We start from the raw sequence: 172,135 nt of genomic DNA on the forward strand, positions 1-172,135 counted from the left end.
TCCCTCGCCATCGAGGGCGAGGACGACGCCTGCCTGAGCAGAGGCAGCCAGGTCCAGTGACCAGCCAACGGCATCAAAGGTGCGTGCGTCAGCCTGGTCCAAAGCGTCGACGAGGACGAAATCAGAGTCAGCTGCGCGCACGGCCTCGACTGCGGCGGGAAGAGCCTGGGTGGGGGAGGTAGCGGCTTCGCGAGCGTTGGTGCCTGCGAAGACGTCAAGACGGGTTAGGGTGCCGCGGGTCTGGAGGGCCTTGGCGAGTTCGTCGCCGACCTGGGTAGCGGTGTCAGCGGATCCGGGTCCTACGACGATGTAGCGGGAAGTCACGGAAGCTCCTTCAATCACGTGAAAATGTGCACGACGGTTTGCATCGCGTGAATATCGTAGCGCCGCGCATGTGACAAAGACGCCGCTGAATCTGGAATCGACGAAACACTTGCAGTCCGTGAACGTATGGGCACCGTCGGATTTCCAATTGGACACTCTGGGGTACCGATGCCAATGACAGTTGCTGTGTGGTGAAGACCTCGAAAGAAAAAGACACTATTCGATTCAGGAAAGGCATCAGTGTGAATCCACGGTGATGCCGTGGCCGACAAGAAGTACGTTGACAGCTTCGTCCCAAAGGTCGATAAGGGACAAGGAAGGGTCACGCAGCCACTGCTCCTCGAGGCCTCCCATGAGAGCAAGAAGCTCGCGACTCAGTGCTTGTGCATGATCGGTTTTTGTAAACATCCCTTCGAGCAGGCGCAGTGACCACGCATCTCTCGCGATGAAGTAGTCATGGCTGGGATGCTCGACTGCGAGGGACTCATTGCGCAAGATTGCGTACAGGCGCACGATCATCGGTTGGGTCTCATTATGTTTAACGAGGGCGTGCAACATTTTGACGGCGGTGTGAACAGATAAGTTAGCTTGCCCTGATTCGACAGTTTCCCAGTCGATGTCTCCGCCGACTTTAGCCATGACTGCAAGGTCGCGATCATCACGGTCGTCAAGGACCATCTGAAGTACTTGCTCCTTCGAGCCAATGTGGTGGAGGAGGCCAGCATTTGACAGACCACATTGTTGGGCGAGGGCGGCAATTGTGAAGCCGAAATAGCCCTTGAGGGAGATTAGCCGACTAGCTTCCTCGACGATGCTCGTGACGCGGTCTTCCGCCTTCAATCGGATTCGCTTAGTCATTTCCACCCTCCTTGTCTGTCCGAGTTGTCGTGGCGGGCAGAAATCAAGTATTGCCCACCACGACAACGTGGCTGCTTCGATCTTAGGAGTTTTGGACTCCCATCTCGCGCAGCTTCTTATTTGCTTCGAAGACTCGGAAGGGGAGGAACAGTGCGAGCCTCAGCAGTGCCAGTAGGATGGAAATGCCTAGGTAGGCAAGTATTGTCACTTGAAGCACTGTTTCTGACTGGTAAGACAGGGCAGCATCGAATCCGGCTGCTCCGAGAAGCCAACCGACTGCCGCTGCTCCGATTCCCTGACCAACTTTGATTCCAATCGACGAGGCTGAGAAAGTTAGACCTTGAAGCTCGTTGCCCTTGCGTAGCTGGATGTTGTCGCCAACGGCCGCTACGTATGCCATGAAGGTTCCTAAGAAAGATGCGTTGCCAATGGCTGCAATTACCAAGGCCCCGAGAAGACCCGGCAGGCTGTCTTGGAAGAACCACCCCAGTCCGTAGCCGATCGCTGAGATCGCTGATGAGATGACGTTAACGCGCCAGACTCCATACTTCTGAGTGATTGTTGGAAGGAATGCCAGGACAACCACCATGGGTGCAAAGGCTGCCGTGGTCAGTGGGCCGAGGTAGTTTCCGTTGCCAAGGATGTAGGTTGCAAAGTAAACGCCCGCTCCACCGGTGAGACCGTTGTTGATATAGAAAAGCGTAGTGATGCCTAGGATCATCAGGAAGTAGGGATTGCGCACGACAGTTGCGATGTCGGTTCCGATGCGGCGCGATGACAGGGGGTGGCGCGTGGTCTTCTCGAACTTGATCTTGTGTTTTTCTGCCGCCGCTTCTTCTTTGGTCCAGGTCTTGAGTTCTTTGAGAGAGAAGAAAGAAATCAGCAGAAGTACGACAATGACGAGTCCATAAAGGCCACCTACGGCTGCCCATCCCTTTGATCCTTTGCCGAAAATATCGACAAGCTTGAGGGTAACGCTGGAGATTGTCAGTACTGCCAGGATCGTGAAGATGAAGCGGATTGACCCCATAGATACACGGGTCGGCTCATGCGTGGTACTCAGAGCGACTAGCGCGTTGTAGGAGATATTCGCGGCGGTGTAGAAGAAGGTGCCGATGAGTAGGTACAGCACGAAAAAGTATCCTGCGCGGGCTGATTCGGATAGGCCCTGCGGCACGTTGAACAGCATGAAGGTCCCCACCGCTAAAGGAAAGGTTGACCAGAATAGCCACGGTCTAGCTTGCCCCCAGCGTGTGCGGGTGCGGTCGAGGAGAAGCCCGAAGACGAGGTCGGAGACGCCGTCGGTGAGACGTGCGACGAGCATGAGGGTCCCAAGGATTGTTGCACCTACTCCCACGTAGTTCGTCATATAGAACATGGCGAATGAGGAAATAAAAGTCCAAGAGAAATTCATTCCGGCATCGCCTAGGCCATAGCCGATCTGCTGGAGTAGGGAGAGTCGTGGGCCTCCTTGCTGGGGACGAGTCGAGTGTGCCTGTGAATCGAGTAAGGTTGACATGATTACACCTCACTTTGAAATGAGCAGGCGAATTGCTTGTTCGTCGTGAGCGTGGAAAGCGACTTCGAGCTCAATTTCTCCGTCTTCAAGGACGATTGCGCCGACATTCCGATCCCAAGAACCTAGCTGCGTGAGGCGTACGGGAATTGATGCGTTGGCGCTGGAAGCCGCCGGGACCTCGACGGTGGCGAAGCCGAGAAGCTGGCTCTCTTCGGCATGACGACCTCCGCGTCCGTATACCTGGACAACCTGGATGCCATCGCGTTCGCCGGTGTTGGACACCTTGACGTGCATGGTCAGGATACGGTCGGCTCCCTGTCCGACTGAGCCAATAATCTCGGCGGTGTCTAGGCGGTAACTCGTATATGACAGACCCCAACCGAGTGGATAGGCCGCTTTGACGCCGAGGCGGTCAAGGAGTCTTTGTCCGTGCCAGCGGTCGTAAGTGACAGTGGTGGCGTCGCGATCGAATGCAGGCAGGTGCTCCTCGCTTGTTGGAATGGAGAATGGCAGGCGGCCAGAAGGGTTGACAGAGCCTCGAAGAACGTCGGCGAAGGCGTGTCCGCCCTCCATTCCGGCGTACCAGAGCATGAGGATTGCTGGGACTTGCTTGCGCCAACGCTCCATCATGATGGTTCCTGCGCCTACGAGGGCGACGATGGTACGAGGATTGGCATCTGCGACTGCGAGGATAATCTCTTCGTCGATGTCTCGTAAAGCTAGGTGAGAGCGGTCGCCACCGTATCCAGCGGTCATGATGACGTTTGCCTCACCGGTCGGGATCTCGCTTCCTTCGGGGAGTTCAGGATATAGAGCAGTGAGGATGGGATCGTCCATTGTGTCTCCGCCGACCCATTCGCCTTCATCATGCTTTGTAAAGCCTGCGACAATAATGGCAATTTCGGCCTCGGCAGCAGCCTTGGCTGCCGCTTTCGGATCGTCTTCGCAGACATGGATGATCTTTGCTTTGGGGTACGCAGCGCGGATTCCTTCCAAGGGGGTCACGTGCGAGGGTGGACGTACCATCGAGGAGCCGGAATCGCCCATATTCTCTGCTGTGGCAAGGCGTCCGATGACCGCGATCGAGGCTGGACTGTGTGTCAGGGGAAGGATGGAGGTCCCGTCAATTTCCTCGTTTTTGAGCAGGGTGATGGCGCGGTTGGCGACTTCCCGTGCGAGAAGGCGGTGCTCATCAGAAGCTAGAAGTGAGAGGTCTTCGGGAACTTCGTCACGTTTGGCGTAGGAACGTATTTGTGCGGCGATGAGTCGGACGCCGGAGCGGCGTACGTTGTCCCACGAGGCTTCACCCGACTGGAGGGCGTTGGTGAGGTGCTCTGCGCGCTGTTGAGTGAAGGGTCCTCGAGGTCGAGGCCGGCCTCAAGCGACTTCGCTGCATTACGCAGGCCCCAAATGAAGTCTGAAACGGTAATGCCGTCCCAGCCCCACTGGTTGCGTAAGACCTCTGTGAGAAGGTGATGGTTTTGGCCAGCCCATTGCCCGTTGACAGAGTTGTAGGCACTCATAATCGCTGCGACGCCCTCATCGACGGTGCGCTTGAAGTGTGGTAAGTACTGCTCGTGGAGGTCTTCTTCACTGATTGTGACATCAACTTCGAAGCGTTTGTTTTCCATTGAATTGAGTGCGTAGTGCTTAGCGCAGGCCATGGCGTGACGCTGAATACCTCGGGTGAGCGCAGCTCCCATTTCGCCCAAGATGTAGGTGTCTTCACCGTAGGTTTCCTGGATACGTCCCCAGGCTGGATGGCGGGGCAAGTTGATGTATACGCCACCGAAGAAATTGCCACCGACAGCGCGGACCTCAGTGCCGATTGCGTCACCCACGCGTTCCTCTAGGTCTGTGTCCCATGTGGCTCCTCGGGCCATGGATACGGGGAAGGCTGTGCCGTTTGCGCTGACGCATCCACGGGGGCCGTCAACAAATCTGGTGCCCGGGATGCCTAAGCGGTCAATCTGGCCGTGGACATATGGAGCGGTGTTATAACCGATCTGCATCATTTCAGTCATCCCCTGCCAGAAGGGGGTGTCTCCGTCAAGTAGTGAGAGTTTTTCTTCGCTGGTCAGCTGGTTGTAGAGCTTTTCTGCTTCAGTGAAGGCGTCGTTTCCTTGTTTGACAGCTTGAACTGCAGTTTCGAACGGTGTTGCCACCATGAGGATCTCCTTTGATCTACAGCATTGCAACCTACCGACTAATCGGTAGGTAATAATTTTAATTCCTTCCCCGACGTGACTGTCAAGAGCTTTCGTGTCAGCAAGACCCGCTAAGGTGTGCAGCGTGATGGAACAGAGCACAGTTAAGCGACTGGTCGTTTGGGGTGAGAAAGCATCGATGCTTGTTGTGCTCGCGGGTGTTGCATCAGTGGTCCTCCTGCTACTTCTGGATCATCCTCACCGTGCTGTCCTGAGTGTTGTTGTCATGCTGATCGCAATGGCGATCTTGCGCCTGGTGATTCCGGGTAGACCCTGGTTTGCGTGCCGCAATCGGTGGATCGACAGTGCAGTGATGGCGGCAGTGGCTCTTGCCATGTGGTACTTATCGCCTTTTACTGCCACGATCGGACTGGGCTAAGTCCCTGGTTACAACCTGTTCCGAACCTGGGCGCAGCCAACGTCATTGGCTTCAATCCAGTAACCTCAGTGTTGAGATCAAAGGGTGTATGCACCCGTGGCTGAGCTGAGCGTTGGAGGAACGATGTCAACCATTAAGGTTGCTGGGCCCGTTGTTGAACTCGACGGTGACGAGATGACTCGTATCATATGGGCCTTTATTAAGGAACGTCTGATCCATCCTTACCTCGACGTCGATCTGCGCTACTACGACCTGTCGATTCAAAACCGCGACGCGACAGACGACCAGGTCACTATTGATGCTGCCAACGCGATTAAAGAACACGGCGTCGGCATCAAGTGCGCCACCATTACCCCCGATGAGGCCCGCGTCGAAGAATTCGGCCTCAAGAAAATGTGGAAGAGCCCTAACGGTACGATCCGCAATATCTTGGGCGGTGTCATTTTCCGTGAGCCCATCATCATGTCTAATGTGCCTCGCCTGGTTCCGGGCTGGACCAAGCCGATTGTTGTTGGTCGTCATGCGTTCGGTGACCAGTACAAGGCCACCGACCTCAAGCTGGCGGGCGCCGGTACCGTCACCTTGACCTTCACGCCCGAAGACGGGTCCGAACCCATCCAACACGAGGTTGTGCGCATTCCCGAGGGCGGCGGTGTGACCATGGGAATGTATAACTTCAACGAGTCCATAGTTGACTTTGCACGTGCGTCCTTCGCCTATGGTCTCAAGCGCGGATACCCGGTTTATCTGTCCACCAAAAACACCATTCTCAAGGCCTATGACGGCGCTTTCAAGGACATCTTCGCCGACGTCTATGAGCACGAATTCAAGGCAGATTTCGAAGCTGCGGGCCTGACCTATGAGCATCGCCTCATTGACGATATGGTCGCTTCTGCTCTCAAGTGGGAGGGCGGCTACGTGTGGGCCTGCAAGAACTATGACGGTGATGTGCAATCCGACGTTGTGGCTCAAGGATTCGGTTCGCTGGGTCTGATGACTTCGGTTCTGATGACTCCTGACGGTCGCACCATGGAGGCGGAGGCCGCTCACGGCACCGTCACTCGCCACTACCGTCAATACCAGGCCGGCAAGGAAACGTCGACCAACCCGATCGCGTCGATCTTCGCGTGGACACGGGGCTTGGCCCACCGCGGCGCCCTCGACTCCACACCCGAGGTCGTCGGATTTGCTAATACCTTGGAGAAGGTCGTGATCGACACGGTCGAGGGCGGCCAAATGACGAAGGATTTGGCCATGCTTATTGGCTCTGACCAGGAGTGGCTCAACACTCAGGCATTCTTGTCGGCGTTGGATGAGAACCTGCAAAAGGCTTTGGCCTGACACAGGTTTCTTACTGAACGGGCTCATCCCAGAGTCCGTTATGTGAGCAAAGAAAAGGCAAAGGGCATGGATGGCGCATGCTTGACCTGATCCCATCACTACAAGTGCTAGGTAGCAGTCAACATGCGCACTTTCTTCAAGAACTCCGGCATCCTTGTCTGGGTCATTACGGCGATCGTTCTCGCCCTGATCCTCGGCTCGATCAAGATCGGTGACAACCACCTGATTCCCGTTGGTATCGGGCGAATCTTCGCAACCTTCTCCGACCTATTCAGCCAATTTCTGAGCTTCTCCATTCCGCTCATCATCATCGGCCTGGTCACCCCCGCGATCGCGGACCTGGGTCGAGGAGCAGGCCGATGGCTCGGCATCACCGCAGCCATCGCTTACGGCTCGACGCTCTTCTCTGGTTTCTTGACCTACCTGGCCTGTGCTGCGGTTCTGCCGGGGCTGCTAGGAGCTGAGGGATTAGAGGACGTTAAGGAGCCAGGCAGCTCGCTGGCCACCTACTTCACCGTTGAAATGCCTGCGCCCGTTGGCGTCATGACGGCGCTTCTGCTGTCCTTCGTCATCGGTATTGGCCTGGCGATGGTCCCCCGTGGTGTGATGCGCAAGGGCTTCATTGAGTTCCGCGCCATCATCACCAAACTCATTGAGCGCATCATTATTCCGCTGCTGCCCCTGCATATCTTCGGCATTTTCTTGAACCTGACTTACACGGGCGAAGCCTGGGACATCATGCACACGCTGCTGCGCGTCGTCATCGTTGTTCTCCTGCTTGAAGTGGTCATTCTCGGTATTCAATACGGTGTTGCCGGTGCTATCGCCAAGAAGAACCCCTTCAAGGCCCTGGCTACCATGATGCCCGCCTACCTGACGGCACTGGGCACTTCATCCTCGGCGGCAACCATCCCTGTGACGCTACGCCAGACGAAGAAGAATGGTATTTCTGACGCAGTTGCTTCTTTCACTGTCCCGTTGTGTGCGACCATCCACCTGGCTGGTTCAACCTCGAAGATCTTTGCTTTCGCTTTCGCGATTGCTCTGACACAGAACATTGACGTATCGCTAATTCAGTGGGTTGGCTTCATCTTCATGCTCGGTATCACTATGATCGCTGCCCCCGGTGTTCCTGGTGGAGCGATTATGGCGGCCACAGGCCTGCTGGCCTCGATGCTTGGATTCAATGAGGCTCAGGTTGCTTTGATGATCGCCACGTACATCGCTCTCGACTCCTTCGGTACTGCCACCAATGTCACCGGTGACGGAGCGATTGCGCTAATCATTGACAAGATTTCGCAAGGCCGCATCGGTCGCGCTGCCGATCCGGAAAATACCAAGGATCTGGCGTTCGACGGCATGAAGTACCTGGATCGCGTATCGGTCGACGGTGTAGTGACCTCTGAAGAGCTTGCTGAATCCGCTGCCCGAAATGGAGCAGAAGCTCTCGGCTAACCTATCCCCAAGAAAATAATGCCCCGGGTAGATGAATTTGAGCATCGCCCGGGGCATTGCCCTATTAACTCAGCGTTCTAGCTGGAATCCGCAGATACGTCATCAGTGAAGGGATACATCAGGTTCGCCTACGCTGCACTCGTGGAAAGTGACTTTCAGTCCTGAACGGCTCGGCGCGCACAGGTATAGGCCTGCACGTACAGGGCAGGTTGGTGTCCAAGGTGCGAGCCGCAGAAGACTTAACGGCTGGCCATCAATTCCTGCGCGTAGGGTGATGGCATCCCCCGTCCAAGATGCGCGTACTCGAATACGTTGCCCAGCCATATCGGGACGCGGAGTAACCGACCAGTCGGACATAGTGCGGGTGACCACGGCACCGAGCTGGGGTGCGCCATCTGAGAATTCGACACCAGCCTTGATCCATTCTGACTCGGAGGCTTCGATGAACAACCCAGCTTGGTCGAATTTTCTGGTGTAGTCGGCAGTGAAAACGACATCGATGGCTTTGCCTTCTTCGAAGGGGGCGACGAGGGCGTGAGCGGTGTGCAGGGTGAACCCGTAGGAAGTGGTCCTCCATGCATCAGATTTTTCAATGGCTTCGACGACGAGGGAACCATTCTCGAGGGCTTGGACTGCGACGGGCGCGGTTGTCCATTCGCCCACCCAACTTGCTGCGTGTGTCATGAACGACATCATACCTGTAGCGTGGTTTCGACAACGAGCTTCGCAGTGTCAGCCCAGGTGCTGTTTAGTAGAAGGGACAATAGACTTGAATTGGTTCGACACGCAACGAGTGCGCGTCACAGGAAACGGAGAATCCAGGCATGGAATCCACTAGCCAGTCCACCACCGCTCAGACCAAGATTGGTGTCCTCACCTCCGGCGGCGATGCCCAAGGGATGAATGCAGCAGTGCGAGCCGTTGTCCGCACGGCCCTTGCCCGTGGCGCGCAGCCATACGCTGTACTTGAAGGCTGGTCTGGGGCAGTCAAAGGCGGCGACGCTATCAAAAAGATGGAATGGTCTGACGTCTCCAGCATCCTCCAAGAGGGCGGAACCGTTATCGGAACCGCACGCTGCCCTGAGTTCCGGGACTACGAAGGCCGCCACGCAGCCGCCAAGCATCTCATTGAACACGGCATTGACCGCCTCGTTGTCATTGGGGGTGACGGCTCCCTGTCAGGCACAGACGAGTTCCGCAGCGAATGGCCCCAACACATGAATGAACTGGTTGACGAGGGCATCATTAACCGCGAGGTGGCAGACGCACACCCCGCCCTTATTGTCGTTGGACTAGTTGGATCGATTGACAACGACATGGTTGGCACCGACATGACCATCGGAGCCGACACTGCCCTCCACCGTATCCTTGACGCCCTCGACCAACTGACCAGCACCGCGGCCTCACATCAACGTTGCTTCGTCGTCGAAGTTATGGGACGCCACTGCGGATACCTGCCGCTTATGGCTGCAGTCGCCGGTGGTGCCGACTACGTTTTCACTCCGGAAAATCCCGCAGCCCCCGGCTGGGAAGACGATTTGGCTGAACACCTGCGTTTGGGCCGAGAAGCTGGGCGACGTGAATCCCTCGTCCTTGTCGCTGAAGGAGCAACCGACCGCGACGACAACCTGCTCACCACCCAGCACATTGCTGACGTCATTAAAGAACGCAGCGGCGAGGACGCGCGCGTCACCATCCTTGGCCACGTGCAAAGGGGCGGCACGCCCTCGGCCTACGACCGATGGATGTCCACACTATTGGGTTACGGTGCTGTCCAAGAGATCCTCAGCCGCGGCCCCGATGACATCCCATGCATCCTGGGTTTACGGCACAATCGGATCACTCGCATTCCTTTGATGAAGGCTGTTAAAGACACGCGCGCCGTCAAAGACCTCATTGCCGCGGGCGACTACGAGGCCGCCCAGAATGCGCGCGGCCGTTCCTTCCGAACGATGGTCGACATTAACGCGATCCTTTCTACCCCGCCACAACTCACCCCGGCACCAACCGAATCACCCAGACGCGTAGGCATCCTGCACGCAGGCGGTCTTGCGCCCGGCATGAACACCGCGGCCCGCGCCGTAGTTCGCCTAGGTATTGCTCGAGGCTGGACCATGCTCGGCATTGAAGGATCCTGGAAAGGGCTGGCTGACAACAAGGTCAAGGAACTGACGTGGGCTGACGTCGAGGGCTGGGCTTTCAAGGGCGGTGCGGAGCTGGGAACCCGGCGCGAAGTACCCGAAATTGAGGAGTATTACGCGCTGGGCCGTGCCATTGAACGCAACGAGTTGGACGCCCTCATTGTCATCGGCGGGCTCAACGCTTATCTGGCTGTCAACGCCATGATAACTGAACGTGACCGCTATCCTGCATTCCGCATTCCGATCGTCCTCGTGCCCGCCTCGATTGACAACAATCTGCCCGGCTCGGAACTGTCGATTGGCGCTGACACCGCGCTGAACAATGCAACGTGGGCAATCGATCGAATTAAAGAATCAGCGTCGGCTGCGCGCCGCTGCTTCATAGCCGAAGTTATGGGACGGCGCTGCGGATACCTGACTCTCATGTCCGCGCTTGCAACGGGGGCGGAGTTCATGTACCTCAATGAGGACACTCCCACCCTGGACCAGATCGGCCAGGATGCAAAGAAAATGGCCGAGTCTTTCAAGTCTGGGCGCAAGCTTTTCGTCACCCTAGTCAATGAGAATGCTTCGGCTTTCTATGACCGCGAGTTCCTGGCATCAGTCTTCGAGTCCGCTTCCCAGGGGCTTTTCGACGTGCGTCACAGTGCACTTGGGCACCTCCAGCAGGGCGGGTCTCCCAGCCCCTTTGACCGTCTGCTTGCCACTCGCTTAGCCAACAGGGCGCTGGAACATATTCAGAACCAGTTCACCCGCGGCGAGTCTGAGGGCGTCTATATCGGCCAAGTCGGCAACCGGATCGAGGCGCGACTGGTGAAGAATATGTTTGACGATCTTGACATTTCTAATCGCCGCCCCTTCGATCAGTGGTGGAGGGAGTTCACCGCGGTCCAGCGCATCGTCTCGCTCAAAGATTCTGGAGCTGAGGCTGCGGCCATCAGCATCGGCGACGCACAGGATTGACCTGTACTCTTCTCACCGGAAGACTTTCGATTCTCAGGAGCACTTATGACAGACAACCAGGTGATCGACCCGACCAAGACTCCCGCGTGGGATGCCCTTGATGTTCGGGCTGACGCATTCGATCCGGACCTGCGCACCTGGTTCGCCCAGCAACCGGACCGCGCGGCTGCATGGACGAGGACGGCTGCAGACCTGCACGTCGACCTGTCGAAGAATCTCATTGATGAGGGCGTTCTAGCCGACCTGCTGGACCTCGCCGAACAGACCGGCGTCCTCGAATTACGGGACCGCATGTATTCGGGCGAGCACATTAACGTCACTGAGGATCGCGCGGTGTTGCACACGGCTTTGCGTCGCCCCGCCGACGATGAGCTGACGGTTGACGGCCAGGATGTGATTGCAGACGTCCACGATGAGCTGACCAAGATTTACGACTTTGCTGAGCGCGTACGCAGTGGCGAATGGACTGGTGTTACCGGCAAGCCGGTTGAAACAATCCTCAATATCGGTATCGGCGGCTCTGACCTGGGTCCGGTGATGGCGTATGAGGCTCTCAAGCCTTTCGTGTCCGAGGGGCTGACCTGCCGCTTCATTTCCAATATCGACCCCACGGATGCGGGGGAGACCACCAAGGACTTGGACCCGGAAACAACGCTGGTCATTGTCGCATCCAAGACTTTCACCACTTTGGAAACCATCACCAATGCGAAGGTGGTACGTCAGTGGTTCCTAGATGCTTTGCGTGAGCGCGGTCTGGCCCAAGGTGACGATGGCGCTGCACAAGCGATTGCCAAGCATTTTGTTGCTGTGTCTACTGCGCTGGATAAGGTCGCCGAGTTTGGCATTGATCCAGCTAACGCTTTTGGTTTTTGGAACTGGGTGGGCGGACGCTACTCGGTGGATTCAGCCGTGGGATTGTCACTGGTCTTGGCTATTGGTACTGATGGTTTTGCGGATTTCCTTGAGGGATTCCATGCGATGGACCGCCATTTTGCCGAGGCTGCGCCAGCAGACAATGTTCCCCTGCTCATGGGTCTGCTCAACGTCTGGTACTCGAACTTCCTGGGTGCGGACACTCACGCGGTGCTGCCGTATTCGCAGTACCTGCATCGTTTCCCCGCCTACCTGCAGCAGCTCACCATGGAATCAAATGGTAAGTCAGTGCGACGCGATGGGGCACCGGTGACTTATGAGACGGGTGAAGTGTTCTGGGGTGAGCCGGGCACGAATGGCCAGCATGCGTTCTATCAGCTGATCCACCAGGGCACCCGCATGATTCCCGCGGACTTTATTGCTTTTGCGAACCCGGCATGGCCGCTCAAGGATGAAGACGCGGATATGCACGAGTTGTTCTTGTCGAACTTCTTTGCGCAGACCAAGGCTTTGGCTTTCGGCAAGACCAGTGATGAAGTTCGGGCTGAGGGAACGCCGGAGCATATTGTTTCAGCCCGCGTGTTTACTGGAAACCGTCCGACCACGTCGATTATGGCTCCTTCCTTGACGCCGCGGGTTTTGGGCGAGCTTATTGCCTTGTACGAGCACATCACTTTCGTAGAGGGGGCTGTGTGGGGCTTGGATTCATTCGACCAGTGGGGTGTTGAACTGGGCAAGGTCTTGGCCAAGCAGATTCTTCCGGCGATCGAGGGCGATGAGGCTGCGCTGGAGGCGCAAGATTCGTCGACCCGGGCACTCATTGAGTATTACCGCGCGAATAGAGCCTGAATCCCTATCTGATCGACGAGGCCGATCCACCTGTGTGGGTCGGTCTCGTTGCTTGACTGGTAGAGCGATGTGCGTCCCTCGGGGGAGTTTTGGGCGTCCTTCGCGGGAGTTTTGGGCGTCCCTCGGGGCGGGTGGGGCTTGGTGACAGGTGCGTCAGCACCGACGACTTTGGCGTGTCACCGACACGCAGATCCGTAACCTAAGGCTCGGAACGCGCACACAACATGCGCGAACCAGTCCAACACAGGAAAGACCATCAAGGAATACGCATGTCGGAACCAAGTCAGACTCGAACAACGAACGCACTGTCCGTGAAATCTCTGGTCACCATCGGAGTCTTCGCAGCGATCTACTTCGTTGTCCTCGCGGCATGCACCATGATGTCGATGATCTCGCCGGCATTCCACCTCGTGGGAATCACCCTCTCGACCCTCGTCAACGCCTTCGTCGTCATGGCCCTGCTCGCCCGCTGCCCAGCAATGGGCACACTGACCATCCTCGGGGCCGTCGTTACCGGACTCATGACCCTCATGGGGCAATTCTGGGTCTCCCTGATCCTCGGAATTGGCGCAGGCTTACTCGCTGACATCACTCGCCGCCTCATCGGACCTGCCAGCAAAATAGGCTCAGCCATTTCATACGGCATCTTCCAGCTTTGGCTCATCGGCCCACTCCTTCCTGTGGTTCTTACCCCTGAAGCGTGGTTCGCGCGCATTACCGTGCGCAGGGGAGCCGACTATGTTGCCGCCATGGAAGCCCTCTTTACGCCCACAAACCTCATCATTTTCCACGTGGCCAACGCTCTCCTGGGAATCCTCTTTGCGTTGCTGGCGGCAAAGTCTCTCAAACGGCACTTCCAGAAGTCCTCTATCCTGTGACCGCTCCAGCCGCGTACGCTCCCGCACTCGCGACGACGGGGCGCAAAGCTGCGCGTCCAGACGCCAGGACACGCCTCGTGCTCCTTCTGACGATCAACGTCGTAGCGCTGGGCCGTAGTACCTACCTGTGTGCCCTCGTGTGCGCTCTTCTCGTCCTCGTCCTACTGATCCTGGTTCGACGAACGAGGGCGGCCACAACCGTCGCTTTGGCAGTCACCATTGGTTCGACAGCGTACTTCGCCCTCCCCATACTTTGGGATAGCCCGTGGGCTGCAATCGTTGGGGGACTCGGATTTTGGGCCACCCGATTCGGTATAGCTGCCGGCACAGGATTCTGGCTCCTGGCAACCACCACAGTCGGAGAACTCGCGGCCGCTCTTGAACGGCTCCGAGTCCCCAGGGCCATCGTCATTCCACTGACCGTCATGCTCAGATTCCTACCGCTCGTCGTCGAAGAACTGCGTGCCATTATCGACGCCATGCGTCTGCGCGGAGTCATCCCAGGGGTGGGCACCCTCATCACTCGGCCCATACGCGCGGTCGAATATGTCATGATGCCGCTTCTAGCAGCCATGATCCGCATGACTGATGACCTGTCAGCCTCAGCAATGCTTCGAGGGCTCGGATCCAAAACGCGACGAACCAGCATTATCCGCCTGGGTTTTGGCCCTATCGACGCCGTTTACCTGATCGTCATGATCGGTCTTGTTGCACTGCGAATGAGTGGATGGGACGTGCCATGGTGATACAGCCAAATGCCCTGGTGTGCGTCAAAGACGCATCTTTTACATACTCCTCGGCTCAAGCCGCAGCTTCCTGGATGGGACACCAAAAGGATCCAGTCCACTCGCCCGCACTCCTCGGACTCAACTTGACCGTCGAACCGGGGAAAGTCATTTTACTGTGCGGTCCATCGGGCTGCGGCAAGTCCACGGCCCTGCGGTTGATCAACGGCTTGGCGCCAGAGTTTCACTCGGGAACAGCCGAAGGAGACATTGTTGTAGCAGGGGTTGACGTGATCTCCCAAGGCATGGCGGCAGCCGGTGGAGTAACGACAACCGTGTTCCAGAACCCGCGCACCCAATTCTTTACCACCGACGTCATCTCCGAGCTTGCCTTTGCTAGAGAAAACAGGGGTGACGAAGCAGAAACAATTCTGGCTGACGTTCGTCAGGCCCTGGCCGAACTTGGTATCGCCCACCTGGAAAACCGGCCGCTGGTCGCGCTGTCAGGTGGCCAATTGCAACGCGTTGCCTGCGCTCAAGCCATTGCCAGTGCCACGCCAGTGGTTCTCATGGACGAACCCACCTCGAACCTGTCGCCGGCAGGGATTGGCAAACTTGCTGGCGTCATCAAGACACTTAAAGACCGAGGAGTCGCCCTCGTCATCGCTGAGCATCGACTCCACTTCCTCAACGGTATCGCTGATGAAGTTGTCCTGATCGAGCACGGACGCACGCGTAGGCGATGGAGCGGCGATGAATTCTTCGCACTGTCAGATGAAGAACGCAGGGCCTTAGGGCTTCGAACTCTACGCAGCGTCGACCTCCCTCAGCCACATCGCAGGCACGATGGTCAGAGGCCTAGCGTGGACGCAGCTCAGGCACGCGAAACAGGTGTGTGGGTTGAGCGGCTGCGATTTTCCTATGGGAAAAAACTCGTCCTCGACCTTGAAGATCTTGCCTTCCCAGCAGGCCAGGTCAGCGCCATTGTTGGACCCAATGGCGCCGGAAAAACGACGCTTGCCCGTGTGCTTTCAGGACTTGCTAAGCCGCATAAGGGCAGTCGCATCTTCATTGACTCCAAGGTGGCGAATCGTTTAGCGAGGACGGCTTCGACCTCGTTCGTCATGCAAGATGTCGGCCGCCAGCTCTTTGCAGAAACAGTTCGACAAGACATCACTTTGGGCTCCGACCCACAGCACCTGTCAAGCAAGGACGTCGACGACCTGCTTGAACGTTTTGACCTGGCAGATGTCCAAGATCGACACCCCCTCACTCTCTCGGGTGGACAGCGGCAACGCTGCGCGATTGCGGCGGCCATTGCCAAGGGCGCGCGTATTCATATCTTCGACGAACCCACCTCAGGCGTTGACTATCGTCACCTGCGTGCCATTGCCGCGCACCTGCGTGAACTGGCTCAAAGCGGTTGCGTGGTCATCGTTATTACCCATGACGCTGAACTCATTGACGAATGTGCCGACGAGGTTCTAGTTCTTCGTGCTGTGACTACGACGGGGGGTGTAGAGTCCCGTTGAACCGCGTATCAAAAGTTGGGAAGGGACCACTCTGCGTTGTATAGGAGCGGACGGATTCTCAATGCGTTCGAGGAGTAGATCAACTAGAGAACGGCCGACGGTTTGGAAATCTTGATGAACCGTTGTCAGAGGTGGGACAGCGTATTCTGCGAGAGAGATTCCATCAAAACCTGCGATTGATACCTCATCGGGAACGCGCCGTCCGGCCTCATTCAAGGCTCGGATTGCCCCAAATGCCATCTCGTCGTTGGCGCTGAAAATAGCAGTGATATCTGAGTGTCGTGAGAGCTGTTGCGCCGCGCAGTAGCCAGACTGTGCGCTCCAGTCGCCATAGATGATAGGCCCTGGTGTTATACCGGCTTCCTCAAGGGTCATTTTCCAGACATGCAGGCGTGTATCTGCCGATCTCGATTCTGATGGTCCTGCGATGTGAGCGATAGTGCGATGACCCTGCTCTAGAAGATGAGTGATCAGAAGTCGAGTCCCCTGGATTTGATCTGCTGTGACCGAGGGGAAGTCGTCGATGAGGCGGGAGTCGGATACGACTGTGGGGAGTGAGCGGGGGATGGACAACGAGCCGCTGGTGGCTGAACCAGCTTGAACGATGATGAGGCCGTCAATTGCCTGGTGGCTGAGGTGAGTGCTCGCTTCTTCAAGTGCAGATGTTTCTGGATGGGATACTTGGAGGAGATTGACGGAATAGTGGTGTTCTTCGGCTTGTGCTGCGATTCCTGCGGTGACGAGGTTTTCGCCTGTCCGTTCGAGATTTTGGGTAATGACGCCGATCGTGTGGAAGGTGCCAGAGCGCAGTGCGCGTGCGGCACGGTTTGGTGCGTAGCCGAGCTGATTCATGGCGATCAGCACTCGTGAACGGGTGGATTCCTTGACATTGGGAGCCTGGCGGGACACACGTGACACCGTTTGAGCGGAGACACCTGCTAATCGTGCGACATCTTCTATTGATGGAGCATGCCCTTGGGGCGGTGTGGGGGTCATGATCTGAGAGTAGCAGATCAAGAATCTCCTACAGTTGATAACGTTGCCATAATGCTTATGGTGATAGCCGATCAGCGAGTAGGTCTCCTATTTTTCTTGTAAAAAGAGCGATAAATCATTATTTACTGTTTATCAAAGTGTTATCTGAAAGCTTTAAATTAGGATTGATCATGATGTATTTTGGCAACGTAAACATTTTGGTGACGGTTGGCAGTTCCTCGGTGACAACGTGGTTGCCTGACTAGGACTAGCCGCCCGGCCAACAAACAGATCAAGGAGCTTGACGATGAGCATCTCGCGAAAAGCAATGTGTGCAATCAGTGCCGCTGCTTTATGTATGACGACCGCCGCATGTGGATCTAATGCGACCACCTCAGGGCAGAGCGCCACAGATGCGGGCGAAACCTTACGGTGTGGGCCTGGGATCCAGCTTTCAATATCTATGCCCTTGAAGAGGCAGAGAAGATCTACCAGAAAGAGCATCCTGATTTCTCACTCAATATCGTCGAAACCCCGTGGGATGATCTTCAGCCGAAACTCACAACGATCGCTCAGGCCTCACAGATCGATCAGTTGCCGGACATCTTCCTCATGCAGAACTACTCCTTCCAGAAAAATGTCACGAACTACCCGGATATTTTCTCGTCCTTCGAGGACGGCAAAGTTGACTTTTCACAGTTCCCCGAGTCTGTAGTCGCCTCTTCTGTCGTTGACGGAACCCACTACGGACTGCCTTTCGACTCCGGAACGGCAATTTCGGCTCTGCGTACCGATGTCCTCGAAGAAGCTGGGTACACGATTGCCGACTTCACCGACATCACGTGGGACGAGTACATCGCCAAAGGCAAGGACGTCCTGGCAAAAACGGGTAAGCCTCTGATGTCAACAATGGCGGGTAACTCCGACCTCGTCATGATGATGTTGCAGTCGGCTGGGCGAGGACTCTTTGACAAAGACGGAAATGCCACCATTGCCGACAACGATGCTCTTATCGAAGTCTCGCGAATCTACAAAGAACTCATTGATACTGGTGTGCTCCAGATAGTCAACTCCTGGGATGAATACATCGGCTCCTTCGTCAACGGCAATGTTGCTGGCACAATCAATGGAGTGTGGATCGCTGCTAGCATCCAAAAAGCTGAGGATCAATCCGGACACTGGGCCGTAACAAATCTCCCGTCACTATCCAAACTTGACGGAGCTACTAACTACAGTGCCAACGGTGGCTCATCGTGGGCTATAAGCTCCAATGCGAATGTAGCTTTGGCTCAGGACTTCCTCGCGTCGACATTCGGTGGATCAGTCGAACTCTACGACACGATTCTGCCCCAAGCTGGTGCCATCGCTAACTGGATTCCTGCAGGTGACTCTCAGGTCTACGCGGAGCCGCAAGAATTCTTCGCAGGACAAAAGGTCTATTCCGAAGTTGTCGCATACGGTGCTCAAGTCCCGTCAGTGATTACCGGCGTTTATCACACCGAAGCAAGGGACGCCGTGAATACAGCACTCACACAGATCGCCTCAGGCGAGGACCCGGTCAAAGCATTCCAAGAGGCCCAATCAACCGTTGAATTTGCAATGCAGTGATAGCTTCGCGGAGTCGGCGTATCCGATATAGACGCCGACTCCGCGTCGCTCCCCTTAATCGGAGGTCAGTATGAAAGGGCGAAGCGACAAGCCCACGATGAGGTTCACCAATAAAAAGGCAACCTCGCAGGCACAGTCCCCTATGCGGCGAGGACAAGCCCTGACGAGCTGGTCATTCCTCATTCCAGCCTCACTCCTCATTCTGTTCACGAGCTTTTCGCCAATGGCCGAGGCCTTCATTCTGTCTTTCAAAACCGGCAAAGGAACTCGGCTCCACTTCGCTGAGCCACTCTGGTCCAACTATCTGCGGCTCCTCAACGACGACATCTTCATAATGTCGCTGAAAAACACGATGATCTACCTCATGATCCAGGTCCCGATCATGCTCTTCATCGCACTCGTACTAGCAGTTATTCTCAACCGCCCTGGCCTCAGATTCAAAGGACTCTGGAGAACAGCAATATTCCTTCCCTGTGCAGTCTCCTTAGTCTCCTACTCCCTCGTATTTCGAACCCTGTTTGCCACCGATGGCTTCGTGAATGATCTTCTCGTGTCCTGGAACCTTATCGACACTCCGATCAACTGGCTTGGACAAGCCGGAACAGCCCGCATGGTCATCATTCTGGGGCTGTTGTGGCGGTGGACCGGCTACAACATGGTCTTCTATCTGGCAGGTCTACAGAACATCGATCCGTCCACCATCGAGGCGGCACGCATCGACGGAGCCAACCCGATCCAAATCTTCTGGCACATCATCATCCCGCAACTCAAACCGATCATTCTCTTGACAGCAATCATGTCAACGAATGGAACGCTCCAGCTCTTTGACGAATCGTGGAACCTTACCAGAGGAGGCCCTGCCTACGGAACCATGACCATGTCGCACTACCTGTACGAGCTTTCCTTCCAGAAAAACCCCAACTTTGGTTATGCGGCTGCACTGTCATACGTCATCCTCATCCTCGTCGCAGTCCTCGCTCTCATTCAAATGAAAGTTGGTGATCGACGTGATTCATAAAATTCGCCACGCTCCCGAGTACCTCTTCCTCGCCCTCACATCCGTCTTCTCCGTCTTTCCTCTCTACTTCATGGCGGTTTCGTCCACGAATTCCAGTCGCGAGGTGCTGTCAACAAAACTCACCCCAGGCACGCGACTCCTGGAAAACCTTGACACCCTCATGAAAACGCAAGACCTGGCGGGGGCTATGTGGCATTCGAGCCTCAACGCCATAGCCACAACGATCCTCGCGTTAGGCATTTGCTCGATCGCGGGGTACAGCTTCGAAATCTTTCATTCGCATACTAAAGACCGTCTTATGGGAATTTTGTTGGTTGCGATGATGATCCCACTGGCAGCAACGATGATTCCCTTGTTTCGGCTCTTTGCCAGAATCGGAATGGTTAACTCAACCTGGGCAGTCATTCTCCCAGCCATCTCGACTCCCGTCCTCATTTTGCTGTTCAGACAGTCATCACGATCTTTTCCTCACGAAATTCTTGAAGCAGCCCGGATCGACGGCCTGACGGAGTTGGCAATCTTCCTGAGGATCTACGTTCCCACGATGCGGTCGACTTACGCTGCCGCTGCTGTTATCACTTTCATGACAGCGTGGAATAACTTCCTGTGGCCCAAGGTCATCCTTGTTGACAACGCCTATCAGACGATGCCAATGCTGGTCTCTAACCTATCTGCCGGATATGTCACCGACTATGGGGTTCTCATGCTGGCAGTACTGATCGCGTCCCTTCCAGCAGTCATTGTCTTCTTGGTATTGCAACGCTCTTTCGCCAACGGAATTACAGGAGCCGTCAAATGAGACAGCAGCCCGATTCCTTTGACCCGGTAGTGGTGTCTGACCCGGAGATCTTTTCCATCAACCGTATGGCAGCCCATTCCGACCACTGTTGGTATGCCGATGAGGACGAGGCGGCTCGCTTCCAGTCCTCTTTCGTCACTGTTTTAGATGGGACGTGGAAATACCACCATGCATCGTGTCCGAGTGATCTTCCCGAAAACTTGGAACTGGCTTCGACCGACATTGCCTCATGGGAGGACATTGCCGTTCCAGGTCACATACAGCTCCAGGGATACGATCGCCCCCAATACGTCAACTATCAGTATCCGTGGGACGGACATGAAACCGTTGAAGCAGGGCAAGCCCCACGCCTGTACAACCCGATATCGACCTACGCGACAAATGTGTATTTGCCTAGGCTCGGCATCGGAGAACGAATCTCTCTAGTTCTTGACGGAGCAGAGTCGGCTGTTGCCGTGTGGGTAGATGGAGTCTTTGTTGGCTACTCGACTGACTCTTTTACCCCTTCGGAGTTTGATGTCACGAACTTCGCGGATGGTTCGCACCACAGGCTCGTGTGCCGGGTTTGGAAGTGGAGCTCAGGTTCGTGGCTTGAAGATCACGATTTCTTCCGGTTCTCGGGTATTTTCCGATCTGTGCGCTTGTTGCGCCGGCCTCGTATCCATGTCGAAGATCTGGCCATCAACGTTCGGTTGAAACCAAACCTGGACACAGCGCAAGTGTCAATCGAGTGCACAGGGGCCGGAATGCACGAGGCCCGCATTCATGCCCATTTGACTGGCGTCGGAGATTTTCTCGAGGACGGGCGCAAGCTGGTCATTACCGTCACAGATCCGCATCTGTGGAGTGCTGAAGATCCTTATCTCTACCGAGCGATAGTCACGGTGGCTGACGAGAAGGGAGAAATTGTCGAAGTTATTACCCAAAACGTTGGTATTCGCAGTGTTGGCATTGAAGATGGTCTACTCCTGATCAACGGGCGACGCGCATTCCTCAAAGGGGTGAATCGTCATGAGTTTGGTCCCGGCGGGCGTGTCCCGGATGAGCAACTCCTTCTGGAAGATCTCAAAGCGCTCAAACGTGTCGGAGTGAATGCCATCCGCGCCAGTCACTACCCGAACTCGTCGGCCTTCTATGACCTGTGCGATCGTCTCGGCTTCTACGTCATCGATGAGGCTTCGGTTGAAACACATGGAATGTGGGATCGAATCATCCGAGGACGAGCCAGCATCGAAGAAGCGATACCTGGCGATTCGTCGCGGTGGAGACCTGCTGTTCAAGACCGCTTGACCTCGATGGTACGTAGGGATCGTAACCACCCGAGCGTGATCCTCTGGTCACTTGGTAATGAATCTCTGGGGGGAAGTGTCTTCAAAGACGTCGCCGACTATGTGCGCGGTATTGATTCTCGTCCTATTCACTACGAGGGCGTTCACTGGGATCCTCGCTATCCGGAGACGACTGACATTACCTCGCAGATGTATACGAGTTCCAAAAAAGTCGAGCAATACCTGCGGCACAATGTCGATAAGCCGTTTATTCTGTGCGAGTTCGCTCATGCTATGGGGAATTCTTTCGGTGCGGTGGATCGCTATATCGATCTCATGAGGAAGATCCCGCACTTCCAAGGGGTCTTTGTCTGGGACTTCGCTGATCAAGCGCTGATGACGTATGACGAAGAAGGTCGCCCTTTCTGGGGCTATGGAGGGGATTTTGGCGAATCCCCACATGACGGCGACTTCTGCGGTAATGGACTGTTTTTCGCTGACCGCACCCCAAGTCCTCAGCTCCAGGCACTTAAAGCTATTTATCAGCCCCTCATCATTGGGATCGACCAGGGCGGTATTACTGTCGTCAATGAATTCGAAGTGACCAGAACCAATATCTATCGCTGTGTGGTCAGTCTTGAACATCAAGGCACACTTCTTGAGCGTCATGACGTTGAGGTTGATATTGGCCCGACGGAATCTGTTCATTTGCCCCTCCCGTTTCAGCTACCTGAGACGCCGGGAGAATACGCAGTAGATGTGCGTTTTTTGAGAACACAGGCCTGCGAATGGGCGGAAGTCGGCACAGTCGTTGCGCGCCAGCAGCGTGTCGTGACGATCGGGCAGGAGTGTTCCAGGTTGAGCAAGATCGTGTCTTCAGCGTCGCTGCGGCCAGCGCCCATACTGGTGGACTCTACACACAATATCGGTGTTCGGGGCGATGACTTTGAAGTGTTGTTCTCCCGGATTCATGGAGGAATTCAGTCGTATTTCAGTGGACAGTGGGGTCATTCTTCACGCCAGCTTCTGAGGGGCATGCCCACAGTGAACATGTGGCATGCTCCAACATCGAATGAAAGAGGCTGGGGAGCTCCAATGATCGATGCCCAGTGGCTTGTTGCATCGAGATATTGGAAAGCTCGTGGAGATTTAGATCCGTTTTCAGTTCGCAGAGCAGATGATTGCGTCGAGGTCGAGTGGGTACTCGATCTTGGGTCGAATCCAACGTCGACGTGCCACATGCGTGCGCGCGTGTACGTCGATTCGACTCTGATCCTGTCGGCTCGTCTTGAAGCAGGAGAAGGCCTAGGGGATCCGCCAGAATTTGGCTTCCTTATTCCTGTCGATCCGCGACTGCGTCATTTGAAATGGTATGGCGAAGGACCTCAGGAAAGTGCAGTTGACCGTCGTAACGGGGCCTTTCTTGGTGTATATGAAACTGATGTGGAATCTACGCTCACCCCATACTTACGTCCACAGGAATGTGGTTCTCGAACTGGTGTGAGGTGGGCGAGACTAACTGATGATGAGGGTTTTGGCATTGAGATTCTCTCCGATTCGACGATGGAGTTTTCCGCGTTGAAAGCCAGCCCTTTCGAAATCGAAAATGCACAGCATCTCGACGAAATCGGGATTCACCGTAGGACATGGCTTCGTCCTGCACTCATGCGTCGAGGGGTTGGCGGGGACGACTCGTGGGGGGCGCAAGTACATGACGAATATCGACTTGCGGATGGTCCTCTGGACTTCACATGTGCGATGAGGATTATTCATCCGCAGAAGTACACAGGCATCCATGGCCCAGATCACGTTGCGAACTGATGGTCAATTAGGACTGGTCTCCCTGCACAACACCCATGCGGGGCTTTAGGCTTGGGGTATGTGAGCGGCAACTGTCCGCCACCCGCGGCGTCGACGACGGCGCCACCAATCTCATATGAAGGAGCGCCTCATCATGGCAGAACCTCGCATCGTCACCGTCACCGGCGCAGCTGGCAACATCGGCTACGCCCTGCTGTTCCGCATCGCCTCCGGACAGCTCTTCGGTCCCGATGTCCCCGTCAAGTTGCACCTGCTGGAGATCCCCCAGGCCGTCAAGGCTGCCGAGGGAACCGCCATGGAGCTCGACGACTGCGCATTCCCGACCCTGGCTGGCGTTGAAATCTTCGACGACGCCACCAAGGCATTCGAAGGCACCAACGTTGCCTACCTCGTGGGTGCAATGCCGCGTCGCCAAGGAATGGAGCGCGCTGACCTCCTCGAGGCCAACGCCGGTATCTTCGGCCCCCAAGGCAAGGCCATCAACGACGGTGCAGCCGACGATGTGCGTGTCCTCGTCGTAGGCAACCCCGCCAACACCAACGCCACCATCGCTCAGAACGCTGCCCCGGACGTTCCGGCCGGCCGCTTCACCGCCATGATGCGCCTGGACCACAACCGCGCCGTCGCTCAGCTGGCCACCAAGGTCAACGCCAAGGTTGCCGACATTAAGAACGTCGTCGTGTGGGGCAACCACTCCGCCGACCAGTACCCGGACCTGTCCTACGCGACCGTCGCAGGCAAGCCCGCCACCGACCTCGTGGACGAAGCCTGGCTGGCCGACTACTACCGTCCCACCGTCGCCAAGCGCGGCGCCGCCATCATCGAAGCCCGTGGCGCATCCTCGGCCGCTTCGGCAGCCAACGCCGCCATCGACCACATGTACTCGTGGATCCACGGTACTCCCGAGGGCGAGTGGGTCACCTCCGGCATCATGTCCGACGGCACCCACTACGGTGTGCCCGCCGGCCTGAACTTCGGTTTCCCCGTCACCTCCAACGGTGGCGAATGGGAGGTAGTTGAAGGCCTGGAGATCTCTGACGCAACCCGCGCGGGTATCGACCACAACATCGCTGCCCTGCAAGAGGAATACGATGCTGTCAAGGAGCTCGGCTTCGTTCACTGATTGTCGATGGGCGTAAAAACGGCGGCGGCGAAAATCTGCGCCGCCGCCGTTGCCGCATCACATCGTTGGATCCATCTGGCAGGTGGCCCCAGCTTCGGGGACTTTTCCTTCCAGTAGGTAGGCAGTGGCTTTTTCGTCTGCACACAGTGAACGTCCGGAGAAGGAACCGCCGTGTCCGTCTCCTTCAATGGTCAAAAGGTTAGCGTTGCCTAGCTGTTTGGTCAGTGAAACTGCGTGCTCGTAGGGGGTTGCATGGTCCCCAGTGATACCGACGACGAGAATCGGGGTTTTGACCTTTGATGCGTCAAAGTCCGTCAGGTCAGTGCCGGTTGATGGAACCGCCGCGCAGTCCAGGTTCTGGTGTGCGTATTCGCCAATCACTTCTTCGGTGAGTTCTGGACCTCCGACAAACTCGGGGACGCCGACTTCCTTCATATGATCAATCAGGCCGGAAACATCGGGTTTCTTTGGCGATGACGGGCACATCGCCAGGATGCCGGCCGTGCCGACGGCAGCGCCACCGTCCTTCATCAATTCGACGATCGAGTCAATCGATTCCTGGTCTCCTGCCTTTGCCTTGCCTAGCAGATCAAGTAGAGTACCCGGACCCATATACAGAGCCGTCGTCAAATAGTCTCTCAACGTTTTTCCAGTGAACTCTTCGCCCTCAGTAGGTTTGAGCGGGGCTTCATTAAGAGTATTGATGTAATCGAGCATCTCGCGTTCCGATGTAAACGGACAGGTGACAGGTTCCCCCTCGTCTGTGGTCAGCGTTGAACAGGAATCGGCCAACTTTCCGACGGCTTTCGAGACGGCGACCTGCTGATCGAAATTGCTCGTCAAGGAGGCCCACTGGGCATCGTCGGCTGAATCCAAGATCATGCGCCCAGCCTTGTCGGGGAACAGTGTTGCGTAGGTTGCTCCCAATAGGGTTCCGTAGGAATAACCGTGGTAGTCGAGCTGTTCTGCACCGCTGAGGACGCGTAGCATCTCCATGTCGCGGGCGACATGGGACGTACCCATGTATTGGGTGACAGGGTGCTTTTTGATGCATTCGGATAGGCGTACGGCGCTTGCCTCGTCCGTGGTTTCGCAGTCCAGAGGGGCTGAGTTGCCGACGCCACGCGGATCGAACCCCCAGATTTCGTAGGCCTGCCTGATCTTGTCCATCTCTGGGAATGCTGGCATGGACATCGCGTGCGTGACGCCGCTGGCTCCGGGACCTCCGGGGTTGTTGAATAGTGGTTTGCCTTTGCCGTCTTTCGCGGTGGAGGGGATGCGTACGATGGCCAGGTCGACAGTCCGAGTATCGGTCGGATCTGCCCAGTTTATCGGTGCTTTGACAGTTCCGCATTGATAAGTTGAGGAATCGTTATGTCCGCTCGCGTCAAGTGCCTCTGTGACGTTTGAATCGAGTCCGTCCTGTTCAGTGCAGGTACGCCAGTCAATTTTTTGGGTGTAGAAGGAGGCGAAGTTTTCCTGCTGCCATGAATCGTCATGGGACTTGTCTGCTGCACTTGCCGATTGAGCCGTGGCTGAGCTGGGGATGCTAGCCGTGCATCCTGATAGGGCAAGGATAGTGGCCGATGTGACGGCTGCGCCCTGAAGTAGTCGGCGGCGTCTGTCCGAGGGGGTGGTGCGGGGATTGGCCGTAATGAATGGCACGAAAGGTTCCCTCCTTCGAAATGGTGGTCTACGAACAACCAACTTTGAGTTCCTTCGTGGAACTGGGTCGGATTCGGCGTCTGACGAGCGCCAAGAAAAAAGGTAGAAGCCGGTCCTGAACTGTTCCTGAGAATATTCTGAACAATGTAGAAAAGCCTGTATTCCTGCGCTTTTCTCCCTATAAAAAGAAGTGGTTATCATTCTCTATTTCAACAAAAGTGCAGAGCTCAGCAGGTCGCACATGGGTGCATTTGGAGAATGCTGGATAGGACTTCGACAAACTGGACGACATCTGAGCCGTCGGGCGATCAGCCCGGCGTTACTACGTCAGCATTCAAGGAAATCTCATGGGCTTCAAGATTGTTGTCGCCGCCGATGCAGCCGGTGTCGAGTACAAGGATATTCTCAAAAAGGACCTCGAGGCAGACCCAAGAGTCGATGAAGTCATCGACGCTGGGCTCGCTGTCGGTGAGGATGTTGATTACCCACATGTGGCTGTCAAGGCTGCGCGTATCGTTGCGGATGGACGAGCTGACCGTGGTCTTTTCGTGTGTGGCACCGGGATGGGCGTCGCCATGGCTGCTAATAAAGTTCCCGGTATTCGCGCGTCGGTTGCGCACGATTCCTTTTCCGTTGAGCGTTTAATTCTGTCAAATAACGCTCAAATCCTCACTTTTGGCCAAAGAGTCATCGGCATCGAGCTTGCGCGTCGGCTGACGCGAGAATGGCTCGGCTATGAATTTGACCCGAACTCGGCGTCCGCACCCAAAGTTGCGGCCCTTGAATCCTACGACGCAGGAGCGATTACCGAATCCACTGCCTGTTGAACAAACTGTCTCCCTGTTACCTTCCGCAGATAAGCGGAAGGTAACAGGGGATAAAAATACCCCATCCATTCCGATGCGGGCGATGGTGCCCGCATCCAGTCTTCAAGGACGAAGATAAATGACACCTGACGCACTTATCACTTTTGCGGGCATGGACCTTTTCTGGATGCTCCTAGCCCTCGCTGGCGGCGCTTTTGGGGCCATGATTGGCGCTAACTATGCCTTCGGATTTACCGGCTTGACCATCCTCACAGGCTTTGCGATCGGTGCTGCTACCGGTAATACGGCCTTCCTTGACTGGGTTTCCTTTGGTCCTGTCTTCGGCCCACACATTGGATTTGCTGGAGGCGTCGCGGGCGCGGCATACGCAGCCAAGAAGGGTTACATGCCTTCCGGTCGGGATGTCAACACTCAGCTTGTGGGCTTCGGCAAGCCCGATATTTTACTCGTCGGCGCTGTTTTTGGCCTTGGTGGTTACATTTTCAAGTCCCTTGTGTCCCTCATTCCCTGGTTTGGTTCCCACACCGACGCCGTTGCACTAACCGTTGTCACCTCTGGCATCGTTGCTCGCTTAATGTTCGGTAAGACCGGTGTCTTCCACAAGCTCACGGCTCCCGAGGGCGACAAGCGTTGGCTCGACTGGCAAGAAACTCCCGGTCAACTCTTGACCGTGTCTGGTTTTGCTTCCCTTCTCGCATCCGGTGCTGCCGTCATGCTTGTTGGATACCTTGCACCCCTGGCCGCGGATGCCGCTTTTGTTCAAAATAACGCCCAGATCATCCCATTCTCGATCTCTTCCGTGTGCATCTTCTTCGTTGCTATGGGCTACAAGTTCCCTGTTACCCACCACATGACGATCATCGCTGGCCTCGCTGCCATCCAATTCTTGACAATCACTGGATCTGGTTTCGCAGCAGTCCTAATTGGAACTTGCTTCGGTGTTGTTTCTGGTTTCGCTGGCGAGTATGCAGCTCGTTGGACAAACGCGCATGGTGACACCCACATCGATCCTCCGGCGGCTGTTATCTGGTTCATGACCACCGCCGTCTGGGGATCGGTTCTGATTTTCTCCTGATTCTCTAACACTTCGATCCAAAGGAACGACCGATGGACGCCGCAGCTTCTCTTACCGCATGGCCCGAACGTCTCTACGACGCATATGTCTTCGACATGGACGGAACGATCTACTTAGGTGATCAGTTTCTTCCCGGCGCTAAGCGTCTGGTCGAGGAGCTGCGCCGTCGTTCCATCCCTGTCCGATTCTTGTCGAATAATCCCACCAAGGACCCTCAACAGTACGTTGAGAAGCTTGAGAGAATTGGTTTGCCTACTCCTATCGACGAGATTGCCAACACCGTCGTGACCATGACGCGCTGGCTCGTCGACAACCACCCTGGCAAAGTCGTCTACCCGATCGCAGAAGAGCCGCTGATCCGCGCCTTCCGCGAGGCTGGGATCCCCATGAGCGAGGACCCGGAGCAGATCGATATCGTCGTCGCCTCGTACGACCGCACCTTCGAGTACCGCAAGCTGCAGATCGCCTTCGACGCCATCTGGTTCCACAAGCGGGCGATCCTCGTCGCGACGAACCCCGACCGCTTCTGCCCCTTCCCCGGCGGGCGAGGAGAACCCGACTGCGCGGCCATCATCGCCGCCATCGAGGCCTGCACCGGCACCACCTGCCAGTTCGTCGTCGGCAAACCGAATCCTGCAATGGCCGAGGCCGCACTCGGGGACCTCGACGTTGACCCGCGTGCATGCGTCATGGTCGGAGACCGTCTGCTGACCGATATCGGCATGGCCACCAACACCGGGATGTTCTCGGCGATGCCGCTGACCGGCGAATCCACGCTCGAGGAGGCACTGGCCCTGCCCGAATCCGAACGACCCACCCACGTCCTCGATCGAGTCGACCGCCTGATCCCCAAGGCCATCTGGGATGAGCTCGGCTGGACCGAGGAGAACGACCCGATCAACTGATCCGCGGGAAACCGCACCCCTAACCGCCACGACGACGTGGCCCGACGAAAGAGGAAAACAATGGTCAACCCCGGTTACGAAGGTCCTTATCTGATGGGATTCGACTACGGCACGGAGTCGTGCCGTGCGGCCATCTTCGACCTCCAGGGGCACCCCATCGCCTTCGCCGCGACCCCCTACAAGACCTACCATCCCCGTCCGGGATGGGCCGAGCAGAACCCCCAGGACTGGTGGAACGCCATCGTCGCCTCCACCCGCAAGGTCCTCGATGAGACGGGCATCCCCGCTCGCGCGATCTGCGGCATCTCCTATGACGCCACCACCATGACCGTCGTCGCCATGGACGAGAACGGCCATGAGCTGCGCAATGCGATCATGTGGATGGACGTGCGCGCAACCGACCAGTCCGCGCGTGCCGAAACCATCGACCACTGGGCCCGCCACTACAACGGCGGCGGTACCATGCCCGCCACCGCCGAGTGGTTCCCCTTCAAGGCGGCCTGGCTCAAGGAGAACGAGCCCGATGTCTACAATGCCGCCTATCGCCTGGTGGACGCACCCGAGTGGCTCACCTACAAGCTGACCGGCGAGTGGACGCTCAACATCAACTCCGCCGCCCTTCGCATGTACTACAACCGCGACCACGGCGGCTGGCCCGTCGAGTTCTACGAGCACATCGGCTGCGGCGACGTCTTCGCGAAGCTGCCCGAGCGTATCCTCGACCTCGGCACCCCGATCGGCGGTCTGTCCACCTCCGCCGCCCAGGAACTCGGCCTGCTGCCCGGCACGCCCGTCGCCCAGGGCTGCGCGGATGCCTGGGCGGGCCAGATCGGCCTGGGCGTCGTCTCGCCCGGCAAGACCGCAGTCATCACCGGCTCGTCCCACGTCATCACCGGTCAGTCCGGCAAACCGCTGCACGGCGAGGGCTTCTTCGGCGGTTACACCGACGGCGTCCTGCCCGGCCAGTACACCTGCGAGGGCGGTCTCGTCTCCTCCGGCTCCACGCTCAAGTGGTTCAAGGACAACTTCTGTCGAGACCTGACCACCGCCGCCGAGCGGCTGGGCCAGAACCCGTACAAGGTCCTCGACGAACGCGTCCGCGACATGCCCCCCGGCTCGAACGGCCTCATCATCAACGAGTACTTCCAGGGCAACCGCACCCCGTACACGGACTCCAAAGCCCGCGGCATCATGTGGGGCCTCACCCTGGGCACGACGCCCGAGCAGGTCTACCACGCGATCGAGGAAGCGGTCTGCTTCGGCGTCGCGCACAACCTCAAGGCCTTCGCCGATGCCGGGTTCGAGGCCACCGAGCTCGTCGCCTGCGGCGGCGCCACCAAGTCGCGCGACTGGATGCAGATGCACTCCGACGTCACGGGCCTGCCCGTGACCCTGACCGAGGTCGGCGACGCCGTGGTCCTGGGTTCGTGCATGCTGGCGGCGGTCGGCTCCGGCCAGTACCAGTCCATCGAGGATGCCGCGCGCAATATGGTTCGCGAGACCGAGCGCATCGAGCCCCGCATGGACGTCCATGACGAATACCAGTTCTATTTCGAGAAGTACATGGAGACCTACCCGCAGATGCAGGAGCTCTCCCACCAGATGGTCGATCACCTCGCGTGACCGGCGGGAAGAAGTGACATGTCAGTCGAACTGATCCAGCAGGCGCTCAAGACCGCCACGGATACCAAGGACATCGTGTTCGGACGCGACGTCCTCAAGGAGACCGGAGCAGTGTTCGCGCGCAACTTCCCGGGCAAGAAGGTGCTTGTCGTCGCAGACGGCAACACCTTCGCCGCCGCGGGTGACGCGGTCGTCGAATCGTTGACGGCAGCCGGCGTCGAGTTCGCCGAGGCGCCGTACGTCTTCCCGGGGACGCCCACCCTGTATGCAGGCTACGAGAACGTTGAGATCCTGCGTGAGCACATCCGCCCCCTCGAGGACGCGGTCGTGTGCTCCATCGCGTCGGGCACCCTCAATGACCTCGCCAAGCTCGCCTCCGGAGAACTGGGCCGCCCGTACATGAACGTGTGCACAGCGCCTTCGGTCGATGGCTACGCCGCGTTCGGTGCATCCATCGCCAAGGAAGGCTTCAAGATCACGCGCGATTGCCCGGCGCCGGTCGCGCTGGTCGCCGACCTCGACGTCATCGCCGCCTCTCCCAAGCGCCTGATCGCCACCGGCTACGGCGACCTCATCGAGAAGATCCCCGCGGGAGCCGACTGGATGCTCGCCGACGAACTCGGCATCGAGCCCATCGACGACTACGTGTGGAGCCTCGTCCAGGGGCCGCTCGCGGATGCGCTCAAGGACCCGGACAAGATCGGCGCGGGCGACCCCGAAGCGATCACCGGTCTGGCCGAGGGCAACATCATGTCGGGCCTGGCCATGCAGGCGGCCCAGTCCTCGCGCCCCGCATCCGGAGCCGGCCACCAGTTCTCCCACGTGTGGGAGATGGAGGGCCACGGTCTGGATTGGGAGCCGCCGCTGTCCCACGGCATGAAGGTCGGTGTGGGAACTGTCGCTTCCTGCGCCATGTGGGAGGAGGCCCTCAAGCTCGACATCGCGGCTGTGGACGCCGACGCGGTGGTGGCGGCCGCCAAGACGGATGAGCAGGTCGAGGCGGAGGTCCGCGCTCTGCTGATCCCCAAGATCGCCGAGGAATCGGTCAAGCACTCGGTCGGCAAGAACCTCCAGGGCGAGGAGCGCAGGGCCCGCGTCGAGGCGATCAAGGCCGCATGGCCGCGCATCGTCGAGCGCGTCCGCCCGCAGCTCATCTCCGCGGACGAGGCGGCTGCGCGTCTGAAGGCCGTGGGCGCCCCGTACCACCCGGAGATGATCGAGGTCGACATGGAGCGGTTCCGCCAGACTCACGTCAAGGCGCAGATGATCCGTCCCCGCTACACGATCTTCGATGCGCTCAACGACCTGGGGCTGCTCAACACCGTCATCGAGAACCTGTTCTCGCCCGACGGCTACTGGGGCAAGCACCCGCACAAGGAAGAGGCCTGATCGGGCCCGATCCCGCTCGAGGTCCGCCGCGCCCGGCAACGGGCGCGGCGGACCAGCATGGGTCGTCCGCATGCGGCCGACGACCAATCGAATCGCTACCGCGCGGCGCTGATCGCCGCGCCTCCGGCTGAATCACAGAGAAGAGTTCGCACATGATCAACGAAGATCTTGAGAACACCTACACCATCGGATTGGACTTCGGGACGCTCTCCGTGCGCGCCGCAGTCGTCCGCGTCAGCGACGGCGCGGTGCTGGCCGATGCCGTGCGCGAGTACCGGACGCCGATCATGGATCGCACCCTGGCCGTCGGAGACGGCCGCGCGTTGCCGCCCGATTTCGCGCTGCAAGTGCCCGCCGACTACCTGACTGCGATGTGCGAGGCGGTTCCCGAAGCGATCCTGCGCGCGAATATCAAGAAGGATCAGATCGTCGGGATCGGCCTGGACTGCACCTCGGCCTCGGTCCTGCTGACTGACTCTACGGGCACCCCCATGTGCGAGTATCCCGAGTTCATCAATGAGCCGCAGGCCTACCTCAAGCTGTGGAAGCACCACGGCGCCCAGGATCAAGCGGATCGGATTGTTGCGCTCGCGAAAGAACGCGGTGAGTCGTGGCTCGCCCGGTACGGCGGCATCCTGTCCTCGGAGATGCTCCTGCCCAAGGCGCTCGAAGCGTTCGAGAACGCTCCCGCCCTGTACTCCGCGACGGCGGAGATCGTCGACCTCGTCGACTGGTTGACTTGGGAGTTGACCGGGACCCTTGCCTACGCGGCGGGCGACTCCGGCTACAAGCGCATGTATCAGGACGGGCACTACCCCGATCCCGAGTTCCTCGAGGGCCTGGCCCCCGGCTTCGGATCCGTCTTCTCGGAGAAGATGAGCCATCCGATCGTCCCCCTGGGTTCGCGGGTCGGCGGGCTCATCGAGGTTTACGCCGAGGTGTTCGGGATCCCCGCGGGGACTGCGGTGGCGGCGGGCAACATTGATGCCCATGTGCAGTGCGCGTCCGTGGATGCGGTGCGGCCCGGGCAGATGACCGGCATCATGGGGACGTCCACCTGCTGGATCCTGCCGTCAGCCGAACCGATCGAGGTTCCCGGGGTCTTCGGCTTGGTCGACGGCGGCGTCGTCGACGGGTCGTGGGCGTATGAGGCGGGCCAATCGGCAGTGGGGGATATCTTCGCCTGGTTCGTCGATCACTGCGTGCCCGCATCGTATTTCGCCGAGGCCGAGGAGCGCGGTGTGTCGATCCACCGCGTCCTTGGCGCCAAGGCGGCGCGCGAGGAGGTGGGCGAACACGGCATGGTCGCCTTGGACTGGTGGAACGGAAATCGTTCGACCCTGGTCGATTCGCGCCTGTCGGGCCTGCTCGTCGGGCAGACCCTGACCTCCACTCCGGAGCAGCAGTACCGCGCGCACTTGGAGTCGACGGCGTTCGGAGCCCGCGTCATCATCGAGAACTTCGAAGAATACGGAGTCCCCGTTGATGAGCTGCGCATCGCCGGCGGCCTCATCAAGGACGCCTTCCTCATGCAGATGTACGCCGACATCCTTCGCCGTCCGCTGCGCACCGCTAAGACCCTTCAGGCGGGCGCGCACGGGTCGGCGATCTTTGCGGCGGTTGCGGCAGGGGTCTACGAGGATGTGCCGACGGCGGCCTCTCACATGGGCGGTGTGTCGGAAACCGCGTATAAGCCGAACGAAGAGCAGTCGCTCAAGTACGACAAACTGTATGAGCAGTACAAATACCTGTACGACCTGTTTGGGCGCGGCAATAGGGTGATGCATACTCTCAAGGAGATCCGTTCTCAAGCTCTTGTTCGGCGTTAATCTTCAGATGAGCGGATGGATTGGAGGAAGAACTTCTTGTGGAGAATTACCGTGAATTGCTCGCTCTGCGTGCCGCCGAGCTTTACTATTACGAGAACCTCACGCAAGGGGCTATTGCTGAGCGTATGAACTGTACCCGCTGGACGGTGGGACGCCTATTGGACGAAGCCAGGGAATCTGGCATCGTGCGAATTTCCATCAATCATCCTCGTGCCAGGATCCGAGAACTCGAGAATGAGTTGCGGGAGGCTTTCGGCCTACGTGATGCGGTAGTTGTCAAGGCGCAGGGGTCGGATGCCGCCACAGTAGGCCTCGTGGCGGCATCCGCTTCGGACTTCATTACGTCGCAGCGTCCTCGTCCCGGCTCGCTGGGTATCGCCTGGGGACGGACTCTCACTGCTGTTGCCAGGGCAATGCCCGATAACTGGACCTCCGGTCTGGAGGTCTATCAGACGTACGGCGGTTTGGTCCGTTCGAATGATGATGAGGTGGCCGATTCGATTGGTCTGATGGCTCGTAGAGGCAGGGGAGTAGGACATATGCTTCCAGCCCCTGCTATTGTCACTGATGCAGAATTGGGTTTTCGGCTCCGACGTGAACCTTCGGTAGCGCGCACTCTTGCAGCCGGGCCCTCCTCGGACCTGATGATCTATTCACCGGGGGTTTTGGAAGCCGAGTCGGTTCTCGTTAAGTCAGGTTTTCTATCCGAAAATGGAATGGAACGGCTTCGTTCCATGGGGGCAGTGACAGATATTTTCTCTCACTTCCTGGATGAGGATGGAAATCCGGTGTCGAAGGAATTGGAAGCGCGTACTATCGCAGTCTCTTTGGATGACATTCGACGCTCAAAGATGTTGCTGCTTGTTGCTTCTGGTCCTGCCAAAGTGAGACCGACTAGGGTTGCAGTGCGGTCAGGGCTTGCCCATGTCGTCATTACGGATGGGGATACTGCTCAGGGGATTCTCGACCTGTAAAAATAGTGCGGCAGTGTGAGTGGGAGGGTTTCAGTCTAAATTTGCTACGTTGCAAAAATGATGTGATCTATGCCATCATGTCCTTATGGTGATCAAAGAAGATTCATCCGCGCCTTGGTTTGACGCAGAATACCCTCGTCCTCAGTTACGCCGATCCCAATGGCAGAACCTCAACGGTGACTGGTCCTTTGCCTATGATCCCAACGATGTCGGTGTTGACGAGAGATGGTGGCTCGATCCATCACCTCTAGCGCAGAATATTCGCGTTCCGTTCCCTCCAGGAAGTTCGTTATCCACCGTCGTGGAGGAGGACTGTGATGTCGTGTGGTACGCACGCCATATCCGTATCGCGCATCTACCGTCTCCCACGGATCGAGTGCTGCTCCACTTCGAAGCCATTGACCATGAGGCTGACATCTGGATAAACGGGCATCACCTTGCCCATCACATCGGCGGATACACACCAATCTGTGTCGATATGACGGCTGCCCTCGATGGTGCTGAAGCGCTTGTAGTCGTGCGGGCGCGAGACGAACGACTCAACATTGACCAGCCACGAGGCAAGCAGGACTGGCAGGTGCAAACGCATGGAATCTGGTATTGCCGATCTACCGGAATCTGGCGTGACGTGTGGACCGAGACAGTCCCCGAATTATCCATCGAATCGGTGACCTGGGGAAGTGATCTTGTAGCCGGGACCATCTCGTGCTCAATTGCGTTGCGCGGGCATCCCAAAGGGCAGGTCAACGTTGTTGTTGGAGATATAGATGCGCCCCTAGTGTGCGCGAGTGCTCCGATCGTATCGTCGCGAGTCGAACTCGTTCTCGAAGTTCCTGCTCTAAGGAATAAGCTCGAATGGGACACGCTGGTGTGGAGGCCAGATCATCCAGTTCTCTTCGATGCCAGTATCGATATTGTCGGACCTACGCACAAAGACCACGTAGTCACCTACCTTGGAATCCGCCAAGTTGATCTCTCCTGCGGATATTTAAGGATGAATAATGATCCCGTCTATGTACGCGCAGTTCTCGATCAAGGCTACTGGGAAGAATCATATTTCACTGCCCCCACCCCAAATCATTTGCGCGCCGACCTCGAATGCGCTCAATCCCTAGGCTTCAACACTGTACGTGTACACCAGAGGACTCCAGATCGGCGTTACTTGGCATGGGCGGATCGTCTTGGCATTATGGTCTGGTCTGAATATGCCTCGGCCTACGCTTTTTCGCGCGATGCCATTGATCAGTTCGTTAGCGGGTGGAGCGAGATTGTCCGCCGGGATCTGTCCCATCCCAGTATCGTCGCCTGGGTCCCCTTCAACGAGAGTTGGGGAGTGCCTGGCATTGTTGACGATCCGCGTCAGCAAGCCTTTGTTGATGGAGTCGTTGCTTTGACTCGTGCCTTAGATGGCTCCAGACCCGTTATTGCCAATGATGGCTGGGAACAACTTGATACTGACATCATTACGATTCATGACTATGGGACAACCTATGGGCAACTCCTTGTCAACTATGCTGACGAGGCGGCAGTCGCCCAGACAATTGAGGGAATTGGACCCCAAGGGCGCACAATCCTTCTGCGTGGTGAATATGACGACCGCCCCGTCATGGTCTCAGAATTTGGGGGCATCGCCCTTAACCGTTCCGGTCCTCAAGCATGGGGCTACGGTGTAGTCGAAGATTGGCAAGCCCTCGAAACTAGGGTTGCCGAACTCTTTGATGCTCTGTACCGTTCCCCCGCCATATCCGGTGTTTGTTACACCCAACTTACAGACACTGCTCAGGAAGCTAACGGTCTGTGTTGGGCTGACCGTAGCCCCAAGATTCCGACTGACAGAATCCGCCGATTCGTCAATCCCGCAGATCGACTGAATGAGCAGATTAGACCTCGGACTATCCGTGAGATCAGCACCTTGGAGGACACATGAAGATACGAATGGATGCGCGCACAGCAATTAACAACTTCTCCTTTGTCCTCCCGTTCCTTGTTTTCTATACCATCTTCATTATTTTCCCGGTGGTTCAAGCAGCTGTCATGAGTGGTTTCTCTTGGGATCTGCTCGGTGGTGCACCGCAATGGAGTTCGGGACGCAACTATGTCGATATGCTCGGTGGAACCGGACTGACCTGGGATATGAGTCATCGTTTGATCGAACGGCTTGTCCTTATCGTCTGTGCTCTTCTTTTGATGTTCAAAGGGATTCGTCGTGACTTAAGCATCGGTGGCTGGGTACTCGTCGCACTCCTCGTAGTCTGCGCCGCACTTTTAGGCATCCATCCGGGCGAAGGCGGATCGTGGAATGATCCGCGTTTCTATAATGCCCTTGAAAACACCGTCGTCTTCACGCTCGTTTCATCCCCGGTAATCGCTGGGATCGGTCTATTCCTTGCGATTATGCTGCACCGGCGTCACCGACTTACGGGCCTGTACCGGGCGATTTTCTTTCTGCCGTACATCCTTCCGGTGTCCGTAGCCACGCTGATCTGGGGCTACCTTTTCAATCCTTCGCGGGGCCTTGTTTCCGTCTTAACCGAATGGGTCGGGGTAGGAACGATCAATTGGTTGTCTGATCCGCGATTTGCGATGAGCGCGATCATCGTAACGACCGTCTGGTGGACAGTCGGATTCAATATGATTCTCTTCGAGGCAGGTCTTGAGGATATTGATCCTGTCCTCTATGAGGCTGCGGCCCTTGATGGAGCGGGGCCCTGGCGCCAATTTCGATACATCACTGTGCCCGGTCTCAAGCATGCGACACTTCTGGTTACAGTTACCCAGATCATCGCTTCCTTCCAAATTTTTGGACAGGTGAATATTATGACCGCCGGTGGACCCGCAGGGTCGACGGATGTTCTGGTCCGCTACATTTATGAGACTGCTTTTCGTGACACGAGGCTCGGCTATGCCTCTTCGATGTCTCTCGTTCTCTTCGTTCTTATGGTAGTGATTTCCCTTGTTCAATTCCTCATGTCGAAGGGGAAAGAGCGATGATGAGACCTCATGTGAACGTGACCACCCCGGTGGAAAATAGACGAACAAAAGCATTGAATCTGAGGGCTATTGCCTACCACACGATGATGGTATTTTTGGCCACTTGCTGGGTGATTCCGATGCTGTGGATGCTTTCGCTATCTTTATCCGACAATGTGCTGCTCAAGGCAGACTCGCAGCACTTACTGCCTCAAGGAATAACCCTTGGGAACTATCTTGATGTCCTGAGTACTGGGTTGACCGATACGTGGTTCATTAACTCAATGGTGGTCTCAATGGCGACGACCGTCATCACGGTTGTTATCTGCGCAATGGCAGGCTATGCCTTTGCCAAGCTCCCCTTCCCAGGCAGGATGCTGATCTATGTGCTGTGCTTGGCGGGGATGATGGTCCCCAAGGAAGCGATGTTCGTTCCCCTTTTCACGATGTTCTCCGACATTAGTATGCACAACACCTATTCGGCGCTCGTTTTACCTAGACTTGCCTTCCCCCTCGGCGTGTTCATCATGACCCAGTTCTTTTCCCAGGTTCCTCGTGAAATGGAGGAAGCTGCCCGCGTAGACGGTGCCGGAACCTGGAGAATTTTCATCTCGATTATGGTGCCTCTTGCGCGTCCATCAATGATTGCTTTGGCAACTTTTGCTTTTGTCCAATCGTGGAACGATTACCTCTGGCCGCTTGTCTCGGCAACTAAGCCGGAAATGTTCACAGTGACGACAGGTTTGGCATCACTCCAAGGCAACTTCGCACAAGCCACAGAGCTTGGGGCACTCATGGCTCGCGGCGTCGTCGGAGCGGCGCCTTTGCTCTTGCTATTCATCTTCTTCCAGCGATATCTCATCCGCGGAATCTCAATGTCGAGCGGCGACAAATAGAACTGTTGCCACCGCGTAACCACCATAGAAAGGACCACCATCATGAAAAGTACAAGGAAAGCTGGGCTCATAATTCTCACTGCATTTGCATTGACCGGATGTGGGATCGCGGGAGGCGGATCCACATCGTCATCAGATGGCCGAGGAGATGTTGTCACCGGTATAGAGGATGTCTCCGATGAGGATCTGCAGGGCAAAACCATCACCCTGGCCCGATTCTTCGGTGATTGTCTCGAAACAACCAAGGGGGTCACTGACATATCGAAGGCGACCACGGAGTGTGAAGCGATCCAGATACTTACCAATGCATTCGAGGCAGAGAACAAATGGGGGATTAAAGTTGAACGCCTCGGCGGGGCGACCTGGGACTCCTACTATGATGGGCTCAATGCAGCTCTTGCTTCATCAACGAAACCTGACGTGGCTGTTGTTCATGGAGCTTCACTACCCTCGTACGCAAAGAGAGGGCTCTTCGTTGCAGTCCCCGACGGCATTGGCATCGATCTGAGCGATGCCACCGCACCTGCGGCGGAGGCTGTTGCCTATGAGGGGACTAATTTTGCGGTGCCATTCGACACCCATGCAGTGATTTCGCATCTGAACATGGACTTACTGAAGCAAGCTGGCCTCGTTGAACAAGATGGTACGTACACGATGCCGTCATCTGTCGACGAACTCATGGCTGATGCTGCACAGTTCAAACAGGCAACGGGCAAAACCTACATGGACATCGCCATGTCGAATGATCCAATGGCCTCACGCATGTGGATGTCCCTGATCTGGCAGCAAGGAAGCGACTTCATTGATGCGGAAAGTCAAACCGCATCAATGAACTCAGAGGCCAGCACCACCGCCCTCGAATTCCTCAAAGAACTGGCCGAGAAAGGCTACACGGATACGACTCACAACTACGACGCCTCTCAACAGGCTTTTTTGCGCGGAGAATCCGGCATTATGTTCAACGGTGTTTGGGCAGTTAATCAGTATACGCTCGAAGCACCTTTTGAATATCAAGTGGCTGACGCTCCGCAACTTTTTGACACCCCCGCATCCTGGGCAAACTCGCACTCCTGGGCCGTTCCTGTCCAAGACCATGGAGACCCTGCCCAATATCGGGCAGCATTTGAGTTCGTCAAGTATCTCTATGAGCACACGGGTGACTGGGCTATTGCAACCGGACACATGGCTGCTTCGAAAACAGCAATTAATTCCGAGGAATACATGGCAGCTCCCCACCGTTCGCAATACATCAAGACAGCCACCGAGTACGGCCACATGCCTCCGCGCATCGATACATGGCCGGCGATTGGTGATTTGATCCAGGAAAAGCTTGAGGGTGTTTGGCTCAGTGGCCAGGGTGTCTCTGAGGTGCTTGACTCGTTGCAATCTCAGGCTGAACGCATGATTCAGGAGTGAGTTACCGATACCACCGGGTCTGGGAATGAGCTGTCTGCCTGGATCCGGTGGCGGTAACGACACGGGTATGATCCGGTCATGGCCACACGTTCAGCCCGCGAACGCAGATCCGTGACGATGAAGGACGTTGCCCGAGCTGCCGGAGTCTCTCAGCGCACGGTATCCAACGTTGTCAATGACTATGTTCACGTCTCGCCACCCACTCGTGAACGAGTGCGGGCTGCAATTGAGACTCTTGGATACAGGCCAAACGCGGTCGCCCGGAGTTTGCGCGACGGAATCGCTCGAGTCATCGCCTTAGCTGTCCCAGATCTTACTTGGCCATATTTCTCTGAGATCGCCCACCTTGTTCAGTCTGAGGCACGTGAACGCGGCTACACGGTTGTCACTCTGGAGACTCAGGGTGATGAGGGTGTTGAAAGATTTGTGCTGTCGGTATTGGGCAACTCAATGATCGATGGGATCGTTTTGTCTTCGCTCGGTTTAGGAGGTGAGGAACTTAATGCGATGAACCTTGGGATCCCTATCGTTTTACTCGGTGAAAGGATCCATGACGCGGGACGTCCCCATTTCTCGATAGATAATGTTCTAGCTGCTGAGGAGATGACTCGGCATTTACTTCAGCTTGGTGCCCGCAGTTTTCTTGTTCTGGGGGCCGCTGATACGCAGATCACCAGGTCTTCTGGTGTGCTTCGGCTTCAGGGATTCCGGTGCGAACTTGGTCGTTGGGGTTTAGACGACTCGGCATGGACATCCTGTGCTGCCTCTCCATGGACCGAAGAACAGGCGTGGGGAGGTATAGTCCGTCTCAATCCAGATCAGTTGCCCGACGCGGTATTTGCAATGAATGATCTCCTTGCCATTGGAGCACTTCGGGCCTTTGCGGATCGGGGAATCAGCGTTCCAGAAAGGATCCTCGTCAGCGGATGGGATGACATTGGTGCGAGCCGTATGACTATTCCCCGTCTGACGACTGTTTCACCTGATAAGGCCTCCATCGCTCACCAGGCAGTGACGACTCTCATTGATCTAATTGAGGAAGAATCTCCCAGCGTCAGAGACATCGTTATTGGACACCGCCTGATCGTGCGTGGATCGACGGACGCTGAATTCGGTGTGGTTGGGGAGAGTAACTTATGAGCGCCCGAGGCTTTCCATTGCGTCTCCCAGTAACCTGGGGGTATGGCTATTACCGAATCGATGTCAACGAAGCTCGTTATCACTTTGTCGTGTCCTGATAAACCAGGCATCGTCCACGCCGTCACTGGTGTGATTGGTGAGGTCGGAGGCAACGTCATTCAGTCGCAGCAGTTTGGGGACCCAGATTCGGGACTGTTCTTCATGCGCGTCGAGGTCGATTCCCCGGTCGGGCGTGAACCTGTCGAAGCAGGCTTGGCTGAGGTCGCCGATCGCTTTGACGCCGACTGGCGTATCGATACCCTCGGACGCAGGCTGCGAACCATCATCATGGTGTCGCGCGAAGGGCATTGTCTTTCTGATTTGCTCTACCGTCAGCAGACGCAGGGGCTTCCCATCGAGGTCGTCGCAGTGGTGGGCAATCATCCTGATTTGGCGCCCGTCGCCCAGTTCTACGCAGTGCCCTTCCTCAACATTGCGGTAACGAAGGATTCTAAAGCTCGCGCCGAGGCTGAACTTTTGGACCTCGTGCGTTCAGAAAATGTTGAGTTGGTGGTGTTGGCTCGCTACATGCAGATTCTTAGCCAGGAACTCTGTGAAGAAATGGCCGGGCGGGTCATTAACATCCACCATTCATTCTTGCCTTCGTTTAAAGGAGCCCGCCCCTACGCGCAGGCGCATGACCGCGGGGTCAAACTCATTGGAGCAACAGCCCACTATGTCACTGCTGATCTGGACGAAGGGCCGATCATTGAACAGGATGTTACCCGCGTCACCCATGCCGACTCCACCCCCGATATGGTGGCATCGGGTCAGGATGTGGAGCGTAGAGTTTTGGCGCAGGCCGTGCGTTGGCATGCCGAACGCCGCGTTCTCATGAATGGTTCGAAGACGGTGGTCTTCTCCCGGTGAGTTCCCCTTCGCTGGTTGAGTGATATACAGGGCATTTATTCACCGATCGGTCAGAATCGGCGGGCTTTCTGGCAAACTGTAACGGTGAGTGAAACTGTCAACCACACCAAACGCATCACGGGGTACGTGCCCGGCGGCTTCGACATGTTCCATATGGGGCACCTAAATATCCTGCGAGCAGCACGTGAACGCTGCGACCGCCTGGTTGTTGGAGTCACCTCGGATGAAGCTCTCATTCGAATGAAAGGCCGAGCCCCCGTCATTCCTCTCAAGGAAAGATGCGACCTCGTATCCTCTTTGCGTTTCGTTGACGCAGTGGTGGTTGACCTCGACCAAGACAAGCGACTCGCATGGCGTCTCCAACCCTTCGATGTGCTCTTCAAGGGTGACGATTGGAAAGACACCCCCAAGGGAGTCCAACTCGAAGCGGAAATGGCCGAAGTGGGTGCCACGGTGGTCTACCTTCCCTACACGCCGTCCACGTCCTCGACCAAGCTGCGTCGATTCATTGCACCTGAAGACTTCACAGACGAACCGCAGGAGGAATCTGAGTGAGTTTGCCTCCCGTCATTAACGGACGCGTCGACGGTAGTTTTGGTCAGCGTTTTCGCGCATATCGCAAAGCCTTGGCCGACGCCCAAAAGCCAGGGGACGGTGTTCCAGCCTACATGCGCTGGGTGAACCGAGGAGGGGCCCGAGTCGTAGCAGCCTTCGCAGCCGCAGCTGGATGGACCCCCAACTTCGTCACCGCCATTTCGGTTTGTTTATCTACCGTTGGCCTCCTGCTTCTCGTGTTCCTAGAGCCTTCAGCGTGGACAGGGATTCCCGTTGGGATCCTTCTAGCCCTCGGATTCCTATTCGATTCTGCTGATGGCCAGGTCTCGCGCGTGACCAAATCGTCGTCGAAAACTGGAGAATGGGTGGATCACGTCGCCGACGCATTCCGATCCCCGGCCATCCACGTGTGCACAGCTATTGCCGTCATGTGGCATCGGCCCGATTCCTGGTGGTTGACACTCGTTGCTTTGGCGTATGCGTGGGTCACCTCTGGCCAATTCCTCAGCCAAATCCTCGCCGAACAATTTGTCAGGGCAGCTGGACGCAAACAGACCCGAGGCGGCACACTTCGCTCCTTTATTCTGCTACCCACGGACCCTGGAACTTTGTGCTGGTCGTTTGTGTTGTGGGGTCTGGGAACGCCCTTCTACCTGCTTTACACCATTTTGGCGGCCATTGCCTTCGTACATTCGGCGATCTCACTGCGCCGCAGATACCGAGACCTACGCAATCTTGACGCCCAGGCCCAGGCAGAACTCGCTGAAGTCAAGGACTCACATGCCTGAACTGTCCGTGATCCTGCCGGCCCGTAACGCGCAGGCCACCATTGAACGTGCCGTCAGCTCGACGTTGGCAGCCATGCCCGCCGATTCTGAACTTGTCGTTGCTAATGACGGCTCTACCGATGCCACTAGTGAACGAGCGCTCAAAGGTGCCACTCGAGACAACATTGTCGATCCACGACTACGTATTATTGAAGCCTCTCCTGGACCTGGAGGAGTCTCCAGGGTGCTCAATCAGCTTTTGGCCGCCACTGACTCGCGTCTCGTGGGACGCATGGACGCCGATGACATCTCGTTGAAGTCCAGATTCACGAGGACGATTGCTGCGCTAGAACGTGGCGATGACATGGTGTTCACCCAGATGATTGAACTACGAGGACGCAGTCCCCGGCCCCGCATCCCCTACGAGATCACGCCTGAGCATATGCGCCTGCAGTTGCTCCTCACGAACCCCGTTTGTCATCCCACGATGCTGGCAACGCGTAAGATCCTCGACCAAGTTGGCGGATACCGTCAGGTTCCTGCCGAGGATTACGACCTGTGGCTAAGAGTTGCTGGAGTCGATGGCCGTATTCGTCGACTTGGTGCATGGGGATTGATCTACCGCATCCATCCCTCTCAAGTCACCGCTTCAACAAGCTGGCGTCGTGCTTCGTGGGACAACCCGGAGCAAGCCGAAGCCTTTGCTGACCTTTCATATCAGATCACGGGCCAACGGCTACCTCGGCTCGTAAGCCTTGCAGGCTTGGATGAACACGCTCAAGACAAGGCCCTTCACGCTTTTAGCGAAGCGGTCCTACCGCATATCAATGCCCTCGATGCGCGGGCAAGCGCATCGTGCAAACGCCGTCTATCTCAACGCATCGCATGGGTTCGCTCCCACCGACAACAAGGAGAATCCTCATGATTCTGACACCTGCCCCCACCGGTGGTCAGCAGATCCTGCGTCACGCCCTCGTACGACGCTGGAAATCTATTGCAGCCTGCACCCTCATAGGAGCTCTCGTAGGAGTCCTGGCTGCTCTTTTTATTCCCGTCAGTCATACGGCTACGACGACGGTAACAGTGACCGGAGCATCCGCCACCCCCGCTCCCGTTGCGCGCACATCGCTGACGACCACCGATATGGTCACTGAAGAAGCTGTTGTGCGTTCAGCCAACGTCCTTGAGTCGGTGGCCAAGGACCATGGGAAAGGCCGCACCTCCATTGAGTTGCGCGACAACCTGGACGTATCGGGAGACACTGACGGCACTATCGTCAAGATTTCTTTCACATCGAAGACCCGTCAAGATGCGGTGCTCATCGCGGATGCGATTACGGCCTCGTACTTGGCAGAACGAACCGCACTGACACGTCAGCGCGCCGAAGAGATGGCCGAAATTGTCAATGAGCAAGTCGAGACGCTGGGCGAGCAGCTTGCCGGTCTCGATACGTCCTCGGATAGTGGACGGGCAGCCGCCGACGCGATTCAACAAGAAATTCGAACTCTCAATGAACAGTCGGCCCTCCTGGAGCCCTACCACGTGGTATCGGGTCGGGTCTTGACGTCGGCCGATCAGTCACGTGACATTGAGTCTCCCGAAGGCAAGAGGCTCGTCATGATCACCACAGTCATCGGCCTATTCGTGGGACTGGTGACCGTCGTCCTGCAGGAAACCCGCCAACGCAGGGTGCGCAGTGCCAGCCACCTCGCTGATCTGACGGCTTTGCCGGTGTGGGGAATCGACGAGGACGACGCAGCCAACCCCTGGAGTGTGCCAGCTAGCATGATCACCTTGGCGTTTGAAAACGTCGGCGACGTGGACCTGATTGCACATGCGTCAGATCCTCAGGCACAAGCCCTGCATCGCGCCCTGGCTGAGTCATTCGAGGCCGCCGGTCGCAAGACGCCCGCGTTCATCGATTCTTCCTGTGGCCTGGCCAGCTTGCTTGAGTCCATCTCAGATTCACGCCGCGTCCTCGTGGGTGTTCGCGAGGGCGACGACCTGGGTGAGTTGCATCGTCTGCTGGACCGGCTCGCGATGATGAACCGCGAGGCACAGGGCTTGGTTATCCTTGGCCCCCAGCTGGATGAAGAACATCACGAGGCCTCCTCCTACCGATCGAAGCAGGGGGCCCAGCCTCATGAACACGCTCCGAGTCAGACTCATCGACGCTCGCTGGCAAGAACTGCTTTGACTCGTCGCAGGATGAAAGCCCAGGAGAAATGATGACTCACCCAGTCGGCTTTGAGGCTGGGGGAGTGGATCCTCTCGGCTCGTCCATCTGGCACGTCGATCGAACAAATGGCACTACAACGCTGATCTCGGGAACTCCTGATCAAGCTCGCGCCCTGGTTGTTGTTCGTGACAATCCACGCATTAGCGCGGTGTTAACGATCGACGGAACCGACCGGCCCGCTGCAGATCCCGCAGTGGCAGCCGTTGAGCCGGCCCCGACACGCCCTTGGGCTGAAGGAGCAGGAGCGGGTCTGCAAGCCACTGTTGTCATGTGCACCATGGGTAGCTGTGACATCCTCGGAGATGCCGTCAGATCCGTTCTTGCCCAGAATCACGACAACTTCGATCTCGTGGTGGTCGATAACGCTCCCTCCACAGGGGGAACTCGACGCGCTCTAGCTGACATTAACGATTCGAGGATGACGATCGTTAATGCCTCAACCCCAGGATTGTCACGGGCACGCAATAGGGGAGTGCTGGCTGCTCAAGGCGACTTCATCGCTTTCACAGATGATGATGCAATCTTGGACCCTAACTGGCTGACCGCCCTCCTTGATCCGTTTGCTGCGAGTCCCCTGGTCGGCGCCACAACGGGCATTGTTGTTGCGGCCGAATTGCGCTCCCAAGCGCAGCGCTGGTTCGAAGCTAGAGGAGGTTTCCCTAAAGACCTCACGGCGCGTGTATGGACCATTGGTAATTCGGCACAGAGCCTGGCAGGTCTATGCGAGCCGGGAGAAGGTGGCCCCTTGTATCCGATGACAACCGCTCGGGTTGGAGCGGGAGTATGTATGGCGATGCGGCGCGAGGTTCTCATGGAGGTCGGGCCTTTCGATCCTGCGCTCGGTGCGGGAACACCGACTCGGGGAGGCGAAGACCTCGACATGTTCGCTCGAATCATGAGAGCTGGTTATGCAATCATCCATACTCCCGACGCGTTGGTCCATCACAGGCACCGAACTGATCTAGCAGGACTCGACACACAGATTCGAGGCAACGGGTCGGGTATGGCTGCGCTGATCGTCAAGTCGGTCATGGAAAGGCCGGGCTCTCTAGTGAACCTGGTAGGACGAATTCCCGGAGTTCTGCAACGGGTGGCCCCAGGATCTGAACGCGTATCGGGCACCGACGAGGACGTTCCTGGCTCTTTGACGAAGAGCGAGATCAAAGGCTTCTTGGAAGGGGCGGGCCTCTACTTGCGCTCACGCCGTGCCAACCGCATCTCCGCCTGGCCCAGGGGTTAAAAATGACAGCAGGCGCTCGGTCTACCCGCGGGATATGGCGTCGCCCCGAACCTCTGGCCGTCGGATCGGCTCGAGGCGAAGCTTCGGCGCTACCCGCGTGGCCCTTCGTCACCGTGTACGCCGCGTACATTGTGTGGTGGCTGACCGGACCAGGGGACATGATGTGGCCAATTTTCGCCGCCATCATGTCACTGTTGATGCTGGGTAGACGAGGTATCCGCTACCCCCGGGGAACAATGATTTGGCTGTTCTTCCTGGTCTGGGTGGTTGCCTCGATGACAATGCTGGATAGCGGCGGCCGGATTCTTGGCGCAATCTACCGGCTGACTCTCTTGATTGCTCCAGCGGTCTTCGGCGTCTACGTTTTTAACGCTCGCGAACAGCTGCCCGTCAAAACGATCACTGGAACTTTCACTGCTTTCTTAGCTTCGACCACGCTGGGTGGATATATCGCCATGGCGTGGCCGACCTTGAGCTTCAAAACTCTGCTGTTCTATCTGATTCCCGCAGGCCTTCGCTCCAATGATTTCATCTCGGAACTGGTGGTGCGTCGAACGACCCAATGGGATCAAACTTCGTGGATCCAAACCGATGCCCGTCCCTCAGCTCCCTTCGTCTACTCCAACACCTGGGGCAATATCTATTCCCTTCTTCTTCCCATTGCTCTGGTTCATTTGCTGATCTTGTGGCGAGAAAAGTCGAAATGGCGCATTCCGGTTGCTCTGCTATGTATCGTGTCGGTAGTTCCCGCTGGCGCAACGCAAAACCGTGGCATGTACGTGGGTCTCATCCTTGTCGCTTCGTGGGTGGAACTCCAGCGTCTGCGCGCGGGACATTGGAAGTCGGTAGTCAGCACCTCAATCGGTGCAGGAGCCGTGGCTGTAGCGTGGTTCTTTTCCCCAGCTGCAGACTCACTTTTATCGCGACTTGCAGCATCGAGCTCAACAGATGATCGTTTCATCAACTACCTGGAAACCGTCACGCAACTTCAACAATCCCCGCTGTTGGGCTTTGGTGCTCCGCGGCCCTCCACCTCCGCGTGGTTGCCATCCTTGGGCACCCAAGGCCAGTTCTGGACGGTTCTTTTCTCCCACGGGCTCGTCGGCATCGTCCTCTTCGTTGGTTTCTTTATGTGGATGGTGCCGCGGATGTGGAATGCCACCGACCATTACGGTGCAGTGCTGGGCGGCATCATCGTGGCGACTTTGGTCGAACAGTTCTACTACGGCATGTCAACAGGGCTGATGGTGTCAGTGGTTGCGGCAGCACTGCTGGATCGTCACCACGAGGAGGCTCCCGTTTTAGGCGAAGTCGTACCGCCCATAGGTCGCTCGCGCCCTCCTTCGATCAGCAGGTGGGGTCGTCGGTGAAACCTTGTTTCTCCAGCTTCCACGTGTCGTCCTCATTGACGAAAGTGAAGAGGGTCAGCGCCCTATCTAGCGCGCCCGAGGCGCGAACGTCTTTTCCTGCTTCATTGAGGATCTTGACCTTGGTTGAGTCCACGCAGGCCTGCAATACGAAAGAGTCTTCGGTGGAAAGATCGCTGAGAATTTGGGGATCTTCGAGGACGGCGTTGCCTTCTTGGCGCAACCCTTCGTCTGCGTACTGGCTGGCTAACGCCTCGTATTCGCCCAGTGCGAATCCAGATAAGACTGAAGAAAGGTCGGTGTGTTGGCCGACCTCGGCAGGATCGACCAGGCTTTCAGCGACCGTGCTCAGCACCCACTGGGCTCGTTCGGTTGCTTGGGAGGTTTCCAAAGGCGATCCAACTAAGGAAGCGGATGGTCCTGCGGACTGTGGAGTGATCGTCGCACGTGTGGTGTTTGGGCCAGACTGCGCCGCCCCTGACATCTCAGCCGATGGGGAGGAGTCGGGGGCGGGGTCTGCTGCCAAAACCGCCCAGGAGATTCCCGCGATAAGGGTGGCTGCCACCACTATGACGAGGGCGAGAAGACGGCGTGATGAGGAGTGAGCAGACATTGCTTCAACCGATCCTGACGAATTATTGGGCCAGTGCCCGAGGATACTGCACAGTGGGAGGAAAAGATGAGTGACAGTGAGTCTTCCTCCAGGAAGAACCTCGCCAAGGGTGGCGCGATTGGTTTTGTAGGCGCAGCAGTGTCTGCGATCCTCGGTTTTTTCTTCACCGTTGTTTTAGCTCGGATGCTCGGCGCTGAAGGATCCGGGGTGGTGACCCAGGCGACCGGTGTTTTTGCTGTTGTCATGGCACTGGCCAAAGTTGGTTTGGATTCCACCGCGATTTATCTGCTCCCGCGTCTGCGCGTTGACTCTGCCGAAGAAATTCGAGGTTGTCTAAACTTCATGGCGGCGATGGCGGTGGGTGTTTCCCTTGTTGCCGTCCTTGTTTTGCAGGCGCTAGCTCCCGTCATTTGGCAGGGAGCGGACTCTCAGGTGCGTGGGGCGATCCAAGCGGTCCTGTGGTTTGTTCCGATTGGGTCGCTCACTTTGGTGGCTACAGCCGCCCTGCGGGCGTTGGGAAATATGCGTCAGTACGTCCTCGTACAAAACATCACCCTCCCGGGACTGCGCCCCATCCTGGTTGCGGCAACGGCGACAGTGGGCGGGTCCTTGAGCCTCGTGGCCGTGTCCTGGGCCCTTCCTTTCGTGGTCATTTTGGTAGCCGCGTGGGTGCTTGTGCTGCGCCACCTACCTGACATTGTTGCTGCGCCTCGGTGGCCACAGGCCTCACGTCGGCACCAAATCGTTGGCTTCGCCTTGCCTCGTACCCTTACGGCTGGTCTCGAACAGGCTCTCACATGGCTCGATGTGCTCTTGGTGGGGTTGCTCGCAGGTAACGCGGCGGCGGGTATTTATGGCGGTGCAGCCAGATTCATCCAGGCGGGGCTCATCGTCGATACGGCATTGCGGGTCGTCGTGTCTCCCCAGTTTTCTCGACTGTTACATATGAGCAAGATCGAGGAACTGCGGCGCTTGTACTCCACAGCCACCATCTGGCTGATCCTTTTTGCCACTCCCATCCACATACTCATGGCGATTTATGCTCCGGCTCTGATGAAAATCCTGGGTGATCAATTCGTCAGCGGTTCATGGGTATTAGCCATCTTGTGTTGCGGAGCGATGGTGACTTTCTTGGCTGGCAATATCCATTCGCTGCTCATTATGAGTGGGCGCAGCGGATGGGCAGCCATCAATAAAGTTGTTGTTTTGACCGTCAATGTTGTGGGCAACTTGGCATTCATTCCACTGTATGGATTGAATGCTGCTGCGGTGGTGTGGGCTGTCTGTATGGTTCTCGATGCCGTCATGGCCACGATTCAGGTTGCCAAATTCATTGGGGTGCGGCCCAGTGCGGGTGAGACTCTTATTCCTCTGATTGGAGTCTTTGTTTCGGTCGGGATTCCAGCTTTTGGGGTGTCCATGTTGTTAGGTCGAGGGACCTACAGTGGGCTTATCTGGGGTATTTTTGCCAGCATTGCAGGTTTTGCTACTATGTGCTGGATTTTGCGTTCCGCCTTGCAACTAAATGGATTGGGATCGTTAGTGCGCCAGAAGAGAGGGTAGTAAAGGTCCTCTTGTCGTGATTTGTCACGCAATTATTAACCGATTGGTACAAGGTTGATAGTTTTCGTGGAATGATTATGGGGAATCAAGTGCTGAGTAATCATTCCGCATCACTGTCCACGAAGGTTTCCATGATCATCCGCCGCCTCCTCGCCCTCGCCCCTTTGACTGCATGCCTTGCGCTGGGAGCTCAACCTAGCCCGGCGCACGCGCAAGAAGCGGCAGTCGCGGACTCGGCAATCCGCCGAGATGGGCAGACCTCCGCGACGGCGGCAGCCTCGTGCTGGCAGATTAAACAAGATGATCCCAAGTCTGCCGACGGCGCCTACTGGCTCCAAACCCCCTCAATGGATGCTCCCCAGCAGTACTTCTGTGACCAAACCACCGACGGTGGTGGTTGGGTACTGATTGGACGAGGACGAGAAGGTTGGGAAACATGGTCCCAAGGCCAGGGCGATCCCGCAGAACTCACCACTCGCGACCGCGTGCCCGCTGACTTCCCTGTCGTCCAACTCGCAAATCAAGACGTGACTCAACTCCTCGACGGCGAAGACGTGTCAAGCCTAGAAGACGGCATGCGCGTCGTGCGGGCGCTCAGCCCCTCAGGCGATTCGTGGCAGACCGTCAACATGCGCTTCAACCAGATGAAAGACTTCGTCTGGCCCTTCAAATCCGGCATCTACGTGTCATATCGCATCAACTCCAGCCCCTACTGGTATTCCGGGCGCATCTGGGATGGATTCGGTATGGACTCCGGCTTCAAACACGTCAATATGACAACACAAGCATCCACATCCCACCAGCTCGGATTTGCCTACGGCAACTGGAGCTTCATACGCGGCGATGTCCGATCTGACTCCACTTTCGTTCTGGATTCAGGGCCGACGTACCTGCCGTACTCCGAGGTTTACCTACGTCCTCGCATTTCGAATGACGACCAGGACTACCAGCGACTCCCAGACGAGGGGATCGGAGCCGAAACAGTCACCCCAGCAGTGTCCGAATTTGCGGCCAACATTGCCTGGGGAGTCACCGGCAACCTCAACGGTTCCATCCAAGAAAACTCCATTCAAACCCAAGCTTTCGAACAAATCGGCGACACCATGTTCGTCGGTGGAAACTTCACCGGAGTCAAGAACGGGACAACGGGTGAAGAACATGCCAGCTCAGGCTTGGCTGCGTTCAATGCTGCGACCGGAGAGTGGATCCAAGGGCTCACCTTCCAATTTGATAACCAGGTCAAAGACCTCATCGAACTACCTAACGGCAAACTCCTTGCCGTCGGAGACTTCACGGTCGTTAATGGAGCACAACATTCAGGGTCTGTCATGATCGACCCCACCACCGGTCAGGTCGATGAATCCTGGGATTTGCAGATCGTTAACGGTCTGTCCTCGGGAGTGCTATCCGTCAGAGCAGCCATTCTCAGCGGTGACTACATCTACTTTGCAGGCTCCTTTACTCACCTGTCAGGTCAGGGAGCAAAGCGCGTCTATGGTCGCAATTCTGCGCGCACATCCATTGAGGGCAAGCCGGACCGATCCTGGAATCCAGAATTCAACGGCACCGTTATGGCCGCCGATGTCGACCCCGAAAACACCTACTACTACGCAGGCGGACGTTTCTCGACCTCGCGATCAACCAAAGCTGACTCAGCCACTCGCGTGACCACCGACGCTCAGGCAGCCGTGGACACCTCGTTCACCTTCGTGCCCTCCCACTACAACGGCACATACCAGCAAGCCGTCAAGATCGTCGACGACAAGGTCTACTTCGCTGGTTCCCAACACTCACTCTTCGGATACCTGCGCAATCAAGGAATGGAACGGGTGTCAACTACCATTGCCCAAAACGGCGGTGACCTCCAAGCCCTTGAACTGTCCGACAATGGAATCCTCTACGGTTCGTGTCACTGCTCTGACTTCTTCTACGAGGACGCATCCGTCTACTACTTCGAGTCGAACTTCACCCGTGCGAACGAAGCCCAGTGGATCGGCGCCTGGGACGCAGCCACAGGCAAACACATTGGGTGGACGCCCTACCGCCTCAAATCCCTGCGTTCAACCGGAGCCTGGGCCCTCGAAATGGACGACGCCGGTAATCTCTGGGCCGGCGGCGACTTCACCTACTCGTTCTCGTCGACCTCTCGAGGACAATGGTCGGGAGGCTTCGTACGCTTCGACAAGCGCGATAATGAGCCACCTGCAACTCCGCAGCACCTGCGTTCCCTCAGCTCAGATGAAGACAGCGTCACCTTGGCCTGGAACCCCGTGGTCGATGCCGTCTCCTACGAGATCATCCGCGACGACCGCGTGATCGCCACAACCACAGACACTGCGATCGATGCTGCGCGCGGGGGCGAAGAACGCTACTTTGTGCGCGCCGTGGATCAGGCAGGTAACCGCTCTGCTACCACCGCGGTTTTCCAGGCACCCGCCGTTGGTGAGGTTGATGAGTCCAACCCCGTCCTCGTCGAAGATCTGGACGAATGGACCTACCTCTGGTCTGCGCAGACCCCAGCCGCGGACTGGACTAGCCTAGGGTTTGACGACTCTTCATGGGCACAGGGGCGCGCTCCGATCGGCTATGGAGATTCAACACTCAACACCGTCATCGACACGACACAGCAAACGTCGCGCCCAATCACCACATACTTCCGTAAGACGTTCAGCGTTGCCGACCCCACGCAGATCGGCGGCATTGAACTGTCCTACGTGGCTGACGATGGGGCACTCGTCTACATCAACGGAACAGAGGTCCACCGCAGCCGCATGGATGAGGGAAGCGTGAACGCTCAAACGCGGGCTTCGGCTTCAGTCAATGTGAGCCAAGCCAATGCGGATCGCGCTAGTGTCCTAGTGCCAGCCTCGCTGCTGGTCGCAGGCGACAATGTCATTGCAGTAGAAACCCACCTGAACTACCGCTCCTCAAGAACAATGTCTATGCAAGCTCGCGTCACTAAAGTGGCCGCGCAAGACATGCCAGAACCCGAACCTCAAGACACCCCAGAAATTGAGGACGTTCCCGAAGAAGAACCGGCAGAAACCGGGCTTGAAACAATTGACGCAACAGCTCTTGACGCGGGCGACCTTATTGCCACTGGCACCCACTGGTCGTACTGGGCGTCTTCTCAGGCTCCCGACGCTGCATGGAAAACGGACCTTGACGTTTCCTCGTGGTCTCAGGGGGCGGCTCCTATCGGCTGGGGTGCTCGAACTGTTCAGACCGGCCTCGACTTCCTTTCCACCGATCGACCTGCCGCCTACTACTTCGTCAGAGACATGAATCTGGGAACGATCGGATCCGGATCTGCCCTATCCCTGTCTGTTCTAGCTGACGACGGTGCTGTCGTGTACGTCAACGGCGTCGAGGTTGGACGTGAACGCATGGGCGAGGGCGACGTATTGCATTCCCATCGCGCGGCTGCCTCCATCTCCTATGCCAACGCCATGAAGACGCAGATGATCATTGATGTGCCGGCAGACCTGCTTGTTGACGGGGTCAATCGAATTGCCGTTGAAACGCACATCAACTACCTGTCATCCCCGTCCATGGTGTTCGACGTGACAGCCGCCCACTTCGTCCGCTAAGACGGGGCCGATTCGCCGAAACACTGCATTCGCCAAGGAGGAATCACCTATGTATTTGCAAGAACACGCCCAAGCTGACGGCGAAGGTGTCGGCGATGAACAGTCCCGAGCTGCCCAAATTGTTGCTCTCCAGCGGTTTGCTGAACTTGCTTTAGAACCGGGGAGGGTCACAACGTGGCTCAACCACTGGTCGTTGCTCCACGCTGACTGGGAACAGCTGGCGAAAATGGACCTGATCGGATTCGATGGGACCCTGCTACAAATGGCGTTGAATGGTCGTGGGCATCGGTTGTATCGGTCCTCGGCAGACCTGGTTTTACCCTACTTGTTTGACAAGCTTCCCAATGGTTCTCGGATTGCCTTTATTGGTGCGGCTCCCGGTGTGGCCCAGAAGGCTGCGCAGCGTCTCGAGGGGTTCGAGATTCTTGCGATTGATGGCTACGAGGGCGTCAAACAGTTACGACGTGACCCCTGCGAGTTGATTGCTTTCGACCCGGATTTTGTCGTCGTTGGTTTGGGAGCGGGGCTCCAGGAACTTGTTGCGTCGAAAGTCCACGGTTGGCTGCCGCAGGCATGTGTGTGTACGGCTGGCGGCTGGCTAGATCAGTTCGCACAAGCTGAACAGTATTTTCCGGAGTGGATTCACCGGTACCGCTTGGGTTGGGCATGGCGGATTGCCCACGAGCCTCGTCGCCTTATTGGTCGCTACACCGTGGAAGCTGTTGATTTCGTTGCCCTCAAGGGACGCTTGCTGGAGCGTTTGGAATCCTTGGGTGTTTTCACCGACCTGGGGCTGATTGTCGAGAGTAGCCCGAAGGGCTGACTTCCTATTACGGGGCCGCGGATGTCCAAAGCTGCGTTCTAGGCGGAGCCGAGCAGAGCACTTGAGATTCGAAGGCCCGTAAAGACATCAGAAGGCCTCCCAGTCGTTCGACTGGGAGGCCTTCTGTGTGTGATAGGCGCGGACTTAGCAGGCACCTTCTTGACGTAGCAATGCAGGCACTGTGCGCCACAGGATCCATGCGTCGAGGCCTAGTGACAGGTTGTTGGCGTAGTGCAGATCGAGTTCGACCGATTCTTCCCAGCTCAGGTTTGAACGACCTGACACTTGCCATAGTCCTGTAATTCCAGGTTTGACCTGGAACTTTCCGAGCACCTTTGGTTCGTATTGAGCAACCTCAGAGGGCAACGGGGGGCGAGGACCCACTAGTGACATATCACCTTTGAGGACGTTAAAAAGCTGGGGCAATTCATCCAACGAGAGTTTGCGCAGGATCTTGCCGATGGGGGTGATACGCGGATCATCTTCCATTTTGAACATGATGGCGTTACCTACCGAGGTGTCAGCGTTATTGGCCTGTGCGAGGCTAGCTTTGAGTTTTTCGGCATTGATGCACATAGTGCGGAACTTGTACATCGTGAAGTGCTGTCCGTGCAGACCAACCCGCTGTTGGGTGAAGAACGCGGGGCCGCTGTCGCCGGAGCGTACCAAGAGCCACAGAATCAGCCACACCGGTGTGAGAATGATGATCGCAATACTGGATGCTACGACGTCGAAGAGTCGTTTGACGACCTTGGTGATTAGGACACCTGCTGCGCCTGCATAGTCGCGGTGGCTGGGTAGTGCCGCGGTGGTCGTCAGAGGCTTCGTAGAGACGCTCACTAGTTCAACAGTCTTTCTGAAAGTGACCAGAAATGAAACTGACCGCTATGGATCTTGGTATTGATCTCTGGCATTCGAATGTTCTGGCGCTGAATAATCGCAAAATATCAATGATTATTCAGCAATGGATCAATACTATCCATTCGGTCAGACAAATGCGAGAGTGTGAGAGTCTTTCAGCATTCTGACCATGTGAAATAAATGACTCGGTCGATCCTGTGTTAAGTAGGTCACTACTTCTTCGATTTCTGTGATGGTGGCGATGGTTCTTCGGCGTGCGGTGGCGATAAGGTAGGAGGGTCGTGACTGGCGAATAGGTGGGAAACCACCGGGGAGCGACGAACAGGTATCAGCGGCCGCCCGCCTGGGCCGTAATGCCAACCGCCTCAGCGGTGAGTTCGATGAATAAAGGAGAACCTCTTGGATTCCCTCAATGACATGACCCTCGCCCAGCTAGATCCCCAGATCCAAGCTGTGCTCGATCAAGAACTTGAGCGCCAGCGCACAACCCTCGAAATGATCGCCTCAGAGAACTTCGTACCTCGTGCAGTCCTGCAGGCACAGGGTTCCGTCCTGACTAATAAGTACGCCGAAGGCTACCCCGGACGCCGCTACTACGGCGGCTGCGAGGTTGTTGACGTTGCCGAAGAGCTCGCAATTGAGCGTGCCAAGCAGGTCTTTGGTGCTGACTACGTCAATGTTCAGCCCCACGCAGGCGCCCAGGCTAACGCTGCCGCGCTCATGGCCATGGCGAAACCTGGAGACACAATCCTGGGTCTGTCTCTTGCCCATGGCGGACACCTGACCCACGGTATGAAGATCAATTTCTCGGGCAAGATGTATAACGCCACCGCATATGAGGTGTCACCAGACACCATGCGTATTGAGCCCGAACAGGTGCGCCAAGCTGCTTTGCGCGAACGCCCCCAGGTCATTATCGCTGGATGGTCTGCTTACCCCCGTCACCTGGACTTCCAAGCGTTCCGTGACATTGCCGATGAGGTAGGCGCTGCTCTGTGGGTCGATATGGCTCACTTTGCTGGCCTTGTTGCCGCAGGCCTGCATCCCAACCCCCTGCCTTACGCCGACGTTGTCACTACCACCGTTCATAAGACCATTGGTGGACCTCGTTCCGGCATGATCCTGTCGGCCCGCGGTGAGCAGTGGGGAAAGAAGCTCAACTCCGCGGTCTTCCCCGGCCAGCAAGGGGGGCCCCTCATGCATGCGATCGCAGCAAAGGCGATTGCCATGAAGATCGCTCAGACTGATGAATTCAAGGACCGTCAACGCCGGACCCTCGAAGGCGCGCAACTTCTGGCCGAACGTCTCAATGCCGACGATGCAAAGGCTGCGGGCGTCAAGCTGGTGACGGGTGGAACGGACGTCCACTTGGTCCTCGTTGATCTGGTCGATTCCGTACTCGATGGCAAACAAGCTGAGGATCTTCTCCACGAGGTTGGTATTACCGTCAATCGCAATGCCGTTCCCTTCGACCCGCGTCCCCCGGCTGTTACCTCCGGCCTGCGCATCGGTACGCCAGCTCTGGCAACTCGTGGGTTCTCAGCTGAGGACTTTGCCGAGGTTGCTGACATTATTGGTACGACGTTGGTTCAAGGTGCATCCGGCAACTCGGTGGATATTGAGGGCTTGAGTGCCCGCGTCGCCAAGCTGACTGACGCTCACCCTCTCTACGCAGGTCTTCACCAGTGAGGGCGCCTTGGACTGGGGCCGCTCAGGTTCTCGATGGCACTGCAACCGCGGCAACGATTAAAGCTGAGCTGAAGGAGCGGGTTGATGCATTACGCGCTCACGGCATTGTGCCCGGTCTAGGAACCTTGTTGGTGGGTCAGGACCCTGGTTCGGTTAAGTATGTGGCTGGTAAGCATGCGGACTGTCGGGAGGTGGGTATCGAATCGATTCGCGTAGAGCTGTCTCAAACTGCTTCGCAGGCTGATATTGAAGCTGCTGTAGATCGACTCAATGCTGATCCGGCGTGTACGGGTTATATTGTGCAATTGCCGCTTCCGCGTGGGGTCAATATGAACGCGATCTTGGAACGCATTGACCCGGACAAGGATGCTGATGGTCTGCATCCAACGAATCTGGGTCGATTGGTGCTTCGTGGTGTTGAACCGATTGATTCTCCACTGCCTTGCACGCCCCGCGGCTGCATCGAGTTAATGGAACGTCACGGGATTGATCTGGCTGGCAAAGATGTCTGCGTTATCGGGCGCGGGGTGACAGTCGGACGGTCCATCGGGCTGCTTTTGATGCGCAAGGATGTCAACGCAACTGTTGATGTGTGTCATACCGGCACTCGTGACCTTGCGGACCACGTGCGTCGTGCGGATATCGTCATCGCTGCTGCTGGTTCGGCTGGCATTGTCACTGCTGAGATGCTTAAACCTGGAGCTGTGGTCCTGGATGTCGGCGTGTCCCGCGTTGTTGATCCTGCCACTGGCAAGGGGAAAATCATGGGAGACGTTGCTGACGGTGTAGACCGGGTTGCATCCTGGTTGTCTCCCAATCCTGGTGGTGTGGGGCCGATGACTCGTGCCCTACTGTTGGCCAATGTTGTCGAAGCCGCATTAAGGAAGGAATTGATGCGCTGAGACTTTTGAGTGTGGTGTCTGGTCGGCACTCCGTCTAAGGCGGGGTGCCGACCATTTTTGTGTGTCCTGAGGATTATTGGGAAGGGATATTTTGTGGTGCTGCGTGAGTTCCTTCCTGAGTGTCTACAGCTGCTGTCTCTCGTGCGGTTGCTTGAAATTTCTACCGATAGTACGACTGTACTTCCTGAAAAGCCTGAAAAAAAAGAAAGTCCTTGTTCTTATCCGATGTAAGTAGTACGCTCGTACCAACACGAAGATGTGTGACTCTCGCAACGACGCGACTCAGGAGGAATAGGGAATGCAACCCCGCGTAGCTTCGGAAGTTGGTCCGCTCAAGCAGGTGATGCTCCACCGGCCAGGCAAGGAAATGCTCCGACTTACCCCGTCCAACAAGGATGATCTGCTGTTCGATGATCTGCTCTGGCTCGAGAAGGCTCAGGAGGAACATGATGCGTTCGCTGCATCTCTGACTGAGCGGGGAGTCGAAGTCCTCTACTTCCAAGAACTCCTGGGTGAAGCCTTAGAAAGCCCCGCTGCACGTCTCGAAGCTATTAACTCGATTTTTACCGAAGAAACCTTCGGGACGGCGGCAGTTAGCCCCATCGCCAACTACGCAGAACGGATGAATGGCCCGGATTTGGCTGAGCTCCTCATCGCGGGCCTGACGAAGAAAGAACTCCTTGACCGTGTAGCTGGTATATCCTCGGTCTGCCTCGAAGCCATCGGTGATGACGACTTCGTCCTCGCCCCCTTGCCCAACCACCTCTTCACCCGCGACACCTCCTGCTGGATCTATAGCGGGGTCTCTATCAACTCGATGCGCAAAGAGGCGCGTAGACGCGAAACCATCAATGCCCAGATTATCTACACCTACCATCCAAACTTCACTGAGTATGGCCCGAAGATTCTGTCTAAGGGGTTGGAAGCTGGATCGGCCACCGTCGAGGGTGGTGATGTCTTGGTTATTGGCAACGGAACAGTCCTCATTGGCATGAGCGAACGGACCTGCCCCCAGGGTGTTGAGCGTCTTGCATCACGACTTTTCTCCACGCAGGAAGTGTCTCGAGTTATTGCTCTTGAGATGCCTAAATCCCGTGCCCAGATGCATTTGGACACGGTCATGACCATGGCCGATGTTGACACTTTCGTCAAATATCCAGGTCTGGGCATGTTGCGATCGCAGACTATTCGTCCTGGAAACACTCTTAAGGAACTCGACATCACCGTCAATGCCCCCGATGCGATGCACGACGTTATCGCTGATGCTCTTGGATTGGACTCTCTGCGCGTCCTAGAACCTCCCTTCGATTCTTTGACCAATGAACGTGAGCAATGGAACGACGGATCGAATGTCCTGGCAATAAGCCCCGGTGTTGTTTCTACATATGAACGTAATACTGCGACCAACGGATTCTTGGAGGATAACGGCATTGAAGTCGTTGCCATTCCAGGAAATGAGCTCGGGCGAGGGCGAGGAGGCCCCCGCTGCATGAGCTGCCCCATCGTCCGCGAAGACGCGTGACATCACACCCATTGAGAAAGGACCGCCGTATGGCACACGCACTCCAGGGACGCCATTTCCTCAAGGAGCTTGACTTCACCCCCAAGGAATGGCAATCGCTGCTTGACTTGTCCGCCTACCTCAAGGCTGCTAAGAAGGAGGGACGCGAGGCTCAGCACCTCAAGGGCCGCAACATTGCTCTCCTTTTTGAGAAGACCTCGACTCGTACCCGCTGCTCCTTCGAAGTTGCTGCACATGACCAGGGCGCACAGGTTACCTATCTCGACCCTTCCGGGTCCCAGATGGGGCACAAGGAGTCTGTAGCTGATACCGCTCGGGTCCTGGGACGGATGTTTGACGGTATCGAATTCCGTGGTGCCAAGCAGGAGCACGTTGAGATCCTCGCTGAGCTGTCTGGCGTGCCGGTATGGAACGGTCTGACCGACGACTGGCATCCCACCCAGATGCTCGCCGACCAGCTGACCATGATCGAGGCGGCGGGGCGTCCTCTCAACGAGCTGTCGATTGCGTACGTGGGCGATGCTCGCAACAACGTTGGCAACTCCATTCTCGTCTCCTGCGCGATGATGGGCATGGATGTGCGCATGGTCGCTCCAGAGGCGTTGCAGAACGCCCCTGAGGTCGTTGCCAAGGCCGAAGAACTCGCTGCGGCATCCGGAGGCAAGGTCCTCATCACCGATTCCGTAGACGAAGGTGTGGCCGGAGTTGACTTTGTTTACACGGACATTTGGGTATCGATGGGTGAGCCGAAGGAAGTATGGGATGAACGTATTGCTCTTCTTCGCGACTACCAAGTTAATGCCGAACTTATGGCAAAGGCCGCTCCTACGGCGAAGTTCCTCCATTGTTTGCCGTCTTTCCATGATCGCAACACGACTGTGGGCGAAGACATCTTCCAGCGCACTGGACTCAACGGCCTCGAAGTGACCGATGACGTGTTTGAAGGTCCTGCGTCTATCGTCTTTGACCAAGCAGAGAACCGTATGCACACTATCAAGGCCGTCATGGTCGCAACTCTGGGGAGCTAAGTATGCGGATTGTTGTGGCACTGGGCGGGAACGCCCTCCTCGAGCGCGGTGAGAAACCGGATGCGAAAACCCAGATCAAGAACGTGAATAAGGCCGCTGAGGCCCTTGCCTCGCTCGCCTCGGAGCATGAGCTGGTCCTCACTCACGGCAACGGCCCGCAGGTGGGTGTTTTAGCCCTTCAGTCCGCCGCTGACGAAACTCTGACTGAGCCCTACCCCTTTGATACGCTCGGTGCGATGACCCAGGGCATGATCGGCTACTGGATGCTCCAGGAACTCCAGAACGCACTGCCTGGTAAGTCCGTGGCCGCCATGGTCGGCCAGACCCTGGTTGACGCGGAGGATCCTGCCTTCGACACACCGACGAAGTTTGTCGGCACAGTTTACGACGAGGATGAGGCCAATCGCCTCGCCGCGGAGAGGGGTTGGTCTATCAAGGCTGACGGCACCAAGTGGCGTCGAGTGGTTGGCTCACCCAAACCGAAGGGGCTCGTCGAGATCGAGACAGTCAAGCAGCTCGTGGAATCGGGCACCACCGTCATCTGCTCGGGTGGGGGAGGCGTGCCCGTGGTCCGCGGCGACGATGGCTCCTTGCACGGCGTCGAGGCGGTTATCGATAAGGATCTATCTGCGGCTCGCATCGCCGAGGATCTCAAGGCTGACATGCTGATGATCCTCACTGACGTCCCGCAGGTCATGAAGAACTTTGGCCAGCCTGATGCCGAGGCCATCGGCAAGACCACTACGTCGGAACTACGCGCGATGGACCTGCCAGCTGGATCGATGGGCCCCAAGGTTGATGCCTGTTGCAACTTCGTTGAGGTCACCGGTGGTACCGCTGCTATTGGGCGCCTCGCTGATGCTGTAGAGATCGTCAAGGGCACCTGCGGCACCATCATTACCACCGACGGAGACTAGGGCTGTCTCGATGACACTCGCCCCTCTCTTCCCGAGTTAAGCAACCCGGGATTCGTCGCAGTTGATGCGGCGAATGGTCAGCAAAAGAACAGGAGGAATCTAAATACTCAATGGCGTCCCACAGGGCGTCGCGGACACGGACTCCGCACATAGAACACCACATCACAAAGGAGTGAGTCATGACGAAAATCGTCAACTCGTGGAATGATTTCGATCCCCTCAAGCACGTCATCGTGGGACGCGCCGACTTCTCGGTCATCCCGCCTGAAGAACCGGCTACCTCTGAGAAGGTGCCGATCGACTCCGAGATGCGCGGAATGTGGGGTCCTCGCCCCACCGCCACCGTCGAAGCCGCCAATGAACAGCTTGACAACTATGTCAAGATCCTCGAAGGATTAGGTGTTAAAGTCGACCGGCCCACGCCGCTTCAGTGGAACCAAGCGATTCAGACACCTGATTTCCGTACCGAGTCTGGTTTCACTCAGATGCCGCCCCGTGACATTCTGCTAACCATTGGCAATGAGATCATGTCCTCGGCTAACTCGTTCCGTTGCCGTTACTTCGAGTACCTCGCGTACTGGCCGCTTATGAATGAGTATTTCGAGAAAGACCCGGAGTTTAAGTGGACCCAGGCTCCTCGTCCGCGTTTGACCGACAAGTCGTATAAGCACAACTACTACGATGAGAAGATTTCCCTGGAGGAGCGCCTTGAGCGTACTGCCGCCAAGGACTTCGTCACCACTGAGTTCGAGCCCATGTGGGATGCTGCCGACGTTATGCGTATCGGTAAGGACCTGTTCATCCAACACGGTCTGACGACCAACCGCAAGGCGATGGAGTGGTTCAAGCGCTACTACCCTGATCTGCGTGTCCACGCCGTCAACTTCCCCGGTGACCCATACCCGATCCATATTGACGCTACCTTCGTGCCACTGCGACCAGGGCTCATTATCAATAATCCGCACCGTCCCCTGCCTGAGGAACAGCGTAAAATCTTCGAGGCTAACGACTGGCAGATTGTCGAAGCAGCTATGCCAGCGCACGACACGCCGCCGCCGCTGTGCTACTCATCGGTCTGGCTGTCAATGAACTGCCTGGTGATCGATCACAAGACTGTTTGTGTGGAAGCCAGTGAGGTTCACCAGATGGAACAGATGGACAAGCTGGGCATGAACGTCATCCCAGTGCCTTTCCGCGACGCTTATGCGTTCGGTGGAGGCCTGCACTGTGCCACAGCGGATGTGTACCGCGAAGGCACCTGTGAGGACTACTTCCCAAATCAGGTTGACGATCCGACCCTGGTCTGATCACGACTCGGGGCCGCGTCGGCATAGTCGGCGCGGCCCCGGCCCGCATCCTGCCCGTATACCTCGAATAAGACAGGGGACACAGATGTCCGATTCATCCAACTCGTATTCCATGAACAAAAAGCTCGGTGCCGTCGCTATGCTCCTGTCCGCAACAGGCATGGGACTGGTCGGAACTTTCTCGCGCGGTGCTACCGAAGGACTGCTGGCCGAGCATAAAGCCGTCATCGGCTCTTTCCTAGCCTTTGGACGTATGACCTGCGGAGTTATCGGCTTTCTAATCATTGCAGCCGCGACGAAGAAACTTACGCAGGTATTCCGAATCAAGATGACTCCGGCAGTAATCTTCGGCGGTGTCTTCATCGGTCTGTCTTTGGGATGTTACATTTCCTCAACCTTGCTGACATCAATCGCCAATGCCGTCTTCCTGATCTACACAGGTCCTCTGTTCTGCACAATCCTTGCCCGAATATTCCGCAAGGAAAGGGTTTCTCTCCTTGCTGGCCTATTTCTCAGCCTCGTGTTCGTCGGAATGCTTATGACCATCGGGATCATCGGATGGAAGGATGGTTCCTTCTCCTTCGGACTAGATCTGTCGGCGACCTCCGCCGAATATCCGCACAAGCCACTGGGCGATCTTCTCGGACTGCTATCGGGAGTCTTCTACGGTCTGGCACTCTTCTTCTACGGTTATCGCAAGGACATCGACTCCGTCGTGCGGGGAACCTGGAACTTCTTCTGGGCAGCTGTCGCCACGCTCGTCATGTCGCTCGTTCTACGGCCGTGGGAGGGGGTATCAACCTTCACTCAGTCGAATTGGCTGTGGGCGGTTGGCCTGTTCCTCATCTGCGGCCTTTTTGCGCTGGGGTGGCTGGTTGTTGCCGGGCGTAATCTTCCTGCTGTTGAAATGTCGACGATCTCCTACTGGGAATGCGTCGTTGCCATTGCCTGCGGCATTTTCATCTTCCACGAAGCACTCGATCTTGTTGCGGGCATAGGAGGTCTATTGATCATCGTTGGTGGCCTTGCCCCGATCTTTATCAACTCCGAGCCCGCCGAAACGCACACCACACGACCTGAGCCGATCGAAGTGTGAAGCACCATGAGTTCTTCAACGATGGCCTCGCACTCAGGGCACAGTCAAGACGCACGCCATGCGACACTTAAACGTGCTGCATCGGCCAGCTTCGTTGGGAATTTCATCGAATGGTTCGATTACGCTTCCTACGGATATCTCGCCACAGTCATAGGCGTTGTCTTTTTCCCTGAAGAAGATGCAGCAGTTCGACTCATGTCAACCTTTGCAATCTTCGCAATGTCCTTTGTCCTGCGTCCCGTTGGAGCAGTACTTTGGGGGACGTGGGGAGATCGTTGGGGAAGACGTTGGGCACTGTCGTGGTCAATTCTCATCATGTCCGGTTCAACCTTCATCATTGGGCTCTTGCCCGGATATGCGACCATTGGTGTAGCTGCGCCGTTGTGTCTTCTGATATTGCGGACGATTCAAGGATTCTCTGCCTCCGGAGAATATGCGGGTGCAGCGACTTTCCTCGCGGAGTTTGCCCCGACTGATAAGAGAGGTAAGTACACGGCTTTAGTACCTGCTTCGACAGCGGTAGGACTACTCACCGGATCTCTCATGGTCACAGGTCTGCATTACTTCCTTGACGCGGCAGCAATGCAGACCTGGGGCTGGCGAATCCCCTTCCTTCTCTCCCTCCCCCTAGGATTCGTTGGACGCTACATCCGCGTACATCTTGAAGATTCCCCTGTCTTTCAAGAGATGCAGTCCGAAAGCTCACGCAATGAGAAAAAGAAGAACACTCCTCTGGCCGACCTCCTGCGCCACCACTCCAGGGCAGTCGTCGTAACTTTCGGAGTCGCCTCGCTTAACGCAGTCGCTTTCTACCTTTTACTCAGCTACATGCCGACTTATGTGCACGAGGAACTGGGCATGAGTGAAACAGTATCAACTGCGATCTCGTCGGTGATGCTCCTTGTTTACATCCTCGCGATTGGAGTTATGGGAAATTTCTCCGATCGATTCGGGCGGCGCAAAATGCTCATTGGAGCCTGTCTTGCTTTTATTGTGGCCTCGATTCCGGTCTTCATGCTCATGGGTAGAGCCACGCTGGTCACCGTCCTTGTCTGCCAGGTGACTTTTGCCATTATGTTGACGGTCAACGATGGAACTCTGGCGACATTCCTAGCAGAATCGTTCCCCACACAAGTCCGCTATTCAGGGTTCGCGCTATCGTTCAACACGGCAAACGCTCTGCTGGGCGGTACTGCCCCCTTCATCGCCACGGGACTAATTGCTTGGACAGGATCAAGGCTTGCTCCGGCGGTTTACCTAACGGTCGTAGCACTCGCAGCACTGGGAGCCATGATCTGTGCCCGAGACAACGCAGGTTGTGATCTAGGCGACGTGCAATAAAAGGACTCACAGTCGCCGGCTCAATGGTGAATTCCTGCGTCCCACTGAGTCGGCGGCTGTGCAAAACGACAATATGCGACTACAACTGCATACAAAATGTAAAGTTCGTAAAATCCTGGCAGAAGAACTTTCCAGGAGGCAAGATGATCCCTGAAGAATCCTCTGACTCAACTGGCACCACTGTCAGAGGGGAGGAACGTAGGCGTCAGATCATCGAGGCCGCCGCCGAGCTAGTCTACGAGGAAGGCCCCGCGGCTGTCAGCCATCGCTCCGTTGCTGCACGTGCTGGATGCTCCCTGTCCGCAACTACCTACTATTTCTCAGGGCTGGACGATCTGCTCCATCAAGCTGGTCGACTCAATATCTCTCGCTGGGCTTCGCGCGCCGAACGGGTTGCTGAGAAAGTCGAGTCAGTTGCTGGCCCATTCTCCCGGGATGAAGCCGTTGAATTAATTCTTGAGGCGACACTGCCACGCAATGTCTCCCTATACGGTCACTACACAAGCCTGATCCATGCTGGGACTTCCGAATCGATTTCGCGGGCCTATCGTACGGGGCGATCCCGCTTGAATAACGCAGTCGGGCGGGTTTTGGAGCATCTACGAGTTCGTGTTCCCGCTGAACTCGTCATCGGCGTCGTTGACGGGGCTGCCGTGTCAGCTCTGTCCGAAGGGCGCGATGTTCGCGATACAGCTTGGACGTTGCTCAGTGAATTGGCGTATTGGTCAACGGTCCGTGGAACTGAGTCGCTTGACAGTGACCACACATCGGACCCGGTCGGCGCAGATGAAGTGGACAAGGCACGATGAGAGGGAACAACGTCGAGGAGGAATTTCCGTGACACATGGACTGCATGGACGCCATTTCTTACGCGAACTCGACTTTACTCCAAAAGAATGGCGTAGCCTCATAGATTTGGCTGTGCAGCTCAAAGATGAGAAAAAAGAAGGACGTGAATCGCAGCGCCTAAAAGGCCGCAATATCGCGCTGCTCTTTGAAAAAACCTCCACTCGGACTCGCTGTGCTTTCGAAGTGGCAGCCTTCGATCAGGGGGCCCATACCACCTACCTCGATCCTTCCGGATCCCAGATGGGACACAAGGAATCTGTGGCCGATACGGCGCGTGTCCTGGGTCGCATGTTTGACGGCATTGAATATCGCGGTGATGAACAGGCAACGGTAGAGACCCTTGCTGAACTCTCCGGTGTTCCCGTATGGAATGGGCTGACCGATGACTGGCATCCCACCCAAATGCTGTGCGACTCCCTGACCATGCGTGAGCACGCCAACGGCAAAGACCTATCCCAAATTTCCTACGCCTACGTGGGCGATGCTCGCTTCAATATGGGTCGCTCCTTGCTAATTAACGGCGCCCTCATTGGTGCCGATGTGCGGATCGTGGCTCCGCACCAGCTGTGGCCAGACGACGAATGTATTGAGAGCGCTCAACAACTGGCCACACAGACCGGCGCCCGCGTCACTTTGACGGAAAACATTGACGAGGGGGTATCCGGCGTTGACTTTGTCCACACCGACATTTGGGTGTCCATGGGTGAACCCAAAGAGGTCTGGGCTGAACGCATAGCGCTACTGCGCGACTACCAGGTCAACGCCGCACTTATGGCCAAAGCCGGACCCCATGCAAAGTTCATGCATTGCCTGCCCGCCTACCATGACACCAAAACCGCTATCGGCGCCCAGCTCTTTGAAGAAACCGGAATGGACGGCATCGAAGTCACCAACGAGGTCTTCGAATCGGATGCATCCATTGTTTTCGACCAGGCAGAAAACCGGATGCACACGATCAAAGCCGTCATGGTCGCCACCCTGGGCGCATGACAGTCAGGAAAAATACCGTGAATAACGACAATACGGCAGCGACGATGAACCCGGCCCATGTGAATTCATTGACCCCAGCTGAACGCGCCCACGTCCTGGGCGAAGCACTGACCTGGATGCGTGCTTTCCGCGGAGACATTGTGGTCATTAAGTATGGTGGCCACGCGATGACAGACCCGGATGCCGGAGCGGCTTTCGCATCCGATGTGCAGTACCTGCGCCAAGCCGGAATGCTCCCCGTAGTGGTTCATGGGGGAGGCCCCCAGGTCACGCGAATGCTGGCCCGCCTCGGCATTGAGACGCCGTTCCGTGACGGGGTGCGCGTAACAACCCCCGAAGCAATGGATGTGGTCCGAATGGTGCTCACCGGATCTGTTCAGCGTTCTCTCATTTCTGAACTCAACCAGCACGACAACCTGGCGATCGGAATTTCTGGCGAAGATGGCGCTCTCTTCCGCGCTCAGCGCCGCCGCCGCAACGATGCCGGGCAAGAAGCCGACTTCGGCCTGGTCGGAGACATCTGCGGCGTTGATCCGGGAGCTGTGACGGACATGCTGGCGGCTGGCCGTATCCCCGTGGTGTCGTCCATCGCCCTCGACGATGAAGACCCCAGTGCTGTCCTCAATATCAACGCCGACGCTGCGGCCTCCGCCCTCGCTGTCGCCTTGGGTGCCACAAAACTGTTGATGCTGACAGACGTTGAAGGAATTTACTCGAACTATCCTGACCCGGATTCGCTGATCCGATCGGCCACGGCCTCGCAACTGCGCGACCTGGGTGATGCCATATCTTCCGGCATGATCCCGAAGGTGCAGGCCTGCTTGGACGCGATTGATGGGGGAGTGGGCGCCGTACACGTGGTTGACGGCCGTATGCCTCACTCCGTCCTCATCGAAATCATGACTGACGAGGGCACAGGTACGATGGTTGTTCCCGATCCGGAAGGCTCCAGTCGATGAACCTGCGCATCACCACTATGAACCTCAACGGCATCCGCGCCGCAGCCAAACGCGGTCTGACCCAGTGGCTTGAAACCGAGGCTCCTGACGTTTTCCTCATGCAGGAAGTTCGGGCCGACATTGACACCGCGACGGCACTCATGGGAGATGAGTGGGATACGGTGTTCGTACCGTGCAGGATTAAAGGCCGTGCAGGCGTGGGGATCGCGGTGCGTAAAAGCCGGGGCAGTTTTGTTGGAGAACCGCGAACGGTTCTTGACGAGGACGAGACTGACGTTGACTCGGGCAGGTGGGTTGAGGCCACGGTGCAACTTGAGGGTGCGTCGGCCCCCGTGCGTGTCGTTTCTGCTTACTTCCACTCGGGGGAGAAAGACACGCCGAAGCAGGAAGCAAAAATGGCGCATTTGCCGCGGATTCAGGCGCGTATGGAGCAGCTCTATCACGAGGCCGACCAGGGCTTGCAGACCGTGGTGTGCGGGGACTTCAACGTGGTGCGTTCAGCGCAAGACATTAAGAACTTCAAGCCCAATCACAATAAGCGCGCAGGTGTACTGGACGAAGAAATGATCTTCCTCAATAACTGGGCCGATGCGGGCTGGCATGATGTGGTCCGTGATCTGGCCGGTGATGTTCAGGGCCCGTACTCGTGGTGGTCGTGGCGCGGCCAGGCCTTCGTTAACGACGTGGGCTGGCGCATTGACTACCAGTACGCCACCCCCGCCTTGGCGGGTGCTGCTCACTCTTTTGAGATTGGTCGAGCTGAAGAATACGACCAGCGAATCTCAGATCATGCTGGCGTGAGGGTCGACTACAACCTCTGAACGATTCAAGTTGTCTCGTCATCGCATGTTGGGGCCAGGAACAGGTTTTTGGCATTCGACGAACGATGCTCTTGGACTTCAAAGCGGGCGTTAGACGGAGCGGCCTCGCAGCCTTGCGGGTGCTGACCACAAAACTGGTAGCCGCTGCCTCGTCGCCCACCAGGCCACCAGGGAACCCGCGACGCCCCCCAGGGTTCCTAGAACCAGGTGAAGGGCCGCAGAGTCGAATCCAAGGCGCATGAGCACAATGCGAACGGCCGCAAGTGCCATGGTGTGAGCCAGGAAAATGACCATTGACTGGCGGCCTAAATACGCCAATAAACGCGCCACTGGGCCCGCAGGTTTAACCAGTATTGACGCAAGAAACACGGCCACGACGCCAGCCGTGGCGCACACAACGCCCAGTGCAACTGTGGACGGCGAGCGATCGAATTGCGTAGTGGTGGGGGCTGAGGCTTGCGCAAAGATAGCCATCGTCAGATAGACGAGGCCGCACGCTGTCGCGCCGAGCCAGGTGAGCACGGGGGTTAGGCGCTCGCGGATCTGCGCGTATCCGCTCAGGCCAACAGTCACCCCAATGCCGTAGAAAAATGTCAGACCTAGACCCTGCGCGAAAATGAATGGTCCAAAGACCCCCCAGCTCGCAATGCTGATGGCAGCCGACACGACTAAGAAAACCCAGGTACGAGTGGAGGACAGCCATGGGCGTGCCACTACGGCAAATACAGACATGACGGCGATCCACGGTAGGAACCACATTTGGTTAGTCGGCACCCACAACGTCAAAACTGACTGCAAAGACCGGCCGTTATTGACCGCGTCCGCCAAGACATATTGAAGCGATCCTTGGAGGACGGACCAGATGACGTAGACCCAGGCGAAGTCCGCTAGCCTGTCGCGAAGATAAGGGCCGGAGCCGCGCCTTTGGACGGATGAATGAACCATGAGACCGGCAGCCATTGCAAAGATCGCCAGATGGATCATGTAGGTCGCCCGATCAACCACCAGGTACCACGGGGCGTCTGCTGCGACCAAGCTCGCGTTCTTCACGCCCCGCAGGACGTGCCCGAAGACAATGGCGATAATCGCGATTCCTCGGGCAATATCAATGGAGTGGTCGCGGGCAGGCATGAGTGGAGATTATCACTGGCGCGGTCCCTGCCTGCTGGCGGGTCCATGGAGACAAGTAATCAGTCTTCTCCGAGCATTTTTCGCGAGGCTTCGTGAATCGTGTCGGGACCAATGATTCCCGAGACAGGATTATGCGGCCACTCCAAAGTGTGGGGCGCGGAGTGGGTGATGAAGTTGGGGGTTTCGTCGAAGTGCACCTGAGCATCCGAGTTGGGAATCCATGTCTTGGGAGGGTTTGCCATCCAGGCACACAGCGTCAAGTAGACGCGAACTTGCAGGTTCAGCCACAAAACCAGCGTGATCAAAGTGGCTGCCGTTGCCAGTAGCGGGCCCTTCACCGACCCGACCACGGTCGTTCCAAGCATGCGAAGAACAATTGCGCCCACCGCGATCATTACGCATCCCCATACCAAGTCTTGTTTGGGAACGCGGACTCCGGAAACCACTTGGATGATGACGGCAGAGATGAGGGCGAAGATCGCCACTGAGACGGCGATGGTCAGGGCTTGCAGGGCCAACCTTGATGCCCATGTCGCGTCCAAAGACAGTAGCGACAGCAGCCAATCACCAGCTAAATCAACAGCGATACCGAATCCTGCACCTGCCACGAGGCCAACTCCGAGAGCGAGCGCACCCACCGCGTAGCGTAGGTATTGCATGACCATATTCATAGGCACTGCGATCACGCCAAACATGGCACGGGTTGAGCGTGCCAGTTGCATGACCATAGAAATTGCCGACCATGCCATGACCGCTAGCGCAATGATGCCGGTCCACGACAAGGCGTCGGTGAATATGAGGGACTCGGGTGCGACGATCCCATCGGGTGAATCGTCTGTCTTGAGCAGGTTGGGGATTGCCTCGTCAATGGCTTCAAAGAACGCCTTGCGCAGTTCGGCGTTGTCGCCCAAGACGGCCATGAACACTGTCACCGCGAGGGTGAGGGCAGCCGTTAGCGACGTGAGTGCAGTCAGTGCCATGCCTGATGAAAGGAGCAGGCCGTTGGCGGTTCCAAACCGTGCCAGGGCGCGCGCTAAGCGAGTCTCTTGCCACCAGGACAGGATCTTTTGGAAACGTTCGGCGATGGTCATGAGACTCCCAGGTCGAAGATAGCCATTGATGAATACATGCCGTTCTCATCAACACGGTCAAGGCGGAATCCTGGAACCATCCAGGATGCTTCGAAATTAGAAGCGAGGTCGAGGGCGAGGTCGAGGGCGGGCTCATCCACGTCCTGTGCGAGCGTGACGTGAGGGTGGAAGGGGAATCGCAGTTCGAAGTCGAGGGGGCCTGAACGCAGATCTTCAGCCAAGGAGTGGCACATGTCAGCGCCCTCGTCAACGTTGAGGAAAGCAACCTGGGAGATGGGCCGGAATGAGTCTGTCCCCTTGAGAGTCATTCGAAACGGCGAGTATTGCTGGGCGATTGAACGCAGGTGGCGGATGACTTCGGTACGTTCTTCGGTGGGGACAGCTATCGGGGGGACAAGGGTGATGTGCGCGGGCACCATTGACCCTTGGAGGTCACCTAAGTTCAGGCGCAGATCGGTCAGTTGTGTGACCCATGGTTCCGGGATGGCAATAACGACGCCGAGCCAGTCTTGGCCGGGGGATCGCTGTGGCAGGAACATGGTGGCCTTGTCTGTTAGGGAGCAGGGCAGGTGTCCTCATCGTACGTGGAGTATCCGGCCTGAGCGACTGGCGGGATCGAGGGGCGGAGAAGTGGGTGGTTTGTGGCGTGGATTGGCGTTAGAGTGGTGTATTCCCTCAGAATCAAAGGATGGTCTGTGAATGGCCGATGAAATGACGATTGTTGCCGGAGATTTCGAGGCCCTCGCTCAGAAGATTGATGCGGTTGAATCGCAGCTTGCGCCGGTGCAAGTTTCATCAGCCCTTTCGACGATTGGGCTGACGCTTCCCGGTGGACGCTCTGTTTCGGCTGTTCAAACGGTGGCGAATGCTGTTGATGGTGAGGGTTGGGATATTGGTAGCCGGATGTATGAGGTGGGTGAGGTCGATGGTGAGGTGATTGTGCGTTTGAGCAAGGAGTTTCTTCAGCCTGTGGGTTTTGATCATTTGGTTCATTTGCCGCCGGATCGAGGTCTTGAGTCATACGACTGGTATGACCGTCAGGATGGTGGACGAGTCACTCTTATCCACGATTTGTCTTCGCACACTCTCCGTATCATCTATACGTCTGCTTGTCGGCCAAGTGATGGGTCGACGGTTAGGGCTGATCAGTTTGTGCAGGGTTATGATCCGCTTGGTTATTTTGAATCCGAGGGCCTTGTTGTAGTGGCCGAAGACCTGACCCAACCCCAGTCCGATCAATCGGGGCACTAAGAACACGTTAAGCTCTGAGCCGGATGTCATCAACGCAGAGAGGCGAAAGCATCATGGCGCAAATCCATCGCAGCGAAGCGGTAACTCCCCACGAAGGAACCCAGAAAGCAACGGAATTATTCACCCGCACGTTCGGGGATGAGCCCACTGGAGTTTGGTCGGCTCCTGGCCGAGTCAACATCATTGGCGAGCACGTTGACTACAACGGTGGCTCGTGTTTGCCAATGGCTCTGCCGCATCGCGCCTATCTGGCTCTCAAGCCGCGTGAGGACCGTTTAATTCGACTGATCTCACCACAAACCGATGATCGCATCGACGAAGTGAATTTGGACGAGATCGGGCCGCAAGGGCTGCCCAAAACGGCGCGTCACTGGGCGTCTTACATAGCCGGTGTTGCATGGGCCCTTGAAGAAGCAGGGTACGGTCCCCTGAACGGCTTCGACGCAGCACTGTTCTCATGTGTGCCACGCGGAGGTGGGCTCTCCTCCTCAGCCGCCCTCGAATGCGCAACCGCTGTTGCTCTTGACGAAGTCAATGGCCTGGGGCTGGCCGGCACTATTGATGCCCCCAACGATGAGGGCCGTAAGATTTTGGTGGCCGCATGTCAGCGCGCAGAAAATGAGATTGCTGGCGCTAAGACGGGCGGCTTAGATCAGACGGCGTCTCTGCGTTGCCAGAAAGGCCACGCCCTCGCCCTCGATTGTCGAGATATGTCAACCCGCCAGATTCCTTTTGATCTGGCCGCGGACGGCCTTGAAATGCTCATTATTGACACGCGCGCAGCCCATTCGCTGGCCGATGGGCAATATGCGAGCCGTCGCGCTGACTGCGAGAAGGCTGCTGAAATTCTTGGAGTCTCTCAACTGGTTGATGTCGAAGATTTGGATGCAGCTTTGGCTCAACTTGATGACGAGCAGCTGTGTAAGCGCACCCGTCACGTTGTTTCCGAGATTGCGCGCACGCATGCTTTCGTCGAACTCCTCGATGAAGGGCCGCTTGAAGGCAAGCGCCTGGATGTGGCGGCTCTTCTGCTTGACGACTCCCACGATTCGCTGCGCGACGACTACGAAGTGACGTGTCCAGAGTTGGACCTTGCTGTCGACGTTGCCCGGGCCAGTGGTTCCCACGGGGCGCGCATGACGGGAGGTGGCTTCGGCGGAAGTGCGATCGCCCTCGTTGATGCGGGTGCCGGTGAGAAGGTTGCCGAGGCGATCGTTGCCGCGTACAAGGAAGCAGGCTTCGAGGAACCACACTTCATTTTCGCTCTGCCGTCTAAGCCTGCCGGTCGGGAGGCGTGACGAGGGCGACCGATCCTGCGACTTACATCACTGAAGTGTTTCATAACCTGAAATACTGGTGGGTGCCCGCCTAAACTCGAAGACACAGGCAATCGAGGGATGGAAGAAAGCAATGGGCATCAGCAAAAGAGCATGGCAAGTTGCAGGATCGGTCGCCGGAGGCGCCGGCCTCTTCGGATCCGGTGTTGCCATTGGCCGCCTACTGCGCCTTGACGCTCAGCGGGGGGACTACCGTCGCGCCTGGGAAGATCACAACCTCGCAGCCCTTAAGCGACTGAGTCAATGCGATCCCAAGGCCGACGAGGAAAACCGGCCTTTCGTCTACGTAGCCCTGGGTGACTCCTCCGTCCAAGGTGTCGGAGCCTCGAAAATCACCGAGTCTTATCCTGCTCGTTTGGCGTCGGCAATCTCGTCGGTGATCGACCGTGAAGTCATCCTTTTCAATGTGTCCCTGTCGGGAGCCACCGTTGAATCCGTTGAACTGACACAGATTCCCCAGCTACGTGGTCTGGGGTTGCTTGACGGAGAATGGGACCTGGATTTAGTGACGCTGTCTATTGGTGGCAACGACGTCATGCTCGAAGATATGACCGCCGCCAAGTACGCCGAACGCCTCAAGCGCGTCCTGGATTGTCTGCCCGAGAAATCCTTGGTGTCATCAATCCCATCCTTCTCGATCATGCCGCAAGAAACCCGAGCCCAAGAAATGTCCGACCTGGCTGTTCAAGCCGCGAAGGACGGGGGACACGTAGTGGTGGATCTGCGCTCCCTCACCCTCGAATACTCGCTGCCGACCTACACCTTCGGATACCACGCAGCCGACTTCTTCCACCCGAACTCGGCGGCCTACGCGGTGTGGGCTCAGTGCTTTGCCGACGAGTGGGCGGCGTCTCGTCGCCTCCCGGCTCCGGTCGTGGCCGACGCCACTGAATGGCTCATGTGCAGCGACCGGGTGGCACAATCGGAGTATGACGACTGAAACCCCCTGGCTCGTAGTCGGACTAGGCAACCCCGGATCTCAATACGAGTCCACCCGCCACAACGTCGGCTACTTGACAATAGATGTCCTCGCAGCGCGCGCAGGCACCTCATTGACTTCGCATCGCTCGAGTACCCACATGGCTCAGGTCCGCCTCGGCATGCTCCCAGGAGGAATCCCCGGGCCGCGAGTCGTCCTAGCAAAATCTGATTCGTACATGAACACCACCGGCGGCCCAATCTCACGGCTCGCCACATTCTTAGGGATCGAGCCCGATCACCTCCTGGTCATCCACGACGATCTCGACCTTGAACCCCATGATCTGCGCCTCAAACTTGGGGGAGGCGAGGGCGGCCACAACGGCCTGAAATCCCTATCGCAACACTTTGGAACCAAGGACTACCATCGGCTTCGTATCGGGATTGGACGGCCGCCAGGTCGCCAAGACCCCGCCGACTACGTCCTGGGACGTATCCCATCAAAGGAATGCACCGACTGGGATGTGACCTTCGAAAAAGCTGCTGACGCAGTTGAAGAGGTCATCACTGAGGGCTTCGTTGCCGCGCAGCAACGCCTCCACACCCGCTGACCAACCTGCTTGACCCATCACGCTCACTGAACACCGGAAGGCCCCGCGTGAAACTCACCGGACTGTCTGAACTTATCCAGACTGACCCTGCGATCATCCAACTTGGCGACTCCGTCGAAGCAAGGCGCTCGGGAACCGTCGTGTCACCCGTGGGGGTTCGCCCGCCTACCATCGCAGCTCTAGCGCAGCGCAGCGTCGGCCCGCTCGTTGTTGTCACAGCCACCGGGCGCGAAGCCGAATCAATGACCGCAGCGTTGCGCTCGTGGTGCGACGGCGTGGACATGCTCCCCGCGTGGGAGACTCTGCCTCACGAACGTCTCTCACCCCAGGTGGACACGATGGCCCGTCGAATTGCGGTCTTACGCAGGTTGGCTCACCCCGTCGAGGGAGACCAGCAGGCCGGCCCGCTGTCCGTCCTGGTTGTGCCCATTCGCGCGTTCCTTCAGCCCATTATCCGAGGCCTGGGCGATCTTGAACCCGTACGTGTCAAAGTCGGCGACATTGTTGACCTGACCCATCTGACACAGCGCCTGACCGACCTGGGATACACCCGTGTCGACATGGTTGAGGGACGCGGACAAATCTCCGTGCGCGGTGGAATCCTCGACGTCTTTCCTCCCCAGGAAGCCCACCCGTTGCGCATTGAACTGTGGGGGGACGAGGTCGACGAAATTCGCGCCTTCTCCGTTCAAGATCAGCGCACACTGGCAGATGCTCCCGATGGCCTGTGGGCAACAGCGTGCCGCGAACTGCTACTCACTGCCACGGTGAGGTCGCGAGCCCGTGAACTCTCAGACCGCCTTCCCGGCGCGGCCGAGATGCTGACCTTGGCGTCGGAAGGGATCCCCGCTCCGGGAATTGAATCCTTGGCGCCCGTGCTGGTCAATGGGATGGATCGCCTGATCGACCTCGTGCCATCTGACTCAACGGTGATTGTGTCGGAACCTGAACGTGTACGCGCCCGCGCCGAAGACCTGTTGGCCACCACCGAAGAGTTCCTCGAAGCAGCCTGGTCGGCGGCCGCCGGAGGCGCCCAGGTGCCTTTGGAAGCTGGAAGTGCTTCTTTCCTTGACCTCGAAGACTTGTGGGGGAGTGGGCCCACGTCTTGGTGGGAGTTCACCGCACTTCCGCCAGCCGAGTTCGCTGAGATTGCAGCAACCCTGCCGGACGAGGACGAAGACGAAGCAGGGCTGGGAAGGCCAACATCTAGGCCTGAGGGTGGCTCGGGCGTGTCGGCTCTCATTGCTTCGCCGACCCTCATGCGCATTGGCGCCAGGGAAGTGCGCCCCTATCGCGGTGATTTTGCCGCAGCCTGCGCCGATCTTGCTGACTTAGCGAAGAATGGCTGGACCCTCGTCGTGACCACGGAAGGCCCTGGGCCTGGACGCCGTATCGCCTCGATTCTGGCCGATGCGGGCGTGGCTGCCCTGGTCGTCGATCAGATCACGCAGGCCCCGCAATCCGGCGTTGTCACCATCACCACGGCTCAGGCCGGATCCGGCTTCGTTGCCCCCGACCTGCATATGGCGATTCTGACCGAATCTGACCTGACGGGGCGCACCGGAGCAACCACCCGCGATATGCGCCGCATGCCCTCCCGTAGGCGTAAGGGCGTTGACCCGCTGACCTTGCATGCTGGCGACTACATTGTTCACGACCAGCACGGTGTGGGTCGCTTCATCGAATTGGTGTCACGCACCATTGGACGCGGCGAAGCCGCCACTACCAGGGACTACCTGGTCATCGAGTATGCGCCCTCGAAGCGGGGACAGCCCGGTGACAGGCTCTTTGTACCCACCGACTCCTTGGACCAGATTTCGAAGTACACGGGTTCAGACCAGCCGTCGCTGACAAAAATGGGTGGCGCAGAGTGGGCCAAGACTAAGGCCCGCGCGAAGAAAGCGGTCAACGAGGTCGCCAAAGAACTCATCCGCCTCTACGCGGCTCGCCAGGCCACCAAGGGACACGCTTTTGCGCCCGATACCCCGTGGCAGCGAGAACTTGAAGACGCTTTCCCTTACGTAGAGACCCCTGACCAATTGGTGACCATCGACGAGGTCAAAGCCGACATGGAAAAACCCACCCCCATGGATCGGCTCTTGACCGGCGACGTCGGCTACGGCAAAACAGAGATTGCTGTGCGAGCAGCCTTCAAAGCCATCCAAGATGGCAAACAGGTTGCGGTTCTGGTGCCCACGACGCTACTGGTTCAACAGCACGTTGAGACCTTCACTGAACGCTATGCCGGCTTCCCGGTCACTATTGCTTCCCTTTCGCGTTTCTCCAGTGCGAAAGAAACTGAGGAAGTCAAAGAAGGATTAGCCTCTGGCCACGTTGACCTGGTCATTGGGACACATTCTTTGCTAACCGGAGCGGTTTCCTTTAAGAACCTTGGCCTTGTGGTGATCGATGAGGAGCAGCGCTTCGGCGTTGAACACAAAGAAACTCTTAAGGCCCTGCGCACCGACGTCGATGTCTTATCCATGTCGGCAACACCGATCCCCAGAACCTTGGAGATGGCAGTGTCAGGCATCCGCGAGATGTCGATCTTGCAGACCCCGCCTGAAGAACGCCAACCCGTGTTGACCTTTGTAGGTTCCTACACGGATGCCCAGGTCAGCGCTGCGATCCGGCGTGAGCTGCTGCGTGACGGCCAGGTGTTCTTCGTTCACAACCGTGTCGATTCGATTAACTCCACTGCCGCACACATCCAAGAATTGGTGCCCGAGGCACGTATTCGTGTGGCCTACGGGAAGCTGTCGGAAGCTCAGCTTGAGTCCGTCATCGTTGATTTTTGGAATCACGAATTCGACGTCCTCGTGTGTACCACCATCGTTGAAACGGGCCTGGACATTTCCAATGCCAACACCCTGATCGTGGACCGCGCCGACGTTTTCGGTTTGTCCCAGCTTCACCAGCTACGAGGGCGAGTGGGACGAGGCCGCGAACGTGCCTACGCGTACTTCTTCTATCCGGGCGACCGAACTCTGACGCAAACGGCCCATGAGCGCCTCAAAACCATTGCCGCAAACACTGACCTGGGAGCAGGCTTGGCAGTGGCGCAAAAGGACTTGGAAATTCGCGGTGCTGGCAACCTTCTGGGGGGAGCACAGTCAGGTCATGTCGAAGGTGTCGGCTTCGACCTCTACGTGCGGATGGTGGCTGATGCGGTGTCGGCTTTCCGCGGTGACAAACCCCAAGAGAAAGCCGATGTACGCCTCGACTTGGCCGTCGATGCTCACATTCCTGACTCCTATGTCCAAGGTGAGCGCCTCCGGTTGGAGGTGTACGCGAAGATTGCCGCGGTAGCGAACCGCGAACAAGCTGACGATGTGCGTGAGGAACTGCGGGACCGCTATGGGGAGCTACCCCGCGAAGTGGAGATGCTCTTCGAGGTTTCACGGCTGCGTGAAGTGGTGCGCGGTGCAGGTATTGAAGAGATTGCCACACAGGGCAAGTACCTGAGGATCAATCCGATTGAATTGCGTGACTCTCAGGTGATGCGCCTCAAGAGACTCCATCCCGGTTCGGTCATTAAAGCGGCCGTTCGCCAGGTGCTTGTTCCTATCCCGCAAACTCAGCGAGTCGGGGGAACAGCTTTGACCGATGAGGCTCTCATCGAGTGGGTGGAGGATCTGGTGACGAAGATTCTCGTGCCGTTCTCGCAGTGAGAATACGCATCTGATGGGCTTGAGGTTTTAGACTTACCTGTGGTCAAAGGGCCACGAATGGAAGGACAGCACGTGTTCAGTGTCAAGAAAGTCGGCGTTGTCGCCGCGGCTGCAGTCGTTGCTCTGGGCCTGGGTGCCTGCTCCGCCAAGCCGGGGATCGCCCTTGAGGTCAACGGCCGCACATATACCGAGGCCGATGTTGACCAGGCAATGTTGCAGTACAACTCTCTCATTGAGGGCACCGAGAACGATCTGTCCAAGACCGACATTGTGTGGATGCTGGCCAATGCTGACGCCCCAATTCAATACGCCGAGAAGGCCGGATTGACTGTGAGTGACGAGGACGTCCAAGCAGCTTTGGAAGCTAACGCCACTGAAGAGCTTGCTGCTTTTGACGGCAACTATTCTTCGACCTTCCTTCACCTCATTAAGTGGAATCTTGTCGCTTCGGCCGTTACACGGTCGAACCTTGATATGGATGCTTTCCAGCAGATTCAAGCCCAACAGCAGATTGAGGTGAATCCGCGTTACGGCGAGGGGATGATTGACCCGCAGACCAGACACTATGTGTTGGCTACATTCGGCGATGCCAAGCAGCCCACTGTGGATGCTGGCGCAATGGGGGAGCCTTCGGCTGAGTGAATCGATGTGATTCATCGCTCCTTGGAATACTGTCTGCCGGGGACTTACGTCGCCCTCGTTGCTGAATGGCTATCAGACGAAGTGCCCGGAACGTGACGCCCCTGAAACTGGGGGTGCCGTTGACCGCCGCCCTGGACTATCGTTAGGGGCGACACACGTCCACGAAATTGATCGATTGGAGAATGACGTGGCAAGGATTGAGGCAATTGGCGCTCGCGAGATTCTGGACTCGCGCGGCAACCCGACCGTCGAGGTCGAGGTCCTGCTCGAGGACGGCACCCTTTCGCGTGCATCCGTTCCCTCCGGCGCTTCCACCGGTGCTTTCGAGGCTTCTGAGCGCCGTGACGGCGACAAGGGCCGTTACCTCGGCAAGGGCGTTCAGGACGCCGTTGACGCGGTGACCGAAATCATCGCCCCCGAGCTCATCGACATGGATGCCGCTGACCAGCGCGCCATCGACGAAGCCATGATTGACCTGGACGGCACCGACAACAAGGGCAAGCTGGGCGCCAACGCGATCCTCGGCGTGTCCCTGGCCGTCGCCAAGGCTGCCGCCGATTCGGCTGGCCTGCCCCTGTACCGCTACCTCGGCGGCCCGAACGCTCACGTTCTGCCCGTCCCGATGATGAACATCCTCAACGGTGGCTCCCACGCGGACACCAACGTTGACATCCAGGAGTTCATGATTGCTCCCATCGGCGCCCCCTCCTTCCGTGAGGCCCTGCGCTGGGGTGCTGAGGTGTACCACACCCTTAAGGCCGTCATCAAGGATCGTGGCCTGTCCACCGGCCTGGGCGACGAGGGCGGCTTCGCCCCCAACCTCGACTCCAACGCTGCTGCGCTGGACCTGATCATCGAGGCCATCAAGAAGGCCGGCTTCGAGCCCGGCAAGGACATCGCCCTTGCTCTGGACGTTGCCTCCACCGAGTTCTTCGATGAGAAGACCAAGACCTACCAGTTCGAGGGCGAAGCCCGTTCGACCGAGTACATGGTCAACTACTACGAAGAGCTCATCACCAAGTACCCGATGGTCTCCATCGAGGATCCGTTGTCCGAGGACGAGTGGGATGACTGGAAGGCTCTGACCGACCGTATTGGCGATCGCGTTCAGCTGGTCGGCGACGACTTCTTCGTCACCAACCCCTCGCGTCTGGCCAAGGGCATTGAGCTGGGTGGCGCCAACGCCCTCCTGGTTAAGGTCAACCAGATCGGTTCGCTGACCGAGACCCTCGACGCAGTCGAGACCGCTCACCGCAATGGCTACCGTTCGATGACCTCGCACCGCTCCGGCGAGACCGAGGACACCACCATCGCCGATCTGGCTGTGGCCACCAACTCCGGTCAGATCAAGACCGGTGCACCGGCCCGCTCCGAGCGCGTCGCCAAGTACAACCAGCTGCTGCGCATCGAAGAGGACCTCGACGATGCAGCCGTTTACGCTGGCGCTTCCGCTTTCCCCCGTTTCAAGGCCTGAGCCTGACGTAGGGAACAGCTGAGCTGAAAGGGCGAGGCCCCGAGTAGTTGATTCTGCTCGGGGCCTCGCCCTTTGACATCACTTGGATTCCAAGCTCACCTCATCGACCTCGTAGCCTTTACCTGGCTCATCCTTTTCCCCGCCGAAGTCTTCGCCGACCTCGGAACGCAGGCGATACCTGAACAGGCAGTGGTCATTGCCCATCATGATTGATGGTGAACGCTCTAAAACAATGTCCTTGTCGTAGCCCAGGATGAACTCGTAGTCACGCTGGCATGACAGGATCGTTCCGATTTCTTTTAAGCCCAGGCGTTCATACATATCCGCGTACGCACAGTTATGCACCTGGTAGTCGTAGGCATGATCTGATGCTGCCAGCACATCATGGTCAAGGGCCCCGCCCTTGGACCACAAATCTTGGATGTCAATAAAGGTGCGCATAGAAACACCCCCTTCGGCCTGTGCTGCGAATGCTCGCCCCTCGGCCACCGAGTGCTCATGGACGGCCTCGGACAAGATCGAGCGAGCTTTTTCCTGGCCAAATTCGCGCTTGATGATCTCGTAGACCGGCGCCAGTGCGCGGGCCTCAATCTCACGCTTGAGCAAGATCGGAAGATCGCCGATCGCGTTAGGGATAGTTTCTTGTGTACTCATTTTTCCTCCTAATCACGCACGTCTTTGATTCACGAGTAGACGCTGGCCGTCTTCGGGTGCCCACCGTTTTTCCAAGCGGCGCACAAGATGCATCAAAGGAATACAGACGACGGCGTACATCACGCCTGCGGCTGCAATAACGGGCAGGTAGTTGAATGTCCGAGTGCCAATGTCATATGCCCGCGAAAGGATCTCTGGTACCGACAAAGCAAAGGCCAAAGAGGTCGCCTGGAACATCTGGACCAGGAACCCCAATAGGGGAGCGGCAGCGGTACGCGCGGCCTGCGCCAAAATGACGTCGCGCAGTACTTGGGGTCGAGATAGACCCAGGGCGCGCGCGGCCTCACGTTGGCTGCGCGGAACTGAATCGAGGGCGGCCCGGATGATCTCGCTTGAATACGCCGCGGTAATCAGTGACAACGCCACCCACGCGGCGGGCATCGATTCCAAAGTCAAACCAGTTTGCGGTAGCCCGTAGTACACCAGCTGGAGCATGACAATCACGGGCGTGCCGCGGCCAATCTCAACCAGAGCTACTGTCGCATAGGAGATCACTTTGAAGCGCGAACCAACACCCAGGGCAGCAAGGAAACCTAACAGGACTCCGACGATGCTGGTGACCGACGCGATTTCAAGCGTGACAAGTAGGCCCGAGAAAAGGTCAGGCACTATTTGCATCCAATCCACTTCTAGCGCACCTCCTGTCGTCTAGCCGGTGCACTGCGCCTCGAGAGGAATGCGAGTGGCAATGACAGCGCCAAATAGCAAACAACCGCAGCAACATAGGCGTTGAGAGGAACTCCTGTTTCGCGAGCAACCCTGGTGGTTTGGAAGCTGATCTCTGTTACGCCGATCACCGACGGGATTGAGGAGTCTTTCAGAAGGACAAGTGCAAAAGATGTTGCTGACGGCAAAGCAATTTTGACTGCTTGGGGAACGAGGACGAGCCAAAAAGTTGCCGAACGGCTCAGTCCCAGGGCGCGGGCTGACTCCCACTGGTGACGTGGAACGGCTTCTAAGGCGGTACGGCCCGTTTCTGCCAGGTGAGCTCCCGAAGTCAAACCCAAAGCGATGATGGCTGCGGGTAAAGGATCGAACACAAAGTCACCGATTGTGATGCCAAAGTAGAGCAGGAAGAGCCAAACCAACACTGGTACGCCGCGCAGAATGTCGATGACTCCCCGTGCAAGCCACGTCAGGATCTTCGAGGGCGTGCGTTGAGCCAAGATCAGCGGCGCCGCGCACAGCACACCAAGGGCGAAAGCCGATACCGTAACCAGGATCGTCAAAGGAATTCCTTGAGCGATCGCGAGCAGAATCTCAGACATTAGCTGGCCAACACTCGTGACAGGTATTCCGATGCCGTGGCAAAGCTCGCCACCGCAGCATCGTCGGCGCCCTCGGTCGGATGTCCCACTAACTCTTCGGACGTGTAGATTCTTCCCGCTACTATGACGACCAGCTGGTCGGCCACATCACGAGCAAAAGATACCTCGTGAGTCACCACCATCATGGTGCGACCTTCATCCGCTAGGTCACGAATCACGGCCAGCACTTCCCTGGACAATTCGGGGTCCAAGGCCGAAGTGGGCTCGTCGAAGAGCAACACTTCGGGGTCTAGAGCCAACGCGCGAGCAATGGCAACCCTCTGCTTTTGACCGCCTGAAAGTTCAGCGGGACGGGCATTGGCTCGATCAGCTAAGCCAACCCGAGCCAGTAAAGTCATTGCTCGATCCCGGGCTTCGTCCTTTGAACGCGCTAATACACGGCGCTGTGCCAGCGTCACGTTGCTCAGCACGTCCAAGTGGGGGAACAGGTCGTAGCTTTGGAACACCATGCCGGTCTTGGCTCGTAGCGCGCGCAGGTCGGCCTCGGCAATTCTCTGCGACCCGTGGTAGACGTGGGAACCGACTCGAACAGTTCCCGAATCTGGGGTTTCGAGCAGGTTGATACAGCGCAAAAGAGTTGACTTGCCTCCACCGGATGGGCCGATAATGCCGGTGACTTGACCGCGGGCCACATCCAGGTTGACGTCGTCCAATACCCGAAGATTGCCGAAGCTCTTGGTCAAACCTCGGATTGAAATGAGAGGCTGTGGATCATCAGATACCTCTGGGTGAGCCTGGGTGAGGTTTTCCGATGTAGGGGAGTAGATCATTGGCTGAGCTCCAGAACGCTAGTGAGAAGAACTTGGGCGCCGCTGACCGCCCACTCGTCAGTGATGGCTTCATCTTCGGCATGAGACACCCCGTCGACGCAGGGGATGAAGATCATGCCTGTGGGGCAGGTTGAAGAGATAGGAACAGCGTCGTGGCCAGCCCCCGAAAAGAGGAGCTCGGGTGAATATCCGTGTGCTTGAGCGGCCCTCTGAACTGCTTGGCGGATGTTCGGATGGAACACGGTCGGCTGCTGATCCATGTGCTCAACAATGCTGACCTCAAGCCCAGATGCGGCAGCAATTTTGCTAGCTGCATCAATAACATGCTGGGTCCACGACAGTTGGTGTTGACGCTGAGGATGGCGCAAGTCGATCTTCAATGTGGCGTGGGAAGGAACAACATTACGTGCGCCTGGCTCAACCCGTAGGTCCCCGACCGTCAATCTCAGATCTGGATCGCTAAGCGCGGCCTCGTCGCACGCCACGACGAGTTTGCCCGCGGCCACGAGGGCGTCACGACGATTCGCAGTCGGTGTCGTGCCCGCATGTGCTGCGCGTCCAGTCAACGAGATGTCGAACTGGGTGATTCCCTGGACTCCCTCAACGACGGCGATGACGGCGCCTCGGTCCTCCAAGATGGGTCCTTGTTCGATGTGGAGTTCGATGTAGGCATGAAATTGTGTTGGGACCTTGCCTTGAGGAAGTGGTAGCCATTGCTTTAAGTTTTCGCCCACTGTCAGCCCGTCACTGTCGGTTGCCGCCAGTGCGGTGTCGAGGCTGAGCACGCCGGCTCGTACCATCGATCCCATGAGCGAGGGAGCAAAGCGTGCGCCTTCCTCATTCATCCAATCTACGAGGACGACGCCGCGCCGCGTTGAAGCATCTGCCTCATCGAGGGCTTCGAGGGCCTCCAGGCCTGCGACAACACCGTAGGTTCCGTCGAAGCGGCCTCCATTAGGTTGGGAATCTAGGTGTGAGCCGACGGCCAGGGGCGCTGCGTCTGCTTCACTTCCGGGGCGAGTGACGTAAATATTGCCAATGGAGTCAATAGCAGTGGGCCACCCGTGTTCGCGCGCTACATCCAGGAGGTGTTTGCGCGCGCGAAGATGGTTGGGGCTCAGCGCCGTGCGGTGTATTCCACCGCCTTGGGTGGCTCCGAATTGCGCGAACTTTTCGAGCCTGGAGGCCAGGCGCTTACTGTCAATTTTGATGCCTGGAATTGAACTCATAGGTAGCTGGGTTCGCCAATCTTTGCGGCATTGGGATCAAGTCCGGCATCTTGAAGTGTTTGAGCGATGAACCCGTTGGCGTGTAGTTCGGCGATCGCGGCGTTGAGTTGTTCGGCCAGTGCCGCATTGCCTTTTTCGAGGATGATTGCTGTTTGTCCCGGATTGGTCGAAGCGGAGATTTCTTCGTCCGGTTCGATCACGTTGACCTTGTATTCGGTGTCGGCATACAGGTACAAGGCTGTGCCGTTGGAGTCAATTGCCGCATCAAGGCGTCCTGATTCCAGGTCGGCTTTCAGCTCTGACGAGGACGGGTACTGCTTAAGGTCCCCTCCCAGAACCCTGTCGACGTCATCAACCCAGTTGAAGCCCTGGACGGTTCCGACTTTCAGATCGACCAGTTCTCGTACTGAGGAGTATCCCTGCTTGGACACGATGGAGCCGGGCTCGATGTAGATGGGATCCGTGAAGTCCACTGATTCTGCGCGAGCGTGAGTCCGGAATAGTGAACCGATGCCGATATCGACGCGGCCCTTCTGGACGGCAGGGATGAGGGCTGCGAAGTCGTAGGAGACCGCTTCGACTTCCCAGCCGTTGATCTTGGCAATCTCGTTGATAATTTTGCCTTCCGGTCCAGTGATCTGGCCGTTGTCAAAGCCAACGAAAGGCGGGAAGGTGGGGACGCCCACAGTGACGACGCCGTCTGTGTCTAGACCTTGAGTCGGTGCGGCTTTAGCGCCAGATTGGTCACCTGAAGTCGGTGTGTCTGTAGCGGATCCGCCACATGCGGAAAGCCCCAAGCAGAGCGCGAGAGCGGTAAATGTAGCTGATGCGCGACGTTTCAATGACATGGGTCTTTCCTTTCGTCTCGGCAACCCGGGCGGTCACCGCGGCCTCTACGCTAAAAACTTGAAAGGGAGATGGCGCGTTGAAACCGTCATATGAGCATTTGTGACAGCACAAATTGATTCGTGACTTTGCTCGTTGGCATAAGGCGGCCGTCTGCAAGGAATCCGTAAGCCTGTGAAGGACACCCCCTGAGGTCTTCGGGAAACCTGCAGGTGAATCAGGCATGATGGGGCTTATGCCAAAAGACACGTCACGAGGGCGGCCAGCTACGCCCAAGCGGCCCAAACGCTCCGCGTCGGGCGCTGAGCCGACCAGTGGTGTGCCTGTCGCAGCTTCAAAGCGGCGCAGTACAGAGCGAACATCGACCTCGTCACAGAAGCAACGCCAGACTAGGGTTCGCGCCAGCTCTCGCCCCACGCGCCAGCGCATGGATCACAAAAACTCCGGACCAAGCCAGGCCGTATTAGACGGAAAAGCCTTCTCATTTGGTGGCCTCGAGATCTCCGTGCGACTCTTGACGGTGGCGCTCTTGGCGGGTGTACTCGCAGTGTTCCTGCTTCCCAACGTCTACGACTGGTGGCGCCAAGAACAGGATTATCGCGACATTCAAGCTCGGGTTGCGGCTGCGCAAGAACGCAATGCAGCAATGGAAGAGCAACTTGAGCTGTGGCAAGACCCTGAATATATTGCGTCGCAAGCCAGGGATCGGCTCGGCTACGTCAAAAAAGGTGAGACCCAATATGCCGTGGTTGATCCTGGTGACGACTATCAAGATGATGCGCAGGTCAGCGCCGCCCTCGACGAGGGACCCAAGCGTCCCTGGGTTCAAGTCGTGGGCATCCTCATCCAAAAAGCCGACGAGGCCGATCCCGTGGACGGCGACGCTGCACATAATTCCAGCCAGTCTGGAGCTGGCGTACAATCCGGTACGGCTCAATCAGGTGCCGGTGTCCAATCCGGTGCTTCCACTACCGATCAGGAATCCGGACGATGACACACGCTGACAATCCCACAAGCGCAACCGAGGCCGACCTCGACGTCCTACGTGAACAACTGGGTCGTCTTCCGCGTGGGGTCGTAGGAATTGCTGCCCGCTGTGTCTGTGGGCGCCCAACGGTCGTCCAGACTGCGCCGCGCCTCGAAGACGGCACACCTTTCCCAACAACTTTCTACCTGACCTGTCCTCCCGCGGTAAAAGCCTGCTCCACCTTGGAGGCCGAACACGTCATGGAGGAATACAACGCTCTGCTCGCGCAAGACCCACAGGTTGCTGACCGCTATGCGCAGGCGCACGCCGACTACATTGCTCGACGCGATGCGTTGGGCCAGGTTGAAGAGATCGCGGGTGTTTCTGCCGGCGGAATGCCCAATCGTGTCAAATGCCTGCACGCCCTCGTTGGACATGCTTTGGCATCAGGGCCGGGAGTGAATCCGATTGGCGATCTTGCCATTGAGGCAATGGCAGAGCGGGGTTTATGGTCCCCGAATCGCTGCAGCTGTTGAGAAACTACTCCCATCGTGACCCAGATCGAGAGTCAGAACCGGAGATGATGGCGGGCTGTGCGAGAATCTGCCGGTGACTCGAGTAGCAGCTATAGATTGTGGAACCAATTCCATCAGGCTTCTGGTAGCCGATGCCATCCCCAGAGGGGAGGGGCAACTACCTGAGTTGACGGATTTGACCCGACAGATGCGTATTGTTCGTCTGGGACAAGGGGTCGACGAAACAGGAGTGCTGGACCCGCAGGCTATTCAGCGCACGGTTGAAGCGGCCGCCGAATATCGCAGAATGATTGACCGGCTCGAGGTCGACCGGATCCGTTTTGTCGCCACCTCAGCTAGCCGCGATGCAAGCAACCGAGATGACTTCGTCCAAGAGATCACGCGCGTCTTGGGGGTGGCCCCTGAAGTTGTTGAGGGAACGCAAGAGGCGGCGCTGTCCTTTGTGGGGGCAGTCCAGGGGCTGGGTGAGAACGTTGAATCACCGATGCTTGTCGTTGATATCGGTGGAGGGTCTACCGAATTGGTGCTCGGCGGCGAAAGCGTTGAACAGTCTATTTCGGTGGACATGGGAGCTGTGCGTGTCACCGAGAAGTTCTTCGCTCACTGCGATCCTGGTGTCGGCATTGACGAGGAATCCCAACGCCGTGCGATTGAGTGGATCGACGAACAGCTTAATCGGGCAGAAAAGTCCGTTGATCTTCGTCGCGTGCGTACCCTGGTTGGCGTCGCCGGCACGGTAACGACGCTGACCGCTCAGGCGCTGGGTTTAACCGGTTATCAGCCTGAACGTATTCACGGAGCGTGGCTGACGGTGGAAGAGATCGACCAGGCCGTACGGTTCATGGTCGATCAACCTGTTGCCGTAAAAGCCGCGCTTGGTTTCATGCCCGCAGGCCGTGAGGACGTCATTGCTGCGGGATCGCTTATTTGGAGTCGGATCGTGGCACGAGTGGTTGAACGTGCGGGCGAGGCCGGACGTGAGATTGACCGGGTTGTGACATCCGAACACGACATCCTTGATGGCATTGCCCTGTCTTTGATGTAGAGATGGGCGCGAATTTTAGGCAAAGTGAGAGGCTCTGGAACGCATTGCTCCAGAGCCTCTCACTTAGAGTTCCTAGCACCCCGCGGCGAGGCGAGCGTAAGCCAGGTTGGTCTTAGTGGTTCTTCTTGCGAGACTTCTCTGCCCCGGCGCCACGTACCGTCTGACGCAGACGCATCCGTAGTGCGATAGCACCCAAGATTGCAGAAGCGAAGGTGCCAATAATGACACCGAAGCGTGCGTGAGCCTGCAGAAGTTCGTCGGTGAAGGCCAAGCCACCAATGAGCATGGCCACGGTGAATCCGATACCTGCGAGCAGAGCCATGGCTGCCACATCCGGCAGGTCCACGCCGTTGCCCAGGCGCAGCTTCGTGAACTTGGTGAGCAGCCAGACGCTTCCCCAAATGCCGAGGAGCTTGCCTAGGGGTAGGCCAATGGCTACGCCAATGGTGATCGGGTCGGTCAGCGTCTTGATGATGCCGCCCTCGGCCCCCAGCACATTCACGCCGGCGGAGAAGAATGCGAAGATCGGCAAAGCTAAGCCCGCTGACCAGGGGTTCCACTTCTCGACGAAGTCGTGAGTCATCTGGCCTTCGCGTGTACGAGTTGCTGGAACAACCAGACCCAAGGCAACGCCAGCGATAGTGGCGTGGACGCCGGAGCTGAGCATAAAGGCCCATGCGATGACACCCAACGGGAGCAGGATCCACCAGTGGCGGATGCCCTTGTTCACCAGAACAGCGAATACTGCGATGACGAGCAGAGAAGCGGCCAAGGCAACAAAATTCAAGCCGGATGAGTAGAAAACGGCAATGACAATAATGGCCAGCAAGTCGTCGACCACGGCCAAAGTCAGCAGGAAAGTGCGGGCTGCGGGCGGCAGCCCCTTGCCGAAGATCGACAGGATCGCCACGGCGAAGGCGATATCTGTGGCTGTGGGGACAGCCCAACCGGAGAAGTGCGAAGAGCCCAATGTCAGTTGAATTGTGACGTAGAGGATTGCCGGGCCGATCATGCCAAAAGCTGCGGCAATCATCGGTAGTGCGGCTTCCTTCATGTCACGCAGTGAACCCGTGACGAACTCGGTTTTGAGTTCAAGGCCTACGACAAAGAAGAAGATTGTTAAGAGCCCGTCAGCAGCCCATTCATGAACGCTCAGATGCAAACCCAAAGACTTCGGTCCGAACTCCATGTGTGACAGATGTTCGTAGAAATGGCTGAGCGGTGAGTTTGCGATCACCAAGGCAATCAAAGCGATAACGATGACCAGCATTCCTGCGCTGGTTTCGTTGGAAAGGAAGTGCTTGATGCGGTCGGCGATGTCTTTGGCAGACGCGTCGGCTGCGGGGCTCATACAAGAGTCCTTCCGGGATTGTTAACAATGCGTCTACGGAGTCTAACGAAAACGCTAAGATAGATGAGTGCAGTGACCGTAACTTGTCATCAAGCTGTGATCCTGTAAGGTCTGTAGCTGTTCGCCCCCGTGGCCCAATTGGCAGAGGCAACCGACTTAAAATCGGTGTGTTGTCGGTTCGAGTCCGACCGGGGGTACCGCAACCATTGCGCTGAGGGCGGATAATCTTGGCTCCAGGTGCCTTTCAGTCCATCATGTGACACTCTTGGGGTACGGATTCTACGAACTCAAGGAGACCTCGATGGCCAACCCCGTGTTCAACCGCCTCGAAAAAGAGTGGTCACAGACCGCAATCTCGACCGGTCAAACCCCCAACGGTTACCCGACGATGCCCGGCTACCAGCCCGGAGCCTCGCCGACGGCAACAGTCGACCCGCGCTACCCGTACCAGACGGCTCAGGCAGGACAGTCCCAAGGTGCAGGGGCTCCCACCTATTCTGCTGAACAAATGGCGCAATACGAGGCCGCAATGAGCGCTCCGGCAGCCGACGCCGTCGACCGCAGGCAAATGACCTACGATGACGTCATTGTTAAGAGCGGCATTTCCTTTGGTCTTTTGCTGGTCGGCGCTTTCCTCGGTTGGACAGTCGCAGCCGCCAACCCCGGGCTCGGCATGATGATCGCCCTCGGATCCATCCTCATTGCTTTCGTATGCGTCCTGGTGGTCTCCTTCTCCAAGACGATCCGGCCAGCCGTCATTCTGACCTACGCAGGCTTCGAAGGATTCGCCCTCGGCGCCATCTCAGGCGTCACGGAATCCGTCTACCCCGGCATCGTCATCCAAGCGCTCCTGGCGACTGCCGCAGTCTTTGGTGTCACGCTTGCTCTCTTCGCTTCCGGTAAGGTCCGCAACTCTCCGAAGCTCGCCAAGTTCACCCTCATCGCCCTTGTCGGCATTCTCGTTTACCGAATCCTCGACATGGTTCTATCCATGACGGGCCTCCTGCAGGGCGGCTTCGACCAAATGACCTTCATGGGTCTGCCGCTCGGACTCATCGTCGGCCTCGTAGCCGTTGTCATTGGGGCCCTGTGCCTCATCCAAGACTTCGACCAGGTCAAGGTCGGCGTCCAACAAGGTGCTCCCGCAAAGTACGCGTGGATGTGCGCCTTCGGCATCATGGTCACCGTCGTGTGGCTCTACCTCGAAATCCTGCGCATCCTGTCCTACCTGCGCAACGACTGAAAGAACTAAAAATGGAAAACATCACCGTCACCGGCGAATTTGGCCGCAAGCCCTCGCTCGCATTTGAATCCGTACCTTCTGACGAGCTGCTCGTTGAGGTCCTTCACGAGGGCGACGGCCAAGTCGTCGAAGCCGGTGACACCATCCACTGCCACTACCTGGGACAGGTCTTCGACGGTGACGTCTTCGACAACTCCTACGATCGTGGCCAGGCCCTGACCTTCCAGATCGGTGTCGGCATGGTCATCCGAGGCTGGGACGAGGGGCTGCTTGGTCACAAGGTTGGTTCACGCGTCCTGCTGTCGATTCCGTCCGAATACGGTTACGGTGATCGCGGAGTTCCCCAGGCCGGTATCGGTGGGGGAGACACTCTGGTCTTCGTCACCGACATCCTAGGCGTCGCCTGACCCCACACCTTCCCCTCGCGAGGGACGCCCAAAACTCCCGCGAGGGACGCACAAAACTCCCGCGAGGGACGCACAAGTTGTTGTGGCCCCAGCCGGATGATGGCCCGCCCGCCCGCTCACCGATTCACCCAGTGAATCGGTTCGAAGCCCGGCCAGGGCTTGCCACCATCTGGCTGGGCCATCTGTCAACGCCGGTGGCGTTACACGATGATGGGGCACGGAATACCTGTTCGCGCATGGCACTCGTAACCGTTAGGCACCTTGATCAGATATTGCTGGTGATAATCCTCTGCCTGCCAGAAAGGCCCAGCCGCGGACGCATCCTCAATCGAAGTGGTGATCGATCCAAAGCCGTGCGCAGACACCTCATTCTGATAGGCATCACGCGCTCGGACAGCAACGTCATACTGGTCAGGAGTCGTCGTCCAGATCGCACTGCGATACTGTGGACCGATGTCATTACCCTGCCCATCAGCCTGGGTCGGATCGTGAATCTCAAAGAACAAGGCAATGAGTTCAGCCGCGCTCGTCCTCGTCGAATCAAAAACGACACGAACCGTTTCCGCGTGACCCGTCGTCCTCGTGCATACCAACTCGTACGAGGGTGACGCCACGTCGCCACCCATATAGCCCGTCGCAGTAGCCACCACTCCAGGCGCATTCCAGAAAGCCTTCTCAACGCCCCAGAAACAGCCGGCAGCAAAATAGAGGACCTCCTCATGTTCACTCGGTTTGTGACCCAGGGAGGTTCCCAATAACAGGTGGGTCGACTGACGAATGGGTGACGAAGAAGGAGTCTGGAAGGAAATCATGACGCCATTGGAACACAGACGCAGCCCCCTCGCGCGCCGGCAGTCTCACTCAAAGCGTTGAGCGGGTGCCCGAAGCGACCGCTACGCTAGAACCGCAGTCAATAATGGAGGAACCCATGAGCTCTGAGAGCACGCGCATGAAGTGGAGCTTCGCAGAATTATTTGAGCGCATCACCACGCAGGTCGTCGATAAACCCGACGAGAAGTACAACGACACCATGCCCTTCGGCCCCGGAGACTCCCTCAAATCAGACCGCGATGCCGCCGAGGCCGTGCCATGGAGTATTCGAGTGGGCGCAGCAATCTCCTGGCGTGCCATTATCGTTGCTGTTGCTGCAGCAGGATTGCTTTGGCTAGGCACTCAGCTGACGATCATCATTATGCCGCTGGCCATCGCGCTTCTTTTGGCTGTTCTGCTTGAGCCCTTCGTCGGTTGGCTGGTCAAGAAATTGCGGTTTTCTCCCACGCTTGCGGCCGCCGCAGGTTTGATCGTCCTCCTCGTCATTATTGTCACGGCGCTGTCTCAGGCGGGTAATGAAATTATCCAGCAACTTCCGCGACTCTTCACCAAGGCATCAGCTGGAGTCGGTGCGATTACTGAATGGATGGAAAAGGGCCCTCTCAAACTTGACGCCTCCTACATTGGTGAAGGGCTGAAGACTGTTCAGAACGAAATCACTTTGTGGGCTCAAAAGAACAGCGACCAGCTCGCGACGGGAGCTTTGTCTGTTACCTCATCGGTTGTCACACTTGTCTCGAGTACGTTGGTGATGTTCTTCTGCCTCTTCTTTTTCCTCCGGGAGGGGCGGAGAATCTGGCTGTGGGTTGTTCGGCTTTTCCCGGCACCTGCCCGAGTGCCTCTTCACGAGTCTGCTATCCGAGGCTGGGTGACGCTGGGCTCGTATGTTCGCACCCAAATTCAAGTAGCGGCTATCGATGCGGTAGGCATCGGCTTAGGTGCCTTCTTCCTAGGGGTGCCGATGGTGCTGCCCATCGCGGTCGTTGTGTTCTTCGCGTCCTTCGTACCGATCGTCGGTGCTCTCGTGTCGGGTGCGATCGCGGTTTTCGTGGCGCTGGTAGACCAGGGGCTGACCGCAGGCATCATCATGCTGGTGATCATCCTGGTCGTTCAACAGATCGAATCGAATCTTCTTCAGCCATTGCTGATGTCCAATGCCGTATCGTTGCACCCGATGGCAGTCTTGTTGGTTGTGACTGCTGCTGGTTCAATCGCTGGTATTCCTGGTGCCATTTTCGGTGTGCCGATTGCGGCTTTCATTAACGCCACATTCCTCTACTTGCACGGATACGATTCGATGCCTGAGCTGCAAACCAAACAGGATCGCGCTGGCGGCCCTCCCGGGATGCTTGAGGAAATGGTGTCCGCTTCCTACGGTTCGGCTTCGCGCGTTTCCTCAGCCGTCGATCCGGTAGCCAGCCAGGGCGGTGACGAGTTACCTGCAGGTACGCCGACCGGCCTCGACATTGGTGCCCAAGCAGACGAGGACGAGGACGACGCTGACGCGTCCCGAACCGAGGGCACGGAAAACGGGGACAGTGCCAATGGCACAGCCCCCGCTGAATCCGAGTCGCGTGACTAGAGAATAGTTAACCTGCGAAAGGCTTGGCTTCGATGATTTCGACTTCAATATCGCGGCCGTTGGGAGCCTCATAGGTCAGCTTGTCACCGACTTTGTGGCCGGTGACCGCTGCTCCCAGCGGCGCTGCGGTTGAGAACACTTGGATGCCGAGGTCACCGCCGGCGTCGCGCGAGCCCAGAAGGAACTTTTGTTCGCGCCCGGCAACCAGAGCGGTAACAACCATTCCTGGTTCCACGATCCCGTCGTCGGCGGGGGTTTCGCCGATCTGGGCGTGAGCAAGCATTTCTTGGAGCGCCTGGATGCGGGTTTCGTTCATGGACTGTTCATTGCGTGCAGCGTGGTAGCCGCCGTTTTCTCGCAGGTCGCCTTCTTGGCGTGCGTTGTCGATAAGACGGGCGATTTCAGGCCGCTTGACCTCGACTCGCTCAGTTAGCTCGTCATTGAGCAGGTCGTACTGGGCCTGAGTCAGCCATTGGGTATCAGCCATCGGTTTCCTCCAAAATTAAGGGCCGGCACCGAGGCGGTGCCGGCGTGAATACCCGATGAGTGTAGCAATATCCGTCTAATTCGCTGGATGCGTCATCGCACGTTGGTATTTGGTGGATGCGTCCTAGCGCATCGGTGATGGTGCGAGTGAAGCAGTTGTTACAGCACCGCCATATACACGGCGACGCAGTGACATGCCCACGCGGCCACGGTAAAGGCGTGGAAGATTTCATGGAAGCCGAACCATGTTGGCCACGGGTTGGGTTTCTTGGTGCCGTAGACGACCGCGCCGATGGTGTAGAGGATTCCGCCGGCGACAATTAGCCAAATTACTGCGGGTCCTCCGGCTGCCCAGAGCTGGGGGAGGAATCCGACAGCTACCCATCCGAGTGCGACGTACACCAGGGTAGTGAGCCACCGTGGGGCCGTGGGCCAGAAGAGGTTGAGCAGGATGCCGATCAGCGCGCCCGTCCAAACGATTGACAAGATGAGTGTGGCGGTGGGTTTGTCGAGTAGGGCGATTGACAGTGGAGTGTAGGTGCCTGCAATGAGGAGGAAGATGTTTGAGTGATCGAGGCGTTTGAAAATGGTTTCCCACTTGGGTGCCCAGTAGAACAGGTGGTAGGCGGCCGAGACTCCAAAGAGGATGAGTGATGAAGCTAGGTAAACGGCCGAGGCCCACTTTGTCGCAGGTTCCGGGGCGAGGCACACCAAGACGATGGATGCGATCAGGGACAGGGGAGCCGCAATGAGGTGTAGCCATCCGCGAAGGTGAGGTTTGATGGCGACCAGTTGATCTGGTACCCAGCTGGTCGGTTTGATCGAAGCGATCTTCATGGTGCCCCTTCAATGCTGGTGTTTGAACTCCCGAACCTACGATAGCGTAAGTTACTGCATCGTAGGTTATCTCTCATAACCTGAACACGCCAGAAATAAAATAACTCAGATGCGGGTGTAACACCCGCCCTAAAACTTTCCATTCTCGTTGGCTCAGCTCAAGAAGCATGTCAAAATGGCCGCGTCGGAACTGCCAGATGGAGGACTCACATGCCCCAGTGGAATTTGCTGTACGACCTTTATGAACGCCGACTGCGCACAGAACTCAACGACGCAGCAATCCCAGCCCACATCGGTGTGATCCTCGACGGCAACAGGCGCTGGGCCAAATCCATTGGAACAACAGCTTCTGACGGACACCGCGCTGGCGCAGGGAAAATCTCGGAGTTCCTCGAATGGGCCCAAGACGCAGGCGTCTCCATCGTCACCCTCTGGCTCCTATCTACCGACAACCTCTCGCGAACGGCTCAAGAACTCAAAGAACTCCTCGGCATTATTTGTGAAGCCGTCGAACTCTTGGCCAACCAGCAGAAATGGCGGCTCAAAATCGTCGGCGACCTCAACCTGCTACCCGAAGACACCGCGAAACGCTTACTGACTGCTATTGACAATACCCGAGACATACAAGGTATGACAGTCAACATTGCCGTTGGCTACGGCGGCCGCCACGAAATTACCGAGGCCGTACGCGGTGTCATTCAAGACGCCGCGGCAGCAGGAACCAGCCTGGAAGAACTTGCCTCATCCCTGTCAGATGCCGACATCACAGCGCACCTGTACACCAAAGACCAACCCGACCCCGACCTCGTCATTAGAACATCGGGAGAACAGCGACTCTCTGGCTTCATGCTCTGGCAATCAGTCCACTCCGAGTACTACTTCTGCGAGGTCTACTGGCCCGACTTCCGACGCGTCGATTTCCTGCGAGCCCTACGCTCATACGCACAAAGGGAGCGACGCCTCGGAAAGTAGATTGCTGCACAGCGGAGCTCACTGAGGGTAGTCGGAAAAAGAAGGGCTGGTCACATACTTGCGACCAGCCCAACTTTCTTCAAACGCTCAGTCCTCTAATTCGTGTGCCCACGGAGGATTAGCGCCAGCCCGCGACACCGTCACATCAGACACTGCGCTGGCCCTGGCCAAAATCGAACGCAGGTCGCCCTCGTCAATATCTTTGAGCGATTCCTTGCCGGCCGCACCACGAATCCCCAAGCCCCAGAGCGCATCCAAAATGCCGCCCATGAAGGAATCTCCGGCGCCGATGGTGTCCACCACCTTGACCTTCTTGGGTGCGTGCTCGACGCGGATGCCGCTGCGGGTGACAGCCAACCCGCCTTCTTTGCCGCGGGTCACAATAATGACTGAGGGGCCAAGACCCAGCCAACGGTCAATCGTGGCCTCCAAATCCTGCGAACCCGTCAACCACTCCAGGTCCTCATCGGAAACCTTCACCAGATCCGCCACAGCAACAAACTCTTCCACCAAAGGCAGAGCCTTTTCAGGGGTTCCCATAATCGCCGGACGCGCATTTGGGTCGAAAGCAATCACCGCATGATCGCGTGCCTTTTTCAATGTCTCAAGGACCACGCCTGCACCTGGCTGCTGAGCTGCAGAAATTGAGCCAGCCTCGATGATCTCTGCCTTATCCGAAATCTTCATCGGAGCCGTCGGATCCCACACGAAATCAAAGGTGTACGTCGCCGCACCCTTCTCATCGAGCTCGGCCATCGCAGTCGTCGTGCGATCCGCACCCTTGGATTCTGGGGTGATAAACACTTTGGATGCCTGGTAGTGCTCTTCAACCTGGCGGCCGTAATCGTCGTCGCCGTACCACGTTTGGAAAGCAACTGGACGACCGAGGCGCCCCAAAGTCATTGCCACATTAGCCGGTGATCCACCGGGGTGGCCCACCGCTTGTTCGGGGTGGCCAGCGGGGAATGCCAAGTCGATGAGGGCTTCACCGATGGTGAGGATATGAGGTTCGGTGGTGAGGTCCATGAGTCTTCTTTCCGTTTGCCGTGCCTGAGCACGCACGTGATTCGACAGCCAGTCTAGTCGTGGCTGGGAGCTTCCGCGGCGGTTGCGCGTTCCAAACGGTCCTGCGCTTCCGAAAGGATCGTTCGGCAACGCAGTGCCAACGCTTCGCCTCGTTCCCACAAAGCCAAAGTGTCTTCTAAAGGAGCTTGGCCGCCCTCGAGTTGGCGCACAATTGCCACCAGCTCATCGCGCGCCTGCTCGTATGCCAGCGAGCTAACCTCAGGAAAATCATTGGTGTCGGTCATGGGTTGTCTCCTTGAGAATCTTGTGTCGGGGAAGCGGGTGTAGTTCCGAAAACCTGGGCGACCATGCGCCCTCGCGCCAAAATGCCTTCGAGCAGATCACCCTTCTTAATATCAGCCGCGTCGCGCACAACCTGGCCGTTAGGGAGCTTGAGCAGCGTGTACCCGCGGTCAAGAGTCGCCTGCGGCGACAACGCCGTCAACGTCGCTTGGGCCTGGCCCAATTCGTGCTTCCGAGCAGCGAGGTTTCGTTCAAACAGATGGCGCAGCGTTGTCACCTGCTTGTCGAGGGCGGCCTTATGTCCGTCCAGGACGGCGGTGGGGGAAGCCAGAACTGGGCTTGAGGTCAGAGTTGTGATCCTCTGGCTTTCAGTTGCCAGTCTTGTCGCTACAGCATTACGGATGCGGTTTGTCGCCTGTTCAATACCGTCAAGCTCACGGGCGCGGTCAGGGACAATACGGCGCGCCGCGTCGGTAGGCGTAGAAGCCCGATAGTCGGCAACGAGGTCCAGTAGAGGAGAGTCGCCCTCGTGTCCGATCGCCGAAACCACCGGTGTCTTGGCCGCGGCAGCTGCGCGGACCATCACCTCGTCGGAGAAGGGGAGGAGGTCCTCAACTGCGCCGCCGCCTCGTGCAATGACGATGACGTCAATATCTTCAATGGCATCGAGTTCGGCAAGCGCCTGGGTTACCTCGCGCACGCAGTTGGTCCCTTGAACGGCGACCTCTCGGATCTCGAACTTGGCGGACGGCCACCGGTCAGTGGCGCTCACAACGACATCATCTTTGGCTTTCGCGTTGCGCCCGCAGATGAGGCCGATGCGCCGTGGCAGGAAAGGCAAGGGCTTCTTGAAGTCTTCATTGAACAAACCTTCGGCGGCGAGGCGCCGGCGCAACTCTTCGATACGGGCGAGCAAATCCCCCAGACCTTGAAGATGGAGTTCCGCTGCCTGAAGGTTGAGGGACCCGGAGCGTTCCCAAAACACTGGCTTGACCCGAGTGACAACGCGGGAGCCTTCTTCCAAAGCTGGACCAGCGGCTTCGATAACCCCCGCCCAGGCGGTGACCGTCATCGAGGTGTCGGTTTCAAGGTCGCGCAGTTTCAGGAACTGCATCTTGGCGCCGGGGCGGATCTTGTATTCGATGACTTGGCCTTCGACCCACAGGGGTGACATGCGGTCGACGTAGATCTTGATGTTCTCAGTGAGGCGCCGCAGTGGCCAGGGGTTATCCCTGGTGGTGTCGGCCGCTTTAGCGGCCGGTGGAGTCTGTGGAGCGTCGGGGGTAGGCACCCGATCAATATGCCACAGTCTGGTCACGGCGTGCTTCCGCCGCGCGCCTTGGCTTCGTACACGGTTACGGCCTGTTACACACGGCTGCGCGGGGGTTTGGGTGTTGTAAGTGTGTGGGTTTCCAGGGTTGTACACGGTTACAGCCTGTTGTGCACGGTTGCGCGGGGGTCTGGGTGCTGTAAGCGTGTGGGGCGCGAGGGAACGACACGGTTAAAGTTCCCCGCACTTCATTGCGTTCCATCGTGCGGGCCCTTCACGCTCACAGGTGTAAACGCCAGTAGTCCTCAGCCAGCCGGCTTGGCAGCGTTGGGATCCGCTGTACTCTGAGGATTCGGGCCAATAGCTTGGCGCGTAGCGCGTCAAGGTTCAGCAGATCCTTCCAACCTACTCGGACCACAGTCCACCCGGCGTCCTCCAGATCACGTTGCCGCGCCATTAACTCTGCCTGTGCCTGATGAAACTCGCGTTCATTTGTCCCCATTTTGATGACGCCGTCGAACTCGATCACGATTCGCCATTTGGGCAGGGCAAAGTCTGCAAAATAGGTGTTCCCGTTGGCAACAATCTCATACTGAGTGCGGATGTTTTGGGGCTCAAGAGTGAGCAAAACTGTCAGCAGTGCGGCCTCGCCAACCGATTCGCACCCCGCATCCGAGCCCGCGATTAGCAACCCAGCCCGCGATGCTCCCCTCAAGTGCGCGCAATCTCCTCCAGGGCTCAAGCGTTCCAATAAGTGCGCCTTGACGCCAGCTTCATGAGCACGAGAGGCTTTCGGTAAAAACCTGTCAAACTTCGATAGTCGACGGACAATCTGCGACACCGCCACGATCGCATCGGTGGGCGGACGGCTGGCAGCCATGAGCAGCGCTGTCGTTTCAAGAGAGTCAACCAACACTCCGTCGACCGCTTCCGCATCATCCCCGAGACGGGTGCTTTGTGTCGGCACCGAGTGGACCGAAGCAATGGAGTGCTCGCCTATTCGCAGCGCAGGCAGGATCTTGCGGTTGCAGCGTCCCTTCGGGCGCAACGACACATTCGGATTTTTACACCACGGTGCAAGGCCGTGGGCAATCATCGCGGATTCGTGGGTGAAAACTGTTGATCCGCGTGTGAAGTGATTCGTCGCGAGAATCCTTGCTCCGTTTGCAAGGGATTGGGCGCGCCACATGGGCGCAGTCATATCCTCATCTTTGAGCAGCAAAATGGCGCCGCGTCGGATAGACACAGACTGGTCGGGAAGGACTCGTCGCTGGTTTCCCTGCGTTCGGATGACTTGAGTGTGGGGCAGGCTCATCCTCCGAGAGTGCCTTACCAATAGTCACGAGGACGACCCCAGTGGTGCGTTCCTGTGGATAAATGTGAGGTGTTCCAGGCCTGTGGATAGGCGATCAGTAGGGTGGGCTCGCCCGTGTCGACTAGGATTGCAGCCGTGTCTCTTACGATCGGAATCGCCGGACTGCCCAATGTTGGCAAGTCGACCCTGTTCAATGCTCTGACCCGCGCCACCGTTCTGGCTGCGAATTATCCTTTCGCAACCATTGAGCCCAACGTGGGTGTGGTGCCGCTGCCGGATCCTCGCTTGGATGTGCTGGCGAAGATGTTTAACTCGGTGAAGGTGATTCCTGCAACCGTATCTTTCGTTGATATTGCGGGTATTGTGCGCGGCGCGTCCGAAGGCGAGGGCCTGGGTAACCAGTTCCTTGCCAACATTCGCGAGGCCGACGCTATCTGCCAGGTGACGCGTGCGTTCTCCGATCCTGATGTGGTCCACGTTGATGGCAAGGTCGATCCAGCTTCGGACATTGAGACCATCCAAACTGAGCTGATCCTGGCTGACATGCAGACCCTGGAAAAGCAGATCCCGCGCCTGGAAAAAGAAGTTCGCGGTAAGAAGACCGAACCCGTGGTGCTGGAGACCGCCCAGGCGGCGTTGGCGCTGCTGGAAAAGGGCGAGTTGTTGTCTGGGCCTGCGGGAGCGGATCTGGACCAAGAAGCCCTCAAATCCTTCCAACTGATGACCACCAAGCCCTTCATCTTCGTGTTCAACATGGATGCGGAAGGCCTGGAGGATGAAGACCTGCAGGCATCGTTGCATCAGCTGGTCGCTCCGGCTGAAGCGATCTTCTTGGATGCTCAGTTCGAGTCGGAATTGGTTGAGCTTGACGAGGACGACGCCCGTGAAATGCTCGCCGAATCAGGCCAAGAAGAGTCTGGCCTGGACCAGTTAGCACGAGTTGGTTTCGATACCCTCGGCCTGCAGACCTATCTGACTGCCGGCGAGAAGGAGTCGCGCGCCTGGACGATCCGCCAGGGCGATACCGCTCCCAAGGCTGCCGGCGTCATCCACACGGATTTCGAGCGTGGCTTCATTAAGGCCGAGATTGTGTCCTTTGAGGATCTGGTTGAGCTTGGCGGCATGAAAGAGGCTCGCGAGGCCGGCCGCGTGCGCATGGAAGGCAAGGATTACGTCATGCGCGACGGCGATGTCGTCGAGTTCCGGACAGGGCTTACGTCTAAGAAGTAGAATAGGGGTATGAGTAGTACCCCATCCACACCCATACGCGCAGCCGTCTATCTCCGTATCTCTCTCGACAGAGAGATGGACGGGCTCGCCATCGAGCGTCAGCGCGAGGACTGCGAGAACCTCGCGAAGTTTCGCCGCTGGGAGGTCGTGGAAACCTACGTCGATCAGAGCATCTCGGCCTCAGACAAGACGAAGAAGCGTCCTGCCTATCTGCGGATGGTGCAGGACTATGAGGCGGGGCTCCTCGATGCCATCGTCTGTTATGACCTCGACCGGCTCACTCGCCAGCCTCGGGAACTCGAAGACTGGATCGACCGCGCTGAGTCCCGTGGCCTGCTCCTCGTAACCGCGAATGGCGACGCCGACCTCGCCACCGACGGCGGCAGAATGTATGCCCGCATCAAGGCGGCAGTCGCACGCGCTGAGGTGGAACGCAAGGGGGCTCGGCAGTCCCGTGCACACGTCCAACGCGCGCGGCAGGGACGCCCGCCCAAGGGCGTCCGGCCACTCGGCTATGCGACCTCCGGCGAGCTCATCGAGCACGAGGCTGAGGCCGTCAGGGCCATCTATGCCGCCTTCCTCCGGGGAGACTCGCTCAACGGCATCGCGCGCGCCCTCAGCGGCACGCAGATGGATGGCGAGGGCGCTGGGGTGCCCCACCTGCCACTCCACAGCAGAACGATCGTCCTGGAGCGCAACGCGCGGCGTGAGGCCGAGGGGAAGAGCCCCCGTCCGGTGCCCGAGGACCGCCCGTGGTCAGCGTCTACGGTGCTCGGCATCCTGCGCAACCCCCGCTATGCCGGGTATTCCGTGTACACCTCCAAGGACGTGCGTCGGCAGGAAGCCGGGGAATCGCGTCGCAAAGCCCTGCGCGACAACCTCGTCAAAGACGAGCGCGGGAAGCTCGTGCTCGGGCAATGGAAGGCCATCGTCGAAGCAGATCAATGGTGGACTGTGCAGAACCTCCTCGACGACCCTGCCCGCGTGACGAACCGCTCCGGCTCCACCGTTCGAAAGCACCTGGGAGCAGGGCTCTATCGGTGCGGAGAGTGTGGGGAGCCCGTGCGGACACGTGCTCGCTACTACTCCTGCAATGCCGGGCACCTCAACAGAACCCGGAGCGCTATCGATGACTTTGTCCGTGCCCTCGTCGTCGCCCGGCTCCAGAAGAAGGACCTCAAGCGTCGCAAGAAGCAGGCAGATCCTGAGGTCAAGGACGCGTTCTCGGAGCGGATCGCTCAGCAGCGAGCCCGTATTGCCCGTGCCGAACGAGACTATGATGCTGAGGCCATCGAAGGTGCTGACCTCGCTCGCATTCGAAACGCTGCTCGGGCTGAGATTACGCGCCTTGAGGCCGAACGTCTCGCCTCTGGCACCGGAACGGTGCTCCAACCGATCCTTGGGACACCAGACCCGGCAGCGGCTTTCCTTGAGGCTCCCATCGCCCTGCAACGGACGATGATCGACACCTTCATGACCGTGACGCTCCGGCGGGCAAGGCAGGGTAAGAAAGGGTTTGATCCCGAGTCCGTTGAGATCGTGTGGAAGTGACCTGGCTTCGGGGTGCTGACGTTGGGTGCCCCAGGCGGGGTTCCAGAAGCATCCAAGGCCGCGCCCTAGCGGGCGCGATGAGGAGCAACTGTACAGCGCCCCTGCGGGGCGCGAGGTCATCCTCACAGGAGGGCGAGCACGTGAAGGTGAGTGCCCATGCGGGTATGTGAGCGACCGTGTGCACCATTGGTGTACACGGTTTCTCCTCGTTTACCAGGCAAAACGTCATCCGTGCACACTAGATGTACACCACGTGTACACCATCGAAGACCGTTGGTGTACACGGTTTCTCCTCGTTTACCAGGCAAAACGGCGTGAAAGTACAGCATGTACAGCAAAATCCGAGTCTCGTATACGCGTGCGCACGTGAGGGTTGTACGTCGGATTACCATACCTTCTAAAAAATGGTGTACATGGTGTACTTTGAGGGGGTTTCCCTTGGTATACCAAGCAAAACGAAGTACACCATCGCGATTTTTTGGTGTACATCATGTGTACTTGGTGTACTTTTGCTGTACATCGAGGTTGGTGTACTTTTGCTGTACATCGAGGCATGAAATCGCGATCTACGTCACATAAAGCGGCGCGCTATGGGGTGTTGCTCCCGCCTCTCATCTCTCACCTTCACGTGCTCGCCGTTAGATATGTTGTCCCGCTCCTCCTGTATGTGGCCCATTGTCGTGGGCGCGCAGCGCCCCGGTTGGCCTGAGTATGGGTCGCAAGCGCCCCCGAGAACCTGACTGGAGATCGGGGTGCTCTCGTGCGCCCTTTCCGAGCTTGGGCTGCCCACCCCGGTCTCTACCTGCTCGGAGGTTTGCTATGACTTGTTCAACTGTTGTTGCCGTCCATCCCCGTGTCTGGATCGGTTGCCTAGCCTGCTACAATGCGGGCCGACTTGTGGGCGACTGGTTCGACGCCGAGGCTGCGGACGAGGTCACCCCTGAGGACTTGTACGATCACCCCGCCTCTCACGAAGAGCTCTGGGTTTTCGACCTCGAAGGCTTTCCGCGAGGAGCTGGCGAGATGTCCCCGACTGCTGTTGTGTCATGGGGTGAGCTTTTCGAGGAGGTGGGGGAGCACCGGTGGAGCGCCCTGCTGGCATGGGTGGAGACAGGCTGCTACGTGGTCGACTCCGACGATCTGCCTTGCGTGTCTGAATTTGAGGATTGTTTCTGTGGCTGCTGGGACAGTGAGTCCGATTGTGCCGCACACCTCGCCGACGAGCTAGGCATCTGGGATGAGGTTCCTGAACACCTGCACTCATATTTCGACCTTGATGCCTGGTGGCGAGACGGGCGTCTCGACTACGCCGTCGCCGACGCCCCTGATGGCGGTGTCTTCATCTTCCGTTCCCGCTGAACTCACACCCGAACCCCCAGAGGTCTTACCGGCCTCTGGGGGTTCGTTTTTCAGGGAAAACCCCTCTTTTTGCTGCCGTGTCAGGCTGTTCTCAATGCAATATATCTGATACAATCTTAGGTAGAAAGACGTGCCAGTGAGAGGATGAACGTGGCAAACGAAAAGGCGACGGACCAGATCGTCCGTGACATGTTGCGTGAAATCGGCTTCGAGCGTCCTTGGGAACAGGACGGTGGTCCGCAGTGGAAGCGAGACGCCCTTAAGGGTGGGTCGAAGTCCGCCTCGGCCAGCGCTGAGGGCAAGCCCGAGTTCGTCTTTGTCTCAGGTGGTTTCGTTGTCGTGGTCGAGGACAAGAAGGACGTGCAGCGCACGCGCTACCTCGTCGATGGCGACCTGACCACTGAGTATCCCTACCGTGCCGACTACGCCCTCAACGGGGCTATTCACTACGCGAAGACGATGCTCGCCAACGGCATCCCGCTTGACAAGGGTGTCTTCGCCGTAGGTATCGGCGGTGGCGAGGTCCACCACGAGATCGCCGTGTCCTACGTCGCTCCTGGCTTCGTCAAGCACCTTGACGACCTTGACAATCTCGACGTGTTCTCCGAGAAGGAGATCGGCGAGTACTACGCCGTTCAGGTCCTCGGGCAGCGCCCTCACGCAGAAGTTCAGCTCGACGATGTTCGAGCCGCAGCAGAGCGCCTGCATGAAGGAATGCGCAACTATGGATCGGTCGAAAATGACCGAAAAGCACCGCTCGTCTCGGCTATTCTCCTCGCTCTCCAGAATCCCTACTTTGATATTGATCGCTTGATGAGTATTACGCCGGGTAACAACTATCAAGTTTGGGACGGACGTATCATCTATGACGCCGCCGAGCAATATATGAAATCTGAGGCGCTCATGCCGCAAGCCAAGATTGGCACGCTCCTTGACCAGTTCGCCTTCATTAAGCAAGCGCCCCAGCTCAACCGTTCACATCGTGATCTAGGAGAGTCGCCCCTGAAGTGGATGGCGCGGATCCTAGAGGATGAAGTCTTCCACGTTGTTACCGACCCTTCAATGACGGCTTTTGATGTGCTCGGAAACTTCTACCACGAGTTCATCTCCTATGGCGGAGGTGACGGCTCAGGCCTCGGCATTGTACTCACTCCTGAGCATGTCACCACGCTCATGGCTGAGCTTATCGACGTCAACGCCACCGACTACGTTCTCGACCCTACGGCGGGTACTGCATCGTTCCTTATCGCAGCCATGCAACGGATGTTCGACGACGCCGGAGACAATGCCGCGCTTCGCGAAGACATCCGAAAGAATCGTCTCTACGGGATCGAACTTCAGGACAAGCTCTTTGCTATCGGCACAACGAACATGATCCTGCGGGGTGATGGTAAAGCAAACTTCCGCCGCGATTCCATCTTTGAGGCACCCATCTACGAGATGCGCGGCGACGAGAAACTCTCCGACGGAACTTGGGTAATGGGGCACGGCTTTACCAAGGTGCTTCTCAATCCGCCTTACTCGCAGGCTAAGGGCAAGAAAACCCGAAACCTCTCCGAACTCGCTTTCATTGAACGTGCCCTTGAGTTCCTCAACCCTGGCGGCAAGCTCGCCGTCATCGTGCCTCAGTCTGCGATGGTCGGCAAGACCAAGGAGGACAAGGCTCGTAAACGCTATATCCTGGAACACCACACGCTTGAAACCGTCATCACGATGAACCCGATGACTTTTGCCAACTCCGGGCACACACCGCACACGGTTATCGCGATCTTCACGGCTGGCCGCAAACACCGTGATGACCACGTAGTTCGTTTCGTGAACTTCGAGAAGGATGGCTGGGTTGTCGCCCCGCACCGTGGCCTCGTGGACGACGGCACGGCCGCCTCGCGCCGTAAGCACCTCCTGGAGGTCCTGCGCGGTGACGCACAGGACGACACGAGCTTCATCGTCCGCTCCGAGGTCACCGCCGAGGACGAATGGCAGCACAGTTACTTCTACTTCAACGACGTGCCACCGGCCTACGAAGACTTCATGAAGACCGTCGCCGACTACGTGTCTTGGCAGGTGGACATGCACGCCCACGGGCTCGGCGACCTCATCACACCATCGGTGAGCGTCACTAGCGACGAGGAGGGGGCGAATGAGCGTCCTTGAAACCTTAGACTTTCAGCCGATGTTCATCACCGACGTCTTCGAGTCGATGACTGCTTCGAAGGCGTGGTACGACAAGAGCAAGCTCTGTCTCTCCGGAGTGCTCGTATTCCCGTTCGTCTCTCGAACCAAGGCAAGCAACGGAGTCGATACCTTCTGCCCGCGCCAAGACAAGGCACCTGAGGCCGGGAACGCCATGACGATTGGGCTCGACACTCAGACGATCGGTTACCAGCCGGTTCCGTTCTACACTAGCCAGAACATCCAGGTTCTTCGTCATGAGCGACTCAACGAGAGCAATGCGCTCGTTCTCTCCTCACTGATACAGGAGCAGATGGGAAAGTTCTCTTGGGGCGGTAACGGCGCCACTCTTGGACGCTTGAAGAAGACCCGCATCATGGTTCCTGCTCTCACCAACGCTGACGGTACCTTCGAGGCTGACTGGGACGGCATGGATCGCCTCGGTACAGAACTATTTGATCAGGTCATCACACACACACACACAGCGCTCGTGAGACTCGCCTCGATGACGACGACACGCTCGTGGAACTCCGGTTCGCACCTATTCGACTCGACGCTCTCTTTCGGTTCCACCGAGGAGCAGTTGGTAAACGAGTGACTGGAGGGAGAACGGTGTATATCGGTGCTGCTGCGCGGAGAAACAGCGTCGTCGGCTACGTCAATGATGAGCCGATGTTCCCTGGTGCGCGCTTGGCTATCGTCAACAACGGCGACGGAGGGGCGGGATATTGCACATACCAGCCAATGCCATTCAGTGCCTCTTCAGACGTAACCGTACTTGAACCGCTGAAAAGTAACGTTCCGGGCGATGCCCTTCTCATGCTTTCGTCTTGCATCACCTACCAGTGTTTCCCGAAGTACAGCTTTGGGTACAAACCCAACCAGCGACGACTAGCAGCACAAGAAATCATGGTTCCTGTCGTCACCGATGGATCAGGTGAAGATGTTGTCGACTGGGAGGGGATGGCGGCCTATGGTCGTGCTCTGCGCGTACGCGCAGAGCGTGCCATTACCCCCGTCGTCGGAGCTCCGTCATGAGCCGCGACCCCAATCCTGCGCACGGCATCGGTCAGGACGTTCGCAATGCCCGTCGTGCCCTTGGATGGAGCCAAGAAGAATTAGCCCACCATGCCAACGTTTCCCGTCCGACTATTGCCAGGGTAGAGACTGGACAAAACATCTCAACTGGAACACTAGAGAAGGTTGCAAAAGCACTCGGCAAGCGTTTGCAAGTAGCATAGAAACGACCCCGGTCACCTCATGGCGACCGGGGTCGTTTCTTCCGCTCGTGTCCTTCACATCAGAACTCCGGACCATCGTGATTGAGTGTGTTATCCGCGCTCGATTGCTGAGTGATCCGACGGTTACGTGCGAGCCGCTCACTGTGGACGCGCTCGACTTCACGAGCCTGCTTAATAAATGCTTCAGGATTGCGAGCGAACGTTCGATCGGCGGCTGCTTGCGCCTTCTCCACCTTCTTGCGCGTGGCATCGTCCACGTGCTTCGAGAGCACTGTCGCTAGGTGACGAGCACCCATTGACGCAAGATGACGTGCTTGCTCGTCGGGAATCGACGGAGCGTTAATCGCGGCGGCGTATTGCTCATCTGCTGCTTGCGAAACGGCCTTGGCACGATCAAGTGCCTCACGCGCCCGTTGACGATCTTGCTCAGCCTCAGCGCGCCCTTCTTTTCGTCCTTCCTCACGTCCCTCCTCACGCGCTGACCGAGCACGCGCACGGGCACTGCCAAGCAGGTCACGAGCATCGAGTTCTGCGTCTGCCTTGATGTCCCCAGCCTCAATCTGAGCGTCGGTAATGATGCTCGCCGATTGCTTCTTCGCTGCACTCACCAACCGTGCAGCCTCGGCGCGCGCTTCGGGCTCTAGCGCTGCGACCCTGGCGAGGGTCTCCTCGGCTGTTTCCAGCGCTTGCATCGAGGCAACATATTCAACCTTAGCGAGGTTCTCCAAGGAGCGCTCCGACGACTCTCGCTCGACCTCAAAACCGCGGTCGATGAGCTGCTTTCGCAGGCCCACGTGAAGTGCCTTGATCTTCTCCCAACCTTGCACGATACGTCCGTCTTCATTGCGTACGTCACGGCTCTGTGAATACGCTCGCGACCAGTCTTGCCTGAGCATTCCCGGCCGCTTGGGGTCGTCACCAAACGTGTCCGCGATGACGTGCATGTGAGGCGTATTTTCTGAGTATTGGATGGAGGCGCCGAGGATGCCGTCGATGCCTCCTGGAACGACGCTGACACCCAGGTACTCCAGGACTGCCGAGAAGTACTCCTCGGCCTCATCCCGGTCACGTGCGACCCACCGCGAACGGCTCGCAGGCTCGCCCGTCTCGGGATCGATCCGACGCTTGCCTGTCCGTGGATCAATTGCCGGATAGGCGTTCGGAACCTCAACACACATCGTGCGCGGTAGGTGCACGAGGAACGTCGTCGTCGTGACCGTGCCGCCCCTCATCTCCCCGCGCTTGTTCTTCTTGTCCTTCGTGATCTTGCGCGACAACCTCGCGGCGCGAGAATCGCCGTACTCCATCACCTCACTGATGTCGTTACAGAGACGGAACCCGCCCTCGCCGTCGTTGACGTAGGACTCATTATTTGCTTCCTCTGCGACGACGATGTTCGGGTTCTTCTTCGCGTACCGTTCGACCGCTCCGGGGACGATCTCTCTCATCATCTCGTCGAGCGTTCCTCGTCGTCCCGCCACCGACTTCGTGTGCGAAATATGGCAGGACGCACGTCCTGCCGATGGCGCTGCCAGTGCCATCGCTCTCTCCTTCCTCACTTCGTTCGTCAGTCGTTCTCGATGGACCCCGTGGAAGCCGTCGCGGGCCTCTGGTCCCGCTACGCTCGACCGCCCACGACGCCTGCCACGGGATCGGTGCCGTGCTTGCCGGGGCCCCTGACCTCGCTCCGCTTGGTCTGCCCCAACAATCCCGTCACCGGGTAAGCCGTACGTCTCTCCGGGACCCTGCTTCGCTGCCCTGAGAGACGTACGTCTTACGCCATAAGACGTTTTTCGCTAACGCTCAAACGTCATGGCGCTCTCCGAGGGCGGGACCCCTGGAACAGACCTCGCTCGCTCGGTCCATTCCAGGGGTCTGATCGACGCTCACCCGAGCACTCTCGTGTTCATGGTTCGCGTCGGGTCGTCGCCTGCGTCCGAGCCCCACTGGGGCTCGTCCTGCGGCTCCTCGGTGGACGTGTCCTCGGTGGGGGAGCCACCGAAAACACGACGCACTTCCTCGACGATGCCGCCCTCGTTCAGGGTCCGAATGAGGGCGTGCATCGCCTGCGGTGTGTCCGCAAAAAGCACACGGGAGAGTGCCTCTCCGAGGGCGATTTTTGCGGACACGAGCTCGGCCTTCTGAGCCGCTCGAAGCGCACGCCGTAGGGCACGTGCCTCGGAGTTCTTCGCGGCGAGCTCCTGCTCAATCTCAGCTGCTGTCTTGGACATGGTTGTCTTCCTTTCGTGTCGGAAAATCAGTCCCGGAGCCCAGCCGGCGAGTGGGCTAGATCGTGACGACCTGAGTCGGCTGTGCCGGTGCTGGCATGGCGCTCGGGTTGATCCGCAGCAACCCACGAACGCGTGGCGTTCTTGCCACTGCACTAGGACTCCCGCTGATCGACGGAGCGCCCGGCACGTACCACTCGACAAGGCCGTATTGCACCGCCAAAGGCTCCACGTTGGTCACCCAGTAGTTCGCGATCACCAGTGCGGAGTCTTTCGATCTCATCGGGTTCCACATGGAGTCGTCCTCAGCGGCTGCGCGAAGACGCTGCACAAACTTCTTTCGCGACATAGCCGACTTCATGCCGGGGTTTGTCCTCGCGACCCACCTACTGAACACGTCGAAGGCGAAATCCCACGGAATGAGATTCGTCTGGAACTCACCACGCTCTTCCAACCACCACTCAAGAACAGAGTCGTTTTGCACCCTCGCCTGCTGACGCAGTGCCTTCGTTGCCTCGCCTTCGGTGAAACTGACAAACTCAGGCAGCTCAAGTGCACGCCGGAGCACGTATTCCTGGACCTCTCGATCGACCATGAGCTCGCTCTTGATTGAGGGGTCGAACTCACCCGCAAAGCACCGATCGAACGGGACGAAGATGAACCGTCTCGTCATTGCCTCTGTCTTGTCCGAGAACTCGGGGAGCTCGTTGCCTGCCTGGATGACGATTCCTCGCGGCTTCCATTGCACAGCCTTGACGCCCTTGCGCTGGACGGTGATCACGTCGTGGGTCACATACTGTTTAAACTCTTTGCACTCCTTCATGAACCCATGCGTATCGGTCTCGTCGGTGAGGACGGCAGAGACGCCGAGCACCGGCTCGCAACCAAAGTCTTTGCCGAACGCGCCCAGGCTCAGCGAGGCACAGTTCCGTTGGCCGAGGATGTTGCGCATGAGATGCAGCAGCGTCGATTTCCCGCTCGATCCACTCGACGAGTAGAAAAAGAACGCTTTCTCGTAACTCTTGTACACGCGCAAGCTCGCCGCGACGATCTCCCAAAAGAGGGTGACCCGCTCCTCGTCCTCATCGAAAAGATCAGCCAACCACTCGTCGAACGTCCACGTGTCACCGTCGCTCAAGGTCTTCGTTGGAGACACGGCCTGAGGGTCATATCTCACCGGAGACTTGGTGAGGAACACACGCTCGGGTGTGAACGCTTCCAGCTGCTTCGTGGACGTGTTATAGACGCCGTTTCTCACCGGGACGAGGTTCGCCTCCATCGTCTCGTCCACGACAGGAACGATGGCCCTCAGGTGTGCGTACGTCTCACGTGCCTGCTGGAGACTAATCGTGTAGCAGTACGGGCGCAGGAGCCCGTGCAGGCCCTCCTCATCGAGCAGGCGGTACGTGCCCTCAAGCTCGCCCTCGTCCTCGTACATCGCGAGAGGAAGCCTGAGCGGATTCTCGGGCGTGCCCGTGCCCACGAGCACGAGGCGGCGCTCAAACGCCAACACCTCAGCGAGCAGCGTCGGCGGCAGCTCCTGGTAGCGCGGGAGGCGGTCTCGCGCCTCCTTGTTGTGAACAACGACGAGCTCGTTGAGCATCGTCAGCAAGTGTTTTTCCAACTGGGCGGGTGTGACCTTCGAGCCGCGTTCGCGCAGACGCCGGACGTGAGCGAAAACCGCCTCGCTGGCCTGCCGAAGCAACTCGGACTTCTCAAGGTCTCCGGGCGACTCGGCGCACAGCACATCGAGAGCCGGATCCTCGCTCGCGCGCCCGAACAGGTCATCGTAGATGATCTGATCCGGTTGATCCTCGTGTCGAACATCTGTACGATTTGTGGTATCGAGATGAATCGCCTCGGTGCCCTCAGCGGTGCCGGGGCGGTTTTTTGTCGTGGTCATCGGGCACCCCCGAGAGCGAGTCGGAGGCGAGCGATCTGGTCGTCGCTGAGGCGGGGAGCAGCGTCCACGAGAGCCTTGATGTGGTGAGCGACTAACTCATCAGAGCTCGACGCACCAACGCGATGAGCCTCGACGAAAGCACGCAGATCACCGAGTCGGTAGCCGACGGTTCCACGCTGACGACCGAGGCCGTCCGTGGCACCGGTGTATTTGACATACGCAGGACCCCGCCCCTGCGAACGCCAGTTGTTGAGGGTCTTCGGCGAGACGCCGAGGAAGTCGGCCGCCTCGGTTGAGGTCAGCGTGTGGTCTGAGTCCACGCTCAGTTCGGAAAGTCTGGTTGCGACGGGCATGAAAGAAGCCCCTTTCCCTGAGAAGGAAAGAGGCTTGTCACCGGCTCGTCGCTCGGAAACCTCCGTCGTCGCCCGCACGGGAAGGCGACCTGCCCGGGTGGGCGCGGCTCAAATCTCAGCATCATCCATCCCGTCGAGGATGACGTGGGGGTCGCGAGACCCCCAACCAGCCAATCTCATGCTGGTCCAGGTTCACCTTCGCGGCGTGGAGATATCACGTCGTGCCGAGGTTCAGTGGGCTCGGCCTGAAGACTTGCACCGAGCCTAGCATGCCCTTGCAAGTCCTTGCAAGTGAAGTCGATCCCCGCAAACATGTACGTCCTGTTCGTAATGTGGTCGTGTCACCGCCTTGTGAACAGGCGGTGAACCCCAGGATGCTCACGGTAACGAGGGCGGCTAAACGCTGTAGCTTCATCAGAGTCTTTCAGGTGGAAGGGACATCGTGTCGCGACGTAGGTAAGCCTAAGTGAAATTAATTAGGTAAGCCAAGTTCCTCTTAAAACATATTTTGTGATTTAGGTACCGTTTGTGGGTATGTCTACATGCCTCTCGCTGGAACAGTCTGCGGTCATTGATGGGTGCTCCAATCGTTCGACTCTACGAGGCTGCATCGAGCGAAATGTCAATGGCAGCGCTGATTGTGCCCGTGTGTTCCAGCCTGGTGTTTCAATGATGTTTCAGGGGAAAACCCGATAGGCAGAGCGCCGGTAGAGTGGCACATTTGCTTTATGATCGATCGCAAAAATCTGTTGTGGATACTCGCTGCGGCGCTTGTCCTGGGAGTGGCTTCCGTCCTTGTGAATATCCAAAGCGCCGAATCGTTGGAAATCGTCACAGCCGATCCAAGGCTCACTGCGCAACTCACCGTCGCGTACCTGCTCAACGGCGCGGTATGGGCAATTTTGTTGATCTGCGCAGGCTGGGCTGGTCGCAGCTGGGTGTCGTCGGCAATCCTGGCGATTTGCACTGCCCTCGTTGCGTTGGCGGTTCACTACGGCCTCGGGTGGGCTATCGGATTCTTCGATAAAGAGGCTGTGGCTTCCAATCTCTATTGGTTCGCCTTCGGTGCTGTGCTTGCTATTCCCCTTGGCCTCATCGGCCACCTCGCCCGGTACACCAACATTTGGGGTTCGCTTGCGCGCCTGACGATTCCTGGAGGTCTCATTGCAGAACCATTCGCCCTACACCGTTTCACCAACCTCGAATACTTGAGGCCAGCAGACGCGGCAGCGAGCCAAATCTCAGGGGGCATCGAAGTGACTCTTGGGTTGTTACTTGCTATCGGCCTGGTCTACGCCTGGCGCCGAACCCAAAGAAACATCAAGAAAGTGTCGCCCGCTCCCACGATTCAACCGGCCCGGCGATAACTCGAAACATTGGGCGTGGGCGCACCTCGTCCAACCTTTCTAACCACTGTGGGGTTCGCGTGGTGACTTTCGCACGAAGATGCTCTATTTCGATCGCGGGCGCGGTCAAGCAGATTGGGGTGGAGGCTCCAAAGTCGCACATCGTTTCTTCTTTACACACGGTTCGAGTGTGTTCTCATCGCGTAGGGTCTATCCTGGTCTGTTCTGCCAATGCCGTCCAAATATTCACGCGATTAAGAAAGGAAACGCTATGTTCCCCTGGTCTGAAAAGGTGTGGAAACCATCCGACAAAGCCTTCAAAGCGGCCCGCAAAGGCCGGGTCCACGCAGTGACCGTTCGCGTCGAATCGGTGCCTGTCTTGGATCAAGCTTGGCAGTCGCTCGGTGAAAAACTCAGCCGTGAAGACGAATTTCTTCTTGACGGGGGCTCATCCTTGTGCCGCCTAAATTCCCGCGAGGTCGAGATTGTCAGTGGGGGAGAGGACATGCTGGACTCCCTGAGCTGGACGGTCAATGTCACTTTTGCCCAGGCAGTGTCTGAATTAGATCCCTCCGCCACGATTGCTGTAGCCAGTGAGGGCAAAAACTCGGTGTCGTGACTGTCACGGGTCGAGCCGTGAGATTGGTTGGGATTCGTGCCTACATGAGGTTCACAATTGAAGCCGGTTGGGTAACCTCCAGGCGCACGGGCCTCGAAGGTTCGACATTCTCACAAAGGAGCAGACGATGATCAGGATCGCGATCAATGGCTACGGCAATCTGGGCAGGGGAGTCGAACAAGCAGTAGCGAAGAATGCTGATCTTGAAGTCGTCGTCGTCTTCACGCGTCGCGATCCCGCCTCAGTCAAAACGCTCGGAGCACCCGTCGCACATTTGGACGAGGCCGCGCAGTGGGTGGACAAAGTAGATGTGTGCGTGAATTGTGGAGGATCTGCCACCGACCTTGTTGATCAAACCCCCGCCACAGCTCAACTCTTCAATGTTGTGGACTCTTTCGACACGCATGCTCGCATCCCCGAACACTTCGCCACCGTTGATGCTGCCGCCACTAAGGCCGGCCATGTTGCCCTTATTTCCGCCGGTTGGGACCCGGGCCTTTTCTCCATGCTGCGGGTGCTTGGTGAAGCCGTCCTGCCTGACGGGCAGTCCACCACTTTCTGGGGACCAGGCGTTTCGCAGGGCCACTCCGATGCACTACGCCGCATTGATGGCGTGGTTGATGCCAAGCAGTACACGCTTCCTGTTCCCGAGGCCGTCCAGGCCGTAAAGGACGGCACCGCCGGTGAACTAACCACCCGCCAAAAGCACACGCGCGACTGCTACGTCGTTGCTGCACAGGGCGCCGACCTCGAACAGATCGAGAAACAGATCGTGGAAATGCCGAATTACTTCGCTGACTATGACACCACCGTTCATTTCGTGTCAGCTGAAGAATTGGCCAGCGAACACTCGGGCATTCCTCACGGCGGCCAGGTTATTCGCCGAGGAACTACTTCTGAAGGCATTCACGAAACCATCGGCTACGAGCTAGCTTTGGATTCAAACCCGGAGTTCACCGGTTCGGTGCTGGCAGCCGTGGCCAGGGCGGTTGCAAAAATGGCAGCTCGCGGTGAGTCTGGTGCGCGTACGGTCTTTGACGTGACTCTGGGTGATCTGTCGCACCGTAGTGCTGAGGATTTACGGGCGGGGAGCTTGTAAAGCATATTTGAGTGATGAGAATCGCTAATAGGAATGCTCTGGGCGAATTCTGATAGAAGCTCTTGTTGTAGAGCTTAATGAGCTTCCGCTTGAGGGGTTTCTAGCATGAGGGACAGGCGAACCTCGCCTGTCCCTCATGCTATTGCTACATCGTGCGCCCCCCCTTGTCATGCCATGCATGAAGTGATGTTTGTGCAGCGGTGTATGGGTGCCAGCAAACAGGGTTTCATATGGGGAAACCCTGTTTTTTGCGGAAAAATCTATGCGTTGAGCGTAGAAGCAAGGGGTGTGAATGATCGGTTTGATCAAATAGGTTGACATCTGTGATGGAATCGCTCAAAATAATTTATAGATCTGATTGATCTAATCACATGTGTGCGTGTGAGTAATTGGCCTTTTCTTGCGAGAGCTTTGGTACAAGGAGGTATCAATGTCAACTCAGTTTTCTGCGCGAACCGCGCATTCTCGTGCCACGAATTGGCGATGGGTCGTAGCTGTTGCTTGTGCTCTCGGACTTGCGATTAACTACATCGACCGCTCAGCAATATCCGTCTCTCTGCCGTACATGACAGAGGACTTTCATCTGTCTGCTGCTGAACAAGGGTGGATCCTCTCAGCTTTCTCATGGTCCTACGCTCTGATGCAGATTCCTGCAGGGTCGCTTATCGATAAATTCGGCGAGCGTGTCATGTTCGGAATGGCAGTCTTCGTTTGGTCGGTCTGCACGGGCGCCACTTTCTTGGCCAACTCCTTTGCAGTGCTGTTCGGACTGCGGCTGGGGCTTGGAATCGGAGAAGCTGGAGCCTATCCTGCATCCGCAAAAACCATTTCTCGGTGGTTCCCTCAAAGAGAACGTGCACGAGCAACCTCCGTCTACGACTCTGGCGCGCGCATTGGTTCAGCACTAGCCACTCCTGTGATCGCCGGAATTATCGGCCTGTGGGGCTGGCACTACGTCTTTATTATCGCCGGTGCACTAGGTATTCTCTGGGCGATCGGATGGTGGGCGCTATACCGTCGGCCAGAACTATTCAATGGTCTTTCCGAGGGTGAACTCGCAATTATTAACGAGGATCGTAAAGACGAGATAACAACAGCGGGTCCAGCAGATGAAGCAGCAATCCCAGTTCTAACTCTGCTCAAGAAACGAGCTGTTTGGGCAATGATGCTTGGGTTCTTCTGCGTGAACTTTGCAGTGACCTTCTTCCTGACGTGGTTCCCTACTTATCTAGTTCAGGAACGTGGATTTGACCTTCTCAAACTTGGTATTTTCGGTGCTATACCACCTATCTGCTCAATCATCGGTTCATGGGCGGGTGGCCTAATTGGTGACATGCTTTTGAAGAAAGGATGGGAACTGACACGCATTCGAAAGACATGCCTCGTAACAGGAATGCTCTTAACTTCGGTAATCGGCGTCGCCGCATTTGTGCCAACAGCGGCCCAGGCATTGACATTGATGTCGGTCTCCTACTTTGGTTCGGCATTCACAATCGTGACCATCTGGTGCTTGCCTGGTGATTTCGTTCCCACTTCGACAGTCGGAGTTCTTGGCGGTACACAAAACTTCTTCTCCAACATTGGCTCAGCACTAAACCCGATCGTCATTGGAGCAATCTATGGCGTTACCGGGACATTTGGATTGCCGTTAGCTCTTTCTGGAGTTGTTTGCCTCGTCGGTGCATTGATCTTCGCATTTATGCTCCCCAAGGTTGAGCAGATTGACTTCTCTCGAGATCTGCAAAACCTGTGATTCGCACTGCTGGCAACGATCGAACTCTGGAGGTAGCTATGCTTCAAATGGCAAGTGCAGCTTACGGAGGAAATATAGTGTTGCCCAGCATCCGCAGTGACGAATACGACGAGCGCATCACAAAAGGAGATCGGCGTCGAACCAGGCTGGTTGAGCTACTGAGAGACGACGAGACGAAACGTTCGTCGGTCAATGAGCTAGCTGAGGTTCTCGGAGTTTCGGTTGCCACGATTCGGCGTGATCTGGCTTCTCTTGAAAAAGATGACATCGTCTCTCGTACTTATGGCGGCGCAGCGCTCGCTCCCGCCAAAGCAGAACTTTCGATGGCCCAACGGCAAATTAGTCACGCACATCAGAAAACCGCGATAGCTAGAAAAGCTGTTGCTCTCATCAACGAAGGAGACTTAGTCATTCTTGATGCAGGCTCGACTGCGGAGCGCATCGCAAGTCTTTTCAATAACCGTTTTGAAATGAGCGTTGTCACGAACGGTATCCGTTGTATCAATGAGTTGGTCCATCAGGACCAGGTTCACGTCCTCGTCCTTGGAGGAAATCTTAGAGGTATCAACGAGACGATCTGTGGAGCTGATGCTGAGCTAACCCTGTCACGGATCTTTGGACGAATTGCATTCGTAGGTGCCGATGCAGTCGATCCATACAGAGGAGTGGCATCAAGAACATATGACCAGTCCCGTCTCAAAGCGCTGATGCTCAGGCAAGCACAGGAGGTTTATGTCATCGCTGATTCCAGCAAAATTGGCCAAACGCCCGATCTGCCTTACTGGGCTCCGCTTCCCCCACACTGGGGCCTGATTACTGACTCTGGCGCGGACCCGAACGCGCTCGCAGACCTTGAGGCTCGTGGAGCTTCAATCATCGTCTGCGAAAGTGACTACCAAAGGAATACATATGGCTGAGACAATGAAGAAAGCTATCCTCTACGCCCCCAACGACATGCGGATTGAGGAGGTTGCAAAGCCAGATCTCGAGCCTGGAGACGTGCTTGTCAAGGTTACTGCGGCTCTGCTGTGTGGTACCGATGTGCGGATCTATACCGGTACAAAAACTCGGAATGTTACTCTCCCATCAACTCTCGGGCATGAATTCGCTGGAGAAGTTGTTGACGTTAACGGCGAATTACCTGAAGGTGTCTCCATGGGGGATCAGGTTTGCATTTACCCTTTGGTCGCGTGCGGGCAGTGCTCAGCATGCCGCAAAGGCCACCCGAATATTTGTCGTCAGAGAGTCGCGTTTGGCTACCAGCTCGATGGGGGACTGTCACAATATGTTCGAATCCCGGCAGAGGCCAGACAAAATCTCATACCCATCAATAATGTCTCGGCTCTTGAAGCCGCAATCGTTGAGCCTGTATCCTGTGCTTTGAACGGGCAGAACCTTGCTAAAGTAGCGAACGCAGAAACTGTCCTCGTAGCAGGAGCGGGGCCGCTTGGCCTGATACATATTCGGTTGGCAAAAGCGCAAGGAGTGGCGAAGGTCATTTCAGTCGAGCCTAATCTTGGTCGGCATGAAATTGCACGCGAATCCGGTGCTGATCTGGTTCTCGCTCCCAGCGATGACATCGCTGACCGGATTCGAGAGTTTAGCCCAGATGGCATCGATGTAGTGATCATGGCAATCGGTCGTGCTGATGCGATGACTCCGTATTTGGGAGTTCTTGCTCCAGGAGCTCGTATATCTGTGTTTGCAGGGTTTAACTCGGAAGCGCGCCTCGAATTTATTGCTAACGATATTCACTACAACGAATATGAAATTGTGGGTGCCTCATCCTGCCGACTAGAAAATTTCCAGCAGGTTGCCCCCATGATCAATGAGGGGCGACTCAAAGTTGCTGACCTGATTGGTACCCAGCTGCCGCTCGAGTGCGCAAGTGAAGCCATTGATCTTGCGGCATCAGGCTCAGACATGCGCGTTGGCGTCAACGTGTGGGCCTAATCTCCGGCAGATTGCAAACTATCAGCCTCTCATTTCACTACCGAAAAGCTGCTGAACATTCATGGGCTGATTCAGCACACCCATTTTCCAGCTAGGCCTTTCCTAGCTTCTACATCAAGGAGAAAGACACTATGTCCGTATACTCGATCAATCCGGTTGGAACTTCATCTGCTCTTGGGCGTCAACTCAGGCTGCGTCGTCTGCTTGGTGACGATGGGCGAATGATGTCAGTTGCGCTAGATCAGGCTGTTCCCCGTGGCGTTGCTCCTCGTCTTGCGGATATCAAAAATACCTTCGACCGTATCGTTGATGGCGAACCTGACGCTTTCACCGTCTTTAAGGGCATCGCAGGTCACCTCCTGTGGGACAACGACGTCAAGATTCCTCTCATCATCAAGGGCTCTACCTTCTGCGTTGACTTCCACCTCACTTATGACGCCACTGTAGGAAACGTGCATGATGCGATTCGTCTGGGTGCTGATGCGTTAGCAATCGGAATTTCTGCCGGTTCAGAAAACCAAGTGGCTATGTTGGAAATGATGTCGGCAACGACAGAGGAAGCTCATAAGTGGGGTATTCCCGTCATCTGCCATGCCTATCCTTCTGGTGAACTGTGGGGTGACCGCAAAGGATCCACTGAGTCCGTGATTTACGCAGCCCGTGCAGCTGCTGAATGCGGTACCGATATTGTCAAGACCTGGTACACCGGTTCTGCTGAGGAATTCAAGAAGGTCGTTGACGCTGTGCCCACCCCTGTTGTTGCGGCAGGAGGTGCGCCTGCACCTAAGCCGATCAACGTCTTGGAACAAGCTTCCGCAGTCATGGAAGCGGGGGGTGTTGGTATGACCTGTGGTCGCAACATTTGGCAGGCTGAAGATCCCGCAAAAATGGTGCGGGCACTTAGTGCCGTTGTTCATGACGGCGTTACTCCGACTGAGGCAGCAAAGCTTCTTGACTGACCGTATGACCTGAAAAATTGAGAAGACCGGGAGTTCAAAGATGAGCACCTTTGTTGGAATTGATCTGGGTACATCAGCAACCAAAGTGGTTGTTATCGATCATGACGGGAACGTTCTTGGGCGGGCGCGGTGTGCCCATCCGAACTCCCGGTCTGCTCAGTTGGGCCGAGTCGATCCTGAAGCTTGGAAAGAATCTATTTCTCAGGCGTTAGCTCAACTCCATCCGCTTGTGTCCCAAGCTGATGGCGTTGGAATTGATGTGCATTGTCCGGTTATCGTGCCGCTTGATCAACACGGACGGGCATGTGGCCTTGGAGTCGTATGGGATAACTCAGTACTCAATTACTTTTTCAATCAATACTCGGATCAGCGTTCAGCCGAGGCTATTGCAGCAACTGGTAACCACCCTTCTCAATCTACTTTCATTGCGTTGGCATATCCGTATCTCGAGCATCGTGATATCTCCACATTTGAAGCCATGGCTACGTTTGGTATGGCGGGTACATGGCTTGGATCCCTTCTTACGGGACAAATGGCTGTGGATCCCACCCAGGCCTCCTACTCGGGCATCTTTAATACCCTTGAGCCTGAAAAAGGATGGATTGACGAAACTGTGGAACTGCTCGGTATTCGTCCAGAGGTGCTCCCTGCCGTCAAACACTCGGTTGATATCCTTGGGCAGGTTTCTCATGAAGCAGCAGAAACCTTCGGCCTACCCGCAGGAATTCCAGTGTCTGTGGGATCCGCTGACACTCCGGCGGCATCCTATGCATTGGGAACAAAGCCAGGGACAAAACCTTTCTTCATCATGGGTACGACCCATGTGATCAATTCGTGCTTGTCAACTCCTGATCTAAGAGCGACAGCTTTACAACGTTGCGGCAACGAACCGGGCCAGTGGCTGATCAATGGCGTCACCAACGGTGGTGATGCACTGTCAACGGGCGCTCTTCTCTGCGGATTTGGTATTGCGGGGGCAGGGGTCGCTGAGATGATTGATACCGCGTTCAATATCTCTTGGGATGAAGCAGTCGTGGCGCCTTATTTCATCCCCCACGTCATGAGAGAGCGAGGGCCTCTCTGGTTTGAAAGACCCTGTGCAAATATCGTCGGAATCACTAGAGATATGAATCGAGCTCAGGTAGCGCGAGCAATTGTGGATGGTGTCTTATTGGTCGACAGGATGGTGCTCAATTCTTGTGTTCCTAAAGATTCTGGTTCGATCTACCTAACCGGTGCTTTTGGGGCAGATGAGGCATTTCCGCAGATGCTTGCAGATATTTTGAATGCCGACCTTGACTTGGTGGATGAGTCATACCTGCCGGCGATCGGTGCAGCGAGTATGTGTGGGAAAACTGTCGCCCAGTCTGTTCTGCCCGAAATTGCTTCGCGACGGGTTAGCCCACGCTCCGAGTGGGTTTCGGTGAACGATGCGCGCTGGGATGTGTTCCGTACAACATGGATGAATGTGACAGGTCGGGATTTACTTCCGGAGATCTAGAAATCCGGATACTTATTCCTTTTCCCCGCGTAGGCGCGGCACGGATGTTTTCTCAGGGTTGAAGCCAACTTTGCCCGCGTAGAAACTGCGAATGACGTCCATGTCGGTCTTCATGTCGCCGGTCAGCGTGTAGGTGGGGCCCCAACCGAAGGTCTTGGTTGCTGAATCGACGAACCCGAATTGCAGCGGCACGTTCGCTTCTAAGGCGATCCGGTAGAAACCAGATTTCCAGTAGTCGCGCGGGCTTCGAGTGCCCTTGGGAGTAAGACACAGGGTAAAGGAGTTGCTAGCGCGGATGCGCTGCGTGATGGCGCCAACCATGCCATTGGCGTGATTGCGTTCAACTGCCACACCGCCAATCGACCGGATGAAGGGGCCGAGGATGGGTGCTTTAACGAGTGAATCTTTGACGAGGAATTGGAATTCTCGCCCTGCTTTCCACAGGGACACCGCCATGAATACGCCATCCCAATTCGACGTGTGTGGGGCGCCAATGATGATGACTTTATCGGGTAGGGGCTCAGAAACCATGGTCCACTTCGAGAGTGCCAAGTACGCGGTGGCGACAAGTTTCTTCAATCCCATTGGGTTCCCTTCCCATACATCCAACAATTGAGCAAAAATCTGTGTTCATCATGAACAGGATTCAGCTACATGCGGTTCGTTCGCTGACTGCCCCCGAATGCTATGCCATGCCTAGTGGCACCGGCACCTAACGTTTCTTGCTGAGTTCGGATATGGGTCCGAACTTCTTAGAGGAAGTAATCGGTTCTGATCGTCACCGACATGGTGTGGACGCGGTTGGGTTCGAGTTCGAGAGCGTTGGCCCCAACATTTGCGGTTTCGATGCATACGAAGTTCATCCACTCCGCGTCCCCCATGTCGGCCAACTTTTGTGCGCCCTCAACCCATGGGTTCCACACAACCGTCGAGGCTGATCCGTGCTTCTCTATGGTAATGATGCGCAGAGAACGGGGATCAGCCAGCGTGATCGATGATGAGGAATTATAGGCGCGGTCGATGGGGCCTGTGAACATGACTTCCCCAAATTGAGTGCGGGTGCGGCCATCTTTGAGCTCATCAACGTACGTAGCGCCCTCTAGACCGCTGATGGTCGCATCTTTAATATCGCCAACCTGGATGTAGGTGTGTAGCGCTTCTTCAAAAGTGAAGGGGTGGTCGTCAGTGTTGGTGACTTGCAGGGAAACCGTCAGCTCGTTTCCAGCCGTGACGGTGCACAGAGCGTTGAAAGAATGGGGGAAGACTCCCTCACAATCCTCACGTCGGTGGCGCAGCTCGTAGATCACAGTCGACGGGTCGTCCGCGAGTTCAGGATCCTCGAATCGGGTCCATTCGGATATGCGCGCAAAACCATGGTTGTACTGAGCTTCGACGGTGCTCACCGGTGAACTCGAGGGCGAGTTGAACCAGGGCAGGCAGATCGGGATGCCTCCACGAATTGGTGTATTCCCGCTGAGATCTGCTTTTTCAGATAGCCAGATGACTGGGGTTTCGCCCGGAAATCCCCATGACAGGACGTGAGCGCCAAAGGGGGTGATAGCTCCCTCGGATTCATCGCCTTTAAAGACGAACTGCTGCACGTGAGTCATGTTGCTAAGGATAGACATGTTGTCGTACTAAATGCAGCCAAGTTCAAGCCATCGAGACTTATTACTCACTAACCATTGTGGTCTGGTGGTCGCGACTCGACGTGTTGCATGTCGCAGCCTCGTCCCGGCTCAGCACCTTTGGGAGCCGATATTCTGGAGGGCGCGCCTGCGCGGGGCGAACCGAATCCCGTGTGCCGCCTGAGTCCCCTGTCCAGCGGAGCGACTGGCCGGCGTCGTCCATTTCAAGGAGTACCCACATGTCCACGCGTTCAGATCTGCGCAATGTCGCTATCGTCGCCCACGTCGATCACGGCAAGACCACGCTCGTCGACGCAATGCTTTGGCAATCGGGTGCATTTTCAGAACGCGATACCGTCGAGAAAACCGGTGAACGCGTCATGGACTCGGGAGACTTGGAGCGCGAAAAGGGCATCACAATCCTCGCCAAGAACACCGCGATTCACTACAGCGGTCCCGCCGCCCAAAAAATGGGCCTGAACGAGGGCGTCACCATCAACGTCATCGACACCCCCGGCCACGCTGACTTTGGCGGAGAGGTCGAGCGAGGCCTGTCCATGGTTGACGGCGTCGTCCTTATGGTTGACGCTTCCGAAGGGCCGCTACCTCAAACTCGCTTCGTCTTGCGTAAGGCTTTGCAAGCTGAACTTCCCGTTGTAGTTGTCGTCAATAAGGTCGACCGACCCGACTCGCGAATTGAAGAGGTCGTATCCGAGACGACCGATCTGCTGCTGTCCTTGGGCGAAGACCTAATGAATGACGGCGTAGACGTTGATGTCGATTCCCTTCTTGACGTCCCGGTTGTCTATGCCTCCGCCAAGGCGGGCGTGTCCTCTTTAGAAAACCCAGGCAACGGCATTTTGCCCACCGAAGATCTAGAACCTCTGTTTGAGACCATCCTCAGTCGCATTCCCGGCCCCTCATTCGAGGAAGGAGCGCCACTACAGGCGCATGTGACCAACTTGGACGCGTCGCCTTTCCTTGGACGCTTAGCCTTGCTGCGCGTCCACAACGGAACCTTGACGAAGGGGGCCGACGTTGGTCTTGCACGTCATGACGGGACCACCAAACGTGTCCATATCACTGAGCTCTTGCGCACCGAAGGCCTGGAGCGAGTTTCGGCACCAATGGCAGGGCCTGGCGACATTGTTGCCATCGCTGGCATTGAGGACATCATGATTGGCGAATCCTTGGTCGACCTCAACGATCCGCGTCCCTTGCCTCTCATTAAGGTTGACGACCCAGCAATCTCAATGACGATCGGCATTAATACATCACCCATGGCTGGCCGCGTCAAAGGTGCGAAGGTTACGGCTCGCCAAGTCAAAGACCGCCTCGACCGTGAACTGGTAGGCAATGTGTCCCTCAAGGTGTTGCCCACCGAACGCCCTGATGCGTGGGAGGTTCAAGGCCGCGGCGAGCTAGCTTTGGCGATCCTCGTCGAGCAGATGCGCCGCGAAGGTTTCGAACTGACGGTCGGCAAGCCGCAGGTTGTCACCAAGGAAATCGACGGTAAGCGTCACGAACCAATGGAACGCATGACCATTGATATTCCGGAAGAATATCTCGGCGCTGTTACACAACTGATGGCTGCTCGCAAGGGCCGCATGGAAACCATGTCGAACCACGGTTCGGGCTGGATTCGCCTTGAGTTCGTTGTTCCTTCCCGTGGAACAATCGGTTTCCGCACCCGATTCTTGACCGAGACGCGAGGCACCGGTATCGCCTCGTCAATTTCTGATGGCTACGCTCCCTGGCAGGGCGCCATCGAGCAGCGTCAAACAGGTTCGCTGGTGGCAGACCGTGCAGGCCAGGCAACCCCCTACGCCATGACGAACCTGCAAGAGCGTGGCTCCTTCATCGTTGAACCTTCGTCCGAGGTTTACGAAGGTCAGGTCGTGGGTGAAAATCCGCGCGGGGAAGATATGGACGTCAATATCTGCCGCGAAAAGAAGCAGACGAACACTCGCTCAGCCACAGCCGACGTGTACGAGTCCCTCACGCCGTCGCGCAAGCTCACCCTTGAAGAGTCGCTTGAGTTTGCGGCCAATGACGAATGCGTTGAGGTCACCCCCGAGGCTGTTCGCGTGCGCAAGGTGATTCTGGATGCTCAGGAACGCTTCAAGGTCGCGGCCCGCGAACGTCGCGCCCAGAAGAACGACTGAGAGGTGCCTCGGGAACTCGTTTACCCGTCACCATCGTTTCAGCGTCAACTCGCACCACGCCGCGACGTGTTTCGATCGTCACATGCCCAGTCGCGACTTCGACAACTTGGCCGAGAGCGTCGTGTAATCCATCGGCGAGGCGATACCGCAAGACGACCCGCTCGCCAACGCGCCACTGCATCCACGGTAGTGGGGAGGGGTGTTTCGCCTCGCCGGTGGAGGTCTCGTGGTGAGCATCTTGGGTCATGAGGGCGATAATAGAGGCAGACGACGAATCTCAAACCATCGGTGATGAGGAGAAGCCATGACCTACGTCATTGCGCAGCCCTGCGTGGATGTGAAGGACCGTGCATGCGTGGACGAGTGCCCAGTGGACTGCATTTACGAGGGCGCACGAAGCCTGTATATCCATCCCGAAGAGTGCGTGGACTGTGGTGCTTGCGAGCCCGTGTGTCCGACAGAAGCGATCTTCTACGAGGATGATCTGCCCTCGGAATGGTCGGACTACTATCGAGCGAACGTCGACTTCTTCAAGGACCTGGGGTCCCCAGGAGGCGCCCAAAAGACCGGGGTCTTGGACTTTGATGACGAGATGGTCGCCGCCCTGCCTCCGCAAAATGAAGACTGGGAAGGTTGACGACAACCATGAGCGCAGGTCTGCCCCGTATCTTGGCCCTACCTGATTTCCCGTGGGATACGTTGCTGCCGGCGAAAGCTCTCGCGGCCTCGCATCCAGATGGCATCTGTGACCTTTCGGTGGGCACTCCGGTTGATCCAACGCCGACTTTTATTCGTGAGGCACTAGCCGAGCAATCAGACTCTCCCGGTTATCCGACCGTTGTGGGCACAGCCCAGGTACGCCAAGCAATCCGGAATTGGGGTAGGTCTCGGGGCATGGTCGAGGTTGGTGACGGCGGAGTCATCCCCACGATCGGCTCAAAAGAGGCCGTCGCGTGGTTGCCAATGATGCTCGGGGTGGGCCGCGGTGACACGATTCTAGTTCCCAATGTTGCTTACCCGACGTACGACATTGCCGCCCGGCTGGCTGGAGCTACGCCCATTACTGTGGATCCGACAACTCCTCAGGTGTGGCCAGATGCCGCCCTCGTTTTCCTTAATTCTCCGGGAAACCCCGATGGGCATGTCATGTCGGTGGATCAATTGCGAGCTGTCGTGGCTTGGGCCAGGGAGCGTCAAGCTGTTGTTGTCAGCGACGAATGCTACGCGGCTTTAGCGTGGGAGGAACCCTGGGCCAGCGAGGGCGTGCCCTCTTTGCTCGATGAGCGTGTATGCGACGGGGATCCATCGGGTCTTCTTGTCTTGTACTCCTTGTCCAAGCAGTCGAACATGGCGGGATATCGAGCGGCCCTAATGTATGGCGATCCCAACCTAGTGGCGAGCGCTGTCGAGATTCGCAAACATTCGGGTCTGATGGTGCCAGGTCCTGTTCAACACACGATGGCGGTGGCTTTGACTGATAACGACCACGCTCAAGCCCAGCGCACCGTATATGAGAGGCGACGTCAAATGCTTCTTGACGCCATCGAAGGTACGGCTTTGGTCAACGATCCTGATTCCGTTGCTGGCCTGTACCTGTGGCTACAAGATGAAGGTAATCCTGAAGATTCTTGGGCGCTGGTGGAGCGCTTCGCATCGATTGGCATCTTGGTTGCTCCCGGCGACTTCTACGGAGATGCTGCTCGTGGGCGGGTGCGTGTGGCGTTGACGGCCTCGGATGAACGCGTTGAAGCCGCCGCCAGTCGGATTCGCGTTGAGTGGGCAAACAACAGCTAGTCTTGCCCGGTGCGAGGCCGCGCATTGCGAACACGGAGTGCGCGTTGGGCGTGCGCTCACTACAGTAGGTCAAGGCGATGCCAAGTGATTGTCCTATCCAGGTCAATCCTTGGGTTGATACCCGTAAGAGCAAGGACATCACTGATATGACCAATCCCCAGATCACCGAAGCCACGCGCCCTGACGCAGTTTTGCGCATCGATGACCAGGAGATCGCGCTGCCTCGAGCGCAAGCCAGTGTTGGCAGCGACGGTTTTGGGGTCAGTCGGTTGCTTGCAGATGGTGGCATCGTCACCCTCGACCCGGGGTTCACCAACACGGCTTCGTGCAAATCATCAATTACCTATATCGACGGTGACGCGGGCATCTTGCGCTACCGGGGTTATCCCATTGAACAGCTTGCAAAGAATGCTTCTTTCCTGGAAGTCGCCTACCTGCTGATCTACGGTGAATTACCGTCGGCCTCTGACTTTGCCGAGTTCGAGCATGACATTAATGCGCAGCGCCTGTTGCATGAAAACTTCTTGTCATTCTTCACTTCCTTCCCTCATGCGGGGCATCCGATGGCTATTTTGCAGGCTGGGGTTGCCGGTATGGCAACCTATTACGAAGGCACTTTGGATCCGCGTGATCCTGAGCAGCTCAATAAGGCGCTTATTTTGCTGCTGGCAAAAATGCCAACAATGATCGCGTACATCGCTAAGCGAGCTGCAGGTCTTCCCTTGACCTACCCGGATGCTCAAACCGGGTACACCGAAGATTTCTTGCGCATGACGTTTGGCATGCCGTATCAGGCCTATGACATTGATCCTGCGCTGATCCGCGCTCTCGATATGCTGCTCATTTTGCATGCTGACCACGAGCAGAACTGTTCAACGTCTACCGTGCGTTTGGTTGGTTCGTCTCAGGCCAACCTCTACGCTTCGGTGGCTTCTGGCGTGGGTGCATTGGCTGGTCCGTTGCATGGTGGTGCAAACGAGGCCGTGCTGCGCATGCTTCATCAGATCCGCGATACCGGTGAGCCCGTTCAGGCTTATGTCGACAAGGTCAAGGCCAAAGTCGAAGGCATCAGGCTGATGGGCTTTGGACATCGCGTTTACAAGAATTACGATCCTCGCGCCGCCATCGTCAAAGAGACTGCACATGATGTTCTATCCCGCTTGGGTAAGCGTGACGAACTTCTTGACATTGCAATGGAGCTCGAAGAAATTGCGCTGAGCGACGACTACTTCAAGGAACGCAAGCTCTACCCGAATGTGGACTTCTACACAGGCCTCATTTATTCGGCAATGGGTTTTTCGACGAAACTCTTTACTCCGCTTTTTGCCTTGGGACGCTTGCCTGGGTGGATTGCTCAGTATGTTGAGATGACACAGGATCCGGCTACGAAGATTGGTCGTCCTCGCCAGGTGTATGTCGGCGAGGTTGAACGTGACTATGTGCGCATGGCGCAGCGCTGACGGTTCTTTTCTGAGAATCTGACTGGCGTCATTTATTGAGTGGATTGAAGGCAGGCCTTTAGTCCCAACTGAGTTGGGTGCAGAGCGTCCGGCTCCTGGTGTCGGCCTGCTCGGGGCTAGATGCACAGGGTGGTTCGGGTTCGGTTTCCTTGTGGTTGCAAATCCGCCACTTAGCCTGTGGATACCTGTGGAAAACTATCCACAAGTTGGCTCAAGCGTCCTCAGCGCCATGTGATCTCAATTTCAAAGAAATCGCTGTGACCTGCAGAGTTGCAATTGTTTTTGAGAGTTGCTAGTGGTGGAGTGCTCGCGGTGGACATTGGTTCAAACTGTGCCCGACGACTGTTGATAACCCCTGTGGATAAAGTGAAGTACGTAAGGAAAAGTCAACGGAAAACGCCGCTGAACGCGGACAATATCTCTCGGTGACTTTTGTGGCGCGCGTGCCTGACCTTACTGGTTCGCTAATTGAATGGGTTTGCCCCCGCGTCCCAGAGCTTCGATTCGCCCGGACTGCGAATTGCGCCTGAATAACACATTGGATGCGCCAGCCAGAGTGTGCGCCGCTACCGTTCTGGGTTCTTGGAACAATCCGTTAGATCCGGGCACCACACCTCCGGATTCCAAAATGGCCACACGTGCGTGCGCCGTGAGGTACAGACCAGCCTCGATCACACAGTCGTCGCCCAGGGGGATCCCCAGACCCGAGGATGCGCCTAGCAGGCAGCGCTCACCGATCGAGACCCGCTGTCCTGCGCTTCCTGTGAGTGAGCCCATTGTCGATGCACCGCCGCCAATGTCGGAACCATCGCCAACAACCACTCCCTGAGCGATACGCCCTTCGACCATTGATCGGCCAAGCGTTCCGGCGTTAAAGTTCACGACACCCGCATGCATGACGGTTGTGCCTTCTCCCAGATATGCACCCAGGCGAACTTTGGCGCCGTCGGCAACGCGCACGCCCTTGGGCACGACATAGTTGACCATTGGAGGGAACTTGTCGACGCCCTTTACAGTGACAGGGCGCCCCAAGGCGGCCCTCATGCGCAGACGCGTGTCTTCGAAGTCCTCAACGGCACACGGGCCTTCTGACGTCCACACCACATTGGGTAGGCGCGAAAAAATGCCATCAAGATTAATGGTGTTGGGCTTGACCAAACGGTGCGAGAGTAGATGCAACCGCAGATAGGTGCCTGCGGTTGAGTTGGGCTGATCGAGGAGGTCGGATGTTGCCGTCACCACCTGCGTGTGAACGCCGCGGGCGTCGTCTTGGCGTTCCATCTTCGACAGCTGTTCTAAGAGGTCAGCGTCGTCCCCGGCTGTCATTTCGCCGAGGTGGGGGCGGGGGAACCAGACGTCAAGAGTACGTCCGTCATTCGTCACGGTTGCGAGGCCAATGCCCCAAGCCTTGGTCATGTCCATGTCAACACCTTAAATGCCTGGCGGGTTTGCGGCAGCGCCGATCCATCTTTCGGCGCTAAATATCGTCAGCGTGCTTCTTGTTTGGCCTTCAGTTGTGGCCTCCAAAGATCGGGCCAGAAAACTCCCAGATCCTGGGCCATCTTGCGTACCAGCGGCAAGGAAATTCCGACAACGCTGTGGTGGTCGCCCTCGACCCCTTCAATGAAGGGGCCACCCAGGGCGTCGATGGTGAAAGAGCCTGCGACGTGCAGGGGTTCTCCGGTGGCGACGTAGGCGTCGATTTCTTCGTCGCTCATTGAGCCGAAGTGGACGCGCGTGGCGGCGTCTGCGCAGGTTTGAGCAAGCAGTCTTCTGGTCGGTTTGCGAGTCGTGGCATCACCGTTAGTTGGGGCGTCGAGGCCGACCTCCTTGGTAGCAGAGGTGTCGGACTGGCTGTTCGTAGAGTCGGTAGATACGAGGGCAGCGGCGTGGCCCGTCCATAGCGTTGCGATTTTGCCTCGCATGTCGCGGATGCGCTGAACAGCAACGGCTGGCGAATGCGGTTTCCCGAGCATCTTCGCCTCGAGTTCAAGCATGGAGTCGCACCCGATAACAAACAGCTCTTCGTTTTTTGGCAGGACTTGGTCAAGCTCGGGGGAGCCTTGAATGATCATGTTGGTGACTGCATCGCATTTTGCTTGCGCCAAAGCAGTCACTTCCATTGCTGGCGTTGTCTTGCCTCCGCTAAAAGCTCGGCCGAAGGGCAGATTGGCGAGGACGGCATCCTCGTCGACATCGGAAACCAAGACGATGGGGTCAATGCCGGCGCTGATTAAAGTGGAGCGGCGGGCGGGGGACTTGGAGGCGAGCACTAGGCGCATGGTGCCCATTGTTGCGGAAAATGTGCACCCACGCATTGGAGTCTGTGCAGGTCCTCGCCATTTCGGTTGGCGAAAAGTGATCCAGGCTACTATTCTAAGTAAGTCATTGCTTTTCTTGAGAATCTCGATCTCAAGGCAGCATCAAAAAAGCCCCTATGAGAGACAAGGTAGCACAATGCCCAGTCTCGGGCCCGCGGAAGGAGAGGTGATGGGTCGCCACGACGCCCAGTCGAACTCGGCTGTGGCAGAACCGAATTCGCAGCGACCCTCGCCTGACGACCTTACGGTCGCTAGCTACTCCACCTGCCTGCTCGGCGGAGACTTCATTTACTCGGCGCATGACCTCGCGCAAAAGTCCCAGATCGATGTCGCTAGGGTCATGCGCTTTTGGACAGCTCTGGGATTCCCCGTCCAAGATCCTGATGCCGTTGCCTTTACCGAACGCGACCTCGAAGTGCTCAATGACTGGAACACCCTTGTTCTTTCGGGAGCTATCGACACAGCGACTAGTCGATCGCTGCTTCGGGCTAATGCGCACCTGGCCGATCGGCTGAGCCTTTGGCAATTTGAGGCCCTGGTTGAAGACGCTGTGCGCAGACTTGAACTGGACGACACGACCGCGAGGCTCTACGTTCTTGACCACATGCGCGACCACATCGAGGTGTTCCAAAGGATGTTTGCTCATTCGTGGCAGCGTCAGATGGAATCGCTCCTGAGTCGCCTCGACAAAGAAGTAGCCCAACGTGGTGCTGAGAACCCGAAAGCACGATTCCCTCTTAATAGGTCGCTCGGTTTCGTTGACATGGTGTCTTTTACTTCATCGTCGACGATTCTGGGGGATGCGCTGGTGGGCCTCATCGAACGCTTTGAGGAAGAATCCAGGAATGCGATTACCGAGGCCGGCGGGCGCGTCGTCAAAATGATCGGGGACGCGGTTCTATACATCGCCGACGACCTGGCAACAGGCTTGCGCGTGGCCACTTCTCTTATCGAACATCTCAACGCCGATGACCAGATTTTGCCGGTACGGGCCTCCTTTGTCCGCGGTGATGTGTTCTCCCGTTCGGGAGATGTTTTCGGCCCCACCGTCAATCTTGCTGCGCGCCTGGTGGACGTGGCGCCAGTTGGCAAGATTCTCACCGACCCAACCACAGCCGCTTCCATCGCTGCAGGAAAGGGAGGCGACGGCTACGAAGTGACTGCCTTCCCGCCTGCTGAACTCAGAGGTTTTGGAACGGTCTCTCCGTATTTGCTGGGCGTCGTCGAGTAAATTTCGTCGGTTTAACTCTAAGCCGTTGTCATTCGATCCTTCGCGGGTGGCTGAGCGAAGAAAGCGCAGACGAAGACCCGGCAATGATGATGGGATGATCGACGCGAATGGGACGGTAACTTTTGTGTCCAGGTGTTCGGTAGGTCAAGCCAGATGAAAGAAATTGCCATAGTTCGCTAAGATGATCCCCGTGACTACAGTTCTCCTCGTCGAAGACGATCCCGCGATCTCCGAGCCCCTCGCACGGGCGCTCGGACGTGAAGGCTATGAAGTTCGAGCCCACGGAACAGGACGTGGTGCCCTCGCCGAATTCGACGGTGCCGATTTAGTTGTCCTTGACTTGGGACTACCCGATATGGACGGGCTTGACGTTGCGCGAGAGATCCGCAGCGCAGGCAGCGCTGTACCGATCCTCATCCTGACGGCCCGCACCGACGAAGTCGACATGGTCGTGGGTCTAGACGCTGGTGCAGATGACTATGTGACCAAACCGTTCCGTCTGGCAGAACTCCTTGCCCGCGTGCGTGCGCTACTTCGCAGGGGTGCAACGGAAGCCTCCACCTCCGACCTCGTCGCTCAGGATGTACGCGTGGACGTTGCAGCACACCGCGCTTTTTCTGGTGAACGCGAATTACAGCTGACTGCCAAGGAATTTGATCTTCTACGCGTCCTCATCCGCGAAGCCGGGTCCGTTGTCGAACGCGACGCTCTGATGCGCGAAGTTTGGGGATCTGACCCTACTGGATCAACTAAGACCCTTGACATGCATGTGTCGTGGCTGCGACGCAAACTCGGAGACGATGCCACCAGCCCCCACTACATCACCACTGTGAGGGGAATGGGCTTCCGTTTCGAAATCGGCCCACGCTAAGCGAAAACCGCGGGGTGAACGATGCGCAAACGCGCTGTTCGGATGATTCTGACCGTGGTCACCATCGTCGCACTGGTGATCGGGGTTCCCGGGGCAATCGCCTCGTCAATCACTCTGTGGAAGATTGAGGAACACGGAGTCGAATCGCGCGCGGTGTCGCTTTTGCGAACCGCTGAACGCAGATCGCAAGATCAACTCCCCCTTACATCTGCGGGTGTTGAAGCCTGGTTCGATCCTCTAGCCGAGGACTATTCCAGCTACTACGCGCGCATCAAAATTCTCGGGCAAGACTTGGTGTCGGTTGGGAACAGAGTGACTGGCCCGTCGTTGGCCGCCCTCGAATCAACCCCCTCGGGTACCTCCATCTACCTGGAGGTGAGCGCCAACAACGTTATGCGCGAGATCGTTTTTATCAATGTCATCTTCGCCGCAGGCATTATTGGTTGCATGCTGCTGGGTTGGTTCCTGGCAGAAAAACTTGCGCGCAGATTATCTGCGCCGCTGATCTACCTGGCTGCCCAGGCTGAACAGATCGGATCGGGTCAGGTACGCGCCCGCGTTAAACCCAGCGGCATTGAAGAAATCGACCTCGTGCAAGAAGAACTTGTCCGCACAGGGGAACGCATGGCAGGCCGCCTAGCTGCAGAACGCCAATTTGCTGCCGACGCCTCCCACCAACTGCGCACACCATTGACTGCGCTATCCATGAGGCTCGAAGAGATCGAAATGATCTCCACTGAACCCGAAGTCCAAGCCGAAGCCAGAAGCTGTCTGGAACAGGTCGAACGCATGACGGGAGCGGTGAGCGACCTGCTCGATACGAATAACCGTGGCGGCGGCCAAACTGAAGCCATTCACATTCTTGAAGCCTTCAACGTCCAGCGCGAAGAATGGGAACCTCAATTCGAACGTGAAGACCGTGAACTAATCTTCTTGGACGAAGCAGAGATTCCCGTCCTGGCCGATAGCGGCAAACTCGCTCAGGTTCTGGCCACCCTCATTGAAAACTCCTTGCACTACGGTGCTGGCACAACCCAGGTTCATGCACGCAAGACCGCCAATAAACGCGGCGTCATTATTGAAGTGAGCGACCAGGGCGAAGGCGTCGACGATGAAATTGCTCCCGACGTTTTCGCCAAGGGAGTGTCCGGCCACGGTTCAACAGGAATCGGGTTGGCGCTGGCTATGGATCTGACCAACACTATGGGCGGCCGCTTGGAACTGACCCAGAACCACCCTCCGATCTTCTCGGTATCGTTGGCTGCGATTCCTGCGTCTTTGGATCCCGATCGCGTCATGCCCGAGGGGCCGGTGGTGTCGATGGGGCGGCGCTCGCGGCGTTTCTAGGGTTTGGGTGCCCTGCGGGAGTGATGCGTGATTCATTCCGAGGACGAGGCCGCCCGGTGTCACTGCGGCGCGGTAGGTTAAAGGCATGGAGACCTCTCGTTCCCATCGCCCGATTGTTGCTGTTATTGGTGGCGGACAGCTTGCCAGGATGATGCAAGAGAGCGCGATTGCGCTCGGCATTGAACTGCGGCCCCTCGTTGAATCTATGGATGGGTCCACAGCTTTGGTGACTGTGGGTTCGCGTCCGGGTGCGGCTGGTGACGAAGCCGCTGTGCGCGCTCTGGTTCACGAGGCAGATGTTGTGACCTTTGAACACGAGCACATCCCTCAGACTTTACTGGCGACTTTGAATGGGACACTGCCGATCGAACCTCCAGCGTCTGCTTTGCTATATGCGCAAGACAAATTGGCGATGCGTCAAAAGCTCACTGACTTGGGAGTCCCGTGTCCACGCTGGGCGCGCGTTTCAACAGTCGACGAGGCCACGGCCTTTGGCGATGAGGTCGGTTGGCCGATTATTGTCAAGACTCCAACTGGCGGGTATGACGGACATGGAGTCAAAGTCACTCATAGTGGGGACAAGGTTGCTACCTGGCTTGAAGACGGACCCCTGCTGGCAGAAGAAAAAGTCCCTTTCAGCAGCGAGATTGCAGCCCTTCTGGCACGTAGGACTTCCGGTGAGATCAAATCATGGCCGGTAGCCACCACTGAACAAGCCAATTCGGTTTGCTCGGTTGTCACCGCTCCCGCGGTGGGCGTCACCGAGGCGACGACTCGCAAGGCTCAAGATATTGGCGAATTGATCGCCGAAAAGCTCGGTGTAACAGGAGTGCTCGCTGTTGAGATGTTCGTTGTAGGCCAGGGCGAAGATGAACGCATCTTCGTCAATGAGTTGGCGATGCGCCCCCACAACACAGGGCATTGGACCATTGATGGCGCAGTCACAAGCCAATTTGAACAGCATCTTCGCGCTGTCCTTGACCTTCCTTTAGGGTCAACAGATCTGAAGAACCCCGGGACGCACGCCGTCATGGTCAATCTTCTGGGTTCTTCTTTAGATGATCCGGCAAGGGCTTTAGCCCGGGCTTGGGAAGATGGCGGAGACCAAGCGAAAGTCCATCTCTACGGCAAGGAAGTTCGCCCTGGCCGCAAGCTCGGCCACGTTACCGTCGTAGACCCAGATCCGGCGTTGGCACGTACTCATGCCGAAGCCGCGGTTGCAGCCCTTCGTGGTGACCATCTGAGCTAATCGGCATCGGGTTTGCGCCGCCCTCGTCACTATTGAATTTGGACCGACCGGAGAGGAAACACTTATGACCAAGGAAACCCAAGTCTCGTCCTTGACCACGCCGCTTGACGTTCGCCTCACCGCCACCGGTGAAAAACCGCTAGTGGGTGTCGTCATGGGGTCGGATTCGGATTGGCCGACGATGGAACCAGCCGTTGCTGCGCTGGCAGAGTTCGGTATCGCCTGCGAGGTGGGGGTTGTTTCGGCTCACCGAATGCCCGAAGACATGGTGGCCTACGGGCGCTCAGCATCGGTGCGAGGATTACGCGTCATTATTGCCGGAGCCGGGGGAGCAGCCCACTTGCCAGGAATGTTGGCAGCCCTGACTGAACTTCCTGTGATAGGCGTACCCGTCCCACTCAAACACCTTGACGGGGTGGACTCTCTTCACTCGATCGTTCAGATGCCTGCGGGTGTTCCGGTGGCGACGGTATCTATTGCGGGTGCTCGCAATGCGGGGCTGCTCGCTGCCCGTATTTTGGGCGCAGGCGAGGGCGAGGCAGCCGCACAGTTGCGCGACGATATGCGACGTTTTCAGCAGGAATTGCGTGATGTTGCCATGAATAAGGGCGCTCAGCTTGCACAGAAAGTGGCTCAAGGCTGACAGACGGTCGGGCACACTCACGTAGACTGGCGTCATGAGCATTCTTGTTTGCGGTGGCGCCGGTTATATCGGCGCTCATGTTGTCCGACTCCTGCAACAACGCGGTGAGAAAGTGGTGGTCGTCGACGACCTATCCACCGGATCCAAGGACCGTATTGGCGATGCCATGCTGGTCGAATTAGATGTGGCAAGCGATGAGGCCATCACCGTTTTAACCAACACCATGGTGGATCAGGACGTCACCGCGGTCATCCATTTTGCCGCGCGCAAGCAGGTGGGTGAATCTGTTGAACGACCCATGTGGTACTACCGCCAAAACATTGGTGGCCTGGCCAACGTGCTTTCTGCGATGCAGGACGCTGGTGTTGATCAGATGATCTTCTCTTCGTCAGCCGCCGTGTACGGCATGCCTCCGGTTGAGGTTGTCGCCGAGGACGTCGAGTGCCACCCCATTAACCCCTACGGGGAAACCAAACTCATCGGTGAATGGATGATGGCCGACTGCGAGCGCGCTTGGGGCCTGAAGTGGATCGGCTTGCGCTACTTCAATGTGGCGGGAGCCGGTTGGCCTGACCTGGCTGACGGGGCGATCATGAACCTCATCCCCATGCTCCTTGACCGTATCGAACGAGGCGAGTCAGCCAAGATTTTCGGCGACGACTATGACACTCCGGATGGCACCTGCATCCGCGATTACATTCACGTGCTCGACCTGGCAGAAGCCCACATTGCAGGACTCGACGTTTTAGCTCAGGGACGCCAGCCGGATCATCACACCTATAACGTTGGCACCGGCCTGGGCACCTCCGTCAAAGAGATCGTTGACGGGTTGCGTAAGGCAATCGGCTGGGACTTCCCCGTGGAGGTTTTGGGCCGACGTGCAGGAGATCCCCCCAAACTCATTGGAGACACGCTATCAATCGGTGTGGATCTGGGCTGGAAAGCCAATAACGGCGTTGATGAAATCATCGAGTCTGCGTGGGAAGGTTGGCAGGCAGGGCCACGCAAAATCACTGTGCCGGGCCAGTAACAGGTTGTCTGAGCGTATTCATCACATGGTTGAGGTGATGCGCTGTGACGTGACAGGCGGGGCGAATCCCAGTGTGGATTCGCCCCGCCTGACGTTCACGTGAAGTTGGCGCGGACTTGACTGAGCGCTACTCGAAGTCTGCTTGCGTGAGCTCCCCGCTGCGCAGGCGGGCAAAGAAATCTGGCGCCGTTGTGTCTTGAAGCAGAACCGCCGCCCCACCCGACGCTGTTGTGTATGCCAGGGACTCAATGGGAGGTACCCCATTGAGCTCAGCATTGGAAGCTTTGCGGAAGGCCAAGACCATCTGAGTGACGTTAAAAATTGAGGAGTCTTCGTCGACGGTGAAGGACTTGGAGCCGGCGCGCTCGACTTTCAGTGTTTTCGCTGGATTAATGATTGTCGAGGGCGACAGGGTAGAGGAGATGACCTTAGAGATCACCTGGCGTTGACGCTTGCTGCGTCCAATGTCGCCTTCGGGATCCGAATAACGCATGCGTGAGAAAGCCAAAGCAGTTGCGCCACCGACGGTGTGGCATCCTGCGGTCCATTCCAGGCCAGACATGTCGTTGGCGACGTCACCGTCGTAGCAGAGTTCTACTCCGCCCACGGCATCGACCAGGTTCGAGACACCTCCCATGCCGACTTCGATGTAGTGATCGACCGTTAGGCCCGTCAAATGTTCGACGGTTTCAACCAACAGTGAAGGGCCGCCGTAGGCGTATGAGGCGTTGATCTTGTCCCACCCGTAGCCGGGAATCTCGGCGAAAGTGTCACGGGGGATGGAAACGGCTGTTGCTTGGCCATTCTTTGCCACGTTCACCAGCATGATGGAATCGGTGCGTGCGCTGTCTTCAAAACCGTCTTGGACGGCTCCGTCTGCACGCGAATCGGAGCCGGCGAGCAGGTACGTGGTCCCTTCCGTGCCCGCTGCACCCGATAGTGCTGTAGTGCGCCCAAGGTTGGAGTTCGCATCCCATAGGAGGAACGACACCCAGGCGACGATGAGGACAACGAGCGCGATGATGAAGCGACGCAGAGGTCGGTTTTTGCTTTGCCGGCGAGGCTTTCGAGCAGGGGAAGTTTGTGCGGGGACGGAGCATTCGGGAGCTGGTGCGGTCCTTGGGTGTTGGCTAGAAGCCGGGCGTGGGGCGGGTGTTTTTCGGCTACTGACGTGGGGCTGTGCAGAGGCACTTCGCTGCACGGATTCCGGCGCGTACGAGGGCGGCGCCTGGCGACGCTGCGGAGCAAATGCGGGGGGCATTTGCTCTTGGGGTTGCGAAGGCTGATCTCGGCTGACACGGGTGGTGCGAGCCTTGCGAAGACCAGGGATGAATGAAGGAGGGACATCGTTTGGCTGATCTTGAGTCGTCGGGTTAAGCGGCTTAGCGTCGGGGCCGTCATCTTCGCCGACATACCACTGCTGAGGTTGGGGGACTTCTGGGGTGAGGCGTGCCTGTGGGTGCCGCGAGGCAGAAGCGGCGCTTCGACCGTGGTCTTGGCTTTCCTTCGCTTGCGGTGCAGTGGCCTTAGGGATGCGTCCACCTGTGGGAGGCCCATCGTGATGACCGTCGGGTGAGGCTGTCTTGTGAGCGCCTCCGGCTTGGGGGCGGCGCCGCTGAGGATCGGGCGTAAAAGACGGGGGATTGGTGCTCATGGGTCAGTTGCTCGGAGGGCAGGTTTTGACCTGGGCGGTCTCTGATTGTGCTGTGTCGGCGGGGAGTGGAGCGGTGGGGTCTTCTTCAGCGACTTGCGTCGGGTCCGCTTGCGATTCTGGTGTCACTGAGCTGGTGGATTGGGCTGCAATCGCAGCAGGGTCTGGGACGGTAAGGACTTGGCCATTGCCATCCGTGTACTCGATACCGACAGGCAGGCTCTGGTCAGCGATCAAGGCATCCCACAGGTCAGAGGCCATGGGTTCGTCTGCGACCACGCGGTTCTCATTCCACGGCGCCGGGTAGTTCGGCATGGTGACAAATTCAATTTTTGCCCGATCAATGTCGAGCAGTGACAGGAGTAGACCAGCATCTGTGTTGACATCGGCCAGGTTGGGGGAGACTTGCAGCGCGCTAATTGTGGCCTGCAGGAAGGAAATAAGTGCGGGGAAATCCGTAACGTAGTTCTTTGAGAGCAACTCACGCAACATTGCGGAAACGAGCTGCTGCTGACGGCCGATGCGCGAAATATCGGAGCCATCACCGACATTGTAGCGGGCGCGGGCGTAAGCCAAGGCTTGCGTGCCACCAAGGAGTTGGCAGCCTGCGGGAAGATCGAGGCCCGCATAGTCGTCTTGTACTGCCTCGTCGAGTTGGAACCAGACTCCACCCAGCGAATCCACCATTGAAATAAATCCGGTGAAGTCAACGACAACGAATGCGTCGATTGTCAGACCCGTCATGTATTCCACGGTGGACTTGGTACAAGCGATACCGGAGGCTATGTCGAATCCCCAGTTAGCGCCGATGGAGATCGCCTGATTGAACTGGTCTTCTGTCCAGCCCGATACGGAGCCATCAGTGCGCGTGCAAGATGGAATTTCTGTCCACAGGTCGCGAGGGATTGACACGACTTGGATGCGGGATCGGTCTGCAGACACATGGACGACCATCGTGGTGTCACCGCGTAGAGAATCGACTTCTTCCGTGTCACCTGCTCCCAACTCTGCATTGGCACCGTCTCGTGAGTCTGTGCCAACGACGAGGATGTTGAGAGCGCGGCCTTCGAATTGGTCTGCGGGAAGAGGTTCTTCGACGGGGCCAGTTTGGGATCCAAGACCGGAGATGTCCAGAGCAGAGTTCTTCACTTGATCTGCTAGAGAGCGATAGAGAAAAGCGCCGGTGGATACAACGAATAGGGCTGCGGTGAGAAAAACCGCAGTCAAGATCTTCAGCGCCCCCGGAGGAAATGGATTCGTGGCAGCGTGCTGAACCGTCGCCAGTCCTGCCGGTTTCCTGTGTCTACTCACCTGCAAGATTTTAGACCCGCAGTCTGTGGATTCACTGGACCTTAGGTGGATCGGGGGTGTTGTCGTGGTCGAGGGGATCCGCAGTGTCTCGCGAATGGGCCGGTGATGGAGGGTGAACATTAGCTAGAGCGATAGCGCGAGCCAGGTTGGTAATCCGCCTTTCATTGGCCTCATCGCGTCGATAGGCGGTGGCAATTTGGGCAAAGAAAGCAAGAACTAGGGCGTAGACCAATAGGTTCAGTCCGCGTTCTACCCCCATCTGCGCAGCGAGTCGATTGAGAACACCTGGAAATAAAACAGCGAATATAGCAAAAGCAACTAAGCAGACTGTCGCCAGGCGCCTAAGGGCCAAATGTGAAGACGAACGAATGGGGCGCATTAGCCACCACGCGATGACCAGTAAAGCGCACAGCAATACGAGTTTAATGAGCCAGTATTGCGTCATTGTCGCCCCATAATTAGATCGACGAGGATGTTGACTGAGTTCAGCAGGGATTGTCCCTTGCTGCGTGAGTAGTCCGTGTAAGCCACGTTGACGCTGGCTTCACGCCAAGGCAACTTAGTCTTTGCAAGCTGCTCCGTAATTTCGGAAGCATGGGCCATGCGATTCTGTGTGAGTCGAATCTTTTCAAGGGCATCGCGACGGATCACCCTTAAACCATTATGAGTATCTGTCAGATCCAGTCCCGTACGCATCCGGGTGACCAAAGTTGCCGCTTTTAATACCAGACGTCGAAGCGCTGACATCTCGGTCTTTTGATTGGTGAGGAATCTTGAGCCGAGTACAAAGGCGAGATCTTGTGTCTGGGCTTGAGTCACCATTGTCAGAGCGTCCGCGCTGGAATGCTGACCATCGGCGTCGAAGGTGACGACATATTGGGCATCGGTTTGGGACAACACCCAGTCAAAGCCAGTTTGCAAAGCTGCGCCTTGACCAAGGTTGATCGGATGCTGAGCGACATATGCTCCGGCGCTCGCGGCTTGCCGAGCAGAGGCATCACTGGAACCATCATCGACGCACAGAACATTTGGGATATGAGTTTTCAAATCAGTGACAACAGCGCCAATTACCGCCTCTTCGTTGAAGAGGGGCACGACGGCCCAAACCTGATCGAGTGAACTCATGGGGACATTCTTGCATCACTGGGCCATAGGATTCGGATCGAAAAGAAACTGAGCACTGTGGGTCTGACACGCGTGAGCCTACGATGTTGCAGGGACAGACGGAGGACAAAAGACAATGATTGAGGCAAGTGCAGATGTTGCCGCGACTGCGGTCATCGGAGAGGGGACCCGCGTGTGGCATCTTGCTCAGGTGCGCGAGGACGCGCATATTGGCAAGAAGTGCATCATTGGACGAGGCGCTTACATCGGGGCAGGCGTGAAAGTCGGTGACGGCTCAAAAATCCAAAACCACGCCCTCGTTTATGAACCCGCAGAGTTGGGTGCCGGCGTTTTCATCGGTCCAGCAGCAGTTCTGACCAATGATCATTTTCCTCGAGCTGTCACTCCTGAGTTTGATGTGAAGACCGCGGATGATTGGCATCCGGTCGGTGTTGTTGTGGAAGATGGAGCGGCCATAGGTGCCAGGGCGGTGTGTGTCGCGCCGGTGAGGATTGGGCGCTGGGCAATGGTTGCAGCAGGAGCAGTTGTCACTCGTGACGTTCCCGACTTTGCGTTAGTGGCAGGAGTGCCTGCCAAACAAATTGGGTGGGTCGGCCGCGCTGGGATGCGACTCATCGAAGACGACGATGACGCCAACACCTTTATTTGTCCTCAAAGTGGTGCGCTGTATCGATTACTCGATTCTCAAACCTTGATTGAGATAGAGGACGAAGGAGCTTTCCAATGGCCCGAGAGATGATCCCTGCTGCAAAGCCACTGATCGGTGAGGAAGAGATCGAAGCAGTCACTCGTGTGATGCGTTCTGGCATGGTGGCTCAAGGCCCTGAGGTTGCCACGTTCGAGGCTGAATTTTCTGCGCAGCTGGCCCCTGGAACTGAATCGATTGCTGTCAACTCTGGAACGTCGGCGCTCCACCTCGGACTTTTGGCAGCTGGGATTGGAGCGGGAGACGAAGTTATCGTTCCGTCCTTTACCTTCGCTGCAACCGGAAACTCTGTTGCTCTGAGCGGTGCGACACCTGTTTTTGCTGACATTGAAGCCGATTCATTCTGCATGTCGCCGGAGTCCATCGAAGCCTCCATTACGGACCGTACAAAGGCGATTATGCCGGTCCACCTTTACGGTCATCCGGCTGCGATGGATCAGATCCTCAAGATTGCCGACGACCGCGGTTTAATGGTGTTCGAGGACGCCGCCCAGGCTCACGGTGCGTCGCTGAACGGAACGTCTGTAGGGGCATTTGGTACCTTCGCAGCCTTTAGTTTCTACCCCACGAAGAATATGACGTCGGGTGAGGGTGGAATGGTCACGACGTCGGATGCGGAAGTTGCTCGCCGAGTCAGGCTCCTTCGTAATCAGGGAATGGGACAGCGTTACGCCAACGAACTGGTGGGGCTGAACAACCGTATGACTGACATTCATGCGGCGATTGGTCGAGTCCAGTTAACCAAAGTTCAAGAGTGGACGGCGAAGCGTCAGCAAAATGCGGCGTTCCTTGATGCCAATCTGGAAAACGTCGTAGTTCCTCCTGTGGCTGAAGGTGCGGTACACGTCTATCACCAGTACACCATTCGTGTGGTTGAGACAGATCGCGACCGGTTTATGCAGGCGCTGCGTGAAGAATGGCAAGTTGGGTCCGGAGTCTATTACCCGATTCCTAACCATCGTCTTCCATCCTTGGCTCCGTATGCCCCAGGCTTGGATCTTCCTGAAACAGAAAAGGCAGCCCAGCAGGTGGTTTCCCTGCCTGTGCACCCTGCGCTATCTGACGCGGATCTTGAGCGAATTGTTGAAGCAGTGAACGCCTGTGCGAAGGCCGGTGCATGACGTGAGCGATATTCGTGTTGGTGTCCTTGGCATCGGCTCGATGGGCCGACACCATGTTCGTAATGTGAAGAACACTGAGGGTTTCGAACTCGTTGCGCTGGCGGATCCTGCTGGTGACCGTTTCGGTGTAGCTGGCGATATGGAGGTTCTCGACTCGGTGGATTCTCTTATCGCGGCAGGGATTGATGCGGCTGTGGTCGCCGTGCCAACCGTGTTCCATGAGGAAGCGGCACTCAAACTTGCAGACGCTGGTATTCACACCCTGGTTGAAAAGCCGCTTTCAGTTTCAGTCGAATCTGGCCAGAAGATCGCCAAAGCCTTTGCTGATGCAGGCGTAGTGGGAGCTGTTGGATACGTTGAACGCTGCAATCCTGCGCTTTTGGAGATGCGTCGACGTATTCAAGAAGGCCAGCTAGGCCAGGTTTACCAGATCATCACCAGGCGACAGTCGCCTTTCCCCGCGCGTATTTCCGATGTTGGTGTGGTTAAAGACTTGGCAACGCACGATGTGGATCTTGCATCCTGGGTTGCCGGTTCGTCTTACGAGACAATTTATGCTCAAACGACCTTCAAATCTGGTCGTGAGCACGAAGACATGATGGTGGCTTCCGGACGCTTCACCAACGGTGTTTTAGTCAACCACCTCGTCAACTGGCTCAGCCCGTTCAAAGATCGCACCACTATCGTCACGGGCGAACACGGAGCACTCGTAGCAGATACTGCAATGGGTGACCTGACTTTCTACGAGAACGGTGACATGCCTGTTCAGTGGGATCAAATTGCCAACTTCCGTGGCGTTTCGGAAGGAACTGTCACGCGCTATGCCTTGAGTAAGCGTGAGCCGCTCGCAGTTGAACACGAGCATTTCCGAGACGCAATTCTGGGTGTTGGGAACGAGCATGTCTCGATGAGTGAAGGCCTAGTTACGCTCCGAGTTGTCGGAGCCATACTGGAATCCGCACGCTTGAATCAGGTAGTGGTTATTGACTGATGTTGCGCTTGCTAGCAACACGTCGGGCCTTCTCTTCAGGGCTGCATTTCGTCCAAGCTCAGGACTTGGCCGAGTTTTAGAGTTGAAGATAAATGTCGTGGAGTTCTGATATCGCCTGCTGGGTGGAACGATGAGCGACGACCCATTTACGTGCGGCGAGGCCCATAGCCTGTCGATCAGACCAACTCATGTCAAGAATATTGCGTACGTTCCTTGCCAAAGACATCGGGTCCGTCTGGTCGCAGTAGAGTGCGGTTTCGCCCTCGACTCCCATTTCTGTCGTACCGCCGACGCGATTTGTTACTACTGGAATGCCGCAAGATTGGGCTTCTAGCAGCACGAGGCCAGCGGCTTCCGTGCGCCCCTGTGTGGATCGCGTAGGCAGCACTAAGGCATCCGCGTCTCGTAGATGCTCCCGGACTGCCTCGCTCGGCAGTACGCCACACATCCTGATGTGCGGGTATTCCTGGACCAGGGTAGCGATGCGAGATCGAAGCGGACCATCACCGATGATGACGAGTTGATGGGGATGGTCGTCGACAAGGCCGCATGAGACGTGCACCAATTCTTCGATGCCTTTGAGTGCACTTAGTGCTCCCACGAAAACCAAAGTTGTAAGGCCATCATCCACCCGGACACCTGGCGATGGTGACCAATAGTCGGTGTCTACCCCCTGGTAGTGGACGAGAAGTCGTTGGCTTGGAGCTCCCGAGGCGAGTGCCCGATCAGCGAGCGAGCGAGATACCGCCAGTAAAAGATGGGAATGATCAAACGCCGCGCGTCGATTCCTTCGATTCCACTTTTCTCCTGCAAGAGCTGAGACGTTTGTTGGTGCAGAAGGTTCGTAAGAGTCAGAACCATGCAGTGTCGTCACCAGTGGTGCTCCCAGCTTTTGAGAAGCTCGAACGGCTGGAAGAGACCACGTTGCCTGATGCTGATGGATGATGTCAGGCTGCCATCGGACAATGTCAGAAGCCATACGCCCTTGAGCCGTCCACTTCAAAAACTCACGGGTACGGCGGGGAAGGTTCGTGTCGCGAACGGCTTGGATCACGGGGACCGTTATGCGCGGATCTGAAATGTCAGCGGTGAGGGTAAAAGCCCTCCACTCGTAGGTGGGCATCGCCTGGGCATGCTCGAGGGCGAAGTAGGTGGGAGGTATCCATAAGGTTCCCTTTGAGATAGCCACTTTCGTCATTGCATGGCGTCCTGACTCGGGTGAGTGGCTTCAGAGTCCCATTGCCGGGCGACTTTAATGGTCAGTAGTACCAGGACCATTAACAGCAAAGTCATTGCTGCCGAAACCGCCCACATCACAAGGGGTAACGACATGTTTTGTGAGGCCAAAGCGTGTATCAAGATGAGCGGAGTGACAGCATAGAACACTGCGAAGACCAGCATATTGGCTTGCTTATCGGTGACGACGAAAACGGTTGAGATGGGTGATGTCACCGTAGTCAGGAGTAACCAGGGCACAAGAGCTTGAGCGATGGTGCCGGACATTTCCCAGCCATCGCCCAGATACCACGGTAGAAGAAGCGGCGCGAGGAAAAACAGGAGAAGGAAAGGCAACAAAGCGACAAGGAAGGATGATCGAACACAACGGATCACCAGGGGGAGCATCTGCCCACGTTGAACCCGAGAGAATCTCTGATAAAACACCTGAGACACGGCTGACGTCACAAGCGCTACGGGAGCTTGCATAAGAACCCAAGCTTTAGAGAATTGACCCTGCGGGTCGGCCGCAAAGTGAATACCAATAAGCAAAAGAATCCCATTCACACGGAGAGCATCCACCAGCGCATTAGGAGCGTTGAGCAGAGGCATGCGACGGTAGCAGTAGGCAAGAGCCCTGGTTGTTTGTCCTCGGGAACGGGGTGAAACGAGCCCATCGCGCCCTCGCCACATGATCGTGAGCGCAGCCAACACCTGTCCGATGAGTTGACTGACCAGCTGGCCGATGACTCCGCTCACGCCTGCCAGCGGAGCGCCGATACGGGTCGCTTCGATGAGGCCAGTCTGCTGGACACGATTCTTGCTGATGTGCTCGTACCGGGTTTTTCTCGTTAACCAGTAGCCAAAAATATTGACCGTCGCTGTGCACATCACGATTATCCCGATCCATCCCATGTATGGAGACAACTCGGGATGACCGATCAAGCGTGCGAGGCTGTGCGAAAATACGAGCCCCAAAACTGACGCAAGCAACGAGATGATCGCTGCGCAGATTAATGCCAGACGTAGAAGACGGCGTGCATCCATATCAGATTCGGGAAGCACGACGGCCATGTCGTATCGCAGACTAGCAATGGCAGCAATGAGCTGTGGGATTGCGAGAAAAGCTGCGAATGAGCCGATGTCTTCCGGAGTATAAAGGCGAGAGATAACGGGAGTCGTCGCCAAAACGATGAGCTGCGCAATGATCGTTCCCGTTAGAAGGGATGAAATGTGAGCGAGCATCGGATATCGCTCGCTGATATTTTTTAGACTCCCACGGATGCGCACTCTCATATTGTGTCATCTGGCGTGTACTAGATAGCAGCCGATAGATGGATGCATGCAGGGATAGGGCACACTGGAATGGTGGAACGAGACACTCAAGGACGTCTACGTATCGTCATAGCTACGCGGATTTACGATCCGGAACCTGCAGCCGCAGCTCTTCGACTCAAAGCTCTTGCCGAGGCTCTTGCGTCGCTTGGCCACGATGTTGAGGTCCTGACGACTCGGACAAAAGGTGCACCAAAAAGAGAGCTTCGAAGATTCCAACGCGGCTCGATTAGAGTCAAACGAATGCCTGTCCTTCGCGATGGTACCGGGAGCGTTCGCGGCTATATCCCTTACCTTTCCTTCGACGTGCCGCTATTTTTTCGGCTTCTGACGTGTCGACGCCCAAGTGTGGTTGTTAATGAGCCGCCTCCCACTACTGGTTGTGTCACGAGACTGGTATGCCGCACTCGAGGTGTTCCATATGTGTATTTCGCCGGTGACATCGTTTCTGACGCTGCACGATCGCAGAGGACCCCTGAGCTGGTCGTTCGAACCGTTGCCTGGATGGAAGCCTTTGCGTTGCGACAGGCCCGCCAGGTGATCGCGGTATCAGATGGAGTTGCACAACGAGTCCAAAGTCTGGCGGGCCGCAGCGCACAGGTGGTTCCTAATGGGATTGATACGTCCGGCGGTCCTATCAGTGGAGATTCTCCGGTTCCTCAAGGATTCCCCAAGACTGAAGGGCCGGTGTTTCTCTATGCGGGTACGGTAGCGCAGTGGCTTGCTCCTGAAGTCTTTATCGAGGCATTTCGAAAAGCCAGGGGATACATCAAGGGGGCCAAGCTTGTTTTCCTTGGGCAGGGGAGTGCCTGGCGGAGTTTAGAAAAAATGGCTGCAGGAGATGCAGACATTGAGTTTCATGATTCTGTTGACGCCGGCACTGCCAGACTTTGGTGCGCACATGCGGATGTTTGCTTGGCTTCTATCCGTCAAGGAGCCTACGACTACGCCTATCCCACCAAGATCTTGACGTCGTTGGCTTCAGGGACACCAGTCATCTATGCGGGACCCGGGCAAGCTCGTGACGACGTGCGTGAGAACTGTTTAGGAATTGCGGTAGACCTGAATGCTGACGAGGTTGCGCAAGCAATGATCGACATGAGTCGACTAAGCGATGAGGATCCTCGTCGAGACAGCCGGCGACTTCACCAATGGGTGGAGCGGAACCGCTCTGTGAAAGTGAGTTCCAATCTTGCTGCAGATGTCGTCCTATCCGCAGTGCAGTGATTGAAGATTAACCCACTACTGGTGGTCTCAGGGCAGAAGCTGAGCGAGGATGCCTCGCGCCACTTCAGATTCAGCTTCAAACGATAGTGGCTGTGCCGCGGCGTGTGCTGCCTGTTTGTATTCGCGCACGGCTTGCTTCGTCAGCGATTGAAGAGAGTCTTTGATCGCAGGGATCTCGAAGCTCTTGGAGACAGTACCTAAACCGAATTCTTTGACGATGTCTGCCATTTCGACGCTGGGTCCAACTGCGACTCCGAGCCGCGCTTGAATGAAGTCAAAGAGTTTGTTGGGCAGGGTGAGTCGAGCATTCGTATTAAATGGGGGGATCCAGAAAGCACCGACGTCGTATGGATTGAGAGCGAGCGGAAGTTCAGAGGGTTTGACGGGGTCGTTGAAGGTGATCTGGTCAATACCTGCCGCAAGCGACTTGAGTCGTGCTAGGTAGCGTCCTGAATCTCCACCGGGCAATAAGAAGAGATCGAGGGCGAAGTCGTCGCCTGCTTCTAGCACTGCAGTCATCATGGACTCTATTGAGCGGCCGGGAACGGCGGCTCCAGAGTGCACGAGGCATAGCGGCCCGTCCTCGGACACCGGACTAGGAACTAAGTCGGCATATGCTGCAGCATTGCGCATCACCTGAGGGGCGACGCCGTAGTGGCGTTCGTACAACTGGGCAATACGACGCCCAACTGTTGTTTGAGCAGCCGTTTTTGGAAGATATTCGCGGCAGACATGATCAATCCAAGGAGATACAAGAAGACGCCATGAGGTGACGTGGGTGCGTTCTTCGGGTGCCCATTCGTGAAGGTCAACCCAGATGGGGGCATCGCGTGCCACTGCAGCAGCTAGGGGTAGGGCTCGTGCATCGTTGGCAACAACGAGGTCGAAACGCCTTGATAGAAGTTCGCCAAGAACGGCACGTGCGCCAGGTGCTTGCAGGTCTGCTGCATGGTGGCGATGCAGGACAAGATTCGTGACGCCCGCCAAAGTTTGAGGCAATGACGGTTGCCCATCCGGAATACGGATGTGGTCGTCAGAAAATGGTGTGGCAAGACCGTAACCGCAGGTTGTGATATGACCGAATTCAGTGACGATTGAGAGTTGGCGCAATACACGCGCATCTAGAGTCAGGGTGGAAAATGAGAGGTCGAGGATACGGGGCCGTGCCGTCATGAGACCATCGTAGATGTTGCTTCACGACATCTTGCATACTGAACGAACACAGAGTGAGAGGAATGCCAATGCAGATTGCGGTTATTGGCCTTGGGAAAATCGGCTTGCCTCTAGCGGTGCAGTATGCGAGAAAGAATCACAGAGTAATCGGAGTAGATGTCTCTGATCGCGTCGTCCGGCACATCAATGACGGCATCGAGCCTTTTCCTGGAGAAGCTCATTTGGCCGATTACCTCAAGGATGTCGTTGATTCAGGAGCTTTGACCGCTACGACGGATTATTCCCGGGCAATTCCAGGTGCGGATGCTGTGGTGGTTGTGGTTCCGCTATTTGTTGACGAGAACTCACAGCCCGACTTTGACTGGATGGATTCGGCTACCCGATCACTGGGGGAGTACCTGACTCCTGGAACACTCGTCTCTTATGAAACAACCCTGCCCGTGGGCACTACGCGCACGCGATGGCTTCCGCTGCTCGAAGAAGTGAGCAGTCTGGTTCATGGACGAGATTTTCATCTTGTCTTTAGCCCAGAACGTGTGCTGACTGGCCGTGTCTTCGCTGATCTAAGGCGATATCCGAAGCTTGTAGGTGGGATAGATCAATCGTCGACGCAAGCAGGAATTGCCTTTTATGAAGATGTGTTGGATTTTGATGCTCGCGACGACTTAGCTCGCCCGAACGGAGTGTGGGATCTGGGATCAGCTGAAGCCGCTGAACTCGCAAAGCTGGCGGAGACAACCTACAGAGATGTGAATATCGCATTGGCGAATCAATTCGCTATATATGCAGATAAAGTCGGATTGGACATCGCCGCCGTAATCGATGCCTGCAATTCTCAACCCTATTCACATATCCATCGCCCGGGCATTGCGGTCGGAGGCCATTGCATCCCTGTGTACCCGCGCCTTTATCTATCGACAGATCCTGACGCGACAGTAGTATCCGAAGCCCGCCGGGTTAACGCTGATATGCCGAGCTATGTCGTTCATCGTGTGGAAGCAGTTCTAGGGTCGCTTCATGGCTTGGATGTGGCTGTGCTGGGCGCTGCCTATCGGGGTGGGGTGAAAGAGACAGCATTTTCAGGAGTTTTTGATGTAGTCAATGAACTACGAAGCCGAGGTGCGAGAGTTCTGGTCCACGACCCGATGTACACGGATGAAGAACTGGCTGAGTTCGGCTGGGAGCCTTACCACCTCGGTTCGCCAATTGATGCAGCCATCATCCAAGCAGATCATCGAGAATATGGCGCGCTGTGCCCATCGGATCTGCCTGGTCTTCGATTGCTCTTTGACGGCAGACGAGTTACGGATCCGACAAAGTGGATTGGAACTCCACGCCTTGTTATTGGTGGGAGAGCCCAATGAGCGATGGTTGACTGATAAAAATGTGGTGGTCCCTTTCTTAATCAGACTTCTGATTTCCGGAATCCAGCTGACCTGGCGTCATCCTGGGTGGCGAAGCAAATTTCAGCTTTCGTTCGGGCGTAGTGTCTCTGTCCGGGTAAGTGATAGATGTAGCTGTTTTTGTTGCCTTTGATGGGGTGACTTGAAGGGCAGGTCCAAGAGCCAGAGGATTGATGAACTGTACCGTTACCGGCAGTCCTTTGAGCCATTGAACCATCTGACTGTAGGTAATAGCCTCCTACCCACGAATTGGTCGTCATTGCTCCGTTGGTGTTGAAGTGGTACCAGGTTCCGTTGATGGTTTTCCATCCGGTGTCCATGTGTCTGTCTTCAGCCAATCTGTACCGAGTGTCGGAGCTATTCAGTCAATAGTTGACAGTAGCTAGACCATCTTCTGCGAAATAGAACCAGTTCGCTTCGAAGAATTTCCATCCCCTGAAGGTTTTGCCACTCTCACCGAAGTAATGAGGCTTCGGCCCATCAGCGATCCATCCTGTATGCATGACATCGTTTTCGTAGTAGCGCCTTGTACCGTTGATGTCGTGCCAGCCATTGAGGGATGGGCTTCCAGGACTTTTAACATTACTAATTTCAGTAGGTGGGTTCACTCTGATTTCCTGATTGAATGAGGAAGTTGTTGCTGATCGTGTGTCCCCGGTCTGCTGGCTGCTACTTGAATCCACTAAGCTAACGGCTTGCGTTCCTCCAAAGATTAGAGCTGTGCAGGCGCGAGATGCTACAACCCGTCGAATAGACATTCGGGTTCCTTACAGGTGGAATCGTGAAAGGGAATCGAGCTCTGTTGTTGACGACATGCCAGATTCTAGGCGAAGGGCCGCGGTCGTCGGGCATGAATTGATTCTCTGCATTCGAACGCTGCTGGTTGACTGCGTTGTTGCTGGGCGGGACTGGCAACCTGTGTTCATATTTTATAGAATTCACTTTATTCTGAACATTTGATGCTTTCTGATATTGGGGTGGGTTTTATGGCAGGATCGCTTACTCAAGCTCAGTTCGAAGTGCTCCATCTTCTCTACCATCGCAGCAGGGTGCTGACTCAGCGCGAGATACACGAACTCACAGGGATGTCACTTGGAAAGGTCAACGCCACCGTCCGACTGTGTGAGGAACTGGGGCTGATACGTAATAAGACCCTCACATCTCTCGGGCAAAAATCATTGGAGCCCTATGAGGTCAACAATGCGGTCATCATGGCCGCCGGTCTGTCCTCTCGATTCGCTCCCATCTCCTATGAACTACCGAAAGGCACCCTTAGGGTACGTGGCGAAATCCTTATCGAACGCCAGATTCGCCAACTTCAAGAAGCCGGGATCACCGACATCACCGTCGTCGTTGGGTACAAGAAGGAGCACTTCTTCTACCTTGCCGATAAATTTGGTGTGCGGATTGTTGTTAACCCTGAATACATGTCCCGTAATAACAACGGCTCCCTGTGGCTCGTCCGTGAGCGGCTCGCGAACACATACGTCTGCTCGTCAGATGACTACTTCACCGTCAACCCCTTCGAATCCCACGTCTACAAGGCGTACTATTCCGCCGAATACGCCGAAGGACGAACTGCTGAATGGTGCATCGACACAGGTCCTGGCGGTCGCATCACCGGCGCAACCATCGGTGGAGCCGATGCCTGGACCATGCTTGGGCATGCCTATTTCGACCGTGCCTTCTCCGCCCGTTTTCGCGAAATCCTTGAAGGCGTGTACCACCTCCCCGAAACAGTCGGAAAATTATGGGAATCAATCTATCTGGAACATGTCAAAGAACTCGATATGGTGATTCGCAAATACCCGCCTGAGGTCATCTACGAATTCGACTCTGTCGATGAACTGCGATCCTTCGACCCGAAGTTCATGGAGAATGTCGACTCTGAAGTCTTCGACACAATCTCGACGATCCTAAAGTGCTCGAAGGATGACATCACTGATTTTTACCCGCTTAAACAGGGGCTCACGAACCTTTCGTGCCACTTCCGCGTCGGTGACGAGGAATACGTCTACCGTCACCCCGGCTTAGGTACCGACCGAATCGTTGATCGGCTTGCTGAAACTGAAGCCCTTGAACTTGCTCGTGATATCGGTATCGACACGACCTTCCTTGCCTCCGATCCACGTAAAGGATGGAAGATTTCTCGCTTCATCCCGAACAGCCGTAACCTCGATGTTACGAATGAGGCAGAACTTGCTACCGCGATGCGGATGGGTCGTGAACTCCACGAGTCTGAGCGCGTTCTCTCGCGCCGCTTTGACTTCGTGCAGGAGGGGCTGCGCTATGAAGCCCTTCTCCGGGAGTTTGGGCCCATCGAGGTTCCCGGTTACGAAGAGCTGCGGAGCAAGGTCTTGCGTCTCAAAGCCTTTGCGGATGACGACGGCTTCGACCTGGGGCCTTCGCACAACGATTTCTTTCCTCTGAACTTTCTTGTCAGCGAAAATGGCAGGATTGACCTCATCGACTGGGAATATGCGGGGATGTCCGACGTCGCTGCCGATTTTGGAACGATGGTCGTGTGCACCGAAGAAATGGATGACAATCTGGCCGACACAGCCCTCGGTTTCTACTTTGGGCGCACCCCCACCAGTGCTGAGAAGCGCCATTTCTGGTCCTACGTCGTCTTCGCTGGTTGGTGTTGGTACGTTTGGTCTCTCCTTAAAGAGGCTGAGGGAGACAACCTCGGTGAAGTCCTCTACGTCTACTACAGACACGCCGCAGACTATGTGTCCGATTTGCTTGCCCAATACGAAGCAGCAGCAGACCAGGAAGGAGGGCGCGGATGAGGTGGGGAATCTTCTCAGGAGCCCTCTGGGGCCTCGACACAGTCGTCCTTGGTCTGGCGCTCGGGCTCGTCCCATTCCTCGACGCCCCCGAGGCATCACTAGCCTCCGCACTGTTACATGACGCGATCTGTGCGATCATCCTCTTCTTCTACATGGGACTGCGAGGACGTATGAAGCATACTCTCGCAGCGATCAAGACCCGCTCCGGGAAGGCCATCGCCTTGGGAGCCCTTCTCGGCGGCCCTTTCGGTATGACTGGCTATCTCATTGCCATCAACAATATCGGTCCTGGCTACACTGCGATCATCTCGACTTTCTACCCGGCAGTGGGTACCTTCCTGGCATACGTGTTCCTCAAAGAACGGATGCGCCCTCGTCAACTTCTTGCGCTCTTCATCGCTCTCGCGGCCATCATCCTCATCGGATACTCCTCGACCGGAGCGACGACGGATGGCAATCCGATCATCGGAATCATCGCGGCCCTCGCCTGCGTGTTTGGCTGGGGAGCGGAAGCTGTCATTCTTGCTTGGGGGATGAAGGATGACGAAGTCGACGAAGATTCTGCACTCCAGATCAGGGAGACGACCTCCGCCCTCGTCTACCTCGCTGTCGTAGCCCCGATCGCTGGAGTCGTCGGCTTTACCTTTAAAGCTATGCCCACCCCGGCAACTGGCATCATCGTGCTTGCCGCCCTTGCGGGCACCGTCTCGTACCTCTTTTACTACAAAGCTATTAACACGGTCGGAGCGTCACGGGGCATGGCTTTGAACATCTCCTATTCTGCATGGGCCGTCATCTTCTCTCTCTTCATCATGGGAACTGCGCCGACGCCGTTGCAGGTCGTCTGTTGCGTTGTCATCCTTGTCGGCACAGTCCTGGCAGCCACGCCGGATTGGCACGAGCTGCGCAGAGGATGGTGAAGCGGAATTCTCCGTTGCGTCGATTCTGTTAAATCTTGGCGAGAAATTAATCGTACGATGGAACCGATGGCTACTTGAATCCGTCTATTTCTGAAGAAAGAGGTCGCGATGGGCATGTCAGAGGCCGAAGAGACTGGAATGCTTGGCAAGATTCAAAGGGCCACGACAAAAGTCCTTGGCGAACTGGATCGAATTTGCCGCGAATTAGGTATCCGTTATGCGGTTTATGGAGGAACCGCCATCGGAGCAGTACGCCACCGAGGATTCATTCCGTGGGACGATGACGTTGATGTCTGCATACCCCGTGACGACTATGACCGTCTGATCGTCGAAGGCCCTGCCCTGCTTGGCCCTGACTACGTCCTTCTTAGTCAGGAGACTGACCCCGACTATCCGAAGACCTTTGGAATCCTTGGACTTGCGGGAACCGACTTCGTTCCGGGTGTCGCTGCTCAGCGCGACTATAGGGTTCCGATCGGTGTCGATCTCTTCCCTCTCGACCGGATCCCCCGCGACCGCAGGGCTTATGTGCGTCAGAACCGGCGTACTTGGGTGTGGGGAAGAATGATGTTCCTCCATGGATCAGCGACCCCGGACTCAGGTCTCGATGGCATCGTCGGTGCAGCTGCAGACGTGGTTTTCCGCGGCGTGCACACGAGCCTTCACAAGCTCCGTGTCACCCCGCGCTCCATCTACCGTAAGTGGGAGGCAGCGGCGCGCCTCTATAACGACTCAGGATCTCCTGTCCTCGGCGACTACTCGACGCAGGACCCGCTGAGATGGTCGGCGCGCGAGGATGAGATCTTTCCGACTGTGCGCGTTCCCTTCGAAAGCATCCACGTGGAGCTTCCCCGTGCCTACGACGCGATCCTCACTCGAGGGTATGGGAACTACATGAGTCTTCCTCCGAAGGAGGAGCGAGTGAATCATGCTCCCGTCCGTATCGACTTCGCAGGACACGAGTTCTAATATTCCTTACACGAGTTCTAATATTCCTTGGGTGCACGTCTCTTGGGCAGATAAGCCGGTTCGGCACGAAGAACACACCCCGTCAAGGAGATGACTTGATCGGTTGGCTGTTACGCGACCTGAGCTGGATGACGTCGTTTGAAAAACAATCCGAGGATGCGTGCGGTGATCCGAGGCCCCAAGATTCGACACGACCATCTGACCATTCGCACAGGCCGTCCATTTGACGAACCGACAACGGTCTTCATCTGATCCAATAGGGGGGATTCCCCTTCGTTCACCGGATTCAAGAGATGCAGAGCTTCGGCCTGGGCTACCCAGACGATGAACGGGTATGCCAGGAACGCCCGAAGCGCAGAGGCCCGACCAGGTGTGAGAGTTTTGGCTAGTTCCAGATTCTCACGCAAAACTCGTTCGAGATCACGAACGGAGGAGTCCGCAAGACGACGAGACGTTTGCGCATAAGAATGACCCATCCGGTAGACATAGAAGCGTTCGTCATACCAAGTAACGGAGGAGCAGTATGCGATCACCTGCGCGCTCCATTGCGTATCTTCGTTGCGCATTCCTTCGGGAAAAAAAATCGCGTGTTCGTCAATCAGAGATCGTCTGACCACCTTTGTCCACACGGCACTAGTCGTCAGGTCATGATCGACGACGAACCGGATGCCATCTTCGACGGACAACCGGCGCACTACATCTGAGAACGTAGTTGAACCGGTGTCGAGAACCTGCGATCCTGAAGCGTCGGATCGGCAGCTCATATGCCACAGTAGGTCAACCGGCCTATCAGAGAGACAGGATGCCACGCGTTCGAGGCATGTCGAGTCCAACCACCAGTCATCATTGTCCATGAAAGTGACATATACGCCTGTGCATGCTCGCAAAGCGGTGTTGCGAGCGGCGCTGGTTCCAGAGTTGAGTTGATGGAATGTACGGAAGCGTGCATCCCGATCCGAATACTCGTCACAAATCCGTGGAGACGAGTCCGAAGACCCGTCATCGACAAGGATGACCTCCCAATCGGTGAAGGTCTGTTCCTCAATGGAAGATAGACAAAAACGCAGATATTTCTCAGCGTTGTAAACCGGAATAATGATACTGATAAAAGGCATCCAGATCCTCATTTTTCAGCAGAGCTGGGAGAGTCGTTGAACTTTTCCTTCCCAAGGCTAACCGTAGACGTGTAAGCGGGTGAATACCCGCGCCGTGCAATGCCCGATTTGCAATGGGAACGATGTGCAGACGGGGCACCGATCCGCTTCGCGTTAGACTGGGCCCACTAAATGTTCACCTGAGCGTTGCGCACCAGAGTTGAGATGCTCAATGCGATCGGGTTGAGCATCCCGAAAATGGAGTAGTGATTGTTCAGTGACGCGAGCGCAAAAGAATGCTGACAGCGTCTGTGAGGTTCCGGTTGAACTGAGCATGCGCAAGAACCTGGTGTGGAGTTCAAGCGGTGCCTTGTTCAAAACGATGTGCAACTGGTTGATGACCGTGTTCGTCGTCCGTCTGTCGTCGGGATTCGATGAGGCGGGCATTCTCGCGTTGGCGATGTCGATTTCGAATTTTGTCTTCCCTATAGCCGAATACCGCTTGCGTACACTGCAGGTGACTGACATCCGTGGGGTGATGACTTCTCGGCATTATTTGGGGCTACGGGTTGTCACATCACTTACAGCTTTGATCATTGGTTCTGTGTACAGCCTAGTGACGACGAGTCTGGCAGCGGCATCGGTTATCGTCGTCTACCTCGTTTCTCAAATCGTCGCCACTTATCTCGAAGGCTTCCATGCAACGGAGCAGGTAGCCAAGCGAATGGATTACATAGGAATTTCTTACATATTGCAGGGAGCTGGCGGACTCGCTGCTTTCCTCGTTGGTTTTGTTTTGTTCGATACCCTCTTCGCAGCCGTAGTCCTTTACACGATCGCAAACATTTTCGTGGCTCTCGTCTACGATGTTCCCAGGGCAAAGCGATTCGGATCGATCCGACCGATGCTGCGCGGCACGAAGCCAGCATTGACCCTTCTCAGACTTCTTCCTCTAGCCACTGTCAACACGGCACTCAGTGTGGTGACATTGGTACCGCGTCAATACCTGTCGGCTCAACTGGGACAAGAAGCCCTCGGCATCTACGCCTCCGTTGCAGCTCCGGCTGTCATCATCCAAGCATGTGCGGGATATCTCTATACGCCGTTATTGGGCCACCTCGTCGAAACCTTTATGACAGACCGTCGACGTGCGCTGTGGCTGCTGGGTAAAATAGCCCTCCTATTCGCCGGTCTCGGTATAGTCGCAGCGACCGTATTCTGGATAGCGGGAGATTTCCTTCTCTCGGCGCTCTTCGGCGCGGACATACTTTCGCATACGGATCTCATCCAGCCGGTTGTGCTGTTCTCCTTGATTACCGCATTCGTGTGGTTTTTCAATGACCTGCTACTTGGGCTGCGCGATTACCTTGGTTGTCTTTGCGGAGGTCTCATCGCGGTCGGTACGACACTGGTCATCACTCCCTCAGTAACAGAACACTACGGACTCAACGGTCCGAGTGCAGCTGGTGTCATCGCATCAGTTGTGACTCTAGCTGTGATGACAGGATTCCTTGCCCGCCATTTCAACAGTTATAAGTGAAGGCTTGTGAACTGGAAGCGACAAAGAAGTGACACAATGTTTTTATAATCCGACCGATTGTCTAATTTGAGGAAGACTATTCGATGAGAATCGCCATGATCGTCAATAGCTATCCCCCTCGAATGGGTGGACTTGAATTACACCTGCTCAACCTCGCTGAAGGTCTCGTTGCCTTAGGTCACCATGTGTGGGTTCTGACAATCTCCTCCGAACCCGGATATCGAATCGAAGGCGGAGTTGAGATCCTTACTGGACGTTCGCATCTATCGGTCGCCGATGTCATCTCCTTCCCCTCCTTAGGAGCGCGTCGTTCAATAAGCCGTTTCCTGTGTGAGAATGCCATTGATCTCGTTTCAGTCCATACCCGTTTTTTCCCGATGAGTTTTATAGGGGTGCGGGCGGCACGCGCCTGCTCCATTCCCGTGATCCATACGGAGCATGGTTCTGGATTCGTTGCCTCTTCATCGAGTTTGATCTCTTGGTGCTCGCGACTCGTCGACGTGACGGCAGGACGTTACGTTCTGCGCCATGCGGATAGGGTTTTCGGTGTCTCAACCGAGGCTGCAGCCTTCGCCTCTTGGCTCGGTGGAGTGAAGACCGGAGTTTTCCACAATGCGATCACGCCGCCTGCGACGCGCGGGCAGGTCTGCGACAGACCCGAACATTTGGTCTTTGTTGGACGAATCGTTGAGGGCAAAGGCTGGGACGATTTCCTCTATGCTGTGGCGGCTTTACGTGAGCGGGGACGTGAAATTACCGGTGAGATACTCGGAGCGGGGCCGATGCTCGACAAAGCTAGGGCACTGTGCGATGAACTCGGATTGGGTGGCGTCGTAGAACTGCGAGGGAGAGTTCCTGGCGAGGAGGTCCGTCGTTGTCTTGAAGGCGCGACCCTCATCAACCCTACGGTGCTATCGGAGGGATTCCAGACGACCCTCCTGGAAGCTCTAGCAGAACGCGGACGGGTCGTCACATACAGCGTTCCAGGGGCTCAACTTCTACGAGAATCGGGTGCCCCTGTCGCCATCTGTCCAGAGAAAACCCAGGAATCACTGATAGAGACAATCGAAGAGATTCTAGTCGCCCCAGGGCAACCTGCGCCGGAAAAATTTATCACAGAATGGACATGGCCGACACGTTCGCGTCAATACTCTCAGATCGCTGAGGAGGTCGTTGCCGAATACCGCGAAAGCACCCCTCCCGAGAAGGGTGAAGGCTGATTCTGGAGCGGGGCTGTGGGAATCATGAGCGATTGTCGGCTTCGTCGGCTTCCAGATGCGAGAGTCGACTAGTGAGCTCGTCAAGCCGATTATTGGTTAATGCTAGTTCCTCTGTTAAACGCCGACGGTCCTCGGTCGCACGGGAGAGATCTACGCTTAACCGTAGGGTGAGCAGCAGTAGGACCGTTGCTGCGATGACGAGAGCGAAGTTGAGTGGGACCTGTACGCCGATCAGGGAAGCGATTGACTTGAGGCTTCCTGGGAAAATGGAGAGGACGGATACTCCGATCGCGATGATGATCCACCACGTCGCGTAACGCTCCTTCATCCCTGAATTGCGCATCCTGAGGAAGACAGAAACCAAGACGATGAGGCCGAAGAAGACACCGAGCCAATATGTCGAACTCATTGATGGACCTCCGGATCAACAGGGGAAGATCGCCGGGGCCGCGACAGTGCGACTCCGAGGGCAACGAAAGCCCTGAAGAGAAATACTGTTGCCTCGATCGGATTATGAGAAGGTTCCCCGCCCGCTCTTGGGCGCATCTCAACAGGTACCTGACGGATTACGAGGCCGCGGCGCGAGGCGAGGACGAGGGCCTCGATCGTGTCACCGAGGTACTCTGCGGGATAGCTACGACTGAATAGAGTAATTGCGCGCCGAGTGGACAACTTGAAACCGGAAGTCGTATCGGTCAAACGAGTCCCGCAGACCTTTGAGAGAATAACGGATAAAACCTTCATCGCCCACATGCGTGGTCCACGGACTGAATAAGCCCCTTTGCCCGCGAAGCGCGCCCCAATGACGAGGTCGGCGTCTTCGGTGAGTGCGTGATTGAGCAGAGTTGGGATTTCCGAAGGGTCGTGCTGGCCGTCGGCATCGAGCTGGACGGCGTAGTCGTAATCGTGTCGATATGCGTACAGATATCCAGCACGCATTGCACCGCCGACCCCGAGATTAAGTGGCAGATCAAGCACCGAGACGCCCGCCTCTCGGGCGATTCGTTCCGTGCGGTCCGTTGAACCGTCCGAGACAACGAGAACGTCCGCGAAGTCTGAGACGCAGGCAATCACTTCCTCCAGGACAGGACCGATTACAGCATCTTCGTTCCATGCGGGAATAATGACGAGCATACGGCTCTTGGATTCTGTCACATCGTTTCCTTGGGGGAGACACTGATCGGCAATGGGTGCAGTCTACAGCGGCTTATTCATCGCAGAGCATTGATGTAGCGCGTGGATGAGATTCCTGCTCTTCTTTGAAACTTATGTGAGTGAGCGCAATGATGCATAGGAAGATGATTAACAGACTCAGTGAGGCAATGATCCAGACGGACATCGGGCTGATTGGGATGTCCCACCACCACTGGATGTTGTGATTGAGGTTGAGCTTTTGAGGACCGGAAAGTCCGTGGACATAACGGGTGAGTACCTTGTGAAGTGTCAGTGAGTGAGCGATGACCATGCATGTAGAGAAAAGAATGAGCTGAGGTGTTGCGAAAATTGGCTTGTGGGTATCGGTGAGGACGAAAAGGAAGAAGAAGAGAACCGCGAGCAGGGGGAGGAGATAGCGCGGTTGGTAGGTCGTCAGATCATCGAATACGCGACGAATCACCATGATGATGGGGAGTCCGCACATGGCACCGAATACCATGAGTGCCGCCATCCATTTGCGCCAAGAACCTGGACGTAGGGCTGCGAATAGTGCTCCACCGGAACTGATTAGAAGAAGAACGACAGATGACTCGTCCATAGGGACGTCGAACCATCCAGGTCCCTTGAGAAAGCCATAAAAGCCCCCGAAGAGTTCGGGCAGATCGAGGAATACTCGAACGATGGTTTCCACGATTCCAGCAGAGGTGCCGGTAGGAGTGGAAGAACCCTCCGCTGGGCCGGACCTTCCAGCGGTGAGAATCTCGATGAGGCCGATAACCCCTAGGAATGTTGTTGCGGTGGCGTGTATCCACAGACTTCGGTTCCACTGCACAGCGAAGAATAGGGCCATGGCAACGACGAATATGTAGAGCGCAGAATCGAAGCGGGATGTGAAAGAAAGGTTCGCTCCGACGATCGCCGCGGCAAACAAGAGCCAGCGTCGAATGCCATGCGAATGGATGGATCCGAACATCCCTGCTGCCGTCGCTATAGTGCCTGTGATCGACCATGAACTCGGGTTATTCGAAGAAATGAAGTAGATCCCCATAGGGATCCACGAGGCCATCAGGGCGAACGCGTAGTGATGGCGGAAGACTTTAGGGAGCAGACAGCCGATGACTCCCAACAATGCGATAGCGATGAGGACATTGGCAGTCCTCATTATGAGTACTGATTCGCGGACTTCGGAGTCGGTCAGAAAATGGTGAAAGCGGTAGTATCCCGTCGGATATGCGCCATCATCGTACCGTGTTGCCCAACGGGTCTCGTCTTCTGCAAATTTGGAGGAACAGGCTGCGGATTCTTCAGGTTTGAATGCGTAACACGGGGAGTTATTACCAATGGGGAGCGGGACCTGTATCTCTGTTACTCCATTGACTGTCCTTGTTGGACACGAGTCGCTGACTGGATGGGGACACCAAATGGAATCGAGATGGTAATCGTCGTCAGGAGAAGCGCCGACAGGCGAAGCGATGACCCATGCCGCACCGGTAACCAGTAGTGAAACTAATAGAAGGCAACGCAACGTCAGGCGGGTCCATACATGCCGCCGCATTGCTGTGCGCATCAGAACTTGCCGTCGGCCCCTGAGTGGGGATTCGGTTCTTTCATCGCATCCTGGTGTCATACGGGTGTCCTCAGAGGTCAAAGGGCAGTAGCTCCTGGATGTTCACTACGATCGAAAGTATTTCGACACATAGGAATCGAGACGCTCCATTGAGTCGCCGGGGATGAAACCTGTGGCTTCGATCTTTGACAGGTCAAGGCTACTGTGGAGAGGACGGGGCGCGACCCCTTCCTTGCCCGCGTAGTACTCCTTGGTAGTGACGGGAGTGATCTCGTTGGGGTCGTGTCCAAGCAACTCATAAACGCGCTTGGCGACGTCGGCCCAAGACACGGTTTCTCCTTCCCCGGAAAGATTATAGGTACCGTACTCGGGACGTGTGGACAGGAGATGAATAATTCCAGCTGCAAGATCCGCAGTGAAAGTCAGACGACCTGTCTGGTCATCGACAACTGAAGGGCAGATTCCTTTATCAGCCAGGGAGGCCATGGTTTTGATGAAATTCTTGCCGTCACCGACAACCCAACTTGTGCGAACGAGGTAATGCTTTGGAACGCTAGAAACGGCTGCATCGCCGCCCGCTTTGGATTGGCCGTAGACGCCCAGCGGTGAGGGAGGTTCATCTTCAGTGTGAATCTGTTTTGTGCCGTCGAAAGTGTATTCACTGGAAATATGGACCAGGGTGAGATCGTGGGTGGTGGTGATCTTGGCAAGATTTGCCGGGCCTGTGGCATTGGCGCGCCAGGCGAGCGGGCGGCCCTCTAAGGTTTCTGCGGCGTCAACATTGGTCCAGGCAGCGGCGTTGATAATGATGTCGAACTGGCGCCAGTCGAAGGCCTCTATGGTCTGCATGTCGGAAATGTCGATCTCAGGTAGATCCACTCCGGTTGCCTCGTAGCCTGCGCGGGGGAGTTGGCGCATGAGTTCACGGCCGAGCTGTCCGTTAGCTCCGGTGACGAGGACGCGTTTGCCTACAGTAGGCAGTTCCGGGAAGGCAGTAACGTCACTCATCTTTGGATGTGCTTTGTCCTTCTCGGACAGGATCGCCTTGTCGAGAGGGATTGGCCAGGCGATATTTGCAGTTTCATCCGCGAGGTTGAGGAAGGTGTAGCGTGCTTCGGACGACCAATGGTCATTGACGAGGTAGGTGTAAGCGGTGTTCGGCTCGAGCGTTTGGTAGGAGTTGCCAACGCCCTTGGGTACGAAGACAGCGACTGACGGATCAATCTCGCAAGTGTAGACGGTGCCAAAGGAGGGGCCTTTACGCAGGTCGACCCATGCGCCGAAGACACGTCCGGTGGCAACCGAGACGAATTTGTCCCAAGGCTCGGCGTGGATGCCGCGGGTGACTCCTACTTCATCGTTGAAGGATATGTTGTTCTGCACTGGTTGGAAGTCAGGAAGGCCGAGGGCGATCATCTTCTCTCGCTGCCAGTTCTCCTTGAACCATCCACGGTTGTCTCCATGGATTGATAGATCGATTCTCAAGAAACCAGGAATCGGGGTCTCCTCAATGCCAAGGGGTTTGCCGGTGAAGGACTCGGACATGCATGCTCCTAGATGACGTCGACCGCGCTTGAAGCGATCGAATCCTTCCCAGGATAATAGTGGAATCACTTATAGTCGGTATGCAGACTGAGCGGAAGGTAATGGACTCGCCGGGCCAACTCTCTCCTGCTGCCACTGGCTTCCGGGCATAATAACCCCTGTGACGTCCGAGAACAGTCCACGTGTAAGGAGTCAATCATGAAGGGCATCATTCTTGCTGGGGGCTCTGGTACTCGCCTGAATCCGATTACTCTGGGAACGTCCAAGCAGCTCGTGCCTGTCTATGACAAGCCAATGATCTACTACCCGCTGTCGACGCTCATGCTCGCTGGTATCCAGGATGTCCTGGTCATCACGACCCCGCATGACGCCGCGAGCTTCCACCGTCTCCTTGGCGACGGCTCACAGTTGGGCGTCAACATCACCTACACGGTTCAGGAAGTCCCGAATGGACTCGCCCAAGCCTTCGTTCTGGGCGCGGATCACGTTGGTGAAGAATCTGCCGCCCTCGTGCTGGGCGACAATATCTTCTACGGCCCAGGCATGGGTTCTCAGCTACGTCGGCATGTCGACCCGGACGGGGGAGCGGTATTCGCGTACCACGTATCAGATCCGAGCGCTTATGGTGTCGTTGAGTTCGACGATGATTTCACTGCTTTGTCCATCGAAGAAAAACCCGTCAAGCCGAAGTCAAACTACGCGGTTCCTGGCCTGTACTTCTACGACAACGACGTCGTTGAGATCGCGAAGAACCTCAAACCCTCAGCTCGCGGGGAATACGAGATCACGGATGTCAATCGTGTCTACCTTGAGGCCGGTAAACTCAAGGTAGAAGTTCTTCCTCGTGGAACCGCCTGGCTCGACACCGGGACTTTCGATTCCCTTGCCGACGCGACTGCATTTGTCCGAACCGTCGAAGCTCGCCAGGGCATGAAGATCGGTGCCCCCGAAGAGGTCGCTTGGCGGATGGGCTTCATTGATGACGAAGGCTTGCGTCAGCGCGCCGAACCGCTCATTAAGTCCGGGTATGGGCAGTATCTGCTCAACCTCCTCAACCGGGAGTAGCGAGAAGGGGGAAGGAAGGCAGTGTTCCGGGACAACCAGCTTGCACGGTGCGGCTTCGATGGTTCGAAACAGCGGACACACCGATAGTATGGCTCCCATGACTGCATTCGACACCGTGGGAAGCTATGCGCGACGCGGAACCGCATACTACAAGAAGAATGGCGCCCGTCTTACGGCCGCCCGCTTTTTCCTCGGTCTGGGTTCACGACTCTCGCAACCCCGTCCAACCACTCCGACGAGCGGGGCGACTAGGCGTAGGCCCCTTCATATGCTCGTGTCGTTCGATGACGCTGCAGCCGTTGATTGGACGAGGATGCCGCCCTGGCTTGAACACCCGCGTGTGCTTGGAGATGGCCCGTATTCCACTGCATGGATCATGTCGCCGCCGGGCAAATCCTCCGGCGGACACCAGAATATCTTTCGCTTCCTTTCCTTCCTGGAAGGAGTCGGCCACAGGGTTAAAATCTTCCTCTATTCCAGTGATCCAGTACCGATCGACCTAGAAGCGCTGCGGGAGATGCTCGCAACATCCGTCGCTTATCCGGATCTCAAAGCGTCTATCGAGATTTACCGACCTGAGATCGGAGTAGGGCCGGACGTTGACGCACTGTTCGCTACCGGGTGGGAGACTGCCTACCCTGTCTACCTTGATCCTTCTAACGCCAAACGTTGTTACTTTGTCCAAGATTTTGAACCGTTCTTTTACCCTGTCGGTTCGGAGAACAGACTGGCTGAAAACTCCTATCGATTCGGGTTCGAAGGATTCACAGCAGGGCGTTGGCTTGCGAAGAAACTGTCCGACGAATACTCGATGACGACCTATCCCTTCGACTTTGCGACCGATCTTGCTCTCTACAAGCGGAGCAATGATGCTCGGCGCGATGATGTTTTCTTCTATGCGAGGCCGGTGACGACTCGTCGAGGCTTCGAGTTGGGAATCATGGCGCTCGCTGAGGTCAAACGTATGCGTCCTCAGACGACAATCCATATGGCCGGGTGGAACGTTGCGGACTGGGATATTCCCTTCGACTACGTCAATCATGGGGCTATGTCCATCGATGAGTTGAGTCCGCTGTACAACCAGTGTGCTGCCGCCCTCGTCATGTCCTTGACGAATATGTCGCTCCTTCCTCTCGAACTTCTCGCCTGCGGAACGATCCCCGTCATTAACGACGCTCCCAACAACCGCCTCGTATCGGACAACCCGAACATCGCCTACACGCCGCTGTCCCCGGGAGCTCTTGCCAGGAGCATCATTGATGTCCTCGATGATCCCGATCAGGTTGAGAGATCGCGAACAGCCGCACAATCCGTCCACAACCTGTCGTGGCAGAAGTCCGGTCATCAGTTCATTAACGCCTTCGAGGAGGCAATGCGTGGCTGACATCCTCGTTATCGGCGGAAACGGTTTCCTCGGCTCTCATATCGTTGATGCTCTCGCCGAGTATCCTCAGCATCGGATCTCGGCCTTCGATATGTTTACCGGAGACATTCACTGGACCTCCAATGGCATCCGGGTGATCGATGGGAATTTCCTGAACGTCGGCGATCTACGAGAAGCTGTCAGAGGACATGAGATAGTCCTTCATCTCCTATCCACTACTGATCCTGCAACTGCTCAGAATGATCCGACATTGGATATCCGAACCAATATTCTTGGTTCTGTGGAACTCTTCAAAATCTGTGCAGAAGAGTGTATTGACCGCCTCTACTTCGCTTCCTCCGGAGGAACTGTCTATGGCGACCGTTCCGCAGTTTCATTTCGGGAAGATGATCCGACTGCACCAGTGTCGCCCTACGGGATAGGTAAGGTTGCCATAGAAAACTACATGGGTTTCTTCGAGCGGGCGCAAGGATTGAAATCGACGATCCTGAGGATTGCCAATCCCTATGGGACACGACAGAACCCTCACAAGCGACAGGGGATTATCCCGATCTTCCTGCGCAATATTCTCAACAACCAGCCTTTAACAATTATGGGCGACGGCACGATGTACCGTGACTACATTTATGTCAATGATCTAGCCAAGATTGTCGCGACAATGGTCACATTGGGGGCGACTTCAAATGTATACAATCTTGGTTCGGGGCGGGCGACGAATGTGAACGAAATCGTCGAGTCAATTATCCGAGTAACGCGAACGAATCCTCGGATTGAGCATTTACCAACACCATCGACTTACGTTCATGGATCAGTTCTGGACATCACCCGCATCACGGAGGAATTTGGTCCATTCACTATGACTGAACTGGATGAGGGAATCATGCGAACCTGGCAGGAGATCCAAGAACATGGGTTCTGAAATCACCGAGCAGGTCGATGCGACCGTTGTCATCCTGACATACAACGGTGAACGACATATCGACGAAATTCTCACGGCTCTCGAGAACCAGCGCTTCGACGGCCATTTTGAGACGCTGGTCATAGATTCGGGTTCGACGGATGCGACCCTCGACATTATTGCTGAACACAAGGGAGTTAGGCTTCACGAGATCCCTAACTCTGAGTTTGGGCATGGTAAGACGCGTAACCTTGCTGCTCACCTTGCCAACGGCAAGATTGTCGTCTACCTCACTCATGACGCCACGCCTGCTCATGACCGATGGCTGCACGAGATTACCGCGCCCTTCGCAATCAGTGAGAACATTGTCGCAGTCATGGGTGCCCAAGCTCCTAGAAGTGATGCGTTCCCGCTGTTGCGCTACGAAATCCGCACAATGTTCTCCGGTTTTGGCCCCGGTTATGGGACGACCCTCTTCTACGATGACGATTTTATTCAGGACGAGGGCGTACGCAACGCAGTTACCTTCTACTCTGACGTCAATTCGGCTGCCCGCCGTTCAATCCTGATAGGAGACATTCCCTATCGTGACGTCTCCTACGCAGAGGATCAGCTGCTCGGAAGGGATGTTATCGACGCTGGCCTCATTAAGGCTTATGCCCCTAGGGCGCTAGTAATACACTCGAATGAGTTGAGCATCGGAGAGTACGACGACCGTATGTTCGAAGAAACCCAGGGCCTGCGTGAAGTCGGGATTGAGGTGGCAGCACCCTCGTTGAAGACTGTCACTCGCATGGTCGTCGGAGGTGTTGTGCGCGACTCTATTCGACTGGTCCGTGACCGTGAGTTGTCCATCAAGAGAAAGCTTTGGGGGCTGGTTGTCAATCCCGCATACCACGTCCAACGCTGGCGTGGTGTCAGACGCGGAGTACGCTCGCCACTGCGACGCTACGGAGACTGATACACGATCCGTCGTGGCTCTGAGCTAAGACTTCGACTCGGCTAGGGTCCTCGTTTTGTGATACCGGTGCGCTATGATCGACAGACATCCCCATGCGAAGGTTTTGTAATGGCACATTGGTCAAATGAGCCTCTGGCCCTTCGCGTATCTCCCGGAGGGCCGCATCATGAGTGTGGGAATCCTCTTCGATTCCTTTTCCGACAATGTCGGTGACATTGCCATGCTCGCCGCGAATCAGCGGCTTCTCGCACGACACGGTGTTGATGACATTGTCCCGGTGGATCTATTCTCCACCGCGGAGCAGTCGTTTTCCTCGGTATTGGTCGGTGGCGGAGAGCTGATACGACCAACGGGAAGTCTTTTCTATGATCGTTTCCGCCAAGAAAATGCGACAGTTTTAGCTGCCGTAGGGGTATGGCAGGACGCCGATGATCTTGATTATCTCAAGCGCTACGCTTTTGTATCGGCCCGAACCCGCGCCGAAGCGGATGTACTCGAGCGCTCCGGGATATCGGCTTCAGTTCTGCCGTGTCCGACGATGGCGCTTCCGATCAACGACCGTTCAGTTGAGCTTCCCTCCGATGAAACACTCATCGGCATCCACGTCGTTCCCGCGTCACTGCGCGATGTCCCGTCGCTGCTCACTCAACTTAACGGTATTGCGGGACGTAAGGTTATGGTTCCTTTTACCCGCTACCTTCATGATGCCAGCTTCCTCAACGCCCTGCCGATCGGGGACTCGAACAATGTGTGGTTGTCGACAGCGCTGACTCCGATTCAACTGCGTGGTGTAGTTGCCCGATTGTCCTTTGTTGTTGCTTCCTCCTTGCACCTCACTCTTTTCGCGCTTTCAGCGGGCATCCCCTTCGTCTCCTACGGTCAACCGAAGGTGAGCGCGTATTTGAATGATCGCGGCTTGCAGGATTTGGTATTTACCGATGATGACTCCCTGGTACGTGCGCTCTCGTGCGCACGGCAGATGCGAGACGAAATTTCCAGAATCGGTCGTGAAGAGATGATCCGTATCGAGGACGAATACTCTGCAATCGCACGCGTCTTCAAAGAACGCCTAAACGATAAAGTGACCTTGCCTGCCATGTCGGATGACCGTGAGCAGACCCGATGGCAGTTGCGACTTGAACAAGTTTCCCATGTACTAGCCGGCAGGGACATGCTGATTAACAGCCTCATACATGCCAGCGCTGAAAGAGATGTGTTGCGTCTGCTTATCGAAGGTGAAAGGCAGAGCAATAAGCTCCTCATGGAGGAACTAAACAAGCCCTTGAGTATGCGTGACATTCTCTGCGCGACGAGGAAGTCCATTGCCGCGCGAATCAACGTGGACTCCTGACCCGAAAGTATCCAGGTGGCGAAGCATGTGGTGGCCGTTTGCTCCTGCGAAATGCATGTCACGAGCTCACCGTCTCCGTTGAATGGGTGTCGTATGGAATACTTCAGTGGTGAGTTCACAGACCATTGTTGAAGAACGAGCCCAGCGTTTGGCGCTCGAGCCGCTCAAAGAGCTCGGAGACAAGACGGGCGTTATCCGTGGGACGCGCGCAGCCATCGTTGATGTTTGGCGGCGTCGCGAATTGCTGGGGCTGCTTATCAACCGTGAATTTAAAGCGCGCTACAAGGATTCAAGCGTTGGATTTGCTTGGTCCATGGTTAAGCCTTTGGCTCAGCTATTGATCTATTTCATCGTGATCGGGCAGTTCCTTGGAGTCGCACGTAATATCCCACAGTTCGCGATTTTTGTTTTCTCCGGTCTTACGGCTTGGGGATTCTTTCTTGAAATGGTGAATGGTGGGACCGGTACCCTCGTAGCAAACGCAGGACTGATCAAGAAGGTCTATTTACCACGCGAAGTCTTCCCGCTGGCAACGGTAGGGACGGCTGCAGTCAATTCAGCGGTTCAATTTGCGATTCTCATCATCGCAGTCCTTGTGACGCGCCAGATCCCCGCTCCTTCTTCTCTTGTCTACCTTCCTGTGGCCATCCTTCTTTTGAGCGTCTACGGGCTTGCAGCCGCACTTGCCCTCAGTGCGCTTAACGTGTACATGCGTGATATTCAGCACCTCATCGAGGTTGCAACTTTCCTCGCATTCTGGGCATCGCCGATCGTCTACGGGTACGCCTACGTTGCTAACGCCGTCTCGAACTGGCTTCTTGAACTCTACCTGAGCAACCCGGTTACTTTAGCGGTCCTTGGTTTCCAACGTTCGCTATGGGCTGCTGGTGTTGACCAGCCCTACCCTTCCCATATGCTGCTGCGGATGGGAATCGCCCTGCTCGTCGGCCTCGTTCTGCTCTTCGGCGCACATCGGATATTCGTTCGCCTCGAAGGTAACTTTGCTCAGGAGTTGTGATGATGACACATGAATTCCCCGATGTTGTCAGGGTCGAGAACGTCTCCAAAATGTTCAAGCTGCACAGGGATACCTCGGTCAAGGAGCGGGTCATTAGCTCATCGCGCAGGCGCGTGGAAGAGTTCAAGGCTCTTGACGATGTGTCCGTGTCCATTCCCCTCAACTCGACCGTGGGACTCCTGGGACACAACGGTTCGGGAAAGTCGACGTTGTTGAAGGTGATGGGATCAATCATTCAGCCGACTACTGGTCGCGTGACGACGCGCGGCAGAATGGCAGCTCTGCTCGAACTCGGTGCAGGCTTCCATCAAGATCTGACAGGTCGCGAGAACGTATTCCTTAACGCTTCTATCTTGGGGATGTCAAAGAAGGAAACAACGGAGAAATTCGATGAAATTGTTGCCTTCTCGGGCATCGAACCCTTTATCGACTCGCAGGTGAAGTTCTATTCCTCGGGTATGTATGTCAGACTCGCATTTGCGGTTGCTGTTCACTGTGATCCAGACGTCCTGCTTGTTGACGAGGTACTTGCCGTCGGAGATGAACCCTTCCAACGTAAATGCATGGATAAGATCCGCGAATTCCAAGGGGAAGGACGTTCTATCGTCTTGGTGTCACATTCAGCCGAACAAGTTGGCTCGGTCTGTGACCGGGGCATCGTCCTTGACCACGGCAAAGTCATCTACGATGGGGATACTCCTGATGCTATCCGCATTCTACGGGAGGGATTCGAGAAGGAATCCCGGCGGTTGCAGGGTGATGATGCGCACGTCGCACAGGGGAAGGTCACCATTGATCATGTCGAAGTGATTGATGATGCCGGTGAGCCTGTACATTCGGTGTCGACGGGGCAAACTCTGTCGGTACGCATCCATCTTTGTGTGCGTGAGCGGCTTGAAGATTGGATTGCGGCATTCTCGATAGAAACGAATTTGGGCCAGTCCCTTTTCCGATTTGATTCGAAGGCCGCAGGTATGTCTCTGCCTCCTATTGAAGACGAGGCCACAGCAATTTTCACTATTCCGAATCTACCCCTGGGAGATGGATCATTCCGCCTCAACGTTGGAATCGGCGATGAAGTTGGACGCACCTTGTCTCGCAAGGCAGGGGCGTGGGACCTCGTCGTCGCAGGCCCCTACGCAGGTACCGGGCCGATCGCAATGACTCCGGCACTGGCTATCTCTAATGGATCAGTGAGCTCGTAGGAGACCGACGTCTACGTCATCGTCAGAAATAGGTGTTCATCATCGAAACGAGATCGTAGCCGTAGTTCTTGGCTGTCGCCCACCCTGCGCCGCTCGGGTTCTCCTGTACGCCAAGGTATTCGATGTATGGGGCAGACCCTTTGCGTACATAGACGAAACGAGGGTCGACCAACGAATGAGCAAGTTTGGTTTCGGTAATATTCGGATCCGCGTAGGCGCGCAGATGCTGGACCTGGGCGCGTAGCCCAATCCTGACGGAGGAAAATGATGCCCCGCGGGCTGTGCTGCCCACTGCACCAATACCTCCGAAATTAAACTGCTTCGCCTTGACATCGCCTCCAAACTGAAGCCACGCGGTTTCCTTCATGACTTGACAGAAGACAAGCTCAGGACTGACTCCTTCAGCAATAGCTTCGTCGTAGATCATGCCGGCGAAAGCCCGGATGTCACCGGCACCTCCTTGGCGCATGACCGATGCTGGATAAGGGCCTGGTTGCTTCTCGTATGCTCTCACCATCATTGAGATGAGGGAAGCGCGGGAGGCTGATGGGGTGGCGAGAATTGCGTGCTGATCAGCATAACCGATCCAGTGACCTGAGGAGTTGAATCTACTTACGCGTCCGTTGATGGTTTTGGTGCCTGTTGCCATGGCTCCTGAGGGGTTGAGGTAGTACCAGGTGTTAGCTTCTTTGAGCCAACCAGTTGTCATGA

At 56.8% G+C, this 172,135-nt stretch carries 154 protein-coding genes, 1 tRNA gene and 1 riboswitch (1 of these 156 only partly in view); of the genes, 104 read left to right on the forward strand and 51 right to left on the reverse strand.

The features are described 5' to 3' along the window. The 5 genes from pta to G439_RS12690 all read right to left on the reverse strand — a co-directional run. On the reverse strand, window positions 1–324 hold the 5' portion of the coding sequence (gene pta, locus G439_RS0102270; protein WP_022867567.1) for a phosphate acetyltransferase. The gene continues 1,170 nt to the left of window position 1, outside the view; only the first 324 of its 1,494 coding nucleotides appear in the window; it begins with the start codon at window positions 322–324; its stop codon lies off the left edge, out of view. 237 nt (window positions 325–561) lie between these two features. Beyond that, window positions 562–1,182: a TetR/AcrR family transcriptional regulator gene (locus tag G439_RS0102275; RefSeq protein WP_022867568.1), complete on the reverse strand. Its 621-nt coding sequence runs from the start codon at window positions 1,180–1,182 to the stop codon at window positions 562–564. An 82-nt stretch (window positions 1,183–1,264) separates the two neighbouring features. Beyond that, window positions 1,265–2,701, reverse strand: a complete 1,437-nt coding sequence (locus tag G439_RS0102280; RefSeq protein ID WP_022867569.1) for an MFS transporter — start codon at window positions 2,699–2,701, stop codon at window positions 1,265–1,267. Window positions 2,702–2,710: 9 nt separating this feature from the next. Then, complete coding sequence (locus G439_RS12685) at window positions 2,711–3,964, reverse strand: glycoside hydrolase family 3 C-terminal domain-containing protein (protein ID WP_341532743.1); 1,254 nt, start codon at window positions 3,962–3,964, stop codon at window positions 2,711–2,713. Next, complete coding sequence (locus G439_RS12690) at window positions 3,901–4,869, reverse strand: glycoside hydrolase family 3 protein (RefSeq protein ID WP_207382251.1); 969 nt, start codon at window positions 4,867–4,869, stop codon at window positions 3,901–3,903. The genes G439_RS12685 and G439_RS12690 overlap by 64 nt, the downstream gene beginning before the upstream one ends. Before the next feature lie 127 nt (window positions 4,870–4,996). On the opposite strand from G439_RS12690, the gene G439_RS0102290 reads away from it, so the two are divergent. The 3 genes from G439_RS0102290 (at window position 4,997) to G439_RS0102300 (ending at window position 8,083) form a co-directional block, all read left to right on the forward strand. Then, the gene (locus tag G439_RS0102290) at window positions 4,997–5,287 is read left to right on the forward strand and encodes a DUF3017 domain-containing protein (protein ID WP_022867570.1); all 291 of its coding nucleotides are present in this window, start codon (window positions 4,997–4,999) and stop codon (window positions 5,285–5,287) included. 123 nt (window positions 5,288–5,410) lie between these two features. Further along, the gene (locus G439_RS0102295) at window positions 5,411–6,628 is read left to right on the forward strand and encodes an NADP-dependent isocitrate dehydrogenase (RefSeq protein ID WP_022867571.1); all 1,218 of its coding nucleotides are present in this window, start codon (window positions 5,411–5,413) and stop codon (window positions 6,626–6,628) included. 123 nt (window positions 6,629–6,751) lie between these two features. Beyond that, the gene (locus tag G439_RS0102300; RefSeq protein WP_022867572.1) at window positions 6,752–8,083 is read left to right on the forward strand and encodes a dicarboxylate/amino acid:cation symporter; all 1,332 of its coding nucleotides are present in this window, start codon (window positions 6,752–6,754) and stop codon (window positions 8,081–8,083) included. Between the two features lie 102 nt (window positions 8,084–8,185). Here the strand turns inward: G439_RS0102300 and G439_RS0102305 are convergent, their stop codons facing one another. Beyond that, window positions 8,186–8,767, reverse strand: coding sequence for a DUF1349 domain-containing protein (locus G439_RS0102305; RefSeq protein WP_026459297.1), 582 nt, complete (start codon window positions 8,765–8,767; stop codon window positions 8,186–8,188). A gap of 140 nt (window positions 8,768–8,907) precedes the next feature. Here G439_RS0102305 and G439_RS0102310 point away from each other — a divergent pair, with 140 nt between their 5' ends. The 5 genes from G439_RS0102310 to G439_RS0102330 all read left to right on the forward strand — a co-directional run bounded on the left by G439_RS0102310 (window position 8,908) and on the right by G439_RS0102330 (window position 16,044). Continuing rightward, window positions 8,908–11,187 carry a 6-phosphofructokinase gene (locus G439_RS0102310; protein ID WP_022867574.1) on the forward strand — a complete coding sequence of 760 codons (2,280 nt, stop codon included), beginning with the start codon at window positions 8,908–8,910 and terminating at the stop codon, window positions 11,185–11,187. 45 nt (window positions 11,188–11,232) lie between these two features. Next, entirely contained in the window at window positions 11,233–12,909 is a 1,677-nt protein-coding gene (gene pgi, locus G439_RS0102315) for a glucose-6-phosphate isomerase (protein ID WP_022867575.1), read from the forward strand. Between the two features lie 269 nt (window positions 12,910–13,178). Then, complete coding sequence (locus G439_RS0102320; protein ID WP_022867576.1) at window positions 13,179–13,787, forward strand: MptD family putative ECF transporter S component; 609 nt, start codon at window positions 13,179–13,181, stop codon at window positions 13,785–13,787. Beyond that, window positions 13,784–14,533: an energy-coupling factor transporter transmembrane component T gene (locus G439_RS10820; protein WP_022867577.1), complete on the forward strand. Its 750-nt coding sequence runs from the start codon at window positions 13,784–13,786 to the stop codon at window positions 14,531–14,533. The genes G439_RS0102320 and G439_RS10820 overlap by 4 nt, the downstream gene beginning before the upstream one ends. After that, on the forward strand, window positions 14,527–16,044 hold the full coding sequence (locus G439_RS0102330) for an ABC transporter ATP-binding protein (protein ID WP_083940757.1): 1,518 nt from the start codon (window positions 14,527–14,529) through the stop codon (window positions 16,042–16,044). The genes G439_RS10820 and G439_RS0102330 overlap by 7 nt, the downstream gene beginning before the upstream one ends. On the opposite strand, the gene G439_RS0102335 is transcribed toward G439_RS0102330, so the two are convergent. Further along, window positions 15,997–17,040 (reverse strand): LacI family DNA-binding transcriptional regulator, encoded by a 1,044-nt coding sequence (locus G439_RS0102335; RefSeq protein WP_022867579.1) that lies wholly within the window; start codon window positions 17,038–17,040, stop codon window positions 15,997–15,999. The genes G439_RS0102330 and G439_RS0102335 overlap by 48 nt on opposite strands. Before the next feature lie 411 nt (window positions 17,041–17,451). Here G439_RS0102335 and G439_RS10825 point away from each other — a divergent pair, with 411 nt between their 5' ends. From G439_RS10825 to G439_RS0102360, 5 genes are all read left to right on the forward strand, one after another. Continuing rightward, window positions 17,452–18,627 (forward strand): ABC transporter substrate-binding protein, encoded by a 1,176-nt coding sequence (locus G439_RS10825; protein WP_022867580.1) that lies wholly within the window; start codon window positions 17,452–17,454, stop codon window positions 18,625–18,627. Between the two features lie 70 nt (window positions 18,628–18,697). After that, entirely contained in the window at window positions 18,698–19,645 is a 948-nt protein-coding gene (locus tag G439_RS0102345; RefSeq protein WP_207382252.1) for a carbohydrate ABC transporter permease, read from the forward strand. Beyond that, window positions 19,635–20,444, forward strand: coding sequence for a carbohydrate ABC transporter permease (locus G439_RS0102350; RefSeq protein ID WP_207382253.1), 810 nt, complete (start codon window positions 19,635–19,637; stop codon window positions 20,442–20,444). Before G439_RS0102345 ends, G439_RS0102350 begins: the two co-directional genes overlap by 11 nt. Continuing rightward, on the forward strand, window positions 20,441–23,533 hold the full coding sequence (gene lacZ / locus G439_RS10830) for a beta-galactosidase, LacZ type (RefSeq protein ID WP_022867583.1): 3,093 nt from the start codon (window positions 20,441–20,443) through the stop codon (window positions 23,531–23,533). Before G439_RS0102350 ends, lacZ begins: the two co-directional genes overlap by 4 nt. Before the next feature lie 133 nt (window positions 23,534–23,666). Further along, window positions 23,667–24,656, forward strand: coding sequence for a malate dehydrogenase (locus G439_RS0102360; protein WP_022867584.1), 990 nt, complete (start codon window positions 23,667–23,669; stop codon window positions 24,654–24,656). 57 nt (window positions 24,657–24,713) lie between these two features. On the opposite strand, the gene G439_RS10835 is transcribed toward G439_RS0102360, so the two are convergent. After that, the gene (locus G439_RS10835) at window positions 24,714–26,321 is read right to left on the reverse strand and encodes an alpha/beta hydrolase (RefSeq protein WP_022867585.1); all 1,608 of its coding nucleotides are present in this window, start codon (window positions 26,319–26,321) and stop codon (window positions 24,714–24,716) included. Between the two features lie 347 nt (window positions 26,322–26,668). Between G439_RS10835 and G439_RS0102370 the strand changes: the two genes are divergently transcribed. The 19 genes from G439_RS0102370 (at window position 26,669) to G439_RS10860 (ending at window position 48,445) form a co-directional block, all read left to right on the forward strand. Continuing rightward, complete coding sequence (locus G439_RS0102370; RefSeq protein WP_022867586.1) at window positions 26,669–27,148, forward strand: ribose-5-phosphate isomerase; 480 nt, start codon at window positions 26,669–26,671, stop codon at window positions 27,146–27,148. Between the two features lie 118 nt (window positions 27,149–27,266). Further along, on the forward strand, window positions 27,267–28,223 hold the full coding sequence (locus G439_RS0102375) for a DUF7973 family transport facilitator (protein ID WP_022867587.1): 957 nt from the start codon (window positions 27,267–27,269) through the stop codon (window positions 28,221–28,223). Window positions 28,224–28,255: 32 nt separating this feature from the next. Then, window positions 28,256–29,128, forward strand: coding sequence for an HAD-IIA family hydrolase (locus G439_RS0102380; protein WP_022867588.1), 873 nt, complete (start codon window positions 28,256–28,258; stop codon window positions 29,126–29,128). A gap of 60 nt (window positions 29,129–29,188) precedes the next feature. Then, window positions 29,189–30,751 carry an FGGY-family carbohydrate kinase gene (locus tag G439_RS0102385; protein ID WP_022867589.1) on the forward strand — a complete coding sequence of 521 codons (1,563 nt, stop codon included), beginning with the start codon at window positions 29,189–29,191 and terminating at the stop codon, window positions 30,749–30,751. Between the two features lie 18 nt (window positions 30,752–30,769). Then, window positions 30,770–32,140: a sn-glycerol-1-phosphate dehydrogenase gene (locus G439_RS0102390; protein WP_022867590.1), complete on the forward strand. Its 1,371-nt coding sequence runs from the start codon at window positions 30,770–30,772 to the stop codon at window positions 32,138–32,140. A gap of 152 nt (window positions 32,141–32,292) precedes the next feature. After that, window positions 32,293–33,969 carry a ribulokinase gene (locus G439_RS0102395; RefSeq protein ID WP_022867591.1) on the forward strand — a complete coding sequence of 559 codons (1,677 nt, stop codon included), beginning with the start codon at window positions 32,293–32,295 and terminating at the stop codon, window positions 33,967–33,969. 38 nt (window positions 33,970–34,007) lie between these two features. After that, complete coding sequence (locus G439_RS0102400; protein ID WP_022867592.1) at window positions 34,008–34,943, forward strand: sugar-binding transcriptional regulator; 936 nt, start codon at window positions 34,008–34,010, stop codon at window positions 34,941–34,943. Between the two features lie 85 nt (window positions 34,944–35,028). Next, the gene (locus G439_RS10840) at window positions 35,029–36,870 is read left to right on the forward strand and encodes a glycoside hydrolase family 2 protein (protein ID WP_022867593.1); all 1,842 of its coding nucleotides are present in this window, start codon (window positions 35,029–35,031) and stop codon (window positions 36,868–36,870) included. Continuing rightward, a complete protein-coding gene (locus G439_RS0102410; RefSeq protein WP_026459303.1) occupies window positions 36,867–37,934 on the forward strand; it encodes a carbohydrate ABC transporter permease in 1,068 nt (355 codons plus the stop codon). Before G439_RS10840 ends, G439_RS0102410 begins: the two co-directional genes overlap by 4 nt. Beyond that, complete coding sequence (locus G439_RS0102415) at window positions 37,931–38,809, forward strand: carbohydrate ABC transporter permease (protein WP_243442533.1); 879 nt, start codon at window positions 37,931–37,933, stop codon at window positions 38,807–38,809. Before G439_RS0102410 ends, G439_RS0102415 begins: the two co-directional genes overlap by 4 nt. Window positions 38,810–38,851: 42 nt before the next feature. Further along, entirely contained in the window at window positions 38,852–40,225 is a 1,374-nt protein-coding gene (locus G439_RS0102420; protein ID WP_026459305.1) for an extracellular solute-binding protein, read from the forward strand. 78 nt (window positions 40,226–40,303) lie between these two features. Next, entirely contained in the window at window positions 40,304–41,365 is a 1,062-nt protein-coding gene (locus tag G439_RS10845; protein WP_022867597.1) for a LacI family DNA-binding transcriptional regulator, read from the forward strand. A 42-nt stretch (window positions 41,366–41,407) separates the two neighbouring features. Next, window positions 41,408–42,274, forward strand: coding sequence for a formyltetrahydrofolate deformylase (purU, locus tag G439_RS0102430; protein ID WP_022867598.1), 867 nt, complete (start codon window positions 41,408–41,410; stop codon window positions 42,272–42,274). Between the two features lie 84 nt (window positions 42,275–42,358). After that, complete coding sequence (locus tag G439_RS0102435; RefSeq protein WP_022867599.1) at window positions 42,359–42,829, forward strand: adenylyltransferase/cytidyltransferase family protein; 471 nt, start codon at window positions 42,359–42,361, stop codon at window positions 42,827–42,829. After that, entirely contained in the window at window positions 42,826–43,617 is a 792-nt protein-coding gene (locus G439_RS0102440; RefSeq protein WP_022867600.1) for a CDP-alcohol phosphatidyltransferase family protein, read from the forward strand. The genes G439_RS0102435 and G439_RS0102440 overlap by 4 nt, the downstream gene beginning before the upstream one ends. Next, window positions 43,610–44,521 carry a glycosyltransferase family 2 protein gene (locus tag G439_RS0102445; RefSeq protein ID WP_022867601.1) on the forward strand — a complete coding sequence of 304 codons (912 nt, stop codon included), beginning with the start codon at window positions 43,610–43,612 and terminating at the stop codon, window positions 44,519–44,521. The genes G439_RS0102440 and G439_RS0102445 overlap by 8 nt, the downstream gene beginning before the upstream one ends. Continuing rightward, window positions 44,518–45,825 (forward strand): Wzz/FepE/Etk N-terminal domain-containing protein, encoded by a 1,308-nt coding sequence (locus tag G439_RS10850; protein ID WP_022867602.1) that lies wholly within the window; start codon window positions 44,518–44,520, stop codon window positions 45,823–45,825. The genes G439_RS0102445 and G439_RS10850 overlap by 4 nt, the downstream gene beginning before the upstream one ends. Next, window positions 45,825–47,075 (forward strand): glycosyltransferase family 2 protein, encoded by a 1,251-nt coding sequence (locus tag G439_RS10855; protein ID WP_022867603.1) that lies wholly within the window; start codon window positions 45,825–45,827, stop codon window positions 47,073–47,075. The genes G439_RS10850 and G439_RS10855 overlap by 1 nt, the downstream gene beginning before the upstream one ends. Window positions 47,076–47,077: 2 nt before the next feature. Then, on the forward strand, window positions 47,078–48,445 hold the full coding sequence (locus G439_RS10860) for an O-antigen ligase family protein (protein ID WP_022867604.1): 1,368 nt from the start codon (window positions 47,078–47,080) through the stop codon (window positions 48,443–48,445). Here the strand turns inward: G439_RS10860 and G439_RS10865 are convergent. Further along, window positions 48,423–49,055: a hypothetical protein gene (locus tag G439_RS10865; protein WP_022867605.1), complete on the reverse strand. Its 633-nt coding sequence runs from the start codon at window positions 49,053–49,055 to the stop codon at window positions 48,423–48,425. The genes G439_RS10860 and G439_RS10865 overlap by 23 nt on opposite strands. 66 nt (window positions 49,056–49,121) lie before the next feature. Between G439_RS10865 and G439_RS0102470 the strand changes: the two genes are divergently transcribed. From G439_RS0102470 to G439_RS0102480, 3 genes are all read left to right on the forward strand, one after another. After that, entirely contained in the window at window positions 49,122–50,618 is a 1,497-nt protein-coding gene (locus tag G439_RS0102470; protein ID WP_022867606.1) for an oligosaccharide flippase family protein, read from the forward strand. 89 nt (window positions 50,619–50,707) lie between these two features. After that, window positions 50,708–54,208, forward strand: a complete 3,501-nt coding sequence (locus G439_RS0102475; RefSeq protein ID WP_243442534.1) for a fibrinogen-like YCDxxxxGGGW domain-containing protein — start codon at window positions 50,708–50,710, stop codon at window positions 54,206–54,208. Between the two features lie 49 nt (window positions 54,209–54,257). After that, window positions 54,258–55,031: a WecB/TagA/CpsF family glycosyltransferase gene (locus G439_RS0102480; RefSeq protein WP_022867608.1), complete on the forward strand. Its 774-nt coding sequence runs from the start codon at window positions 54,258–54,260 to the stop codon at window positions 55,029–55,031. Window positions 55,032–55,175: 144 nt separating this feature from the next. Here G439_RS0102480 and G439_RS0102485 read toward each other — a convergent pair whose 3' ends face one another. Beyond that, window positions 55,176–55,871 (reverse strand): sugar transferase, encoded by a 696-nt coding sequence (locus tag G439_RS0102485; protein WP_022867609.1) that lies wholly within the window; start codon window positions 55,869–55,871, stop codon window positions 55,176–55,178. A gap of 292 nt (window positions 55,872–56,163) precedes the next feature. Further along, a riboswitch (ZMP/ZTP riboswitch) is annotated at window positions 56,164–56,248 on the forward strand. 43 nt (window positions 56,249–56,291) lie between these two features. Between G439_RS0102485 and glyA the strand changes: the two genes are divergently transcribed. The 12 genes from glyA (at window position 56,292) to G439_RS0102545 (ending at window position 69,313) form a co-directional block, all read left to right on the forward strand. Further along, entirely contained in the window at window positions 56,292–57,581 is a 1,290-nt protein-coding gene (glyA, locus tag G439_RS0102490; protein ID WP_022867610.1) for a serine hydroxymethyltransferase, read from the forward strand. Beyond that, window positions 57,578–58,483 (forward strand): bifunctional methylenetetrahydrofolate dehydrogenase/methenyltetrahydrofolate cyclohydrolase, encoded by a 906-nt coding sequence (locus tag G439_RS0102495; RefSeq protein WP_022867611.1) that lies wholly within the window; start codon window positions 57,578–57,580, stop codon window positions 58,481–58,483. Before glyA ends, G439_RS0102495 begins: the two co-directional genes overlap by 4 nt. A gap of 298 nt (window positions 58,484–58,781) precedes the next feature. Further along, the gene (locus G439_RS0102500; protein WP_022867612.1) at window positions 58,782–60,005 is read left to right on the forward strand and encodes an arginine deiminase; all 1,224 of its coding nucleotides are present in this window, start codon (window positions 58,782–58,784) and stop codon (window positions 60,003–60,005) included. 29 nt (window positions 60,006–60,034) lie between these two features. Then, the gene (gene argF, locus G439_RS0102505; protein ID WP_022867613.1) at window positions 60,035–61,033 is read left to right on the forward strand and encodes an ornithine carbamoyltransferase; all 999 of its coding nucleotides are present in this window, start codon (window positions 60,035–60,037) and stop codon (window positions 61,031–61,033) included. Window positions 61,034–61,035: 2 nt separating this feature from the next. After that, window positions 61,036–61,950 (forward strand): carbamate kinase, encoded by a 915-nt coding sequence (arcC, locus tag G439_RS10870; RefSeq protein WP_022867614.1) that lies wholly within the window; start codon window positions 61,036–61,038, stop codon window positions 61,948–61,950. A gap of 179 nt (window positions 61,951–62,129) precedes the next feature. Beyond that, on the forward strand, window positions 62,130–63,257 hold the full coding sequence (locus tag G439_RS0102515; RefSeq protein WP_022867615.1) for a serine/threonine protein kinase: 1,128 nt from the start codon (window positions 62,130–62,132) through the stop codon (window positions 63,255–63,257). An 85-nt stretch (window positions 63,258–63,342) separates the two neighbouring features. Continuing rightward, window positions 63,343–64,353 carry a DMT family transporter gene (locus tag G439_RS10875; RefSeq protein WP_022867616.1) on the forward strand — a complete coding sequence of 337 codons (1,011 nt, stop codon included), beginning with the start codon at window positions 63,343–63,345 and terminating at the stop codon, window positions 64,351–64,353. Between the two features lie 6 nt (window positions 64,354–64,359). Next, window positions 64,360–65,694 carry an MFS transporter gene (locus G439_RS0102525; protein ID WP_026459310.1) on the forward strand — a complete coding sequence of 445 codons (1,335 nt, stop codon included), beginning with the start codon at window positions 64,360–64,362 and terminating at the stop codon, window positions 65,692–65,694. Between the two features lie 143 nt (window positions 65,695–65,837). Continuing rightward, window positions 65,838–66,503 carry a TetR/AcrR family transcriptional regulator gene (locus tag G439_RS10880; RefSeq protein WP_022867618.1) on the forward strand — a complete coding sequence of 222 codons (666 nt, stop codon included), beginning with the start codon at window positions 65,838–65,840 and terminating at the stop codon, window positions 66,501–66,503. Between the two features lie 28 nt (window positions 66,504–66,531). Beyond that, on the forward strand, window positions 66,532–67,533 hold the full coding sequence (argF, locus tag G439_RS0102535; protein WP_022867619.1) for an ornithine carbamoyltransferase: 1,002 nt from the start codon (window positions 66,532–66,534) through the stop codon (window positions 67,531–67,533). A 44-nt stretch (window positions 67,534–67,577) separates the two neighbouring features. Continuing rightward, window positions 67,578–68,492, forward strand: coding sequence for an acetylglutamate kinase (gene argB, locus G439_RS0102540; protein ID WP_026459311.1), 915 nt, complete (start codon window positions 67,578–67,580; stop codon window positions 68,490–68,492). Beyond that, window positions 68,489–69,313, forward strand: a complete 825-nt coding sequence (locus G439_RS0102545; protein WP_022867621.1) for an exodeoxyribonuclease III — start codon at window positions 68,489–68,491, stop codon at window positions 69,311–69,313. The genes argB and G439_RS0102545 overlap by 4 nt, the downstream gene beginning before the upstream one ends. Before the next feature lie 90 nt (window positions 69,314–69,403). On the opposite strand, the gene G439_RS0102550 is transcribed toward G439_RS0102545, so the two are convergent. Genes G439_RS0102550 through G439_RS0102560 form a run of 3 tightly spaced genes read right to left on the reverse strand, consistent with a single transcriptional unit; the run spans window position 69,404 to window position 72,074 of the window. After that, the gene (locus G439_RS0102550) at window positions 69,404–70,444 is read right to left on the reverse strand and encodes an acyltransferase family protein (RefSeq protein ID WP_022867622.1); all 1,041 of its coding nucleotides are present in this window, start codon (window positions 70,442–70,444) and stop codon (window positions 69,404–69,406) included. 59 nt (window positions 70,445–70,503) lie between these two features. Beyond that, window positions 70,504–71,535 carry a YhjD/YihY/BrkB family envelope integrity protein gene (locus G439_RS10885; RefSeq protein WP_022867623.1) on the reverse strand — a complete coding sequence of 344 codons (1,032 nt, stop codon included), beginning with the start codon at window positions 71,533–71,535 and terminating at the stop codon, window positions 70,504–70,506. Then, window positions 71,532–72,074: a 2'-5' RNA ligase family protein gene (locus tag G439_RS0102560; RefSeq protein WP_022867624.1), complete on the reverse strand. Its 543-nt coding sequence runs from the start codon at window positions 72,072–72,074 to the stop codon at window positions 71,532–71,534. The genes G439_RS10885 and G439_RS0102560 overlap by 4 nt, the downstream gene beginning before the upstream one ends. A 160-nt stretch (window positions 72,075–72,234) precedes the next feature. Between G439_RS0102560 and G439_RS0102565 the strand changes: the two genes are divergently transcribed. The 7 genes from G439_RS0102565 to eno all read left to right on the forward strand — a co-directional run bounded on the left by G439_RS0102565 (window position 72,235) and on the right by eno (window position 81,439). Then, a complete protein-coding gene (locus G439_RS0102565) occupies window positions 72,235–72,786 on the forward strand; it encodes a DUF4853 domain-containing protein (protein ID WP_022867625.1) in 552 nt (183 codons plus the stop codon). A gap of 53 nt (window positions 72,787–72,839) precedes the next feature. Beyond that, window positions 72,840–74,084 carry a galactokinase gene (gene galK, locus G439_RS0102570; protein WP_022867626.1) on the forward strand — a complete coding sequence of 415 codons (1,245 nt, stop codon included), beginning with the start codon at window positions 72,840–72,842 and terminating at the stop codon, window positions 74,082–74,084. A gap of 112 nt (window positions 74,085–74,196) precedes the next feature. Next, a complete protein-coding gene (locus G439_RS0102575) occupies window positions 74,197–75,063 on the forward strand; it encodes an SGNH/GDSL hydrolase family protein (protein WP_022867627.1) in 867 nt (288 codons plus the stop codon). Further along, window positions 75,053–75,652, forward strand: a complete 600-nt coding sequence (pth, locus tag G439_RS0102580) for an aminoacyl-tRNA hydrolase (protein WP_022867628.1) — start codon at window positions 75,053–75,055, stop codon at window positions 75,650–75,652. The genes G439_RS0102575 and pth overlap by 11 nt, the downstream gene beginning before the upstream one ends. Before the next feature lie 47 nt (window positions 75,653–75,699). Continuing rightward, window positions 75,700–79,323, forward strand: a complete 3,624-nt coding sequence (mfd, locus tag G439_RS0102585) for a transcription-repair coupling factor (protein WP_022867629.1) — start codon at window positions 75,700–75,702, stop codon at window positions 79,321–79,323. 72 nt (window positions 79,324–79,395) lie between these two features. Beyond that, the gene (locus G439_RS0102590; protein ID WP_022867630.1) at window positions 79,396–79,965 is read left to right on the forward strand and encodes a SurA N-terminal domain-containing protein; all 570 of its coding nucleotides are present in this window, start codon (window positions 79,396–79,398) and stop codon (window positions 79,963–79,965) included. Window positions 79,966–80,152: 187 nt separating this feature from the next. Beyond that, window positions 80,153–81,439 (forward strand): phosphopyruvate hydratase, encoded by a 1,287-nt coding sequence (gene eno / locus G439_RS0102595; RefSeq protein WP_022867631.1) that lies wholly within the window; start codon window positions 80,153–80,155, stop codon window positions 81,437–81,439. A gap of 78 nt (window positions 81,440–81,517) precedes the next feature. Here eno and G439_RS10890 read toward each other — a convergent pair whose 3' ends face one another. The 6 genes from G439_RS10890 to G439_RS0102625 are packed head-to-tail and all read right to left on the reverse strand — an operon-like array spanning window position 81,518 to window position 86,328. Further along, the gene (locus G439_RS10890; protein WP_022867632.1) at window positions 81,518–82,093 is read right to left on the reverse strand and encodes an L-2-amino-thiazoline-4-carboxylic acid hydrolase; all 576 of its coding nucleotides are present in this window, start codon (window positions 82,091–82,093) and stop codon (window positions 81,518–81,520) included. Between the two features lie 12 nt (window positions 82,094–82,105). Beyond that, on the reverse strand, window positions 82,106–82,762 hold the full coding sequence (locus G439_RS0102605) for an amino acid ABC transporter permease (protein ID WP_022867633.1): 657 nt from the start codon (window positions 82,760–82,762) through the stop codon (window positions 82,106–82,108). Window positions 82,763–82,782: 20 nt separating this feature from the next. Next, complete coding sequence (locus G439_RS0102610) at window positions 82,783–83,421, reverse strand: amino acid ABC transporter permease (protein ID WP_022867634.1); 639 nt, start codon at window positions 83,419–83,421, stop codon at window positions 82,783–82,785. Next, entirely contained in the window at window positions 83,421–84,251 is an 831-nt protein-coding gene (locus G439_RS10895) for an amino acid ABC transporter ATP-binding protein (protein ID WP_022867635.1), read from the reverse strand. Before G439_RS10895 ends, G439_RS0102610 begins: the two co-directional genes overlap by 1 nt. Then, window positions 84,248–85,480, reverse strand: coding sequence for a Zn-dependent hydrolase (locus G439_RS0102620; protein ID WP_022867636.1), 1,233 nt, complete (start codon window positions 85,478–85,480; stop codon window positions 84,248–84,250). The genes G439_RS10895 and G439_RS0102620 overlap by 4 nt, the downstream gene beginning before the upstream one ends. Further along, entirely contained in the window at window positions 85,477–86,328 is an 852-nt protein-coding gene (locus tag G439_RS0102625; RefSeq protein WP_022867637.1) for an ABC transporter substrate-binding protein, read from the reverse strand. Before G439_RS0102625 ends, G439_RS0102620 begins: the two co-directional genes overlap by 4 nt. 425 nt (window positions 86,329–86,753) lie before the next feature. Between G439_RS0102625 and G439_RS12105 the strand changes: the two genes are divergently transcribed. From G439_RS12105 to G439_RS0102640, 3 genes are all read left to right on the forward strand, one after another. Next, window positions 86,754–87,320 (forward strand): FtsB family cell division protein, encoded by a 567-nt coding sequence (locus tag G439_RS12105; protein ID WP_051125665.1) that lies wholly within the window; start codon window positions 86,754–86,756, stop codon window positions 87,318–87,320. Then, on the forward strand, window positions 87,317–87,829 hold the full coding sequence (locus G439_RS0102635; protein WP_022867639.1) for a DUF501 domain-containing protein: 513 nt from the start codon (window positions 87,317–87,319) through the stop codon (window positions 87,827–87,829). Before G439_RS12105 ends, G439_RS0102635 begins: the two co-directional genes overlap by 4 nt. 73 nt (window positions 87,830–87,902) lie before the next feature. Beyond that, a complete protein-coding gene (locus G439_RS0102640) occupies window positions 87,903–88,874 on the forward strand; it encodes a Ppx/GppA phosphatase family protein (protein WP_022867640.1) in 972 nt (323 codons plus the stop codon). 112 nt (window positions 88,875–88,986) lie between these two features. Here the strand turns inward: G439_RS0102640 and nhaA are convergent, their stop codons facing one another. Beyond that, entirely contained in the window at window positions 88,987–90,225 is a 1,239-nt protein-coding gene (gene nhaA, locus G439_RS0102645) for a Na+/H+ antiporter NhaA (protein WP_022867641.1), read from the reverse strand. A 123-nt stretch (window positions 90,226–90,348) separates the two neighbouring features. Between nhaA and G439_RS0102650 the strand changes: the two genes are divergently transcribed. From G439_RS0102650 to G439_RS0102660, 3 genes are all read left to right on the forward strand, one after another. Then, a tRNA-Leu gene (locus G439_RS0102650) sits at window positions 90,349–90,422 on the forward strand. A 104-nt stretch (window positions 90,423–90,526) separates the two neighbouring features. Further along, window positions 90,527–91,468 carry a Bax inhibitor-1/YccA family protein gene (locus tag G439_RS0102655; RefSeq protein ID WP_022867642.1) on the forward strand — a complete coding sequence of 314 codons (942 nt, stop codon included), beginning with the start codon at window positions 90,527–90,529 and terminating at the stop codon, window positions 91,466–91,468. Window positions 91,469–91,479: 11 nt separating this feature from the next. Next, window positions 91,480–91,875, forward strand: coding sequence for an FKBP-type peptidyl-prolyl cis-trans isomerase (locus G439_RS0102660; RefSeq protein ID WP_022867643.1), 396 nt, complete (start codon window positions 91,480–91,482; stop codon window positions 91,873–91,875). 200 nt (window positions 91,876–92,075) lie between these two features. On the opposite strand, the gene msrA is transcribed toward G439_RS0102660, so the two are convergent. Further along, a complete protein-coding gene (msrA, locus tag G439_RS0102665; protein ID WP_022867644.1) occupies window positions 92,076–92,687 on the reverse strand; it encodes a peptide-methionine (S)-S-oxide reductase MsrA in 612 nt (203 codons plus the stop codon). A 116-nt stretch (window positions 92,688–92,803) separates the two neighbouring features. Here msrA and G439_RS10905 point away from each other — a divergent pair, with 116 nt between their 5' ends. Beyond that, window positions 92,804–94,288, forward strand: coding sequence for an AI-2E family transporter (locus G439_RS10905; protein WP_022867645.1), 1,485 nt, complete (start codon window positions 92,804–92,806; stop codon window positions 94,286–94,288). A gap of 7 nt (window positions 94,289–94,295) precedes the next feature. Here the strand turns inward: G439_RS10905 and greA are convergent, their stop codons facing one another. Together greA and trhA are read right to left on the reverse strand one after the other, a co-directional pair. Continuing rightward, on the reverse strand, window positions 94,296–94,775 hold the full coding sequence (gene greA / locus G439_RS0102675) for a transcription elongation factor GreA (RefSeq protein ID WP_022867646.1): 480 nt from the start codon (window positions 94,773–94,775) through the stop codon (window positions 94,296–94,298). Window positions 94,776–94,933: 158 nt separating this feature from the next. Next, a complete protein-coding gene (trhA, locus tag G439_RS0102680) occupies window positions 94,934–95,611 on the reverse strand; it encodes a PAQR family membrane homeostasis protein TrhA (protein WP_022867647.1) in 678 nt (225 codons plus the stop codon). Between the two features lie 210 nt (window positions 95,612–95,821). Here trhA and G439_RS0102685 point away from each other — a divergent pair, with 210 nt between their 5' ends. After that, on the forward strand, window positions 95,822–96,583 hold the full coding sequence (locus G439_RS0102685; protein WP_022867648.1) for an isoprenyl transferase: 762 nt from the start codon (window positions 95,822–95,824) through the stop codon (window positions 96,581–96,583). 87 nt (window positions 96,584–96,670) lie between these two features. On the opposite strand, the gene G439_RS0102690 is transcribed toward G439_RS0102685, so the two are convergent. The 4 genes from G439_RS0102690 to G439_RS12110 all read right to left on the reverse strand — a co-directional run bounded on the left by G439_RS0102690 (window position 96,671) and on the right by G439_RS12110 (window position 100,476). Next, window positions 96,671–97,609 (reverse strand): carbohydrate kinase family protein, encoded by a 939-nt coding sequence (locus G439_RS0102690; protein ID WP_022867649.1) that lies wholly within the window; start codon window positions 97,607–97,609, stop codon window positions 96,671–96,673. A 53-nt stretch (window positions 97,610–97,662) separates the two neighbouring features. Continuing rightward, window positions 97,663–97,893, reverse strand: coding sequence for an exodeoxyribonuclease VII small subunit (locus G439_RS0102695; RefSeq protein ID WP_022867650.1), 231 nt, complete (start codon window positions 97,891–97,893; stop codon window positions 97,663–97,665). Next, window positions 97,890–99,080, reverse strand: coding sequence for an exodeoxyribonuclease VII large subunit (xseA, locus tag G439_RS0102700; protein ID WP_424133822.1), 1,191 nt, complete (start codon window positions 99,078–99,080; stop codon window positions 97,890–97,892). Before xseA ends, G439_RS0102695 begins: the two co-directional genes overlap by 4 nt. Window positions 99,081–99,441: 361 nt before the next feature. Then, a complete protein-coding gene (locus G439_RS12110) occupies window positions 99,442–100,476 on the reverse strand; it encodes an endonuclease domain-containing protein (RefSeq protein ID WP_022867652.1) in 1,035 nt (344 codons plus the stop codon). A 135-nt stretch (window positions 100,477–100,611) separates the two neighbouring features. Here G439_RS12110 and ychF point away from each other — a divergent pair, with 135 nt between their 5' ends. From ychF to G439_RS0102735, 7 genes are all read left to right on the forward strand, one after another. Beyond that, window positions 100,612–101,706, forward strand: a complete 1,095-nt coding sequence (gene ychF / locus G439_RS0102710) for a redox-regulated ATPase YchF (protein ID WP_022867653.1) — start codon at window positions 100,612–100,614, stop codon at window positions 101,704–101,706. 9 nt (window positions 101,707–101,715) lie between these two features. Then, window positions 101,716–103,257, forward strand: a complete 1,542-nt coding sequence (locus G439_RS0102715) for a recombinase family protein (RefSeq protein WP_022867654.1) — start codon at window positions 101,716–101,718, stop codon at window positions 103,255–103,257. An 819-nt stretch (window positions 103,258–104,076) separates the two neighbouring features. Continuing rightward, the gene (locus tag G439_RS0102720) at window positions 104,077–104,616 is read left to right on the forward strand and encodes an antirestriction protein ArdA (RefSeq protein WP_022867655.1); all 540 of its coding nucleotides are present in this window, start codon (window positions 104,077–104,079) and stop codon (window positions 104,614–104,616) included. A gap of 144 nt (window positions 104,617–104,760) precedes the next feature. Next, window positions 104,761–106,770, forward strand: a complete 2,010-nt coding sequence (locus G439_RS0102725; RefSeq protein ID WP_026459313.1) for an HsdM family class I SAM-dependent methyltransferase — start codon at window positions 104,761–104,763, stop codon at window positions 106,768–106,770. Then, window positions 106,757–107,386, forward strand: coding sequence for a restriction endonuclease subunit S (locus tag G439_RS12695; protein ID WP_207382254.1), 630 nt, complete (start codon window positions 106,757–106,759; stop codon window positions 107,384–107,386). The genes G439_RS0102725 and G439_RS12695 overlap by 14 nt, the downstream gene beginning before the upstream one ends. Continuing rightward, window positions 107,383–107,826, forward strand: a complete 444-nt coding sequence (locus tag G439_RS12700; protein ID WP_207382255.1) for a restriction endonuclease subunit S — start codon at window positions 107,383–107,385, stop codon at window positions 107,824–107,826. The genes G439_RS12695 and G439_RS12700 overlap by 4 nt, the downstream gene beginning before the upstream one ends. Then, window positions 107,823–108,029, forward strand: a complete 207-nt coding sequence (locus tag G439_RS0102735; RefSeq protein WP_026459314.1) for a helix-turn-helix domain-containing protein — start codon at window positions 107,823–107,825, stop codon at window positions 108,027–108,029. The genes G439_RS12700 and G439_RS0102735 overlap by 4 nt, the downstream gene beginning before the upstream one ends. Window positions 108,030–108,088: 59 nt before the next feature. On the opposite strand, the gene G439_RS0102740 is transcribed toward G439_RS0102735, so the two are convergent. The 4 genes from G439_RS0102740 to G439_RS10920 all read right to left on the reverse strand — a co-directional run bounded on the left by G439_RS0102740 (window position 108,089) and on the right by G439_RS10920 (window position 112,513). Continuing rightward, window positions 108,089–109,570, reverse strand: a complete 1,482-nt coding sequence (locus tag G439_RS0102740) for a hypothetical protein (protein ID WP_022867657.1) — start codon at window positions 109,568–109,570, stop codon at window positions 108,089–108,091. A 345-nt stretch (window positions 109,571–109,915) separates the two neighbouring features. After that, a complete protein-coding gene (locus G439_RS0102745) occupies window positions 109,916–110,260 on the reverse strand; it encodes a hypothetical protein (RefSeq protein ID WP_022867658.1) in 345 nt (114 codons plus the stop codon). 55 nt (window positions 110,261–110,315) lie between these two features. Next, window positions 110,316–112,160 carry a DNA primase family protein gene (locus G439_RS0102750; RefSeq protein WP_022867659.1) on the reverse strand — a complete coding sequence of 615 codons (1,845 nt, stop codon included), beginning with the start codon at window positions 112,158–112,160 and terminating at the stop codon, window positions 110,316–110,318. Further along, the gene (locus G439_RS10920) at window positions 112,157–112,513 is read right to left on the reverse strand and encodes a helix-turn-helix domain-containing protein (RefSeq protein WP_022867660.1); all 357 of its coding nucleotides are present in this window, start codon (window positions 112,511–112,513) and stop codon (window positions 112,157–112,159) included. Before G439_RS10920 ends, G439_RS0102750 begins: the two co-directional genes overlap by 4 nt. Before the next feature lie 728 nt (window positions 112,514–113,241). Here G439_RS10920 and G439_RS12115 point away from each other — a divergent pair. The 8 genes from G439_RS12115 to G439_RS0102795 all read left to right on the forward strand — a co-directional run bounded on the left by G439_RS12115 (window position 113,242) and on the right by G439_RS0102795 (window position 121,743). After that, window positions 113,242–113,880 carry a hypothetical protein gene (locus tag G439_RS12115; RefSeq protein WP_022867662.1) on the forward strand — a complete coding sequence of 213 codons (639 nt, stop codon included), beginning with the start codon at window positions 113,242–113,244 and terminating at the stop codon, window positions 113,878–113,880. A 250-nt stretch (window positions 113,881–114,130) separates the two neighbouring features. Next, window positions 114,131–114,478 carry a hypothetical protein gene (locus tag G439_RS0102765; protein ID WP_022867663.1) on the forward strand — a complete coding sequence of 116 codons (348 nt, stop codon included), beginning with the start codon at window positions 114,131–114,133 and terminating at the stop codon, window positions 114,476–114,478. Between the two features lie 127 nt (window positions 114,479–114,605). Then, the gene (locus G439_RS0102770; RefSeq protein ID WP_022867664.1) at window positions 114,606–115,577 is read left to right on the forward strand and encodes a diaminopimelate dehydrogenase; all 972 of its coding nucleotides are present in this window, start codon (window positions 114,606–114,608) and stop codon (window positions 115,575–115,577) included. A 430-nt stretch (window positions 115,578–116,007) separates the two neighbouring features. After that, window positions 116,008–117,330: an MFS transporter gene (locus G439_RS0102775; RefSeq protein ID WP_022867665.1), complete on the forward strand. Its 1,323-nt coding sequence runs from the start codon at window positions 116,008–116,010 to the stop codon at window positions 117,328–117,330. Window positions 117,331–117,407: 77 nt separating this feature from the next. Then, window positions 117,408–118,247 (forward strand): DeoR/GlpR family DNA-binding transcription regulator, encoded by an 840-nt coding sequence (locus tag G439_RS10930; protein WP_051125667.1) that lies wholly within the window; start codon window positions 117,408–117,410, stop codon window positions 118,245–118,247. Beyond that, the gene (locus tag G439_RS0102785; protein WP_022867667.1) at window positions 118,240–119,283 is read left to right on the forward strand and encodes an alcohol dehydrogenase catalytic domain-containing protein; all 1,044 of its coding nucleotides are present in this window, start codon (window positions 118,240–118,242) and stop codon (window positions 119,281–119,283) included. The genes G439_RS10930 and G439_RS0102785 overlap by 8 nt, the downstream gene beginning before the upstream one ends. A 131-nt stretch (window positions 119,284–119,414) precedes the next feature. Then, window positions 119,415–120,242, forward strand: coding sequence for a class I fructose-bisphosphate aldolase (locus G439_RS0102790; protein ID WP_022867668.1), 828 nt, complete (start codon window positions 119,415–119,417; stop codon window positions 120,240–120,242). A 40-nt stretch (window positions 120,243–120,282) separates the two neighbouring features. Then, entirely contained in the window at window positions 120,283–121,743 is a 1,461-nt protein-coding gene (locus G439_RS0102795) for an FGGY-family carbohydrate kinase (protein WP_022867669.1), read from the forward strand. 12 nt (window positions 121,744–121,755) lie between these two features. Here the strand turns inward: G439_RS0102795 and G439_RS0102800 are convergent, their stop codons facing one another. Both G439_RS0102800 and G439_RS10935 read right to left on the reverse strand, forming a co-directional pair. Continuing rightward, window positions 121,756–122,328, reverse strand: coding sequence for a 1-acyl-sn-glycerol-3-phosphate acyltransferase (locus G439_RS0102800; RefSeq protein WP_022867670.1), 573 nt, complete (start codon window positions 122,326–122,328; stop codon window positions 121,756–121,758). A gap of 167 nt (window positions 122,329–122,495) precedes the next feature. Then, complete coding sequence (locus tag G439_RS10935; protein ID WP_165544515.1) at window positions 122,496–123,353, reverse strand: D-hexose-6-phosphate mutarotase; 858 nt, start codon at window positions 123,351–123,353, stop codon at window positions 122,496–122,498. Between the two features lie 257 nt (window positions 123,354–123,610). On the opposite strand from G439_RS10935, the gene typA reads away from it, so the two are divergent. Continuing rightward, window positions 123,611–125,536: a translational GTPase TypA gene (typA, locus tag G439_RS0102810; RefSeq protein ID WP_022867672.1), complete on the forward strand. Its 1,926-nt coding sequence runs from the start codon at window positions 123,611–123,613 to the stop codon at window positions 125,534–125,536. Here typA and G439_RS12345 read toward each other — a convergent pair. Further along, the gene (locus G439_RS12345) at window positions 125,493–125,783 is read right to left on the reverse strand and encodes a putative acetyltransferase (RefSeq protein WP_165544516.1); all 291 of its coding nucleotides are present in this window, start codon (window positions 125,781–125,783) and stop codon (window positions 125,493–125,495) included. The two genes, typA and G439_RS12345, sit on opposite strands and share 44 nt — an antisense overlap. Before the next feature lie 57 nt (window positions 125,784–125,840). Between G439_RS12345 and fdxA the strand changes: the two genes are divergently transcribed. The 3 genes from fdxA (at window position 125,841) to G439_RS0102825 (ending at window position 128,790) form a co-directional block, all read left to right on the forward strand. After that, the gene (gene fdxA, locus G439_RS0102815; protein ID WP_022867673.1) at window positions 125,841–126,173 is read left to right on the forward strand and encodes a ferredoxin; all 333 of its coding nucleotides are present in this window, start codon (window positions 125,841–125,843) and stop codon (window positions 126,171–126,173) included. Between the two features lie 8 nt (window positions 126,174–126,181). After that, the gene (dapC, locus tag G439_RS0102820) at window positions 126,182–127,330 is read left to right on the forward strand and encodes a succinyldiaminopimelate transaminase (RefSeq protein ID WP_022867674.1); all 1,149 of its coding nucleotides are present in this window, start codon (window positions 126,182–126,184) and stop codon (window positions 127,328–127,330) included. A gap of 146 nt (window positions 127,331–127,476) precedes the next feature. After that, on the forward strand, window positions 127,477–128,790 hold the full coding sequence (locus tag G439_RS0102825; protein ID WP_022867675.1) for a citrate synthase: 1,314 nt from the start codon (window positions 127,477–127,479) through the stop codon (window positions 128,788–128,790). A gap of 453 nt (window positions 128,791–129,243) precedes the next feature. Here the strand turns inward: G439_RS0102825 and dapD are convergent, their stop codons facing one another. Continuing rightward, the gene (gene dapD / locus G439_RS0102830) at window positions 129,244–130,212 is read right to left on the reverse strand and encodes a 2,3,4,5-tetrahydropyridine-2,6-dicarboxylate N-succinyltransferase (protein WP_022867676.1); all 969 of its coding nucleotides are present in this window, start codon (window positions 130,210–130,212) and stop codon (window positions 129,244–129,246) included. Window positions 130,213–130,277: 65 nt separating this feature from the next. Then, window positions 130,278–131,072, reverse strand: coding sequence for a Maf family protein (locus G439_RS0102835; protein WP_026459319.1), 795 nt, complete (start codon window positions 131,070–131,072; stop codon window positions 130,278–130,280). Between the two features lie 208 nt (window positions 131,073–131,280). Between G439_RS0102835 and G439_RS0102840 the strand changes: the two genes are divergently transcribed. From G439_RS0102840 to galE, 6 genes are all read left to right on the forward strand, one after another. Further along, window positions 131,281–132,342 (forward strand): adenylate/guanylate cyclase domain-containing protein, encoded by a 1,062-nt coding sequence (locus tag G439_RS0102840; RefSeq protein ID WP_022867678.1) that lies wholly within the window; start codon window positions 131,281–131,283, stop codon window positions 132,340–132,342. 190 nt (window positions 132,343–132,532) lie between these two features. Beyond that, on the forward strand, window positions 132,533–133,213 hold the full coding sequence (locus G439_RS0102845) for a response regulator transcription factor (protein ID WP_026459320.1): 681 nt from the start codon (window positions 132,533–132,535) through the stop codon (window positions 133,211–133,213). 21 nt (window positions 133,214–133,234) lie between these two features. After that, entirely contained in the window at window positions 133,235–134,560 is a 1,326-nt protein-coding gene (locus G439_RS0102850) for a sensor histidine kinase (protein ID WP_026459321.1), read from the forward strand. Window positions 134,561–134,645: 85 nt separating this feature from the next. Further along, window positions 134,646–135,809 carry a 5-(carboxyamino)imidazole ribonucleotide synthase gene (locus G439_RS0102855; protein ID WP_022867681.1) on the forward strand — a complete coding sequence of 388 codons (1,164 nt, stop codon included), beginning with the start codon at window positions 134,646–134,648 and terminating at the stop codon, window positions 135,807–135,809. A gap of 91 nt (window positions 135,810–135,900) precedes the next feature. Continuing rightward, window positions 135,901–136,452: a 5-(carboxyamino)imidazole ribonucleotide mutase gene (purE, locus tag G439_RS0102860; protein ID WP_026459322.1), complete on the forward strand. Its 552-nt coding sequence runs from the start codon at window positions 135,901–135,903 to the stop codon at window positions 136,450–136,452. 34 nt (window positions 136,453–136,486) lie between these two features. After that, the gene (gene galE, locus G439_RS0102865) at window positions 136,487–137,482 is read left to right on the forward strand and encodes a UDP-glucose 4-epimerase GalE (protein WP_022867683.1); all 996 of its coding nucleotides are present in this window, start codon (window positions 136,487–136,489) and stop codon (window positions 137,480–137,482) included. Window positions 137,483–137,609: 127 nt separating this feature from the next. On the opposite strand, the gene G439_RS10940 is transcribed toward galE, so the two are convergent. Genes G439_RS10940 through G439_RS0102885 form a run of 4 tightly spaced genes read right to left on the reverse strand, consistent with a single transcriptional unit; the run spans window position 137,610 to window position 141,569 of the window. Continuing rightward, window positions 137,610–139,136: an LCP family protein gene (locus tag G439_RS10940; RefSeq protein WP_022867684.1), complete on the reverse strand. Its 1,527-nt coding sequence runs from the start codon at window positions 139,134–139,136 to the stop codon at window positions 137,610–137,612. A gap of 3 nt (window positions 139,137–139,139) precedes the next feature. After that, a complete protein-coding gene (locus tag G439_RS0102875; protein WP_022867685.1) occupies window positions 139,140–140,444 on the reverse strand; it encodes an LCP family protein in 1,305 nt (434 codons plus the stop codon). Between the two features lie 31 nt (window positions 140,445–140,475). Next, on the reverse strand, window positions 140,476–140,889 hold the full coding sequence (locus G439_RS10945) for a DUF2304 domain-containing protein (RefSeq protein WP_022867686.1): 414 nt from the start codon (window positions 140,887–140,889) through the stop codon (window positions 140,476–140,478). Next, entirely contained in the window at window positions 140,886–141,569 is a 684-nt protein-coding gene (locus tag G439_RS0102885) for a glycosyltransferase family 2 protein (RefSeq protein ID WP_022867687.1), read from the reverse strand. The genes G439_RS10945 and G439_RS0102885 overlap by 4 nt, the downstream gene beginning before the upstream one ends. A gap of 115 nt (window positions 141,570–141,684) precedes the next feature. Here G439_RS0102885 and G439_RS10950 point away from each other — a divergent pair, with 115 nt between their 5' ends. From G439_RS10950 to G439_RS0102900, 3 genes are read left to right on the forward strand one after another with little or no spacing between them, the layout of a single operon-like run. Then, on the forward strand, window positions 141,685–142,308 hold the full coding sequence (locus tag G439_RS10950) for an acyltransferase (protein WP_022867688.1): 624 nt from the start codon (window positions 141,685–141,687) through the stop codon (window positions 142,306–142,308). After that, window positions 142,293–143,396 carry a DegT/DnrJ/EryC1/StrS family aminotransferase gene (locus G439_RS0102895; protein WP_022867689.1) on the forward strand — a complete coding sequence of 368 codons (1,104 nt, stop codon included), beginning with the start codon at window positions 142,293–142,295 and terminating at the stop codon, window positions 143,394–143,396. The genes G439_RS10950 and G439_RS0102895 overlap by 16 nt, the downstream gene beginning before the upstream one ends. Window position 143,397: 1 nt before the next feature. Continuing rightward, window positions 143,398–144,387 (forward strand): Gfo/Idh/MocA family protein, encoded by a 990-nt coding sequence (locus tag G439_RS0102900; protein WP_026459324.1) that lies wholly within the window; start codon window positions 143,398–143,400, stop codon window positions 144,385–144,387. Window positions 144,388–144,463: 76 nt separating this feature from the next. Here G439_RS0102900 and G439_RS0102905 read toward each other — a convergent pair whose 3' ends face one another. Then, window positions 144,464–145,585, reverse strand: a complete 1,122-nt coding sequence (locus G439_RS0102905; protein WP_022867691.1) for a glycosyltransferase family 4 protein — start codon at window positions 145,583–145,585, stop codon at window positions 144,464–144,466. After that, window positions 145,582–146,847 (reverse strand): lipopolysaccharide biosynthesis protein, encoded by a 1,266-nt coding sequence (locus tag G439_RS0102910; protein WP_022867692.1) that lies wholly within the window; start codon window positions 146,845–146,847, stop codon window positions 145,582–145,584. The genes G439_RS0102905 and G439_RS0102910 overlap by 4 nt, the downstream gene beginning before the upstream one ends. Before the next feature lie 120 nt (window positions 146,848–146,967). Here G439_RS0102910 and G439_RS0102915 point away from each other — a divergent pair, with 120 nt between their 5' ends. Continuing rightward, window positions 146,968–148,164: a glycosyltransferase gene (locus G439_RS0102915; protein WP_022867693.1), complete on the forward strand. Its 1,197-nt coding sequence runs from the start codon at window positions 146,968–146,970 to the stop codon at window positions 148,162–148,164. Window positions 148,165–148,191: 27 nt separating this feature from the next. Here G439_RS0102915 and G439_RS0102920 read toward each other — a convergent pair whose 3' ends face one another. Then, on the reverse strand, window positions 148,192–149,337 hold the full coding sequence (locus G439_RS0102920; protein ID WP_022867694.1) for a glycosyltransferase family protein: 1,146 nt from the start codon (window positions 149,335–149,337) through the stop codon (window positions 148,192–148,194). A 68-nt stretch (window positions 149,338–149,405) separates the two neighbouring features. Between G439_RS0102920 and G439_RS0102925 the strand changes: the two genes are divergently transcribed. Continuing rightward, the gene (locus G439_RS0102925; protein WP_022867695.1) at window positions 149,406–150,701 is read left to right on the forward strand and encodes a nucleotide sugar dehydrogenase; all 1,296 of its coding nucleotides are present in this window, start codon (window positions 149,406–149,408) and stop codon (window positions 150,699–150,701) included. A gap of 41 nt (window positions 150,702–150,742) precedes the next feature. On the opposite strand, the gene G439_RS12900 is transcribed toward G439_RS0102925, so the two are convergent. Both G439_RS12900 and G439_RS12125 read right to left on the reverse strand, forming a co-directional pair. Continuing rightward, window positions 150,743–151,060 carry a sunset domain-containing protein gene (locus G439_RS12900; RefSeq protein ID WP_022867696.1) on the reverse strand — a complete coding sequence of 106 codons (318 nt, stop codon included), beginning with the start codon at window positions 151,058–151,060 and terminating at the stop codon, window positions 150,743–150,745. Window positions 151,061–151,105: 45 nt separating this feature from the next. Then, complete coding sequence (locus tag G439_RS12125) at window positions 151,106–151,348, reverse strand: hypothetical protein (protein WP_022867697.1); 243 nt, start codon at window positions 151,346–151,348, stop codon at window positions 151,106–151,108. A gap of 378 nt (window positions 151,349–151,726) precedes the next feature. On the opposite strand from G439_RS12125, the gene G439_RS0102940 reads away from it, so the two are divergent. From G439_RS0102940 to G439_RS0102950, 3 genes are all read left to right on the forward strand, one after another. Beyond that, window positions 151,727–153,532, forward strand: coding sequence for an NTP transferase domain-containing protein (locus tag G439_RS0102940; protein WP_026459326.1), 1,806 nt, complete (start codon window positions 151,727–151,729; stop codon window positions 153,530–153,532). Then, the gene (locus G439_RS0102945; protein ID WP_022867699.1) at window positions 153,529–154,452 is read left to right on the forward strand and encodes a DMT family transporter; all 924 of its coding nucleotides are present in this window, start codon (window positions 153,529–153,531) and stop codon (window positions 154,450–154,452) included. Before G439_RS0102940 ends, G439_RS0102945 begins: the two co-directional genes overlap by 4 nt. A 108-nt stretch (window positions 154,453–154,560) precedes the next feature. After that, complete coding sequence (locus tag G439_RS0102950) at window positions 154,561–155,421, forward strand: LicD family protein (protein WP_022867700.1); 861 nt, start codon at window positions 154,561–154,563, stop codon at window positions 155,419–155,421. Between the two features lie 110 nt (window positions 155,422–155,531). On the opposite strand, the gene G439_RS0102955 is transcribed toward G439_RS0102950, so the two are convergent. Beyond that, on the reverse strand, window positions 155,532–156,536 hold the full coding sequence (locus G439_RS0102955) for a glycosyltransferase family 2 protein (RefSeq protein WP_026459327.1): 1,005 nt from the start codon (window positions 156,534–156,536) through the stop codon (window positions 155,532–155,534). Window positions 156,537–156,792: 256 nt separating this feature from the next. Between G439_RS0102955 and G439_RS10960 the strand changes: the two genes are divergently transcribed. Both G439_RS10960 and G439_RS0102965 read left to right on the forward strand, forming a co-directional pair. Beyond that, window positions 156,793–158,055, forward strand: a complete 1,263-nt coding sequence (locus G439_RS10960; protein ID WP_022867702.1) for a lipopolysaccharide biosynthesis protein — start codon at window positions 156,793–156,795, stop codon at window positions 158,053–158,055. Window positions 158,056–158,138: 83 nt separating this feature from the next. Next, window positions 158,139–159,275: a glycosyltransferase family 4 protein gene (locus G439_RS0102965; protein ID WP_022867703.1), complete on the forward strand. Its 1,137-nt coding sequence runs from the start codon at window positions 158,139–158,141 to the stop codon at window positions 159,273–159,275. A 22-nt stretch (window positions 159,276–159,297) separates the two neighbouring features. On the opposite strand, the gene G439_RS0102970 is transcribed toward G439_RS0102965, so the two are convergent. From G439_RS0102970 to G439_RS0102985, 4 genes are all read right to left on the reverse strand, one after another. Continuing rightward, on the reverse strand, window positions 159,298–159,684 hold the full coding sequence (locus tag G439_RS0102970; RefSeq protein ID WP_022867704.1) for a DUF2304 domain-containing protein: 387 nt from the start codon (window positions 159,682–159,684) through the stop codon (window positions 159,298–159,300). Beyond that, window positions 159,681–160,409 (reverse strand): glycosyltransferase family 2 protein, encoded by a 729-nt coding sequence (locus tag G439_RS0102975; RefSeq protein WP_040434579.1) that lies wholly within the window; start codon window positions 160,407–160,409, stop codon window positions 159,681–159,683. Before G439_RS0102975 ends, G439_RS0102970 begins: the two co-directional genes overlap by 4 nt. A gap of 73 nt (window positions 160,410–160,482) precedes the next feature. Continuing rightward, window positions 160,483–162,057, reverse strand: a complete 1,575-nt coding sequence (locus G439_RS10965; RefSeq protein WP_083940746.1) for a DUF2142 domain-containing protein — start codon at window positions 162,055–162,057, stop codon at window positions 160,483–160,485. Between the two features lie 45 nt (window positions 162,058–162,102). Next, window positions 162,103–163,542, reverse strand: a complete 1,440-nt coding sequence (locus G439_RS0102985) for a sugar nucleotide-binding protein (protein WP_022867707.1) — start codon at window positions 163,540–163,542, stop codon at window positions 162,103–162,105. 198 nt (window positions 163,543–163,740) lie between these two features. On the opposite strand from G439_RS0102985, the gene rfbA reads away from it, so the two are divergent. The 7 genes from rfbA (at window position 163,741) to G439_RS0103020 (ending at window position 171,424) form a co-directional block, all read left to right on the forward strand. Next, on the forward strand, window positions 163,741–164,607 hold the full coding sequence (gene rfbA, locus G439_RS0102990) for a glucose-1-phosphate thymidylyltransferase RfbA (RefSeq protein ID WP_022867708.1): 867 nt from the start codon (window positions 163,741–163,743) through the stop codon (window positions 164,605–164,607). A gap of 97 nt (window positions 164,608–164,704) precedes the next feature. Further along, the gene (locus G439_RS0102995; protein ID WP_026459328.1) at window positions 164,705–165,991 is read left to right on the forward strand and encodes a rhamnosyltransferase WsaF family glycosyltransferase; all 1,287 of its coding nucleotides are present in this window, start codon (window positions 164,705–164,707) and stop codon (window positions 165,989–165,991) included. After that, window positions 165,984–166,910, forward strand: coding sequence for an NAD-dependent epimerase/dehydratase family protein (locus G439_RS0103000; protein WP_022867710.1), 927 nt, complete (start codon window positions 165,984–165,986; stop codon window positions 166,908–166,910). The genes G439_RS0102995 and G439_RS0103000 overlap by 8 nt, the downstream gene beginning before the upstream one ends. Further along, complete coding sequence (locus G439_RS0103005; RefSeq protein WP_022867711.1) at window positions 166,900–167,850, forward strand: glycosyltransferase family 2 protein; 951 nt, start codon at window positions 166,900–166,902, stop codon at window positions 167,848–167,850. Before G439_RS0103000 ends, G439_RS0103005 begins: the two co-directional genes overlap by 11 nt. A 166-nt stretch (window positions 167,851–168,016) precedes the next feature. Next, window positions 168,017–169,201, forward strand: a complete 1,185-nt coding sequence (locus tag G439_RS0103010) for a polysaccharide pyruvyl transferase family protein (RefSeq protein WP_165544517.1) — start codon at window positions 168,017–168,019, stop codon at window positions 169,199–169,201. Window positions 169,202–169,310: 109 nt separating this feature from the next. Continuing rightward, a complete protein-coding gene (locus tag G439_RS0103015; protein WP_026459330.1) occupies window positions 169,311–170,219 on the forward strand; it encodes an ABC transporter permease in 909 nt (302 codons plus the stop codon). Further along, window positions 170,219–171,424 carry an ATP-binding cassette domain-containing protein gene (locus tag G439_RS0103020; RefSeq protein WP_022867714.1) on the forward strand — a complete coding sequence of 402 codons (1,206 nt, stop codon included), beginning with the start codon at window positions 170,219–170,221 and terminating at the stop codon, window positions 171,422–171,424. Before G439_RS0103015 ends, G439_RS0103020 begins: the two co-directional genes overlap by 1 nt. Window positions 171,425–171,446: 22 nt before the next feature. Here G439_RS0103020 and G439_RS0103025 read toward each other — a convergent pair. Then, a partial coding sequence (locus G439_RS0103025; protein WP_022867715.1) for a glucosaminidase domain-containing protein occupies window positions 171,447–172,135 on the reverse strand: 689 nt, incomplete at its 5' end.

The sequence above is a fragment of the Schaalia vaccimaxillae DSM 15804 genome (assembly GCF_000420425.1).
Classification (GTDB): Bacteria; Actinomycetota; Actinomycetes; order Actinomycetales; family Actinomycetaceae; genus Pauljensenia; species Pauljensenia vaccimaxillae.

What these genes read in the sequence shown, in the direction of transcription:
- G439_RS0102575 (WP_022867627.1), top strand. Translation starts at nt 74,197, where the DNA reads ATGGGCATCAGCAAAAGAGCATGGCAAGTTGCAGGATCGGTCGCCGGA.
- G439_RS0102370 (WP_022867586.1), top strand. Translation starts at nt 26,669, where the DNA reads ATGGGCTTCAAGATTGTTGTCGCCGCCGATGCAGCCGGTGTCGAGTAC.
- G439_RS0103010 (WP_165544517.1), top strand. Translation starts at nt 168,017, where the DNA reads ATGAGTGTGGGAATCCTCTTCGATTCCTTTTCCGACAATGTCGGTGAC.
- G439_RS0102445 (WP_022867601.1), top strand. Translation starts at nt 43,610, where the DNA reads ATGCCTGAACTGTCCGTGATCCTGCCGGCCCGTAACGCGCAGGCCACC.
- G439_RS0102685 (WP_022867648.1), top strand. Translation starts at nt 95,822, where the DNA reads ATGCCCCAGTGGAATTTGCTGTACGACCTTTATGAACGCCGACTGCGC.
- G439_RS0102500 (WP_022867612.1), top strand. Translation starts at nt 58,782, where the DNA reads ATGCAACCCCGCGTAGCTTCGGAAGTTGGTCCGCTCAAGCAGGTGATG.
- G439_RS0102375 (WP_022867587.1), top strand. Translation starts at nt 27,267, where the DNA reads ATGACACCTGACGCACTTATCACTTTTGCGGGCATGGACCTTTTCTGG.
- argF (WP_022867613.1), top strand. Translation starts at nt 60,035, where the DNA reads ATGGCACACGCACTCCAGGGACGCCATTTCCTCAAGGAGCTTGACTTC.
- G439_RS0102385 (WP_022867589.1), top strand. Translation starts at nt 29,189, where the DNA reads ATGGTCAACCCCGGTTACGAAGGTCCTTATCTGATGGGATTCGACTAC.
- G439_RS0102950 (WP_022867700.1), top strand. Translation starts at nt 154,561, where the DNA reads ATGGGCATGTCAGAGGCCGAAGAGACTGGAATGCTTGGCAAGATTCAA.
- G439_RS10945 (WP_022867686.1), bottom strand. Translation starts at nt 140,889, where the DNA reads ATGACGCAATACTGGCTCATTAAACTCGTATTGCTGTGCGCTTTACTG.
- G439_RS12115 (WP_022867662.1), top strand. Translation starts at nt 113,242, where the DNA reads ATGATCGATCGCAAAAATCTGTTGTGGATACTCGCTGCGGCGCTTGTC.
- G439_RS0102550 (WP_022867622.1), bottom strand. Translation starts at nt 70,444, where the DNA reads ATGCCTGCCCGCGACCACTCCATTGATATTGCCCGAGGAATCGCGATT.
- G439_RS0102635 (WP_022867639.1), top strand. Translation starts at nt 87,317, where the DNA reads ATGACACACGCTGACAATCCCACAAGCGCAACCGAGGCCGACCTCGAC.
- fdxA (WP_022867673.1), top strand. Translation starts at nt 125,841, where the DNA reads ATGACCTACGTCATTGCGCAGCCCTGCGTGGATGTGAAGGACCGTGCA.
- G439_RS10875 (WP_022867616.1), top strand. Translation starts at nt 63,343, where the DNA reads ATGTCCGATTCATCCAACTCGTATTCCATGAACAAAAAGCTCGGTGCC.
- G439_RS0102410 (WP_026459303.1), top strand. Translation starts at nt 36,867, where the DNA reads ATGAAGATACGAATGGATGCGCGCACAGCAATTAACAACTTCTCCTTT.
- G439_RS0102885 (WP_022867687.1), bottom strand. Translation starts at nt 141,569, where the DNA reads ATGAGTTCACTCGATCAGGTTTGGGCCGTCGTGCCCCTCTTCAACGAA.
- G439_RS0102910 (WP_022867692.1), bottom strand. Translation starts at nt 146,847, where the DNA reads ATGCTCGCTCACATTTCATCCCTTCTAACGGGAACGATCATTGCGCAG.
- G439_RS0102800 (WP_022867670.1), bottom strand. Translation starts at nt 122,328, where the DNA reads ATGGGATTGAAGAAACTTGTCGCCACCGCGTACTTGGCACTCTCGAAG.
- G439_RS10940 (WP_022867684.1), bottom strand. Translation starts at nt 139,136, where the DNA reads ATGAGCACCAATCCCCCGTCTTTTACGCCCGATCCTCAGCGGCGCCGC.
- G439_RS0102620 (WP_022867636.1), bottom strand. Translation starts at nt 85,480, where the DNA reads ATGAGTTCAATTCCAGGCATCAAAATTGACAGTAAGCGCCTGGCCTCC.
- G439_RS0102290 (WP_022867570.1), top strand. Translation starts at nt 4,997, where the DNA reads ATGGAACAGAGCACAGTTAAGCGACTGGTCGTTTGGGGTGAGAAAGCA.
- G439_RS0102915 (WP_022867693.1), top strand. Translation starts at nt 146,968, where the DNA reads ATGGTGGAACGAGACACTCAAGGACGTCTACGTATCGTCATAGCTACG.
- G439_RS10890 (WP_022867632.1), bottom strand. Translation starts at nt 82,093, where the DNA reads ATGAGTACACAAGAAACTATCCCTAACGCGATCGGCGATCTTCCGATC.
- G439_RS0102525 (WP_026459310.1), top strand. Translation starts at nt 64,360, where the DNA reads ATGAGTTCTTCAACGATGGCCTCGCACTCAGGGCACAGTCAAGACGCA.
- G439_RS0102735 (WP_026459314.1), top strand. Translation starts at nt 107,823, where the DNA reads ATGAGCCGCGACCCCAATCCTGCGCACGGCATCGGTCAGGACGTTCGC.
- typA (WP_022867672.1), top strand. Translation starts at nt 123,611, where the DNA reads ATGTCCACGCGTTCAGATCTGCGCAATGTCGCTATCGTCGCCCACGTC.
- G439_RS0102660 (WP_022867643.1), top strand. Translation starts at nt 91,480, where the DNA reads ATGGAAAACATCACCGTCACCGGCGAATTTGGCCGCAAGCCCTCGCTC.
- arcC (WP_022867614.1), top strand. Translation starts at nt 61,036, where the DNA reads ATGCGGATTGTTGTGGCACTGGGCGGGAACGCCCTCCTCGAGCGCGGT.
- G439_RS0102380 (WP_022867588.1), top strand. Translation starts at nt 28,256, where the DNA reads ATGGACGCCGCAGCTTCTCTTACCGCATGGCCCGAACGTCTCTACGAC.
- argB (WP_026459311.1), top strand. Translation starts at nt 67,578, where the DNA reads ATGAACCCGGCCCATGTGAATTCATTGACCCCAGCTGAACGCGCCCAC.
- G439_RS0102395 (WP_022867591.1), top strand. Translation starts at nt 32,293, where the DNA reads ATGATCAACGAAGATCTTGAGAACACCTACACCATCGGATTGGACTTC.
- G439_RS0102305 (WP_026459297.1), bottom strand. Translation starts at nt 8,767, where the DNA reads ATGACACACGCAGCAAGTTGGGTGGGCGAATGGACAACCGCGCCCGTC.
- G439_RS0102320 (WP_022867576.1), top strand. Translation starts at nt 13,179, where the DNA reads ATGTCGGAACCAAGTCAGACTCGAACAACGAACGCACTGTCCGTGAAA.
- G439_RS0102995 (WP_026459328.1), top strand. Translation starts at nt 164,705, where the DNA reads ATGACTGCATTCGACACCGTGGGAAGCTATGCGCGACGCGGAACCGCA.
- G439_RS0102850 (WP_026459321.1), top strand. Translation starts at nt 133,235, where the DNA reads ATGCGCAAACGCGCTGTTCGGATGATTCTGACCGTGGTCACCATCGTC.
- G439_RS0102515 (WP_022867615.1), top strand. Translation starts at nt 62,130, where the DNA reads ATGACGAAAATCGTCAACTCGTGGAATGATTTCGATCCCCTCAAGCAC.
- G439_RS0102295 (WP_022867571.1), top strand. Translation starts at nt 5,411, where the DNA reads ATGTCAACCATTAAGGTTGCTGGGCCCGTTGTTGAACTCGACGGTGAC.
- G439_RS0102560 (WP_022867624.1), bottom strand. Translation starts at nt 72,074, where the DNA reads ATGTTCCTGCCACAGCGATCCCCCGGCCAAGACTGGCTCGGCGTCGTT.
- G439_RS0102825 (WP_022867675.1), top strand. Translation starts at nt 127,477, where the DNA reads ATGACCAATCCCCAGATCACCGAAGCCACGCGCCCTGACGCAGTTTTG.
- galK (WP_022867626.1), top strand. Translation starts at nt 72,840, where the DNA reads ATGGCGCAAATCCATCGCAGCGAAGCGGTAACTCCCCACGAAGGAACC.
- G439_RS10895 (WP_022867635.1), bottom strand. Translation starts at nt 84,251, where the DNA reads ATGATCTACTCCCCTACATCGGAAAACCTCACCCAGGCTCACCCAGAG.
- dapC (WP_022867674.1), top strand. Translation starts at nt 126,182, where the DNA reads ATGAGCGCAGGTCTGCCCCGTATCTTGGCCCTACCTGATTTCCCGTGG.
- G439_RS0102335 (WP_022867579.1), bottom strand. Translation starts at nt 17,040, where the DNA reads ATGACCCCCACACCGCCCCAAGGGCATGCTCCATCAATAGAAGATGTC.
- G439_RS0102690 (WP_022867649.1), bottom strand. Translation starts at nt 97,609, where the DNA reads ATGGACCTCACCACCGAACCTCATATCCTCACCATCGGTGAAGCCCTC.
- rfbA (WP_022867708.1), top strand. Translation starts at nt 163,741, where the DNA reads ATGAAGGGCATCATTCTTGCTGGGGGCTCTGGTACTCGCCTGAATCCG.
- galE (WP_022867683.1), top strand. Translation starts at nt 136,487, where the DNA reads ATGAGCATTCTTGTTTGCGGTGGCGCCGGTTATATCGGCGCTCATGTT.
- dapD (WP_022867676.1), bottom strand. Translation starts at nt 130,212, where the DNA reads ATGGACATGACCAAGGCTTGGGGCATTGGCCTCGCAACCGTGACGAAT.
- lacZ (WP_022867583.1), top strand. Translation starts at nt 20,441, where the DNA reads ATGAGACAGCAGCCCGATTCCTTTGACCCGGTAGTGGTGTCTGACCCG.
- G439_RS0102965 (WP_022867703.1), top strand. Translation starts at nt 158,139, where the DNA reads ATGAGAATCGCCATGATCGTCAATAGCTATCCCCCTCGAATGGGTGGA.
- G439_RS0102625 (WP_022867637.1), bottom strand. Translation starts at nt 86,328, where the DNA reads ATGTCATTGAAACGTCGCGCATCAGCTACATTTACCGCTCTCGCGCTC.
- nhaA (WP_022867641.1), bottom strand. Translation starts at nt 90,225, where the DNA reads ATGAGCCCCGCAGCCGACGCGTCTGCCAAAGACATCGCCGACCGCATC.
- G439_RS12105 (WP_051125665.1), top strand. Translation starts at nt 86,754, where the DNA reads ATGGATCACAAAAACTCCGGACCAAGCCAGGCCGTATTAGACGGAAAA.
- G439_RS10965 (WP_083940746.1), bottom strand. Translation starts at nt 162,057, where the DNA reads ATGACACCAGGATGCGATGAAAGAACCGAATCCCCACTCAGGGGCCGA.
- purU (WP_022867598.1), top strand. Translation starts at nt 41,408, where the DNA reads ATGGCTATTACCGAATCGATGTCAACGAAGCTCGTTATCACTTTGTCG.
- G439_RS12110 (WP_022867652.1), bottom strand. Translation starts at nt 100,476, where the DNA reads ATGAGCCTGCCCCACACTCAAGTCATCCGAACGCAGGGAAACCAGCGA.
- G439_RS0102985 (WP_022867707.1), bottom strand. Translation starts at nt 163,542, where the DNA reads ATGTCCGAGTCCTTCACCGGCAAACCCCTTGGCATTGAGGAGACCCCG.
- G439_RS0102565 (WP_022867625.1), top strand. Translation starts at nt 72,235, where the DNA reads ATGGCCGATGAAATGACGATTGTTGCCGGAGATTTCGAGGCCCTCGCT.
- G439_RS0102420 (WP_026459305.1), top strand. Translation starts at nt 38,852, where the DNA reads ATGAAAAGTACAAGGAAAGCTGGGCTCATAATTCTCACTGCATTTGCA.
- G439_RS0102975 (WP_040434579.1), bottom strand. Translation starts at nt 160,409, where the DNA reads ATGCTCGTCATTATTCCCGCATGGAACGAAGATGCTGTAATCGGTCCT.
- G439_RS0102775 (WP_022867665.1), top strand. Translation starts at nt 116,008, where the DNA reads ATGTCAACTCAGTTTTCTGCGCGAACCGCGCATTCTCGTGCCACGAAT.
- G439_RS10850 (WP_022867602.1), top strand. Translation starts at nt 44,518, where the DNA reads ATGATTCTGACACCTGCCCCCACCGGTGGTCAGCAGATCCTGCGTCAC.
- G439_RS0102720 (WP_022867655.1), top strand. Translation starts at nt 104,077, where the DNA reads ATGACTTGTTCAACTGTTGTTGCCGTCCATCCCCGTGTCTGGATCGGT.
- msrA (WP_022867644.1), bottom strand. Translation starts at nt 92,687, where the DNA reads ATGATTTCCTTCCAGACTCCTTCTTCGTCACCCATTCGTCAGTCGACC.
- G439_RS0103020 (WP_022867714.1), top strand. Translation starts at nt 170,219, where the DNA reads ATGATGACACATGAATTCCCCGATGTTGTCAGGGTCGAGAACGTCTCC.
- G439_RS0102905 (WP_022867691.1), bottom strand. Translation starts at nt 145,585, where the DNA reads ATGACGAAAGTGGCTATCTCAAAGGGAACCTTATGGATACCTCCCACC.
- G439_RS0102275 (WP_022867568.1), bottom strand. Translation starts at nt 1,182, where the DNA reads ATGACTAAGCGAATCCGATTGAAGGCGGAAGACCGCGTCACGAGCATC.
- G439_RS12690 (WP_207382251.1), bottom strand. Translation starts at nt 4,869, where the DNA reads ATGGTGGCAACACCGTTCGAAACTGCAGTTCAAGCTGTCAAACAAGGA.
- G439_RS0102945 (WP_022867699.1), top strand. Translation starts at nt 153,529, where the DNA reads ATGAGGTGGGGAATCTTCTCAGGAGCCCTCTGGGGCCTCGACACAGTC.
- G439_RS10865 (WP_022867605.1), bottom strand. Translation starts at nt 49,055, where the DNA reads ATGTCTGCTCACTCCTCATCACGCCGTCTTCTCGCCCTCGTCATAGTG.
- G439_RS0102920 (WP_022867694.1), bottom strand. Translation starts at nt 149,337, where the DNA reads ATGACGGCACGGCCCCGTATCCTCGACCTCTCATTTTCCACCCTGACT.
- G439_RS10860 (WP_022867604.1), top strand. Translation starts at nt 47,078, where the DNA reads ATGACAGCAGGCGCTCGGTCTACCCGCGGGATATGGCGTCGCCCCGAA.
- G439_RS0102725 (WP_026459313.1), top strand. Translation starts at nt 104,761, where the DNA reads ATGAACGTGGCAAACGAAAAGGCGACGGACCAGATCGTCCGTGACATG.
- G439_RS0102280 (WP_022867569.1), bottom strand. Translation starts at nt 2,701, where the DNA reads ATGTCAACCTTACTCGATTCACAGGCACACTCGACTCGTCCCCAGCAA.
- G439_RS0102940 (WP_026459326.1), top strand. Translation starts at nt 151,727, where the DNA reads ATGGCAGGATCGCTTACTCAAGCTCAGTTCGAAGTGCTCCATCTTCTC.
- G439_RS0102300 (WP_022867572.1), top strand. Translation starts at nt 6,752, where the DNA reads ATGCGCACTTTCTTCAAGAACTCCGGCATCCTTGTCTGGGTCATTACG.
- G439_RS0102310 (WP_022867574.1), top strand. Translation starts at nt 8,908, where the DNA reads ATGGAATCCACTAGCCAGTCCACCACCGCTCAGACCAAGATTGGTGTC.
- G439_RS12900 (WP_022867696.1), bottom strand. Translation starts at nt 151,060, where the DNA reads ATGGACACCGGATGGAAAACCATCAACGGAACCTGGTACCACTTCAAC.
- G439_RS0102895 (WP_022867689.1), top strand. Translation starts at nt 142,293, where the DNA reads ATGGCCCGAGAGATGATCCCTGCTGCAAAGCCACTGATCGGTGAGGAA.
- G439_RS0102750 (WP_022867659.1), bottom strand. Translation starts at nt 112,160, where the DNA reads ATGACCACGACAAAAAACCGCCCCGGCACCGCTGAGGGCACCGAGGCG.
- G439_RS0102740 (WP_022867657.1), bottom strand. Translation starts at nt 109,570, where the DNA reads ATGGCACTGGCAGCGCCATCGGCAGGACGTGCGTCCTGCCATATTTCG.
- G439_RS10855 (WP_022867603.1), top strand. Translation starts at nt 45,825, where the DNA reads ATGACTCACCCAGTCGGCTTTGAGGCTGGGGGAGTGGATCCTCTCGGC.
- G439_RS0102835 (WP_026459319.1), bottom strand. Translation starts at nt 131,072, where the DNA reads ATGCGCCTAGTGCTCGCCTCCAAGTCCCCCGCCCGCCGCTCCACTTTA.
- G439_RS0102480 (WP_022867608.1), top strand. Translation starts at nt 54,258, where the DNA reads ATGTATTTGCAAGAACACGCCCAAGCTGACGGCGAAGGTGTCGGCGAT.
- G439_RS0103005 (WP_022867711.1), top strand. Translation starts at nt 166,900, where the DNA reads ATGGGTTCTGAAATCACCGAGCAGGTCGATGCGACCGTTGTCATCCTG.
- G439_RS0102470 (WP_022867606.1), top strand. Translation starts at nt 49,122, where the DNA reads ATGAGTGACAGTGAGTCTTCCTCCAGGAAGAACCTCGCCAAGGGTGGC.
- G439_RS0102715 (WP_022867654.1), top strand. Translation starts at nt 101,716, where the DNA reads ATGAGTAGTACCCCATCCACACCCATACGCGCAGCCGTCTATCTCCGT.
- G439_RS0102795 (WP_022867669.1), top strand. Translation starts at nt 120,283, where the DNA reads ATGAGCACCTTTGTTGGAATTGATCTGGGTACATCAGCAACCAAAGTG.
- pth (WP_022867628.1), top strand. Translation starts at nt 75,053, where the DNA reads ATGACGACTGAAACCCCCTGGCTCGTAGTCGGACTAGGCAACCCCGGA.
- G439_RS0102855 (WP_022867681.1), top strand. Translation starts at nt 134,646, where the DNA reads ATGGAGACCTCTCGTTCCCATCGCCCGATTGTTGCTGTTATTGGTGGC.
- G439_RS10950 (WP_022867688.1), top strand. Translation starts at nt 141,685, where the DNA reads ATGATTGAGGCAAGTGCAGATGTTGCCGCGACTGCGGTCATCGGAGAG.
- G439_RS0102790 (WP_022867668.1), top strand. Translation starts at nt 119,415, where the DNA reads ATGTCCGTATACTCGATCAATCCGGTTGGAACTTCATCTGCTCTTGGG.
- pgi (WP_022867575.1), top strand. Translation starts at nt 11,233, where the DNA reads ATGACAGACAACCAGGTGATCGACCCGACCAAGACTCCCGCGTGGGAT.
- G439_RS12695 (WP_207382254.1), top strand. Translation starts at nt 106,757, where the DNA reads ATGAGCGTCCTTGAAACCTTAGACTTTCAGCCGATGTTCATCACCGAC.
- G439_RS10885 (WP_022867623.1), bottom strand. Translation starts at nt 71,535, where the DNA reads ATGACCATCGCCGAACGTTTCCAAAAGATCCTGTCCTGGTGGCAAGAG.
- G439_RS0102360 (WP_022867584.1), top strand. Translation starts at nt 23,667, where the DNA reads ATGGCAGAACCTCGCATCGTCACCGTCACCGGCGCAGCTGGCAACATC.
- G439_RS0102415 (WP_243442533.1), top strand. Translation starts at nt 37,931, where the DNA reads ATGATGAGACCTCATGTGAACGTGACCACCCCGGTGGAAAATAGACGA.
- G439_RS0102655 (WP_022867642.1), top strand. Translation starts at nt 90,527, where the DNA reads ATGGCCAACCCCGTGTTCAACCGCCTCGAAAAAGAGTGGTCACAGACC.
- G439_RS0102695 (WP_022867650.1), bottom strand. Translation starts at nt 97,893, where the DNA reads ATGACCGACACCAATGATTTTCCTGAGGTTAGCTCGCTGGCATACGAG.
- greA (WP_022867646.1), bottom strand. Translation starts at nt 94,775, where the DNA reads ATGGCTGATACCCAATGGCTGACTCAGGCCCAGTACGACCTGCTCAAT.
- G439_RS10905 (WP_022867645.1), top strand. Translation starts at nt 92,804, where the DNA reads ATGAGCTCTGAGAGCACGCGCATGAAGTGGAGCTTCGCAGAATTATTT.
- G439_RS0102925 (WP_022867695.1), top strand. Translation starts at nt 149,406, where the DNA reads ATGCAGATTGCGGTTATTGGCCTTGGGAAAATCGGCTTGCCTCTAGCG.
- G439_RS0102345 (WP_207382252.1), top strand. Translation starts at nt 18,698, where the DNA reads ATGAAAGGGCGAAGCGACAAGCCCACGATGAGGTTCACCAATAAAAAG.
- G439_RS0102970 (WP_022867704.1), bottom strand. Translation starts at nt 159,684, where the DNA reads ATGAGTTCGACATATTGGCTCGGTGTCTTCTTCGGCCTCATCGTCTTG.
- G439_RS10935 (WP_165544515.1), bottom strand. Translation starts at nt 123,353, where the DNA reads ATGACTCACGTGCAGCAGTTCGTCTTTAAAGGCGATGAATCCGAGGGA.
- G439_RS0102955 (WP_026459327.1), bottom strand. Translation starts at nt 156,536, where the DNA reads ATGCCTTTTATCAGTATCATTATTCCGGTTTACAACGCTGAGAAATAT.
- G439_RS10920 (WP_022867660.1), bottom strand. Translation starts at nt 112,513, where the DNA reads ATGCCCGTCGCAACCAGACTTTCCGAACTGAGCGTGGACTCAGACCAC.
- G439_RS0102545 (WP_022867621.1), top strand. Translation starts at nt 68,489, where the DNA reads ATGAACCTGCGCATCACCACTATGAACCTCAACGGCATCCGCGCCGCA.
- G439_RS0102745 (WP_022867658.1), bottom strand. Translation starts at nt 110,260, where the DNA reads ATGTCCAAGACAGCAGCTGAGATTGAGCAGGAGCTCGCCGCGAAGAAC.
- G439_RS10840 (WP_022867593.1), top strand. Translation starts at nt 35,029, where the DNA reads ATGGTGATCAAAGAAGATTCATCCGCGCCTTGGTTTGACGCAGAATAC.
- G439_RS0102765 (WP_022867663.1), top strand. Translation starts at nt 114,131, where the DNA reads ATGTTCCCCTGGTCTGAAAAGGTGTGGAAACCATCCGACAAAGCCTTC.
- trhA (WP_022867647.1), bottom strand. Translation starts at nt 95,611, where the DNA reads ATGAAGATCGCTTCGATCAAACCGACCAGCTGGGTACCAGATCAACTG.
- G439_RS0102610 (WP_022867634.1), bottom strand. Translation starts at nt 83,421, where the DNA reads ATGTCTGAGATTCTGCTCGCGATCGCTCAAGGAATTCCTTTGACGATC.
- G439_RS10880 (WP_022867618.1), top strand. Translation starts at nt 65,838, where the DNA reads ATGATCCCTGAAGAATCCTCTGACTCAACTGGCACCACTGTCAGAGGG.
- G439_RS0102390 (WP_022867590.1), top strand. Translation starts at nt 30,770, where the DNA reads ATGTCAGTCGAACTGATCCAGCAGGCGCTCAAGACCGCCACGGATACC.
- G439_RS12345 (WP_165544516.1), bottom strand. Translation starts at nt 125,783, where the DNA reads ATGACCCAAGATGCTCACCACGAGACCTCCACCGGCGAGGCGAAACAC.
- G439_RS10845 (WP_022867597.1), top strand. Translation starts at nt 40,304, where the DNA reads ATGGCCACACGTTCAGCCCGCGAACGCAGATCCGTGACGATGAAGGAC.
- G439_RS0102785 (WP_022867667.1), top strand. Translation starts at nt 118,240, where the DNA reads ATGGCTGAGACAATGAAGAAAGCTATCCTCTACGCCCCCAACGACATG.
- G439_RS0102330 (WP_083940757.1), top strand. Translation starts at nt 14,527, where the DNA reads ATGGTGATACAGCCAAATGCCCTGGTGTGCGTCAAAGACGCATCTTTT.
- G439_RS0102840 (WP_022867678.1), top strand. Translation starts at nt 131,281, where the DNA reads ATGGGTCGCCACGACGCCCAGTCGAACTCGGCTGTGGCAGAACCGAAT.
- G439_RS0102770 (WP_022867664.1), top strand. Translation starts at nt 114,606, where the DNA reads ATGATCAGGATCGCGATCAATGGCTACGGCAATCTGGGCAGGGGAGTC.